The organism is Dactylosporangium sp. NPDC000521 (genome assembly GCF_042898305.1).
GTDB lineage: Bacteria > Actinomycetota > Actinomycetes > Mycobacteriales > Micromonosporaceae > Dactylosporangium.
This window is the reverse complement of the sequence record NZ_JBIAYW010000008.1, coordinates 375111-549294: the sequence shown is the minus strand read 5'-3', so window position 1 is coordinate 549294 and position 174184 is coordinate 375111. Positions and strand designations below refer to the sequence as shown.

Genomic DNA, 174184 nt, shown 5'->3' with positions numbered 1-174184 from the left:
TTTAAATTAACCCACCCTTCACGTTTTTTTTTTTCCTTACCGCCCAAAAATATTATTTTTTCTTTTTTTGTTTTTAAAAAAGGGGGGGGGGGTGTTTTTTTTTTGGGGGGGGGGGGGGGGCCCCCACCCCCCCCCACCCCTCGTGGAAACAGCCCGCGGGTCAGACCCGCACGTAGAACCGCAGCGTGATCCAGGCCGTGATCGCGCTGACCAGGCCGCCGGCGCCGGCGAGGACCGGCAGCATCAGCCAGATGCTGCTCCAGTCGATCGGCAGCAGGACGTTGGCCAGGGCCTTGAGCGACCCGTCGATGAAGAAGAACTTCGCGGCCACCAGGCCGCCGAAGGCCAGCAAGGCGCCGATCAGGCCCGCGAAGACCGCCTCCAGGACGAAGGGCAGCTGGATGAACCAGTTGGACGCGCCGACGAGCTTCATGACCGCGACCTCACGGCGCTTGCTGTAGGCGGCCACCTGGATGGTGTTGGCCACCAGGAGCAGCGCCGCGGCGCCCTGGATGATGGCGACGGTCAGCGCGAGCGTCTGCAGCGCGCCGAGCAGCTCGAAGACCTTCTTCAGCAGCTCCTGCTGGTCGACGATGTCGCTGACGCCAGGCTGGGAGACGAACTCCTCCTGGAGCTGCTTGACCGTCTTCGGGTCCTTGAGCTTGACGCGGAACGACTCCGGAAGCGAGTTCTCCTTCGTCGCGCTCACCAGGTCGGGCGCGTCCTTGAACTGGATCTTGAACCGCGCGTACGCCTCGGCCTGGCTCTCGTACGTCACCTGCTTGACCAGCGCGTTGCTCTCCAGCGCGCCCTTCAGGCTGTCCCGCTGCTCCGGAGTGACGTCGGCCTTCAGGAAGATGGACACCTCCACCCGCTGGTAGAAGAAGTCCTCCATCTTGTTGACCTGGAAGAACAGCAGCAGGCTCGCGCCCAGCATGGTCAGCGACACCGTCATCGTGATGATCATCGCGATGGTCATGGTGACGTTTCGCCAAAGTCCGGTCAGGACCTCGGACAGGATGTACTTCATACGCATCGGGTGGGGTTCCTTCCCAGCGGACCCGGCAACGTCAAGGGGTGGCTACAACGAGATCTCTGGCGATCGTCAGCCGTAGACACCACGCGACTGGTCCCGCACGATCCGGCCGCTCTCGATCTCGACGACCCGGCGGCGCATCTGGTTCACGATGTTGGAGTCGTGGGTGACCATGACCACCGTGGTCCCGGTCCGGTTGATCCGGTCGAGCAGGCGCATGATCTCGATCGACGTGTCCGGGTCCAGGTTTCCGGTCGGCTCGTCGGCGAGCAGGATCAGCGGCCGGTTGACGAACGCGCGCGCCACGGCGACGCGCTGCTGCTCACCACCGGACAGCTCATGGGGGTAGCGGTGCTCCTTGCCGCCCAGGCCGACGAGCTCCAGCACCTCGGGGACGACGCGGCGGGCGACGCCCTTCGACTTGCCGATGACCTCGAGCGCGAAGGCGACGTTCTCGTACGCGGTGCGGTTGGGCAGGAGACGGAAGTCCTGGAACACGCAGCCGATCTGCCGGCGGAACGCCGGGATGCGCCACGAGCGCATCGAGGTCACGTCGCGCTCGTTGACGACGACCTTGCCCTTGTTGGGCGTGACCTCATGCAGCAGCAGCTTGATGATCGTGGACTTGCCTGAGCCGGAAGGTCCGATGAAGAAGACGAACTCGCCCTTCTCGATGTTGACGGAAACATCGTCGAGTGAGGGGCGGGACGCCTTCGGATACGTCTTCGTCACGTGGTCAAGCCGAATCACGGGACGTGAGTCTACGCGGTGTGACATCCACGCCAAGTACGCGAAGTGCGTCACGTGGCGTTTGCCCCAAATGCGAACCCGAAGAGCTGACCCGAACCGCAGGGAGACACGTAATTCGAGCCGCAGGTGTGATGTACACCTCACCTGCGGCCTTGAACGTCCAATTACCGAAGGTGATCGCCGCACTCCAATGCGATGATCGCATCCCGGTGGTCACCCGAACGGGTCACGCGGGATTGAGCTCCCGCTGCTTGCGCCACCGGATGCCCGCGTCGATGAAGCCGTCCAGGTCGCCGTCGAAGACCGCGGTGGGGTTCCCCGTCTCGTGCTCCGTCCTGAGGTCCTTCACCATCTGGTACGGGTGCAGCACGTACGAGCGCATCTGGTCGCCCCACGAGCCCTGGACGTCGCCGCGGAGCTCGTTCATCTTCGCGGTCTCCTCGGCCCGCTTCAGGGCGAGGAGCTTGGCCTTCAGCACGCCCATGGCGGTCGCCTTGTTCTGGATCTGGGACCGCTCGTTCTGACACGAGACGACGATGCCGGTCGGAAGGTGGGTGAGGCGCACCGCGGAGTCGGTCGTGTTGACGCCCTGACCGCCGGGGCCGCTCGACCGGTACACGTCGACGCGCAGCTCGTCGTCGGGGATCTCCACGTCGTCGGTCTGCTCGACGACCGGCACGACCTCCAGCGCGGCGAACGACGTCTGCCGGCGGCCCTGGTTGTCGAACGGGCTGATCCGCACGAGCCGGTGCGTGCCCGACTCGACCGACAGCGTCCCGTACGCATACGGGGCCTTCACCGCGAACGTGGCCGACTTGATCCCGGCCTCCTCCGCATACGAGGTGTCGTAGACGTCGGTGTTGTACCCGTGCCGCTCCGCCCACCGCAGGTACATGCGCAGGAGCATGTCGGCGAAGTCCGCGGCGTCGACGCCACCGGCGCCCGCGCGGATCGTGACGAGCGCCTCGCGGGCGTCGTACTCACCCGAGAGCAGGGTGCGCACCTCGAGCTCCTCGATCGACTTCTTCAGCGCCGCGATCTCGTCGGCGACCTCGCCGAGCGAACCCGCGTCGTCCTCGGCCTGGGAGAGCTCCAGGAGGACGACGGCGTCGTCGAGCTTGGCCCGCAGCCGCTCCAGCTTGCCGATCTCGCCCTGCACGTAGGACAGGCGGGACGTCACCTTCTGCGCGGCGACCTGGTCGTCCCACAGGTTGGGCACGGCCGCCGCCTCTTCGAGCTCCGCCTTCTCCTTGCGGAGCCGGTTGAGGTCGAGGACGGCCTCGATGTTGCGCAGGATGCCATCAAGGTGCTTCAGCGATTCGGCGTGGTCGAGAGCGGTCACCCTCAAAGACTACGCCGGACCGGCGGGCGTCAACGGGCGGGCGCTATTTGGTCGGGGCGCTCTTCAGCCACGTGAGGGCGGCCTTGTGATAGCCGACCGCGAAGTCCAGGGACGCGGCGAAGAACTCGTCGCCGGACTTCTTCGCCTCTTTGGCCATTTCCCGCGCCTCGGTCAGCGCCGCATTGTGGTATTCCACCGCCTGCGCATACACCTGCTGCAGTTGCGCACCGGTCTGCTGCACGCCGAAGGCGACACGCAATGCGACAGGATTGCGCAGCGCCTCCCGGCCGGCGGGCTCCGACAGCCAGCGGGTGAATGCCCGCTTCCCGGCGGGCGTGATCGCATAGGGCTGGCTCGAACGCGCGCCGGGCTTGCCGAGCTTGACATAACCGGCGGCGGCGAGCGCGGGGAGCTCACGGTAGACCTGGCTACGGGTCATCGACCAGTAGGCGCCGAGGCGTCGCTGGGCGGCGGCCATGAGCTGCCCACCTGTCATCGGCCCCTCGTGCAGCAGACCGAGCAGGGCCGCCGCCGTCGCGTTGACTCCAGATTCCGCCATGAGCCCTACGCTGTCATCTTTCTCCGGCCCAGTCCAGGATTTCGACAAATCCACTGTCGACTGTCGCGTCGCGACTGTCGAGTTAGGACGGAAACTTCGGCGGTGAAGGAAAGGACGGCATCGTCGGGAACGGGGGCAGAGGATCACCGATGCCCGGCAGGCTCCGCCCCGGCGACGGCACCGTCGTCGGGCGCTTCGTGGGCGGTTTCCCGCCTCCGCCGCCGCCCGGCGCGGTGGATTCCTCGACCGGGGGCGCGCTGGACGGCTCCGTCTCCGTGGAGGGCTCCGCCGAGGCCGAAGGGGCGGACGAGGCGCTGGGGACGACCGCGGGCGTGGTGCCGTTCACCCGCGTGGGCTGCCGGCCGTCGCCGTCGAACGCGCCGCTCATGAGCACGGCACCGACGCCGAGCAGGATGAGCAGCAGCACCGCCCCTCCGACACCGGCGAGGACCCGGCGGTCGGACCGGCGCTCGCCGGCGGGCGGAGCGCCCGCGGACGACCCGTCCTCGTCGTCGGTGGCACGCAGCCAGGTCAGCGCGCCGGAGTCAGGGTCCGGGTCCGGCGGCCCGTCAGCGGAGGACGCCAGGACCTCGGTCGGCGGCTCGGCGGAGCCCTCAGCGTCCACCAGCGAGGGGTCCACCGGCGTGTCGATCTTGACGAGCGAGGGTCCGGGGACGGCGCCGGTGGGCCGGTCGGGCAGCACGGGCCAGGCGGCGGGAACGACGACATCGGTGGACCGCTCCCCCGCGGCGGATGCCTCTTCGGCGGGGGCCTCCCGCTGCTGGGGAACCGCGGGTGCGAGCATCACGGTGAACGCATCCGGGTTCGGGGTCTCCTCGGCCGCCGGCGGGGCGGGCTCGGCCCCTTCGGGCGTGCCGCTGCCCCAGAGCGGGACATCGGTCACCAGCTCCGGCCCGTCATGTCCGGTCTCGACCAGATCATCCTTATCATCGGTTTCGTCTGCGTCCGCCGGTACCGCGGCGTCCTCCGCGACGACGTCGGCGGCGGGCTCGGTGGGGGTGGCGGGGGCGGCCGGCGCGACGAGGGCCTGCTGCAGTGCCGCGAGCGCCCCGCCAGGAACGCTGTCGACGGGCTTGTCGAGCACCACGGCCGCCGGCTCCGCCTCGGGAGCCTGCGCGATGACCTCGGTCGCCGGCTCCGGCTCCGAACCGGGCGCGATGACCTCGGTCGGGGGCTCCGGCTCTGCGGCAGGCGCGATGACCTCCGCCGCCGGCTCCGTAGCAGGTGCGACGACCTCGGTCGGGGACTCCGGCTCCGCAGCAGGCACGATGACCTCCGTCGCCGGCTCCGGCTCCGTAGCAGGCACGATGACCTCCGCCGCCGGCTCCGGCGCGGACACGATGACCTCCGTCGGCGGCTCCTCCGGCGGAGAAGCCGGCAGCGGGGACGGCACGGTGGGCAGCTCGGCGACGTCCTGGCGGACCGACGCGGCGAACGCGCCCGCCCCCTGCGCCTGCGTGGGCAGCTCGGCGAGCGGCAACCCGTTCGGCTCCGTCTGCAGGTCCTTGATCGGCACGGCCACCATGAGCGCCGCCGAGGCAGCGGCCGGTGAGGTCGGGGCGGTCGGCAGCGGCACCCAGTCGACCCGGCGGACCGGGGCGGACACGGGCGCGGTCTGCTCGGCGGAGCGGACCCAGAAGGTGACCGCCTCGGCGGGCAGCCGCGGCAGCGGCTCGAAGCCGTCCAGCGCGCCCTCGGCGACCCTGAGCCGGCCCACGATCGAGGCGGCCGCCGGTCGCATGCGCGGGTCGAGCTCCATGCAGGCCTCGATGATCGGCCAGAGGGCGGCCGGCATCCCGGGCGGTGGCACGGGCACGCAGTCCGCGTGGCGGCGCAGGACGTCGTTGGGGGATCCGCCGCGGTACGGGCTGCGGCCGCAGATCAGCTCGAAGAGCACGACCCCGAGCGCGTAGACGTCGGAGGCGGGGCTGGGCAGGCCGCCCGCGACGACCTCGGGCGCCACGTACTCGGGCGTGGCGTGGGTCGGCCCGGCGGGCTGGTCGAGGCGGCGGGCGACGCCGAAGTCGGCGAGGCGCACCGGGCCGCCGTCGAGCGGGACGAGCAGGTTGCCGGGCTTGACGTCGCCGTGGACGATGCCGGCGGCGTGGACGTACGCGAGCGCGTCGGCGACCTGAGCGACGACCTCGGCCGCGACGGCGGGCGGCAGCGGGCCGTCGGCGCGCAGCCGGCGCCGCAGGTCGGGCCCGCCGACGAGCTCCATCGCGATGGCGAGCAGGCCCTTGCCGGTGATCAGGTTGTGGACGCGGAGGACGGACGGGTGGTCGAGGCCGGCGAGCAGCTCGGCCTCGCCGAGGAACCCGTCGACGAGCTCTGGCACCTCGGCGGCCTCGGCGCGCATGACCTTGACCGCGACCCACTGGCCGGTCTGCTCGTCGTACGCCCGCCAGACCGCGCCGATGGCGCCCCGGGCGACCTCGGTCTCCAGGCGGTACCGGTCGCCGAGCAAGGTCTTCGTCTTCATTGCGGACCCCTCCCCATCACGTAGGACGGTAGGCCCGCATCGATGCCGGAAGGCGGCCCGGGTGGGCCGGTTGGCACAAAGAAAGGAGTAGCGACGCTACATGTGCCCGCCCGGCTTCCCCAGCGGCCGGCACTACATGTGCGAGCGCAGCTCCCACAGCTCCGGATAGAAGCGCAGCTCGACCCGCGAGCGCAGGTAGGCCCCGCCGGCGCTGCCGCCGGTGCCGGCCTTGGTGCCGATCTGCCGCTCGGCCATGAGGACGTGCCGCGCCCGCCACATGCCCCACGCCTGGTCGTGCGCGACCATCGTCTCGGCGAGATCCCAGAACGGGCCGTGGTGCTCCCGGTCGCGGGAGATCGTGAGCAGCGACGCGATCCGGTCCTCCTTGGTGGCGACGGCGAAGCCCGCCTTCTCCAGGGTGGCGAGGAACGCCTCCCAGAGGCTCGGCTCCTCCAGGCGCTGGTTGAGCCGTGCCTGCTCGGCCTCGGACAGGCCGCGGAAGCGCTGCAGGTACGTCGGATCCTTCAGCCCGGAGAGGAACTCGATCTCCCGGAACTGCGCCGACTGGAACCCCGAGGCCGGGGCCAACTTGTTGCGGAAGCGCAGGAAGTCCTGCGGGGTCATCGTGTCGATCACGTCCACCTGCCCGACCAGCACCCGCTGGATCGCCAGGCAGCGCTCCAGCCGCACCCTCGGCAGATAGGTCTCGCCGGCGAGGAGGCGGTCGCGGGCGTCGGTGAGCTCGTGGAGGATGAGCTTGAACCACAGCTCATACACTTGGTGGATGGTGATGAAGAGGAGCTCGTCGTGCGCGGCGGGGTCCGACTCGGGGACCTGCGCGTCGAGCAGACCGGCCAGTCGCAGGTAGTCACCGTACGTGAGGCGGCCGCCCTGCTCCCCGAAATGCGCGTCCTGCCAGTTGCCGGCGGCGTTGCCGGGCGATGGGTTGGTCACCTCCCAACGCTATAAGGTCACCACTCGTGACGAGAGTTGCACTGGTCAGCTGGCTCGGTCGGTTGGCGGCGGATGAGCTCGGCGCGGTGCTGCGCCGCCGTCCCGACGCGCTCGGCGCGCCGCCGCCGGACGACCTGGTGCAGCTGGCCGCGCGGCTGACCGCCCGGACCGGCGTCGACGAGGTGGTGGCGGGCCTGCCGCTGCCGGCCGTGCAGATCCTGGAGGCGCTGGGCGGCGGTGGGAGCCTGGAGGCGCTGGGCGGCGGCGGTCGGAGTCCGGTGCCGCTGCCGGAGCTGGCGGACCGGCTCGGGGTCGCCGCCGACGACCCGGCGCTCGACGCGACCCTGCAGGTGCTGCTCCAGCGGGCCCTGGTGTGGCCGTCGGAGGACGACACCGCGCTGTTCACCGCGGCGCAGCTGCCCGCCCCTTCCGGGCATGACGACTTCGAGCCGGTCCCGCCGGCGCCGTCGCTGCGGCCCGCCGACCGGACCCGGGTGCGGGACGCGGCGGTACAGGCGGCGACACTGCTGCTGGAGCGGCTTCCGGTGCTCCTCGACGCGGCGGCGGCGCGCCCGCTGAGCCGGCAGCGCTCCGGCGAGGTCGCGGTGCGGGAGCGGCGCCGGCTCGCCTTCACGACGGGGCTGGACGAGCCGACGGTGGCGCTGCTGGCGGACCTCGCGGTCGCGGCGCGGCTGCTGGGGCCGGACGGGGTGCGCTTCGTGCCGACGCTCGCCTATGACGAGTGGGCCGACCGGGCGCCCGCGGACCGGCTCGCCAGGCTGCTGACGCAGTGGTGGTCGGGCGAGCCGCTGCGGCGGGTCGTGGTGAAGGCGCTGCACGAGCTGCCCCCGGACACGGCCGTCGCCGACGTGGTGTCGCTGGCGCCGCTCGTACGGTGGACCGCGCCGCTGCAGACGAGGACCCTGGACGACCTCGGGTCGGTGGTGGCCGGCATCGTCGACGAGGCCGCCCTGCTGGGCGTGTGCGCGGCCGGGGCGCTGAGCCCGCTCGGCCGGGCGCTCGCCGAGGGGCGGGGCGTCGCGGAGGTCGCGGAGCGGCTGCTGCCCGCGGCCCCGCCGGCGGACGCCCTGCACGTGCGCGGGGTCGGCAGCGTGATCGTCAGCGACGACACCGACCTGCTGGACTCGCTGGTCGCCGACGGCACGCTGGCGGCGCTGAAGCTGCGCCGGGTCGCGCCGACCGTCGCCGGGTCGGCGCTGTCACCCGTGGACACCCTCGCCGCGCTGCGGGCCGCCGGCTATCGCCCGGCCCGCGACGCCGGCCCGGGGCCGGTCCGGCTGCACCGCGCGCGGGTGGACCACGCGCGGCGCCCCCCGGCCCGTTCCACCGTGGACCCCGGTGAGCTGGCGGCGCGGTTGCTCGTACCGACGCAGCGAAAGCCCGATCCGCTGGAGCTGATCCGGCAGCGGGCGCCGCAGCTGGGCGCCGAACAGGCCCAGCTGCTCGCGACCGCGGTGGAGGACGGCTCGCCGGTGTGGATCCGCTACGTCGACGCGCACGGCCGCGCCTCCGAACGGGTCATCGACAACGCGCACCTGTCCGGCTCGACCATCGACGCGTGGTGCCGGCTGCGCCGCGACGACCGTGCCTTCACCCTGGACAAGATCGTCGCGGTCGCACCCGTACGCGTTTAGCCCATGTGCGGGTAGCGGTGGTCGGCCGGCGGCACGAACGTCTCCTTGATCGTCCGCGGCGACGTCCAGCGCAGCAGGTTGTGCCACGATCCGGCCTTGTCGTTGGTGCCGGAGGCCCGCCCGCCGCCGAACGGCTGCTGCCCGACGACCGCGCCGGTCGGCTTGTCGTTGACGTAGAAGTTGCCGGCGGCGAAGCGCAGCGCGTGCGACGCCCGCTCGACGGCCTGCCGGTCGGTGGCGAAGATCGAGCCGGTGAGCGCGTAGGGCGCGACCGACTCGGCCTGCGTGACGACGGCGTCGAAGTCGGCGTCGGGGTAGACGTGGACGCCGAGGATCGGGCCGAAGTACTCGGTGGTGAAGACCTCGTGCGTGGGGTCCGTGGCCTCGACGACCGTCGGCCTGACGAAGAAGCCCTCGCTGTCGTCGGTCGTCCCGCCGGCGACGACGGTGCACGAAGGTGAGTTCTTGATCCGGTCGAGGGCCTGGGCGTGCCGGTCGAACGCCCGCCGGTCGATGACGGCGCCGCCGAAGTTGCTGAAGTCGGTGACGTCGCCGTAGGCCAGGTCGTCGGCGGTGGCGGTGAGCTGGTCCTTGATCTTCGCCCAGATGCTGGCCGGCACGTAGGCGCGGGACGCCGCCGAGCACTTCTGGCCCTGGTACTCGAACGCGCCGCGGATCAGCGCCGTGGTCAGCGCGGCCGGGTCGGCGGACGGGTGCGCGATCACGAAGTCCTTGCCGCCGGTCTCGCCGACGATCCGCGGGTAGGAGCGGTACTCCCGCTCGGCGACGATCCGGTTGAGGGTGCGGAACACGGCGGTCGAGCCGGTGAAGTGGATGCCGGCCAGGTCGCGGTCGGCGAGGGCGACCTCGGACGTGGCGAGCCCGTCGCCGGTCACCATGTTGATCACGCCGGCGGGCAGGCCGGCGGCCTCGAACAGCCGCATCGTCAGGTGCGCCGCCAGCTGCTGCGTCGGCGACGGCTTCCACACGACGGTGTTGCCCATGAGCGCGGGCGCGGACGGCAGGTTGCCGGCGATCGCGGTGAAGTTGAACGGGGTGATCGCGTAGACGAACCCCTCCAGGGGCCGGTGGTCGAACCTGTTCCACACGCCGGGCGACGACTTCGGCTGCTCTTTGTAGATCTGCTGCGCGAAATGGACGTTGAACCGCAGGAAGTCGATCAGCTCGCAGGCCGCGTCGATCTCGGCCTGGATCGCGGTCTTGCTCTGCCCGAGCATGGTCGCGGCGTTGAGCGTGTCGCGCCACGGGCCCGCGAGCAGGTCGGCCGCGCGCAGGAACACCGCGGCCCGCTCGCTGAACGGCAGGTCGCGCCAGCCGGGCGCGGCCCGCTTCGCCGCCTCCACGGCGTCGGCGGCGTCGGCGGTCGTCGCGTTGTGGGTGACGCCGAGCACATGCCGGTGGTTGTGGGGCTGCACGACGTCGATCGGCTCGCCCGACGCCATGCGCTCCTTGCCGTCGATCGTCATCGTCAGCTCGAACCGCTCGCCCGCCAGCTCGGCCAGGCGGCGCTGCAGGCTCTCGCGCTCCGCCGACCCCGGCGCGTAGCCGCGGACCGGCTCGTTGGTCGGGTCAGGCACGGCGAACAGGCCATCCATCACGGGACTCCAGATCTCTACTCGGCAACGTCGGCGAGGTTCCCTCTCATCTTCCCACGGTCCCCTGAACCGTCGTTCGGGTCGTTTCCGCGTACGCTGCTAGCTCGTGGCAACAAAGGTCGTCTCGTCTCCGGTGGATCGCAGGCCGTACACGGTGGTCGTCGTCGCGCTCATGCTGCTCGCGCTGACGCTCTGGTCGACCTACAGCGTCATCGCCAACGCGGCGAGTGAGTTCCTCGTCACCACCCTGGCCGCCCTGGTGCTGCCGAGCGTCCTGCTCGCCACGGCCCTCGCCGGCGGCGCCGCCGGGGTCCTGGCCGTCGGCCTGCTGCCGTGGCGCCGGCTGCTCGCGGGCGCCGCCGGCGGTCTGGTCGTGGGGCTGCTCGCGATGGGCGGGATGCTGGTGTCGTACCACCATGGGCCGGCCGTGCCGTACGTCGCGGCGGTCGTGGCCGTGACGGGCGCGCTCGGCGGCGCGGCGGCCGCGTTCCGCTTCCTGGAGGCGGTCACGGCCGGGATCGCCGGCGGCGTGGCGGCCACCGCGCTGGGGCTGGTCGCCGCCTACTTCCAGAACGACCTCGTCGACCTCTTCGGCAACCAGGAGACCGTCGGCACGATGGCCGAGGCCGCGTCCCGTCTCCAGCTGACCACGTCGATCCTCAGCGGCGTGCTGGCCGGCGTGGTCGCGTTCTTCGCGTTGCGGCGCAGCGGTGCCGCCCTGCCGTGGCCCGCGTACCCGGCCGCGGGCGCCGCCGCCGGCGTCGTGACGCTGCTCTCGACGCTGCTGGGCTGGCTGGGGCGGCTGCCGCTGACCGCGATCGTCGAGGACTACAGCTCCTTCGACGCGCAGATCATCTACAGCCGGCTGCCGGAGCAGATCAACCACGGGATGATCGTGCTCTTCGCGGGCGCGTTCACCGCGATGATCCTGGTCGGCCGGACGATGCGGCGCGCTTGAGCCCGCTAAGGGATCAGCTGGTCCAGCTCTGACGGGTCGTACCACTCCAGCTCGTGGTCCTCGGCGCCGTCGACGGTGAACTGCGCGTCGGGGTCGCCGGCGGCGGCCTCCTCCACCACCTCCGCGGCGGCCGACACCTCCGGCTCGGCGTCACGGCCGTCGACGTGGATGGCGGCGACCGCCCGCAGCGGCACCTTGCCCGACACCTCGACCTGGCTCGACCCGAGGTCCAGCCCCGCCATCTTCAGCGCCTTCTCCGGCAGGTCCACGCAGAGCACGACCCTGCGCCGCGGCGCCTTGGGGTCGTGGCGCAGGAGCCGCAGCGCGCTCTGCGCCGCCCGGGTGAACGCGACGTACTCCAGCTCCTCCTCGTCGCCTTCCGCGTACCATTCCCGCAGCGCGGGCGTGACGGCGTGCGCCTCGGCCGGCGGGGGCAGCTCGCCGCCCTCCCGCAGGACGGCCAGCTGGGCGAGGGTCGCGGGCAGGTACACACGGGTGAGGTCACTCGTCACGCCACCTGTACTACACCCTCACCGCCGTTTTCGGTGTGGAAACGCCCGCGTGTCCTCGTCGCTTGGGGGGCCGTCCGAGGCTGTCGGGGCCTAGCGGTGGCAAACTGAGGTCATGGAGCCGCGATTCCTGCTCATGGCCGACGTCGCCGAGCAGTTGAACGTGTCGACGTCGCAGGTCTACCACATGGTCCGCAGCGGCGAACTGCCCGCGATCAAGGTCGGCGGCCGGGGCCAGTGGCGGATCGAGCGCTCCAAGCTGGAGGAATACATCGAGCGCAAGTACGCCGAGACGGCCGAATGGGTGCGCTCGAACCCGCTCGCCGACCGCCTCAACGACGCCCTGTAGCGCTGCTCGCACGCGCAAAGCGACGCTTACCACTTTGCCCGGATTTATCGTCTCTTTACCGGCGAGTTGATCTTGCGTTTGCTTGCGTTTGCCTTGACTGGGGTGCGGGACGGTCGTAGAACTGAGGAGGCAAACGTAGGCAAACGCAAGGATCGGGGGAAGTCATGGCGCCCACCACGACGCCCGCTCGCCCACGCCGCGCCCGCACGTCGGCGTCCCGCCTTGGCGCCGCGGCCACCGCCTCGCCGTCCCGCCGAGCAGGCACGGCCACGCGTTCACCCGGCTCGGCCTCGCCACCGGCGCCCTCCCTCGCCGGCGTGACCGACCGGCCGGCGCCCCCGCCCAGCGACGCGGCCACCCCACCGGCGATCCGGCCCGGCGAAACCGCCCCACGGCGCAAAGGCGCTGCCGGCCGCTCGGCGGCACTGTCTGGTGGCGCGGCCGTTGTGGCCCGTCCCGCTCCGCCGCTCGACCCGCCGTGCGAGGAGGCCGTGGTCCGCCGGCCCTCGCAGCCCACCGGCGGCATGGACTTCCTGCCGGGCGACTGGGTGGCGTTCCCCACCAGAGCGACCCCGGCCCCTGCTCGCCAGGCCCCGGCACCACCTTCAGCCGGCGCAGCCAGCGCGACCGGTGTGGCGCCCCCGTTGCCGCCGCACCCGTCCGCTCAGCGGTTCGTCGGCATGTGCGTCGAGATCCTCAATGGGTACCGGCCGGCCTCGCACCTGCGGCAGGTCACTCATCCGAAGCACTGCACCGCCATCACCGACCAGCTGATCCGCCGGACCGTCCGCGTCCGCATGGCCCCGTCCCACGCCGCCCGGCAGGGCCACCTGGTCCGCGTCAGGCGCATGCTCGTCACCGAACCCCTGCCCGGCGTCGCCGAGCTGGTCGCCATCCTTGAGCAGGGCACCGCCACCTGGGCGATGGCCGTCCGCCTGGAGCGCCTGCCCCACCGGACCACCGGCCACCCCACCTGGCTGTGCACCCTGGTCCAGGTGGTCTGAAGCCCCGGTGCCGCCCGCCGAGGGAGGGCGGCAGGCGGCACCGGTCCAAGTCCTTGTTCCCTCGCCTCACCGCCCGTCCCGGCACGAAGCAGGAAGGGCCCTGACAGGGCAGCGGGAGCCCCACCCGGTCAACCTCGCGGACCGGCAAGGCTCCCGCTGCCCGACACACCTCACCGCCGAGATACGCAATGACCCCCGGTGCGCCCTCTGGAGGGGGCGGCGGGCGCACCGGGACTCCACCCACCGGCCACACCGGCCCATCCGGGCACGAAGCAGGACAGCCCCCGACCGGGCAGCGAAGCACCACCGGTCAACCCCGCAGACCAGCAAATCCCCCGCTGCCCGACACCTCGGCCACCGAGGTCCGTAATGACTCCCGGTGCGCCCGCTGGAGGGGCGGCGGGCGCACTGGGACTCCACCACCACACCAGCCCGTCCCGGCACGGGGCAGGACGGGCCCTGACAGGGCAGCGGGAGCACCGATCGGTCAACCTCGCGGACCGGACGGTGCTCCCGCTACCCGACACCACCTCACCACCGAGATACGCAATGACCCCCGGTGCGCCCCCTAGAGGAGCGGCGGGCGCACCGGGACTCCACCCACCCGCCACACCAGCCCGTCCCGGCACGGGGCAGGACGGGCCCTGACAGGGCGGCGGGAGCACCGATCGGTCAAACTCGCGGACCGGACGGTGCTCCCGCTACCCGACACCACCTCACCACCGAGATACGCAATGACCGGCGGGCGCACCGGGGGTCCACCAGCACGGAACAGGATGTGCCCCGACAGGGCAGCGGAAGCCCACCGGTCAACCTCGCAGACCGGCAACGCCCCCGCTGGCCGGCACCTTGGCCACCGAGGTCCGTAATGACTCCCCACTGCCAACCCGAGCACCGCTGGGCTCGACGTCGATGACAGCAGGGTGCGGACATGCGGACGCCCGCTGTTCTGCGGAAAGGAGCAGAGCGGCGGGCGTCCGATGGGGCAGGCAGGCAGCGCGGTCAGGCGCCGCCGGGGGCGCCGTGGCAGCGCTTGTACTTCTTGCCGGAGCCGCAGGGGCAGGGGGCGTTACGGGACGGTCCGTTGCCGGCGACCGCCTGGCCGGGGGACGGCTTGCGGGCCGCCGACGGCGCGGCCGGGCCCGAGCGGCGCACGCCCGGGGTCGGCGACGACGAGGCCGGGCGGGCGGTGCCGCCGCCCAGGCCGAGTGCGGGCGCCTCGCTCTGCTGCTCGATGTGCACGCCCGCCTCGCCGTCGATGGTCGGGGCGGAGTACTGCAGCGCGCGCGGCTGGCGGCCGCCGCCGAGGCCCTTGGCGCGGATCTCGACGTGCGGCTCGGGCAGCGGGACGTTGGCGCCGGTCTCGGCGGCCGACGCGACGTCCAGCACCGGGGCCGGGGCCTCCTCGACCTGGACCTCCAGGTTGAAGAGGAAGCCGACGGCCTCTTCCTTGATGCCTTCCTGCATCTGCTGGAACATGTCGAAGCCTTCGCGCTGGTACTCGACCACCGGGTCGCGTTGCGCGTAGGCCCGCAGCGTGATGCCTTCCTGCAGGTAGTCCATCTCGTAGAGGTGCTCGCGCCACTTGCGGTCGATGACGTTGAGCAGGACCTGGCGCTCCAGCTCGCGGACGGCCTCGGCGCCGAGCTCCTCCTCGCGGCGGTCGTAGGCGGCGTGGGCGTCGTCGATGAGCTGGTTCTTGAGGAACTCGGGGTCCAGCGAGCCGCCGGCCTCCTCCTCCAGGTCCTCGATGGTGACGCCGACCGGGTAGAGCTGCTTGAGGTTCGTCCACAGCTGCTCGAGGTCCCAGTCCTCGGCGGTCTCGCCGAGGGAGGTGGCGGCGGTGACGTAGTCGCCGACGACGCCGTCGATCATGTTGCGGACCTGCTCGCTGAGGTCCTCGCCGTCCAGGACGCGCTTGCGCTCGGCGTAGATGACCTTGCGCTGCTTGTTGAGGACCTCGTCGTACTTGAGGACGTTCTTGCGGATCTCGGCGTTCTGCGCCTCGATCTGGGTCTGCGCGCTCTTGATCTGGCGGGTGACCATCTTGGACTCGATGGGCACGTCCTCGGGGATGTTGAAGCGGTCCATGACCGCCTCGACGGCGCTGGCCCGGAAGCGGCGCATCAGCTCGTCCTGCAGGGACAGGTAGAAGCGGGACTCGCCGGGGTCGCCCTGGCGGCCGGAGCGGCCGCGGAGCTGGTTGTCGATGCGGCGGGACTCGTGCCGCTCGGTGCCCAGGACGTAGAGGCCGCCGGCGTCGGTGACCTCGTCGGACTCCTCCTCGACGAGCTTCTCCCAGCGCGGGAGGGCGTCCTCGAAGGCGGCCGCGTACTCGTCCGGGGCCTCCACCTCGTCGAGGCCGCGCTGGCGCAGCTCGGCGGCGGCGAGGTACTCGGCGTTGCCGCCGAGAAGGATGTCGGTGCCGCGGCCGGCCATGTTGGTGGCAACGGTGACGGCGCCCTTGCGGCCGGCCTGCGCGATGATCTCGGCCTCTTTGGCGTGGAACTTCGCGTTGAGGACGGCGTGGGCGACGCCGCGCTTGCGCAGCAGCTGCGACAGCAGCTCGGACTTCTCGACGGAGACGGTGCCGACGAGGATCGGCTGGCCGAGGGCGTGCCGCTCGACGATGTCGTCGACGACGGCGTTGTACTTCGCCTTCTCCGTCTTGTAGATCACGTCGGGGTGGTCGACGCGGACCATGGAGCGGTGGGTCGGGATGCTGATGACGCCGACGCCGTAGACCTTGTTGAACTCGGCGGCCTCGGTCTGGGCGGTGCCCGTCATGCCCGACAGCTTCGTGTACAGGCGGAAGAAGTTCTGCAGGGTGATCGACGCGAGCGTCTGGTTCTCCTGCTTGATCTCGACGCCCTCTTTGGCCTCGATGGCCTGGTGCATGCCCTCGTTGTAGCGGCGGCCGTGCAGGATACGGCCGGTGAACTCGTCGACGATGAGGACCTCGCCGTCGTTGACGACGTAGTCCTTGTCGCGCTTGTAGAGCTCCTTCGCCTTGATGGCGTTGTTCAGGTAGCCGACCAGCGGGGTGTTGACCGACTCGTAGAGGTTGTCGATGCCGAGCTGGTCCTCGACCTTGCCGACGCCGCGCTCGGTGACGGAGATCGTGCGCTTGGACTCGTCGACCTCGTAGTCGCCGTCGCCGTCCTTGCCGCGCTTCAAGCGGCCGACGACGCGGGCGAACTCCTGATACCACCGCGCGGACTGCTCGGCCGGGCCGGCGATGATCAGCGGGGTGCGGGCCTCGTCGATCAGGATCGAGTCGACCTCGTCGACGATCGCGAAGTTGTGACCGCGCTGCACGAGCTCGTCGCGCGACCACGCCATGTTGTCGCGCAGGTAGTCGAAGCCGAACTCGTTGTTGGTGCCATACGTGATGTCGCACTCATACGCGGCCCGGTGCGCCGACGACGGCTGGTTGGGCAGCACGGTGCCGACGGTGAGGCCGAGGAACCGGTGCACGCGCCCCATCCACTCGGCGTCGCGCTGGGCGAGGTAGTCGTTGGTCGTGATGACGTGCACGCCCTTGCCCGAGAGCGCGTTGAGATATGCGGGGAGCACGCAGGTGAGGGTCTTGCCCTCACCGGTCTTCATCTCGGCGATGTTGCCGTAGTGCAGGGCGGCGGCGCCCATGACCTGCACGTCGTAGTGTCGCTGACCGAGCACCCGGGAGGCGGCCTCGCGCGCGACCGCGAACGCCTCGGGCAGGATGTCGTCCAGCGTCTGACCGTCGGCGAGCCGCTCCTTGAACTGGTTCGTCATGTCGGCCAGTTCTTCGTCGGAGAGGTCGGCGTACTCCTCCTCCAGCGAGTTGACGGCAACTGCGACAGCCTTCAACCGCCGCACCTGGCGACCTTCGCCGGCGCGGAGGATCTTCTCGAAAATCGACACGGGTCAGCGCTCCCTTAAACGTCTGCGACCCATCGTAGGCGGCTTCCCGCCCGAACTGCCGCCCCCGCCCACCCACTCTACGGACACTGATGGACAAAACCGTACAAATCGCATCCACGTACCGGAGAAATATCCGTCGGCAGCGGGCACATTTGGGGCAGGATCGGCGGTCATGGAGCCGATCGAACTGACCACCGGCGACGGGCTCGTCCTGCGCGCCTGGCACGAGGACGACGCCGAGGACGTCTTCCTCGCCTGCCAGGATCCCCTGATCCAGCGCTGGACCATGGTGCCGGTGCCCTACCTGCGGGAGCAGGCCGTCGCCTACGTGCGGGAGATGTCGCGGGCCGCGTGGGTCACCGAGACGTCGGCGCCGCTCGGGGTGTTCGACGCCCGCACGGGTGAACTGCTCGCCTCCGCCGGCCTCGTCACCCTCGACCTGCGCAACCGGCACGCCGAGCTCGGCACCTGGGTGGCGCCGTGGGCGCGCGGCCGGCGGGTCGCCGAGCGGGCCGGCCGGGCCGTCTCGCACTGGGCGTTCGAGGTGCTGAGGCTCACGAAGCTCGTCTGGCGCGCCGAGGTCGGCAACCACGCGTCGAAGCTCACCGCCGAGCGGATCGGCTTCACGTTCGACGGCGTGGTGCGGGCGCTGCTGCCGGCGAAGGACGGCGGGTTCGTCGACGGCTGGCACGGGGTGATGCTGCCCGGCGAGGTGTGCGACACGCCCCCGGCGTGGGTCGCTCCGGGCGGCCCGGGCGCGTTGCGCGCCCACACGTTCTGCACCCCGCCGGCCCGCCTGCCGGCCGGGCCGGGCACGCTGCGACTGGTCCGCGACGGCGACCTGGACGACCTGGTGGCGACGTTCCGCGACCCGGAGACCGTCCAGTGGACGTCGGTCCCCCTGGACTACGGCCCGGAGCAGGCCATGGACTTCATCCACCACCGCTACCCGAACGGCTGGCTGCAGGGCACGGGGGTGGGGTTCGTCGTCGCGGACCCCGACGACCGGTTCGCCGGCATCATCGACCTGCGGATCAACCCGATCGACCCGGTCAGCGCGGAGCTGGGCTTCTCCTCCGCGCCGTGGATGCGGGGCAAAGGCTTCATGACCGAGGCGGCGCGCGCGATCTGCGGCTTCGGGTTCGACCGGCTCGGCCTGGGCCGGATCGTCTGGCGCGCGCACGTGGGCAACATCGGATCGAGGAGAGTGGCGGAGAAGGTGGGATTCGTGGTTGAAGGCATCCAGCGGGACGGTTGCGAGCAGCGCGGCGCGCGGGTCGACGGATGGGTCGCGACGCTCCTGCGGCAGGACCTCAAGTGACCGTGCGGCTGCGCCCGTGGCGCGACGACGACGCGGACGCGGTGGCCGCAGCGTGCGGTGACCCGGCCATCGTTCGCTACCTACCGTTCCTGCCCCAGCCGTACACCCGCGACGACGCCCTGGAGTTCTTCCGGCGCAAGCCCGAGGACCTCGCGGTGACCGACGCGGAGACGGACCGGGTGCTCGGCGCCGTCGGATCGACGCCGCGCGGTGACGGCATCGCGGAGGTCGGCTACTGGGTCGCGCCGTGGGCCCGCCGCCAGGGGGTGGCGTCGGCGGCGCTGGAGCGGTTCAGCGCACGGCTGTTCGAGCAGGGTCTGCGGCGGCTGTACCTGATGACCGCGCTGACCAACGGCGCCAGCCAGCGGGTCGCGGTCGCCGGCGGGTACCTCCGGGAGGGCGTCGCCCGGGGCGCCGCACGGGACGGCGACGGCACCTGGCAGGACATGGTCGTGTGGGCCAGGACGGCCGGCGACCCGCCGGGCCCCAGCGCCCGCGCCCTGCCGGACCTGCCCGGCGGCGAGCTGACCGACGGTGTCGTCGCGCTGCGCCCGCTCACCGAGGAGGACGGGCCCAGCACGTACGAGATGCGCAGCCGCCCGGACGTCAGCGGCAGGTCCGTCGTCGGCACCCCGATGGACCCGGCCGTCGTGACCCGCCAGTGCGCCGAGTCGGTGTCGAAGTGGCTGGCCGGCCAGCGGGCCGAGATGACCATCCGCGACGCCGCCGACGGCACCTACCTCGGCGAGATCGCGCTGTTCTACTTCGAGCCGCTCCTGCGCGAGGCGATGATCGGCTACAGCCTCACCCCGGAGGCGCGCGGCAAGGGGTGCGCGTCCCGCGCCGCCCGGCTGGTCACCGCGTGGGGCTTCGAGATCGGGATGGCGAGGATGACCGCCGGCACCGCACCGGACAACGTCGCGTCGCAGCGGGTCCTGGAGGCGGCCGGGTATCACCGCGAGGGCCTGCAGCGCAGCCGGCTGCCCGGGCCGGACGGCACCCGGATCGACAACGTCCAGTTCGCCAAGCTGCGCCTGGCGGCAACCTAGGCGTCACGTGGCGTTGCCGTGTGCCCGACACAGTCTGGGCATGCGTCGACGTGCAGTGATCTCCGGCATCTCGGTGGCCGCCGGGGCGGCGGTCCTTCCACAGGCCCTCGTCAGCCCCGCGGCCTCCGCCCACACCACGAAGCCGCGGCCGGCCCGGCCGCTCGTCATCGGGCACCGCGGGGCCAGCGGTCACCGGCCCGAGCACACCCTGGCGGCGTACCGCCTGGCGATCGCGATGGGCGCGGACTTCATCGAGCCCGACCTCGTGCCCACCAAGGACGGCCAGCTCGTCGCCCGGCACGAGAACGAGATCTCGGGGACCACCGACGTGGCGTCGAAGCCGCAGTTCGCGGCCCGGCGGACCACGAAGACCATCGACGGGGTCAGCGTCACCGGCTGGTTCACCGAGGACTTCACCCTCGCCGAGCTCAAGACGCTGCGCGCGGTCGAGCGGCTGCCCGCCGTCCGCACGCACAACACGATCTACGACGGGCTCTTCGAGATCCCGACCCTGCAGGAGGTCATCGACCTCGCCCGCTCCGCCGGCGTGGGCATCTACCCGGAGACGAAGCACCCCACGTACTTCGCGTCCGTCGGGCTGGCGCTGGAGCCGCTGCTCGCCCGGGTCCTCAAGCGCAACGGGCTGGCCGGTCGCAACGCGCACGCCTTCCTGCAGTCCTTCGAGCCGACCAGCATCAAGAAGCTGCGCGACCTGGTGGACACGCCCTCGGTGGTGCTGCTCGACGCGGTCGGCGCGCCCTTCGACCTCCGCAGCAGCGGCGACCCGCGCACGTGGGCGGACCTCGCCAAGCCGGCCGGCCTGGACTGGCTCAAGACCTTCGCCAACGGCGTCGGCGCGACGAAGAACCTGGTCATCGCGCGGGACTCGGCCGGCAACCTGCTGCAGCCGACGGCGCTGATCGGCGACGCCCACGCGCGCGGCCTGAAGGTGCACTCCTGGACGTTCCGCAACGAGAACCAGTTCCTGCCGCTCAACCTGCGCAAGGGCACCGACCCCAACGCGTGGGGCGACGTGATCGGCGAGATCAGGACCTTCCTGGCGGCCGGGCTCGACGGCGTCTTCGCCGACTACCCGGACACCGCGGTCCTCGCCCGCGACCTGTGAGCGGACGGCGGGCCGGTGCGAACCGGCCCGCCGTCCGGCAACGGCTCAGGTGCCCAGACTCATGACCCCGTAGTCGTACGCCTTGCGGCGGTAGACGACGCTGGGCCGGCCCGACTCCTTGTCGTTGAACAGGTAGAAGTCGTGGCCGAGCAGCTCCATGTGGAACAGCGCGTCGTCCACGGTCATCGGCTCGCCCGGGTGCTCCTTCTCCCGGACGATGTGCCACGGCTGGTCGTCCTGCTCGTCGATCAGCTCGACGGACTCGGCCTCGACGTCGGCGAGCGTGGCGACGCTCGCGCGCTCAGGCTGTGTGAACGCCAGCGACGCGGTCGCCGCGGCGACGGAGACCGGTGCGTGCCGCCCCCGGTGGACGCGCCGGCGGTCGGCGGCCCGACTCAGCCTGCTGTCCAGCTTGGCGATGGCGGCGTCCAATGCGCTATAGAAGTCGGCGGCGCATGCCTCCGCCCGGATCACCGGCCCCCTGGAGACACATGTGATCTCCACACGCTGGCAGTGATCGGATTGGCGCGGATTGCGCTCGTGAAACAACTCGACGTCGACGCGGATGAGCTTGTGGTCGTAACGCTCGACCTTCTGCAGCTTGTCTGCGACGTGCTGCCGGTAATGGTCGGGCACCTCGACGTTGCGGCCCTTGACGACGATGTCCACTCCTGGCCTCCCCCACGGGTCTAGCAAAAGAAACGGGTTTGGGTTCGGTTGTTGTCCGGACTGCTCGGCCGGATCGCGCCTCCCCAGAGGCTGAGCCCTCGCGGCACGCGACCGAAACGGATCGGGGCAGAGTCCTCCCTTCCGAACCGGCGCTTCGCGTTCGCCGGCAAGGTCTTCGGTCAGGTCGTCTCTCGACGTTAAACCGAGGACAGCCGCTAGTCACCCCCGGTTCACAAGAACCTTCCGAACAAGTCCTGAAACCCTCCTCGCGGATTACCCCGAGTGGCGCACGAAGTAACGTTCCGCTCAAACCCGGACGAAGGTCGTAAGCTACGCGGCACGCTGCGTAGCGGCCAGAACGGCCACGCGGTGGACGCGGACGCCGGCGGCGGCGAGCCGCGCCGCGGACGCGGCGAGGGTCGACCCGGTGGTGATGATGTCGTCGACCAGGATCACGGCGCCGGCCGGCCTCCCCCGCCCCCGCACCGCGAAGGCGTGCGCGGCCGCGCGGGCCCGCTCGGCGGCGGACAGCTCGGTGGAGTCCTCCCGCTTCGGCAGCGCCCGCAGGAGCCCCTCCACCCGCACCTCGGCGCCGCGCCGGCGCAGCGTCGCGGCCGCGGCGAGCGCGAGCCGGTCCATGTGGTCGCCGAACCGCCGCCGGGCCGCCGCGCTCGTGGCCGGCACCGGCACCAGCGTCACCGGCCCGGCACCGGCCGGCACGGAGGCGGCGACGACCCTGGCGAGCAGCCCGCCGAGCACCGGCGCCAGCTCGTGGCGGTTGCGCTCCTTGTACTGGATGAGCATCCGCCGCAGCGAGCCGGCATACGCGGCCAGCGCGAAGACCGGCGGCAACCCCTCCGGCTCGGGCACCGGCCGCGTGCGCCCCGGCCTGACGGCGGCCAGCGCCGCGCGGCAGGGCTCGCACAGCGGCCCGGTGGCGGGCCCGTCACACCCGGCGCAGGTGGCCGGCAGCACCAGGTCCAGCAGGTCGGCGAGCAGCATGACGCCCGTCAGTCCGCGTAGAAGGGGGACCGGGCCACCAGCTTCGGTGGCTGCGACGCCGACGGGCTGGGCGTCGCGTCACCGGGCGAGTCGCGCAGGATGTCGCCGACGGAGTCGGCGAAGACCGCCTTCGCCTGCTGCTGCATGTCCTCGAGCACGACGAACACCTGCTCCGGCGACCTGCTGGTCGGGTCGTTGGCGCGCGCCGACAGCTGGGTGACGGTGACGGCGGGCGGGTCCGGGTTCAGCGGCAGTGTCCGCTCGCCGGTGCCGTCGACGCTGGTCCACACCATCGAATAGGTGCCGGGCGCCCTGGTGTTGGTCGGGTTCGGCGTGCCCCCGATCGCGAGGGTGGTCTCGGTGATCCATCCGATGGCGTTGTTGCCGCCGAGCGTGGTGGGGACCGCGCGCTGCTCACCGAGCATCAGGTTGCCGTTCTCGAACCGCAGCGGCGCCACCATCGCTTTACCGCCGACCACCAGGGCGACCCGCCGGCCGTCGGGCGCGACCGCGAACGCCGAGACGTTGGTGAGCTCCTGCCCGTTGAGGCCGGGCACCACCACGGGCAGTGGCGCCTCGCCGCCACTGCCCGGCGGGGGGACCGCCCACAGCGTGGCGCCGTTGGTGATCAGGAACCGCGGCTCCGGGCGGTCGATCCACACCGGCCGGCTCAGCGCGGCGCCCACGACGCCGGGCACCTCGACGTACTTCGGCTCGCCGGTGCCGGCGTTGACGAAGAGCTGCTGCTTCGTGCCCACGGTGCGGACCAGCGCCGCCCTGGTGCGGGCCCGGTTGATCGTCGCCGACACGACCCCCTTGTTCCACTCGCTCGGGCCGAACAGCGCGGGGGCCTCGCGCCCGGACGTGGAGGGAAGCTGGCGGACCGACCCGTTGACGACCGCGAACCGCTCCAGGTCGGGCTCCCCCGGCACGACGGCGGCGTTCTGGTCGAGGTAGCCGTCGGAGAAGTTCGTGGCGTCCTTGGCGTTCTCGAAGGAGAACGAGACCGGCGGATGCCCGGGCAGTGACCAGCGGATCTGGTGTGCGAGCCGGCGCAGGTCGTCGGCGCTCTTGCCGGCCACCTTCGCGGTGAGGTTCACCTCCACGCTGCCGTCGTCCCTGAGCGTCGGGCTGCCCTTCGTCTCGAGGATGGACGGCCTGTCGGCGACGAGGGTCAGCCACAACGACGGCCCGTCGACGAGCCACTGCACGACCTCGCTGATCTTCTTCGACGCCGGCAGCACGTTGGGCATGTAGCGCAGGTCGGGCACCAGCTTCGGCGCCTCGACGTCCGTCTCCCAGAAGTAGATGGGCTGGCGGGTGTAGTACGACGCCAGGCCTTCGGTGCTCAGCAGCATGAACGGCGGCACCTTCGACAGCAGCAGCTGGCCGCCGACCTGCTCGCCCTCGAAGTCGAAGTCGAGGCCCCGCTCCCAGGTGGGATCGTTCTGCCCGGTGAGGAGCCGGCCGAAGCGGTCGAGCTGGCCGACCCGCACGAAATGTGCCTGGACGACGATCTTGCCCTTGTCGTCAGGCGGTGAGGGCGTCAGGCTGGCGTCGACCACGAGCAGCGGCACCGGCGGCGCCGGCGCCACCTGCGGGCGCGGGGGCCAGGTGGCGGCGGCCTCCTTGGTCATGAACGTCTTCATGCGGACCTGGGTCTCCGACACCGCGTCCGGCTGGTCCGCGCTGGCGATGTTGCCGCCGACCGACGTCTTCAGATAGCTGTTGACCAGCGCGATCAGGCTCGTGATGCCGTCGGGCTTCAACGGCTCCTCGGCACGGCCCTGGGCGCGGCTGGGCGCGGCGGCCGGGCCGACGTACTTCGGCTCGGTGCTGTCGGGCAGCCCGCACCCGCCGAGCACCATCGCCACCGTCGCGAGCAGGGCGACAACACGCTTCACGGCGTCTCGCCGATCAGGGCGGCCTCGTCGGCGCGGGCGTCGTCGGGCACCAGGCGCAGGGGCGAGGAGACGAGCCGGTCGCCGGAGCGGACCGGCAGCGTCAGGCGGAACTGGGCGCCCTTGCCCGGCGCGCCCCAGGCCTCCAGCCAGCCGCCGTGCAGGCGGGCGTCCTCCAGACTGATCGACAGGCCGAGGCCGGTGCCGCCGGTCTGCCGCGCCCGGGACGGGTCGGCCCGCCAGAAGCGGTTGAACACGAGCTTCTCCTCGCCGGTCTTCAGCCCGACCCCGTGGTCGCGCACGGTCACCGCCACCGCGGCCTCGTCGATGGCCAGCGTCACCACGACCGGCTTGCCCTCGCCGTGCTCGATGGCGTTGCCCACCAGGTTGCGCAGCACGCGCTCGACGCGCCGCGGGTCGACCTCGGCGATCGCCCCGTCCTCCGGCGCCTCGACCCGCAACGGTACTTTGCAGCGCTCGGCGAGCGACTCGAGCCGCTCCGCGACCCGGCGCACGATCGGCGCGAGGTCGGTCGGCTCGGCGTCCAGCGCGGCGAACCCGGCGTCGAAGCGGCTGATCTCCAGCAGGTCGGTGAGCAGGTCCTCGAACCGGTCCAGCTCGGCCTGCAGCAGCTCCGCGCTGCGCGCGGCCGCCGGGTCGAAGTCCTCGCGGGAGGCGAAGAGCAGGTCCGCCGCCATCCGCACGGTGGTCAGCGGGGTGCGCAGCTCGTGCGACACGTCGGAGGTGAAGCGCCGTTGCAGGCGCGACATCTCCTCCAGCCGGACGATCTGCCGCTGCAGGTTGGCCGCCATCTGGTTGAACGCGGCGGCCAGCCGCGCCAGGTCGTCCTCGCCCTTGACCTGCATGCGCTGGTCGAGCAGGCCGGCGGAGAGCCGCTGCGCGGTGCGGGCCGCGACCCGGACGGGCTTCACCACGAGCCGGGTCATGGTCGCCGCGATCAGGGCGAGCAGCGCCACGAGCGCCACGCCGGTCACCGTCACCACCAGCGCGACGAACTCGACCAGGTCGTTCTCGGCCTTCAGCGGCAGCAGGTAGTACAGCTCCAGCGGCTCGCCGCCGGTGATGATCGGGGTGCCCATGACCAGGAAGCGGGTCGGCCCCTGTCCGACGTCCAGGGTCTCGATCTGCTGCCACGTGCCGGACCGGCTGCCGACGACCGACTCGCGGAGCCGGCGCATCGAGCTCTGCTGCATCACCGTGGCCGCGCCGTTGTCCGGCGAGGCGGTGTTCCCCAGCGTCGTGCCCTGTCGCAGGATGACGACCTCGGAATCGGGGATGTCCATGGAGCGATCCAGGTCGATCGCCACGCTCCGCATCTTCCCGGGCAGCCCCGGGTCGTCGGCCTGGGTGTAGCCCTCCAGCTGCCCGGCCGCCTCGCGGGCGCCGCGCAGGATCTGGTCCTCGGAGGTGTCGACCTGGGTGCGCAGCACGCCCCGGCTGATCAGGGAGGCGACCGTGTAGCCGAACGCCGACACCAGGATCGCCGAGAGCAGCAGCGTGATGCCGACGACACGGAACTGCAGGGACCGGCGCCACTGCCGGCGGGCGGCGGCGTAGAAGCGGCGCAGCCGCCGGCTCACGGCGTGCGGGACCAGCCGCTTCGGCCGGAAGCGGCTGAAGCGGCGGACCTGCACGACGATCGGGTCGATACGCACCAAGGCAGACCTCAGCCTGTGCCTGCCTTGTAGCCCACACCGCGCACGGTCAGGATGATCTCCGGCTTCTCCGGGTCGGGCTCGATCTTGGCGCGCAACCGCTGGACGTGCACGTTGACCAGACGGGTGTCGGCGGCGTGCCGGTAGCCCCAGACCTGCTCGAGCAGCACCTCGCGGGTGAACACCTGGCGCGGCTTGCGGGCCAGGGCCACCAGCAGGTCGAACTCGAGCGGCGTCAGCTTGACCTCCTCACCGTCGCGCATGACGGTGTGCGCCGGCACGTCGATGGTGATCTGGTTGCCGGGCGGGCCGATGGTCAGCAGCTCGGGGGCGACGTCCTCGCCGCGGCGCAGCCGGGCCCGCATGCGCGCGACCAGCTCCTTGGGCTTGAACGGCTTCATCACGTAGTCGTCGGCACCCGACTCCAGCCCGAGCACCACGTCGACCGTGTCGCTCTTGGCGGTGAGCATCACGATCGGCACACCGGACTCGGCGCGGATGGACCGGCACACGTCGATGCCGCTCATGCCCGGCAGCATCAGGTCGAGCAGGACGATGTCGGGCCGACTGTCCCGGAACGCGCCGAGTGCACGCTCGCCGTCCGCGACGAAGGACGGGAGGAAGCCTTCGCTGCGCAGGACGATGCCGAGCATCTCGGCAAGGGCGGGGTCGTCGTCGACCACCAGGACGCGGGCTCTCATGCGGTCCAATATTTCATCTCGACGCCCGAAGGTGGGAACCCGATGCCCGATCTTGGTCAGTTTCCGGCTTTCTGGTAGGGCGGACCGCCGGATTCGCACCTGCCGACTACGGTGTCCGCGTGGACCAGCACAGCCCGGTGATCCCACTGCGTCCGCTCACGTTCGGTGAGCTGCTCGACGCGGGGGTGCTCCTGCTGCGCGCCAATGCCCGGTTGTTCCTGGCCGCCGCGTTCGTGCTGGCGGTCTGCGAGCAGGCCGTGCTGTATCCGCTGCGCTCCGTCGCCGGCGTCGACGGCACGACGGACGTCTTCGACGCCGACACCGGGCTCTGGTGGCTGGTCTTCTGCTGCGGCCTGACCACGGAGGGCATCGTGCTGGCGGTGCTCGGCGGGCTGACCGGAGCGGCCGCCGGCCCGGCCCTGCTCGGGACCCCCGTGACGGCCCGCGATCTGCTGCGCGCGTGGGGCCGGCGGGCGCCGGCGCTGATCGTCCTGGCCCTCTCGGTCGGCCTGATCCTGCTGCCGAGCGCCGTCGTGGCGCTGCCGTGGTTCTACTTCTTCGGCGCGATCGGCCTGGCGGCGCCCGCGCTCGTGGTCGACCGGGTCGGCCCCGGCGCGGCGCTGGTGCGCTCGCTGAACCTGGCGCCGGTCGGGCTGCGCGGCGTGGCGATCCGGCTGGGCGGCTACGGCGGATGGGCGGCGATCCGGGTGGCGATCGGCCTGGGCACCGGCGCCCTGCTGGACACTGTGCTGCCGAGCGACGCGCTGGTCTACGAGATCGTGACGGTGGCGGTGTGGGTGCTGGCCAACACCGTCGTCTACGCCGCGCTCGCCAGCGTCGACGCCGTCCTGTACCTGGAGAGCCGGATGCGGGTCGAGGGCCTCGACGTCGCGGTCGGCCGCTCCCGCCGGCTCGGCCGCCCCGTCGACCTGGCTCAGGCGGCCCTCTCCGGCTCGGTGCAGCGATGACCCGCGGCTGGGCCGAGTTCCTCGAGCGGCTGTCCGCGGCGATCGGGCTGCCGCTGCTGGTGTTCCTCCTGCTGCTGCTGTCGGTCGTCGGCGGCGTCCTGTACTACCTCTACCCGCGCTGGATCCCGAAGCGGTTCCCACGCCTGCGCCGGAAGAAGCGGGAGAAGAAGGCCACCGGGAAGCCGGCGCCGCCCGCGCCCGAGGAGGTCGAGGTCACCGAGCCGTCGAGCGGCGACACGCTGCCCGACCTGCCGGCCAAGGTGTTCCTGAGCCTGGCCGACCGGCTGGCCGCGGAGGGCCGCTACGCCGAGGCGGTCCGCGAGCGGCTCCGGGCGATCGTGCGGGGGCTCGCCGACAAGCGCGCCGTCGAGGTGCTGCCCGGCATGACCGTGACCGAGGTGGCCCGCGCCGCGTCCGCCGTCGTGCCGGCCGCCGAGCCGGCGCTGCGCGGCGCGACCGGGATCTTCTCCGACATCTGGTACGGGCAGATCCCCGCCACCGAGGCGCACGACACCCTGATGCGGCGCTACGCGGCGGAGGTCGACGCATGAAGAAGGCGCGCTCCCGGCGGTGGCTGCGGGCCGTGGTCCCACCCGTCGCCGTCCTGCTGGTCGTGATCACGGGCCTGGTGCTGTACCAGTGGGAGCAGCCCGACGAGGACGACCCCGCCTACCTGTCGCCGGTCAGCACGGCGGCCATCGGCGCGAGCACCCTCGCCGACCGCGTCCGCGCGGCCGGGGTCACGGTCGCCCGGGTCACCAGCACCGCCGACGCGTTCCTGGGCGAGAACCGCGGCGACGTGACGATCCTGCTCACCACCCCGCAGTTCGTGCACCCCGAATATCTGCGGCGCATGGTGCTGCTGTCGCGCTCGACCCGGGTGGTGCTCGTCGAGCCGAACCGGCAGACCCTGCTGCGCGCGCAGATGCCGCTCACCACCGGGCGGCGGGCCCTCGCCGGCTCGGTGAGCGCGCCGGGGTGCGACTACCGGCCCGCGGCCGAGGCCGGGCCGGCCGGGATCCACCGGACCAGCTACGGGCCCGTCGACCCGGCCGCCGAGGAGGAGTTCGCCCGCTGCTACGACGACTCGCTCGTCGTGTTCAGCCGGGGCTGGACCACCACGACGATCGCCGGCTCCGCGGACCCGTTCCGCAACGACCGCATCGGCGAGGCCGGCAACGCGAAGCTCGCCACCAGCCTGCTGACCACCAGGCCGCGGCTCGTCTGGGTCGACCTGCACCGGCACGAGTCGCCACCGGAGCCGCTGCGGGATCCCGGCGTCCCCGTGCCGACGCCGACGGCGACCGCCACCGAGGGGCCGTCCGCCACGCCGACCCGCGACCGGGACCTGCCCAGCTCCGGCCCCAGCCGCACCAGGGGCGCGCCGCCCAGCCCGGACCCCGGCGCGACGCAGGCCGGCGGTGGCAGCGGGTCCTCCAACCCGCTGTGGGAGGCCTTCCCGGCGTGGGTCTACGTGGTCGCGGTGCTGCTCGTCGTCGTGTTCCTGCTGTACGCGCTGGCCCGGGCGCGACGGATGGGCGGGCCGGTCGTGGAGCCGTTGCCGGTGGTCGTGCGCGCCGGCGAGACGGTCACCGGCCGGGGCCGGCTGTACCACCGGGCCCGGGCGCGCGACGAGTCGCTGCGGACGCTGCGGGCGGCCGCCGTGACCCGGATGGCGCGGCTGCTGCGGCTGGAGCCCGGCACCGACCGGGGGACGCTCGTGGCCGCGGTCGCCGCGTGGAGCGGCTGGCCCCCGGAGGTCATCGACGACACGCTCTTCGGCCCGCCGCCCGAGGACGACGAGGCGCTGGTCGCCGCGGCCGTCCAGTTGGAAACCCTCACCGAGGCCGTGATCAACGAACAACCCCACGCAGAAGGAGCACGACGGTGACCGACACCGCTATCCCGCTGGCACAGCCGGCGCCAGAGCCGGCAGCGGGTCCGGTCGGGGACCCGCAGCTGGCCCGCGCCGCCCTCGGCCGGCTGCGCGCCGAGGTCGGCAAGGTCGTCGTCGGGCAGGACGCGGTCGTGTCCGGCATGGTGATCGCCCTGCTCGCCCGCGGGCACGTGCTGCTGGAGGGCGTGCCGGGCGTGGCGAAGACGCTGCTCGTGCGCACCATCGCCGCGGCGCTGGACCTGGACACGAAGCGGGTCCAGTTCACCCCCGACCTGATGCCCGGCGACGTCACCGGCTCGCTGATCTTCGACGCCCGCACCGCCGAGTTCGAGTTCCGGGAGGGGCCGGTCTTCACCAACCTGCTGCTCGCCGATGAGATCAACCGGACGCCGCCGAAGACCCAGGCGTCGCTGCTGGAGGTCATGGAGGAGCGGCAGGTGTCGGTGGAGGGCCGGGCCCGCCCGCTGCCGGACCCGTTCCTGGTCGCCGCGACGCAGAACCCGATCGAGTACGAGGGCACCTACCCGCTGCCGGAGGCGCAGCTCGACCGGTTCCTGCTGAAGCTGACCGTGCCGCTGCCGACCCGCGACGAGGAGCTCGGGGTCCTGCGCGCGCACCACCACGGCTTCGACCCGCGCCGGCTGCGCGACGCCGGGGTGACCGCCGTCGCGACCGCGGCCGATCTCGCCGCCGGGCGCGACGCGGTGCAGCGGGTCGCGGTCGCCGACGGGGTCCTCGCGTACGTGGTCGACCTCTGCCGCGCGACCCGCGTCTCGCCGTCGCTGGAGCTCGGCGCCTCCCCGCGCGGCGCGACGGCGCTGCTCGCCGCGGCGAAGGCGTGGGCGTGGCTGACCGGCCGCGACTACGTCACCCCCGACGACGTGAAGGCCCTCGCCCGGCCGACGCTGCGGCACCGGGTGCGGCTGCGGGCCGAGGCGGAGCTGGAGGGCGTCACCGCCGACGCCGTGCTCGACTCGGTCCTCGCGACCGTGCCGGCCCCTCGATGACCGACCGGCACCGCGCGGGGGTGGCCTCATGATCACCTGGCGGCCCGCCGCGCTCGTCGCCGCCGGCACGCTGCTGCTCGCCCTGGCCGGCATCGGCGCCGGCGACGCACTCGGCGGCGGCTGGCTGTGGCTCGGTGCCGCGGTCCTGCTCGCCAGCGTCGCCGCCGCGTGCGCCGTGGACTACTTCGCCGCCGTGCCGCCGCACGCGCTCACGCTGACCCGGTCCGGGCACCAGTCGCTGTGGCTCGGCGACACCGGCAGCGTCGAGCTGACCATCCGCAACGGCGCCGACCGGCCGTTCGTGGGGCGCGTCCGCGACGCGTGGGTGCCGTCCGCCGGCGCGTTCCCCGCCGAGCAGGAGGTCCGGATCGAGCCGGGGCGGGCGGTGAAGCTGACGACGTCGCTGACCCCGACCCGCCGCGGCGATCGCCCCGCCGTCCGGGTGACCCTGCGTTCCCATGGGCCGTTGCGGCTCATGTACCGGCAGACGACGCGCCGGGCCGCGGACGCCATGACCCCGCCGTGGCGGCTACGGGTCTACCCGGCGTTCGCGTCCCGCCGGATCCTGCCGGAGAAGGTCGCCAGGCTGCGGGTCCTGGACGGGTCGGTGGTGACCCGCGGGCGGGGCCAGGGCACCGAGTTCGACACCCTCCGCGAGTACGTCGTCGGCGACGACGTCCGCTCGATCGACTGGCGCGGCAGCGCCCGCCGCTCCGACGTGGTGGTCCGCACCTGGCGCCCCGAGCGCGACCGGCGGCTCGTCTGCGTCCTGGACACCGGCCGGACGTCGGCGACCCGGATCGGCGACGAGCCCCGGCTCGACGCGGCGATGGACGCCGCGCTGCTGCTCGCCTCCGTCGCCGCCCGCGCCGACGACCGGGTCGACCTGCTCGCCGTCGACACCACGGTCCGCGTCTCGGTGACGAACGTCGACAAGAGCACGCTGCTGTGGCGCCTCGTCACCGCGATGGCCCCGCTGCAGCCGGCGCTCGTCGAGACCGACTTCGGCCTGGTCGCCGGCGAGGTGCTGCGGCGCGAGCGGAAGCGGGCCCTCGTGGTGCTCTTCACCGCGCTGGAGCCGGGCGCGCTCGGCGACGGCCTGCTGCCGGTCCTGCCGCAGCTGGCCGCGAAGCACCGCGTCGTCGTCGCCGCGGTGCACGACCCGGAGCTGAGCCGCATGGCCCAGGTCCGCCCCGGCGCGACCCCGGCCGACGTCTACGCGGCCGCCGCGGCGCAGCGCACCCTCGCCGAGCGGGAGCGGGTCAGCGCCGCGCTGCGCCGGCACGGCGTGGAGGTGGTCGACGCCCCGGCCGACGTGTTCGCGTCCCGGGTCACCGACCATTACCTCGCCCTGAAGACCAGCGGCCGCCTCTAGGGCCTGTGCGTTCACGCCGCCGGTAGTGGCGCTTCCGTCAGCTCCTCGGGCAGGTCCGTGGACACGCCGCTGAGCTGCGCCGACCGGCCGAAGATCACGACGTACGCGAGGAACCCCAGCCACACGGCGACGCCGATCGCGTCCTTGACCAGCATCGGCAGCTCCGACGGCGTCAGGAAGCCCTCCAGGACGCCGCTGACCAGCAGCACCACCACGAGCCCGAGCGCGACCAGCATCCCCTCCCGGGCCGCCGCCACCAGCGCCCGGCCGCGGGTCCGCAGCGGCCCGGGCACGATCCACGCCCAGCCGATCCGCAGCCCCACCCCGGCGCCGACGAAGACGGCGGTCAGCTCCAGCAGGCCGTGCGGCATGATCAGGCCGAAGAACACGTCACCGCGCCCATAGGTGATCATCACGCCGCCGGTCAGCCCGATGTTCAACGCGTTGCTGAACAGCACGATCAGCACCGGCAGGAGCAGCACGCCGCCGGCGAGGCACTCCGCGGTCAGCACCGCGTTGTTGGTCCAGACGCGCAGCGTCGAGTTCTGCGACTGGAACTCGCTGTAGTAGCCGACGAAGTCGCTCTGGACCATCTTCGTGATCGTCTCGTCGTCCATGAACAGGTCGGCGACCTCGGGGTTGGCCACCACGTACGCCATGATCCCGAACGTCACCAGACTGAACACCGTCGCCACGGCCGACCACCACGGCCAGGCCCGGTAGACCGCCAGCGGGAACGTCTCCGTGAAGAACCGCCCCACGACCCGCCACGAGAACGCCGGCGCACCCGTGATCGCGTTGCGGGCCGCCAGCACGAGGCGGGACAGGTGGGCGACGAGCGCCGGGTCGGGCGACCGGCTGCGCACGACGGACAGGTGCGTCGCCGCCCGCTGGTAGAGCGCGACCAGCTCGTCGGCCTCGGCGGCGCTCACCCGCCGGCGGCGCGCCAGCTCGTCCAGCCGCCGCCACTCGGCGGAGTGCTCGGTGACGTATGCGTCCAGATCCACGACGGCAGCGTAGACGGCGCGGGCACCTGCGGTGGTCCGGTCGTTCGGACGCCGTCGCGCGGGTCTGCGTGGTGGTGCGGGCGTGTAGGACACTGTTGCGCATGCGCATCGCCACGGCCCCCGACAGTCCAGGAGACCGCCTGGTCAGCGGCGAGGCCGTCGAGCTGGACGTGCGGGTCGCCCGGATCGGCTCGCGGGCCGTCGCGCTCATCATCGACGCCTTCGGCCAGGCCGTCCTGTTCATGGTCCTGTTCGTGGCGTCCTCGGTCCTCCGCATCGTCACCGACGCCGCCGGCCTCTTCGACGACGGCCTCGGCCAGGCCATCTTCACCGCCACGCTGGTCATCACGGCCCTGGGCTACCCGACCTTCTTCGAGACCGTCCTGCGCGGCCGCACCCCCGGCAAGGCCGCCATGGGCCTGCGCGTGGTCCGCGACGACGGCGGCCCGGTCCGCTTCCGCCACGCCTTCACGCGGGCGCTGCTCGGCCTGGCCCTGGAGTGGCCCGGCCTCCTCCTGCCGGTGGTCACCTGGGTCGCCAGCCTCGGCACCATGCTCATCGGCCGCACCGGCAAGCGCCTCGGCGACTGGGCCGCCGGCACGATCGTCATCCACGAGCGCACCCCGGCGAGCTGGGGCTGGGTCCCCGCCATGCCGCCGCCCCTGCGCTCATGGGCGACCCGCCTGGACCTCACCGGCCTCGACGACAGCCTGGCCCTGGCGGTCCGCCACTTCCTGGCCCGCAACCGCGAGATCACCGAGCCGTCCCGCACCGCCCTCGGCCGCGCCCTGGCCCGCGAGGTCGCGCTCTGCACGACCCCGCCCCCACCCCGCGAGGCGCCGGGCTGGGCGTACCTGGCCGCCGTCATCGCCGAGCGCAACCGCCGCGCCACCGCCCAGCTCGTCAAGGCCCGCGCCGCCTCGTCCAGCGTCTGGCCGGACCTCCACGCCGCCGCCGGCCCTCAGTTGGTCGGCCCGTTCGAACCCGCCCCGCTCCCCCCATACCCGACCGCCCTGCGCTCCGCCGTCCCCCGCTGACCCGCCGCTCGGCACCTCCCCGACCCGCCGCCGGTCTCCGAACTCCGCGCCATCTGTCCCGCCCATGCCGGAAGGTGGGCAAGGGCCGGAAACCAACGGCCCCGGTCCGGAACCTCGCCGGGGGGCGGGTCCGAGCCGGGGCCGTGGGTGGAGCACATACCTAGACCAGCTTGACGGCCTCCGCGTAGTGGCAGGCGCTGCGGTGACCCTGGCCGCGGTCGGTGAGGGCCGGGAGCTCGTCGGTGCAGAGCTTGCGTTCGGTGTCCGTGAGCTCGGTGGCGAACTTCGGGCAGCGGGTGCGGAAGCGGCAGCCGCTCGGCGGGTTGACCGGGCTCGGCACGTCGCCGGTGAGGAGGATGCGCTTGCGGACGCGTTCCTTGCGCGGGTCCGGCAGCGGGATCGCCGAGATCAGCGCCTGGGTGTAGGGGTGCGACGCCCTCGTGAACAGTTCCTCGACGGTCGCCGTCTCCACGATCCGGCCGAGGTACATCACCGCGACACGGTGGGCGATGTGCCGGACCACGGACAGGTCGTGGGAGACGAACAGGTAGGACAGGCCCAGCTCGCTCTGCAGGTCCTCGAGCAGGTTGATGACGCCCGCCTGGATGGAGACGTCCAGGGCCGACACGGGCTCGTCCAGGACCAGGACCTTCGGGCGCAGCGCCAGGGCACGGGCGATGCCGATGCGCTGGCGCTGGCCGCCGGAGAACTCGTGCGGGTAGCGGTTGCCGTGCTCGGCGTTGAGGCCGACCGTCGACATCAGCTCGCGGACCTTCGCCGCGCCGCCGTCGGAGAAGAGGCCGTGGATGCGCAGCGGCTCGGCGATGATCTCGAAGACGGTCATGCGGGGGTCGAGCGACGCGAACGGGTCCTGGAACACGATCTGCAGGTCGCGGCGCAGGGGACGCATCTGCGCGCGGGACAGCGCGGTGAGCTCCTTGCCCGCGTAGTGGATCTCGCCGCTGGTGGGGCGGATCAGGTTGAGCAGCAGGCGGGCCGTGGTCGACTTGCCGCATCCCGACTCGCCGACCAGGCCCAGGGTCTCGGTGCCGCCGATGTCGAAGGAGACGTCGCAGACGGCGTGCACCTCGCCGACCCGCCGGCGCAGGATGCCGCGGGAGCGGACCGGGAAGTGCTTGACCAGGTTCCTGGCGGAGATGACCGTGCCGGTGGCGGCGGGCTTCGTGGTGTCGATGGTCATGAGGCGTCCTCGGGCGTGTCGGCGGCCAGATCCGTGTCGGCCACCGCGACCTCTTCGGTGTCGACGTCGACGGAGGTCACCGCGAAGACGTCGGCGGCCTGGGTGTCGACGAGCTGGGTGCTGAAGTGGCAGGCCGCGGTGTGCTGGCCGTCTGGCTCGACCGGGAGGAGGTCCGGCTCGACCTCGTCGCAGACGTCCTGGGCCATCGGGCAGCGGGGGCGGAAGGGGCAGCCGGGCGGCAGGTTGAGCAGCGACGGCGGCGTCCCGACGATCGGGGTGAGCCGGGCGTCGCGGCCCTCGTCGACGCGGGGCAGGCTGCCCAGCAGGCCGAGGGCGTAGGGCATCCGCGGGCGGTAGAAGATGTCGTCGACGGTGCCCGACTCGACCAGCTTGCCGGCGTACATGACGCACACCCGGTCGGCGTGACCGGCGATGACGCCGAGGTCGTGGGTGATCAGCACGAGCGCGGCGCCGATCTCCGTCCGGGCCGCCTCGAGGGCCTCCAGGACCTGCGCCTGGACGGTGACGTCGAGCGCGGTGGTCGGCTCGTCGGCGATCATGACCTCGGGGTTGTTCGCCATCGCGATGGCGATGACGACCCGCTGGCGCATGCCGCCCGACATCTCGTGCGGGTAGTTGTTGACCCGCTGCTCCGGATACGGGATGCCGACGATCTTCAGCAGCTCGACCGCCCGGTCCCAGGCCGACCGCTTGCTGACGTCGTGGTGCACGAGCACGGCCTCGGCGATCTGCTTGCCGATGGTGTAGACCGGGTTGAGCGAGGTCAGCGGGTCCTGGAAGATCATCGCCAGGTTCTTGCCGCGGATGCTGCTCATCTCGCGGTCGTTCTTGCCCAGCAGCTCCTCGCCGCGGAAGCGGGCCGAGCCGGTGATCTTCGCGGAGCCGGGCAGCAGGCCCATGAGCGCGAGCGACGTGACCGACTTGCCGGAGCCCGACTCGCCGACGATGCCGAGCGTCTCGCCGCGCCGCAAGGTGTACGACACCCCGCGGACCGCTTTGACGAGGCCGTCCTCGGTGGGGAACGAGACGCTGAGGTTGTCGACCTCCAGGACGGTGTCCGTCGCGGTGGGGCGGGTGTTGAGTTCGATGGAGGTCATCGGCGCACCAGTGTCTGTCGGGGGTCGAACGCGTCGCGCAGGCCGTCACCGATGAAGTTGACCGTCAGCGCGATGAGGATGATGAACAGGCCGGGGAAGTAGAACAGCCATGGCTGGTCCTGCACGGAGAGCTTGGCGTCGTTGATGAGCAGGCCCAGCGAGGTGTCGGGACGCTGCACGCCGAAGCCGATGAAGGACAGCGCGGTCTCGGCGAGGATCGTGGTCGCGATCGTGACGGTCGCGGCGACGATGATCGAGCCGAGCGCGTTGGGCAGCAGGTGCCGCACGATGATGCGCAGGTCGCTGGCGCCCATCGCCTTGGCCGCCTCGACGAACTCCTGCTCGCGCAGCGACAGCACGACGCCGCGGACGACCCGGGAGATGCCGGCCCAGGCCAGGAACGACAGCACGAGGGCGAGACCCCACCAGCTGGCGCCGCCCTGGAGGTTGATCGACAGGGTCACCGCGATCGCGATGCTGGGCAGTGTGAGCACCACGTCGGCGATGCGCATCAGCACGCCGTCGGCCCAGCTGCGGTAGAAGGCCGCGACGGCGCCCCACAGCGCGCCGAAGGTGGTGGCGATCAGCGCGACCAGCAGCGAGATCTTCAACGACTGCTGGGTGCCGCGCATGCTCTGGCCGAGCAGGTCGTGGCCGGCCTGGTCGGTGCCGAGCGGGTACTCCGCGGACGGCGGCGAGAAGCTCGGCCCGTCGATGTACGCGTAGTCGTACTTCCACACCATCGGCCCGACGAACGCGAACAGGACGATGAGCAGGAAGAGCACGAGACTGCCGACGGCGAGCTTGTGGCGCAGGAAGCGGCGGAGCACCAGCTCGGCCTGGGAGCGCTGACGCGTGGTCAGCACGGGGGTCGCCTCGGGGGCCTGGGTGGCCAGTGAGCTACTCATAACGGATCCTCGGGTCCAGCACGGCGTAGAGGAGGTCGGCGACGATGTTGAAGAGGATCACGACGACGCCGGAGACGAGCAGCCAGCCGAGCAGGGAGTTGACGTCCCGCCGCGTGACGGATTCCAGCAGATAGACGCCCATGCCTGACCAGTTGAAGACGGTCTCGGTGATCACCGCGCCGCCGAAGATGCCGCCGATGTCGACGGCCGTGATGGTGGCGAGCGGGATCAGGGCGGTGCGCAGGGCGTGGCGGACCATGACCTGCCGGCGCCGCAGACCTTTGGACCGGGCCAGCCGGACGTAGTCGCTGTTGAGGACCTCCAGCATCGCGCTGCGCTGATATCGGCTCCAGGCCGCGTAGGTGATGAGCGTCAGCGAGATGGTGGGCAGGACCATGTGCCCCGCGATGTCGGTGATCTTTCCCCACGTGTCGAACGAGTCGTGGTTGTAGTCCTGATCGCCCAGCGTGTAAAAGGCCTGCGAGCCGGTGCTCTGGTTGTACGCGACGCCGGCCTCCTTGAGCAGCAGCGCGAGCCAGAACGACGGGATCGACAGCGCGAGGAAGCCGACGAAGGTGAAGCCGTAGTCGACCTTGCTATACTGCTTGACCGCGCTCAGCACGCCGGAGACGACGGCGAGCAGGATGGCCAGCAGCATGGCGACGAAGACCAGCCGGAGCGTGACCCACAACCGGTCGCCGAGCTGCTCGCCGATGTTCAGGGTCTTCTCGGTGGACTGGCCGAAGTCGCCGTGCAGGATGAGGTTGCCCAGCCAGCTGATGTACCGCTCGACGAGCGGCTTGTCGAGGCCGAGCCGGTGGGCCTCCAGCTGTCTGGTCTCGAGCGGGACCGGTGGGTTCCGCGCTTCCATGTCGTCAATGGGGTTGCCCGACAGTGAGGCGATGACGAACACGAATATCGAGGCGGCGATGAGCACCGGAATTCCGATCAGGAGCCGGCGCACCGCATAGGCGATCATGAGTTTCCTCCGCTTATTGGCAGGTGCGGGAGGACCCCGGACGCACGCGGCGTCCGGGGTCCCCGTCGATCCGGTGCGTCAGGCCGCTTTCTGGCCCCACTCCTGGATGTTGTACGTCGGGCTCCACTGCGTCGCGTTGTCCCGGATGTTGACGTAGTCCGAGTAGGTGAACGTCAGCGTGGGCTTCTGCGCGATCGGGAGGACATAGGCCTCCTTCGACAGGATCTCGTCGCCCTGGTTGATCAGCTCGGCGGCCTTCTTCGGGTCGAGCGAGCGGGCACCCTCGTTGGTCAGCTTGTCGACCTCGGGGTTGGAGTAGCTGCCGTAGTTGCCGCCGTTGCCGGTGACCCAGTTCTGCTCGGCCGAGCCCTGGTAGAGCGGGCTGCCGACCCAGGCAAAGATGATCATGTCGTAGTCGGCCGTGGAGAGCGTCTTGCCCAGCGTCTCGGTGACCTCGATCTTGATGTCGAGACCGATGTTCTTCAGCGCCGCCTGGACCAGCTCACCGGTCGTGGCACGCAGCTGGTTGCCCTTGGTGTGACGGAAGCGCAGCGGCGGCACGGCCTCGCCGGACTTCGTGATGAGCTTGCCGCCCTCGATCTTGTAGCCGGCGTCGGTCAGGATCTTCTTGGCCTTCTCGACGTCACCGGAGCCCTGACCCGTGGGGGTCACGACGTCCTTGTAGTTCGGGTCGCCGGGGAAGAAGTTGTGGCTGCCGAGCGGCTTCGCGGCCTTGTCGAACACACCGTAGGTCTTGTCGATGACCGACTTGACATTGATCGCGGTGAAGATCGCCTGGCGCAGCGGGAGGTCGGCAAGGTACTTGTTCTTCAGGTTCAGGTCCAGGTGCTCCCACTGGTACCCGTGGCCGATGCGGTAGATGACACCGGGCGTCTCCGCCGCGCCGTTCACCAGCGCCGCGTTCGGCTGCGGCGACATGCCGGTGATCTCCTTGTTCTTCAGGGCCGGGATGACGCTGCCCTGGTCGATGACGAACTTGAAGACGACCTTGTCCAGGGACGGCTTGACCTTGCCGTACCACTTGTCGTTCTTCTTGAGCACCAGCGACTGGTCCTTGTTGAACGTGTCGATGACCAGCGGGCCGCCGGACCAGGTCGGCACGGTCTCGCTGAACCAGTTGGCGGCGCTGTTGACGCCCTCGGGCTTGTTCAGGTCGAAGCCCTGCTTGGTCGCGAGGTGCGCCGGGTACAGGCCGTCGGTGGAGTAGAGGCCCTTCCAGTCGGCGTAGGTCTTGCCGTCGTCGAAGGTCACCGTCACGGTCTTGCCGTTGTCGGAGCCGACGATGCTCTTGATCAGGTCATAGCCGGAGGTGCTGGCGGGCGTGCACTCCGAGCAGTGCTCCTTCTTCCCGGAGTTCTGCTTCCAGCCGAAGACGAAGTCGTCGGCACTGATCGCGGTGCCGTCGTTCCAGACCGCGTCGGCCTTGATCTTGTAGACCACGGTCTGCGGGTTCTGGTTGGTGAGCTCGGCCGAGGTCATGAGGTCCGAGTTGAGCTGGAGCTGCCCGCTCGGGTCGGACTTGTAGACCTGCGGGATGACGCCCGACAGCGCCTGCGAGGCGACGAGCGTGTTGCCCTCTTCAGTGGTGATGTTCCAGCTGGTGAAGCTCTGCTCGAGGCCGAAGATGTATTCACCGCCGGGCTTGGTGTTGCCGCTGTTGCAGGTGTTCGGGCTCTTCTCGCAGTCGGCGAAGCCGGCGTTGGACGTCGGCGTCTCCTTCTTGGTGTCACTCCCGCCACCGCAGGCGGTCAACGTGAGCAGCGAAGCCGCCGCGACCGCGACGAGGCTGGTGAGCCCCTTCGATCTCGTGCGCATGTCTCCTCCAGTCAGGAACGACAGCCCTGGCCACGATGAGTCCGCGGTCGCGGGCACGACCGTGGGCCAACCAGGCTGCGTTGTGGTGCCTAAAGGAAACGACGCGAGGGGCTACCTGCATAGAGGATGTAGAGATTCGTAACTGTCCCGTTATGCGGACTGTTGGCCGACCATTTACCCAACGAATCGGACGTTCTGAAGTGCGGTTGTTACAGATGGTGAAAGTAGATCTTGGCGACTCGCGTCCGAAATATCCGGGAAACATGCCTTCGAATCCGTCGAATCTACGCGAAGAGCGCCCGGCCCCAATAGTCGTCGGCGGCACGGAGGCCCGGAGGGCAGGCGAACAAACCACTTGACACGTGGCGGATGTACTCGTTGAGCGCGTCCTGCCGGGCGAGCCGGGTCTGCATGGGCACGAACTGCTTGCGCGGATCCCGCTGGTAGGCGATGAAGAACAGGCCGGCGTCGAGGCGGCCGAGCCCGTCGGAGCCATCGACGAAGTTGTATCCCCGGCGCAGCAGCCGGGCGCCCTCGTTGGCGTCGGGGTGCGCGAGCCGCACGTGCGCGTCCGCGGCGATGGCCGGCCCGCCGTCCGCGCCCTTCGCGTCGAACTTCGGCAGGTCGAACTCGGCCTTGCCGCCCAGCGGCGCGCCCTCGCCCTTGTCCCGGCCGATGATCGCCTCCTGCTCGCCGAGCGACGTGCGGTCCCACGTCTCGATGAGCATCCGGATCTTCCGGGTGACGACGTAGGAGCCGCCGGTCATCCACTCCGCGCCGTCGCCCGGCTGCACCCACAGCTGCTCCTTGAGCAGCTGGGTGTCCTCGGCCTTCAGGTTGGCGGTGCCGTCCTTGAACCCGAAGAGGTTGCGCGCCGTGACCTGGCCGCGGGAGGTCGACGAGGTGCGGCCGAAGCCCAGCTGCGTCCAGCGGACGCTGACCACCCCGAAGCCGATGCGGGCGAGGTTGCGCACGGCGTGCACCGCCACCTGCGGGTCGTGCGCGCACGCCTGGATGCAGATGTCGCCACCGGAGATCTCCGGCTTGAGCGCATCCTTGGCGAAGCGCGGCAGGTCGGCGAGGGCCGCCGACCGCCTGTCGGCGATGCCGAAGCGGTCCTTGCCGTCGGCGGTGCGGAACAGCGTCGGCCCGAAGCCGATCGTGAGCGTCAGGCCCGACGGCGGCAGGCCGATCGCCTCGCCCGTGTCGTCCGGGGCGGCCTCGGGGGCGCCGGCGACCGCGCCGATGTTGCCGGCGTCGCGGCCCGCGGTCATCCGCGCCGCCGCCATGGTCCACTTCTCCAGCAGCTCGACGAGCTCCGCCTTCTTGTCGGTGATGACGTCGAAGGCGACGAAGTGCAGGCGGTCCTGGGCCGGCGTGACGATGCCGGCCTGGTGCTCGCCGTAGAACGGGATCGCCGCACCCGCGTCGGCGGCCTGCGCCGGGTGGGTGGCGCCGTCGAGCAGGGTCGCTCCGGCCACGCCCGCGGCCGCGGCGCCGATGGCACCCGCGCCGGCGAGGCCGAGCATCTTGCGGCGATCCATCTGGTGTCCTTCCGTCGTCGCGGCCCCGGCCACCCCCGCGAGGGAGCGGCCGGGGCCGGCGGGCACTACTTGGCGGCTACGAGCGGGGCGACCTTGCTGATCGGCTCGGCGAGGGCGTTGATCGCGTCGCCGAGCTGCTTGAGCTCGGCCTCGGACAGCTCGTTGTGCAGCTTCCAGCCGTCGCCCTTGCGGTGCTTGTCGAGCTCGGCCTGCGCGGCGGCGAACTTGTCCTCGAGCGTCTTCGCGAGGGTGGCGTCCTTCTCCTCGATCACCGGCCGGAGCGCGGCGATCGCGGCGCGGGAGCCTTCGAGGTTGGCGGCGAAGTCCCACAGGTCCGTGTGCGAGAAGGTGTCCTCCTCGCCGGTGATCTTGCCGGTGGCGACCTCGTCGAGCAGCTCCTTGGCACCGTTGGCCAGGTTCAGCGGCGACAGCTGCACCTCGTTGGCCTTCGCCACGATCGTCTTGACGTCGGCGAGCAGCTTGTCGGCGGTCGGGCCGGACTTGCTGACGTCCTTGGCGACCCAGAGGTCCTTCTCGATCTTGTGGAAGCCGGTCCACTCCTGGACGGCCTCCAGATCCGCCTCGCGGGCGTCGATGGCCGGGTCGAGGTCGCCGAAGCTCTCCGCGACGGGCTCGATGCGCTCCCAGTACGTGCGGGCGATCGGGAAGAGCGTCTTGGCCTTCTCGATGTCGCCGGCCTTGACCGCGTCGACGAACTCGGTGGTCTTGTCGATCAGCGCGCCGGTCTGGCTCTTCACGTAACGCTGGTAGTCCTGCGTCGCCTGGGCGAGCTTCGCGTCGTCGGTGAGCGGCTTGGTCTCGCCGGTGGCCTTGAAGGCGCCGCGGATGCCCTTGCCGACCATGCCGGGCTTGCAGGCCGTCTCGTAGGTGCCGGCGGGCAGCTCGACGATGAGCTCGCGGCTCAGGCCGGGCGCCACGTTCTCGACCTCGCCCATGATCCGGTCCCCGGCGGCGAAGACGTAGAACTCGGTGACCTTGGCGCCCTTGTTGCTGACCGTGAACGTCACCGGCCCGGACGCGGCCTCGGTCGCGGAGACCTTGCACTCGGTGTCGGTCGCGGTGACGGCGATCTTGCCGTTGCCGGCCGCACCGGGCTTGGCGTCGTCCTTGCTGTCGCCGCAACCGGCGAGGCTCAGCGCCGCGGCAGTGCCCGCGCTCACCGCGATCAGGGCTGATTTACGCATGGTTCTCCTACGGAAGGTGAGGGGTGCGGGCGCTTCAGACGGAGGTGGAGACCGGCGCCGGCGCCGGCTTCGGGGTCTTCTTCAGCAGCGGCAGCAGGAACAGGACGAGGACCGGGATGCCGTAGACCAGCCAGGCGACCGTCTCCAGCACCGTCGGCTGCGGCGTGATGTTGAACATGCCGCGGAGCAGCTCGGCGTACCAGCTGTCGGGCGGCAGCGCGCCGGTCACGTCGTACGCGTGATTGTTGATCCCCGGCAGGACACCGCTCTCCTGCAGGTCGTGCACCCCGTACTTGAAGATCCCGGCGGCGACGAGCACCAGCAGCGCGCCGGTCCAGGTGAAGAAGCGGGTCAGGTTGATGCGGACGGCGCTGATGTAGAGCAGCCAGCCGAGCACGACCGAGGTGAGCAGGCCGAGGCTGATGCCGATCAGCGGCTCGGCGGAGTCCTGCGTGCCCTGGGCCGCGGCGTAGAACAGGATCGAGGTCTCCAGGCCCTCGCGGACCACGGCGAGGAAGGCCATGCCGGCGATCGCCCACGCGCCGACCTGGATCGCCTCCTCGAGCCGCCCGCGCAGCTCGGCGGCCATCCGGCGGGCCATCCGGCGCATCCAGAAGATCATCCAGGTGACGAAGACCACGGCGGCGAACGACGCGCACGCCTCGAACAGCTCCTGCTGCTCGAAGCTGAGGGTCGCCGCGCCCGCCTCGAGGAGGGCGGCGAAGCCGATGGAGAGCAGCGCGGCGGCGGCCACCCCGGCCCATACGAACTTCAGCAGGGGCTTGCGCTCGCTCTTGACCAGGAATGCGACGAGAATGGAGACCACCAGGGTGATCTCGAGCCCTTCACGCAGGCCGATCAGGTAGATGGCGGTCATTCAGGGCTCCGCAGGTTAGCCGAACCTTACTTAGGTCAGCGTTACCTTACCGGCAGGCCGCAGTGTTCTACAAGTTGTAGAAGCGCGAAGGGCCCGGCCGCGTGAACGGCCGGGCCCTTGGTGCTGCTCAGCGCCTACTCGGCGCCGCTTGGTGCCTGCTTCGTGCCTGCTTCGTGCCTGCTTCGTGGTAGCGAGGCGGCTCAGTAGCGGTAGTGCTCGGGCTTGTAGGGGCCCTCGACCGGCACGCCGAGGTACTCGGCCTGCTTCTTGGACAGCTCGGTGAGCTTGACGCCGAGGGCGTCCAGGTGCAGCCGGGCGACCTTCTCGTCGAGGTGCTTGGGCAGCGTGTAGACGCCGACCGGGTAGTCCTCGAGCTTGGTGAAGAGCTCGATCTGCGCGATGACCTGGTTGGTGAAGCTGTTGGACATCACGAAGCTCGGGTGGCCGGTCGCGTTGCCCAGGTTGAGCAGGCGGCCCTCCGACAGCACGATGATCGAGTGGCCGTCGTCGAACTTCCACTCGTCGACCTGCGGCTTGATGTTGATCCGCTTGACGTCGGAGCGCTTGGCCAGGCCGGCCATGTCGATCTCGTTGTCGAAGTGGCCGATGTTGCCGACGATCGCCTGGTGCTTCATCTGCGCCATGTGGTCGGCGGTCAGCACGTCGAGGCAGCCGGTCGCGGTGACGAAGATGTCGGCCGTGGAGACGACGTCCTCGATGGTGGCGACCTGGTAGCCGTCCATGGCGGCCTGCAGCGCGCAGATCGGGTCGACCTCGGTGACGATGACGCGGGCGCCCTGGCCGCGCAGCGACTCCGCGCAGCCCTTGCCGACGTCGCCGTAGCCGAACACGACCGCGACCTTGCCGCCGATCAGCACGTCGGTGGCCCGGTTGATGCCGTCGATGAGCGAGTGGCGGCAGCCGTACTTGTTGTCGAACTTCGACTTGGTGACCGAGTCGTTGACGTTGATCGCCGGGAAGAGCAGCTTGCCCTGCTGGTGCATCTCGTAGAGCCGGTGCACGCCGGTGGTGGTCTCCTCGGTGACGCCCTTGATGCCGGCGGCGACCTTGGTCCAGCGGCCCTTGTCCTCGCTCAGCGAGGTGTGCAGCAGCTGGAGGATGACCGCGTACTCCTCCGAGTCGGCCGTGTCGACCGCCGGGACCGCGCCGAGGCCCTCGAACTCGGCACCCTTGTGCACGAGCAGCGTGGCGTCACCGCCGTCGTCGAGGATCATGTTGGGCGCCTCGCCGTCCGGCCACAGCAGGACCTGCTCGGTGCACCACCAGTACTCCTCCAGGGTCTCGCCCTTCCAGGCGTAGACCGGGATGCCGGACGGGTTCTCCGGCGTGCCCTCGGGGCCGACCGCGATCGCGGCGGCGGCGTGGTCCTGCGTCGAGAAGATGTTGCAGCTGGCCCAGCGCACCTGCGCGCCGAGCGCGGCGAGGGTCTCGATCAGCACCGCGGTCTGGATCGTCATGTGCAGCGAACCGGTGATCCGCGCGCCCCGCAGCGGCTGCGACGCGGCAAACTCACGGCGGATCGCCATCAGGCCGGGCATCTCGTGCTCGGCGAGCTGGATCTCCTTGCGCCCGAAGGCCGCGAGGGAGAGATCGGCCACCTTGAAGTCACCCTCGGCGACGGTCTTCGGGCGGTCTCCCTGGGCGATCCGCGGCGGCAGCGTGCTGGTCATGCAGTCTCCTGGTCTGTGGGCCGGATCTGGATCTGGGCCCGAATGCGAGCCGCGCTGATCGACCAGTCGCGGCCAGGCCCAAAGCGGCGCGACTCTTACGGTACGCGGCAGGCCATCAGGGACGCCCACCGGCCTTTGGACAGCGCACGGGGCGGTGAGATCACTCTCACCGCCCCGTGCTTCCCCCCGGTTTGGCTCCCCCGCGTGAGGCTCAGACTCAACGTCGAACCCTGCGTAGTCAGAACACTACCCTGTGCAGTCGCAATGTCAAGGCAAATCCGGACAAGATGCCGCGCTTTGGGTTGCGTTTTACGGGGTGGCGGCCTGGAAGACGTCGCCCTCGCCGCTGACCGCCAGCTCCCCCCGGGACGCCGGGGCGAAGGCCGCCTGACCGGACTCGAGGGTGACCGGCAACACGCCGTCGTCGACCCGGACCCCGCCGCGCACGCACAGCACGATCCGCGGGCCGCCGCCGGGCAGCCGGACCGCCGGGGTGCCGGCGTCCAGGACCGCCCGGTGCAGGGTGAAGTCGTCGACCGGCACCGGCCAGGTCACGAGGCCCGGCCCGAGCTGCGTGGCACGCGTGACGGGGTCGTCGAGCACCTCGAAGCGCAGCACCCGCAGCAGCTCCTCGACGTCGACGTGCTTCGGCGTCAGGCCGCCGCGCAGCACGTTGTCGGAGGCCGCCATGATCTCCACGCCGACGCCCCGCAGATAGGCGTGCAGGTTGCCCGCTGGCATCCAGACCGCCTCGCCGGGGTGCAGCCGGACCCGGTTGAGCAGCATCGCGACGATGACGCCGGCGTCCCCGGGGTACTGCGCGGCGAGCTCCACGGCCAGGGCGTAGACCCCGCCGCGGCCGGCGCACGCGGCCACGACGTCGTCGACCAGCCCCGCGTCGGGCTTGGCCAGCAGGCCGCGCACCGCGTCGTGCAGGGCGGCGGCCTTGTCGTCCTGGCGCAGCGCGCCGATGGTCTCCTCCAGCCCGGCGACGCCGAGCGCGGCCAGGTCCGCCGCGGTGACCGCCGGGTCCCGGAAGCCGCACAGCGCGTCGAACTCGGTGAGCGCGACCAGCATCTCCGGCTTGTGCCACGCGTCCACGTAAGACGGGTGACCCGCCGCGTGCGCCTCCCGGGCCTGGGCGAGCGTCGGGTGCGCCTGCAGCGACAGCGGCTGGGCCGCCGCGAGGATCTTCAGCAGGAAGGGCAGCCGGGCTCCGAAGCGCTCGACCCCGGCCGCGCCGAGCAGGCCCACCGGGTCCGTGGCGATCGCGTCGGTGAGGGGCGTGCCGCTCACCGCGAGGTGGGACGGGCTCCCGGGGTGCGCGCCCATCCACAGCTCCGCCTCCGGCTCTTCCGTCGGCGCCGGGCGGCCCTGCAGCGCGGCGATCGCGGTCTGCGACCCCCACGCGTACTTGCGGATCGGACTATCGAGCAGCTCCACGCTAGTGCGCCTCCGCGGTGTCCGTCAGGTCCGTCAGGTCCGGCGCTGAGGCCGGCTTGCCTGCCTGGTAGATGTCGGGCTCCAGGTAGATGATGCGGGCGATCGGGACCGCCGCCCGGATCCTGGCCTCGGCCGCGTCGATGCCACGGGCGACCTCGCCCGCGGTCTCGTCGTGCCGCACCGCGATCTTCGCCGCGACCAGCAGCTCGTCGGGGCCCAGGTGCACGGTGCGCATGTGGATCAGCGACTCGACCTCGGGCCCCGCGACGATCGCCGCCCTGATCTGCGCGATCTGCTCCGGGGTCGCGGCCTCGCCGACGAGCAGCCCCTTCATCTCGATCGCGAGAATGGCGGCGACCACGATGAGCAGGACGCCGATGGCGGCCGTGCCGATGCCGTCCCAGACGCCGTCGCCGGTGATCAGGGTCAGCCCGACGCCGAACAGCGCGAGGACCAGGCCGACGAGGGCGGCGAGGTCCTCGAGCAGGATGACCGGCAGCTCCGGCTGCTTCGCCCGGCGGACGAACTGCCACCAGCTGGCGTCACCCTTGATCTTCTTGGTCTCCAAGATGGCGGTGCGGAAGGACAGGCCCTCCATGACGATCGCGACGACCAGCACGGCGACCGGGACCCACTGCCACGTGTCGATCGGCTCCGGGTGGCCGATCTTGTGCCAGGCCTCGTACAGCGCGAAGACACCACCGACGAAGAACAGCACGACCGCGACGACGAACGCGTAGACGTAGCGCTCGCGGCCATAGCCGAAGGGGTGCTCGGCGTCGGCGCGCCGCTTGGACTGCCGCCCGCCGAAGAGCAGCAGCCCCTGGTTGCCGGAGTCGGCGACGGAGTGGATCGCCTCGGCGAGCATCGACGACGAGCCGGTGAGCGCGAACGCCACGAACTTCGTGACGGCGATGCCGAGATTCGCGAACAGGGCCGCGACAACGGCCTTCGTCCCACCCTCTGCGCTCATGGACTGACCAGCTCCTTCATCTCCGAGACCGCGGGCACGGCCATCGGGTCGAAGCCGTGCGCGAGTCCAAGATAGATCGAAGCGAAGTCGGGCACCGCGACGAGAGACGCAAGTCGCTCCAGGGCCGAGCCGCCCTCGGCGGTGATCAGGCTCACCCGCACGCCGCGGCGCTCGGCGAGCTGCTGGACCGCCTCGGCGCGCTTCTCCTCGACGGCCGAGGGCTCGCCGTCGGCCTCCTCCTCGTCCGCGGAGAGGCCGCCGTCGCGCAGCAGCACCAGCCGCAGCCGGGTCACCGACTCGTCCTCGTCGGACGGGTCGGCGAAGATGTCGCGGCCCGCCTCGGCCAGCCCGCCGTAGACGCCGTCGAGCAGGCCGACCCTGCCGCGGCCCGCCTCGCCGAGGGCGCCGGCGACTGCCGGGTAGCGGGCGTTGGCGGCGAGGGTGTCGCCGAAGCGCCGGGCCGCGACGTTCGCCAGCGGCGAGGAGCCCCACACGATCGGCACGGACCGGGCCAGGTCGAGCGCGAGGCTCTTGCCCGGGTTGACGAACGACTCGAGGGTCATCCGGCACCGGTCGGCGTCGGCGTCGAGCCGGGAGGCCGTCTCCGCGAAGTCCGCCTCGTTGACCTTGACCAGGCCGAGCTGCCGGCCGGCGAGCAGCACCGGCACGGCGAGACCCCACAGGCTGGCGCGGGCCGGCGCCCGGCGCGGCACCGGGATGAACGGCGCCCGGAAGCGGTCGGCGAGCGCGTGCAGCTGCGTGTCGGGGGCGCCGATCGCGACGAGCCGGGCACCGCGGCGGCCGGCGGCCTCGGCGGCCGCGAGGGCCTCCGGGGAGCGGCCCGACGCGGACACGGCGATGACGACGTCGGCGGCGCCGACCCAGCCGGGGATGCCGGCGCTGCGGTGCGCGAGGACCGGCACCGGGCAGCGGGGGCCCGCCACCGTCTCCAGGATGTCGCCGGTGCGGGCGGCGGTGCCGACCCCGGCGACGACGACCGCCCGGGGGCGGCCCTCGTCGGCCAGGGCGCTCAGGTCGGTCTCCGCGGCGAGCGCCGCCGACTCGCGGACCTGGGCGCCGGCCGACGCGGTGGCGCGCAGCATGCCGCCCGGGTCGTTGCGCTCCAGCGCGGCGGCGTCGTCGAGCAGCGACAGGTCGATCTCGCGATGGCCGCGGACGCCCGCGGTGCCTTCGAGCGGGTTCACGCGGCACCACCTTCGGTGAGAGGGGCGGCACCACCGGTGACCGGGCCGCCGTCTTCGGGGAGCTGGACGCCGCCTTCGGGGAGCCGGGCCTCGTCGAGCAGGAGGACGGGGATGCCGTCCCGGATCTCGAAGATCCGGCCGCAGGACGTGCAGGTCAGCGTCTGCGCCGCCGCGTCGAGCGTGAGCTCGGCGTGGTGCTCGTCGGGGCAGCGCAGGATGGACAGCAGGGCGGGGTCGACGGACACGTCTGATCCAACTCCTTCTAGCAGCGTTCGTCAGCGGCGGATGACGGCAAGCATTTCATCGCGCAGGGCTGCCATCCGCTCGGCGGTCGGCGCCTCAACGTTAAGCCGCAAAAGAGGCTCCGTGTTGGACGGGCGCACGCTGACCCAGCTGCCGTCGGGAAAGTCCAGCGTGATCCCGTCGAGGTGGTCGACCGGGACCGGATACGCCGCCTGGATCTCGGCCAGCTTCGCGGCCGGGTCGGCGACCGTGGAGTTGATCTCCCCGGAGTCCGCGTAGCGGACGTAGTCCTTGGTCAGCGCCGACAGGGGGGCGGCCTGCCCGCCGAGCATCGCGAGGGTGTGCATCGCGGCGAGCATGCCCGTGTCGGCGCCCCAGAAGTCGCGGAAGTAGTAGTGCGCGGAGTGCTCGCCGCCGAACACCGCGCCGGTCCTGGCCATCTCGGCCTTGATGAACGAGTGCCCGACGCGGGTGCGCACCGGGGTGCCGCCGTGCTCCCGCACGATCTCCGGCACGGCCCGCGAGGTGATGAGATTGTGGATGATCGTGGCGCCGGGCGCCTTCGCCAGCTCCCGCACCGCCACCATCGACGTGATCGTCGAGGGTGAGACGGCCTCACCCCGCTCGTCGACGACGAAGCAGCGGTCGGCGTCGCCGTCGAAGGCCAGGCCCAGGTCGGCGCCGGTCTCGCGGACCTTCGCCTGCAGGTCCACCAGGTTGGCCGGCTCCAGCGGGTTGGCCTCGTGGTTGGGGAAGGAACCGTCCAGCTCGAAGTACAGCGGGACGATCGTCAGCGGCAGGCCGTCGCCGAGCACCGCCGGCACCGTGTAGCCGCCCATGCCGTTGCCCGCGTCGACGACGACGGTGAGCGGGCGGATGCCGCTCAGGTCGACCAGGCCGCGCAGGTACGCCGCGTAGCCGGCCAGCATGCCGCGCTGCTCGATCCCGCCCTCACGCCCGCCGGCCGGCGGCTCACCGCGGCCTTCCAGGATCGCCTGGGCCCGCTCGCGGATCTCGGCGAGACCCGAGTCCTGCCCGACGGGCTTCGCACCCTGCTTGCAGAGCTTGATGCCGTTGTACTGGGCGGGATTGTGACTCGCCGTAAACATGGCACCGGGGAGGTCGAGCGTGCCGGAGGCGAAGTACAGCAGGTCCGTCGAGCCCAGCCCCGCCTCGACGACGTCGGCGCCCTCAGCCCGTACACCTGCCGCGAACGCCGAGGCGAGCGCCGGACCCGACTCGCGCATGTCGTGCGCCGTCACGACGCGCTCCGCGAACTCTCCCCGGCTACGCAGCGTCTGCACGAACGCGCGGCCGAGCGCCGCCGCGACCGGCTCGTCGAGCTGATCGGGCACGGTCCCCCGCACGTCGTAGGCCTTGACGATCCGGCTCAGGTCGATCACAGTCCGTGCTCCTGTCGTGGGCGCTGGTCCTACCGCGAAGCCTAGTGCCGCAAAGTTCGGCACACGTGTCAGTCCGGAGTTGCCGGTGTTAGTTCATGTCTCCAGTGTGGTACAGGGGGAGACATGGCCGAGGAAGGGAACTCCACCAGGGCGATCATCGCCGCGTTCGCCGCCAACCTCGGCATCGCCGTCAGCAAGTTCGTCGCGTTCCTCTTCACGGGTTCCTCGGCGATGCTGGCCGAGGCCGTGCACTCGGTGGCGGACACCACCAACCAGCTGCTGCTGCTGGTCGGCGGCCGCCGCGCCAAGCGGGAGGCGTCGCCGCTGCACCCGTTCGGCTACCAGCGCTTCCGCTACTTCTACGGGTTTCTGGTGACGCTCGTCATCTTCCTGGTCGGCGGCGTCTTCGCGCTGTTCGAGGGGTACGAGAAGCTGCACTCCCCCGAGCCGGTCGAGTCGCCGGTGTGGGCGTTCGCGGTGCTCGGCGTGTCGATCGCGCTGGAGTCCTTCTCGCTGCGCACGGCGGTGCACGAGGCGCAGCCCGAGCGGCGGGGGCTGCCCTGGCTGCGGTTCATCAGGACCACCCGCTCGCCGGAGCTGCCGGTGGTGCTGGCCGAGGACTTCGGCGCGCTGACCGGCCTGTTCTTCGCCGTCGTCGGCATCACCCTCGCCGTCGTCACCGGCGACGGCCGGTGGGACGCGGCCGGGACGATCGCGATCGGCATCCTGCTCGTCGTCATCTCGATCACGCTGTCGATGCGGATGCGCAGCCTGCTGATCGGCGAGTCCGCCGACCAGGAGACGCTGCGGCGCATCGAGGCGGCCGTCGAGCCTTTCGTCGAGCGGCTGATCCACCTGCGCACCATGCACCTCGGCCCCGACCAGCTGCTGATCGCTGCCAAGGTCGCGTTCAGCCCCGGCGAGACGGTGGCGCACGCCGCGGAGGCGATCAACCGGGCCGAGGCGCGCATCCGCGAGGACCTGGACGACGAATGCCTCATCTTCCTGGAGCCCGACGTCTGGGACCAGCGCCTGCACGAGACGGAGGCCAAGCCGCCGGGCTCCGCGGCCGCTACAGCTGCAGACCCGTCAGCACCATGACGCGGTCCTCGGTGTAGTCGGTCATGGCGCTGGCGAGGCCCTCGCGCCCGACGCCGCTGGCCTTGGCGCCGCCGTAGGGCATCTGGTCGGCGCGGTAGCTGGGGACGTCGCCGACGACGATGCCGCCGACGTCGAGCACCCGGTGGGCCTCGAAGGCGCGGTCGAGACGGCGGGTGAAGACGCCGGCCTGCAGCCCGTACTGCGAGTCGTTGACGGCGGCGAGCCCGGCCTCGTCGGACGCCACCCGCTCGAGCACGAGGACGGGGCCGAAGACCTCCTCGCAGACGACCTTCGCGTCGCGGGGCACGTCGGTCAGGACCGTCGGGGCATAGGAGGCGCCGTCGCGGGTGCCACCGGTGAGCAGCTTCGCGCCCGCCGCGACGGCCTCGCCGACCCAGGACTCGACCCGCTCGGCGGCGTCCCGGCTGATCATCGGGCCGACGTCGGTGGCGTCCTCCCACGGCGAGCCGGTCACCTGCGCCTCGACCGCCGCGACCAGGCGCTCGGTGAGCGTGTCGAAGTGCCGGTCGTGGACATACACCCGCTGCACCGCGATGCAGCTCTGCCCTGCCTGGTAGTTGGAGAACGTCGCGACGCGGGTCGCGGCCCAGTCGAGGTCGTCCCAGTCCTCACAGACCAGGACCGCGGCGTTGCCGCCGAGCTCGAGCGTGACGTGCTTGCGGGGCACGGCCTCGCGGATCCCCCAGCCGACCGGGCCGGAGCCGGTGAAGGACACCACCGGCAGGCGCGGGTCGGCGACCAGGGCCGGCGCCCGGTCGTTGGGGATCGGCAGGACCGACCACATGCCTTCGGGCAGGTCGGTCTCGGCGAGGATCTCGCCGAGCAGCAGCGCGCTGAGCGGGGTCGCCGGCGCCGGCTTCAGCACGATCGGCGCGCCGACCGCGATCGCCGGGGCGACCTTGTGCGCGACCAGGTTCAGCGGGAAGTTGAACGGGGCGATGCCGAGCACCGGCCCCTTCGGCACGCGCTTGACCAGGGCGATCCGGCCGGTCGCGGCGGGGTCGGTGTCGAGGCGCTGCACGGCGCCGGAGAAGCGGCGGGCCTCCTCGGCGGCCCAGCGGAACGTGGACACCGCCCGGCCCACCTCACCCCGGGACCACTTCAGGGGCTTGCCGTTCTCCCCCGTGATCAGCCGGGCGAACTCCTCCGCGCGCTCCTTCAGCCGGGCGCTCACGTGGTCCAGCGCCGCGGCCCTGACGCTCGCCGGGAGGGCGGCCGCCTGCCTCTGGACGGCGGCGGCCGCCGCGACCGCCTCCTCGACCTGCGCCGGGGTGGCGTTGGCGGTGCTGCCGACCACGCGGCCGTCGAACGGGTGGCGGATCTCGACGACGTCGTCGCTGCTCGCCGGTCGGCCGGCGATGAAGAACGGGGTCACACTGAAAGCCTACGCCGCTTCACAACATGGAAACAGTTGCTCAAGGGGTTGTGCACTGCGGAATCGGTGGAAGGATGTGGCTGCCGGCACTCAAAGGAGTGGACATGACCAAGCAACTGCAGAACTTCATCGACGGCGCCCACGTGCAGCCCGCCGACGGCCGTTATTCGGACCTGATCGACCCCTCGACCGGTGAGGTGTTCGCCTCCGCGCCGGTCTCGGGCGAGGCCGACGTCGACCGCGCGGTGAAGGCGGCCAGCAAGGCGTTCGAGACCTGGCGCGACGCCACGCCCGCGGAGCGGCAGCGGGCGCTGCTGAAGCTGGCCGACGCGATGGAGGACCGCGCGGCCGAGCTCATCGACGCCGAGTGCCAGAACACCGGCAAGCCGCGGGCCCTGACCACCAGCGACGAGCTGCCCCCGGCCGTGGACCAGGTCCGGTTCTTCGCCGGCGCCGCCCGCGTCCTGGAGGGCAAGTCCGCCGGGGAGTACATGAAGGGCCACACCAGCTACGTGCGCCGCGAGCCGATCGGCGTCTGCGCGCAGGTGACGCCGTGGAACTACCCGCTCATGATGGCGATCTGGAAGATCGCGCCGGCCCTCGCCGCGGGCAACACCGTCGTGCTCAAGCCGTCGGACACCACCCCCGTGTCGACGCTGCTGCTGGCCGAGCTGGCCGCGGAGTTCCTGCCGCCGGGCGTGCTCAACGTGGTCACCGGCGACCGGGACACCGGCCGGGCCCTGGTGTCGCACCCCGTGCCGCAGTTCGTGTCGATCACCGGCTCGGTCCGCGCGGGCCGCGAGGTGGCGGGCGCCGCCGCGCCCATGCTGAAGCGCACCCACCTGGAGCTCGGCGGCAAGGCGCCGGTCGTCGTGTTCGACGACGCGGACCTGGCGGCGGCGGCCGAGGCGATCGCGGTCGCCGGCTACTTCAACGCCGGCCAGGACTGCACCGCCGCGACCCGCGTGCTCGCCGGCCCCGGCATCTACGACGACTTCGTGGCCGCGATCGCCGAGCAGGCCGCCGCGACGAGGACCGGCGCGCCCGACGACGAGGACGTGCTCTACGGCCCGCTCAACAACGCCAACCAGCTGGCCCGGGTCGCCGGCTTCATCGACCGGCTGCCCGACCACGCGAAGCTCGACGCGGGCGGCGCCCGGGTCGGCGACCGGGGCTACTTCTACTCCCCCACCGTCGTCTCCGGCCTGCGCCAGGAGGACGAGATCATCCAGGACGAGGTCTTCGGCCCCGTCATCACCGTGCAGCGCTTCACCGACGAGGACGAGGCGGTCCGCTGGGCCAACGGCGTCGAGTACGGGCTGTCGTCGTCGGTCTGGACGAGGGACCACGGCCGGGCGATGCGGATGACCCGCCGGCTCGACTTCGGCTGCGTGTGGGTGAACGCCCACATCCCGATCGTCGCGGAGATGCCGCACGGCGGCTTCAAGTCCTCCGGCTACGGCAAGGATCTGTCCATGTACGGGCTGGAGGACTACACCCGGATCAAGCACGTCATGCACAACATCGAGCTGTGATGACGGCGTCCGAGGACCTCCACAGGCGCCGCAGTGCCGCGGTCGCGCGCGGTGTCAGCAGCATGATCTCGTCCTATGTGGACCACGCGTCGGGCGGCACGCTGTCCGACGTGGACGGTCGCGAGTGGATCGACATGGCCGCCGGCATCGCCGTCACCAACGTCGGCAACAGCTCGCCGAAGGTCGTCGAGGCGGTGCGGCGCCAGGTCGAGCGCTTCACCCACACCTGTTTCATGATCGCGCCGTACGAGGGTTACGTCGCGGTCTGCGAGCAGCTCAACGCGCTGACCCCGGGCGCGTTCGAGAAGCGCTCGGCGCTGTTCAACTCCGGCGCCGAGGCGGTGGAGAACGCGGTGAAGATCGCCCGGCACGCGACCGGGCGGCAGGCGGTCGTGGTGTTCGACCACGCGTACCACGGCCGCACCAACCTCACGATGGCCCTGACCGCCAAGGCGATGCCCTACAAGCACGGCTTCGGTCCGTTCGCCGGCGAGATCTACCGCGTGCCGATGTCCTACCCCTTCCGCGACGGCCTCTCCGGCCCCGACGCGGCCGCGCTCGCCGTCGGCATGATCGAGAAGCAGGTCGGCGCCGGCCAGGTCGCCGCCGTGCTCATCGAGCCGGTCCAGGGCGAGGGCGGCTTCATCGTGCCCGCGCCCGGCTTCCTGCCGGCGATCGCCGCGTGGGCCCGGTCCGCGGGGGCGCTCTTCGTCGCCGACGAGATCCAGACCGGCTTCTGCCGCACCGGCGAGTGGTTCGCCTCGACCCACGAGGGCCTGGAGCCCGACCTGATCACCACCGCGAAGGGCATCGCCGGCGGGCTGCCGCTCGCCGCGGTGACCGGCCGGGCCGAGGTGATGGACGCCGTGCACGCCGGCGGTCTCGGCGGCACGTACGGCGGCAACCCCGTCGCCTGCGCGGCCGCCCTGGCCTCGATCGAGACCATGGTGGAGCTGGACCTGGCCGCCGCGGCCCGGCGGATCGAGTCGGTCATGCGCCCGCGCCTGGAATCCCTCGCCGCCGCCCACCCGCACATCGGCGAGGTCCGCGGCCGGGGCGCCATGCTCGCCCTGGAGATCGTCGTGCCGGACTCCTCCGGCCCGGCGGGACCCACCCCGGACCCGGTGAGGACCGCGGCGATCCAGAAGGCGGCCCACGCGGCCGGCCTGCTCCTGCTCACCTGCGGCACCTACGGCAACGTGATCCGCTTCCTGCCACCCCTGGTCATGGACGACGCCACCCTCGGCCGAGCCCTGGACATCCTGGAGTCCGCGCTGTGACACCGTCCCCGGCCGGGCCCGACCGTCAGACCATGTCGTGCTCGGCCGGGGCGGTGTCGAGGAGCCAGGCCAGCGGCATGCTCGCCCGGGCCTCGTAGTGGTCGTCCTCGAGGCGGTGCATGGTGACGGTCCGCGCGCCGTCCCGGCCGACCACCCAGTACCGCGGGATACCGGCGGCCGCGTATTCGACGCGCTTGGTGACGGTGTCCAGGCCTTCGGTCCCGGCGGAGACGACCTCGGCGACGAGGAGGACGTCGGTGGCCGGCAGCCACTCGCCGCCGGTCTGCCGCTTGCTCCACACCATCAGGTCCGGGATGCGCCCCCCGCTGCAACCGTCCCGTCCGGGGACGCGGAGCCCGAGCGCGTGCGCGAAGCGGTCAACCGAGACCCCGGCAGTGCAGAGCCACATGATGAGCCGGCTGACGACGGTCGCGTGCGCGACGCACTCCGCCGGCAGGACCGACAGGACGCCCTCAGGACTGAGCTCGTAGCGATGGAACTCGTCCGTGGTCATCATCGCGGTGAGGTCGTCGAGCGTGGCCGCGAACGGCATGTGCCTGCCGACCACTTCTGCGCTCATGCCGACAAGTCTAGCGGCCGTCCAGGAGGGGCCGGCGCGGGTCCCAGGGGTCGCCGCGGCGGCGTCTGGCGATGGCGGACAGGGCTTCGAGGACGACGCGGTTGGCGAGGTACGCGGTGATCTCGGCGTGGTCGTACGGCGGGGAGACCTCGACGACGTCGATGCCGGCGATCGGCAGCTCGTAGCAGCAGCGGCGGACGGCGTCGAGGAGCTGGCGGGAGGTGAGGCCGCCGGGCTCGGGGGTGCCGGTGCCGGGGGCCATGCCGGGGTCGACCACGTCGACGTCGACGGAGAGGAAGACGCCGTCGCAGTCGTCGGTGGCGATCGTGAACGCCTCGGTGAGGCACTCGTCGAGGCCGCGGGCCACGATCTCGGTCATCTCGTAGGAGCGCATGCGCTGGGCCGCCATCCAGTCCAGCGTGGCCGGGCCCGGCCAGTACCCGCGCAGGCCCAGCTGCAGGAAGCGGTCGCCGCGGACCGCGCCGGACTCGATGAGGCGGCGCATCGGCTGGCCGTGGCCGACGAGGGAGCCGAACTCGGTGTCGCCGGTGTCGGCGTGCGCGTCGAAGTGGACCATGGAGACGCGGCCGTGGCCGACGTGCCGGGCCACGCCGGTGGCGTCCGGCCACGCGATCGTGTGGTCGCCGCCGAGGATCACGGGGATGGCGCCGGTGGCTGCGACCGTGTGCACCGCCTCCTCCAGGTGGCGCACCGAGCCCGCCGCGTCGCCGGAGAACATCTCGACGTCGCCGGCGTCGTACACGCGCAGGTCGCGCAGCGGGTCGACGCGCAGGGCGAGGGACGGGCGGGATCCGTCGTGGGCCAGGTAGCAGGCCTGCCGGATGGCGCCGGGCCCGAAGCGGGTCCCGGGCCGGTGCGAGGTGCCGCCGTCGAAGGGGGCGCCGATGATGACCGCGTCCGCGGCCGGGAGGTCCGCGAGATCGCAGGCCGGCACCCCGAGGAAGGTGACGTCAGGTCCGTACATAGGACCGTATCTGGTCATTTTTCCTGCATACCCCACGGCGAGCCGTATGCGGTGAGCAGCTCCAGGAACGGCTTCGGCGGCAGCGCCTCCGGGCCGAGGACGCCGCGGCCCGACCACTCGCCCGAGGCCAGGAGCTCCAGCGCCACCACCGGATTGATCGCCGTCTGCCACACGACGGCCTGCGAGCCGTACTCGGCCATCGACCACTCGTTGTCGACCACGTGGTACAGGTAGGTGCTGCGAGCGGCTCCCGCCTTGTCCAGGCCGGTGACGAGCGTGCCGGCGCAGGTCTTGCCGCGCATGCGGTCGCCCAGGCCGGCCGGGTCGGGCAGGCAGGCGGCGACCACGTCCCGCGGCGCCACCTCGACGCCGCCGACCCGGACCTTGCGGGTCGAGTCGAGGCCGAGCTTGTGCAGGGTCTTGAGCACGTCGATGAACTCGTCGCCGAGGCCGTACTTGAACGTGACCCGGCGGCAGTCGACCCAGCGCGGGATGAGCAGGACCTCTTCGTGCTCGACGTTGACGCACTCGACCGGGCCGATGCCCTCCGGGAAGTCGAAGACCTCAGGCTCGGAGAAGGGCGCCGTAGTGTACCAGCCGCGGTCGCGTTCCCAGACGACCGGCGGGTTCAGGCACTCCTCGATCGTGGTCCAGATGGAGAAGCTCGGCGCGAAGTCGTAGCCGTCCACCACGAGGTTGGCGCCGTCGCGGACGCCGACCTCGTGGATCTCGGAGAAGAGCTCGTCGGCGGCGTACCGGGCGAAGACGTCGGACAGCCCGGGCTCGACGCCGATGCCGACGAGCGCGAGCCGGTCGGCGGCCTCCCACGTCGCGGCGGCGGCGAACTGCTCGTCGCCGAGCTTCACCCCGGTCTCCGCGTACGGGGCGGTGGGGTGCGGTGAGGACAGCGACATGGCCATGTCGAGGTAGTGCGCGCCGGCGGCGAAGGCGCCCTCGAAGATCGGCATGACGAACCGGGGATCCACGGCGTTGAGCACGTGCGTGATCGCAAACGAGCGGCAGAGCTCCGCCACGGCGTCCGCGGACGAGGCGTCGATCTGAGCCGCGACGAACCGGGCGTCCATGACGGCCGCCCGCGCGCGGTCCAGCGAATAGTCGGCGACGACACAAGCGGAGAAGAACGACCGGCGGGCGAGGATGCGCGCGGCGGCGGAGCCGACGCCACCGGCGCCGACGATGAGCAGGCGCATCGGTCAGCCCTTCTGACGGGAGCGGCGCATGGCGGGGACCTGGCCGATGAGCACGACCAGGAAGGAGATGACGAACATGGCGGTGCCGATCACGTTGATCTGCGGCGGGATGCCCCGCTGCGAGGCGCCCCAGACGAACATCGGGAACGTGACGGTGCTGCCGGAGTTGAAGTTGGTGACGATGAAGTCGTCGAAGGACAGCGAGAAGGACAGCAGTGCCGCCGCGACGATGCCGGGCATGACCAGCGGCAGCGTGACCCGCAGGAAGGTAGAAGCCTCGTTGGCGTAGAGGTCCATAGCGGCCTCCTGCAGCCGCGGGTCGAGGCCGGCGAGGCGCGCCTTGACGGTGACGACCACGAACGACAGGCAGAACATGATGTGGGCGATGACGATCGTCCAGAAGCCGAGCTGCACGCCGGAGGCGACGAACAGCGCCAGCAGCGACGAGCCCATGACGATCTCGGGCGTCGCCATCGGCAGGAAGATCAGGGTGTTGGTGGCGGCGCGGCCGCGGAACGTGTGGCGGGCCAGGGCGAAGGACATCAGCGTGCCGAGGATGACCGCGCCGAGCGTGGCGATCGCCGCGATGGCGATGCTGAGCAGGAAGGCGTCGCCGATGCCGGCGGTGCCGAAGGGGTCCGCCCAGTGCGCCCAGGTGAACTTGTAGTTCTCCAGCGAGTAGGGCGCGTTGCGGCCGGCGTCGCGGAACGACATCGCGGCGACGACCCCGATCGGGACGAACAGGTACAGCAGGACGAGCAGGCCGATCGCCATGACCCAGTGGTCGGCGACGGAGCGGCGTAGGCGATGCAGCATCAGAGCACCTCATCCGTCCCGGCGCGCCGGACGTAGACGAAGACCAGGACCAGGATCGCCGCCATCAGCGTGAAGGACAGCGCGGCGGCGCCCGGGTAGTCACCGACCTTCAGGAACTTCGACTGGATGACGTTGCCGATCATGTACTGCCGGTTGGTGCCCAGCAGCTGCGCGTTGATGTAGTCGCCGGCGGCGGGGATGAACGTGAGCAGCGTGCCGGCGACGACGCCCGGCATCGACAGCGGCAGGGCGACCCTGGTGAAGCGGGCGACGGGCCGGGCGTAGAGGTCGCCGGCGGCCTCGAGCAGCCGCGGGTCGAGCTTCTCCAGGCTGGCGTACAGCGGCAGCACCATGAACGGCAGGAAGTTGTAGACGAGCCCGGCGATGACGGCGGGGGTGGTGGCGAGGAGCCGGCCGTCGGGCAGCGGCACGTGCAGCGTGTTGAGGGTCGTCACCAGCCAGCCGTTGTCCGACAGGATGACCTTCCACGCGAGCGTGCGGATGAGGAAGCTGGTGAAGAACGGCGCGATCACGCAGATCAGCAGCAGGTTCTTCCACCGGCCGCCCTTGAGCGCGATCGCGTACGCGAGGGGGTAGCCGAGCAGCAGGCAGATGACGGTGGTCAGCGCCGCGTAGCCGAGCGAGCGCATGAAATGCGGGAGGTATTCGCTCGCGGCGTCGACGTAGTTGCTGAACTGCCACGTCATCGCGTAGCCCTCTTCGAGGGATCCGCTCGGGTCGTAGAGGCTGGTCGCGAAGAGCTGGATCGCGGGCACGGCGAAGAACAGGACCAGCCACAGGCCGCCGGGGAGCAGCAGCAGATACGGCAGCCACCGCTTCTTCGGCTTTTCGAGTTTCGCCGGTGTACCGGTGGTCGCTGCTCCCACGTGCCCCAGCGCACTCATGCCAGGGCCTCGGCGTCCACGACCGGTGCGACCGTCTGTCCTGCGGGACGGGAGAGCAGGAACGCGTGCTCGGGCCGCCAGTGCACGGTGACCTCGGAGGCGACCGCGAGCGGCGCGGCGACACCGGAGTTGGGCACGAACACGGTGAGCTCGTCGCCCCAGGGGGCGCGCACCAGGTACTGCGTGCTGACGCCGACGTAGGACGAGTCGGTGATGATGCCGGTGACGGACTGGTGGCCGGCCGGCACCTTGTCCAGACCGGCCGCCAGGTGCAGCTTCTCGGGCCGCACGCCGAGCCACACGGACCCTTCGCCGGCCCGGGCGCGGGCCGCCGGCAAGGAGTAGCGGGCGCCGTGCGCCTCGACGAGGAGGTCGTCGCCGGAGCGGCCGGTGACGGTGCCGGCGAAGAGGTTCGACTGGCCGAGGAAGTTGGCGACGAAGGCGGTGCCGGGGAAGTCGTACATCTCCACGGGGCTGCCGAGCTGCTCGATCTTGCCGGCGTTCATGACCGCGACGGTGTCGGCCATGGTCATGGCCTCCTCCTGGTCGTGGGTCACGTGCACGAAGGTGATGCCGACCTCGGTCTGGATCCGCTTGAGCTCGACCTGCATCTGCCGGCGCAGCTTGAGGTCCAGGGCGCCGAGCGGCTCGTCGAGCAGCAGCACCCGCGGGTGGTTGATCAGGGCCCGGGCGAGGGCGACGCGCTGCTGCTGGCCGCCGGAGAGCTGCGCGGGCTTGCGCTTGCCGAAGCCTTGCAGGTCGACCAGGTGGAGCATCCGCTCCACCTGGTCGGCGATGCCCTTGACGCCGCGGCGGCGCAGGCCGAACGCGACGTTGTCGGCGATGTTGAGGTGCGGGAAGAGCGCGTAGCTCTGGAAGACCGTGTTGACGGGACGCTTGTAGGGCCGCAGCCGGGTCACGTCCTGGTCGCCGAGCAGGATACGGCCGGCCGTCGGCTCCTCGAGCCCGGCGATCATCCGCAGGGTCGTGGTCTTGCCGCAGCCGGAGGCGCCGAGCAGGGCGAAGAACGATCCCTGGGGCACCGTCAGGCTGAGGTCGTCGACGGCCGTGAAGGCGCCGAACGACTTCGTCACGCCGACCAGGCTGAGGTCGGCACCGCTGTCACCGTGTCGCTGCCCGGTCATGTATCAGGCCCCCGAGATCGCTTCGAACTTCGCCGAGTACTTCTTGTCCTCGTCCTCGGTGAGGGCCCTGAAGCCCTTGGTCTTGGCGAGGGTGGCGGCGTCCGGGAAGATCAGCGGGTTGCTGGCCAGGTCCGGGTCGATCTGCTGCATCGCGTCCTGCGCGCCCTGGACGGGGCAGATGTAGTTGACGTACGCCGCCAGCTCCGCCGCGACCTTCGGGTCGTAGTAGTAGTCGATGAGCTGCTCGACGTTGCCCTTGTGGGTCGCCGTCGACGGGATGAGGATGTTGTCCGACCACAGCATCAGGCCCGACTCGGGCGCGACGAACTTGACGTCCGGGTTCTCGGCGCTGAGCTGGATCACGTCGCCGGACCAGGCGAAGCACGCGGCGAGGTCGCCCTTGTTCAGGTCCTCCTTGTAGTCGTTGCCGGTGAACTTGCGGATCTGCCCGGAGTCGACGGCCTTCTTCAGCTTCTCCAGCGCGGCGTCGTACTCGGCGTCGGTGACGGTGCCGGGGTCCTTGCCCTGCGACATGAGGATCAGGCCGACGGTGTCGCGCATCTCCGACAGCACGGCGATCTTGCCCTTGAGGTCGGCGCGGGTGAGCAGCTCGTCGACGGTGCGGACCTCCTTGGTCGCCTTGGCGTTGTAGGCGATGCCGGTGAGCCCGGACTGCCACGGCGCGGCGAACTTCATGTCCTTGTCCCACGCCCGGTTCTTCAGGGTGGCGAGGACGTTCTTGGTGAAGTTCGGCGTCTTGGCGTTGTCGAACGCCTGCACCCAGCCGAGGCCGACGACGCGGGAGGCCATCCAGTCGGTGAGGACCATGACGTCGCGGTCGATCGACTGGCACGCCTGCAGCTGGTTGCGGACCTTGCCGAAGAACTCGTTGTTGTCGTTGACGTCTTCGTTGTACGTGACGGCGATGCCGGTCTTCGCGGCGAACGCGTCGAGGGTGGGCCGCTTCTTCTCGTCTTTGTCGTCGACGTCGACATACAGGGGCCAGTTGGAGAAGGTGAGCTTCTTCTCGGTCGCGGAGACGTCGGTGGCGACGCACGCCGCCTTCTCCGCCTCGGTCTTCTTCGCGGGCTTCGTGCCGCACGCGGCGAGGGCGCCGCCCGTCGCGATGAACGCTCCACCGGCGAACAGGCCTCGCATCAGGGTCCGGCGCGACAGGCCGGTGGCATTGAGGACGGCGGCCGCTTCGGGCGAGAGCGGCGGGCGAGAGGGATTTCGCACGAGGGCTCCTACGGATCTCGGGCCGGAACCTCGGGGGGGTGGTATCCGACGACCGATCCTGACACGAGGTGCCATCACTGACAAGGGATTCCGTCGTCACGATCGAGCCGCACAACGAAAAGCGCCACTTAGTCAGATCGGGGTTACGTTCGTGACCGATTGGAAACACAGCCCCGGACAGCGATCGGTTCGAGGGCGATCACGAATCCGCAGATCCCTCGTTACGCAGCCATGGAATTAGTTGCCAACAGCCGGGTATTGGGCAAGAATCCACACGTGACTGAGCCCGTCCTTGACGACGTCAACAAGCGGATCATCGAGCAGCTGCAGCGCGATGGCCGCATGTCCTACGCCGCCCTCGCCAAGGTCGTCGGCCTGTCGGAGGCGGCGGTCCGCCAGCGCGTGCAACGCCTGCTGGACACCGGCGTCATGCAGATCGTGGCGGTGACCGATCCCCTGACCCTCGGCTTCGCCCGCCAGGTGATGATCGGCCTCAAGGTCGAAGGCGACCTGCGGCCGGTGGCCAAGGCCCTCGCCGCGGTCCCGGAGATCGACTACGTGGTGATCTGCGCCGGCGGCTACGACCTGCTCGTCGAGCTCGTCTGCACCGATGACGAGCACCTGCTGAACCTTCTCAACGACACGATCCGGAGCATCCCTGGCGTCACCGCCACGGAGACCTTCGTCTACCTCAAGCTCGCCAAGCAGACCTATGCGTGGGGGACCCGATGACCGACCAGCAGCCCGACCCGCAGCCTGACGCAGGGCGACTCGACCAGGCCGCCCGTGACCACCTCTGGATGCACTTCACCCGCCTGTCGGCGTACGCCGACGCCCCGGTCCCGGTGATCGTCCGTGGCGACGGCCCCTACATCTACGACAGCAACGGCAAGCGCTACCTCGACGGCCTCGCCGGCCTGTTCGTGGTGCAGACCGGCCACGGCCGGCACGAGCTCGCCGACGCCGCCGCCAAGCAGGCCTCCGAGCTGGCGTACTTCCCGCTGTGGTCCTACGGGCACCCGAAGGCGATCGAGCTCGCCGACCGGCTCGCGGACCTCACCCCCGGCGACCTGAACCGGGTCTTCTTCACCACCGGCGGCTCCGAGGCCGTCGAGAGCGCGTGGAAGCTGGCCCGCTCGTACTTCAAGCGCACCGGCAAGCCGATGAAGACGAAGGTGCTGTCCCGCTCGATCGCCTACCACGGCACGTCGATGGGCGCCCTGTCGATCACCGGCATCCCCGTGCTCAAGCAGGAGTTCGAGCCGCTCGTGCCGGGCGCGTTCCGGGTGCCGAACACCAACTTCTACCGCCGGCCCGACCAGTCGATGACCGAGGAGCAGTTCGGCGTCTGGGCCGCGGACCGCATCGCCGAGGCGATCGAGTTCGAGGGCCCGGAGACCGTCGCGGCCGTCTACCTGGAGCCGGTGCAGAACGCGGGCGGCTGCTTCCCGCCCCCGGCCGGCTACTTCCAGCGGGTCCGCGAGATCTGCGACCGGTACGACGTGCTGCTCGTCTCCGACGAGGTCATCTGCGCGTTCGGGCGGCTCGGCGAGTACTTCGGCGCCAAGCGCTTCGGCTACCAGCCCGACATCATCACCGTCGCGAAGGGCCTCACCTCCGGCTACGTGCCGCTCGGCGCGATGCTCGCCTCCGAGCGGCTCGCGGAGCCGTTCCTCGACGGGGCCAACTGGTTCGCCCACGGCATCACGTACGGCGGCCACCCCGTCGGCTCCGCGGTCGCCCTGGCGAACCTCGACATCTTCGAGCGCGAGGACCTCAACGGGCACGTCCGGGCCAACTCGCCGCTCTTCCGGTCCTATCTGGAGCGCCTGTACGACCTGCCGATCGTCGGCGACGTCCGCGGCGACGGCTACTTCTTCGGCATCGAGCTGGTGAAGGACAAGGCGACGAAGGAGACCTTCAACGACGAGGAGTCCGAGGCGCTGCTGCGCGGCTTCCTGTCCAAGGCCCTCTTCGACGCCGGCCTGTACTGCCGCGCCGACGACCGTGGTGACCCAGTGATCCAGCTGGCGCCGCCGCTGATCTGCGACGAGAGCCACTTCATCGAGATCGAGCAGATCCTGCGTTCGGTGCTGACCGAGGCATGGGCGCGCCTCTGAGCCGGACGCGGGTCCGTCGGCTTCCTGAGCTCCAGGTCGACGACCCCGCCGTGCTGCACGGCATTCTCGACGCGGGGACGGTCGGCCACCTCTCGATCGTCCATGATGGACAGCCGTACGCGATCCCCGTCGCGTACGGCCGGTCCGGCTCCTCGGTGCTCTTCCACGGCTCCACCGGCAGCCGCCTGTTCCGCGTCCTGGCGGAGGGCGCGCCGTGCTGCTTCACGGTGACCCTGCTCGACGGCCTGGTCCTGGCCCGCAGCGCCTTCGAGACCTCGATGCACTACCGGTCCGTGATGGTCCTGGGCCGCTGCACGGTCGTCGAGGACAAGCTGCCGGCCCTGGCGACCATCAGCGAACACGTCACGCCCGGGCGATGGGCGGTCGTCCGCCCGCCCTCACGCAAGGAACTGGCCGCCACCCTGGTCCTCGCCCTGCCCCTGGACGAAGTGTCGGTCAAGGTGAGCGACGGGCCGCCGAGCACTTCCCCCGAGGACGCGGGGTACGACGTTTGGACGGGGGTAGTGCCGTTCCGCGTCGAACGCGGCGAACCGATCGAGTGCGAGGAGGAGTCATGAGCTTCTGGATGTCCGTGCTCCCACCGGTTCCGCCGCGTTCGGCGCTGCCCGGCGACACGGACGCGGACGTGGCGATCGTCGGCGCCGGGTACACGGGACTGTGGACCGCGTACTACCTCGCCAAGGCGGACCCGGCGCTGCGGGTCGTGGTGCTGGAGGCCGAGACCGCGGGGTTCGGGGCCAGCGGCCGCAACGGCGGCTGGTGCTCGGCGCTGTTCCCCAAGTCGGTGCCGGCCCTCGCCCGCGCCCACGGGCTGCCGGCGGCGCTCGCGCTCAACGCCGCGATGGAGTCGACTGTGGACGAGGTCGGGCGGGTCACGGCGCTCGAAGGCATCGACTGCGACTACGCCAAGGGCGGGACCGTCGTCCTGGCGCGTTCGGCGGTACAGCTGGAGCGGGCGCGGCACGAGGTCGCCGAGGCGCAGAAGCTCGGCATCGACCTGCGGCTGCTGTCCTCCGAGGAGGCGTTCGAGCGGGTCGGCGCGACGAATGTGCTCGGCGGCACGTACACGCCCCACTGCGCGGCGATCCAGCCGGCGAGGCTCGTGCGTGGGCTGGCGTCCACGGTGGAGCGGCTCGGGGTGCGGCTGTTCGAGCAGACCCCGGTCACGGCCATCACCGCGGGCCGGGCCGAAACTCCACACGGGACGGTGCGGGCGCCGATCGTGGTGCGGGCCACCGAGGGCTTCACACCCCGGCTGCCGGGGCTGCGCCGGGCGATCGCGCCGGTCTACTCGCTGATGATCGCGACCGAGCCGCTGCCCGCGTCGTTCTGGGCGTCCGCCGGCCTGGCGCGGCGGGAGACGTTCTCCGATCACCGGCACCTCATCATCTACGGGCAGCGCACCGCCGACGACCGGCTCGCCTTCGGGGGGCGGGGCGCGCCGTACCACTTCGGCTCGGCGGTCGCGCCGGCGTTCGACGCGTCGCCGCGGGTGTTCGCGGAGCTGCGCCGGGTCCTGGTCGACCTCTTCCCGGCGCTCGAGGACGCCGCCGTCGCCCACTCGTGGGGCGGGCCGCTCGGGATCGCGCGGGACTGGATGGCGTCGGTCGGGCTCGACCCGGCCACCGGGCTGGCCTGGGCGGGTGGCTACGTGGGTGACGGGGTCGGCACGTCGAACCTCGCCGGCCGTACCCTCGCGGACCTCATCCGCAAGCAGGACTCACCGCTGGTCGGACTGCCCTGGGTGGGGCACCGCTCGCCGCGCTGGGAGCCGGAGCCGCTGCGGTGGCTCGGGGTGAACACCAGCCTGCGGGTGATGACCGGCGCCGACGCGTCGGAGTCGCGGACGGGCCGGCCGTCGCGCCGGGCCGCACTGATGGCACGGGTGCTCGGTGGCTGAGGTGTTACGGCTCGAGATCCTCGGGCGCGACGCCCAGCAGGTTGGCGACCTGCTCCAGGATCACGTCGTGGACCAGATCGGCGAGGTCGTCGTGGTCCGCGGCCCGGAACTCCAGGGGGCGGCGATACAGCACGATCCGCGGCGGGACGCCGTGGCGGCCCGGGCGGCCCGGCAGCAGCCGCGCGAGGGGCACCTCGCCGTCCTCGAGCACGTCGGAGTCGTAGACGTTGAGATCCGGCGGGACGTCCTCGACGGCGAACTCGACGCCGGCCAGCTCGTTGGCGAAGCGCTGCTCCAGCTGCTCGACGGAGTCCAGCACCAGGTCGTCGAACATCTCCGCGCGGGTGCGGGACATCGGCAGGGAGGCGGGCACCAACCGGCCGCGCAGCCCCCGGCCGTGCCGGTCGCGGCCACGCCGTCCCGGTCCGCTGCGTCGTCGATCGGGGCTCGCCACGCTGCCAGCGTAGCGCCACCACCGCCGTGGCAGTGGCACGGCGCCACGTCGACATCGTCCATGCCACTTCGACGGGCGGCCAGTCAACCGGACGGGCGTGTCGGCGTGGTCACCACGGCGTGTCGTGAGGCTTCGGGGTTGGGCTCGGGCCCACGGAGCGATACGGTTCGGCCGTGAGGACCCCACGTCGATGCTCGCGCAACGGATGCCCCCGACAGCCCGTTGCGACGTTGACGTACATTTATGCCGAATCGACCGCAGTCGTCGGCCCGCTCGCGGCGTTCGCCGAGCCGCACTCCTATGACCTGTGCGAATCGCACGCCCGCGGGCTGACCGCGCCCCGGGGCTGGGACCTGGTCCGGCACGAGGGTGAGTACGGTCCGCCGCCGCCGTCCAACGACGACCTGGTCGCCCTCGCCGAGGCGGTCCGCGAGGCGGCGCGCCCCGCGCCGCACAAGGAGGACCCCGGCAACCATCCGCACCAGCAGGGCCGCCGCGGTCACCTGCGGGTCATCCCGCCAGACGCATGAGGGGTCCCGGCCTCCCGGCCGGGACCCCCACAAAACCTGCGACCTGCTAGGCAGCGCGTCGTTTGAGCTTGCGACGCTCCCGTTCCGAGAGCCCACCCCAAATCCCGAAGCGCTCGTCGTGCCCCAGCGCGTATTCAAGACAGTCCGCCCGCACCTCGCAGCGCGAGCAGATGCGCTTGGCCTCGCGGGTGGACCCACCCTTCTCCGGAAAGAATGCCTCCGGGTCGGTCTGCGAGCACAAAGCGCGTTCTTGCCACTCCGGAGCGTTACCCAGCAGGTCGGCCACGACTGGTCGGCCGTCCATCAGCGTGCCTCCTTCTTGCGCGCCGGCGGCGATGCCGGCGCAACCCCCCACGCGGAAGGCGCATGTCCTACAAGGTTGCTGTTCCTCGGCGCGGTGTTCTTAATGTCCGAAAGATGACCAACTTTCGGTCATCCCCCTGAACATCCCCCGTGAAATTACACGCGTGTAATGCGTGCGTCGTCAAGCCGAACCTGATAAATAGGCCCGCTCGGGCGATCGCTTGCACCCATGCCGTACCCATACCGATGCAGCCCTACTCGAGGTAACGCGCGACACGCCGGACGCGCCGGAACTCTCTCGGCGAGTTTGCTCAACCCCCCGGATCCACGGCCGAAATGCGCCGATGTGCGGGGAAACCATGAGTGCTGCGCGTGTCCTGGGATACCGTCGTGATCAGGCGGCTGCTGCTCGGCGCCGCGGTGACCACAGTGCTCTTCACGGTCGGGATCATCGGCCTGGGCTGGAAGCCTTACGTGGTCACGTCCGAGTCGATGGCGCCGGCCATGCACGCCGGTGACGTCATTCTCGTCGATCCTCAGGCGACGTCCCTCGCCGTCTACGAGATCGTCACCTACAACGACCCGCGTGGGCTGGTCACGCACCGGGTCGTGGCACAGGCGGAGGACGGCACGTTCACGGTGAAGGGCGACGCGAACCAGCGACCGGACACCCGTCCCGTCGAGCGAAGACAGGTGATCGGGCCGGTCCGCCTGATCCTCCCCAGCGTGGGCTGGCCCGTCGTCCAGGTCCGCACGCACCCGTTCAAGGTCGCCGGTGTGGCGCTGATCCTGGCGGTCGTCTGGCCACGCCGGCGGCTGCTCAGGGTCGCGCTGCTCGGCGGCCTTGTCGCCGTCCTGGCCATGGTGCCCACCACCGGAGCGCTGCCGCTTTAGCTCCTTGCCTCCACGCGGCCGTAGGTGGTGGTCCGCTGCCGCACCGGGCGGCCGGCGGCCTTGCCGATCGCCTCCAGCTCCTCCCGGGTGCGGGCGGAGCCGTGCTCGGAGCCGGCCATCCTGGAGATGGTCTCCTCCATCAGCGTGCCGCCGATGTCGTTGGCGCCGCCGTTGAGCATCGCCACCGTGCCCTCGTCGCCGAGCTTCACCCATGAGCACTGGATGTTGTCGATCCTGCCGTGCAGCAGGATCCTGGCCATCGCGTGCACGGCCCGGTTGTCGCGCCACGTCGGGCCCGGCCGCGCGATGCCGGCGAGGTAGATCGGCGCGCTGTGGTGCACGAACGGCAGCGCCACGAACTCGGTGAACCCGCCCGTGCGGTCCTGGATGCCGGCGAGCACCCGGAAGTGGCCGAGCCAGTGACCCGGGTGGTCGACGTGGCCGTACATCATCGTCGAACTCGACCGGATGCCGAGCTCGTGCGCCGTGGTCACCACCTCCACCCACGCTGACGTCGGCAGCTTGCCCTTCGTGAGCACCCACCGGACCTCGTCGTCGAGGATCTCCGCGGCGGTGCCGGGGATCGTGTCGAGGCCCGCCTCCTTCAGCTGGGTCAGCCAGTCGCGGATCGACACGCCGGCCTTCGAGGCGGCGGTCACGACCTCCATCGGGCTGAACGCGTGGACGTGCATGCCCGGGACGCGGGTCTTGATCGCGCGGACGAGCTCGGCGTACGCGCCGATCGGGAGCTTCGGGTCGATGCCGCCCTGCATGCAGATCTCGCCGGCGCCGGCCAGCCAGGCCTCCTCGGCGCGGTCGGCGACCTCCTCGTAGGAGAGGCGGTAGGCGTCGGCGTCGCGCTCGCGCTGGGCGAACGCGCAGAACCGGCAGCCGACGTAGCAGACGTTGGAGAAGTTGATGTTCCGGTTGACCACGTAGGTGATGTCGTCACCGACGGCCGCCTTCCGGAGGTCGTCGGCGATCCGCGTGAGCACCTCCAGGCCGTCGCCGTCCACATTGAACAGTGCGAGGGCTTCCCGCTCGTACTGTGGCAGCAGCAGGCTCCCGGGGTCCTTCTCGGCCCTCTTGAGTCCACTGTGGACGTCACTGTCCATCGTGGCCTGCGTCTTCGTGCTGACGCGCGCGGCGACCTCCTGCCAGTCGCCGTAGACCGAGTCGAAGTCGCCGCGGCGGTCCTCGGTGCGGCCCGCGGTGTCGATGGCCGCGTGCAGGTCGGTGCGGCCGGTGCTCTGGATGCCGCCGTCGGGCTCCTGCCAGGGCTTTCCGACCGGCTTCGTGTCCTCCTTCGCCAGGCCCGTCTCCGGATCCATGAGGGCGTCCACGTGCGCGGCGAGCCTGGGGTCGAGCCAGGGGTTCTGCTTCTTCGCGTACTCGGGGTAGATGGTGAGGCGTTCCTTGAGCTGGAAGCCGTGCTGCGCGGACTTCTCGGACAGATCCTGGATCGCCGGCCACGGGCGCTCGGGGTTGACGTGGTCCGGGGTGACCGGGGAGACGCCGCCCCAGTCGTCGATGCCGGCCCTGAGCATCAGCCCGTGCTCGTCGTCGATGAGGTTCGGCGGGGCCTGGATCCTGGCCTTAGGGCCGAGGACGAGCCGCGCGACCGCGACCGTGGCCGCCAGCTCGTGCAGCTCCGCGTCGGGCATGCCGCGCATCGCCGTGTCGGGCTTCGCGCGGAAGTTCTGGACGATGACCTCCTGGATGTGGCCGAACTCGCGCATCGTCCTGCGGATCGCGAACAGCGCCTCGGCGCGCTCCTCGATCGTCTCGCCGATGCCGATGAGGATGCCGGTCGTGAACGGCACCCCGACCCGGCCCGCGTCGTCCAGGACCCGCAGCCGCACCGCGGGCTCCTTGTCCGGTGAGCCGTAGTGCGCGCCGCCCGGCTCCGACCACAGCCTGGTCGCCGTCGTCTCGAGCATCATGCCCATGCTGGGGGCGACCGGCTTGAGCCGCTGCAGCTCCGCCCACGACAGCACGCCGGGGTTCAGGTGCGGCAGCAGGCCCGTCTCCTCCAGCACGGCGATCGCGCAGGCGCGCAGGTAGTCCAGCGTGGAGTCGTAGCCGCGCTCGTCGAGCCAGCGCTTCGCCTGGTCCCAGCGCTCCTCGGGGCGGTCGCCGAGCGTGAACAGGGCCTCCTTGCAGCCCTGCCGCGCGCCTTCCCTGGCGATCGCGAGGACCTCTTCGATCTCCAGGTATTCGCTGGGCAGCCGGTGCGGCACCGTCGCGAACGTGCAGTAGTGGCACCGATCCCGGCACAGCCTGGTCAGCGGGATGAAGACCTTGCGTGAGTACGTGACGACGCCGGGCCTGCCGGCGTCGGCGAGCCCCGCGTCGCGCACCGCGCCGGCGACCGCGAGCAGGTCGTCGAGGGCCTGGTCGCGGGCGGCGAGCAGGACGGCGGCCTCGGTCACGTCAAGGGCACGGCCGTCGGCCGCACGGCGCAGCGCCCGGCGCATGGCGTTGCCTTCGGTTCCTCTGACTACAGACGTCACAGCTTGCAGCCTAGGCCGCCGCCGGGCGGATCGGCCCGCACATCCGATGTGACTGTTCTCCTTGCGCGGTCCCCGCTTCCCACGGCGTCCGCGCATCCCACGCCGTCTGTGCTTCCCACGCCGTCTGCGCTGCTTGCGGCGCCTCGCTGTCCACGGTGTCTGCGCTACTGACGGTCATTGCTTTCCACGGTGTCTGCGCTGCTGGCGGTGTTGTTGCTTTCCACGGTGTCCGCGCTGCTGACGGTGTCGTTGCTTTCATGCCGTCTTCGCTGCTTACGGCGGCGGGCGCCCGTCGTGTGACGGGCGCCCGCGTCGTGCGTGTTCCAGTGTTCAGTACTTCGCGTTCAGTGCTTCGGCGTTCAGGGCCTCGGCGTTCAGGGCCTCGGCGTTCAGTGCCTCGGCGTTCAGTGCTTGGGTGGGATCGCCTGGGTGCGCTGGGTCTCGTCGTCGTCGCCGTGGTCGGTCGACGGCCGCGGGTCTTCCTGGCCGGCGGGCCGGAACACCTCGGTGGCGTCCGGGTCGTGCGCGGGGCTGTGCGCCTGGGTCACGTCCTCGGCACCCGGGTGCGCCGGGGCGTGTGCCCCGGTGACGTCGCCGGTGGTCTCGGCCGCGGCGGCGCTGACCGGCGAGGACGCGGCGGTGGCGTCCGGGTCGGCGTCAGCCTTGGCGATGCTGACCGGGGCGGCCTGGGTCTCCGGCTCGCCGCCGATCCCGTGGGCTGCCGTGGTCTCCCCCGCGGCCCAGATCTGGGCGGTGGGCTCCTGTCCGGCCGGGGCCGCCGTGGGCTCGCCCGCCGGACCCGCCGCGGTGCCGGCCTCCGGGAACGCACCCGTCTTGCCGAACGGTGAGGCCGCGCCGGCGCCGGTGTCCTCCGCCGGCTGCTGCGCCGCGGGTGCACCGGTGGCCGCGCCCGAGGTCGGGTGGGTCGAGGACCCGCCGGGCCAGCCGGCCGCCGCGAACCCGCCCGAAGGCGTCGCGCCGCCGTCGGCGGGCGGCGAGGAGACCGGCGGGGTGACCGGTGGCGCCGAGACCGGCTGGGTGGAGGGCGCCGTGTACGTCGCGAACGGCGAGCTCAGCGGCGGCGTCGAAGCGGGCGCCGCGGACACCGGCTCGGCCGCCGCGGGCTGCGGGGCGAACGCCGGTGCGGTGAACGCCGGGGCGCCCGTCGACTGCGGGCTCTGCGCGGGGGCGGCCTGGGCGTTGAAGGCGGGCGCGCCCGTCGACTGCGGGTTGTACCCCGGGGCCGCCTGCTGGTTGTACGCCGGGGCACCCGACGCGGGGCCCACGGCCGGAGCGCCCGAGGCCTGCGCGGCCGGGTGGGCGAGGGGCTGCGCCGCGTACTGCTGCGCACCGGGGACGACCTGACCCGTGCCCGTCGTCGCGGGGTTGCTCCAGCCACCGGTCGGCTGCTGGTGCTGGGCGGGCTGCTGCTGGTACGGCTGCTGCGGGACCGAGCCGGTCTGCTGCTGGTACCCGTACTGCTGCTGCGGGTGCTGGTAGCCCGGCTGCTGCCCGTAGGGGTACGCGGGCTGGCCGTACACGCCGGGGGCCGGCTTCGGGGGTGCGTAGGCTCCGAGGTACACCCTGATCACCAGGAAGAAGACGAGCCCCAGCAGCGCGAGGTCGGCGAGGCGGGTCAGGAAGATCGTGAGCGCCGAGGTCGCCCGCAGGCCCGACTCGGTGTCCAGGTCGCCGATGAGGCTGGCGAGCAGCAGGATCAGGCCGAAGAGCGCCGCGACGCCGTATTCGACGAGCCCGACGAGGACGATGACCTTCGCCTTCGGCACCACGGGGTCGATGTGGGTCGCGACCAGCACCGCCAGGACCGGCAGCAGGATCGTCTGCAGGTTGACGAACCTGCCGAACGTGCCGCCCGCGTTCAGCAGGACGTTGTTGTCCAGCGAGGTCAGCAGCGAGATGAACCCGGCGAGCAGGTACGCCGCGGTCGCGCCGAGCAGCACGAACGCCGCCAGCTCGCGATACGGCAGCGTGAGCGAGCGGGCCTTCTTGGCGTCGACCGTCACCGGGGCGCTCTGGCCGGGCTGCCGCGCCGGCACCTGGGGCGCGAAGGACGAGGTGGCCGGTCCGGCGGCGTAAGCCGGGTGCGGCGCCGCCGACGAGGTCGGATCGGGTGGCTGGGTGCTCACTGGCTCTCCCCAAGATCTAGCGGACACGCGACAGGTCGCTCGCAGCCTAGCCCTCGAACGGAAAATCCGCGTGCGTGGCCGGACCGGCCGCCTCGCACGGGAACTGTCATACCCGTGGGGCAGGATGAGGGCATGCGGATCGTGGTTCTGGCGGGTGGCATCGGCGGCGCGCGCTTCCTTCTCGGGGTGCGCGCGGTGGGGCAGGAGTTGGGCGCGGAGGTCACCGCGGTGGTCAACATCGGCGACGACGTGACCCTGCACGGCCTGCGGATCTGCCCCGACCTGGACAGCGTGATGTACACGCTCGGTGGCGGCGCCGATCCCGAGCGCGGCTGGGGGCGCGTCGGTGAGACGTGGACCGTCAAGGAGGAGCTCGCCGCCTATGGGGCGGAGCCCACCTGGTTCGGCCTCGGCGACAAGGACATCGCCACCCACCTGGTGCGCACCCGCATGCTCGACGCGGGCTATCCGCTGTCCGCCGTGACCGAGGCGCTCTGTGACCGCTGGCAGCCCGGCATCCGCATGCTCCCCGCCAGCGACGACCGGGTCGAGACGCACGCGGTGGTCGAGGTCGGCGGCGCCTCCCGCGCGATTCACTTCCAGGAGTGGTGGATCCGGCACCGGGCGGAGATCCCGACGTCGCGGTTCGTCTTCGTCGGCGCCGAGACGGCCAAGCCGGCCGCGGGGGTGCTGGACGCGATCGCCGCGGCGGATGTCGTGCTGGTGGCCCCGAGCAACCCGATCGTCTCGATCGCGCCGATCCTGGCCGTCCCCGCGGTCCGCGAGGCGGTCGCCACCGGCCCGGCCCCGGTCGTGGGCGTGTCCCCCATCATCGGCACCGCGCCTGTCCGTGGCATGGCCGACAAGTGCCTGGCCGTGATGGACGTCGAGTGCAGCCCCGCCGGCGTCGGCGGCCTGTTCGGCGCCCGCTCGGCCGGTGGCGTCCTGGACGGCTGGCTCGTCGACGACACCGACGCGGGCGTCGAGGTGCCCGGCCTGACCGTCCGCGCCTGCCCGCTGTGGATGACCGACGTGCCGGCGACCTCGGCGATCGTCCGGGAGGCGCTGTCCGTGGCAGGCGTGGCATGACCACCGGGGGCGGGTCTTCACCGGTGGAGCGAGGAGGGGGTGGCGGCGTGAGTGTTCCGCCCGTGGGGTTCGAGGTGCTGCCGGTGGCCGGCATCGGCGAGGTGCGCCCCGGTGACGACCTGGCCGCGCTGATCACGACGGCCGCGCCGTGGCTGGTCGACGGCGACATCCTCGTCGTCACCAGCAAGATCGTCAGCAAGGCCGAGGGGCAGCTGGTCGACGTGCCGCTGGAGGAGCCCGCACGGGAGGCCGCCCGCGAGGCGGTGCTGCGGGCCGAGACGTCCCGGGTCGTCGCCCGCCGGGGCGCGACGCAGATCGTGCAGACGCATCACGGGTTCGTGCTCGCGTCGGCCGGCATCGACGCGTCCAATGTGGAGCCTTCCCGGCTCGTCCTGCTGCCCAAGGACCCGGACGCATCGGCCCGCTGGCTGCGCGACGAGCTCCGGGAGCGCTTCGGCCGGCACGTCGCGGTCGTCGTCACCGACACGATGGGCCGCCCCTGGCGGATGGGCCTCACCGACGTCGCCATCGGCGCCGCCGGCATCGACGCCATGACGGACTACCGTGGGGTGCGCGACGCGCACGGCAATGAGCTGCAGCTGACCCAGATGGCCGTGGTCGACGAGCTCGCCGCCGCCGCCGACCTGGTCAAGGGCAAGATCGGCCAGGTCCCGGTCGCCGTCGTCCGCGGCCTGCCGATCCGCCCGAGCGGTCACGGTGAGGGCGCCGCCCCGCTGATCCGTGGCGCCGACGCCGACCTGTTCTCGCTCGGCACCGCCGAGGCGGTCGCCAAGGGCCTCCGCACCGCCGCCGCCATCCGCGACACCCCGCCGCTCACGTTTCCCGAGCTGCCCCCGCCGGCCGCCGCCCGCTCCGCCGCGACGGACGGGGCGGAGCGGTTGCTGCTGGTCTGGGCCCCGGCCGGCGACCTGCGGCGGGCCATGGAGGCGGGCATGGAGGTGCAGCGGATCAGGGCCGGGCTCGCCGCCGACGGCATCGCGTCCGAGTGGCTGGAGGCGGACCAGGTCGACCTCTCCGGGGTCGACGTCCCGGAAGGCGGCATACCACTCGGCGTGCTCGCCGTCGGTCGCGGTAGCCTGCCGTCACTATGACGACGTTGCACGATGACGCCCTCGCGGTGCTGACACAGTGGACGCCCCCGAGCGACGAGGCGGAGCAGACTCGGCGGCGGTTCATCGAGTTCGTCCTCCGCGACCCTTCGACGGTGTGGCGCGAGCACCCGGGGGCTCACGTCACGGCGAGCGCCCTCGTCGTCGACTCCACCGCCGAGCGCGTCCTGCTGTGCCTGCACGGCAGGATCAAGCGCTGGGTCCAGCTCGGCGGCCACTGCGAGCCCGGCGACGCGACCGTGGCGGCCGCGGCGCTCCGCGAGGCGACCGAGGAGTCGGGCATCGCGGGCCTGCGGATCAGCGAGGCCCCCATCGGCCTCGACGTCCACCACGTCCAGTGCGCCGGCGGCCCCGCCCTGCACTATGACGTCAGGTATGCCGCCATCGCCCCCACCGGCGCCGTCGAAACCGTCAGCGCCGAGTCGTCCGCCCTGGGCTGGTTCGCGCCTGACGACCTGCCCACCCCACTCGCCGACGCCACCGAGGTCCTGGTCGCCCCCGCCCTCGCCTGGGCCCGCCGAGCCTGACCCCGCTCACCGCCAGACCGGGCTTCCCCCGCGTGCACGGTCCGGAACACGCCGCGTCGAGGGTGCGCCGCGCGGGGCGATGACGGCGGCAACCAGCCGCCGCCCAGGCTCCAACCTGGCCGCCGCGTCGTGTGGCCTCCACTCGCGCCGCCTCCACTCGCGCCGCCTCCGCTCGCGCCCCTCCACAGGACGGTGCGAGTGAGCTTGCGTTCACATGGCCACCTGGCACGCCCCGCTCCACGCCCGCCGGCGGTCGAGCTGCAACCTCGCACAGATCGAACGCCAGACTCGATCGACCCGCCGCGGCTCCGGCAGGGGACGCCGAAGCGCACGAGGTGACGAGCCGAGCAACATGCGGACTACCCCGGCCTTGATCCAAGGACAGGACCGGCCGCCATCACAACCGTCCGCAACCTTCGATCAAGCAAGGGCCAGCCACCACCTCACCAGCACCCCGAAGATCGCTGACGCAGGCGGGCCACAACCGGCCACGACCTTGATCCAAGGACAGCACCGGCCGCCACCACAACCACCCGCAACCTTCGATCAAGCAAGGGCCAGCCACCACCTCACCAGCACCCCGAAGATCACGGACGCAGGCGAGCCACAACCATCCGCGGCCTTGATCCAAGGACAGGACCGGCCGCCATCACAGCCGTCCGCAGCCTTCGATCAAGCGAACGCCGGCCGCCACCTCGCCAGCAGCCTGAAGGTCGCGGGCGCGAGCGGGCGGGTCTGCCGGCCGGGCGGCGGCGTGAGGCGAGGCAAGGCAGGGCAAGCAGGCAGGGCGTTACAGGAGTTCGACGGAGCCGCGTTCCTTCAGGCTGTCGACGAGCTTCTTCACGTCCTGGGCGCGGGAGCGCGGGCAGACCAGGAGGGCGTCGGGCGTGTCGACGATGATGAGGTCGTTGACGCCCACGACGGCGACCAGGCGGCCTGACTGGGGGACGACGACGACGCGCTCGGCGTCCTGCATGAGGACGCCGGTCGGGGCGGCGGGGTCGAGGTTGACGACCACGTTGCCGGCGGTGTCGGTCTCGAGGAGCTCGCCGAGGGTGTGGAAGTCGCCGACGTCGTTCCAGCCGAAGTCGCCGGGGACGGTGCCGACGAGGCCGGCCACGCCGGCGCCTTCCATGACGCCGAAGTCGACGGAGATCTTGGTGAGGTTGGGCCAGAGGTCGGCGAGGACCTCTTCGCGGTCGTGGGTGTCCCAGGCATCGGCGATGCGGCGCAGGCCGTCGTGGAGAGCGGGCTGCTGGCGGGCGAGCTCGTCCAGGAAGACGTCGACGCGCCAGACGAACATGCCGGCGTTCCACAGGTACTCGCCGGAGTCGACGTAGGCCTGGGCGAGGGGCAGGGCGGGCTTCTCCTCGAAGGAGGCGACCTTGCAGACGTCGCCGGTGCCGGTGGGCTCGCCGACGTGGAGGTAGCCGTAGCCGGTCTCCGGGTGGGTGGGGGTGATGCCGATGGTCATCAGCAGGCCGTCCTCGGCGCCGGCGATGGCCTTGCGCAGGACGGACGTGAAGGTGGGGACGTCCCGGACCAGCTGGTCGGCGGCGAAGGCGCCCATGACGGCGTGCGGGTCGCGGCGGGCGATGACGGCCGCGGCCAGGCCGATGGCCGCGCACGAGTCGCGCGGGGTGGGCTCGACGAGGATGTTGCCCTCGGGGAGGCCCGGAAGCTGCCGCGCCACTGCCGCCGCGTGGGCCACGCCGGTGACCACGAACGTGGTCTCGGGGGTCGCGAGGTCGGCCAGACGCCCGTACGTCGCCTGGAGCAGCGACAACGGGGTGCCCGTCAGGGCGTGCAGAAACTTGGGATGACCGGCTCGCGACAACGGCCAGAGCCGCGTGCCACTGCCTCCTGCTGGGATGACCGCGTAGAACACAGGCTCATCATGCCCAGCAGAGGTCGCGTTGCAGCAACTCGAAGGTGTCGTGTCCACTACGAAAATCGCCTGATCCGGTTTCAGAGGGTGACGCGGGAGGACTAATTGCGCGGATTGGCCGCTCTCGACCAGGCGGCGAGGTGGACCTCGGCGCTCGACTCCCAGGTGAACTCTTTGGCGCGGGCGGCGCCGGCTTTGGCGAGCGCGGTGCGGCGCTCGTGGTCGTCGAGCAGAGCGGCGAGGTCACGGGCGATCTCGTCGGTGCCGGGGCCGGTGTACGCGACAGCGTCGCCGCCGACCTCGGGCAGCGACAGCCGCGGCGTGGTCAGGACGGGGGCGCCGCAGGCCATGGCCTCCAGGATCGGCAGGCCGAAGCCCTCGCCGTAGGAGGGGTAGGCGGCGACGACGGCCCCGCCGAGGAAGCCGGGCAGGTCCGCGTAGCGCAGGTAGCCGGGGCGCAGGAGGCGCAGGTGGCTGGGGACCTCGCCGAGCGCGCCGTCGATCTCGTCGTCGTGGCCCTGGCCGCCGGCGATGACGAGCGCGGGCGGGTCGGGCCGGTCACGGACGGCGGAGATCCAGCCGCGGATGAGGCTCGGCACGTTCTTGCGGGGCTCCTTGGCACCGAGGAACGCGATGTACTCGGTCGTGCCGAGGCCGAGACGGGCCCGGACGCGGGCCTTCTCGTCGTCGGTGGGCGCGTGGAACGCGTCGGGGTCGACGCCGTGGTAGGCCACGTCGATGCGGGTCGGGTCGGCGTCCAGAAGGCGGATCAGCTCGTCGCGGGTGGCCTTGCTGGGGACGATGACCCGGCTGGCACGGCGCAGCGACGTCTTGATCGCGGAGCGGAAGAACGTGCGCCGGGACTTGTCGTAGTGCTCCGGTTCGGTGAAGAACGTGGCGTCGTGGACCGTGACGGTGACGGGGCAGCCGGCCCGCAGCGGGCACGTGTAGAACGGCGAGTGCAGCACCTGGGCGCCGACCTGCTGGGCGAGCATCGGCAGGCCGGTCTGCTCCCAGGCGAGGCGGGCGGGCCGGTGGGCCGCGGCGGCCGGCGCGGCCATGATCCGGGCACCGGACAGTAACCTTCCGTAACGTTCGGCGTCGGTACGCTGGCAGACCACGGCGAGGTCGGCGTCGAGCGCGGCCAGGGCGCCGAGCAGACCGTCGACGTAGCGCCCGACACCGCCTCGGTCGGCTGGGACACTCGTGGCGTCGACGAGCACACGGGGCGGACGGCCGGGGGTCACTGGGCGTCTCCTTCGAACACGGCATGCCACGCGTAACGAACGTCACGCGCTACGTCTGCCAAAGCCTACGCCCGATCCCCCGGTGATCGATGTCCACGACGCGACTCGCGATCGAGGAAACCCAGGATTCAGCTCAGCGGCATCGGAATGTCGCCCGGCGCACCGACGTCGTAACCGCCCGCACCGCGGATCTCGTACCGGCCGTCGTGATACACCGCCGGATCCGCGCGGCCGTCCCCGTCGTACTGCGCGGACACCGGCGAACCGGAGGCGCCGAACTTCACGGCGGCCTGGCCGTCGATGGTGAACTGCTGGGTGACCGGGTTCCAGGTCGCCGCGTCGATGGTGCCGTTGCCGTCGTAGTCGGCGGGCGCGGCGAGCTGGCCGGGCGCGCCGACCTTGAACTCGCGCAGCGCGTAGATCGCCCATAGCCCGGTCGACGGGCGCCAGATGGCGGCCTCGGCGCGGCCGTCGCCGGTGTAGTCGGCCGGCACGGGCACGTCGCCGGGCACCCCGAGCTGCAGCTCGCCGATGCCCTTGATGTACCAGACACCGGTCGCGGGCCGGAAGACCGCCAGCTCAGCGGCACCGTCGCCGTCGAAGTCGGCGGGGGCCGGCACATCGCCCGGCAGACCCCACTGGACGGTTCTGCGCCCCTCGCCGGTCAGCAGCATGCTCCAGTTGCCGGTCGTCGGTGACCAGGTCGCGACGTCGGCCTTGCCGTCGCCGTTGTAGTCCGCGGCGACCGGGATCTCGTTGGGTCCGCTGGTGAAGATCGGCTCGGGGATGCCCTGCAGGCGGACGGTGCCGTCGGTGGGCCGGTACGCGGCCAGCAGCGTCCGCACGACCTCGGGTTTGACCAGGTCGCCGAGGATCGCGCCGGCACGGTCACGGATCCAGGGCAGCGCGGCGAGGCCCTTGGCGCCGGGGCACTCTGTCGGGTTTGTCTGCTGGTGCGGGAAGACGCGGGGCACCGTGACGGTGGTGCCGACCGGGTAGCGCGACGTCGATCCACCGCCGGTGAGGCTGACGGTGCCGCGCGGATCGATCGCCTGATGCAGTGAAAGTTTCCACGCGGTGTACTGCGCGGCGGCCTCCTGGACCGGCTGCGGCACGCTCGTGTACCGGTAGTCGCCGATCATCGCGATGCCCGCGGTGCCGGTGTTGAACCCACCGGCCTGGGCGCCGACGACGGGGCGGGACAGCCCGCCGGAGCGGCCCTCCCAGAGCCTGCCGAAGCGGTCGACCAGCACGTTGTAGCCGATGTCGCCCCAGCCGCGGCTGACCGTCTGGTACTGGTAGATCGACCGGAGGATCTTCGGCACGTCCTCCGGGCCGTAGTCGTTGCCGGTGGCGGTGTGGTGCAGGGCGACGGCCTTCACGTAGGTGGCGTACTGCGGTCGCCAGTCCATCAGCTGCTCGTTGGCGCCCCAGGCGGCGCGGCGCAGGATGGTGGGCATGAACGGGCGCAGCCCGACGGGCTGACTCTCCGTGATCGGAGCGGCGGGGGCCGGCGCGATGTCGCCGGGCGCGTCGGCGGGGTCGATGAGGTCGGCGGTGATGTCGTGCGGCGTCGACCCGCCGGTCGTGGTCACCGCCAGCTGCACGCCGTCCGCCTTGCCGGTCCAGACGAGCTCTGCGCCGCCGCGCTGGCCGGGCCGCGGGGCGTCGGGCGTGACGTCGCGGTCGGCCTCGGCGGTGTCGACGATCCGCCAGGCGCTCCAGGCTCCGCCGGGGGTGTGGTGCCGGACGGCGACGCTGACGTTGCCGATCCTGCCGGTCTCGCGCCAGGTGACACCGACGGCGCTGAAGGGGGCCGTGGCCTCACGCGTGACGGTGAGTGTCCGTGCTTTCACGCCGCGCCGGTACCGTTCGCCGAGGCCCGCCGGCACGCCCGCCTGCGCGGCGACACCGTCGGCAGGCTTCTCGAAGCTGCCCAGCGCGATGCGCGTGACGTTGGGAGTGACGCCGGTGGCGGCGGACTTCGTGGCGGTGGGGTTGGCCCACTGGGTCGGCGCGGCGAGGTCCGGGGGCGGCGGCAGGAACGGGATGCGCGGGTCAGCGGTGGCACCGCCGGCGCTGAGCAGGGCGACGGCCACGCCGCCCGCGGCGACGAGCTGGAGCCGCCGGTATCGTCGCATTGCCCATACCCCCATCGCACACCACCTAGCTAGACCCGATTGGAGATGCTATGGGAGGATTTTCCGGACATATGGGGAATACAGTTCCTTCACTCTTTGCGGCAATTGTCGGGAGAGACCCGTCACTTCCGCTGCTGACGTTCTACGACGACGCCACCGGCGAGCGGGTCGAGCTGTCCGGCGCGACGCTCGGCAACTGGGTCTCGAAGACCGCGAATCTGCTGGTCGACGGCTGCGGGCTCGGCCCGGGCGACACGGCCGGCATCTGGCTGCCGCCGCACTGGCAGACCGCCGCGGTGCTGCTCGGCGCCTGGTCCGCCGGGCTCACCGTCGCGTTCGGCGAGCCGACCGCGGCCGGCATCGACGTCGAGTTCGCGTCGGCGCCCGCGGTCGAGGCGGGCGTCCCGGCGGGCCCGCCGGACCGGTTCGTCCTCGGCCTGGCCCCGATGGGCATGCCGATGCGCAACCCACCGGCCGGCTGGGCCGACTACGTGGCCTCGGCCCGCCAGCACGGCGACCACTTCCCCGGCGCACCCGTCACCGCTGACACCGGCGCGCTCGTCGAGACCGACGGCGCGCTCGACGGGCACGGCACGCTCCTGGAGCGCGCCCGCGCCAGGGCCGCCGAGCTGGGCATGTCCGGCACGAGGGTGCTCATCGACGCGGACGCCTACCCGTACCCGCTGGATTGGCTGCTGGCCCCGCTGGCCGCCGGCGCGAGCGTGGTGCTCAGCGTGAACACCGACCTGTCGAAGCTGCCCGCGCGTGGCACCTCCGAACAGGTCGATCTCACCGTCGGCCCTACTGTCTAGCCGCCCGGACCGCCTCGAAGTACCGCAGCGACTCCGGGTTGGCCAGGGCGCCCTTCGCGGCGGCCTGATCGACGGGCGTGCCGGTGAGGATCCGCTTCACCGGCACCTCCAGCTTCTTGCCCGAAAGCGTCCGCGGCACCGCCTCCACCGCGAACAGCTGGTCGGGCACGTGCCGCGGGGACAGGGCCGTGCGCAGCTCCCGCGCGATCGTGGCGCGCAGCGCGTCGTCGAGGGTCACGCCGGGCCGCAGCACGACGAACAGCAGCAGCTCCCCCGCCCCGCCCTCGGGGTCCTCCAGGTGCACGACGACGGAGTCGGTCACGTCGTCGAGGCCCTCGACGACCGAGTAGAACTCGCTGGTGCCGAGCCGGACGCCGCCGCGGTTGAGGGTGGCGTCGGAGCGGCCGGTGATCACGCAGGCGCCGCCCTCGTCGATGGTGATCCAGTCGCCGTGCCGCCACACGCCGGGGTACGTGCCGAAGTACGCGTCGGCGTAGCGGGATCCGTCGGTGTCGCCCCAGAAGCCGACCGGCATGCTCGGCATCGGCGCGGTGATGACGAGCTCGCCGAGCTCACCGATGACCGGGGTGCCGTCGGCGGCGTACGCCTCGACCCGTGCGCCGAGCGCCCGGCAGGCGATCTCGCCCGCGTGGACGGGCAGCAGCGGCACGCCGCCCACGAACGCCGTGCACACGTCGGTGCCGCCGGACGCCGAGGCCAGCAGGACGTCGGCGGAGACCGCGTCGTACACCCACTCGAAACCCTCCGGTGGCAGCGGCGCGCCGGTGGAGCCCACGCCGCGCAGCGCCGACAGGTCGGCCTGCTCCCGCGGCACCAGGCCGGCCTTGCGGCACGACAGCAGGAACGGTGCGGACGTGCCGAAGTACGTGGTGCCGGACTCGGCCGCGACCCGCCACAGCCAGCCGAGGTCGGGGTGCGCGGGGTTGCCGTCGACGAGGACGATCGCGGCGCCGACCGCCGGGCCGGAGACCAGGTAGTTCCACATCATCCAGCCGGTCGTGGTGAACCAGAAGAACCGGTCGCCGGGGCCGAGGTCGTGGTGCAGCGCGAGCATCTTGAGGTGCTCGAGGAGGATGCCGCCGTGGCCGTGCACGATCGGCTTCGGCAGGCCCGTGGTGCCGGAGGAGTACAGCACGTAGAGCGGGTGGCCGAACGGTACCGGCGCGAACGTCAGCGGCTCGTCGGTGTCGTCCCAGACGTCCTCGCCGCCAGACAGGTACGGGATCTCGATGAACGCCTCCAGCGACGGCAGCGCCGCACGGATCGCCGCCACCTCGGCGCGCCGGTCGACGGCCTTGTCGCCGTAGCGGTAGCCGTCCACGGCGACGAGGACCTTCGGCTCGATCTGCTGCCACCGGTCGACGACAGAGCGGGTGCCGAACTCGGGCGCGCAGCTGGAGAAGATCGCGCCGAGACCGGCGACGGCGAGCATGAGGACGAACGTCTCGGGGATGTTCGGCGCGTACGCCGCGACCCGGTCGCCCTGCGTGACGCCGAGCCGCCGCAGCGTCGCCTGCGCCCGGCGGACCTGCTCGCGCAGCTGCGCGGCGGTCAGCGTGACCGGCTCGCGGGTCTGCGAATAGGCGAGGACGATCGGCTCGTCGTCGGCGACGCCGGGCATCCGCAGCACGTGCTCGGCGTAGTTGAGGCGGGCGCCGGGGAACCAGTCGGCGCCGGGCATCCGTGCGTCGAGCAGCGCCGCGGTGGCCGGCTCGTGCGCGATGACCTCGAAGTGCTCCCAGATCGCCTGCCAGAACTCGGCCGGGTGGTCGACCGACCACTGCCACAGTTGCCCGTAGTCCTCGAACTCCAGGCCCCGCTCGCTCGACAGGCATCGCAGGAAGGCACCGATGCGGGTGCGTTCGCGGACGTCTGCAGGGGGTCGCCACAGCTCCTTCGCCATCCGACCATCTTCCTGCACGCCCGAACGATCGCTCAGTGTGGGCCACCGACATCCGCAGCCCGGTTTCCGTGTGGCGGTCGCGGGTAACCGACGCGGGTATGACACTCTCGTTGCCGCACCACCACCGCCCGCAGTGGCTCGGGCTGGCCGGCTTCGCCGCCGCCGCGGCGGCCGCCGCCCTGATCGGCGGCCTGGGCGTGGCCGGGACCGCCACTGAGTACGACTCGCTCAGCCAGCCCTCGTGGGCGCCCCCGTCGTGGCTGTTCGGGCCGGTCTGGACCGTCCTGTACTGCTGCATCGCGGTGTCCGGCTGGCTGGTGTGGCGGCGCTCCGGATGGACCGCCGCCCTCACCGTCTTCGCAGTTCAGCTGGCTCTCAACGCGATCTGGACGCCGTTGTTCTTCGGCGCCGGGCAGCGTGGCCTGGCGCTGGCCGACATCGTCGCACTGTGGGTGCTGATCGGCGTGAACATCGCCATGTTCCGGCGGGAGTCGCGCCTCGCGGCCGGGCTGCTGGTGCCCTACTGGGCGTGGGTCACGTTCGCCACGGTGCTCAACGCTTCGGTGTGGTGGATGAACCGCTGACCCCGGCTTCTCCTGCGTGAGGTCCCCGGGTGGCCCCCGGCACCGGCCGCGGCTGTGTGGCAAAGTCCACGAAGTCGAAGTCGCCGGCCTTCACGACCAGGTCCGCGCCCGGCCGTAGATGGCCGTGAAGCCGTCTGCGATCAAGAGGTTGCCTTCCGGGTCCACACCCCTTCTTTTCCGGAGGCTCGTGTCATGTTCCCGCTACTTCTCCGCCTTCTGGCGGTGCCGCTGGATCGCTTCCCGGCGCGACAGGCGGTGTTCGCGGCGGATCTCGGCCTCGCGCCACCGGCCCTCGTTCTCGGGCGAATCGGGCACGACCGGCGGCACCGTCCTCGGCTTGCCGTCGGCGTCGACCGCGACGAACACCAGGTATGCGGTCGCCACCACGACTGGCTCGGCGACCTCGTCCCACCGCTGCGCGACCAGCCGCACGCCGATCTCCATGGAGGTCTTTCCGGTCCAGTTGACCTGCGCGTACGCGTGCACGAGGTCGCCGACCCGCAGCGGCTCCAGAAACAGGATCTCGTCGATCGACGCCGTCACCGCCGTGCCGCCCGAGTGCCGCGCCGCCGCCGCGCCCGCCACGTCGTCGACGAACTTCATGATCACACCGCCGTGGACCGTGCCGTACAGATTGACGTCGACGGCGGTCATGATGCGACTCAACGTGACCCGTGAATAGGCGGTCGGTCGGCCAGTGTGCTCCTGCATTCCCCAGACGGTACGGTGCGAACCATGCGACACGTGGGAAGCCTGATCGCGGGGATGTTGATCGCCCCGATCGCGTGGCTGCTGATCGCCCTCGGCCAGCAGAAGTCCACCGAAACGGTGACGAAGTGGGTGGAGCGCGGCGCCTTCGACAGCGTCGACCTCATCGTGCCCGCCGCCTACCTCCTGGGCGCCGGCCTGATCCTGGGCCTCATCGCCACTCTGCGCATCTCCCCCGTCGGCCCGATCGTCGCCGGCCTGGCGCTGCTCGGCACCTACGTGAGCCTCTTCATCGACCCGCTCGGCGCCCTGGACAGCCTGCCCGCCGACTACAAGCTCGCCGGCCTGACGATCAACCTGCAGCTGCCCATCCTCAACGGCACCACCGCCGTCCTGGGCATGCTCCTGCTGGTCGCCGCCGCGAGCGTCAAGCGCTGGCGCGCGTGGCCCCTGACCGTCCCGGTCGTCGTCACCGGCGGCGAGCCCCTCGACCCGCACGAGTTCCCCCTGGGCCAGGGCCCGGCCGCGACGCACCCCGGCTCCCGCACCGCCGCGTTCCCGGCCGCCGCCGGCGGCGCGACGTCGGTGCTGCCGCCGTACGGCGCGTCGGCCGCTTCCAGTGGCGGTAGCGGCTCTGGCGGCGCCACCTCGGTCCTGCCCAGCTACGGTGCGGCCCCGGCCGGCTCGACCGGCCTGCCGTCCGACGCGACGCAGCCGGTGCCGCCGCTGGGCCGCCCCGCCGGCCACTCGCCCGCGTCGCCCTTCGGGGCTCCGGTGTCGGGCGCTGGCTCGTATCCGCCGCCGGTGACCTCCGCGCCTCCGGTGTCGTCCGCTCCGCCGTCTTCTGCTCCACCGTTCTCGGCCCCGCCGTCTTCTGCGCCGCCGGCGTCTGCTTCTCCTGCGTCTGCTCCGCCTGCGTTGACGAAGCCCTCCGCGGCGGGCGGGGCACCTGCTCCTGGATTCGCCGCGCAGCCTCCCGCCGGTGGGCACCCCGGCCAGCAGAGCAGCCCGGCACCGGTCTCGGCACCCGGCAGCGGCGCCGCCCCGTTGTGGCTCACCCCGGACTCGTCCGCCGCCCAGCCCTCTGCTCCCCAGCCGTCCTCCGCCCCGCCGGCCTCCGCACAGCCTTACCCTGCGCAGCCGTACTCGGCACCGCCGGCCTCTGGGCAGCCGTACGCCGCTCCGCTCGCTGGCCAGCCCCCGCTGACGCAGCCGGCCGCCACTCAAGCGCCGGTCACGCAGCCACTCGCCGCGCAGCCGCCGGCCGCCGCTCCCGGGACTGGGACCCCGGCTGGGCAGGCCGCGCCGGCCGCGCCGCCCGGACCGTTCCCGCCGTCGCTCGGTGGCCGGGGTGGACCGCCGGCTCCGGCCGCCCCGCAGGGATCGACGCCGCCCGGGCCGTTCCCGCCCGGTGGCGCGCCCGCGCCGGGCTCCGCGACACAGTTCCGTCCGGCCGCCGGTCAGGGGGCGCAGACACCGCCGTTCACTCCGCCGGGCACGCCCCGTCCTGCCTCGGCACCCCCCGCGCCCCAGTTCGGCCAGCCTGCATCCGCCCCGCCGGCGCCGCCCGCGCCGTTCGCACCTCCCATGTCCGGCCCCGCGTCGGCACCGCCCGCCCAGTTCGGCCCGCCGCCGGCCGGCTCCGCGCCCGCCCAACCCGCACAGTTCGGACAGCCCTCCGCTGGTCCCGCGTCCGCGCCGCCGGCACCGTTCGCACCACCGGCATCCGGTCCGGCATCGGCACCGCCGGCACAGTTCGGACAGCCCTCCGCCGGTCCCGCGTCCGCGCCGCCGGCACCGTTCGCACCACCGGCATCCGGTCCGGCATCGGCACCGCCCGCGGCCGGTCCGGCGTCCGCGCCGCAGGCTTCGCCGTTCGGGCAGGCCGGATCCGGGCCCGCGCCTGCGCCGGCCGCACCGCAGTTCTCCGCACCCGCGTCCGCACCGTCCGCGCCGCAGTTCGCGCAGCCAACGGCCGGGCCCGCAGCCGCACCGCAGTTCTCCGGCCCGGCGTCCGCACCCCCTGCGGCCGGTCCCGCGTCTGCACCGCCCGCGGCCGGTCCGGCGTCCGCGCCCCCTGCGTCCGGGCCGGCTTCCGCACCGCCTGCGCCGCAGTTCGGGCACACCGCGGCCGATCCTGCCTCGGCGCCTCCCGCGTCCGGGCCGGCGTCCGCACCGCCGGCCACGCAGTTCGGGCACACCGCCCCTCCCGCATCCGCGCCGCCCGCATCCGCACCGCCCGCATCCGCACCGCCCGCATCCGCACCGCCCGCATCCGCACCGCCCGCATCCGCGCCGCCCGCATCCGCACCGCCCGCATCCGCACCGCCGGCGACGCAGTTCGGGCACACCGCCCCTCCCGCATCCGCGCCGCCCGCGTCCGGGCCCGCGTCCGCACCGCCGGCCACGCAGTTCGGGCACACCGCCCCTCCCGCATCCGCGCCTCCCGCGACCGCACCGCCGGCCGCCGGGCCTGCGGCCGCTGGGGCTGCGGGCAGGCCCTGGGCTGGGGTGCCCGGCGGGCTGGCGGAGGACGGCGACGAGTCGCCGACCCGGCCGTTCAGCGCGCCTGCCACGCCGGCCGCGCCGCACGGGGGTGGGCCGTCGCGTCCCGCGTCCGAGTCGGTGGCGCCGTCGTCCGAGGTTCCTCAGACCAGGTACGGCCGCCCCAGCATGAGCGAGCCGGCCACCGAGCCGTTCGGCGTCACACAGCAGACGCCGGCTGTCGGTGATGGTGGGGCGTTGCCGTCGCGGGCGGCGCGGCCCGACGTGGTGCGGGAGACGTCGATCCTGGCGGGGCCGTCGTTCGACGGGTTCAGCGTCGGGCGGCGGGGCGTCCGCGAGGAGGAGACCGAAGCGCTCCACCCCAACCGTCCGTCCCGGCCACGGCACGCCGCGCAGAGCGAGACCGGCGAACCCCCGACCGCCGACGGGACCGCCGACGAGGGCGCGACGACCCGGTTCATTCCGATGCGGGCCACCGATCCCGTCGAGGAGACGGCGCCCGAGACGGACACGGACCAGCAGGCGACCACCCGCATCGGACCCGTCGACCCGGACGTGACCACCAGGCTCGGCGCGCCGAGCGCGGCGGAGCAGGCGGAGCGTCGGGCGGCGTTCGCGCGGGGCGAGGCGGAGCGGCGGGCCAACGCGCAGGCCGAGCTCGAGCGGCTCACCGCCGAGCGGGCCGCCGCCGCTGAGCGTGGCGACGACGAGCCGCCGACGTCGCCGTGGGCCGCGCCGCCCCGCGACCGCACCTGAGCATCGGGCACACCGAGGGCCGCCACCTTTCGAGGGGGCGGCCCTCGGTCGTAATCCGGTGGCGGCGCCGGGCGAGATGAGCGACGATGCGTTCGTGTGATTCGCAGGACGTGCCGACCGCCTGACCTGGACCCCGCGCAGGGGACGGGCCGGGTGATGTTCCCGTCCGCTCACACTCCCGCTGCGAGGCCACCTTGCTACGCGCTGTTTCCCTGTCCAAGCATTACGACGCCGAGCTGCTGTTCGAGGGCGTCGACTTCACTCTGAACGCCGGTGACCGGCTCGGGCTCGTCGGGCCCAACGGCGCCGGGAAGACCACGCTGCTGCGGTTGTTGACCGGGGCCGAGAAGCCGACGAGCGGCCACGTCAGCCTCGCACCGCGGCGCCGGATCGGTTATTTCGCCCAGCAGGTCCCGGACCCGGACATCTCCGTTCTCTCGTTCTTGAGCGACGGCGAAGCCGACCGCCTCGCGCGCCGGATGCGGACGCTCGAAGCCCGCATGGCGGACGACGCGGCGGCCCTGGAGGAGTACGGGCAGGTCCAGGAGCGCTGGCTGGCCCTGGAAGGCTGGTCGGCACCGCAGCGCCGGGCCGAGGTGCGCGAACGGCTCGACATCGCACACCTTCCCGACGACCTGCCGGTCGGTGAGGTCAGCGGCGGCGAGCAGGCCCGGCTGATGCTCGCCCGCGTCCTGCTCGCGACTCCTGACGTGCTCATTCTCGACGAGCCGACGAACCATCTCGACGCCGCCGGCACGGCGTGGCTCGGCGGGTTCCTCGCGGGGTTCCGCGGCGCGGTCCTGGTCGTCACGCACGACCGGGCGTTCCTCGACCGCACGGTGACCCGGATCGTCGAGCTCGACGGCATCCACACCACCCCGCAGTGGTACGAGGGCGGCTACACCGACTACCGCGCCGAGAAGACCCGCCGCTGGCAGAAGCTCCTGCTCGACCACGAGGCGCAGGAGAAGTTCCGCCGCCGGCTCGAGGCCGACATCGCGAGCACCAAGGACCAGGCCCGCGGCGTCGAGGAGTCGGTGCGCTCGGGGCTCGGGTCCGACAAGATCCGCCGGTACGCGAAGAAGGTCGCCAAGAAGGCCAAAGCCCGCGAACGGCGCCTGACCCGGCAGCTGACCTCCGCGCGCTGGATCGCCGAGCCGTCCACCCGCCCGCCACTCACCCTCGCATTCCCTGCACCCCGGGCGACCCCAGAGCCCGCGGCAACCGGGGCAACCCCGGGAACCGCGGCGGCCGTGGCAACCCCGGGAACCGCGGCGACCGTGAGCGCCCGCGGGCTCACGGTCAAGCTCGGCTCGCGGCGCGTCCTCGACGACGTCTCGCTCGACATCCACGGCCGTGTCCTCGTCACCGGCCCCAACGGCGCGGGCAAGACCACCCTGCTGCGCGTGCTCTCCGGCCGGCTCCAAGCCGACGCGGGCGCCGTCACCACCACCGCCGACGTCGCGGTCCTCCCCCAGACCCACGACGACCTGCGCCGCGACGACCGCACGGTGCTGGGATTCTTCCGCTCGAGGGTGCCGGTGTACGTCGACGAGGCCGAATCCCTGCTCGAAGCCCACCTCTTCGGCCCGGACGAGTGGGGCCGCCGCCTGCGCGACCTCAGCGCCGGTGAGCTGCGCCGGCTGCTCCTCGCCGTCATCGTCAACACCGGCGCGCAGGTCCTCTTCCTCGACGAGCCCACCAACTACCTCGACTTCGAAGCCATCGACGTCGTCGAGGAGGCGTTGCGCGCCTACCAGGGCACCCTGGTCATGATCACCCATGACGAGTACTTCGCCCGCAACGTCGGCTACGACCACCGCTGGCACGTCACCGACGGCCACGTCCGCGCCGCGTAGGTGCGGTCGCCGCCGCGGGCTGACCGGATGCCGCGGCGGCGGTGCGGGTGGCCGCCGGACGGCGGGGTAAGACCGGCGACGCGGCGACGATCGTGGTGAGGCAGGCGGCGGCGAGCACGGCCGCCAGGCGCTGGTGGGCGCCGGTCCAGTCAGGCCCGTCGACGCTGACGAAGAACGCCGCCGAGCGGGGAGCGAAGGCGAGAGCGGCGAGGGCGACCAGGACGGCGGGGGCGGCGGTGGTGCTGGCCACGCCGCGTGGCGCCAGCCGCCAGGCGAGGACGGCGGAGGCCGGGGCAAGGGCGCCGATGGCCGCCGCCTCCAGGGTCACGGCCCGCAGCGGAACGAGGTCGCCAGTGCCGTCCTGGGCGCCGGCGATCGTGATGGCGAGCGCGGCGGCCCACCACGCGGCCAGGACGGTGATGCCGGCGGCGGTGCGGATCGCGACCCCGTGCCAGGCAGGAGCCGGCGCGGTGGCGGTGGTGGGCTTGGCGGGGTCGTCGTAGAGGAACGCCAGGCCGACGGCGGCGCAGGCGGTGGCCAGGCGGAGCAGCACGGCCAGGTTGTCGGGCGTGAGGGTCACCGACATCGCCGCGGGGACGCCGACGATCGCGAGACCGGCCGCCATCGCGCCGAGCACCGGGCTCCAGCGGATCGCCCGGAGGGTCGGCGGGACGAGGGCAGGCCACGTCATGCCGGACCCGCCGCTCGACCCGCGACCGCCTCGCCGCAGGAAGCGCAGGCGATCAGATCGACCCGATGACCGCCGGCCGTTCCCGGAGGGCGGCGCGGCACAGCGGTGGTCAGGCGGTGCATACGGTGCGCTCCTCCGCGGGAGGCTCCGGCGCGATCGGCACGCCCATGAGCGCGGCGAATCGGTCCGCCGGAGTGGCGGGGTCGGTCAGCTCGGTCCAGTGCGCGGTGACCAGGGCGCCGACCTCGGCGGGAGGCCGCCGCAGGGCGCTGAGGCCCGGCGCGGCATCGCGGTCGGGGACGCCCAGGCCCACGAAGGTGGTGTCGTCCAGGAAGGCGAGGGCGCCGGAGCTGGCGGTGTCCAGCTTCCGCAGTCCCCGGGCGGTCGCGGGGGTGGCCTGGCCGACGAGCCACACGAGCAGCGCGCCGCGGGCGCCGCAGACCATGCCGTTGGAGGCGAACGCGCTGCCGGTCATGAGGCGGTGCGCGGCGCCGGCGGCGAAGACGGCCTCGGAGGTGTCGTCGCCCCAACGGGTGCCGGCCGGGATCACCGCGGGGGTGCCGGCGGCCGCCGCGGCGCGCTCCCAGGCGAGGTTGCGGCCGGTCTCGTCGGCGGTGCTGCCGGAGGGGCCGCCGGTCGGGTAGCCGTGGGCCCAGACGCGCTGGCGGACGGCGAGGGGTGGGCCGGTGACGGTGGGGACGGTGCGGCGGACGCCCTGCAGCACCGTCTCCCAGCCGGGGATCCAGGGCGTGAAGTCGGCGAAGGCGCAGTAGGTGACGTCGCCGCGGCGGTGGCACGTCTGCTGGCCCGCGGGGTCGTCGGTGGCGGCGACAGCGGCGTGGCGCAGGGCGTCGTCGGTGTGGAACTGGGCGGCGCCGGCAGCGGCCGTGACGAGCGAGACGAGCACCGCGGCCGCGGTCACCGGGCGGCCGCGGGCGCCGGAGCGGAGCAGGGCGCCGACGGCGACGAGACCGGCGAGGCCCGCCACATACCCGAGGTGCCGCAGCGACGGCCGGTCGACCAGGTCGGCCGGCAGGGCGAAGGGCAGGTCGCCGAACATGACCGGCTGGAGCAGGCGCAGCGCCATGTTGCCGTCGGCGGCGGCGACCAGGACGGTGAACGCGGCCACGGCGAAGGCGAACATCGCGAGGGGCGCCACGACGGCGGAGCGGATCAGCTTGGCGAGCAGGACACCCGTGGCGGCGAGGAGGACCACGAGGACCGGGATCAGGGCGAGCTCGGCCGGGTCCGGGCGGCCGGCGGCGCCGGGCAGCAGGGCGAGGACGCCGATCCGCGCGGCGGCCAGCAGGGTCACGCCGGCGGCGTAGGGCAGCGGGGCGAGCAGGAACGCGGCGGTGCGCCACGGGTCTGGCAGGACGAGCACCGAGTAGAGCACGTCGGTGCGGTGGCGGTGGGCGCGCAGCGCGTTGAGGTTGGCGACGACGAGGGCGCCGCCGCCGAGGATGAACAGCCCCGACAGCTGCAGGCCGACGACCTTGTCGTGGAGCACCGGATAGCGGTCGGTGGAGCCGGTGACGAGGTCATACACCCACGGAGACGCGAACAGCAGCACAGCCAGGAGCGTCAGCGGGTGCCGGGCGAAGCGGACGGCCTCGATCCGGGCCAGGGCCAGCATCGCCCGGCGCCGCGGCGGCCGCTCCGGCAGCGCGGCGGCGCGTGGTGCCAGGACCGCCGTCATGACGCACCGCCGACGTCGACGAGCATGAGATAGCCGTCCTCGATCGTGGGCGGAAGCAACTCGGCGCCGGGCGGCGGGTCGCCGACGTGACGGTGCAGGCCGGTGCCGGTGCGCCAGGAGGCGAGGGCGCCGGGCTCGCGGGTGGCGCTGGTCCACACCCGGCCGTCGGCGAGGGCGGCGAGGTCGGCGGGCGGGCCGGAGAAGCGGACGGTGCCACGGTCGATGACGACGACCTCGCGGCACAGGGACATGACGTCCTCGGTCTGGTGCGTCGACAGCAGCACGGCCCGGTCCTCGCCGAGGTCGGCGAAGAGCTCGCGGAAGCGCATCCGCTGCTGCGGGTCGAGCCCGACGGTCGGCTCGTCGAGGATGAGCAGGTCGGGGTCGCCGACGAGGGCGGCGGCGAGCGCGACCCGCTGGCGCATGCCGCCGGACAGCGCCTTGATGCGGGTGCGGCGCTGGTCGTCGAGGCCGACGGCGGCGAGGACCCGGCGGACCTCGGCGTGGCGGTCGCCGCGGTGGGTCAGCTCCTTGAGGATCGCGACGTAGTCGACGAACTCGAACGCGGTGAAGCCCGGGTGGAAGCCGGGGTCCTGGGGCAGATACCCGAGGCGGCGCCGCACGGCGAGCCGCCCCGGGCCGGTGAGCGGGTCGTGGCCGAGGACGCGCAGCGAGCCGGCGTCGGGGTTGAGCGCGGTGGCGACGATCCGCAGGAGGGTGGTCTTGCCGGCGCCGTTGGGGCCGAGAAGCCCGGTGACGCCGGTGCCGAGGGTGAGCGTGACGCCGTCGAGGGCGGTCTTGCGCCCGTACCGCAGGGTCAGGCCCTCGGCCTGCACGGCGCCGGCGGTGCCGTCGGGCCGGCGCTGTCTGGCCGCGTCGATGCTCATCGGAGCCTCCTGAAGCTGGTGTCGAAGGTCGCCGCCCGCCGGGCCAGGAGCCAGGCGGCGAGGGCGACGGCGAGGGCGACGCCGGCCTGGCCGGCGGCGGTGAAGAGGACGCCCGCCGCGGCGGCGACGAGGCCGCCCCAGCCGACGCCGGCGGCGACGGCCGCGGTGACCGTGCCGAGGCGCGGGGCGAGCAGGAGCGTGACCACCGTCAGCGCGAGCGATGGCAGGAACCAGCCGGCCGCGCCGGGGCCGGCGCCGGGCACCGCCAGGCCGGCGAGGGCGCACAGCACGGTGGTGACGGAGACGACGGCGGCGCAGCGCAGCAGGAGCAGCCGGAAGGACTGCATCGGCGCGACCAGGGCCACCTCATACGTAGGGTCGATGCCGGGCCCGAACGACACGGCCACGCCGAGCAGCGGCAGCAGCGGCGCGCCGGCGAGGAACACGAGCGGGTCGGCGAGCCGGGCGATCGTGGCGGTCATCGCCAGGGTCAGGGTGATCGCGACGAGCCACGACAGCCGCAGCGCCGGGGTCGCGGCGAGCAGCCTGGCGGTGTGGTCGGGCACGCGGAGCAGCAGCAGGATCCGCTCGACCGGCCCGGGCACGGGCGCGTCGAGCGAGGCGTCGAGGCGGGCCCAGCCGTCGTCGACGAGCCCTGGATCCGCGAAGTCGGTGAGCCGCGAGCGGCACGGGGCGCACGCGCCGAGGTGCGCCTCCACCGACCAGAGCAGCGGCCCGGCGAGCCCACCGCCGGCATACGCCCGCACGTCGGAGTCCTGGAGATGCCACACATCGGAACGACTCATGCCGTCACCTCCGCTACGCTCCGGCGCCGACCTGAGCCAACCTGCCACCCCAATGAGCGGGCCAAGCCGCTCCGCTGCCCGCTCACGCCGTCACCTCCGCCACGCTCCGGCACCGGCCCGAGCCAACCTGCCACCCCAATGAGCGGGCCAAGCCGCTCCGCTGCCCGCTCATGCCAGCTCCTGCCGTAGTTGCCGGCGGGCACGCATCGCCCGCGTCTTGACCGTGCCGGGCGGGATGCCGAGCAGCACCGCGGCCTCGGCGGTGGTGAGCCCGTCCAGGACGGTGGCCTGGACGACGGCGCGCAGCTCCGGGGAGAGCCGGGACAGGGCGCCGGCGAGGTCGCCGTGCTCGACGCCGCCCAGCACCAGCTCCTCGGCCGAAGGCGCCGAGGGCTCGTCGCGGCCGCGGAACCGGGCGAGGAGCCGGCCGAGCCGGTGCCGGGCGCTCTGCCGGCGCAGGGCATCGACCAGGCGGCGCATGCCGATCCGCCACAGCCAGCCGGCGACGTCGCCCTGCTCCCGGTAGCGCGCGGCGCCACCGTGCCAGAGCTCGAGGAACGTCTCCTGGACGACGTCGTCCACCAGGGTCTCGTCGGCACACCGGTACCGCAGCCGCAACATCAACCAGACGGCGTGCCGCCGATAGAACTCCTCGAACGCCGCCCTGTCGCCGGCAGCGGCCAGCGCGAGCAGATCGGCGTCAGACTGAACCCTCACACCTCATCATCGGATCGACCCCGCCCACCGGTTCACGACGACGAGAGAAAACTACGGAGCGGCGTTGAGCAGATCCACCGCGCTGTGCTGGCACCTGTGATCCGACGAAGTCCGTGGACCGGCCCAGTGGCTGCCGTAAGCATCCAGAGTGTCCCGATCGTTCGCATAGGCGCTGTCGGCGTTGCGCCGCAGATAGCCATCAAAGGCGCCGCCGACGGCGGCGTTCAGGACACCCAGGCCACGCACGGCCGCGCCCTTGAACGACGCCCCGTCCCCGGAGCAGGTGTTGCTCTCGTTCGGCTCACGCAGGATGCCACCGGGCGACAGGTACGAACTGGAGACCAGCGCATCCCCGACGCGCCGCGCCGCGGCCAGGGCGGCGGCGTCCCCCGTCAGGCGGTTGAGCTGCACCAACGCGTTCATCAGCACGCCCTGGTTGTAGGTCCACGTCACGGACCCGTTGTTGCGGCACGTGCTGAGGCTGATCCCGTCGTTGACCAGGTTCGATCCGTTGAGCATCCCGGTGCTCTGGAACCAGGTCCAGCCCGCCTGAGCCCGCCCCCGGTAGACCGTGTCGCCCGGCAGGCGCAGCGACAGCGCCGCGTTGAGCTGGATGTAGAGGCTGTTCTCGATGGCGTTCTTGACCTGCCGGTCCGTCTTCCACCACACCCCGCCGCCGCAGCGGGTGTCCCAGTAGGCGTACATGTGGTCGGCGCCGGCCCGGGCGGTGTTCAGGTAGCGGCTGTCGCCGGTCGCGTCGTAGGCGGCCACCCACGCCAGGGCCCACCAGCCGGTGTCGTCGAGGTACTCGTTGCGGAACTGACCCAGCCGGGCGTTGACCTGCTTGTCGTAGGTGGTGGCGATGGCGTACCGGTAGCTGCCCATCCCCGACCGGCGACTGTTGTCGATGACGGCCGTGAGCGCGTTCGCCGAGGTCCACCAGTCGTTGTCGCCGAACAACCCCGTGGAGAGGTTGTACTGCATCATGAGGGCGGTGGCGGCCGCGGTACGACGGTCCCACGCGTTCCAGGTGCTGCGGGTCCACGCCGTGCAGGTCAGTTCGGGGCGGTCACCGGCCTTGCCGCAGGCGCGCAGCGCGCCGACCCCGTTCGCCGCCCAGTTGTCGACGTTGAACTGCGCGGTCCGCCTTCCGGTGGCACCGGCGGGCACGGTGGCGAAGCCGATGCGGCTGTCGACCCACGTGCGGCCGCCGTCGAAGGACCGGTCCAGCCACACCTCGTCGCCGGCCTTGCCGTTGTCCAGGCTCGCCCACGCCATCGCGTCGGTGTCGTTGAGATGCATGGTGAAGCGCCGCCCGTACAGGGTGCTGCTCACCGTCTGCCGGTCCGACGGTGCGAGCGCGGCGTCGCGCCCGTCGCAGTAGCGGTTGCAGACGACGGTGGCGGCCCCGGCCGGCGCGGGAACGGCCACCACGGCGGCAAAGAGCAAGGCAAAGGCGACAAGCACCCGCATGGCGGCCTCCAGAACCAGCAAAGGCCCGGACCGCCATCCGGTTTTCATCGACGATCCTCCACGCCAGCAGTTCTGTCAACTCTTGACACAACCGGATCACGCCGACAGACTCGCCACAGCCGTCAATGTCTAGGAGCTCCAGCATGCGCCGGATCCTCGCGCTCGTCGCCGCCCTGGTGAGCTGCACCGCCGCGATCGCCGCACCCGCACAGGCCGCGGTGACCACCCGGCCGGTCAAGGTCATGCCGCTCGGCGACTCGATCACCTGGGGCGAGGGCAGCCCGACCACGTCCAGCTATCGGGCACCGCTGTACAACCGCCTCGTCGCCGACGCGGGCTACAACGTCGACTTCGTCGGCTCGCAGCGGTCCGGCACCCTGCCGGACACCGACAACGAGGGGCACTCGGGCTGGCGCATCGACCAGATCGCCGCGAACATCAACGGCTGGCTCGGCACCTACCAGCCCGACGTGGTCCTGCTGCACATCGGCACCAACGACATGAACCAGAACTACCAGGTGGCCACGGCGCCGCAGCGGCTCGGCTCCCTCATCGACCAGATCCTCGCCGCGCGCCCCACCGCCACCGTCCTGGTCGCGAAGATCGTGCCCGCCCTGGACGCCACCATCCAGGCCAGGATCAACGCGTTCAACGCGGCCGTTCCCGGTGTCGTGAGCTCCCGCGGTACGCGAGTCAAGCTGGTCGACCTCTCGACCCTCGCCGCGTCGGACCTCAACGACACCCTGCACCCGAACGACTCCGGCTACGCGAAGATGGCGGTGCGCTGGTACACAGCCCTGGAGCCGGTGCTCGGCGACGGCCGCGACTGGCCACTGCTGCGGGCCCCGTTCGAGGCGAGCGACCCCGCGCCGACCTGGCTGGACAGTGCCGGCGCGGCGATCGGCGTCGGCGGCTACTGCTGCGGCCTGACCGCGATGGAGTCCTCCCCGCGCGCCGAGCTGGCCCGCAGCGGCAGCGCCGCGCTGATGTACTCCGGCGCCGACAACTCGGCCACCCAGTCCTACTCCTACCAGCGGATCTTCGCCGCGGACCTGCCGGTCGGCGGGTCCACGGCGCTGTCCTACTGGATCTACCCGCAGCAGGCCACCGGCACGTTCGTCGCGGTCGACCTGCAGTTCAGCGACGGCTCCGCGCTGCGCGACTCCGGCGCCGTCGACCAGTACGGCGTCCGCGCCCACCCGCAGTTCCAGGGCGAGGGCGGCCATCTCGTGGTCAACCAGTGGAACCTGGTGCGGGTCAACCTCGGCGGGCTCGCCGGCCGCACGATCACCCGCGTCGATGTCGGCTTCGACCGCCCGACCGGCACCGGAGCGTTCCGCGGCTACGTCGACGACATCGCGATCACCGACGAGGGCGGCGCCCACCCGGGCGTGAACCTGGCCCGCGGCGCCACCGTCACCGGCAGCGCCGCCTGCGTCGCGGCGGAGGCCCCGGCGAAGGCCCTCGACGGCGTGATCACCGGCAACAGCAAGTGGTGCAGCGGCGCCGCCGGCGCCACTCTGCAGGCCGACCTCGGCGCCGCCAGGACCGTGCGCCGGTTCGTGGTTCGGCACGCCTCCTCCGGCGGCGAGTCGCAGGCGCTGAACACCCGCGCGTTCACCATCCAGGTGAGCACCGACGGCGCGACGTGGACGACCGCGGTGACCGTCACCGCCAACACCGACGGCGTCACCAGCCACCGGGTCGGCCCGCTGACCGCCCGCTACCTGCGCCTGGTCGTCACCACCCCGACCCAGACCACCGACCCCGCCACCCGCGTCTACGAGCTGGAGGTCGAGGGCGCCTAGCGGTCAGGCGCCGTAGCCGGGTGCGGTGTCCTCCTCGTCGTCGACGGCGAAGGACGGGCCGAGACGTTCGGAGAGCACCCGCGGGTCGAGCGGCGCCCAGTGGGTGCCGCCGACCGAGCGCAGGTAGGCGAAGCCCATGCCCCACCAGCCCGGCTCGTACGCCACGACCTCCACCCGCTCGCCGACGAACCGCAGCCGGACCTGGTCGGCGACGACCCCCGACTCGTCCTCCAGGTTCGATCCGCGGACGGTCAGCACGGCCAGCAGGCCGCCGTCGTCCTCGCGCCAGGCCCTCAGCCGCCCGGCGCGACGCAGCTCGCCGCAGCCTGCGACGTGCACCGTGTAGGCGAAGTCAGGCTGGTCACACACCAACATCGCACTCACAAACATCGATGCTACACGCAGTGGGCCTAGCGCATGCCGCGATACACGCCGCGGAGCCGGTCGAGGCGCTGACGCTGCTCGTAGGTGGCGCCGAGGGTGATGAGCAGCAGGCCGGTGCCGCCGAAGAGCAGCAGCAGCATCCAGACGGGCAGCCCGATGCGCAGCAGCTCGTTGACGGTGGCGATGATCGTCACCGCGGAGCCGACCGCGACCGGCGCCTTCTGCTGCCGGACCGCGCCGATCGCGACGGTGATGACGCCGGCGAGGATCAGCAGGACGCGGCGCAGCTCCGGGGAGTTCTCGTTGGCGATCGCGAGCGCGAGGCTCGGCGCGAAGCCGGCGACGAGGGCCGGGCCGTAGGCGAGCCAGCTGCCCAGCTCTGGGCGGCGGCGGATCTCCAGGAGGCCGGTGATGAGCGCGAGCACCGCGAAGGGCAGCGTGTACGCCTCGATCAGGGCCACCTTGACCGTGATGAGCAGCAGCCAGATCGCGATCAGCTCGGCGACGGACGCGGCGATGATGAGGACGACCCGCTGCTGGCCGCTGCGCCCCTTGCGGGCGGCGGACAGCCCGAGGACCGCGCCGAGGGCGGTGAGGGCGGCCGCGGTGTGCGCGGCCGAGCCGAGGGTGAGCAGGACCGCGACGACCGCGCCGGCGTAGCCGGCCGCCTCGATCGTCATCGCCTCGCGGTTGATGCTGTTGCCCGGCCGCAGCCGCGGCAGCGCGGCACCCAGCACGAGCAGCATCGTCGCGACGATCAGCAGCGGGAACGCGCACTGGCGCAGCGGCAGGCCGGCGGCGAGCCCGGCCGCGAGGGCGAACCCCTGCGCGGTCGACGCGGCGACGTGCCAGCCGAGCATCCGCCCGTTGGGCGTGCGCCCCCAGATGCCCGCGACCGCGCCGACGACGATCGAGCCGGCGAGCCACGTCAGCGTCTGCTGCTTCGTGGCGAGGCTGCCCGCGCCGCCCGCCCCGGCGGCGAGCACGGCGATGACGAAGACGAGCCGGCGGGCGAGGATCAGCATCCGGCCGTCGGAGCTGTCGGCGTCCGGCGGGACCGTCAGGGCCAGGCCGAGCCCGGCGATCGTGGCGACCAGCAGTGCCGCCGTCGGCTGCCACGGCCACGGCGCGTGCAGGGCCGCCGGCGCGATCAGCATGGTCAGCGCGGCGCAGGGCACGACGATCGCGACGGCGCGACCGGCGACGGCCTGCCCCGAGCCGCCGAGGCCGACCGCCATGAGCGCGCCGGCGATGGTGAGCAGCGCGGCGGCGAGCACGTGGGTGCCGTTGCCCGCGAAGCGGCCGAGCTCGCCGAGGTCGGCGGCGGTCTGCGCGGTGCCCGTCCAGGGGCGCTGGATCCACTTGTACGGGCCGGCCAGCGCCGCGTACGCCGCCGGTGCCAGGAACACGACGACGATGAGCGCGGGCAGACCGGCCGCCGCGGCGACGCCGACGGTGTAGCCGCGGGGCGCCCGGACCTGCCGCCACCGCCCGGGCGTGCTGGTGTTGTCCGGGCGGAAGCCGGCCATCGGTACCCACGTGACACCCGGCTGCCAGGTGACCCGCAGCAGCTCGGCGAGGACCCCGAGCAGCGCCGCGGCGGCCGCGTAGACGACGGCGCCGTCGCGCTGGACGATCAGCGCCGCCACGGCCGTGGTGGTCGCGCCGCCCGCGACGCCGACGGTCACGTACGGCAGGTACCCCGGCGCCTGCTGGGCTCCGGACGCGGCGGCGGCGAGGCCGACGGCCGAGGTCGCGAGCGCGGCGATGAGCACGGTGCTGGCCTGGCCCGGGTGCAGGCCGCCGGCGGCCGCCGCTGCGGCACCCGCGAAGGCGAAGAGGGCGCCGGCGACACCGCACCCGCCGACGAACGTGAGCGGGCCGTCGGACGGGTTGCCCCGGCGGATCGCGGTGACCTTCGCGAATCCGGCGACGGCCACGCCGCTGACCGCGAGCGCGACGAGCGTGCCCGCGGTCGCGCCGGGCCGCACGAGGCTCGCGCCGGCGGCGAACATGCCGGCCACCAGCGCGGCACCGAGCCGCGTGTAGACGGCCCGCCAGCTCTTCGCGGTGGCGGCCCAGGCGGCGATCCCGGTCGCGGCGATCCAGCCGATGACCATCGGGGACTGCCAGCCGAGGCCGAGACCGACGGGGGCGCCGATGGCGGCGAGGGCGGCCGCCGAGGAGGCCGTGTCGTCGCCGTACGGCTGCGGCAGCGCGATCGCGGCCGCGCCGGCGAGCAGCAGCAGCGCGATGGGGACCTGCCACCCGTACGTCGCGAGCTGCTGGGCGTTGGCCAGCCAGCGGTCGTCGAGGACGGCGCGCCACGGCGGGTCCGCGGCGCGGATCACCCCGACCGCCCCGATGACGGCCAGGCTGCCGGCGAACAGGCCGGTGCAGACGCCGACGGTGGTGGCGCCGGCGACCGGGCCGCGGCGCCACTCGTCGGGCAGGGTCCGGGCGGCGACCGCGACCGCGAACACGAGCAGCGCGAGCGTCACGACCTCGATGCCGTCGGATGCGAGCGAGACGGCCCTGGCCACGGCGCCGATCCCGGCGATCGTCACGGCGGCCGCCGCGGCGTCGGCGCCGGTGAAGTCGGCGCCGAACGTCTGCCGGTCGTCCATCCGGGGCGCCAGCCACAGCATCGCCACGGCGATCACCATGAGCAGGCCGATGACCAGGTCGATCGTGGTGGCGCCGTCCGCGCGCAGGACCGCGATCGCGACCGCGACGGCGCCGGCGGTCGCGCCGATCAGCAGCGGCGGGCTCTGCGCGCCCCGGGCGACCTGCGTGATCGCGGCGTACCCGAGCGTCACCGCGAGCGCGAGGAAGCTCATCACCAGCACGACGGTCGCGCCGCCGGGCAGGTCGCCGAAGAGGATCGCGGCACCGGCAGCGGCGGCCCCCGGCAGCGCGAAGAGGGCACCACCGGCGCCCGCGTCGGCCACCCTGCGGGTGACGTACTCCCCCTCGGCGTCGATGCGGTGCGGCCGGGGCAGCAGCGCGATGCCCGCGCCGGCGACGGAGATGGCGAGCAGGATCAGGGCGGTCGACGCCGGGCGGGCCAGGCCGGCGGCCGCCGCGTACAGGCCGAGGACCAGCGCGGCGCTGAGGCAGACCCACGCGGTGTGCGCCTCCCGGACCCGCATGGCGAGCGCCCCGGCGACGATCGCACCGGCGACGGTGAGGGCGGGGATCGCCAGCCAGCTGAGGCCGAAGGCGGCGGGCGCGATGAGCAGCGTCAGGGCGGCGCCGACGACGGCGACGTCGGGCCGGAAGCGTTCCGGCGGCGGGACGGTGACGAACGCGACGTCCCTGCCTCTGGTCGGCGCCGGCGCCGCGGCGGCGCGGGGAACGGCAGGCGACCCGGGTCGCGGGTCGTCCCAGACGCCGGTGCGCGGGCCGCTCTCCGCACCGCCCAGCGGCCCCGGCCACAGCCCCGGCGGCGGGGCAGGCTGGGGGCGGACGTCGACCCGGCGGCGGAACATCGTGCCGATCCGTCCGGCGGGCCAGGCGGCCGAACCGAGCGGCACGTCGACCGGCTCGGTGCGGCCGCTGAGCATGAGCACGCCCGCGGCGGTCAGCAGCAGCACCGCGAGGACGTACTGCCAGCCGTCGGCGCCGACGGCCGCGTCGACCTCCGCGCGGTGCGCCGTGAGGTCCGCCTTCCACACCGGCCACGCCGCCCGCAGCGGCGCGGCGAGCACGGGCAGCACGGTGACGACGAGCAGCGCCGTGGTGGCGGCGGCCGCGACGGAGACCGCGTAGCGCGGCCCCCGGCGGGCGTCGCCCGGCAGGAACGGCACCCCGGCCGCGGCGAGCGCCACCGCGAGGGCGAGGAACAGCAGCGTGGAGCCGGGGAACGCGACGGCGCCGACCCGCGCGAACGCGGCGATGACCGCGACGGTGGCGATGCCGGCCGCGATGTCGGGCAGGACACCGCGCCGCCAGGACAGGGAGCCGGTGACGCCGATCGCGGCGGCGACGAGGGTCACGGCGGCCGCGCGGACGGTCTCGCCGAGGCCCTCGGTGGTGGCGAGGGCGGCGGCGGCGCACAGCAGGGCCGCGCCGAACGTGGCCACGAACAGCACCCAGGCCGCGTCGCGCATCAGCGCGTCGGCGAACCGGTCCGTCTGCACGGTGTGCGGCTCGTGCTGCTCGACGCCGTCCAGTGCGGTCCCGGTGCCGTGGCTGTCGTCGCGTCCGGCCTCGATCTGCCGGATCCGGCGCTCGACCGACCGGCCGAGGGCGACGCCGAACGCCAGGTCGATGAGCGCAACGCCGGACAGGGCGAGCGACCACCCGGCGGGGCCACGGATGGAGTCGTAGGCGAGCAGCGGCAGCACCGGCTGGAGCGCGATGAGGGTGGCGTACCGCGAGGCGATGAGGTGGCTCCGCATGCTGTACGCGGCGGCGATGCCGGCGGTGGCGGCGCAGACCAGGCCGGTGTACAGGCTGCCCTCGACCTTGTCCGCGCCCAGCAGCCCCTCGGAGCGCAGGACGTAGCCGTCGAGCAGGACGAGCAGCAGCGCGACCGACGCGACGGTCTCGGCGGTGGCGGTGAGGCCGCGCCGGACCAGCATCAGCGGCAGGGCGAGGGCGCCGGCGGTGATCAGGGCGAGCAGCAGCACCCGGCCGGCGGTGCCGATGGTGCCGAACGCGTCGGTGGTGAGGACGATCGCGGCGCCGGCGAGGAGCAGGCCGCCGAGCGCGAGGACCGACGCCTGCATGCTCGAGGTGGTCGCCTCGGGCTCGTCGACCGGGCCGTGCGGCCCGCCCCCGCCGGGCGGGCGGCGCATCTGCGGCAGCGCCGCGATCCGGTTCCGGGCCGGCGCCGTCCGCGTCGCGCCGATCGGCGGGCGCGCCGAGGTCTCTGCCTGGGCCTCGCCCTCGACCTGCGGCGCCCGCGGCGAGTACACCTGCTGCCCCGGCGGCACCGTCGGGCCCTGGACCTGCCGTGCGACCGGCGGCGTGCTCTCGATCTTCGCGCCGCCGACCCTCGCGCCGCGGCCCAGCCGGGGGCGGCGGCCACGGCCGGCCTGCTCCTGGTCGATGGTCTGCCGGACCTTGCGGCGCAGGGAGTCGCGCTGCGCGGAGGCGTGCGCGAGCTGGCGACGCAGCTTCTGGGTGTCGTCGGTCAGGTCGCGCTTCTTCTGTTCCAGCGACGCGACGGTGCGCTGGAACAGGGCGAGTGCGGCGGCGTCGGGATCGTGCGGGCGGCCGCAATCGCGGCAACCGGTGGCCTCGCTGGCCGGGCCACCGCACGCCGGGCACGGATACGTCTCCACGCGACTCCTCCCCCCGGGCCGCAGCCGGGAGTGGCCGCGCGTGCGGCCACCCCGGGCTGTTCACGCCCTACTGGGAAGAATGCCTTGTTTCGACGTGTCGCGAAAGCGATGCGCCCGTTCGGGAGATTCCGGCGTTTAAGCCACCGCGGGTTTGCCCATGCCGCGGTACTCCCAGCCGGCGGCGACCCAGACGGACTGGTCGAGACAGTTCCGGCCGTCGATCACCCGGCGGGCCGCGACGAGCTCGTTGAGCGAGTTGGGGTCCGTGTTACGGAACTCCTCCCACTCCGTCAGCACACAGACCAGGTCGGCGCCGGTGACCGCGTCGGTGAGGGTCTTGGCGTACGTCACGTCGGCGACGTCGTTGCGGGCGTTGTCCATGCCCTCCGGGTCGTACACGGTGACCTCGGCGCCGGAGCGGGCCAGCTTGCGGACCACGGACAGGGCCGGCGAGTCGCGCACGTCGTCGGAGTTGGGCTTGAAGGTGGCGCCGAGCACGGTGATCCGGGTGCCGGCCAGGTCCGGGCCGGCCGGGCCGTAGCCGCGGCCGAGCAGCTCCGCGGACAGCTGGACGATCTTCTGCCGGCGGCGCTGGTTGATCAGGTCGACCTCGTGCAGGAACCGCAGCGCCTCGCCGACGCCGAGCTCCTGGGCGCGGGCCTGGAACGCGCGGATGTCCTTGGGCAGGCAGCCGCCGCCGAAGCCGACGCCGGCGCGCAGGAACTTGTTGCCGATCCGGGCGTCATAGCCGATCGAGCGGGCGAGCTGCGTCACGTCGGCGCCGGCGGCCTCGCAGACCTCGGCCATCGCGTTGATGAACGAGATCTTGGTGGCGAGGAACGCGTTGGCGGCGACCTTGACCAGCTCGGCGGTCGCGAAGTCGGTGACCACGACGGGGACCTCGCGGTCCTCGGTGAGCGCCAGGTCGAACACGCCCTTGTGGGCGGCGTAGAGCATGCCGGTGGCCCAGTCGCTCTTCACGCCGAAGATGATCCGGTTGGGGCGCAGCACGTCCTCGACGGCGACGCCCTCCTGCAGGAACTCGGGGCTCCAGGCGACCTCGACGCCGAGCTCGGCCGGGGTGTGGCGGCGCACGAGCTGCTCGATCCACTCCGCGGTGCCGACCGGGACGGTCGACTTGCCGGCGATCAGTGCCTTGCGCTTGAGCAGCGGCGCGAGGTTGGTGACGGCGCTCTCGACGTGGGACAGGTCGGCGGCCATGCCGTCGGGGCGCTGGGGCGTGCCGACGCAGATGAAGTGGACGTCGCCGAACTCGGCGACCTCCTCCCACGACGTCGTGAACCGCAGCCGGCCGGCCGACAGGTTCTTGCGGAGCAGCTCGTCCAGGCCAGGCTCGTGGATCGGCACGTCGCCGCCGGAGAGCTTGGAGATCTTCGCCTCGTCGACGTCGAAGCCGAGCACCTCATAGCCCAGCTCGGCGAAGCAGATGGCATAGGTCGCGCCAAGGTAGCCGGTGCCGAGGAAGGTCAGCCGCGGGCGTGGTGCGCCGGAAGGCGCGGCTACTACGGGTGGGGTGCTCGGGTACGCGATGGTCACGCCTATGTCTCCACTCTTTCCCGTTTCCGCAAATACCCGCATTGCGGACATCTGTGGCGTATAGGGCTGGGTATTGCCGACGTTGCTCCGGCGAGAGTAGTCCCTCTCCGGCGACCGCGCCTTCGGCTCCTTGGTTACTCATCGGTATGCTCACACTGGGATGAGGCCTGAACGGTGGTTCAGGCCAGGTGTTTCGGGTCTTTGGGGGATGCCGTGTTCGAGGTGTACCAACTGCCGGAGGAGCACGCCGCGGTCCGTGAAGCGGTGCGTGCGGTATGTGACGGCAAGGTGGCGCCCAACGCCGCCGCGGCCGACGAGAATGGCGAGTTCCCCCAGGCGTCCTACGACGCGCTGCGCGCCGCCGACTTCCACGCCCCGCACATCCCCGAGGAGTACGGCGGCGCCGGCGCCGACGCCCTCGCGACCGCCATCGTCATCGAGGAGGTCGCCCGCGCCTGCGCGTCCTCTTCGCTGATCCCCGCCGTCAACAAGCTCGGCACCATGCCGCTGCTGCTCGCCGCGTCGCCGGCGCTGAAGCAGCGCTACCTGCCCGCGGTCGCCGCCGGCGATGCCATGTTCTCCTACTGCCTCTCCGAGCCCGACGCCGGCAGCGACGCCGCCGGCATGAAGACCCGCGCCGTCCTCGACGGCGACACCTGGGTCCTCAACGGCGTCAAGCGCTGGATCACCAACGCCGGCATCAGCGAGTACTACACGGTCTTCGCCGTTACCGACCCCGCCGCCCGCTCCCGCGGCATCTCCGCCTTCGTCGTCGAGAAGTCCGACGAGGGGGTCAGCTTCGGCGCGCCGGAGAAGAAGCTCGGCATCAAGGGCTCGCCCACCCGCGAGGTGTACCTCGACAACGTCCGCATCCCCGCGGACCGCATCATCGGCGAGCCGGGCACCGGCTTCTCCACCGCCATGCGGACCCTCGACCACACCCGGGTCACCATCGCCGCCCAGGCCCTCGGCATCGCCCAGGGCGCCCTGGACTTCGCCCTCGGCTACGTCCAGGAGCGCAAGCAGTTCGGCAAGGCCATCGCCGACTTCCAGGGCATCCAGTTCATGCTCGCCGACATGGGCATGAAGCTGGAGGCCGCCCGCCAGCTCACCTACGCCGCCGCCGCGAAGTCCGAACGCGGCGACAAGGACCTCACGTACTTCGGCGCCGCCGCGAAGTGCTTCGCCTCCGACGCCGCCATGCAGATCACCACCGACGCCGTCCAGCTCCTCGGCGGCTACGGCTACACCAAGGACTTCCCCCTCGAGCGCATGATGCGCGACGCCAAGATCACCCAGATCTACGAGGGCACGAACCAAGTGCAGCGCATCGTCATGGCCAGGCAGCTGCTCAACGGCTAGTTCGACCGAGTTTCTGCAGCTAGGCGCCATGATCATGATTGAGTTGATCTTTCGGTCCTCTTCGGTCATTTGGGCGCCGTTTCGAACATCATGCTGGGGAAATGCTGGGGAGGATGATCGATTTATCGAAATTTAGCTATGCGATGGTTGGCACGGACGGCCTCTCCCCCCGCCGCGCGAGCGCCAACATTCGCATCGGCCCGTCTCGATTTCACCGATCGCTGGCCCGGTAACGCTACGTAGCGGCGGCGGGAACGAGGCGGGGCGACCGCTCGGCTTGGTCTCGCACGAGGCACTCCGCGCGACTGTGCCCCGACGCCGGACAATGAGGCATGGCTGAACGGAACAAGACGTACGTCCGGCTATCGGTGTCCTCACACCGCGCTGGCGGTGGACGTTGCGCGCTGGGATTGTTCGCGCGACGAGGCCTTACGCCAGGTGCTGCCAGACCACGTCCGGCAGGAGCGTCTGCCCGAGCCTGACCGGCTGATCCATCGCGATGATGCTGCGCTACCGACGCCACCGGATGAAGCTAAACGCCGAGGCCGGTGGTCGATTCCGGGTACACGGGACGGCCATTTCCCGCGGGCCGGTGTGATCTAGGCAACCGCGCTCGGCTACGCACAGCGGCCGAGGCGTCTGAACCCATGCCGGGCACAAGATCGCAAGGCCCCACACTCGACGCCCACACTGGCTGACCGAGCCTGTGGCGCAGTTCAGTCAGCGCCCGATACCGACAACCACACTGGCCACGTCTTGATCCCGATCGCCGACAACTGCCTCAATCACGAGCCCTGATCGATCAATCCTTCGCGTCGCAACAGCCAATCGGGCTTTAGGCCACCCTGCCGTTCGACATGCTCGCAGAGTTCACGCGGCAGATATGAGCCGAGGACTCCACGCCCAACGGCGGCCCAGAATGCCTTCGACGTGCGCATGTGCCCGCTGCCGGTGTGCCACGCCACGCCTGGGTGCTCCTGCTGCAGCGCAGCCAACCCTGCCGCCGCTAGACCTCGACGCTGTAGGTGCTCGATCGTGTACGGCTTGTCCACCCATCCGATCTTGCAGTGAGGGCATACGACGTACTCCACCACGAACGCGAACTCCTCGGCGCGGTAGTTCGCCTGCCGACAGCGCCAGCCGAAGTACCGACCCGAAGGCGTGTCCTGCCAGGGACTGTCCAGCGTTGGAAGTTGGGTGGTGTTGTACCGCGGACGCCTGTCGATGCGGCCGCGCGTCAGGTTGTACAACGAAGATCGGAACGGCGTCCGCTGCGGCCACCATGCCACCACGGACGTTGCCTGTTCGCGAAGCTGCCGAATGCTTTCGTCCCAGTCCGCATCCACGGCATTCACTATACGAATGGCTACCGGTCTTCCTGCCTGCCGCCTCCTTGTATCTCTCGCAAAAGGAGCAGCATCTCATCGGCTGCGACCTGCTCCTGCTGCAGCGCCTCGGTCCCCCATTCGTCTTCGACGGAAGGGGTCGACGGAGCGGCCACCTCCCGTAGCAGCGTTTGAAGGGCGAGCGGCAGATCCGGCGCAACGAATCCTTCGGATTCGATTGTCATCCGATGCGTCCGCAGACTATGCAGGCTGCGCGCAAGGTCGCGGACGAGCGCCTGCAGGTAACTCTGGCGATCTTCACCTCCACGGAAGACGCCATAGTCGGCAGCCCCGTCGGTTCGGCTGGAGACGCGTTTGATACGGCCTTGGATTTCGAGGTACTCCTGGACCAGGAGCCGGTGGATGTCGTACAGGACGATGGACCGCCGGCTGTCTCGCCAGGTGACGAGAGAGCTACCGGTGAATTCGATCGGCCGTGTGCCCATGATCCAGCCTCGGGCCAGCCACGGAGAGACCGTCACGTCGGGCAGGATCTCCATCGAGTCGCTCACCCCGATCGGCGTGATCAGCAGGATCGGGGGGATGTCGAGCGCCGCCGCCAAGATCAGTAGTTCGTTCACACCGATCGAGTCGCGGCGGCCGGTCTCGATGTTCGCGATCACTGACCGTGGTACCTCGAAGCCGAGTTCAGCCGTGCGCCTGGAGAGCTCGTTGGCACTGATCTTGCGCTGCTCGCGCCATGCCTTCAGCTGCCTGGCAAGGACCTGGGTAACGGTCTTGGGCCAGCGCCCCCCAGCCTCCGCCACCTGTGACGAGTCGGGGGCAATGTCGGGTGGCACACCTGGCTGGCTCATGCCAATCGGGCAGGACGCAAAGTCACGCCCTCCACTGTATATGGATCATGCGACTCACTGACACCGGGTGACGGAATACTGCGCTGTGTGGTGAGGACACAGTTTTTGGAGCTGCCGCTCTGGACGTGTCTTCATGGCGCCGATCGAGCGATGTGACGCGCGGTACGTTACGCGCGATCTGACTTGCGTCCCGCTCACGGTCGGGTCTAATCTCGACCAGCATCACTCAGCGTGGTCGCGGTGCGGAGCGGTTTGCGCTCTCGCCCGAGCGGCTCGGCGCTTTGAAGGAGGCACAGACGACACGGCCGGCCAGACCGGCAGGAGCTGCGGAAGAACTCGTCACCATGGGCCGAGATGGCCTGCTTCGTCGTGTGTCAAAGGAAATGGCCCCGCTCGAACCGAGATGCTTGCGACACCTCGGTGCGATGGAGCCATGCCTGAGGCACGAGATTACAAGCTCGAACGCCACTGCCTGCAAACTTTCCACGTTGTGGAACGTTTGACGCCTTCAATACGGTGCTGACCTGAGTGGGTCGGCCCGAGCGGCGACCGCACCGACCGTGCGGCGCTCACGTGATGGCGTCCTGGGATCCTGGCCCGCGTCGAACTGCGGCGACGGCCTGCGATCACATTCTTGGCTGCGTCATGAGCCGGTCAGCATCGCTTCCACACCCTGCGGGGCCCGATCGGGTCAATACCAGGGCTCGATGGAAAGCGCTGTCTGAAGCTGGTTTCCGCCCGTCACCTCGCGTGACCAGGCGTTCCCCTGACGCTTCGCCTGCACGGCACCTCGACGCGCTGCCGCTGGTCAGGCACCTTGATGCCCAGGAGCATCCCTCAACCATGCCAGTACACAAGAAGCTTCCCCGTCGTCTCCCGGCCCGCCCGACGGGCGGCATGTATCTGTCCGCCCTGACGTTCCGGCAGTTCCGCTCGTGCCGCGACGTCCGTGTCAAGCTGCAGCCGGGTCTGACACTGCTCGTCGGCGAGAACAACTCCGGCAAGTCCAACGTCGTTGACGGCGTCCGCCTCGTCACGAAGCCGCTCAGCGGCCGCCCGACCCGATACTTCGAGGTCGATGACGTGTCGTTCGACGAGAAGGGCCCGATCGAGCTCACGGCCGAGTTCGCCGGCTTGACCAAGACCCAGGAGTCGCACTACATCACCGCGCTCGACATCAACTCGAAGACCGCCTGGTACACCGCTCGGTTCAACCCGAACGAGCGCACGCCTCGCCGGTCATCCGTCGAGTACCTGTCCGGCCGGGTGCCCGGACCGGACACGGAACCGGAGAAGCGCGACCAGATCCGCCACGTCTACCTCGCGCCGCTGCGTGACGCTCAGCGCGAGCTGGACTCCGCCGCAGGCAACCGGATCTCGCACATCATCAGGTACCTGATCGACGAGAAGGACCGCGAGGACTTCCTCGACAAGGCCAACGATGGACTGCGCGATCTCGAACAGCATGTGGTTATCACCGAAACGCAGGCCAGGCTGCAGGAACACGTCAGCGACCTCACGGACGCCGTACGCGGTCAGTCGATCGGCCTCAGCTTTCAGGAGTTGAAGCTGCACCGGTTGGCCCGCGCGCTGCGGTTGAAAATGGCCGAACACGGCGTCGACCTCGCCGACATCAGCGATTCCGGCTTGGGCTACGCCAACCTGGCGTACATGGCGTCCGTCATCCTGGAACTCCGCAACGCCGACGACATCGAGCTGACGCTCTTCCTCGTCGAGGAGCCGGAGGCACACCTGCACCCGCAGCTGCAGGCGGTGCTCCTCGACTACCTCCAGGAGCAGGCGGAGTTGTCCGTCCGTGACGACAGCGACTGTCCGGCGGGCCGGATCCAGGTCATCGCCACCACCCACTCGCCGAACCTTGCCAGCGCCGTGGACATCGAGAACGTCGTCGTCCTGCGGACCGTAGAACAGGAGATCACCGACGAGGACGCGGATCTGTCCGAGGACGACGAGGACGACGAGGACGACGAGGACGACGAATCGCTTCTCGATGACGAAGATGCTCTTGAGGATGGCGACGAGGACGACATTGGCCGAACGCCGAACATGAGGCGGGAGACGGCAGCAGTTGCTCTGTGCGATGTCGAACTGACATCCGATGAACGCCGGAAGATCAACCAGTACCTCAGCGTCAGCCGGGCCGAGCTGCTCTTCACCCGCCGTGCGATCCTCGTCGAGGGCATTGCCGAAGCGGTCGTGCTGCCCGCCCTCGCGCGGCACCACGTCCTGAAGACCGGCGCGAAGTACCGTGCGAAGTGCCGAAAGTTCCGCGCCGTCTCGATCATCAACATCGGCAGCGTCGACTTCGCCCCCTACATCAAGCTGCTCCTGCAGGAAATCGACGGTGTGTGCCTCGTCGACCGCCTCGTGGTGATCACCGACAGCGACCCGGACCTTTCCGACGAAGATGACGAACTCGATGACGAGGAGATCAGCGAGGAGGAAGAACCTGCTGCGACCTTGAGCCGCAAGGACCGGCTTGAGGACATCGCCGCGGACCTCGGCGCTGAAGACCTGCTCGTGGTCTGCGCCGCCGACTACACGCTCGAAGCCGATCTCATGGAACCGTTCGACATCAACGGCCCGTTGCTGAAGGAGGCGTTCGACCGGCAGAAGCCGCGGTCCGGCAGGTTCTGGCGACGGCTGGCCGCCAGCAGCGACAAGGCCGAGACCTTCTACCGCAAGCTCCGCGGGTCAAAGGGCAGGTACATCGGCAAGGGCGAGTTCGCCCATGACGTCGCCAGCTTGATGTCCTCCGGCGGCCACCAGTTCCAGTGCCCCGAGTACCTCCAGGCAGCGATCAAGGCGGCGTTGCGTTGAACGACAGGGACGAGATCACGTTCAGTGCGGCGCAACGGGCCCTCATCGACATCCCGGGCGGAGTCTTCGTCCAGGCGTGTCCGGGCGCCGGGAAGACCCAGAGCATCGTTGAGCGCTTCATCCAGCGACCCGGGATCGGGCCCAGGCACGGCGTCGCCCTGCTGTCTTTCACCAACGCCGCGATCAACGAAGCACGCCTGCGCTGCGCCGGGCGACCGGAACTCCTGCGTGCGCCGAACTTCATCGGCACCATCGACAGCTTCATCAACCGCTATGTCGTCACGCCTCTGCACCGCGCCAAGACCGGCACGCTCCCGACGTTCAAGGACAGCTGGGAGACCGTGCAGGGCACCACGTTCCGCGCGAACGGTGTCCAGTCCGACCTCCAACTCTCCTGGTTCTCGTTCGACCACGAGGGAAAAGCGACTTTCGAATCGAAAAGGGCACCCTATGCCTTGCGGAACCTCGAGTTCCGCCAGCTCTCCTCCATGATGACCGCGGCAACCCGTACCTGGCGGCGCTACTTCAACAACGGCCTCATGGACTGCACGACCTCCCGCGCACTCATGACGCACTACCTGAGCGACCCTGCCGAGCGGGCGAACCACGGCTCCCTGATCGCCGGACGCTTCAAAGAGATCATCGTCGACGAGGTGCAGGACTGCAGCGCCCAGGACGCCTTCCTCCTTAACTTCCTCCTGGACGCCGGCATCGAGATGGTCATGGTCGGCGACCTCGACCAGGCGATCTACGCCTTCCGAGGTTCCACCGTCGACGGCGTACGGAGCTTGGCTCGAAGGGTCAGGCCGGGCGCCCGGTTCAACGCCAACTACCGCAGCTCGCCAGCAGTGTGTGCCTTGGTCAACAGCCTCCGGCACGGAGCGTCTGTTGACGTTCCCGCCGGCAGGTGGGCGACCGACACCACGCCCGTCCAAGTCGTGGAGATGACGTCGTTCGGCACCGCACGCGACGTGGCCGTCCAAGTCGCCGATCACTTCGGCTTCGAGCCTTCAGACATCGTGACGTTGGCGCATACCGAGCACGCCGCCCGGGAGGGTGCCGGCGCCAGCCCGGCGCCCGAGAAGGGCACCACCAACAAGCTGGTGAGGCTTGCCAACGCCGCAGCCGCGATACAGGACGTCCACGCGAACACCCGGATCCGGACACAGGCGGTGCAGGCCTTCGAAAGCCTCATCCGTGGACTCGCCGATGAGCAGCACCACGCGGCTGCGGACACCGACTTCTGCAACCTGATCGGCCTCACCCACCGAGCCTTCCGCGAGGGCATCGTCCGCCTCGCGAACCGTGCAGCACCCTTCAGCGGCAGTCCATCACAGTTCCGTGAGCAGATCCGGCAGGGACTCGCTGCGTTCGGCTGGGACAATTGGGCCGACGCTAGCGCGCTCCGCTCCCCGAACGGAAACACCTGGCCTCAGGTTGCCAAAGACGACGCGGACGCGTTGCGCTGGTCAACCATCCACAGTTTCAAAGGCCTCCAAGCACCCGTCATCGCCATGACCATTCCAGCACCGTTCAGGAACGCGAAAACCCTGGACGGCGTCGGCCTCTGGCAGGCGGGCATGGACGGCGAGGCCCGCCGAGTCCTCTACGTCGGCGCGTCCAGAGCCGAGCGACTTTCGATTCTGCTGGTCGACGCCAGCCAATACGCCACAGTTGTCGCATGCCTCCAACGAGATGCCGTGCCGTTTGCCCGGTGGACCCAAACCTCTGATTCACGCGCTGCATAGCCGCAGGAGAACGTGTGTACAAGATCGGAACGGTAGAATTGGACTCGACTGAGATCACAACACAAGCGCTGTTGCCGGAGGCGGATACCTGAGGTTGTTCGTCCCGAGTCCTGACGAGATGCGCCCAGCGATCGAGAACCACGCCACCTGATGGAATTGCGGAATCTCCGACAGCCACGGCTTCGGCCGGACATGTCCTTGGCCTGCCTCTCGAACGGGTTCGTCGTATTCCCCACGTTGGTCATCGAGGCAGCGCGACCGCACCCTGCTAATCGCCGAGGCGCGGCCGCCGGACGGAGTCTGAAGGCTGCCGTCGGCAGCGCTGATCGCCAGCGGATGCCATCCAGGGCGCATTTCGGCATAGCCAAACAGCTCGCCGACCTGCCCACGGGACACAGCGACGCACACGCTGTCCGTCGACGTAATGGCGTCGGAGGCTAGCTTCACCAGCAAGATCAAGTTCCGTGCCGACAGCGATTGCGCGGCGAGTTGATCCCACGGGGCGGCGCCACCCATTTGGACGCCCGAAAAGTGTCATACCCGAGTCGTAGTCTTCCCCCGGACTTAAAGGGGGTCCGAAGGGAATGCGGATATGAGTGTTACTCGGATAACGGATCGGTCGAGAGATCCCATTACGCGTGATACCGAGCTGATTTTGACCTTGATTGCGTCGGGTCTGATGCGTCTGCCGACGTGGTTGGGTCCGGAGGATGCGCGCAACCCCTATCCGCTCGCTCTGCAGCAAGGTCTTGATCAGCTGACCTGGGCATGCTGGGCAGCTGCGGCCGATTCGCCGACCGATGTTGGTGACCTGGTGGCGCGTTGGTGTGCGAGGCCGTTGGCGACGTGGCCGGTGGCGTGGCCGGAAGGCGCGGTCGGATCGGGTGATCAGCTTGTGATCGATGGTGAGCCGAGCGAGACCTGCCGGGACTGGGCGGTATCCAATCCGGACGTGGTCAGCGAGGTGCTGGAGAGTGCGTTCATGCGCGAGGTCCGCTCGACGTGCCGCAGCATGGGCCCTCGCGGGCAGGCCGTCTACGTCGCATTACGGCGCATGCTGATCGATTCCCCCACGTTGGACGGGTTGCAACAGTTGTCGGAGCGCAATAGGTTTCCCGACCTGCCGGCCTGGTCGGAATGGCTCAACTCCGCGTATGAGCCGGTGACTGCCGATCACACCTACGAGGGCCAGGTCGGCGTCTGTCGCCGGTGCAGGCATATTGCTCGGCACACCGACGCCGGATGGCGATGCTTGACGCCGAGGTGCCGCACGCTGCCTACCCCTCCACGGGTGGATCTCATGCCGGGCAAGGGCGTCGTCAAGATCCGCAGGGATTTGAGCACCTACATCAGCCTGCCTGGGCGTCCTGAAGCCGACCTCGCCCGTGCGCTGGAGAAGCTGGGAGCGACGGTGGTGTGGTGGCCGGATGTCGACGCCTATGACCTGCTGGTGATCTGGCCCGACGGGCGCCGGTGGGGTATCGACGTGAAGGATTGGCGCACCCCGTACGCCCTGGCTCTGCGGTTGCATCCGCTGCCGGGCTACCCGTCAGGGCACGAGTTCGCGTTCACAGACGGCTTCGTCGTCATCCCGGACGATCGGACCCGCAAGCAGCGCAACTATCTGACGATTCTGCGCCGGCACAGCGTCGCCCTGCGCGAGCAGCCGAGGACGACGGCCCTGTCGGTGTCTCAGCTCATGGCGAAGGCCACCGGAGGGACCCGTGGCGCGTGAACGTGGGCGCTGGCACGAGCGCCTGACCAAGGAGATCAAGCAGGCAGCGAAAGACCGCGGCTGGAAGGTCGACGCCGTCCAGCTGGTGACGGTGGAACTGGTTCTGACGCTGGCGAATCAGATATCGCCGGACCAACCGGCCAGTGGCGCGTGGGCGCAGCTCAAGGGCTACCGCTTCGACGCCGCCGGCGAGGACGCCGATCACGCACTATCGGTGATCGTCTGGCTGGTCGGCGAGCTCAAGTCCGAGCCGGTGTGGCGCGAGGCCTTGGCGGCCTATCTGGACATGCCCGAGCAGCTGCGGGCCTATCTGCTGGACAGCCCTGATGACGTTCTCCAGCCGTTCCGGCGTCCCCCGCTGGTGGGCGACAGGGAAGCCGACTACCTCGACGCGCTGGCGCACTTCCCGCCCCACCGCAGCAGCGAGATCCCCATCGCGGAAGCTGGCCAGAGCTACTTCGTCAAGACCGAGGACGGCAAAGAGACGGTCACGCTCCCGGAACAGCTTCCCGAGTGGGGGCCGCTCACCCGCCACGACTTCAACCCCGCCCCGCAACGCCGGCCGATGCGCATCGCATGGAAACAGCTGGTGGACTTCGCGGCCGAGCTGGACCGCGAGGATCTCGAGTACGGCCGGGAGTTTCAGCGCTGGCACGGCCGCGTCGAAGACCTCATCATCCGCTTGCGCCAGGCCGACGACACCTTCGAACAGGCTACCGAGATCGACTTCGACCGCTTGCATCACTTCGCAGGCATGGTCGGCGCCGGAAAGAGCACGCTGATGGACTTGCTCGCGATCTGGGGAGCGCGCCATCAGCATCACGTCACCGTCGTGGTGGCCGACGTCGTGTCGGTGCTGACCCGCGTCCAGCTGTACCGGCGCTACGGGGTGGGTGCGGCACCGGTGCTCGGCGCGTCCGGGCGAGGCCGCCACATCCAGCAACTTCATCGTCCTGGCGTGCGTCGCACCGAAGGCCTGAACGCGATGAACGTCCCGCTGTTGCAATGGGCCTCCACCGCCTGCGCGTTAAGCAGTCGCAGAGCCGATCCGAAACCATGGAAGCTCGACGAGGCACCATGCATTCGGCTCAAGCAGGAGAAGATCGGCCCGCGAAACGGCAAGACCGAGATCGATCATGTGTGCCCGCTATGGACCCGCTGCCAGCGGCACTACGCCTCCCGGGAGCTGGTCACCGCCAAGGTGTGGGTGACCACGCCGGCGGGGTTGGTCTTCAGCCGGGTTCCTCAGCCGCTCATCGACGCGGAGCTGCGGTACCTGGAGTTGGCGTGGTATCGCAGCGACTTGATCATCGTGGACGAGGCAGATCAGGTGCAGACCCAGCTCGACGGCATCTTCAGCCCGAGCCAGACGCTGGCCGGTGACGGGGACGACGCCTGGATGGACGTCATCGACATCACCAAGAAGGTGGAACTGCGCGCCCGAGGACGCGGGCCGATGCGCGATGCCAAGGTCGCCCGGTGGGTGCACCTGGTCGACCTCGCCGACATGCTGATCTCACGCATCTACGCCCTACTTGGCAACGAGCCGCACCTGCGCGCTTGGGTCGGCGACGGCTACTTCAACGAATGGACCCTCGCGGTACGGCTCACCGCCGTGTTCGCTGCTGTGCCACCCCCTAAAGCGGACAAGGACAAAGACAAGGACAAAGACCAGGACAAAGACGCCGCCGCGCCGGTAGTCGACGTCGAGCGGGCGCAGGCCTGGCGTAGGAGTTTCTCGGTATGGTCGCTGGCGCCGACCAAGACGGAGAAGCTCACTGTCGACCCTGTCGCCGACGAACTGCGCCGGCTCAGCGAGCAGACCGCGTACAAGGACGATGCCACGGTCACGAAGATGGTGGCCGCGTGGTTGTCGACGCGGCGAGACATCACCGAACCAAACGACCTGGACGACCTGGCTGTGAAACTGCACTTCACGCTGCTCGTCGGCATTGTCACCAACTTGATCAGTAGCATCACCGGCCGGTGGAACGACGTCGAAGGACCACTGCGCATGCGCGGACACGGCTCCAGCCTCGTGCACCGCCCACCCGTCGAGTATGTCGCGATGGTCCCCGACTCGCCGATGGGCAATCTGATCGGCTTGCAGTATCAGCATGACGACGACGCACACCCGGACCGGCTCGGCTCCCTGCGCTTCTTCCGCTGCAACGGCATCGGCCGCTGGCTACTGCTCAACCTCGCCGACCTCTACACCGACGAGCACGCGCACCCGCCGGGTGTACTGCTGATGTCAGCGACCAGCTGGGCCGGCACCTCGCCGCGCTACGACCTGCAGGTGCCGGTGACCGGAGTGCTGCAGGCGCCGCCACGTGAGCTGGAAGGCATCAACGCCAGCGAGTTCCGGTACAGCCCGCAGCGCTACGGCACCACCGACCGCCGCATCCGAATCTCCGGCACGCCACAGGACCGGCGACCCGCCGCGCTGGCCGCCATGGTCCAGCAACTCGCACGGATCGTCGACGACGGCCTCGGCGCCCGACCGAGCGCCCTCGAGCAGCAACGCGACGCCCTGCCACCCGGACGGCAACGCATCATGCTGCTCGTCGGCAGCTACGCCGAATGCGAACAGGTCGAAGCTGCGCTCCTGCGTGCTCGGCCTGACTGGGCCGGCGAGGTCCTGCGCCTGATCCCTGATGACGCCAGCTACACCCATCAATGGACCGGCCATACGCTGTCCCGAGGCAGCGTCACCGAGCTGCGGCACACCGATGCCTGGCTGCTCGTCGCTCCGCTGTTGGCGGTGGAACGCGGCCACAACATCCTCAACGACGAGCGGGTCGCCGCGCTCGGCGCCGCCTACTTCCTGGTCCGCCCGCACCCCCGGCCGGACGACATCTCCTACCACGTCCAGGACATCAACCGCTGGGGCGTCGAGCAGATCCGCACCGGCCTGCCCGCCGGCGGCCCATCCACCAACCCGGCCCACGAACGGGCCAAGGCGTTCATCGTCGCCGCCGGCACACGCTGGCGCCAGTCGCTGGCCCACCCGTTGATGCTCTCGAGCATGGACGACGACGAACAAGCGGCGTTCATGTGGACCCAGCTGGTCACCATCTGGCAAGTCATCGGCCGGCTCGTGCGGGGCGGCCAGAAAGCCACCGTTCACTTCTGCGACACCGCGTTCGACCCCGCCTCCGACACCAGCTTGCTCGTCGGCATGCACCAGGTCCTGACCGCTGCCAAAGCCGGAAAAGGCATCCGGGCGCAGGACGTCGAACTCGCCACCATCCTCTACGGCCCGCTGCACCGCGCCCTGACTGCCCTCTTGGAGCCCTACCGTGCGCTATGACCTCATCCAGGAACTCGCCTTCCCCCTCGACCCAGAACGTCTGACGGGACTACTGCAGCCGTACCACACGTGCACCTTCCCCAGCTCGTGGAAGGCTGCCATCGGCGAATTCCTCAATCCTGGCGCCAGCACCGGCCCGCGCAGCATCCCGCTCCGCGATCTGACCACCGCCTTCTCCACCTTCCAACCAGAGGTGATCGTCAACGACGCCCGCGGCGACAACCAACTGTGGCTCGGCGCCGCCTCCCGACCCGACGACACCGCCCTCACGGCGCTGATCCACAGCGGCATCGTCACCACCGCACACACATGGGCCAAGCGCTACCCCCGCAGACAGATACAGCTCGACCGGCTTCCCGACCTGCTTGCTGGCATCGACCCGACGGCGGACCTGTCGTGGACCACCACCGATCCTGTACCACGGCCCGGGGAGACCGCCGGCGATCCCGTCTTCCGGCTCCTACCCGACCTGCTCGCCGCCCAGCTCGTGAACGACGATTTCGCCGTGGACCACGGCGGCGTCACCACCTCCCGGTTCCAGCGCATCACCACGGACCGCGGCGCCGAACTCGTGTCCTGGCCACCGCATTACCACCCCCGCCGCAAACGCCGCTGGCCCTGGTCATACGTCATCGGCCTCACCGTGCAGACCTACCCCGACAACCCGGTTCCGCACCTGTTCGTCCGTATCGGGCTGCGTCGCTACGCCAGCGGCAAGATCTTCCTCAAGAACTACAAGCGCGCCCTCTCCGTCGCCGTCAAAGCCCCCGCACCCTGGTACGACGGTGCCACCCCGCCGATGTTCGCGCGCGCCAGCATGAAGTGGCGGCCCGGCGCGTACGGCAGGAAGGAAGGCTTCTGGGACTGGAGCGACGACATCGTCGCCGTCCTGCAGAGGTTCCACTCCGGGGTGGCCCTCCCCGCACCAGCAGACCTCGCCAGCGACGCCCTGCGGCACATCCCGGAACTACCCGCCTACGAGGCCGGCTACGAGACGGCCGTCTTCTACCGCACCGGGTTCAAGGACAAACATCCCGTCGGAGACGGAGCCTCCGCGAAAGACCGATGGCGGATCTTCGAAGCCCTCCGCGGAGCTCTCGACGAGCATCTGCGGCCCGTCGAACCCACCGCCCGGGTCCTCGGCATGAGCGCACCGGCCAGGCCACCGGCCAAGAAGAACGGCCTGCACATCGACACACGGCAGGTCGCCGCAGCCCTCGGACGCGAGGTCGCCTTCGAAATGTGGTGGCAGACGACGGTCATCCGCGACGAGACCCTCGCCCGCCTGACCGATGTCCTGCAGATGCCCACGCTCACCCCCGCCGCGGACGGCGAAAGCTGGACGACGGAGAACGACGACCTGTGCCTCACTGTCCGCACCCGCGCTCTTGCTGAGCGCGACCTGGCTGGCAAACTGGCGGTCGATTCGACGATCATGAAGAAGGCCGATCGCATCCGAGCCGCGGCCACCGCCCGCATCGGTCAGATCCGCGACTGGGTTGAGCCGTCCCGCACGGCACAACCCATCCTGGTGATGGTGGAGCTCGACGACGGCGACGCGTTCACCGACGAGGACGATCCCAAGTTCGCCACCCGCGTCGGCGCCGGCCGCATCGGCCGCAACACTCAATTCCTTGTGCCTTACAGCGCCACCGAAACCGCAAGTAGCCGGCGGATCCGCATCGAGCAATCGCTTCGAGAGCTGTTCGTACGCCACGCCGGGCTACCCGCCCGGCGCATGCAACTCGGCCTCGACGACGAACCCCTCCCCGCAAACACCCGCGTGGTCGGCCTATGGCTGGTCCGGAAGAACATCCCGCAAACGGCCGCCTACCCGATCGCGGTCTGCTGCGATCCCAGTCAGCCCGTCACGAAGGTGCGGCTACCCGGTGATCGAACCTGGCTGCCCATGCACCAAGCGCTGCTGCGACTGACCAAGCTGCAGGGTGATGACGCCCTCTTGGACAGCAAAGCGGTGACAATGTTCATCGATGATCTGCTGGAGCAGCTCAACAACCTCGACGGCCCCACCCTGCTGCTGAGTCACTCCCAGAACCTGCGCGGCATGTGGTCCAACACCAGCAACGGGCGGCTACGGCTCGACGACCTGAGCACCAACATCCGCGAGCAGGTCCCCGCATCCACGTACCGCAACATCCGCTTTGTCCGAGTCCGAACCAACCTCGGCAACGAGACGCCACAGCACTTCGCCCTCGACGAGGGTAAAGGTGAGAACGACAACGGCGAGCTGGAGAAAACCAGCCTCATTGGGCTCAGCGCCGGTCTGTGGAGGCCCGCCAGTGCTCACCACCGGCTCTTCTTCAGCACACCCGACAAGCCGGCAACCGCATCGAAAACCTCGCCGAAGGGATCCCGCGTCGAGCCGCGGATCAAGAAGTCGAAAGACAAGCCCGACGTAGAGATCCTCGACATCGGCGCCGAGGTTTGGAATCCCCAACTTGTCGAATACTTCGTAGCCGCACTGCAAACCGGCGACAAGCCCGAGTCCTGGGCGGCAGCCGCCCATCAGTTCCGGTACGCCGCAGCGCACTTCGACGACCCGACCCTGCTGGCCCTGCCGCTACACCTGGCCCGAAAAGCGGGTGAATACCTACTTCCCGCCTACCAAATCGACTCGAAAATCACCGAAACCGAGGGGTGAGACCTGTCGTTGCAGCCATCCTTGCCTCCCGGCCAACGAGGGGCAATACGATGAGCTTTGGGCCTGGTGGCCGGGGGTGAAACCCTCAGTCGACCATGTGACCCGTCCCTGCTCCGTCCCCGACATCGCCTACACCGTCGGTGATCCACGGCCGATCACCGCGGCCGACACCGCGCGTCGCTCAATGAGGCCGCCCAGGTTCGTCGGACTCCAGCCCGACAGCCGGTGTGCTCGATTTGTGTGTGGTCTGGTCGGCCGGACGCGGCCACAGGTCGGTCTCGACGCCGGTTGCCCGCTCAGATACCGGCGGCGAGCCGGGCGAGGGACGCTTGTCCATCCTTGCGCAGTTGCTGCTGAGGGTCGGGGTCGAGGGCCTCGTGGTGGGCGGTGAACGCGTCGACGGCTGAGGTGAGGAGGTCGGCGTAGGCGGTGCTGGTCATGACCTGGTGCAGGGTGTAGGTACCGGCGCGTATGCCGGTTGCGGCTTCCCGGAGGGCCGGGTCGTTGCCGCTGGCAAGATGGCGCAGCACGGCGTCGAGGAGACGGTTGAGGCCGGGAATGCGGGCGTCAAGGTCAGCGGTCTGGGTCACGGCGTTCCTTTCGGCTTGGGGTCAGGTGGTCTGGTAGGCGCCGTGGGCGCCGGATGGGGTGGTCACGGCGGGGTGGTGGTACGCAGCGCCGGAGAGTTCGAGGTCGGGGATGCCGTGCAGACGGGTGATCGCGGCTTCGATGGCTTCGCCGGCGGTGTGGACGGCGGTTGCGGCCTGGTGGTGGAGGTCGGCGAGGTCGGTGATCGGTGCGGCGAGGTGGTCGGTGCGGACGGCGAGGGTGGTGAAGTAGTCGTCGGCGGCTGCGGCGGCGTTGCCGTGCCAGCTGGTCATCAGGGTTCGGTCGCCGGCGGCGACGTTGACCGCGATGTCGCCGCACAGGGCGGCGAGCTGGTGCAGGACGGCGCCGCAGGCGGCGATGTGTTCCCAGTCGCCGAGCAGCGGCCGGACGAGTCGTTCGACGGGGTCGAACCCGAACACGGCTTTGAGGGCGTGCAGGGCAGCGCCGGACAGCGACAGCGTGTCGAGGTACCCGATCGGGATCCCGGCCGGGCCGGTGGGGTCTTCGGCTTCCGGGGCGTGGAGCCGGTGCTGCGGCTCGCGGAGGTCCCGCATCGACCAGCCCGGCAGGCACATCTGGTCCAGGGCTCGGCCGAGGTCGCCGGGTGGGCATGCGCCGGGCGGCAGCTGGGCGTCGAACCGGTCGGCGACCGCCCGGTCGGTGCTCGTGTAGTAGCGGGCCGCGGCGTGCAGCCCGTCGCCAGCGGCGTCGGCGACGGCGTGGAACCGGGCGAGGACTCGGTGCACGTCGTCGACTGCCTGCTCATGGAACGGGCCGAACCAGCCGATCCAGTCCCCGCCGGAGGCGTCGCGGACCGCGAACCGTTGCAGATGCGTATGCCCGGCCGCTGCGTCGTCGCCCGCCCGCCGCAGCAGTTCCCCGTATCGTTGCAGCATTTCTGGTTGCACCGTCATCGTCATGTAACGCACCCCCCGTGATGTCGTTCGCGGATGCTCTCCGTCGATGGTTCGTTGATGGTCAGGATGTGGCGGCGAGCCAGACCAGACCGGCCGTCTCCAGCGCCACTCCGGCGGTGAGCATCCACCACCGGACGGCCGCCGCCCGCGGCCACCAGCTCAGGCCGCCGCACACTCCGCCGGCTACAAGCAGCGCTCCGGCCACGACCCGCGTGGGCTCAGCGTGGTCGGTGATCCCGACGCCGACGGTCAGCAGTCCGATCGCCCCGCCGAGCACGACCAGCCCGGCTAGGGTTACCCGGACCCTGTCGAGCAGCGCCACGACCAGCAGGCGCTGCCGTCGCCGCAGATCGTCGAGCTCGTCCGGCGACGGCGACGCCGCCCGGCGGTACCAGCCGACCACCCGGCAGCCTGGACCGCGTCCCACCGATCCCATCGATTGCCTCCGATCGCCTGTCGTGCTCGCGGTCCAGGATGCGGTGCCGTTAGCGAGCGACGCCAGCATCAATCGCAGCCTGTGGATAACTCGCCGCCCTGGTCCGAGACGCATTCGATGTTGCCCAGCTGACGCCCGTCGAGGACCGTCTCGCCTCGGGTGTCGGTGATTCGGTGGTACCGCGCGTCACCGCGGCCTCGGCCCGCCACGACGTTCGTGAGGGGGCTGTACAGGTGTCGTCAGCTGGCACTTCCGGGCGGTCGCCGTGCACGCCGATATGACGCTGGCGATGAGGTTGCGCTGGCGCGGTGGCTCAGGTTTGCCGGCATGCCCACCGTGGCCCCGGGTGTGTACTTCCCGCACCGACGGGGCTGGCAGGACATGTGGGTTGCTGGGATCCGCAAAACGCCGGGGCAACGTTGAGGAGTGCTCGTGTTCGTCGAGAGTGATGGCCGGCCCGTTGATCGGCGTCCTCGGATCGCTGCAGCGGTGATTGTGCGCGATGGTCGGGTGCTGCTCGTGCGTCGCAGTGTGCCGGAGGTTGGGCTGGTGTGGCAGTTTCCGGCGGGCAAGGTCGAGGTCGGGGAATCTGACGCCGTAGCGGCGGTGCGGGAAGCCCGGGAGGAGACGGGCTTGCTGGTCACTGCGGTCGGGAGGCTTGGCGCGCGGCTGCATCCGGCGACGGGACGGTGGATCGCGTACGTCGCTTGCCACGTCATCGGCGGCGACGCGTCTGCGGCGGCGCCGGACGAGGTGGTCGAGGCTGCGTGGTGCGACCGTGTTGACCTGGCCCGGCTGGTGCCGTCGCGGCTGCATGACCCTGTCGGCGTGTACCTCGATCGCGAGCTGCACCGTCCTGGCGGACCACCACCGGCTTGAGTATGGGACGCGGCTCCGCTGCCGTGACATGTCGTACTCAGGACACGGAGTCGAAGTCCTCCGTCGTGACTTGCGCAGAGCATTCGCTCGTCGGGCGGGGTGTCACGGCTGCGGCGGCTGGTCCGGTGGCGTCAGGAACGGTTGCAGCTGCTCGGAGGTTGGGGCGGGAGCTGTGGGCAGGGCGAGTTCGCCGGTGAGCGGGTCGAGGCTGGCGACGTGCTGTTCGGCCCAGGCGAGCCATTGCTGGGCGGTGGTGACGTCGTGGCCGGCGTCTGCGCGGCGGGTGATCTCGGTGCGTGCCGCGGCGACGAACGCCGCAGCGTGCGGGGCGAGTTGCCAGCGCTGGACGTGTTCGGCGAAGTGCCGGGCGCGTTGCGCCTCGATGTATGCGGCTTCGGCGTTCGCGTGGGCGGCGCGGCGGCGGTCTTCGGCGTCGCGGATCGGCTGGTGGATCGCTTCGTGGCGCTGGTGGGCGGTGGCGGCTCGGCGTTCGACCTCGGCGAGGACGGCGGGCAGTTTGGCCTCGAGCTGGTCGCGTTTGCCGTCGGCCCAGCGCCCGACGTGCCCGTCGCCGCTGCTGTAGCCGACGATCGCCAGGTGCAGCAGTCCGGTCCCGTCGCGGGTCGGGTACGGGGTGCCGGGCGGGTTGGTGCGGTTGAACGCGCCGCGGGCGGGGAGGCCGTCTTCGCGGATGCGTAGCGCGTAGGGGCGCCCGTCGATGCTGATGGTGAGGTGTCCGTCGCCGGTGCCGCTCCAGGTGGCGTACCGGCCGGGCGGGTCGGGCGGCACCTCGACGGTGTGGCCGCGGTGTTCGGCCGCGAGAGTGAGGGCGTGCAGCAGCCGGCATGCTCTCGGTAGGTGGGCCGGGGAGATCTCGTGGCGGTTGGTGCGGTCGCGGAATGCCACCACGGCGGGGTGGTAGGTCGTGACCTTGGCGGGGACGGACACCTGCGGCGGGGCGGTCGAGGCGTTGCTCTCGTCCGGTTCGAGGCGGACCTCCATGTCGGGCCACGACAGGTTACGGGTGGTGAGGCGGGTGCCGGGTGGGACCTTCCGGTACCGGTTCGCGGCCTGGACGAGGGTCTCGTAGTCGATGCTGGAGGGGTGGCCGTTCACCCAGGTCGGTCGCTGGACCACCAGGACACCGCCGGCTGCCGCAACGTCGTCCACCAGCCGTTGCGCCGGACCCGGCTTGCGTGTGACAGGCCGCACGTTGGCCGGTGCCGGAGCACGCGACGGGCTCGGTTCTGGCGGCGTCGGTTTGCGGGTTGGACGTTGTCCGGCTGTGGTGGCGGGGCGACCGGGTGGGGCTGGCGTGTCCTGCTGCGGGCGGGTCGGTCGGCGTGGCCGGTCGGGCAGCGGTGGGTACGCGTCGTTTGCCAGGTAGTACGTCCCATCCGCGGTCGGTGTCGCGGTCCACCGGCCACTCGGCCTGGCGATTGTGACGAGTCGCCGGTTCTGCAGCGCGACGGCGGTGGCTTTGTAGGTGGTGCCGGTCATCACGCCGTCGGGGCAGCCGGCCCCGATCCAGGCCAGCACCGACCGCTGCGGTGCGTTGAGCGGCTTCCTGTTGTCGGGCACGGTGTCACTCAACCGCCAGCGTCGCATCTACGCCAGTGCTGACCTCGCCGCCGGATGACCACTGCCTCGAATACCATCCTGGAGATCTGTCACGGCAGCTCATAGCCACATGCGGCCCTATGGCTTACAGTGTTTGCATGGTGACAGACGTTGATGCGGACAGTCCGGTGTATGTGCGGGTCGCCGCAGTACTGCGGCAGGAGATTCTGGACGGCGTGTACCCGGCCGGTGCGTCGCTGCCGCCGGAGGACGGCATCGGCCGGATGCACGGGGTCGGCCGGATGTCCGTGCGGCGGGCGATCGACGTGCTGCGCCACGAAGGGTTGATCACCACCGAGCGGGGGCGGCCGGCTCAGGTCCGTGCGCAGCCCGCACGTGCGTTCGTCGCGTTGGGCGGCGGCGACGTGGTCGTGGCCCGGATGCCGAGTCGGGAGCAGGCGCAGCGGCTGCGGATACCGGTCGGTGTGCCATTGCTGGAAGTCCACCGCACCGACGGACCGGTTGAAACCTATCCCGCCGACCAGTTCGCGGCTCTGACCGGGAATTCTCGGCGGATGCAGCGTCACGCAACTGGCTAACTAGCCGTCGACGAATTTGTCATACCCTACGATTACGGTGCGGCCATGCAGAGTTTTACCGACCTGTCGGCTGTCGTCAGTACCTTCGCGGCCCAGCACGCTTTGATCGTTGTGCCTGCTGTGCCCGCCCGCGACGTCGGCCCGGATGTGATCATTGAACCTGATGTGCTTGACCTGCCTGGGTTTCTTGAGCTGGCCGGCAAGCTGTGCAACGGTGTTCTGTACCTCAGTGCTCGGCCGTTTGAACCCGACATCGCTGACCGGCGCGAGGATTTCCCCGAGCGGCTGCTCGAATTTCGTGGTCAGGTCGGAGAGATTGTCGTCGCGTTCGCCGCGAACGGGTTGGTCCATCTCTGGGAGCGACGAACGGAATGGATCGACGAGTGGGACGACTATTTCGATGGCATCGCGAGGAGGAAGGCGTCGCGAATCTGGTCCAGCAACGACGAGGACGGCGACGCTGAGGCAGAGCTTCGGAGCGGCGACGAGTGGGAGGTGCAAGCCGCGGTGCTGGCCGAGAAGCTGGTCTCGTTGCCGGAGTTCAGGTCTGCCAAGCTCGCGGATCGGCGGCGAGTAGGTGAGCGGCTCCTGCCGGCAGATACCGACGATTCGGTGGGTTGGCGGGCGGTTCGACGTGCGACCGAACGCCTGGACGACCTCGCACACGAACGCTACGGGGAGCTGGAAGCCCGCTTGGACGAGCTCGCAGCCTCGCTGCTGGAGGACACCGGATATCAGCGGGCGGTATCTGCGGCAGCGCGGAAGCAGGCTGCAGAGCAGTTCCTGATCCCTCGCGCCGATGGTCTGCACCCGCCGGCCCGGGTTCGCGATGAGCTGCACGCACGGGCACAGCACCTCAAGAAGGTGAATCGGGCTGGCGCTGGGAGCAGCCTTTTCTGAGGCTTGACGCATCCGTATGGCAGGCCCGAGCCCACGGTATTGCCTTGCTATGTGGCAAGCGACCTCAGCCGGTCAAGGCGACCAGAGCCGACCGTCAGTATGCCTCGGGCCGCCGCCGCGACGCACCGACCGCGCCCGATGAGAGCCGCGTTCCGCCGGTGTCTACAGCGATCGCGCCTGGATGGTTCCGGCCGGCTCGGGATGTGGACCCTGGGGCCGGCGAGCGGGTAGCCATCGACGAGTAGGTTCTGGCTGTTTAGGGCCGTGGTGCTGGTCCTGAGGGGCTTTCCGGTGCTGAGGCTGCAGCAGATCGCACGAGGCTGAAGGTCCGTGGGTCGATGCTAGCTAGTTGTTTTGTGCCGGTTGCTTCCTGGGGAATGCGTAGGCCTGCGGCAATGATCGCGCCGATGGGCTGGCGGAGGTCGGGTGGGAACCAGTCGAGAATCCCGTCGTCGGCAGCGACGTGCCGCACGCGGGTTTTCGGTTTTTGTGGTGTGCCGCACTGCAACAGCAGTCGGTACAGATTCGAGGCCGGTGTCAGTGGTCCGAGGCCGAGTGCTTGGGCGTGGTTGGTGCCGTCTGCGGCGATTTCGATGCCGCGGAGGTCGAGGTCACCGTAGTAGTGCAGGGGGCGTTGCCAGTCGGTGGGGAGGGAGGCGAGGACCTGGGGTAGTTGGTTGCCGCCGGTCCAGATGACGACGCCGATGGTGTCGTCGGGGTGCAGCCAGCGGGCGAGGCTGTGGGCGGTGGTGTGGTTCTCGACCATGAGCGCGTCGGTGCCCGCGCCGACCTGCCATTGGATGATGGGCAGGGGTATGCGTTCGCAGTGCAGGTCTGTCGGTGTGAGCCGGTTTGGCGTGAACAGCCTTCCTCTGCTGAGGGTGTCGAGTGCTTTTTCGTCGTGCAGGAGTTCCCAGGAGCGTTCCCGCATCGGGACGATGTCGTTCGGTTGGTGTCCGGCGAGGTAGCGGTTCGCTGCGTGGAGCAGGGTGAGTTCGGCCGTGGTGGGGCGTTCGTCGGCGACGAACGCGGCGGCCCAGGCGAGCCGGGCGTGCCATGCGGTGGTGACCGTTGCTGGTGCGGGTGTCGGGGACTGTCGTTCGGTGCGGCGTTGGACCCAGTTTGGCAGCGGCGGTTGGATGGTGTGGTCCCAGGCGGCGCGGTTGGCGGGTCTGCGGATGATGCCGTTGGTGGTGAGTTCGTCGAGCGCGGCGGCGAGTTTGCGGCGGGCGTCGGCGTCGCCGGCGAGGGACAGGTCCGCGGTGTGGGCTGCGGCACGCAGGACGCTGAGGGGTATCCGGCCGGTGCGGTGGGCGGCTACGGCGGCGGCCAGGTGGCTGGCGAGGGCGCTGAGGTGCGTCACAGCAGTCTTTCTTGCTGGGGGTAGGTGAGCCTCGTGGTGGTGATGGCGGCGAGGGTGTCGTCGCTGACGGTGCGGTCGTTGACCTGGGCGTAGGTGCGGTCGTGGTTGTGGGTGTTCTTCATGCGGATGATGTTGGGGAAGCGGCCGATGGCGCGCATGTCGGCCAGTCCGGACAGGAAGATGAGCTGGATGCCGTTGGCGGCGGCGACTCGTCGTTGCAGGTCGAGGAACGCGACGTAGTTGACGGTGCCGAGGGGGTTGTCCATGGGTAGGACGCCCAGTCCGGGGTGATCGGTGCCGCGGCTGGCGGCGCGGAGGCGGGCGAGCATGCAGAACAGCAGCAGGCTGATCGTGACCTTTTCGCCGCCGGACCACTTGCCCATGCGTTCGACGGGTTCGCGTTCGTCGGCGAGGTTGGTGGAGGGTTTGAGCACGCGGGCGATGAAGTTGCCTGGGCCACCGACGGCGGCGGAGACGGCTTGCCAGGTCAGGGTCTTGCCGTCGAGCTGAGTTTTGGCTTCTTTCTGCACGAGGCCGTCGACGAGGGCGCTAATGCGGCTGCGGATGACGGCCGGTGTGGTGTCAGCGCCGCGTTTCGGGCCGACCTCAAGGAACCGCCGGTTGTTCAGGTGTTCGCCGATGCCTGGCGGTAGCTGTGCTTGGCTCTGGGCGCGTTGCAGCATCTTCAGGGCGTCGCGGGCTTCGCCGCACAGCGCGGTGACGACGATGCTTTTGTCGTACTCGACTTCGTCAAGTTGCCCTTGAAGGTTTGCCCGGTAGAGGGAGATGTCGTCGATGAGTTGGTCGGCTTCTTCGGCGAGTCCGCTGGTGTGTTCGCCGCCCATGAATCGGTCTTTGACTTCGGCGGCCACCTTTTCGAAGCGGGACTGCCCGGCCCAGCGGCTGATGGCGAACCCGCGTTCGGTGACGGTGCTGCGGGCACCTGTGACGCCGCGGTCGGCCTTGCCGAGTTCCTTGCGCGCGGTGTCGGCCTCGGCCATGGCGTCGGTGATCGTCCCGGCGTACGCGGTGGGAGGTTCGGCGCCGTCGATCGGCTGCTCGTCGTCGCTGGAGAGACTGCCGGCCAGCTGGTCGAACTGGTTGGCGTCGGTGGTGAGTCGCTCGATCTTCGCTTCGAGGGCCTCGACGGCGCCGGCTGCGGCCTGTTGCTGGGTGCGGTGATGGTGGTGCTGTGCGTCGGCGTCCGCCTGCAGGCGTTGGGCGTGGTCGAGGTCGGTGGGTTCGGTGACCAGCAGCATCAGCTCGGTGTGGGCCGGCCGGTTGAGCACCGCCGCTTGCAGGGTGGTCTGGGCGTTCTCGGCGTCCTTGCGTTTGACGGCGGCGTCGCCGACGGCCTCGGACTCTTCGCGTTCGGCGGTGGCGAGGCGGTCGGCGGTCGTGGTCGGGTCGGCTGCGGCGGGGGTTGCCGCGAGCTCACCGGCGAGGGTCTGCACGGCTTCGGGGGCGGCGCTGACGACGGCTGCCAGGGTCGTGGCTTCTTGAGCCAGGGTCTGGATGGTGGCGGCCAGTACGTCGAGCGACGCCTGATGTTGGTGCGCCTCGTGGGCGGTGCCGAACAGGCTGCGGGCCTGTGCGAGGGAGAGGGTGCCGGCCTCGGCGGCCACCTCGCCGGCGGCGTCGGCGAGGCCGGCCGCTTCACGTTGCAGACCTGCGACGGTTCGTCGATCTTGGTCGGCTGCGGCCTTGGCCTGCTGTGCGGTCCGGCCGTGCTGCTGTTCCTGCGCCGTGGCGGTCGTCCGCGCGGTGTCGTGCCGTCCGCGTTCTGCCGGGATTTCGGCAAGGCGGGCACGGTTTCTGGTGACGGCGGGCAGTTGTTCGGTCAGCCTGCTGAGGATCTGGACGCGGGTGTTGATGACCCTTTCCTCGCTGAGGGCCTGCGTTCGCCGGTGGCTGAGGATCTCGGCGCGGGTGTCGAAGCCGGTCCGCAGGGTGCTGAGGTCGGCGAGGCGTTGCTGGCATGTGGCCTGCGCCTCGGTGATGCGTTCGTGTTCGGCGGCGAGGTGTTCGCGGTGGCCTGGAGGGCAGGTGGTGGCCAGGATCTTGAGTTCGTGGACCAGCTGCTGATCGCTGTCACGGGCACGTTGCAGGTGCTGCATGCGGTCGGCGCGGGTCGCGGTGGCGGCCTCCCGGCGTTCGATCTCGGCCGTGCTTGCGTCGCGGTCGAACAACGCGTTCGCCGGTGGTACGACGAAGCCGTCGACCGATGCGTTGCCGGTGTCGACGGTGGTGTCGATGGCGTCTTGCAGGGCGTGGGTGGTGGAGACGTGGACGGTGGTGCCGGGCGTGAGCGCGGCGGCGTCCAGGTGTTGCCGGGCGAGGTCCAGGTGGGTGGCGTCATGCACCAGCAGGCCGGCGACCAGGGACGGTGCGGTGTCGATGGCGTGTTTCCAGGAGCTGGGGGACACCGAGTCGGCGAGGTAGTGCCAGCCGGTGGTTGCGGGAATTCTGTGCTCGCGCAGGACGTCGGCGGCGCGGGCGAGGTCGAGTGATGCCGGGAGCAGTCCGGGCTGTTGGGCCAGCGATTGCAGGGCACGGCGGTCGTCGGCGTCCTCGACGGCGAGGTCGAGGTGTTCGCCGTCGACGGCGATGATCGCCTCGGCGAGCGCCTGTTGCAGGGTGCGGTTCGCGGCGATCGGGTCGACGACGTCGGCTTGGCCCAGCAGCGTGAGCCGGGGATGGCTGCCGAGCCGGGCGATCTCTTCGAGCAGGGGTACGCGTTCACTGTCGAGCGTGTGCAGGGCGATCCCGAGTTCGGTGAGCTGCCGGTTCAGGGCGTCGAACTCGGCGTCGACGGGCCGGCGTTCCTCAGCCAGCGTGGCGATCGCCTCTGGGAGTTCGACGTCGATCTGGCGTACCACCTCGGTGTGGCTGGCAGTGGCTGCCGCGTGCGTGTCGGTGAGGTCGGCGTCGGCTGGCAGGTGTCCGTCGTTGACGGCCCGCGCGACAGCTTTCTCGAACGTGTCGATGTGGCTTTCGAGCTGGTTGGTTTCAGCGGTGAGCGCCCCGAGTGCGCGGTCGGCGGCGCCGATCGTGTCGCGGGCCTTCTGCTGCTCGCGTGCGGCGAGGCCGGCCGCTTCGTCGTTGGCGGTGATCGCCGGTCCGAGTTCGCGTTGGGATCGGTGCAGCACCGAGATCAGTTGGGCGGCGGCCTGCTGGTAGGCGCGTCGGGCCGGCTCGGCGTCGGCTGCGTCTCGGGCTTGCTGCTCGCGGAGACCGGTGAGGCGGGTGGACAACTGCGTGTGCCGGACGACTGTGGGCACCAGCTGCCACGCCAGCCTGAGCTCATGGAGCTTGGTGACGGTTTCGGCGGCCTGCGCGCTGCTGGCGAGGGCGGCGGTGTGCCGCAGGTCGGCTGTCCACCACTCGTACTCGCGGTGCAGACGCGCATAGGCGTCGGCGCTGTCAGCGGACTGCTTCCTGCGGTCGCGTTGTTCGCCAGCCTGTACGCCGTACCAGGCGATCTTGGTGCGGGTCTGGGTGGCGGCCTCGGTAAGAGACGCGGCCAGGCGTCGGGATCGGCGCCGTTGCCCGGCGCGTGCGCGCTCGGCGTCGCGGAGGCGCTGGTGGTCGTCCTTGAGGAGCTTGAGGTGTTCGACGGCTTCCTGCGTGAAGTCGAGTTCGGTACGTAGCCGTGGGTGTCGGGCGATGCTGACGCGGTGTTTACCCAGCAGCGTGACCAGCTTGCCGGACGCTGTGGAGTCGCCGACCAGGGTGAGCAGGTACCGCACGAAGTCGTCAGTGGTGGAGAACTTGAACTGTTTCTCGATGCCGCCTTCACTGGCGTTGATCTTCAGGATGGCGGTGAACAGGCCGGGGTCCAGGCCCCGGTCCTGCAGCGCGCTCGTCCATTTTCCTTGATCTTTGTAGTCGACCACCACGGAGTCCGCTCCGGGTGGCAGGGCCGTGATCGCGTCGGTGAACACTTTCAACGTCGTCGGGTGCTGTTCGGCGTCGTGGAACGGCAGGAGGTCGATCTCGGCGGCCGGGCGTGAGGGGGTGAAGGCGTACCAGCGTTGTTGCAGCTGTTCCCAGGAGGCGTTCGGGTCGGCGGGCTGGATCCGGTCGGTCCATTCGTAGACGGCGCCGGTGACCATGCGCCGGCCGTCCGGGTCCTGCCACTCGATGGCGATGTGCGCGGTGTCCGCGCCCAGCACGCAGTCCTCGAGGTGGCGGCCGGTCTCGGCGGTGGCGAGGTAGTCGTTGCGGGCGGGCCGGATCGACGCGCAGATCAGCGCGATGAGGGTGGACTTGCCGCCGCCGTTGCGCATCCACAGGATGGTGTCCAGCGGGTTGCCGGTCCGGCTGCCGAACTCCAGCCACACGTCGCGGAACCGGGCGGCGGGGGCACCGATACGGTCGAGGTAGATCCGGTGGATCTTCCACAGCCGGGCGGGGGCGGCCATCAGCTGGTCTCCGTTTCGCGTCGGGCGTCGCGCATCGCTTCGAGGGCCTCGCCGCCGGCGACGTCGGCGACGAGCAGCCGGAACCGGTCGGTGAGCTGGTAGGTGGTGGCGCCCATGGTCGGGGCGGGGCGGGCGGCACCACGTTCGACGAGCCAGCCCAGCACCTCCCCGATCGCCCACTGGGTGCATCCCTTCGCGGGTCCGGGCTGATTGGGTTTCGGCAGGAACGCGGTCATCCGGTCGTAGACGTCGGCGGCGCGGCGCGCCTGCGCGTCGTTGCCGTCATCACCGGTCGTGGCCAACACCCGCCGGATCGCGGAGCGGATGAAGGTGTCCAACGCCACGACCTCGACGATCTTGACGTCGGTACTGTCCAGGTCCCGTGGATGGGGGAAGGCGTACGCGGCGATCGCCAAGGTGACCAGGCCGGCCACCAGCTTCTCGTCCGCGTTCATGCTGGTACTGCGCAGGTCCGAGGTACGGATGGCGAAGACGCTGCCGGGCTGCGTGGTCACCACGATGCCGGTCCGCGTCGACGTCCCCAGCACCACGAGACCGAACCCGCTGGCGAGGACGTCGACCGCATCGCGAAACACGGCCTCGGTGCGGTAGCGGTGCAGCAGCAGGCCATAGGGATTGCCGTCGGTCGGGCGGGCGCCGGGACGCAGCCCGAAACTGACGAGCTCGGCGGCGTGCCGGACGTCTTCCAGGGAGATGCTCATGAGGCCGCCTCGGTCGAAGAGATCATCAGCTGGTCGCCCCACACCGTGGGCCGGTCGATGGTGTCGCCGGTGCGCTGTGCAGCCAGCGAGGCGATCAGCGCGTCGATCCCGGTGGTGGGTGAGTCCCCCGGCTCGGGCAGGTCGGGGGCGTAGGCCCACAGCGCCGCGAGCGTCACCAGTTCGACGACGTCGTCGACCGCGCCGCCGACCTGCTCCGGGTCGACCGTGCAGGCCGCGTCGACGAGCTCGGTGAGCGGCACGGGCCGCTGCTCGGCCTGACGCAGGATCCGGGCGGCCGCGGTGATGACCTCCGGCGGATACGCCTGCGCGTCGGCCTCGTCGGCGTCGCCGGGATCCTCCGGCACGTACTCGATCGGGGCGACCTGCCTGGTCGGGGCGAGCAGCAGGTCCAGCAGATCGCCCAGGTGCAGCACCCGCGGGAGCCGGAACCCCAGCACCCGGTCGGTGAACGCCTCACCCACCGCCTGGGCTTCGGCAGCGGTCATCGTCAGGACCGGCTCGAACAGCTCCCGTTCGACGTTGAGCAGCCGCAACTGCCGCAGGACGGGCCGGGCGAAGATCTGGCGCAACTGCGCCTGCTCGAGGACCTCCCGGGCGCCGGCGACCCGCTGCGCGAGATCGAGGTGCACGTCGCGGATCCGGTGCAACGTCTCGACCAGGTCGCCGGACGCACGGCGGACCGCAGCGTCGGACTCCGCGTCGATACCGGACATGACATGACCGACCACCTCGCCGTCCGCCTCGATCCGAGCCTCCACGTGCTTGCGGGCCCGAGTCAGCCGGGCCGGGACATCCACCTGCCAGTCGGCTGAACGCACGTCACGGCGGGTCGACTCGATGATGTCGGCCAACGTGGCCGCCATCGCCACCGACGCACGCTCCGCCGTCTCCGCGGTCCGGCCCGCAGCCTCGAAGCGGCGGTCATCCAGCTGGCGGCGCAGAACCACCGACAGGGCCTCTTCAGCATCGTCGACATCGAGGTTCAGGCCGCTGAGATAGAGCATCACCGCCTGCGGCGACGCCTGCACGACCGCGCCGGACGGGCTGTCCTGCAACGACAGCAGCTTGAACGCGTACCACTCGCGCCGCCGCGGCGTCGCACGCACGTTGTGGAAGACGTACACGAACTTGCTCTGATTCTCCGCATCATTGAGCAGGCCACGGACCACCCACCGCGCAGCCTCAACCGCCGCCGCAGGATCATCCCCGTCGTTCATCAGCCGCGCGAGCTCGGCAACGTTCTCCACCAGCTGCGCCAGGGTGATCTGCCGCGCGAAACCCATGGAGGCGACCGCCACGTCGATCGCGGCAAGCGCCAACTCCCGCAGATCGAACACGTCGTCGTCGACACCGGCATGACCGGCATTGCGAACCAGGCGAGCCACCGGATCGGTCAGCACCAGCGCCCGCCACCTCGCCCGCACCGACGCGTCCGCAGCCGGCGAGCGAATCTCGATCATCGACGGCTCGGAAGAGGCGTCCTCGACCGTGAACAGATCAGGCGGTTGCCCCGCACCCATCAACGCCTCCCCACGACGCCCCGCTCAATGAGCTAGATCGACGATCAGCATTGCTTCGACAGCAGATAGTGACACATGGGTATGACAAAAACGACCAGTCGTACATTTGTACTACTGGATGTTCGGGTTTGCCGGGTACCGCAATGCGGAGCCTCGGCGTCGTCTTCACCGCTCCGGACTCGGCGGTCGCCGCCGCCCGCCTGTGCCCGCTCGTGCCTCCCGACCGGCGACGCCGCGTGGGGTCGAATGCCGCATCCCGCGGTTGGGTGCGGTCGGGGTGATGGTCACTGCGGGGAGCGGGAGGCGGCCGCTGCCCGGTGGTAGGCCGCGATGAGTGCCGCATTGAGCCGGCCGAGATCGCGGACGTCGTGGCCGGCGGCGCGGCCCCATGCGCGGATGGCGGTGTTCTCCGCCCGGCGTTGCGCCGCGTCCGATCGGCGCTGCGGTCTGCTGCCGCGGTCGCCAGCACGGCGGCTCGCGCGGCTCTGGCTGCCACGGGTCCGGCTGCTCCGTACAGGTTCGGGTGGCTGGACGATGTGCGCAGCCCGGATGTACGGAGCGAGTGTGGTTCGGAGCTCCGCGGTGTGCGCTGCGGACAGGTCGATGGTGTAGGTGCTGCCGTCCAGTTCGAACAGGACGGTTTCGTCTGCGGGGCCGCCGTCAAGGTCGTCGTGGAGGATGTGGATGGTGCGCTTCACCGTGGGTGCCTGCCGTTCGCGGTTGCGTCGGTTTGGGTGGTCGTTCGTGCCGTGCCCGCCGTCGCGGTGACGACGCCGCGACGCCGCGACGGCGGGACGGCGGGACGGGGCGCGGTTGTATCCGCGGTGCCGTTCGCCGGGGTGCCAAGGCGTCTTGGCCGATGGTGGCCTTGTGGTCGGCGGGCCTACGGCGCCGGGGTGGGTGCGGTGTCGCGGTGCTCGTTGGTGAGAAACAGGATGTAGTTCTCGGTGCGTGGGTACCGGCCGCAGTGTCTGCCGGGGTTGCGCAGCAGGCGCAGTTCGTAGGCGAGGACGACGCCGGTGTATGCGTCGATGATGAGGGTGTCTCGGACGGCGTGGTTGTCGCTGTCGACGGTGATCGCGATTCCCGGGCGGCCGGCGCAGTCGGTGACCGGGCCGCTGTCCTTGCCGCCCATGGTGGTGAAGACGTCGAGGGCGGCGGCCCGGACCGAGCAGGTGAGGTGGGTGGTGGTGGCGGTGTCGGCGATGGCGCGTAGCCCGGAGAAGGCGCCGTTCTCCCACGGTTGGACCGTGTTGATCTGGGACGCGAGGACGGCGGAGTCGGTGCCGAGCGGCGCTGGGATGCCGTCGCGGAACTGTCCAGGACCGCGTTCCTCGGTCTGGGTCTGTGCGCCCGATGCGCCTGGGCTGGGGGTTTGGGTGCCGGCCGGGTAGCGGGTGACGGTTTCGTACCCGGAGCGGTCGGCGGCGATCACGCGGAGATGCTCTTCGACCACTTCGGTGACGGTGGCCGCCTTGTTGCCGCCGCCGGTCGTGTTGCCGGTGGTGTCGGCGGCCCACTGCCGGAACGTGATGATCGTGTACCGGCCGGTGCTGTGGTCGGCCGGTGCTGCGGTGAGGTTACCGGCGAGGCTGCGCAGTGTCGCTGGGGCTGGCGTGGCCGGCGACTCAATCGTCGGGCCACCGGCCATGGCTGAGGCCGGCGTGGTCGGTGCGGCCGGGCAAGCGCTTGGGTCTCGCCCGGGTACCTGACTGCCCGCCGGCGACGTGGGCGTGCCCGGCCCTGCTGCGCGCCGGTCGACGTCGGTGGCCCGTGACGAGGCCGCAGCGATCGTGGAGCCGATCAGGACGACGAGGGTCGCGCCGGCGGCGGCACCGATTTTCCATCTGCTCCAACGCGATGGGGAAACTGGCACTGACGTGGGTCCTCTCGATGTGCGTTGGTTTCGGTGTGCTGCGTCGCGCGGCGGGCCGGGGTGAGGCCAAGACGAGGTCGAGGTGGGTTCAACCCGGGTTCGGGGTGCTGCCGCGCTGTGGTCTCTGCGTGCTGGCTGGTGTGCTGGTCGGTCTGCTGGTGCAGACGTCGGGGGCGCGGGCGATGCTGGTCGGGCTGTACACCACGGCGACGCCGATGCAGTACCGGCGCGCACGCGGGTCAAGGCCGGTGAGCCGGAAGCGGGTGGCGGCTGCTTGGACGGTCGCGGCGACGGTGGCCGGTGCGGTGTCTTTGGCGAGGTACAGGACGGTCGGGCGTGTCCCGCCGCTGGGATCGGTCCAGGCGACATCGATCGTCGTGCCGGTGTCCCTCACGATGCGCACGTCCTGGGCGGGCAGGACGACCGGCGAACGAGGCTGCCAGGGTGTTCGCGTTGGGCCCGGAACAGTGGTCGGGTGCCGGCCGGCAACTGGTTCCCGGCCTGGCAACAGCGCACCGATGGCGACTGCTGTGACGGCGGTTGCCAGCGCGGCGCCGCAGGCGACGGCGGTGACGAGCGCCCAGTACGGCAGGACCCGGCCCCCACGCACGTGCGGGCCGCGTCGCACGAGCGGAGGCTGCTGGGGTGCCGGGCTCGCTGGGCTGGTCGGTGTCGTGAAGCTCGGCGTGTGCGGCCTGCTGTCCGGCGGTCGTTGCTGGGTCCTTGTGACGGCGGCGACGGCCGGTGGCGGCTGGTCGACGAGGTCGAGCTGGTCGAGGAGGTGGTGGAGCTGGGTGACGAGCGGGTGGTGCGGGCCGAGGGCGGTGATCGCGGCGGGTGCGAGCCGTGTACCGAGGTCCCGGGCCGTGCTGGCGCTGCCGATGTGGGTCCGCAGCCGTGTCAGTTCGACGCCGATCCGGATCACGTCGGCGTGGCCGGTGCCGTACTCGTCGACCAGCTGGGTGTAGGCGTGGGTGAGGGCTGGTTCGGCGGTCGCTGGCCGGCCGCGGGCGGCGGTGAGGGCGGCATCGCCGGCAATCGCGAGCAGGAACGGCCACCGGCCCGTACCGCGCAGCTGCTGCCGGAGGATCGCCTGATAGCAGGCAGCTGCCTCGTCGAGCCGGGACTGGGCTGTGAGCAGCCGTGCCTGGGTGAGGGCGAGCATCGCGGCCTGGAACGGGCCGAGATCAGACCGTGCGGTCAGGTCGGCGACGACCGTGGTGGCGGCATCGGTCTGCCCGAGGGCGAGCATCGTGTCGGCGAGCATCCGAGCGGCATCGATAGCGTCGGTGTGCCCGACCTCGACGCCGTGTTCGACCCGCGAACGGACCTCTACGAGGACCTCGTACGCGCCGGCGAAGTCGTAGCCAGCCAGGAGCGCACCGGCCCGGTCGACGAGCTCGGTCGAAGCCTCGGTCGAAGTCTCCATCGAAGACTCTGCTTGGTTCTCCGCGTGGCCCGTGGTCGTGGTTTCCGCTGCTGCGTGCCTGCCGCCGCGCGTCACCTGGGCCATCCGCATCGGTACGTCCCTAGGTGGGTCGGCGGTCGTTGGGACGGCATCCGCGGCCGCGTCGCGGCGGCAGCCCGCGTACGGGCGGCGGTGTACGGGACGCTGTCGTTCGTCGCCGTGATCCGGTCCCAGCCGACAGCGCGGTTGGTGTTGGCGGTGCGAGCTCTGTCGGGCCGTGCGCCGGGAACGGCGCGGACCGGCGTGGCAGCGGCCTCAGCGAGCCGCTTGGCAAGCCGGTGGGCTGGTCGTGTCCACGATGGGTGGGGTATCAGGCCGGTGGACGGGTGGCGGCTGTGCGGTCGGTGGTCACGGCGGCCGGGACCGCCGCCCGAGGCGTCCGGGAACGGCGTCGACGTGCTCGTTGCGGGGCTGGGTTGCCGGGCAGGGGACTCTGTCGATTTGTGCCGGATGGTCAGCAGCATGGTGGGGAGCAGCGCGACGGTCAGGGCGCCCGCGACGGCGACCATCACCGCGGTCGCGGTCTGCGACGGTGTGCTGTTCCACCATGAGACCCTGCGGTCTGGCCCGTCGGTGTCGCCGTTCACGGCTGGGTCGTTCATGGCTGTGTGGCGGTGGACGGGGTCATCGCGGCGCTGCCGTGGTCGCGGCGGCGTCGGTGCGGGTGTCGGTGACGGTGATGTACGCGGCGGATGTGGCCGTGGTCCGGCTGGTGCAGTGCCGGGCGACGGCGGCCGCAGTCAGCGCCGTGGTCTGGGTCCAGATGTGGATGCGGGCGCGGCGTTGGCCGTCCTCGTCGGGGACGACGTGGATGGCGTGTGCGGTGATGTCGGGGTGCGCGTCGAGGGTCACGCGGAGCGCGGCGACGGTCACCCTGTCGCCGTTCGGGTCGAGGTAGTGCTTGGCGGGTTCGAGCCGGCGGAGGGTGAGGTTGCCGTCCTCGTCGAGGGTGCCGACGTCGCCGGCGGTGCGCCACGCTCCGGCGGGGGTGCAGGGCTGGTCGGCGCGGTGGCAGGTGACGCCGCAGCTGGTGGACGCTTCGATGAGCCCGGCGACGCCGGGTGGTGTCGGCCGTCCGTACGGGTCGACGGTCCGCAGGTGGACGCCGGGCAGCGGGGTCAGCAGGTTGGGTGGTCTGCCGGGTCGGCTGAGGGCCCCGTCGTAGGTCGGGGCGTGGTACCACGCGGTGACGGCGGCGCCGGCATGGCTAGTGAGCGCGGCGAGGTAGCCGGTGTTCACCGCCGGTACCGCGGCGGGCACCACGATACGGCGCAGCGACCGGGTGGCGACCGGGAGCCACCCGTCGATCGCCTCGTGGTGCCGGATCAGGGCGATGACCTGCCCTGCGGCGAGGACCGCCCAGTCGGCGCCGGTCTCCACAGCGGTCGCGAGCCAGTCGTCGGGTTCGAACTCGTCGCGCAGGACGACGGTGCCGCCGGCGAGGAGCTGCCGGACTGCGGTTTCGAAGATCGCCGCGGCGTGCAGCGGCGCGGTGATGAGCGCGGTGCCGCTGGCGGTGAGCCCGATCGCGTCGCCGAGCCGGGGCGCGGTCGGTGGTTCGCCGCCGACGAGGTAGATGTGCCGGCCGCTGGGCTCGGTGTGCAGATGGGCGCGCCACGGCCGGCACGTGTGCGTGGTGCTGCCTGCCAGCTGCATGGCGTCGTGCAGCGTCTTCGGCCGCATGGTCACCGGCACCGGCAGCGGGACGCCGCCGGTCAGCCACACCCCGAGCGCGGCGGCCAGCGTCGCGACCGTCGGACGGGCAGGTATCGACGCGATTAAGTGCTCGGCGCGGCGGTGGGCGGCGTCCTGGTACGCCAGCTGCCACAGGCCGGCGAAGGTGGTGGTGCCGCGCGGGTCGATGACGGCGACGCGATCGGGTTGGGTGGTGGCGAGGTCGTGGTAGCGGGCGATGATGTCCCGGGCGGTGGCCGAGGCCGGTGCGGCGGCGTCGGTGGCGCTGGTCATGGTCTGGCTCCAGGTCGATGGTGTGTGGTCAAGGTGACGCGTTTCCTCAGAGGACGCCGCGTTAGGGCAGACCGCCGCCATGGATGGCGAGGTGTCACGGCAGCAGGTCCGACCAGCCGGCCAACAGCTCCGCTACCTGGACCGCGTCGGGTTGCCCGCCGCTGGCGCCGGCAGCGGTGCACACGAACCTGTGCTGTGCCGCAGCCATGAGCAGGGTGCCGACGAAGGCGGTCGCGTGCCGATGGGCCGGGTCGCCGGGTTTCGGCCACAACCGCCTCGCCTGCTCGACGCGCCGCAGCGCGTCCGGGATGCTCCTGCAGCCGGTGAGCATGCCGGCGAGCTGCAGGATCAGGGTCAGGCCGGCCGGATCGTGTTCGCCGAACCGCTCGGTCCAGGCGTTCCAGCCCGCGACCGCCTCCCGAACGGCGGCGGCACAGCGACCCGCACTGTGCAGCTGGCTGGCGAGGTCGACCCGTCCGGTGAGGTGCGCAGCGATAGCACCGTGGTCGAGGTGCAGCTGGATCAGGTCACGGCGCAGCGTGCTCGCCTCACGGTCCAGACCGCGGCTGTACAACACCCAGATCAGGACCTCGGTGGCCTCCACGGTCCGCAGGTGATACACGCCGTGCAACGTCCGGGCAGCGCGGTAGGCGTACATCGCCCAGACCGTCGCGTCCAGGAACGCGTCGGCGGCCGGCGCTGCCACCCGGGCATAACCCAGCGCGGCCTCGATGACGCCAGCGCCCGGCAGCTGGGTCGCCGGGTCACGGCCGGTCAGCGCGGCGTAGCCGTGTAGCAGGACAGCGGCATCATCGTCATCGACATCGGTCGGTGCGTCGGCGCACGCCAGGACGGCACGCGCCGCCCTGGCGGCTGTTGCTGTACCCACGACTTCCACTCCTTGCCGTCGGTGTCACGAGTGCTGGTCACGAGTGCTGGTGCGGGGTGGCCCGGCTCCCTGGGAGGCGCGAACGCCGGACCACCCCGCGGGACGGCGGCGGCTTCGGCGGTGGGCCGTCCGCCGTCCGTCCTGCGCCCGGCCGCCGCCGATCCGGCACAGCCGAGCGCTCGTCCCCGGGGCCGCGAGTCACCCCCGTGTCGATGCGGCGTCCGGTGTGAGCGCGCCTACCCGTAGACCGCGACCGCTGCCTCGGCGATCAGGTCGTCGGTCGCGGCGATCAACTGCTGGATCTCGGGCACGCCGCGCCCGGCCCAGCCGACCAACGCTTTGAGCAGGCGACGAACGTCCAGGCCGGACCCGTCGAGGTACAACTCGGACGTCAGGTCCAGCGCGAGAACCAGGCCGGCGAGCGCTGCCGTCTGCGGATCCGGTTCCGTGTGTCCAGCCAGGACGCTGCACAACCGGCCCCGCACCCGGGCGATCACCCCCGTGTCCGTCGGCGGGTACCGGCGCCGGCCACCGCTCAGCCGGCGTCGCTTGACCTCCTGCACCAGGTCCCCGGCGTACATCCCGGCCGCGGTGCGGTCGTAGGCGTGCACAGCGATGGCCCGCACCGCATCCCGGACCGAGTACGACCGCTGCGGCTGCTCAAGCACGGACGTACCGCGGCGCCCGCCGAGCGTCCGGACGACCCAGTCAGCGACCGGGTCACCGGACACGTCGGCGTTGACGACGACGACCTGCGACCCGACCAGCCGGATCCGCTCAACCGGCCGCAGCAGGTCGTCGATCAGGACCGCACCAGCGAGCGCCACGGCGTGCGCGTTCGGGTGGGTGAGCGGCTCGCCGGTCTCGGAGTGGGTGAGGAAGAACAACTCGACCCGCAGCGGCTGCCGCAGATTCGGCGGCGGCGCCTCACCAATCGGATACGTCACCGCAGGTCACCGCATCGACCCGGCCAGCGCCCGCAGCCGCTGATGCGTCCCGCCGTACGCCGAAGCACCTCGCAGGATCGCGGTGTCGACGGCGGCGTGCATCGTGTACAGCGGGTCGCACACGTTGCCCGGCGCGGCCCGGCCGGCCTGCGACACCAGCTGGTACGCGTCGAGGACGTCGAGCCCGGTCAGGTCCGCGGTCCAGGTGACGAGGTCGTGCTGGCTGATCCGGTACGCGTCCTCCAAGGGCCGGGCTGCGCCGACGCTGATCAGCTGGTGGTCGGTTTCGATCCGCGGCCACGGCGTGACCACGCCCTTGATGACGTCGACGGCGACGGTGACGTGCATCGCGGTCTCCACCGCGACCCCGCACGCCTCGCCCTGCCCCTGCCGGGCGTGGCCGTCGCCGAAGGCGAACATCGCCCCGGGTACGTTCACTCCGAGGTACATGGTGGTCCCGGCCCGCAGCTCCGGGGTGTCGAGGTTCCCGCCGTGCCGGTCCGGGACGATCGTTGACCGCGCTTCCCCGCCGGCCGGGGCGACTCCGACCGTGCCGAGCATCGGGTCCAGCGACAGCTCGACCGAATAGTCGCAGCGGCGGGCGTGGTAGTGGACCACCCCGGCAGCCTGGTCGATGGTGTACCGCCAGACGAGCTCCTCCAGCGCCGGCTGCAGCATGGCCGTGGTGTGGGTGCCGGTCAGCGCCCCGAAGTGCGGGAACGTCGCCGACATCCCCCAGTCCCGGGCCGGGGTGATGTCGATGAAGTGCAGGGCGAGGGTATCGCCAGGTTCGGCGCCGGGGACCAGGAACGGGCCGGTGACCGGGTTGAACCGCTCGCACACCCGCGACGGCAGATCCTGCACGCTGCGGACCGCACCGCCGAAGCAGTCCTCCGTGGTCGTGGACAGCACCTGTCCGGGCAGCACGTCCGCGATCGGGAAGCGGTGACCGCCGAACAGGTACGTCAGATCCGATTCCGTCATCTTGTGCTCGATCACCTCGGTCATGCCGCGCCCTCCGTTCCCGGCATGCCGGACAGCTTCGGTCGGCGGCCGGCCGCGTACAGCCCGATCAGGACGACGACTCCGACGCCGATCCACACAAACCCGAGCCGTTGCGCGGCCACGTTCGCGTTGACCACGACGTAGGCAAGGATCGCGAACCCGGCCGCCGGCATCAGCAGGTGCGACCACACGTTCCGGGACCGTTTGCGGATCAGGTAGTGCCACACGACGGCGACGTGCAGGACCAGGAACGCGGTCAACGCCCCGAAGTTGATCAGCGACGACAGCAGAGCGATCCCATCCGTACGCCACGCCATGTACAGGCCGATCGCCACCGACAACACACCGGTCAACGTGATCGCGTTCGCCGGGACCCCGGACCGGACGGACACCTTGCGCAGGAACGACGGCAGCTGCCGGTCCCGGGCCATCGCGAACAACAACCTCGACGTGGCGACCTGCGCCACGAGGGAGTTCGCGACACCCCACGCGATCGCCGTCGCCACCGCGCACAACGTCGCCAGCCACGCCCCACCCGCCTGACGGGCCGCGTCGTAGAACGCGACCCCGTCCGGGTCGCCATTGCTCAGCAGCCCGGCCGGGTCGGGGACGAGCAGCGCCGCGACCCACGTCTGCGCGATGAACAACAACCCAGCCACGCCGAGCGCCGCAGCCATCGCCCGACCGACCTGACCCGGGCCGCCTTTGTTCTCCTCCGCCAGCATCGAAATGCCGTCGAAGCCGAGGAACGACAGCACCGCGATCGACACCGCACCGAACAGCAACGGCCACGTGAACGTGCCGCTGTTGAACAGCGGCTCCCACGAGAACCCGCGACCCTTCCCCTCCAACAGCGCCCACACACCGACCACGAGGAAGACCGTCAGGACGATCACGGCGCCGATGAGCATGATCCGGGTGATGAGCGCGGTCATCCGGATACCCCGCAAGTTCACCACGGTGTTGAACGCGACGAACCCGAGCAGCCACGCCCAGACCGGGACCGCCGGGACGGTGGCATGCATCGCGACAGCCGCGATCAGATACAGAAGACTCGGGACCAGGAGGTAGTCCAGCAGGGCAACCCACCCGGTCAAGAACCCGACCCACGCCGCGATCCCCCTGCTGGCGTAGTTGTAGACGCTGCCAGCGAGCGGGAACGCCTGCACCATCTGCGCGTACGAGGCGGCGGTGAACACCATCGCCACCATCCCGACCACATACGTCAACGCGACCATGCCACCGGAACCGCTGTACACCGACCCGAAGATCCCCATCGGCGCGATCGGCACCATGAACACCAGGCCGTAGAACACCAGATCCTTGAACCCCAGCGACCGCCGCAACTCCGGCAGGTAGCTGGCCGCTGCGGCCTGGCCGCCCGCATCGATCGGTACTCGCTGTTCTGTACTCATGTTTCGTCCTCCCCTTGGTCGGGTCCGCCGCAGGCCTCACTGTCTGCGGGCATGGCACATCACGCGTATAACCGCCTGATACGCGGATGCTGAACTAATTCGTCTGCAAGCCGTCCGCCCGTGTCCGCCGTACGGGCGGCAACCTGGCGACTCAGGATGGCTGGAGCGTTGACGCGCGAACCTTGCTGGGTGAACCCCGGAGCCGTTTAGTCTTGTCTTATGTCCGGCGTTTTCCTTGGAGCGCACCCGGCTGGACGGAGGCGATGCTCACGCCCAGCCGGGGCACGTATTAAAGGGCCGTTCACGTCTCAACGGCGTGTTCATGACGCGGACGCGGACACCATTTGCCTGAAACGCTGCGACCGCACGAATACGCGCTGCCTAATTCCGTCGCGACTGGCACGGCCAACCCGGTGCGGATGCGGCCGGCCGCGGTGACTGGATCAGCGCCGCCGATCTGCACTTCGACGCGACCACCGGACCTGCGAGCCCAATCCCGTGCGAGCAGGTTCGGTGGTCGCGTCATGGCTGTGGTCATCGCCCGGTGTCCCGAGCGCATGAACCGTCAGCGTCCAGGTCGTGGCTGGCGCCGCCCCGCTGGTCTACGCCATGGGCATACGCGATCTGCAACAGGCCGGCGGACCGCAGATCGTGCCGCAGCGTCCATCGCCGTAGCCAACCGGCCGTGCTCGCAGCGACCGCCTGAACACCAACACGATGCGCCGAACACGGCAGCGCACCAGGGCACCCCCGCGCGCATCCGGCCGCGCCCCGCACAACGTCGTGCGACTCCTGCAACGCCCTGCCGACCGTCGACAGCAATCGGTCCGGCGCCATCACAGACATCGAATCGTCCACCACACTTCCCCAGCACGCTCCGAGCGTCGACGCGTTCAGCGTCTATTTCGATTCCACACTCGAAGATTGCTGATGATTGACGCATTCGCTAGGTACATGGTGGGCGCTCACCGTGAACCCCACCGTCTTCTGCGACCACCGCGGTAAATAACACCCACCCAGACACGGGAGGTCGGAATGTTGCCGGCCCGCCGACCGGTGGCGATCAGCGACGCTACAAACGTCCATTTTCCGGCGCTGACGGTGTGCCGCCACTAACGGAATGCTGCAACATTAAACAGCCCACAGCAGCGCGACGGTCGTCATCCGACAACGGCAGACTGAGCTGCAGATCGAAACCATGTGGTATCCATGACGAATTCGCCCGTCCGAAGACCCAGGCCGACGACTAGGTCGGTTGGCCCGGATCGTCATCAAGGCTCGGTTGACGTCAGTGGAATCCTTAGATGATGTTCCACTCCACCATCTCTTCATGACCCGTTCGCAAAGCGGCGATACGGCGCGCCACCTCGGCGGCGGCGGTAGAGCCGGATTGCGACTTGCGAGCGTTTGTAGTGATCATTTTCAGTTCCCGCAGCAGGCAGAGATCTTCGAACCCGCCCCACTTCGTCGCATCCCAGCCGTAGGCTGCAGTAAAAGCAGAAAACGCCCCTGGTGTCTCTTGGGCGAATCGACGGCAGTGAACCGCGACCGTGGCGATGTCCCACTCGGGTGGACCGATCGCGGCACCATCCCAGTCGGCCAAGACGGGCGTTCCATCAAAACGACGGAGAGCGTTGCGGGTCTGGGGGTCTGACTGCAACAGACCCTCGTCGAGCGCGAAACGCATCCTTGACCACGCTTCGGCGAGATGCTCAAGGCGCGAACGCAGCAACTGACGGTCGTCGTCGCTGAGGATCGAGGAAGCGGCAATCGAACGATGAATCCCCTCGATCGGCTCGAGTCGTCGCAGTTTGATCGGTGGCGCCGGAAGCACATGCAGTACACGCAGGAGCGCCCCGAGCTCTGCGGCGTTGACGGGGTCGGCATCAGCGGGGTCGATGCGCTGCCAGATGGTGATCGCATGTCCGGAGACGTCAAAGGGCTGGACGATGCCGGGATATAGCTCCACGGTGGGGAAGCCGTTGTCAACCAGCCACTCAACGACCGTCACCACGGGTCGCAGGTCGCCTACCAGGACTCCCGGTGGGGCAATCTTTACGACAGCGTCACCGACGGCGTACACGGCATTGGTGTGGTGTCGGAGTAAGATCGCTTCTGCAGCGGAGCGGCCCAGACGACGACAAACTTCGGCAAGCACAGGACGTGTTCGTGTCTCGACGAACATCGGGCTCCTATGGGTCAGGCGAGACGGTTCCTCCGCCCAGCGTACGGGCCTGCGACCGGCACGCCGCAACATAGTGTGACAAGGCAGCCACCTCGGTCCCCCGCTTCGACTGCGGGATGGCCTCGACGACATCGGCAGCTCGGGTAAGAACGAGTTCGGTCCGCTGGAGTGGAGGAAGCTGAGCGACCGCCATCTGAGCTTCTGCCGCTGCTTCAGCCGTGCGCCGATCACTCGCCAGGCACATCGCCTGATCCAGCCTGATCAGTGCAGGATCGATCAACGTCTTGACTGGGCTCGCCTGATACAGCTGCAGCGCCTCCCCCTGCACACGGTATGCCGCTGCGGTATCCCCGATCCATGTAGTGGCACCAGACAGGTAGAACAACAGCCGCTTGGCTGGGAATCGGAACGCCGCGTCGCTGTCGTCGTCGCCGACCTCATCGAACGACCGGCGGGCCTCTCCGATCGCGGTACGCGCCGCATCCACCGCACCCAGGCGCGCCAGCGCCCTTGCCCGGGCGGCGGCGGCGAGCGCGGTCGATGGTGACGCAGTCTTGGACAGTGCCAACGCCGCATCCGCCAATGACACCGTGCGGTGCGGATCACCGAAGTAGTACGGCAGCATCGCCGCCTGCGCGCGGACGAGGACACGAAGACGCGGCTCCGCGCTGTCATCAGACGCGACGAGGGCCGTCCGGTACCACAGGTGCGCCTGCCTGATTTCACCAAGACGCATCAGGGCGTCCGCGCACATTGTGGCGAGCAACGCCGCAGTGCCAGAGAGTCGAGCCTGCACCATCGCCGGCTGCCTACGGCGCGACAACGCCTGTACCTCAGCGCACTCACTGGCAAGCCGCGTCAACATCAACGACGGCGCGGACGCCGGATACGCCTGGACGTGCTCGGCGACAGACTCTTCGATCAACTCCATCTGCCGTGGCGACACGGTCGACGACGCCAACGCCTCGTCCAGTCCGGTTCGAAGCCCTGCCAGCAAGTCCAGATCCGCCGCTGGGCCGTGATCCGCAACGATGCGCCGCACCGGAGGCTCACTGACGTTGTCACCGCGGCGATCAGGCGCATCGAACGTCTCGGGTTCCAGCACCCCCACACCCATCGCAGGCCGGGGAATCTGCAGGCCGACGGCGACACGTTCCAAAACCTCATAGGCCGTCACCTGGCGGACGTCCTTGGCGATCTCAGCAACCCGGTTCGCCGAGAGCCCCACGAGCGAGCCGATCGCGTTGTACGAGATGCCTCGCGCGTGCACAAATCGAAAGATTGACGCAACATCGCGCCGCGCCAGGAAGGCCCCGATCGGTCGACCATCCCACGTCCCGGAGACCCACCACGCTGGATCGACTGCTGCCGGCAAGAGACGCCACCTTCCATCGATGCCGATCAGGCAGTGTAGCTCACAGTGGGCGTCGCGTAACTCCTGTTCTCCGGGTGGGCCGCTCGGCCTCATCAATTCCCAAGCCGTGATCATCTGGCGCCGACCTAGATCAGCAGCAGGCCGCTGGCGGTCATCGCCTCGGCGGAGTTGCGGTGGAAGTCATGGTCTCGCGCGAGCCTGCGCCGCCCTGCAGCAACCATGCGATCGCGATCGACAAAGGGAAGCTCCACAGCTGCGCGGATCGATTCGGCCAATGATTCGGCGTCCCAACGCCGCGCCACTATTCCAGTTGTGGAGTCCACGGTCTCAGCCAGACCACCAGAGCTGACCACCACCGGAACGGCACCGCCACTCCAGCAATATGTTTCGATGGGCGCGAGACCTGCGGGCTCGTTGATCGATGGCATGACCACGGCGGCAAGATCTTGGTCGCTCACGAGGGTATGGATGTCATCGACCGGGCCCGCCACGAGCCTTGTGGTCGCAGACGCCTCGGCCATGCTTTGAAGCCGCCCGAAGTACTCGCTTTCTCCGATCTCCGGAGTTGCGATCAGCGAGAGTTGGACGGGCAGGCCGTTGGCGTTCAGTGCATCGACAGCCGATATCACCAGATGGAGACCTTTGCTCGGCAGGGCCCGTCCGTACGCCAGGACGGAAAGTCTGCGTTTCGCTTCGACGGGAGTCGTCCGGAAGGCCGATTTCTGGTAGCCGTTTCGCCACAAGGAAACGCGTGAGGCAAGCGCAGGCCAGGACGTCAGTATACGGTTGCGCAGGAATTCCGAGGGTACCGCAAGGCGTCCATTGCGGGCATGCCACGTGCGGTAGTGGACGCCCTCCCATCTGCTCCACTCGCGGTCGCCCGGCGCCTGAAGCGCTGCGAGCGTGTGCGCAACGTGTAGCCGTATGACGGTTTTCGGGACAGCGACTCCCAGAAATGGCACATCAGAAGAGATTAGACCGGTGCGCCAATCTGTCCGGGCATGCGCAAGTCGTGCCAGGAACTGGGAGGACAGGCGAGATATATTGTGCCATTCGGATATTCCAGCGTAGCGGCCCCGCAGGTCATGTTGGTTGGGGATCTCCAACATGTCCCACCCACATGTCGAAAGAACTGTCTCAGTGCGCTGCCATACCTCCTGGTTCCAGGCCGGTGAATCTGAACGGACGCTCGTCGCAAGGAGTGTCACCTGAGTCCAGTGTTCCGCCATCGAGGCAACGAACTGAAGCACATTTTCGTTCATGCGGCCTGCGCCGGTACGACGACTGAAGACGCCGTCGTTCATCATGAGTATGAGATGTCTACTCATGCTGTCATCCACTTGGCATGCAGAACCGGCCACCCGGCCTTACGAACCGCGGCGACAACGAGATCGTCGTCGTCCACAATCAGTTGGATGCGGAGCTCTGCAGCGAGGCGGCGGAGGGACTCGACCTTGTATTCCGCGGCCGGACGCATGTCGTCGTTGGGCCGCATGTGCAGGTGGTTGGTCGGTAGCCCACAGTCCTGCAGCCATCGAATGGTGCCCGGCCGGTAGCGTTCGGGCCTACCCGTCAGCCACAGCAAGCGACCAGCGGCGGCGTGTTCGAGCGCGAGCGCGACGCCTTCGGCCAGCGGGCCGTCGAGGTCGGAGGCAGCGAAAAAGGATTCCCAGTCGGGGACGGTTCTGGTGACGTGGTGCTGGCGGTGGCGGCAGTCGGCAACGGTCCCATCGATGTCGAAGATGATCCAGGAGATCGGGTCACCGACCATCGGCGTGTGCCCTCTGTGCGTCGGGAGCGTCAAATGTGGCATCGCGCAACGCCAGCGCCGAGCGGACCAGTGGGGCGAAGCCGTCGCGCAGAGCGTTGCCCAGCACCTCGTTGCGAGGAGCGCCGACGCTGCCGAGGTCGACGGTCACCGTGCCGTCCGCCAGCACCCAGACCCGAAACGGGTACGGGTCGGTGGCGTCGCGGGTCGGTTGGCCGAACAGATCGATGCCGACGTCTGCGATACGTGCTCGCACTTGTTCGACAGCCGCAGCGAAGTCGGCGGCGCTGTAGGCGTAGATCTCAGCCTTGCGGCCGTCTGCGCGACCGATCGGGCGATATTGGGAGATCAGCCAGTACTCGACCCGGGTGCGGGCCGCCACGTTCAGGATCAGCGACGCGATCTCGTCGAGTCGGCCGATGCTGGCCGGCGCGGTGAAGGTGTTGAAGGCGACGGTTCGCCGGTCGGCGGTCAACAGCGCGACATTGTCCGTGAATCGGGCGAAGTATCCCGCGCCGCGGAACCAGTCGGCGGTCGCGGCGTCTGGGCCGTCGATGGCCAGGGAATAGACATCCACCCAGTCGCGTAGCCGGTCGTAGCGATCCCGGAGCAGCAGGCCATTGGTGTGCACGTTCACCGCGAAGCCGACGCCAGCGGCGTGACTCAGGGCGATTTCGAGGTGGTTGTCGTACGGCATGAGTGGGTCGCCCCCGGTGAACACGATCCGGTTTGCAGCCGACTCGGCCCGCAGAAGATCCAGTACCTGGATGACCGTCGTCGCGTCCGTCGCCACCCGGTTGCGTTCGCGGTAGCAGAACCGGCACACACCTGGCGAGCCGGATACGGCCTGCAGCGCCCAGGCATTGCAGTCGGTGTTGAGGACGAAGTGGATGATAGGCAGGTCGACCTCAGCCAACGGCCTGCCATCTGTGGTGGAGTGCTGATTCGTCACACGTTCACGGTGCGTCCGCGCCGCGGAGCAGGATCAGACCACGGTGAGCCCTCACGGTGATGGCGCCTCAGCACGGCGGAATTGAGCGCCGAACGTCGCACTTCGCGACCCGGCAGGCGCATGGCAGCGCATGCAGATGTCCGTTGCCCCGCTCGGCACACCCCACGGTGAGGGTCCGCTGTGATCTGGCCGCGCGCGGTCGCGTTGAGGATCGTCGTGCTTGGCACGGAAGGCGATGCAACGAAGGAGCGCATGTGATGCCATCCGCGAGCACTACCGGTCTCGACCGTACGGCGCCGACGCCCGGACAGCCGGTCACCTTCTCCGAGGACTACTACCAGCGCGTCGTACGGGAGCATGGGTACGACACCTTCGAACTGGAACGGTTCTCATTTGCTCTGGCCGGTCTGACTGCAGACGAGCTCAACCTGCGGTTCCTCTGCCACCACCGCGGTGGGGCGTTCCTGTCCACCCCGAAGGCGTCACGGATCATCACCACCGGGTTCGGCATGTCCGGACCTCCGCATATGGGGACGGTCGCGCAGATCCTGGGCATCACCCGGTTTCAGCTGGCCGGCGAGCGGTGCCAGATCGTGCTCGGAGACCTGGACGCGCACAACGGCAAGGGGCGCTCCTTGGATCAGACCCGCGAGCTGGCTGAGCGGTTCGCGGCGTTCTGCCAGCGGCTCGGCTTCAACGACACCGCCGGCATTCTGCGCAACCAGTTCGATGACACCAACTGCCTGCGCAACCTTTACCTGCTGGGGTTCTACGCGGACGACGGCGACTTCGGCCACGCCGAGGAGGACAACCACAGCTACTACGCATCGCTGGGCGTCGTGGATGACCGGATGACGTTCCGCCGCAAGGTGTCTCTGGCGCTCATGGCATCAGACTTCGTGACCCTTGGGCAGGATCACGACGCCGTACTGGTCATGCTCGGCATCGATGAACACAAGTATGTCCGGTTCACCCGAGAGATCGCAGAGCGACTGGACGGGAACACGACCTTGCGCGGCGATTTCGCGCTCGCGTCGATCTACTCCCGGCTGACTCGTGGCTTCGGCGGGCAGCCGAAGATGTCCAAGAGCATCCCGGACTCGTCCATCAGTGTCGTCTCCACTCCGGAGGAGATCAGGGCGCGAGTGACGGGTGATGAGGCACGGACGCCGGCGGAGTCGCCCGCCTACCAGTTGCTGTGCCAGACGTTCTTCCGGCCGCACGAGGAGACCATCGCGCTGATCCGCGACTGCGCTACCGGGTCACCGCTGTGGCGAAAAACGAAAACAGAACTGGCCGAATATTTGATCTCCGTCATGGAGCTGTGGTGACCCCCGTGGGAGGCAGCATGTACGCCGACCTCATCGGCCAAGACGAACGGCTGTCAAGTCCAGACCCGACGCACTTCGGCGCCTTCCTGCACCGGCTGAACTCCGGACAGAGCATGACCTACCACGAAGCGGCGACCTACATGCGCATGGTGCTGGCCATAGACGACCCGCGCCAGCGTAGCGCGCAGCTCGGAGTGCTGCTCAACGGCTTCATGGCTCGACACCCCACCGTCGAGGAGGCGACCGGGGTCATCGACGCGGCCCTCGAACTGGATGCGCACCACCCCGCCGACCGGCCCGCGCATCCGTTCGCGGGAGAGCACGTCATCGGGGTTGCCGGCAGCGGCAAGAAGGGGATCAAAACTCCGAACATCTCGACACCCGCGGCGATCGTTGCCGCGGCCGCCGGAATCAAGATCGCCAAGTGTGCCTCCGCTGCGACGTCCTCGGTCGCCGGCTCGGCCGACACCTTGAAGAACCTCGGTGTGCGGGTCACCGGAGACACGGCCCGAACGCTGGAGGTGATGGCGGGATGCGGCCTCGGCCTCTTTGAGATCGAGCAGATGGTGCCCCGGTTCGACGCGGCGTACGGTGGCTTGTTCTTCGCCCCGCACGTCCTGTCGTTGGCCTTCCCCGCGCTACTGCTGCCGATCAAGACCGACACCCTGCTGTACGGCATCGCCCATCCGGACGTGAGCCTGTCACTGGAGGTGCTGCGCAGATACCACACCGGAGACACGCTCGTGGTGTCCTCGACACCGGACAACCTGCGATGGATCGACGAGGTCGGCATCATCGGTGAGACCTCGATCGTCGGCGTCCGCGGTGGTGAACGTGGCCGCACCCTCCGGCTGACGCTCTCCGACGTGCTCGGTGTCGGCCCCTACGAGCTGGGCGACATTGCGCCCGGCGTGACCGCCGCCGACCAGGCCAGAATCGTCGTCGACATCCTGACGGGCCGCGCCCCTCGGGGTTTGATCGACCTCGTCGCGGTCAACGCGGCCACCTTGATCTTCCTGGGTACGGCGCAGCGCACGGTGCCCCAAGCCTTCACGTTGGCACGGGACCTGCTCGCCAGCGGCGCCGCTCTCGCCAAGCTGCACGAACTCATCAAGTTCAGCGGTGGAACCAGCGCAGCACTCAGGCGTTGGCTATGACCGCGAACGCCGCAATTCCAGTTGTAGCCGTCGGCATCTGTGGCTCCGACGTGCAGCGCTACCGCAACGGCTTCGCCGTATCGTCGCTCGGCCACGAACTGGTCGGGCGAAGACCTACCGACGGTGTTCTTGTGGCGATCCGGCCGCTCAGCCCATGCCGTTTGTGCTCGGTCTGTCGACGTGGCTGGACCGAGCAGTGTGCCGATGACACCGGCATCGGCCGCCGCGACAACGGCGAGGGTGGATTCAGCGGCCGGGTACGCGTCCGCGCCGACCAGCTCTACCCACTGCCGGCCCACCTACCGACCACCGTGGCGACCCTTGCCGACCCCCTGGCGTGCCTCATACATGCATTGCGCGGCGCCGGCCTCCGCGACGCCGAAGTGCTCGTGATCGGCGACGGACCGATGGCGGCGATCGCGTGCGTCTACGCGCACCGCCGCGGCGCCCGGCACGTCACCGTAGCGGTGAAGGAACCCGACCGGATCGAACGCTTCTCAGATTTCGGTGATCGTGTAGTCACTGCAGAGGACCTTCTTGCCGACCACTACGATGTCGTAGTGGAGTCGGTGGGAGGCGCCAGCAGTGAACCGATATTGACGGCAGCAACCGCCGTGGCACCCCTGGGGCAGATCGTGGCGCTCGGCGTGTATCGCCCGGATGCCACCGCTGACCTCCCGGTTCGCGGTCTTCTGGAAAAGGAGTCCACGCTCCGCGGTAGCAAGGCGTACCGGGTCAGCGACAGTCACGATGACTTCGCCACCGCGCTTGCACTCTTGACCAGCGCGCCCGACGCCTTCGCATCGATCATCACCTCGACGCCGACTTGGTCGGCGGATGATCCGCAGCCATCTGTATTCGAACGTAGACACGTTCTCAAGACCGTCTACATGAACGAGCCTCACGCAACCGCCGACGCACGAAACTGAAGAGGGCAGCATTCGATGCCAGACATGAACACTCGACTGGGTGCATCCTCCGAGATGCTCATGACCATCCTCCGGACTGCGCCCGACTTGCGCGAAGGCAAGGCACTCGGCGAAGTCTTGGAACTGCTGGCGCAACGCCGCACCATGGATCTCTCCGATCTGCCCTCCGACGAGCAGGCAGCACTCATCGCCAGCCGCGCTCAAGAACTCCTGCCATCCGTCGGCCACCTCGGGCAGCTGCTGACCTCCGCTCGGACGGCGGGACGGCAGCTCATCGTCAAGTTCGGAATCGACCCGACTGCCGCCGACGTGCACGTGGGCCACGCCGTGCCGATGATCATCGCCAGCCGGTTCCAGCGCATGGGCCATCGGGTCGTCTTCATCGTCGGGGACATCACCGCCAAGATCGGCGATCCGTCCGGCCGGACCGCCGACCGGCCAGCGCTGACCGATGAAGACATCCAGCACAACATGAAGTCCTACCGGGAGCAGGTCACGCCGTTCTTCGACTTTGACCACGCCGACTTCCGATTCAACAGCGAATGGCTGGCCCCGTTCACGCTGCCGCGGTTCATCGGCGTGCTGGAGAAACTACCGCTCTCGGCATCGTTGCAACGAGAGGATTTCCGCAACCGGCTCGCAGCGGGCAGCGGCCTGACCATGGCCGAACTCGTCTACTCGGTGGTCATGGCTTTGGACTCGGTGGAGATCGAAGCCGACATCGAGATGGGCGGCCTCGACCAACTCCTCAACATGCAGATGTGCCGACGCGTCATGGAGAACGCTGGACAGACCCCAGAGATCATCATCGCCACCGGCCTGATCGAGGGCACCGACGGCACCGGGACGAAGATGAGCAAGAGCAAAGGCAACTACGTCGGCCTCGCCTTCGAACCGAAGGATGTCTTCGGCAAGCTGATGTCCGCCGCCGACCGGCTGCTCCCGGCGTACCTGCGCGCCCTGACCGAACTGCTCGACCCCGAGATCGAGCTGCTGCAGCAGATGATGACCAGCCGCGAGATCCACCCGATGGGCGTCAAGACCCTGCTCGCCTCCGATGTGACGAGCACCATTCACGGCTTGGAGGCCGCAGCCGAGAGCAGGACGGGGTTCAAGGCGCAGTTCTCCCAGAAGCGCTTCTCCGATACGCCCAACCTGCCGATCGTCGATCGATCCGAGCATGGTGGTTCCACCGTCGGGGAGCTGTTCGTCAAGGTCATCCAGCTGGTGCCGAGTCTCAACCAGGTACGGCGCGTCGCCAGTGGCGGAGGCCTCCGGCTGGTTGTCGAGGTACCCGGCAACGACCAGCAGACAGTGTCGCTGACGGAAGCCAACGCCAACACCACGATCGCTGACTTGGTGGACGCCAACTCGGCTCTGGTCGATCAGCCGCAAGCTCAGACGTTCATCAAGTGCGGCCGGCTTCTGATCCAACTGCGCTGAGATGTGGTCGCGCGGAGCCAGCGTCGGGTCTATAGACCTTCGGAGCGGGCTACCGGGTTGTGAACTGTTGCGTAGAAGCAGGCACTTTGCAGCGGAACCCCTCATCGCCCGTTGAGGGCCACCGAGTCGACGAGCGCGACCCAGTTCGCCTCGATGAACGCCTTGACGGCTGCCGGTTTCAGGTCGACGGGCAGCGAGCCGCTTCTGCCGGGCACCACCGGATCGAGGTCGTAGCGACCGCGGTCCGGTTCGAGGTATTCCGGCCCGCAGCGCCGATCAGCGTCAAGGGTGCTGCAAACGGCACACGAAGAAGTGCTGCACGGCGACGCTGGCATCTCCGATCGGGTCGGGGACCAGAAACACTTGCTGCACGTGGCTGACCTCGGCACCGAGTTCCTCCCGCAGTTCCCGGACCAGGCCCTGCTTCACCGATCCGTCGCCGGGTTCGACGCCGCCGCCAGGAGTCGTCCAGTACGACGACCGCCCCGGCTTCGTCCGACGGATCAGCAGCAGCCGTCCGTCGTCGATGAGTATGGCGCGGGCTGCGCGTCTGACGACCGCGTTCATCGAAGTCTCCTAACCTCATCGGTTGGGTCTCCTGGCGTCCGCCTGCTGCCCTCCTCATCAACGTCTGGGCGTCCTCGGCGGCGCCAGGATCGCTCCGGTAGGCGCCGTGAGCGAACCGTCATGGATCAATAGCTTCGGCCGACCACCGCGACAACGTCGACGGAGTCAGGGTCCGGTGGTACCGCACCGTCCGCGGTCTGCAGGCAGCGCACGCTGATGGCGTCGTCGGCCAACGCCCGCTCGCCGTCCGCGCCCAGGATCTTCCATGGAATCCTGGCGAACCCCGACTGCGCGGCTTCCCGCGCCTCCTGCAGCGACTCGGTGTCGACCATGCGCGACGTCAATCGCCGCACGGCGGTCTTATGCAGGTCCTGCTGGACGGTGTCGAGCAGGCGTACGACGGTCGTCACCACCTGCCCTGCTGGCACCGACGTTTTCTCGCGGATGTCCCGGCGGGTCACGCTGACCTCGCCGTCAGCGAGATCGCGGGGGCCGATCTCGATCCGCAGCGGGACGCCTTTGAGCTCCCAGTCCGTCACGCGCCGGCCGAATCCCTGGTCGGTGCGCAGGTCCACTCGCGCCCGGACGCCGGCTTCGGTCAGCGCGGTCGTCAGCCGACGCGCGGCGTCGAGGACCTGCTGGTCGTCCTTGACTGCCAGCACGACCACCTGGATCGGTGCCAGCCTCGGCGGTACGACGAGGCCGTGAGCGTCGCCGTGGCCCATGATCAGACCGCCGACGATGCGGGTGCTGCTGCCCCATGAGGTGGTCCAGCAGTGCTGTCGCTGCCCGGTGGCGTCGGTGTAGGTGATGTCGAACGCGTTGGCGAAGTTCTGCCCCAGCTCGTGGCTCGTCGCCATCTGCAACGCCTTGCCGTCACCCATCATGGCCTCGCAGGACATGGTGTTGACGGCGCCGGCGAACCGCTCCCGCGCGGTTTTCACGCCGACCAGGACGGGCAGGCCGAGGACGTTCTGCAGGAAGTCCCGGTACACATCGAGGTGGATGCGCCGCGCGTACGCTGCGGCGTCTTCGGCTGTGGCGTGCGCGGTGTGTCCTTCCTGCCAGAGGAACTCGGTCGTGCGCAGCAACAGCCTGGGCCGCATCTCCCACCTGACCACGTTCGCCCATTGATTCAGCAGCAGCGGCAGGTCGCGGTGGCTCTGGACCCACTTCGCCATGAGCTCGCCGAACACCGTCTCGCTCGTCGGGCGGACGACGAGCGGCTCCGGCAGCAGCTTACCGCCCGCGTGGGTCACCACGGCGAGTTCAGGGCTGAACCCTTCGACGTGCTCGGCCTCACGCTTGAGGTAGCTCTCCGGGATGAACAGCGGCAGGTACACGTTGTCCGCACCCGCGAGCTTGATCCGCGTGTCAATCTCTGCCTGGACCCGCTCCCACAGCGCGTACCCGTACGGACGGATCACCATCGTCCCCCGGACCGGGCCGTTGTCGGCGAGTTCCGCCTTGTCCAGCACTTCCTGGTACCAGCGCGGGAAGTCAGCTTCGGGGGCCGTGAGGACTGAACGTTGATGAGCCGCGACCATGAACGATCACATTAAGTGCTCGACTCCTCGCTCAACAGCGAATTTGGTCCCGTGGGTGAGCGATGGCCGGCCGGTGAACGGGCCTCGGCATCGGCGTTCACGGCCGGTTCAGCATTGCATCCACGGTTTGGGGCGAACCGAAGGTGAACGCACTTTTGTTTCGCCGGCACGACTCCGGCAACGGGCCGAGCATCGCGTGCTTCGTCGCCAGTTGCGTGTCACACGCGGACGGCGGCGGCACGGCGCTCAGCGGTGTACAGCACGGTCGCGTAGTGGTCCACCACCACACCGCCGGGTTGCCCCGCGACCACCTCGGCGACACCATCGAGGAAGGCCTGCCGGCGGACCGCGTCCAGCTCACGGACGTTCGGGAACGTCGCCCACAACCCTCGCGCGGCAGCCGGTGTCATCGGGTGGTCCCAGCGGATCACCTCTACCCGGACCGGGCCAAACAGGCCGCCCCACGCGAGCTCCGCGGTCCGCTCAGCCACCCGCATCGGCGCGGGTACCTCGGTCGGGTCCCGCGACTCGGCAGGCATCCACCGGTGATACAGATGCTGCAACTCCGCGCGCCAGGCCATGGGGCGGTGCGGGTCACCGAACACGGTCCACCAGACCGCCAGCCAACCGCCCGCACGGACCAGCGCCGCCAGCCGACGTACCGCGCGTTCCGCATCGAGCCAGTGGAACGCGGTCGCGCATACCGCGAGGTCGAAGTCCCTTCCGGGCAGCTCCACCTCGCAGAAGTCGCCCTCGACCACCGTCACGTCCTGGCCCGCGAGGTTGTCCCGCAGCCGCGCGGCCAGACCAACACCCAGCTCCACCGCCACCACCGAAGCGCCGGCCGCCGTCAAACGGCCCGTCACCTGACCGGTCCCGGGGCCGACCTCCAGCATCCGCGCACCGGCCCTCAGCCCGCATTGAGCGAGCACCTCGTACACGCGCGATGGATACCCGGGACGCGCCGCCTGGTAGTTGTTCGGGTCCTCGTCGAAGCTGTGCCGGCGCCGCGCCCGCAGTTCGTCGTCAGCCACGTTCGCCTACCCTACCGTCGGTAGAGAATTCGGAGGCAGGTCGCGCGACGGTCGTCTCGGTAGCCGTCGCGATTGCTTCGCCAGCGCGGTGTCGTCGTACGTCGGGAGGTTCCTCGAGTCGGTGACGCTCCCGACCGTCTGCCGACCGGGGTCGAGTTCTGTCCATGCCATCTGCCGGTACGTTCACTAGCCTCGATGACGTGGATGATCTCATCGCGGCTGCCGACGACCTCGCGCGTCGGCATCTCGAGGTACCAGAGCTGCCCGATCGCTGGCGACATGTCCAGGCAGTCGGCGCCAGAGCGGAGGTGCTCACACGAACCGCCGACGCCGCAGACCGGACCTTGAGCATTGCTGCAGCGTGGCTTCATGACCTTGGCTATGCGCCACCCCTTGTGGACACCGGCGTGCACGCGATCGACGGCGCCCGCTTTCGCGGCGATGCGGATACCCACCTCGCCTGGTCGCGCTTGTGGCGCACCACAGCGGCAGCCGCTACGAGGCCACCGAGCGCGGCCTCACGGAAGCGCTGGCCGAGTTCCGTACGAAGCCGACGTCGCATTCGACATGATCGCAGCCGCCGACCTCACCGCCGGCCCCCAAGTCCAGCCGATGACCTTCGACGCGCGCCTCGACGAAATCCTGCACCACAATCCACCGCACACGCCGGTCCACAAGGCAATGCGACGCGCACGCCCAGAACTCGCCGCACAAATCGATCGGGTCGCCGAACTCCTGCAGCGGGACGAACCGCCCTCGTAGTCGCAACGCGGAGAGCTCGGCCCGTTGGTGACCTGGTCCTCCGACGCCTCTCGAACGAGCACGGTGGGTGTCACGATCCACCGCGCCGCCGATTTCAGAGGATGCCGTGTACCGATCGCATGCTTTCCCTGGGTCGGTGAAGGGCGTCTGAGTCCGAGCTGGTCAGGTCCTGTTGCTGCGCAACGAACATGACGAATGGGAGGTGCCCGGTGGCAGGCTCGGACTCGGCGAAGACCCAGTAACGTGCGTCGCACGGGAGGTCTCCGAGGAGGGCTGCACCGTCGACGCCTACTCGCCAGCGACACAGGTCCGGCTCCCGCACCACGGAAGCTGACGGCGACCCCAATGGATCGACCGGCCACCGTCGTCTTCCTGATCGAGCACCACCTCATCAGTTGACGCCTTGGTCACCGAAACGCCGTAGCGCCGGTGGGGCTTCGGACGACCGCGCCGGGGGGACGCGGACCTGGCCCGACGCCTCGTAGATTCGGTGCGTGAGCAGCACCGGCGACGTCATCCAGTACGTCGAGATGGATGGTGGCGACGGCGCCTCGCATCAAACCCTCCGCAGGGTCCAGATCTACAAGTCGCAACAGACGTACAAGACCGCGGCCGTCTGCACGTACGGCAGCAGCCAGAAGCGCTGGTTAGTGGTCCAGACCTGCGAGCGCGTGCCCGGCGGCAGCGGCTGGGACTTCGAGCATCCGCAAGAACACTGGGCCGCCAGCGAGGGCCAGATCACCGTCCTGCAGAAGTTCCTCAACGAGGAATTTCCGGAGTCCGGTGCCTACACGCTCGCGTCGGCGAACTCGGATCCCACGGCACTCGTGCAACGGATGACCGACGGCGAGCTCGACCCGGATGTCGTGAGCCGCTTGGTCGGAGCGCTTTCGACCGTCGAGGGCGCGGCCGAGCTGATCGCGGAATCTGATGAGCGCGGTCTGCTCGCAGGGTTGATCGAGCGTCACCGACAACGCAAACGCCTGGCTGCTGTCCGCGAGGTCGTGCTCGACTCCACGAAGAACGAGAACGACATCCAGCGCCTCATCAAGAACGAGGCATGGCTGTTCGGCGGCCGGTACGTCCGCGTCGCCACCCGCCGCAGGCTCACCGCGCTGCACGAGGTCGACATCCCGCTCATCCGGGCAGACGGCGCGCTCCACATCGTCGAGCTGAAGCGGTCCAACATCGCCAAGCTCGTCCAGCAGTACCGCAACGAGTGGATCGTCGGCGCTGAGGTAAACGAGGCAGTCGGTCAAGCGATGAACTACCTACGCACGCTCGACGAACATCGACCATTACTGCTCAGCGAAATTGGCATAGATGCTCGCCGAGCGGCCGCCACCGTGGTCATCGGTCACCCCAACTTTGTCGCCACCGGCGCCACTCCGGCAGAGGTGAACGACGCCATCCGCATGTACAACGCCCATCTCTCCAGAGTGGAGGTCATGACCTACCAGGACCTGCTCGACGGAGCCGAGCGGGCCTTCGAGCTCGCTGCGCCCGAGGGCTTCGAGGCGTGAGGCAATGCGACGAAACTCGTAGCACCCGAACGCCGTTGCACTCGGTATGGTCCGAGGTCCCGATACACGGGAGGTGGCGATCCACGAGGCTGGGCATGCCGTGGCGGGATTCCTCCTGAACGAGCCGTTCTTGTACGTCACGACCGTGCAGAACCAGGGCACAGCACAACCCAGACTCGCGGGACACGTGGCCTTCGACGATGGCGGCTACGACGTGAACGGCGTGTCCACGCCTGAGGAGTGCCAACGGATCGAGCGCATGATCATGATTCTGTTGGCAGGCGAGCACGCGCAGCGTCTCCTGTATCGCCAGTTCATGGTCCCAGCACTGGACGACCACTCGCTCGCAAAGCACGCCCAGTACGACACCCGGCAGATCATGTTGTACGCGACCAGTCTGGCTCGCTACGGCGGTTGGCCTTCAGATATGACCCTCATCCGGTCAACGCTGCAGACCCGCCTCGACGAGCTCGTCGCCGGTGAGCGCTATTGGAACCTCGTCGAACGACTGGCAGGCGTCGTCATGGGCGGCAGAACCCTGACCTGGAATGAGGCAACTGCGGTCCTCAGGTCCAGCTGAGACGGCTGAGATCGGTTGCCTCGCTCACCGCGCCATTGACAGGTCAGCTCGCCGGCAGTTGCGGCCGCTCACGGCTGCGCGTGGTCGAAGTACCGGCAGCGTGTTCGCGAATGCGTTTGAGCCGCTTCGAGACCGGGCTGTGGTTGCGGTAGCCGAGGACGTCCGCGATGTCGGTCAGCTTCGTCATTCCGCTGTTGAGCAGCACCACGATCTGCCGTCCTCGCGGGTCGAGCAGCGCGAGGAAGTCGGCGAACACCAACTGTCCGTCGATCTCGGTCTCTGGGGCCGCGACCGGAGTCGTGTCCGTCAGCTCGACGAAGCGACTCTTGACCTTGGATCGCTTCCGGTACAGCCTGCGCTCGAAGTCCTCGCGGGCGAAGCTCCACCGGTCGGAGAAGTCGTCCTCGACCCGGTTGGAACATACCGCGTCAAGAATGCCGCGGAGCTGGCCGTGCGCGTCCGCCTGCTCCACGACCGAATCCAGAATCTCAGCGGCCTCATTTTCTCCGGACCAGAGATCTCCACCCGTACGAGGGTTCGCGGCGACGGCTCCTTCAAGCACACCACCGTCGCTCAACGGCACCGGTCCCTACTCGACGCCGTTGTTGACGGCCGGGAAGCCACGGAGTATCCCCTGCATCACCGCGGACACCGCGCGAAGCCAGAAGTCCAGGTTGTGTGCGAGAAGGCGGATCGGATCGTCTTTCGTAAACGCCGTCATCGGCGAACCCGACACCAGGTGTCGCCATGCGGTCGCTACCCACGCCTGCTCCAGTCGCCGACCGAAGTCCGGTGGCAGGAAGTTGTCGACGAACTGCGACGGCGACGTCAACGGCCACTGTCCGGGTTGCAACACTGGAAGCCCAAACCTCCGCCGGGACCTCACGCGGAAGTAGGTGGAACAGCGGCGCATGCTCGTAATATCGCGTCCGGGTCCTCGGTACGAACACGACGTTCAGATCGCCCTGGTCGGCAATGCGCTGCAGCTTCGGCGGTAGCTCGTCCGTGTCGGCGAAGAACCTGCGGCGAAACTGCGCGGCTTCCCACAACTGATTCCACCGCGCAACCGCAACCTCGAATTCGTCCCTGGCGGTGTCCTGCATCGGAAGGGTGACGTACTCAGGCGGCTCGGGCGAGTCGGGTCGAACGATGGCTCGATAGTGGAATCCAGCCAAGACATTGAACATGCGCGGATACCGCTCGGGCGTCGCAGTCCGCTCGTCCAGCAGAACACTGTCCCGCCGGAACGCCTCGATCTCCGTGTACGTCAGTTCCCGCTCGCCCGCCAGGCTCATATCCGTGCTTGCTGTCGTATCGGTCATGCCAGAGTTACGACAGTCGACCACAGTTCCGTTCCGGCGGCACGCAAGAATCTTCACGAGCGCCGAGCCATGTGGCACCGGTTGCCCGTTCACCGGTGGCAACGGTAGTCCTGCACCTGGGTACCGGATGCAAGTCCTACGCGAGACCCACCGACGTGCCTGTCGAAACGATCCGGCGGGCGGCGACCATGTTGTTGAGCCAGTAGCCCTGGAGCTTGACGATCTTGACGACGTCGCCAGTCTTTGGGGCGTGGATGACGAGCCCGTTGCCGAGGTACATGCCCACGTGGCGCGGGTTGGTCTTCGAGCCGAGGCTGCCGGGCAGGAAGATGAGGTCGCCGGCGCGTAGGAAGCTTGGAGGGATGGGGATGCCGGTGCGGACCTGGTCGGTGGTGACGCGGGGGATGCTGATGCCGGCGGCTTTGTATGCCTGTTGCATGAGGCTGGAGCAGTCGCAGTGTTTGGCGAGGTTGGGACCGTGGGGGTCGGTGCAGGTACCGCCGAAGTGGTAGCTGGTGCCGAGTTGGCCGAGTGCCCATGAGGCGGCGATGACGACCTGCGGTGGGGTGTCGGCGGGGAATGTGAAGCCGGGCGGCAGGTTTTCGGTGAGGTCGCCGGGGATGTCGATGCCGGTGTCGGCGTCGCAGGTGCCTTCAGCGTCGCCGAACATGGCGGCGAGGGTGATGGCGAGCGCCTCCCATTTCGCGTAGGCGTTGGGGTAGGCGGAGCGTTGGACGGCTTGCGCGACGTCGGTGAGCGGGCGGGTCTGCCAGTCCGGGACTTTGACGAGGCGTTGGTAGAAGGCGGTGCTGGCGTAGACGGGGTCAATGAGCTGCTCGGGCCTTCCCCACCCTTGGCTTGGTCGTTGCTGGAAGAGGCCGAGGGAGTCGTGGTCGACTGCCGTGGTGAGGTTGCGCAGCGATGATTCCTGGCGGGCGGTGGCGATCGCGATGATGCCGGCGCGGTGCGGCAGGCCGAGCTGGGTGATGCCGACCGTGTAGATAATGCGCGCGTTACCGACCTGGACGGCGTCGAGGTCTTCGACGGTGCCGCCCGACCCGGGGTCGTTGGCATCGCCGGTTCCGTCGGCGTCGGCCGGTAGCTGGCAGGCGCTGGTCGCTGCGGCGGGGGTCAGCGTCGTGGAGCCGGCCGCGACGAGCGCGATCGCGACAACTGCCGCGATCGGTAACGCGAGCCCGGCCGCGAAGAGGCTGCTGCCGTTCATGGCTGCGGCGCGGTTTCGTTTGTCCGACTGGTCGGCATCGTGAGCTGTCTGTCCTTTGTGGAAGCTGACGCCAGCGTGGTCGCGCTTTGGCGAAGATGCCAGACCGTACAGCCGCGACCACTGGTGCGGTCTACCTGTTTGTGAACAAGCCCACGGTTGTTTTCGGCCTGAAGCCGACGGAACCGCTTCTCTGCTTGCCGCGTCATGCGAACGGTCAGATTTTCCGCCCTTCCACGCGTCGCGCATGATGCGCTCCATGCGCCTCAGATCTGCACAGGAGTTGGAAATTCCAATCCCCCAGCCATTCCGCGCGTCAATTACTGCTCGATCAACTATTCATTCTTCTGGACAAGTGAGAGAGTTACGTGGTCTTGCTGACCTGCTGTCACTTGGTGTCCTGATACATCGGAGTACCGCTTGGTGGTCCATGTCACGCGTGGGTTGACAGAGTTCTAGACGGACTCTTTACAGTGACCCGGCGCACGGCCGCCACGGGGAAACCGCAGCTCAGAGGCTTGATACTGCCTGCCTGTCTGTTTCTGTCTGGCTCGTCCCGGCGCGTCGCCGTCACGAGTACAGGAGTCTTCGATGTCCGTTCACGACCTCATTAACACGCTCACCCATGCGATCGCAGCTGAGATCCCGAACCCGGCGCCAGCCGATCCGACCGGCGGCGCGAAGGGGATCAGTTTGCTGTTTTCCTACATCAAATGGGGTGTGCTGATCGTGTGCGGCGCCGTCGCGTTGGCGTCGGCGGGTTACATGGCCGCAGGGAAGTTGTCGGACCGTCCGGACAATGTGCACAAGGGTAAGACCGCGTTTCTGTGGTCGTTCGGTGCGACTGTTGCGGCGGCTATCGCTATTCCGGCATTGAACACCGTGTTCACTGCGGCGAGCTGAATCCGTTCCTGACGATTCATCATGGACAACCAGTTTCTCGCCTCCCCGCGCCGTGTCCGTAACCGGCTGCTGATCGCAGGCGCCGCGTTGCTCGTTGCATTCGGTATCGGCGCTGTGGTGCGCCTGGTTCCCGACGGCGATCGGTCCCGACCTGCCGTCGCTGTTCCACCGTCGGCCAGATCGGCCCTGCCCGACTCCCAGGAGGTTCTGACCGGCGAGTCGGCGGCTGCTCCGTCCGCCTCGCCGGGACCGCTCCGGCTCGTGCGCGGGTCGCGGACGACCGACGGCGTCTCGCTCGGCTACCCCCAGTCGGTTGCCGGGGCGGTGTCCGCTTCCGTCGAGTGGAGCACGCTGGTGGCGTCGAATCTGGACCTGCAACGCGCGGCGACGTTCGGGACGCTGGTCGGCGACGGTTCGATTCCGGCCGGTGACTGGATCGCTGGGGTGATCAGTGTCCGCGAGCTCCTCGGCGTCGCGACCTCGGGTCCGGTGCCGCTCGGTGCGTCGGTGGTGTCCAGCCCGGTCAGCTACCAGGTCCGTGACATGGCTGAGGACCGGGTGACGGTGCTGATCCTCGCGTTCTACACGTTGCGCAGTGACACCTACGGCTACCGCTCGGCCGTGGCCGTGTTTCCGCTGCTGATGGTCTGGAACGGCGCGGACTGGAAGATGCACGACCGCCCGGACAACGCCCACGACTACGCCGAACTGCGCCTGCAACCGGGCAGCAGCGAAGCGGCAGCGGCCGGCTGGCTGGACTTCCTGCAATGACCATCTTCCCGATGCCGCAAGGACCCCGTCATGGCTTGTGAGTTCCCGAAGACGCCGCCGCAATGCCTCGCCGAGGAGATGGCGGCCAAGACCGCCTTGTCGGCGTGGGAGGCGGTGTGCAAGAGCTTCGCCGACGGCGCGGTGGCGGAACTGAAGTTCTTCGCCAAAGCCTTTGTCGCGTTCCCGCCGATCGACCTGTCCTCCGGTGGCATCCGCTCCGTGTACGGCATGTCCCTCGGCCTCGCTGGCCTGATTGCCGGGATTCTGCTGCTGGTCCAGATCGGCAAAACAGCCCTGACCCACGATGGTTCAGCGATGGCGCGCGGAATTACGGGGATCTTCAAAGCTGTCCTGGCGTTCATGGTGACCCTGACCGTCGCCGGGACCTCACTGGTCGCCGCCGACGAGCTGACGTTGTGGATCGTCAACCGCACGTTCGGCTCGCCACAAGGGTTGTCGGACAAACTCGCCGGGTTCATCTCCTGGAACATCGCCAACGCGCCGACGCTGCAAATGTTCCTCGCTCTGCTCGGCATCTGTCTGGTCACCGTGCTGTGGTTTGAGCTGGTGCTGCGCAACGCCGCGGTGGCGGTGTTGATCGCGACGTCGCCGATCTCGGCGACCGGGATGATGTCGGACACCACGAAGGACTGGTTCACGAAGCTGGTGTCCGCCACGATCCGGCTAATTGTGTTGAAGCCGGTGATCGCGCTGGTGTTCGCCGTCGGGTTCGGGCTGTTCGGAAACACCGACAGCGCGGACTTGAACGCTCTGTTCACCGGCATGGTCGTGTTGCTGCTCGCGGTCCTTGCCTGGCCGGCGATCGGCCGGTTCTTCACCTTCGCCGCCTCCCACACCGGCGGCCCGACCGGTCTGGCCGCGGTTCTCGGTATGGCCGCGAACGCCGCGGCCAGCTTGCCCGGCGCCGGAGGCGGCGGGGGTGGCGGAGGCAGCGGTCCGGGGATGTCGCCGGACGATTTCGGTGCCGCGACCGAGGCCCGCACCATGGCCTCGCATGCCAGCAAGGCCGGCGCCGGGGAGGCCACCGCCGGCAGCGGCGCGGCAGCCAGCGGCGCGGCGAGCGGTGCGGCGGCATCAGCTGCTGGTGGCGCCGCCACCGCGGGCCTGACCGCAATTCCGATGGTCCTCAGCAAGGGCCTCGACCTGGCGCAGCGAGCCGCGAACAGCCTGGTCGGCCGGTCGGAACAGATGGCTGCGCACGCCGGTCTGGACGGTGCCGCTCCCTACGCCCACCCGGCCGGGCACCCGCGCTACGCACCACCACCGCGCACCACCAGCAGCGCCGACCCCGAACCGGGAGCGGACGAACAGCCGCCATCCCCGCCACCGCCCTCAGCGACGGCAGCACCACCGGCACCGCCGCCACCGGCATCTGCGGAACCGGCACCCCCGGCCGCACCAGCGGCACCGCCGGCACCAGCAGGGCATGACGAGCAGAATGGATCACAGTCGTGAGCACGCCACCTCCGACGGCCTCTGAGCCGTCGCGCCCCCGCACCTATTTCGGCTGGCAGCAGGAGCAGGTCGCGTTCCTGTACGGCATGTCCGGGCACCGGTTCGCACTCGTCGCCGTGGCGATCCTCGCCGCTGTATGGCCGCTCGCCGCGTCGAACCTGCAAGCCGGCATCATCACCTGGCCTGTCGCGGCGGTCCTCGGTGTCTTGGCGTTCCTTCGGGTCGGGGGACGCACCGTCGATGAGTGGCTGACCGCTGCCGTCTCATATGGCATCGGCCGGATGGGCGGCCAGCACAAGTTCGCCTCGGCCGCGTTCGCGCCGCCGGCGAAGACCGCCGCCCCGGACGCGCCCCGGCCCGCCGACCTGCCCGGCGTTCTGGCACCGTTGACGATCCTCGAGGCGGAGATGCCCGACGGCGCACCGCTCGCGATCGCGCACCACCGCCACGACAAGACGTTCACCGCCGTGGCCCGCATCCGGTTCCCCGGGATCGGGCTCGTCGACAGTTCCCGCCGGGAACAGCGCGTCGCGGGGTGGGGCGCTCTCCTCGCCGGGCTGTGCACCGAAGGTTCACCGATTACCCGCGTCCAAGCGTTGCAGCGGCTAGTGCCGGAGTCCGGGGCGGCGCTGCGCCGCTGGGACCGCGACCACACCGACCCGGACAGCCCCGACCTAGCCGACCGGGTCGTCACCGGCCTGCTCGGCGCCGCGACCCTCGCCACATCGAGCCGGGAGGCGTACCTGGCGTTCACCATGGACGGCCGCAAAGCCGCCCGCGTGATCAAGCACGCCGGTGGCGGTACGGTCGGCGCCGCCGCTGTCCTCACCCGCCAGCTGCGCGCTCAGTACGCCGCGATCGCCGGCGCGGATCTGCAGATCGAGGCGTGGCTCGGCCCGCGCGATCTGGCCGAGGTGCTGCGCACGGCGTTTGATCCGCACTCCGCGAGGCACCTGGCCGAGCGTCGCGCTACCGCGACCGGAGTCCGTGCCGGACAGCTGTCCGTCGCCGCGGCGGATGACGGCGAGGGTGAAACCGGTGGCCTTGAGGCGGGCGTGGACCCGGCGGTCGCTGGGCCCGCCGCCGCCGAGGCCCGGCCTGGCGTCTACACCCATGACGGGGCGCATTCGGTGACGTTCTGGGTGCACTCCTGGCCGCGTAACGAGGTGTACGCCACCGCCCTCGCGCCGCTGCTCGGCGAAGGCGTGCACCGGCGGGCGTTCTCCTTCCACGTCGAACCCCTCGGCCCGCGTGACGCGGAACGCGAGGTCATGCGGGAGCGGACGGCCCGGTCGGTGGCGGTGAAGATGCGGCAGAAGTCCGGGCAGATCGTCCCCGAACACGAACAGGTCGCTCTCGACCGCGCCCGTGCGCAGGACGCCGAACGCGCTGCCGGGCACGGCCTCGTGCGCATCGCCGCGTACGTCACCCTGACCGTCACCAACGCCGACGACGTCGAAGACGCCTGCGCCGCCCTCGAAGCGGATGCTGCCGCCGCGCGGATCGAGCTGCGCAGGATGTGGTTCGCGCAGGACATCGGGTTCGCGATGGGTGCGCTGCCGCTCGGGTACGGCCTGCCGAAGAAGCGGTGGTGAGCTCGATGCGCTTCCGTCGGTCCCGGCCCGAGCTTCCGGCTGCCGACTTCGCGGACCTCCTCGGCCTTCCCGCAACAACGCTCGCCGCCCCGGCGAAGGAGCGTCCAGTGCAGCAGCGGCGGCCCCGCACCGAGCCGGTCCCGCCCAGCCGCGGCTGGGCGCGGCCGTTCGCCGGGCGAGCACCTCGTACCCCGGATGTGCCGACGTTCCGGGGCTCGACCGGGCAGATCCAGGGCCTGTACCCGTGGCTGTACGGGGCGAGTATGCCGCCGGTCGGCTCGTACCTCGGCGTTGACTGCCTGTCCGGCGGTACGTTCTCCTACCATCCGATCGAGTGGTTGCACCGCGGCTATGTCTCTAACCCGAACACCCTGATCACCGGCGTTCCTGGCGCGGGGAAGTCGGCCACGATCAAGGCGATCGTCACCCGGTTGATGCGCTACGGGGTGAAGACGTTCGTCCTCGGCGACATCAAGAACGAGTACGCACCGCTCGCCCGCGCGCTCGGTGTCGACCCGGTCGAGATCGGCCCTGGGCTGCCGGCCAGGCTCAACCCCTTGGACGCCGGCCCGCTCGGCGCGAACCTGCCCACCGACCAGCATCAGCTCCGGGATCGGCTCGACGAGATCCACCGCCGCCGCATCACCCTGCTCAGCTCACTGCTCGTGGTCCGGCTCGGCCGGGACCTCACCCCCACTGAGGAAGCCGCCCTGTCCTTGGCGATCCAGTACGCGTCCGGCGAAGCGGAAGGCGGCACCCGGCTCTCTGACCCGACGATTCCGCAGGTGTGGGCGCTGCTGCGGGATCCGCTGCCGCAGATGGCCGCCGAGCTGCGGGTCCGCGGCGAGGACATCGGCGAGCTGCGGGAGATGATCCGCCCGGCGGCCGACGCCCTCGGCAACATGGTCCAGGGGTCGCTGTCCGGGCTGTTCGACGGGCCGACGACGGTGCGGATGGACTTCGACGCCTGGATTCAGACCGTCGACCTGTCGCGCCTGGACGGCCGTGGCGACGAGACCGTGGCGATGACCCTCGCCTGCGTCTCCTCCTGGGGGCAGGCGGCCATCGACACCCCCGGCGGGCCGGTCCGTGCTGTCGTCCGCGACGAGCTGTGGCGGCAGCTGCGCATCCCGGCCATGGTCCGCAAGGTAGATGCCGACCTGCGGTTGTCCCGCAACGACGGCACCATTCAGATCCTCGCTTCCCATCGGCTCGCCGACTTCGAAGCCGTCGGCACCGCCGGTAGCGCGGAGGTTGCCATCGCCCGGAACCTCGTCTCTTCCTGCGACATCCGCATCTGCCTGCGCCAGGACACCGCCCCCCTCGCCATGACTCGAGACGTGATCGGGTTGACCGACACGGAATGCGCGCATATCGCGTCCTGGTCCGGGGAGCAGACGGGCCGGGCGGTGTGGAAGATCGGTCGCACTTCGTCGCACGTGGTCCAGGTCGTTCTGCACCCCGAGGAACGCGCCCTGTATTACACGAACGAGCGGATGGCGGTGTAGTCGATGCGCAGTGAAGCTTCCACCACCACGACCAGGGTCCGGGGTTCCGGAACGATGTCGGGTTCGGATCTCGCCCTCGCGGGGCTGCTCGGCGTGGTCGGGTTCGCGTCGATCGGGATCTGGCTCTCTGGGCAGGTGGCCGGGCTGGTGTTCCGGTTCACGTGGCCGGACTCGACGATCGGTGACGCGTTCACCATCGTGTTCGCGATCCCGAAGCACCTCGCCGATCCGCGGCTGGCGTGGCCGGTTCAGGCTCAGCAGCAGCTGCCGGGCCCGGCCGGCTTCTACACCGCCACGGTGTTCGTCGTCGCCGTCCTGCTCGCCGCTGCGGTCGCCGGGTTCCGGGCCTGGGGTGCGGGACGGCAGGCCGGGGGCATGGCGTCGCGGCAGCAGCTCGACAAGACGATGACCGCCCGCGCGGTCCTACGCAGAGCGTCGCGGATCCGGCCATCGCTGACCGGCCAGGCCACGCTGGCCGACGTGGCGGTCGAGCTCGGCACCGCGGGCCGGACCGCGCTCTACGCGGGGCTGGAGTCCTCGGTCCTCGTCGTCGCGCCGCCCCGGCAGGGCAAGACCAGTCAGGTGATCATCCCGTGGCTGCGGACGTTCCCTGGTGCCGCGGTCGTCACGTCGGTGCGCGCGGACGTGCTGGAGGCGACCGCGACGCTGCGCGGTGGGACGTCCTGGCTGATGAACCTCGACCCGGTGTTCAGCTGGCCGGACCAGATCACCTGGACGCCGGTCGCCGGGGCGGAGGACTACGACATCGCCCGCCAGCGCGCCGACGTCATGATCCAGGTCGGGAAGCAGGACGCCGCGGACTCCTCCAACGCCGGGTTCTTCGGCCTGACCGCCACCAACCTGCTCGCCGCCTGGCTGCACACGGCCGCGTTGTGCGGCAGGACCATGCAGGATGTCCTGCACTGGTCGACGAACCCGACCGACGACAGCCCGGTGAAGCTGCTCCGCGACGCTGACGGCGCCCGCCCCGGTGTGGTGAAGATGCTCGACGGGTTCTACCGGCAGCCTGACGCGACCCGCTCGAACCTGTGGACGACGGTGCAGACCGGCACCAGCTGCCTGTTCGGCCCGGCCGCCGCAGCGGTCTTCTGCGGCCCGGCCGCCGACTCGTTCGACATCGAACGGTTCCTGCGGTCCGGTGCCGACACTTTGTACCTCGTCGTGGACGAGAAGAAGGCGGACGCGTTCGCGCCGCTCGTGACCGCGTTCGTCAACGAGCTCATCACCACCGCTGTGCGGCTGGCGAAACTGTCACCGAACGGCCGGCTCGACCCGCCGCTCGGCCTCATCCTGGACGAGGCCACGAACGTGGTCCCGTTGCCGGACCTGCCGCAGCTGATGTCCTACACCGCCGGTTTCGGGATCTTCACCGCGACCGTGATGCAGAGCCTCGCCGCCGCCGAGGACCGCTGGCGGGCCATCGGCCGCAAAATGCTGTGGTCACACGCCACCATCAAGATCGCTCTCGGCGGGCTGGCCGGCGACGACCTCGACGACTTCTCCAAACTCGCCGGGATGTACCGGGAGACCCTGCTGGTGCCGCAGCACCACCGGCAGCACGGCATGCACGTCCAGGCGAGCGTCGTGGACCGCAAGACGATGGCCCCGGACGCGGTCCGGACCCTCGACGAGGACCGCCGCGAAGCCCTTGTCATCCACGCCACCACCCCGGCTGTGATCACCCGCATGGTCCGGCACTTCGAAGGCCCGCACCGGCAGGAGTACGAACAGGCCGTCACCGACGCCCGACAGAAAATGGGCATCCCCCAGAAGCTCACCGGCACGGACGCCAGCAAGGGGTCGGCACGCTCGCAGACCGGGGATGCGGCATGACCGCCCCTCAGCCAGCCGCCGTAGCTGCCGCGCAGCCGGGACCGGGACCAGGACCAGGACCGGATGCGCCGGTGCTGATCCGGGAATGGCACACGATGACCGCGGCCGAGCAGACCGCGGAATGGGACGCGCTGACCGCCTGGGTCATCTGGGTCCACGATCTGTATGAGCTGTCCCGGGAGGAACGGCTCCCGTTGTGCTGGCCGGAGCACCCCGGCCTCGTCGAGGAGCTGCGCAGCCTCAAAGCGTGGCGTGACGCCGTCTACGACAGCGCCGATGCGCTCGGCGCCCCGCACGCGGCCCGCTCGTGGCACGGCGAACTACGGCAGACCGTGGCCGCCGCGACCGGCTTCTGGGCCCCCGGCTGCCGCACCGGGCACACCGGCGCGGCGCTCCTCGCCGCCGTTCAACCCGATCTCGCGCAGCGGTGGCGGCAGGTTGGGCCGCCGCTCATGGCGTCCGCACCTGAACCCCCGCCAGTTCTGCCTGCCGAGGTCAGCCGCGACGACATGCAGGCTGCGCTGCGGTCCGGCGATGCGCAACGGCACAGCCGGGCCATGCCGTACTACGCCTTCTGGTCCGGGGTGTGGTGGGCCCGCAGCCAGGACGGCACCACGTGGATGCGCTGCACCGACCCCGGCCACATCGCCAACCTCGACCGGACCAGCCGCCAGATCCGCGGCGCGGACGCCGCCCATGACAAGCTCACCCACGGTAAGGATCAGTAGGCATGTCAGACCTCATCCTGAGGGCCGAACAGGGCGTCCTCGGTGCCCTGCTCACCGGCGCAGACACCGCGCTGATCAGCGCGAACCTGTACGGCGACGACTTCGGCCATCCCACCCACCGCGCCGTCTACCAGGCGCTGCTCGACGTCGAACTGGTCGCCTTCGACACCACCGAACAGCGCGCCGAGGCGGTCGCCGCGGTTGCCGACCGG

The 174184-nt window shown here is 70.4% G+C and carries 138 protein-coding genes and 2 pseudogenes (1 of these 140 running past the window's edge); 56 read left to right on the top strand and 84 right to left on the bottom strand.

Annotation, left to right across the window (positions count from 1 at the left end; genetic code table 11):
* Positions 1-160: 160 nt before the first annotated feature.
* From ftsX to ACFY3L_RS27900, 6 genes are all read right to left on the bottom strand, one after another.
* Positions 161-1036, bottom strand: coding sequence for a permease-like cell division protein FtsX (gene ftsX / locus ACFY3L_RS27925; RefSeq protein ID WP_389330075.1), 876 nt, complete (start codon positions 1034-1036; stop codon positions 161-163).
* 69 nt (positions 1037-1105) lie between these two features.
* Positions 1106-1786: a cell division ATP-binding protein FtsE gene (ftsE, locus tag ACFY3L_RS27920; protein ID WP_344501596.1), complete on the bottom strand. Its 681-nt coding sequence runs from the start codon at positions 1784-1786 to the stop codon at positions 1106-1108.
* A 226-nt stretch (positions 1787-2012) separates the two neighbouring features.
* Positions 2013-3128, bottom strand: a complete 1116-nt coding sequence (gene prfB, locus ACFY3L_RS27915; RefSeq protein ID WP_389330071.1) for a peptide chain release factor 2 — start codon at positions 3126-3128, stop codon at positions 2013-2015.
* A gap of 43 nt (positions 3129-3171) precedes the next feature.
* Positions 3172-3687, bottom strand: a complete 516-nt coding sequence (locus ACFY3L_RS27910; protein ID WP_389330068.1) for a PadR family transcriptional regulator — start codon at positions 3685-3687, stop codon at positions 3172-3174.
* Between the two features lie 82 nt (positions 3688-3769).
* Positions 3770-6190, bottom strand: coding sequence for a protein kinase (locus ACFY3L_RS27905; RefSeq protein WP_389330064.1), 2421 nt, complete (start codon positions 6188-6190; stop codon positions 3770-3772).
* A gap of 132 nt (positions 6191-6322) precedes the next feature.
* Positions 6323-7144 (bottom strand): tryptophan 2,3-dioxygenase, encoded by an 822-nt coding sequence (locus ACFY3L_RS27900; RefSeq protein WP_389330062.1) that lies wholly within the window; start codon positions 7142-7144, stop codon positions 6323-6325.
* 26 nt (positions 7145-7170) lie between these two features.
* On the opposite strand from ACFY3L_RS27900, the gene ACFY3L_RS27895 reads away from it, so the two are divergent.
* Complete coding sequence (locus ACFY3L_RS27895; protein WP_389330059.1) at positions 7171-8799, top strand: hypothetical protein; 1629 nt, start codon at positions 7171-7173, stop codon at positions 8797-8799.
* Here ACFY3L_RS27895 and pruA read toward each other — a convergent pair.
* Complete coding sequence (pruA, locus tag ACFY3L_RS27890; protein WP_389330056.1) at positions 8796-10415, bottom strand: L-glutamate gamma-semialdehyde dehydrogenase; 1620 nt, start codon at positions 10413-10415, stop codon at positions 8796-8798. The genes ACFY3L_RS27895 and pruA overlap by 4 nt on opposite strands.
* A 133-nt stretch (positions 10416-10548) precedes the next feature.
* Here pruA and ACFY3L_RS27885 point away from each other — a divergent pair, with 133 nt between their 5' ends.
* Positions 10549-11373, top strand: a complete 825-nt coding sequence (locus ACFY3L_RS27885; protein WP_389330053.1) for a hypothetical protein — start codon at positions 10549-10551, stop codon at positions 11371-11373.
* Between the two features lie 5 nt (positions 11374-11378).
* On the opposite strand, the gene ACFY3L_RS27880 is transcribed toward ACFY3L_RS27885, so the two are convergent.
* Positions 11379-11885 (bottom strand): DUF6912 family protein, encoded by a 507-nt coding sequence (locus ACFY3L_RS27880; RefSeq protein ID WP_389330050.1) that lies wholly within the window; start codon positions 11883-11885, stop codon positions 11379-11381.
* A 112-nt stretch (positions 11886-11997) separates the two neighbouring features.
* On the opposite strand from ACFY3L_RS27880, the gene ACFY3L_RS27875 reads away from it, so the two are divergent.
* Both ACFY3L_RS27875 and ACFY3L_RS27870 read left to right on the top strand, forming a co-directional pair.
* A complete protein-coding gene (locus ACFY3L_RS27875) occupies positions 11998-12231 on the top strand; it encodes a helix-turn-helix domain-containing protein (protein WP_389330047.1) in 234 nt (77 codons plus the stop codon).
* A gap of 317 nt (positions 12232-12548) precedes the next feature.
* Positions 12549-13235 (top strand): Rv3235 family protein, encoded by a 687-nt coding sequence (locus ACFY3L_RS27870; protein WP_389330045.1) that lies wholly within the window; start codon positions 12549-12551, stop codon positions 13233-13235.
* Between the two features lie 1002 nt (positions 13236-14237).
* Here the strand turns inward: ACFY3L_RS27870 and secA are convergent.
* Positions 14238-17141, bottom strand: coding sequence for a preprotein translocase subunit SecA (secA, locus tag ACFY3L_RS27865; RefSeq protein ID WP_389330042.1), 2904 nt, complete (start codon positions 17139-17141; stop codon positions 14238-14240).
* Between the two features lie 172 nt (positions 17142-17313).
* On the opposite strand from secA, the gene ACFY3L_RS27860 reads away from it, so the two are divergent.
* From ACFY3L_RS27860 to ACFY3L_RS27850, 3 genes are read left to right on the top strand one after another with little or no spacing between them, the layout of a single operon-like run.
* Positions 17314-18462, top strand: a complete 1149-nt coding sequence (locus ACFY3L_RS27860) for a GNAT family N-acetyltransferase (protein ID WP_389330039.1) — start codon at positions 17314-17316, stop codon at positions 18460-18462.
* Positions 18459-19511, top strand: a complete 1053-nt coding sequence (locus ACFY3L_RS27855; protein WP_389330036.1) for a GNAT family N-acetyltransferase — start codon at positions 18459-18461, stop codon at positions 19509-19511. Before ACFY3L_RS27860 ends, ACFY3L_RS27855 begins: the two co-directional genes overlap by 4 nt.
* Before the next feature lie 40 nt (positions 19512-19551).
* Positions 19552-20637 (top strand): glycerophosphodiester phosphodiesterase, encoded by a 1086-nt coding sequence (locus ACFY3L_RS27850; RefSeq protein WP_389330033.1) that lies wholly within the window; start codon positions 19552-19554, stop codon positions 20635-20637.
* Between the two features lie 45 nt (positions 20638-20682).
* Here ACFY3L_RS27850 and hpf read toward each other — a convergent pair whose 3' ends face one another.
* The 5 genes from hpf to mtrA all read right to left on the bottom strand — a co-directional run bounded on the left by hpf (position 20683) and on the right by mtrA (position 26586).
* The gene (hpf, locus tag ACFY3L_RS27845; RefSeq protein ID WP_389330030.1) at positions 20683-21306 is read right to left on the bottom strand and encodes a ribosome hibernation-promoting factor, HPF/YfiA family; all 624 of its coding nucleotides are present in this window, start codon (positions 21304-21306) and stop codon (positions 20683-20685) included.
* Between the two features lie 330 nt (positions 21307-21636).
* Positions 21637-22308 carry a ComF family protein gene (locus ACFY3L_RS27840; protein ID WP_389330027.1) on the bottom strand — a complete coding sequence of 224 codons (672 nt, stop codon included), beginning with the start codon at positions 22306-22308 and terminating at the stop codon, positions 21637-21639.
* An 8-nt stretch (positions 22309-22316) separates the two neighbouring features.
* The gene (locus ACFY3L_RS27835) at positions 22317-24212 is read right to left on the bottom strand and encodes an LpqB family beta-propeller domain-containing protein (protein ID WP_389330024.1); all 1896 of its coding nucleotides are present in this window, start codon (positions 24210-24212) and stop codon (positions 22317-22319) included.
* The gene (gene mtrB, locus ACFY3L_RS27830) at positions 24209-25885 is read right to left on the bottom strand and encodes an MtrAB system histidine kinase MtrB (protein ID WP_389330021.1); all 1677 of its coding nucleotides are present in this window, start codon (positions 25883-25885) and stop codon (positions 24209-24211) included. The genes ACFY3L_RS27835 and mtrB overlap by 4 nt, the downstream gene beginning before the upstream one ends.
* A gap of 11 nt (positions 25886-25896) precedes the next feature.
* Positions 25897-26586, bottom strand: coding sequence for an MtrAB system response regulator MtrA (gene mtrA / locus ACFY3L_RS27825; protein WP_033364613.1), 690 nt, complete (start codon positions 26584-26586; stop codon positions 25897-25899).
* A gap of 119 nt (positions 26587-26705) precedes the next feature.
* On the opposite strand from mtrA, the gene ACFY3L_RS27820 reads away from it, so the two are divergent.
* From ACFY3L_RS27820 to ACFY3L_RS27800, 5 genes are read left to right on the top strand one after another with little or no spacing between them, the layout of a single operon-like run.
* The gene (locus ACFY3L_RS27820; RefSeq protein WP_389330018.1) at positions 26706-27554 is read left to right on the top strand and encodes a hypothetical protein; all 849 of its coding nucleotides are present in this window, start codon (positions 26706-26708) and stop codon (positions 27552-27554) included.
* Positions 27551-28105, top strand: coding sequence for a DUF4129 domain-containing protein (locus ACFY3L_RS27815; RefSeq protein WP_389330016.1), 555 nt, complete (start codon positions 27551-27553; stop codon positions 28103-28105). The genes ACFY3L_RS27820 and ACFY3L_RS27815 overlap by 4 nt, the downstream gene beginning before the upstream one ends.
* On the top strand, positions 28102-29445 hold the full coding sequence (locus ACFY3L_RS27810) for a DUF4350 domain-containing protein (protein ID WP_389330013.1): 1344 nt from the start codon (positions 28102-28104) through the stop codon (positions 29443-29445). The genes ACFY3L_RS27815 and ACFY3L_RS27810 overlap by 4 nt, the downstream gene beginning before the upstream one ends.
* 17 nt (positions 29446-29462) lie before the next feature.
* The gene (locus ACFY3L_RS27805) at positions 29463-30458 is read left to right on the top strand and encodes an AAA family ATPase (protein ID WP_389330123.1); all 996 of its coding nucleotides are present in this window, start codon (positions 29463-29465) and stop codon (positions 30456-30458) included.
* Between the two features lie 28 nt (positions 30459-30486).
* On the top strand, positions 30487-31833 hold the full coding sequence (locus ACFY3L_RS27800; protein WP_389330010.1) for a DUF58 domain-containing protein: 1347 nt from the start codon (positions 30487-30489) through the stop codon (positions 31831-31833).
* 11 nt (positions 31834-31844) lie between these two features.
* Here the strand turns inward: ACFY3L_RS27800 and ACFY3L_RS27795 are convergent, their stop codons facing one another.
* Complete coding sequence (locus ACFY3L_RS27795; RefSeq protein WP_389330007.1) at positions 31845-32840, bottom strand: stage II sporulation protein M; 996 nt, start codon at positions 32838-32840, stop codon at positions 31845-31847.
* 101 nt (positions 32841-32941) lie between these two features.
* Here ACFY3L_RS27795 and ACFY3L_RS27790 point away from each other — a divergent pair, with 101 nt between their 5' ends.
* The gene (locus ACFY3L_RS27790; protein WP_389330004.1) at positions 32942-33877 is read left to right on the top strand and encodes an RDD family protein; all 936 of its coding nucleotides are present in this window, start codon (positions 32942-32944) and stop codon (positions 33875-33877) included.
* Positions 33878-34037: 160 nt separating this feature from the next.
* Here ACFY3L_RS27790 and ACFY3L_RS27785 read toward each other — a convergent pair whose 3' ends face one another.
* From ACFY3L_RS27785 to ACFY3L_RS27720, 14 genes and pseudogenes are all read right to left on the bottom strand, one after another.
* Complete coding sequence (locus ACFY3L_RS27785) at positions 34038-35078, bottom strand: ABC transporter ATP-binding protein (protein WP_389330001.1); 1041 nt, start codon at positions 35076-35078, stop codon at positions 34038-34040.
* On the bottom strand, positions 35075-36196 hold the full coding sequence (locus ACFY3L_RS27780; protein ID WP_389329998.1) for an ABC transporter ATP-binding protein: 1122 nt from the start codon (positions 36194-36196) through the stop codon (positions 35075-35077). Before ACFY3L_RS27780 ends, ACFY3L_RS27785 begins: the two co-directional genes overlap by 4 nt.
* Positions 36193-37104 carry an ABC transporter permease gene (locus ACFY3L_RS27775; RefSeq protein WP_389329995.1) on the bottom strand — a complete coding sequence of 304 codons (912 nt, stop codon included), beginning with the start codon at positions 37102-37104 and terminating at the stop codon, positions 36193-36195. Before ACFY3L_RS27775 ends, ACFY3L_RS27780 begins: the two co-directional genes overlap by 4 nt.
* A complete protein-coding gene (locus ACFY3L_RS27770; RefSeq protein ID WP_389329992.1) occupies positions 37097-38083 on the bottom strand; it encodes an ABC transporter permease in 987 nt (328 codons plus the stop codon). The genes ACFY3L_RS27775 and ACFY3L_RS27770 overlap by 8 nt, the downstream gene beginning before the upstream one ends.
* A gap of 78 nt (positions 38084-38161) precedes the next feature.
* Positions 38162-39919, bottom strand: a complete 1758-nt coding sequence (locus ACFY3L_RS27765) for an ABC transporter family substrate-binding protein (protein WP_389329989.1) — start codon at positions 39917-39919, stop codon at positions 38162-38164.
* A 284-nt stretch (positions 39920-40203) separates the two neighbouring features.
* Positions 40204-41496, bottom strand: a complete 1293-nt coding sequence (gene efeB, locus ACFY3L_RS27760) for an iron uptake transporter deferrochelatase/peroxidase subunit (RefSeq protein WP_389330120.1) — start codon at positions 41494-41496, stop codon at positions 40204-40206.
* A gap of 32 nt (positions 41497-41528) precedes the next feature.
* Complete coding sequence (gene efeO / locus ACFY3L_RS27755; RefSeq protein ID WP_389329986.1) at positions 41529-42668, bottom strand: iron uptake system protein EfeO; 1140 nt, start codon at positions 42666-42668, stop codon at positions 41529-41531.
* Between the two features lie 34 nt (positions 42669-42702).
* Complete coding sequence (gene efeU, locus ACFY3L_RS27750) at positions 42703-43545, bottom strand: iron uptake transporter permease EfeU (protein ID WP_389329983.1); 843 nt, start codon at positions 43543-43545, stop codon at positions 42703-42705.
* A gap of 200 nt (positions 43546-43745) precedes the next feature.
* Complete coding sequence (ahcY, locus tag ACFY3L_RS27745; protein ID WP_389329980.1) at positions 43746-45236, bottom strand: adenosylhomocysteinase; 1491 nt, start codon at positions 45234-45236, stop codon at positions 43746-43748.
* Positions 45237-45545: 309 nt separating this feature from the next.
* The gene (gene manA, locus ACFY3L_RS27740) at positions 45546-46679 is read right to left on the bottom strand and encodes a mannose-6-phosphate isomerase, class I (protein ID WP_389329977.1); all 1134 of its coding nucleotides are present in this window, start codon (positions 46677-46679) and stop codon (positions 45546-45548) included.
* A gap of 1 nt (position 46680) precedes the next feature.
* Complete coding sequence (locus tag ACFY3L_RS27735; protein WP_389329974.1) at positions 46681-47652, bottom strand: cation diffusion facilitator family transporter; 972 nt, start codon at positions 47650-47652, stop codon at positions 46681-46683.
* Positions 47649-48857 carry an SIS domain-containing protein gene (locus tag ACFY3L_RS27730; protein WP_389329971.1) on the bottom strand — a complete coding sequence of 403 codons (1209 nt, stop codon included), beginning with the start codon at positions 48855-48857 and terminating at the stop codon, positions 47649-47651. Before ACFY3L_RS27730 ends, ACFY3L_RS27735 begins: the two co-directional genes overlap by 4 nt.
* Before the next feature lie 83 nt (positions 48858-48940).
* Positions 48941-49102: pseudogene (locus ACFY3L_RS27725) on the bottom strand (Trm112 family protein); the annotation flags it as partial.
* A 30-nt stretch (positions 49103-49132) separates the two neighbouring features.
* Positions 49133-50503 (bottom strand): phosphomannomutase/phosphoglucomutase, encoded by a 1371-nt coding sequence (locus ACFY3L_RS27720; RefSeq protein ID WP_389329968.1) that lies wholly within the window; start codon positions 50501-50503, stop codon positions 49133-49135.
* 123 nt (positions 50504-50626) lie between these two features.
* On the opposite strand from ACFY3L_RS27720, the gene ACFY3L_RS27715 reads away from it, so the two are divergent.
* Positions 50627-51604, top strand: coding sequence for a cation diffusion facilitator family transporter (locus ACFY3L_RS27715; protein WP_389329965.1), 978 nt, complete (start codon positions 50627-50629; stop codon positions 51602-51604).
* Here ACFY3L_RS27715 and ACFY3L_RS27710 read toward each other — a convergent pair.
* Positions 51576-53000: an aldehyde dehydrogenase family protein gene (locus tag ACFY3L_RS27710; RefSeq protein WP_389329962.1), complete on the bottom strand. Its 1425-nt coding sequence runs from the start codon at positions 52998-53000 to the stop codon at positions 51576-51578. The genes ACFY3L_RS27715 and ACFY3L_RS27710 overlap by 29 nt on opposite strands.
* A 104-nt stretch (positions 53001-53104) precedes the next feature.
* Here ACFY3L_RS27710 and ACFY3L_RS27705 point away from each other — a divergent pair, with 104 nt between their 5' ends.
* Entirely contained in the window at positions 53105-54535 is a 1431-nt protein-coding gene (locus tag ACFY3L_RS27705) for a gamma-aminobutyraldehyde dehydrogenase (protein ID WP_389329959.1), read from the top strand.
* Positions 54535-55815: a 4-aminobutyrate--2-oxoglutarate transaminase gene (gabT, locus tag ACFY3L_RS27700; RefSeq protein WP_389329956.1), complete on the top strand. Its 1281-nt coding sequence runs from the start codon at positions 54535-54537 to the stop codon at positions 55813-55815. Before ACFY3L_RS27705 ends, gabT begins: the two co-directional genes overlap by 1 nt.
* Positions 55816-55840: 25 nt before the next feature.
* Here gabT and ACFY3L_RS27695 read toward each other — a convergent pair whose 3' ends face one another.
* The 7 genes from ACFY3L_RS27695 to ACFY3L_RS27665 are packed head-to-tail and all read right to left on the bottom strand — an operon-like array spanning position 55841 to position 62696.
* On the bottom strand, positions 55841-56395 hold the full coding sequence (locus tag ACFY3L_RS27695) for a Uma2 family endonuclease (protein WP_389329953.1): 555 nt from the start codon (positions 56393-56395) through the stop codon (positions 55841-55843).
* Between the two features lie 10 nt (positions 56396-56405).
* Complete coding sequence (speB, locus tag ACFY3L_RS27690; protein WP_389329950.1) at positions 56406-57398, bottom strand: agmatinase; 993 nt, start codon at positions 57396-57398, stop codon at positions 56406-56408.
* On the bottom strand, positions 57395-58591 hold the full coding sequence (locus ACFY3L_RS27685; RefSeq protein WP_389329947.1) for a saccharopine dehydrogenase family protein: 1197 nt from the start codon (positions 58589-58591) through the stop codon (positions 57395-57397). The genes speB and ACFY3L_RS27685 overlap by 4 nt, the downstream gene beginning before the upstream one ends.
* A gap of 3 nt (positions 58592-58594) precedes the next feature.
* Positions 58595-59407, bottom strand: a complete 813-nt coding sequence (locus ACFY3L_RS27680) for an ABC transporter permease (RefSeq protein ID WP_389329944.1) — start codon at positions 59405-59407, stop codon at positions 58595-58597.
* Positions 59407-60294 carry an ABC transporter permease gene (locus ACFY3L_RS27675; protein WP_389329941.1) on the bottom strand — a complete coding sequence of 296 codons (888 nt, stop codon included), beginning with the start codon at positions 60292-60294 and terminating at the stop codon, positions 59407-59409. The genes ACFY3L_RS27680 and ACFY3L_RS27675 overlap by 1 nt, the downstream gene beginning before the upstream one ends.
* A 14-nt stretch (positions 60295-60308) precedes the next feature.
* Entirely contained in the window at positions 60309-61457 is a 1149-nt protein-coding gene (locus ACFY3L_RS27670; protein WP_389329938.1) for an ABC transporter ATP-binding protein, read from the bottom strand.
* Between the two features lie 3 nt (positions 61458-61460).
* Complete coding sequence (locus tag ACFY3L_RS27665; RefSeq protein ID WP_389329936.1) at positions 61461-62696, bottom strand: extracellular solute-binding protein; 1236 nt, start codon at positions 62694-62696, stop codon at positions 61461-61463.
* Between the two features lie 231 nt (positions 62697-62927).
* Here ACFY3L_RS27665 and ACFY3L_RS27660 point away from each other — a divergent pair, with 231 nt between their 5' ends.
* Genes ACFY3L_RS27660 through ACFY3L_RS27645 form a run of 4 tightly spaced genes read left to right on the top strand, consistent with a single transcriptional unit; the run spans position 62928 to position 66737 of the window.
* On the top strand, positions 62928-63428 hold the full coding sequence (locus ACFY3L_RS27660; RefSeq protein ID WP_389329933.1) for an Lrp/AsnC family transcriptional regulator: 501 nt from the start codon (positions 62928-62930) through the stop codon (positions 63426-63428).
* The gene (locus tag ACFY3L_RS27655) at positions 63425-64816 is read left to right on the top strand and encodes an aspartate aminotransferase family protein (protein WP_389329930.1); all 1392 of its coding nucleotides are present in this window, start codon (positions 63425-63427) and stop codon (positions 64814-64816) included. The genes ACFY3L_RS27660 and ACFY3L_RS27655 overlap by 4 nt, the downstream gene beginning before the upstream one ends.
* On the top strand, positions 64801-65394 hold the full coding sequence (locus tag ACFY3L_RS27650) for a pyridoxamine 5'-phosphate oxidase family protein (protein WP_389329927.1): 594 nt from the start codon (positions 64801-64803) through the stop codon (positions 65392-65394). The genes ACFY3L_RS27655 and ACFY3L_RS27650 overlap by 16 nt, the downstream gene beginning before the upstream one ends.
* A complete protein-coding gene (locus ACFY3L_RS27645; protein ID WP_389329924.1) occupies positions 65391-66737 on the top strand; it encodes an NAD(P)/FAD-dependent oxidoreductase in 1347 nt (448 codons plus the stop codon). The genes ACFY3L_RS27650 and ACFY3L_RS27645 overlap by 4 nt, the downstream gene beginning before the upstream one ends.
* Positions 66738-66741: 4 nt before the next feature.
* On the opposite strand, the gene ACFY3L_RS27640 is transcribed toward ACFY3L_RS27645, so the two are convergent.
* A complete protein-coding gene (locus ACFY3L_RS27640) occupies positions 66742-67191 on the bottom strand; it encodes a metallopeptidase family protein (RefSeq protein ID WP_033364641.1) in 450 nt (149 codons plus the stop codon).
* Between the two features lie 173 nt (positions 67192-67364).
* Between ACFY3L_RS27640 and ACFY3L_RS27635 the strand changes: the two genes are divergently transcribed.
* Positions 67365-67721, top strand: a complete 357-nt coding sequence (locus ACFY3L_RS27635; protein ID WP_033364642.1) for a DUF3499 domain-containing protein — start codon at positions 67365-67367, stop codon at positions 67719-67721.
* A 46-nt stretch (positions 67722-67767) separates the two neighbouring features.
* On the opposite strand, the gene ACFY3L_RS27630 is transcribed toward ACFY3L_RS27635, so the two are convergent.
* Complete coding sequence (locus tag ACFY3L_RS27630) at positions 67768-68025, bottom strand: WhiB family transcriptional regulator (RefSeq protein WP_033364663.1); 258 nt, start codon at positions 68023-68025, stop codon at positions 67768-67770.
* A 389-nt stretch (positions 68026-68414) separates the two neighbouring features.
* Here ACFY3L_RS27630 and ACFY3L_RS27625 point away from each other — a divergent pair, with 389 nt between their 5' ends.
* Positions 68415-68918 (top strand): signal peptidase I, encoded by a 504-nt coding sequence (locus ACFY3L_RS27625; protein ID WP_389329921.1) that lies wholly within the window; start codon positions 68415-68417, stop codon positions 68916-68918.
* Here the strand turns inward: ACFY3L_RS27625 and ACFY3L_RS27620 are convergent.
* The gene (locus tag ACFY3L_RS27620) at positions 68915-71395 is read right to left on the bottom strand and encodes a bifunctional FO biosynthesis protein CofGH (RefSeq protein ID WP_389330117.1); all 2481 of its coding nucleotides are present in this window, start codon (positions 71393-71395) and stop codon (positions 68915-68917) included. The genes ACFY3L_RS27625 and ACFY3L_RS27620 overlap by 4 nt on opposite strands.
* A 440-nt stretch (positions 71396-71835) precedes the next feature.
* Positions 71836-73578 (bottom strand): hypothetical protein, encoded by a 1743-nt coding sequence (locus ACFY3L_RS27615; RefSeq protein ID WP_389329918.1) that lies wholly within the window; start codon positions 73576-73578, stop codon positions 71836-71838.
* Between the two features lie 132 nt (positions 73579-73710).
* Between ACFY3L_RS27615 and cofD the strand changes: the two genes are divergently transcribed.
* The 3 genes from cofD to ACFY3L_RS27600 all read left to right on the top strand — a co-directional run bounded on the left by cofD (position 73711) and on the right by ACFY3L_RS27600 (position 76324).
* Positions 73711-74667: a 2-phospho-L-lactate transferase gene (cofD, locus tag ACFY3L_RS27610; RefSeq protein WP_389329915.1), complete on the top strand. Its 957-nt coding sequence runs from the start codon at positions 73711-73713 to the stop codon at positions 74665-74667.
* A gap of 62 nt (positions 74668-74729) precedes the next feature.
* Positions 74730-75779 (top strand): coenzyme F420-0:L-glutamate ligase, encoded by a 1050-nt coding sequence (locus tag ACFY3L_RS27605; protein ID WP_389330114.1) that lies wholly within the window; start codon positions 74730-74732, stop codon positions 75777-75779.
* Positions 75776-76324, top strand: coding sequence for an NUDIX hydrolase (locus ACFY3L_RS27600; RefSeq protein WP_389329912.1), 549 nt, complete (start codon positions 75776-75778; stop codon positions 76322-76324). The genes ACFY3L_RS27605 and ACFY3L_RS27600 overlap by 4 nt, the downstream gene beginning before the upstream one ends.
* 790 nt (positions 76325-77114) lie before the next feature.
* On the opposite strand, the gene ACFY3L_RS27595 is transcribed toward ACFY3L_RS27600, so the two are convergent.
* The 3 genes from ACFY3L_RS27595 to ACFY3L_RS27585 form a co-directional block, all read right to left on the bottom strand.
* On the bottom strand, positions 77115-78212 hold the full coding sequence (locus ACFY3L_RS27595; protein WP_389329909.1) for a mannose-1-phosphate guanylyltransferase: 1098 nt from the start codon (positions 78210-78212) through the stop codon (positions 77115-77117).
* A gap of 101 nt (positions 78213-78313) precedes the next feature.
* Entirely contained in the window at positions 78314-79459 is a 1146-nt protein-coding gene (locus ACFY3L_RS27590; RefSeq protein WP_389329906.1) for a glycosyltransferase family 4 protein, read from the bottom strand.
* A gap of 128 nt (positions 79460-79587) precedes the next feature.
* Complete coding sequence (locus ACFY3L_RS27585) at positions 79588-81600, bottom strand: N-acetylmuramoyl-L-alanine amidase (RefSeq protein ID WP_389329904.1); 2013 nt, start codon at positions 81598-81600, stop codon at positions 79588-79590.
* Positions 81601-81671: 71 nt separating this feature from the next.
* On the opposite strand from ACFY3L_RS27585, the gene ACFY3L_RS27580 reads away from it, so the two are divergent.
* The gene (locus ACFY3L_RS27580; protein WP_389329901.1) at positions 81672-82412 is read left to right on the top strand and encodes a TIGR03089 family protein; all 741 of its coding nucleotides are present in this window, start codon (positions 81672-81674) and stop codon (positions 82410-82412) included.
* Here the strand turns inward: ACFY3L_RS27580 and ACFY3L_RS27575 are convergent.
* Positions 82402-84336, bottom strand: a complete 1935-nt coding sequence (locus tag ACFY3L_RS27575) for an acetoacetate--CoA ligase (RefSeq protein ID WP_389329898.1) — start codon at positions 84334-84336, stop codon at positions 82402-82404. The genes ACFY3L_RS27580 and ACFY3L_RS27575 overlap by 11 nt on opposite strands.
* Before the next feature lie 98 nt (positions 84337-84434).
* Between ACFY3L_RS27575 and ACFY3L_RS27570 the strand changes: the two genes are divergently transcribed.
* Entirely contained in the window at positions 84435-84920 is a 486-nt protein-coding gene (locus tag ACFY3L_RS27570) for a TspO/MBR family protein (protein WP_389329895.1), read from the top strand.
* Between the two features lie 201 nt (positions 84921-85121).
* Here ACFY3L_RS27570 and ACFY3L_RS27565 read toward each other — a convergent pair whose 3' ends face one another.
* Positions 85122-85631: an acyl-CoA thioesterase gene (locus ACFY3L_RS27565; RefSeq protein ID WP_389329892.1), complete on the bottom strand. Its 510-nt coding sequence runs from the start codon at positions 85629-85631 to the stop codon at positions 85122-85124.
* 24 nt (positions 85632-85655) lie between these two features.
* Here ACFY3L_RS27565 and ACFY3L_RS27560 point away from each other — a divergent pair, with 24 nt between their 5' ends.
* Positions 85656-88889, top strand: a complete 3234-nt coding sequence (locus ACFY3L_RS27560) for a hypothetical protein (protein WP_389329889.1) — start codon at positions 85656-85658, stop codon at positions 88887-88889.
* A gap of 194 nt (positions 88890-89083) precedes the next feature.
* On the top strand, positions 89084-90748 hold the full coding sequence (locus ACFY3L_RS27555) for an ABC-F family ATP-binding cassette domain-containing protein (RefSeq protein ID WP_389329886.1): 1665 nt from the start codon (positions 89084-89086) through the stop codon (positions 90746-90748).
* Here the strand turns inward: ACFY3L_RS27555 and ACFY3L_RS27550 are convergent.
* The 6 genes from ACFY3L_RS27550 to ACFY3L_RS27525 all read right to left on the bottom strand — a co-directional run bounded on the left by ACFY3L_RS27550 (position 90720) and on the right by ACFY3L_RS27525 (position 97021).
* Entirely contained in the window at positions 90720-91439 is a 720-nt protein-coding gene (locus tag ACFY3L_RS27550) for a hypothetical protein (protein WP_389329883.1), read from the bottom strand. The two genes, ACFY3L_RS27555 and ACFY3L_RS27550, sit on opposite strands and share 29 nt — an antisense overlap.
* A 109-nt stretch (positions 91440-91548) precedes the next feature.
* A complete protein-coding gene (locus ACFY3L_RS27545; protein ID WP_389329880.1) occupies positions 91549-93138 on the bottom strand; it encodes a hypothetical protein in 1590 nt (529 codons plus the stop codon).
* The gene (locus ACFY3L_RS27540; RefSeq protein WP_389329877.1) at positions 93135-94025 is read right to left on the bottom strand and encodes an ABC transporter ATP-binding protein; all 891 of its coding nucleotides are present in this window, start codon (positions 94023-94025) and stop codon (positions 93135-93137) included. Before ACFY3L_RS27540 ends, ACFY3L_RS27545 begins: the two co-directional genes overlap by 4 nt.
* Complete coding sequence (locus ACFY3L_RS27535; RefSeq protein ID WP_389329874.1) at positions 94022-94831, bottom strand: hypothetical protein; 810 nt, start codon at positions 94829-94831, stop codon at positions 94022-94024. The genes ACFY3L_RS27540 and ACFY3L_RS27535 overlap by 4 nt, the downstream gene beginning before the upstream one ends.
* Before the next feature lie 168 nt (positions 94832-94999).
* Entirely contained in the window at positions 95000-95548 is a 549-nt protein-coding gene (locus ACFY3L_RS27530) for an RNA polymerase sigma factor (RefSeq protein WP_389329871.1), read from the bottom strand.
* A gap of 51 nt (positions 95549-95599) precedes the next feature.
* A complete protein-coding gene (locus ACFY3L_RS27525) occupies positions 95600-97021 on the bottom strand; it encodes a glycoside hydrolase family 76 protein (protein WP_389329869.1) in 1422 nt (473 codons plus the stop codon).
* Between the two features lie 143 nt (positions 97022-97164).
* Between ACFY3L_RS27525 and ACFY3L_RS27520 the strand changes: the two genes are divergently transcribed.
* On the top strand, positions 97165-98829 hold the full coding sequence (locus ACFY3L_RS27520; RefSeq protein ID WP_389329866.1) for a GDSL-type esterase/lipase family protein: 1665 nt from the start codon (positions 97165-97167) through the stop codon (positions 98827-98829).
* Positions 98830-98832: 3 nt separating this feature from the next.
* Here the strand turns inward: ACFY3L_RS27520 and ACFY3L_RS27515 are convergent, their stop codons facing one another.
* The 3 genes from ACFY3L_RS27515 to ACFY3L_RS27505 all read right to left on the bottom strand — a co-directional run bounded on the left by ACFY3L_RS27515 (position 98833) and on the right by ACFY3L_RS27505 (position 106061).
* Positions 98833-99213, bottom strand: a complete 381-nt coding sequence (locus ACFY3L_RS27515; RefSeq protein WP_389329863.1) for a hypothetical protein — start codon at positions 99211-99213, stop codon at positions 98833-98835.
* A gap of 26 nt (positions 99214-99239) precedes the next feature.
* Positions 99240-104504, bottom strand: coding sequence for an SCO7613 C-terminal domain-containing membrane protein (locus ACFY3L_RS27510; protein ID WP_389329860.1), 5265 nt, complete (start codon positions 104502-104504; stop codon positions 99240-99242).
* Positions 104505-104639: 135 nt separating this feature from the next.
* Entirely contained in the window at positions 104640-106061 is a 1422-nt protein-coding gene (locus tag ACFY3L_RS27505; RefSeq protein WP_389329857.1) for a UDP-glucose dehydrogenase family protein, read from the bottom strand.
* Between the two features lie 213 nt (positions 106062-106274).
* On the opposite strand from ACFY3L_RS27505, the gene ACFY3L_RS27500 reads away from it, so the two are divergent.
* Entirely contained in the window at positions 106275-107423 is a 1149-nt protein-coding gene (locus tag ACFY3L_RS27500) for an acyl-CoA dehydrogenase family protein (RefSeq protein WP_389329854.1), read from the top strand.
* Between the two features lie 785 nt (positions 107424-108208).
* Here the strand turns inward: ACFY3L_RS27500 and ACFY3L_RS27495 are convergent.
* Both ACFY3L_RS27495 and ACFY3L_RS27490 read right to left on the bottom strand, forming a co-directional pair.
* Complete coding sequence (locus ACFY3L_RS27495) at positions 108209-108769, bottom strand: hypothetical protein (RefSeq protein ID WP_389329851.1); 561 nt, start codon at positions 108767-108769, stop codon at positions 108209-108211.
* Positions 108770-108789: 20 nt separating this feature from the next.
* Positions 108790-109623 (bottom strand): helix-turn-helix domain-containing protein, encoded by an 834-nt coding sequence (locus tag ACFY3L_RS27490; RefSeq protein ID WP_389329848.1) that lies wholly within the window; start codon positions 109621-109623, stop codon positions 108790-108792.
* Positions 109624-110466: 843 nt separating this feature from the next.
* On the opposite strand from ACFY3L_RS27490, the gene ACFY3L_RS27485 reads away from it, so the two are divergent.
* The 5 genes from ACFY3L_RS27485 to ACFY3L_RS27465 all read left to right on the top strand — a co-directional run bounded on the left by ACFY3L_RS27485 (position 110467) and on the right by ACFY3L_RS27465 (position 121922).
* Complete coding sequence (locus ACFY3L_RS27485; protein ID WP_389329845.1) at positions 110467-112464, top strand: ATP-dependent endonuclease; 1998 nt, start codon at positions 110467-110469, stop codon at positions 112462-112464.
* The gene (locus ACFY3L_RS27480) at positions 112461-114212 is read left to right on the top strand and encodes a UvrD-helicase domain-containing protein (RefSeq protein WP_389329842.1); all 1752 of its coding nucleotides are present in this window, start codon (positions 112461-112463) and stop codon (positions 114210-114212) included. The genes ACFY3L_RS27485 and ACFY3L_RS27480 overlap by 4 nt, the downstream gene beginning before the upstream one ends.
* 655 nt (positions 114213-114867) lie before the next feature.
* Positions 114868-115947, top strand: a complete 1080-nt coding sequence (locus ACFY3L_RS27475; RefSeq protein ID WP_389329839.1) for a hypothetical protein — start codon at positions 114868-114870, stop codon at positions 115945-115947.
* A complete protein-coding gene (locus ACFY3L_RS27470; RefSeq protein ID WP_389329836.1) occupies positions 115937-119260 on the top strand; it encodes a hypothetical protein in 3324 nt (1107 codons plus the stop codon). The genes ACFY3L_RS27475 and ACFY3L_RS27470 overlap by 11 nt, the downstream gene beginning before the upstream one ends.
* On the top strand, positions 119250-121922 hold the full coding sequence (locus ACFY3L_RS27465; RefSeq protein ID WP_389329833.1) for an RNaseH domain-containing protein: 2673 nt from the start codon (positions 119250-119252) through the stop codon (positions 121920-121922). Before ACFY3L_RS27470 ends, ACFY3L_RS27465 begins: the two co-directional genes overlap by 11 nt.
* 296 nt (positions 121923-122218) lie before the next feature.
* On the opposite strand, the gene ACFY3L_RS27460 is transcribed toward ACFY3L_RS27465, so the two are convergent.
* From ACFY3L_RS27460 to ACFY3L_RS27450, 3 genes are all read right to left on the bottom strand, one after another.
* Positions 122219-122512, bottom strand: coding sequence for a hypothetical protein (locus tag ACFY3L_RS27460; protein WP_389329830.1), 294 nt, complete (start codon positions 122510-122512; stop codon positions 122219-122221).
* A 21-nt stretch (positions 122513-122533) separates the two neighbouring features.
* The gene (locus tag ACFY3L_RS27455; protein WP_389329827.1) at positions 122534-123427 is read right to left on the bottom strand and encodes a hypothetical protein; all 894 of its coding nucleotides are present in this window, start codon (positions 123425-123427) and stop codon (positions 122534-122536) included.
* A gap of 82 nt (positions 123428-123509) precedes the next feature.
* On the bottom strand, positions 123510-123875 hold the full coding sequence (locus tag ACFY3L_RS27450) for a hypothetical protein (RefSeq protein WP_389329824.1): 366 nt from the start codon (positions 123873-123875) through the stop codon (positions 123510-123512).
* A gap of 441 nt (positions 123876-124316) precedes the next feature.
* Here ACFY3L_RS27450 and ACFY3L_RS27445 point away from each other — a divergent pair, with 441 nt between their 5' ends.
* Positions 124317-124763, top strand: coding sequence for an NUDIX hydrolase (locus tag ACFY3L_RS27445; protein ID WP_389329821.1), 447 nt, complete (start codon positions 124317-124319; stop codon positions 124761-124763).
* Positions 124764-124865: 102 nt separating this feature from the next.
* Here ACFY3L_RS27445 and ACFY3L_RS27440 read toward each other — a convergent pair whose 3' ends face one another.
* The gene (locus tag ACFY3L_RS27440) at positions 124866-125900 is read right to left on the bottom strand and encodes a hypothetical protein (protein ID WP_389329819.1); all 1035 of its coding nucleotides are present in this window, start codon (positions 125898-125900) and stop codon (positions 124866-124868) included.
* Between the two features lie 349 nt (positions 125901-126249).
* Here ACFY3L_RS27440 and ACFY3L_RS27435 point away from each other — a divergent pair, with 349 nt between their 5' ends.
* From ACFY3L_RS27435 to ACFY3L_RS27425, 3 genes are all read left to right on the top strand, one after another.
* Complete coding sequence (locus tag ACFY3L_RS27435) at positions 126250-126402, top strand: hypothetical protein (protein WP_389329816.1); 153 nt, start codon at positions 126250-126252, stop codon at positions 126400-126402.
* Between the two features lie 79 nt (positions 126403-126481).
* Positions 126482-126922, top strand: coding sequence for a GntR family transcriptional regulator (locus ACFY3L_RS27430; RefSeq protein ID WP_389329812.1), 441 nt, complete (start codon positions 126482-126484; stop codon positions 126920-126922).
* 45 nt (positions 126923-126967) lie between these two features.
* Positions 126968-127822, top strand: coding sequence for a hypothetical protein (locus tag ACFY3L_RS27425; protein WP_389329809.1), 855 nt, complete (start codon positions 126968-126970; stop codon positions 127820-127822).
* A gap of 256 nt (positions 127823-128078) precedes the next feature.
* On the opposite strand, the gene ACFY3L_RS27420 is transcribed toward ACFY3L_RS27425, so the two are convergent.
* From ACFY3L_RS27420 to ACFY3L_RS27340, 17 genes are all read right to left on the bottom strand, one after another.
* A complete protein-coding gene (locus ACFY3L_RS27420; RefSeq protein WP_389329807.1) occupies positions 128079-129185 on the bottom strand; it encodes a Wadjet anti-phage system protein JetD domain-containing protein in 1107 nt (368 codons plus the stop codon).
* On the bottom strand, positions 129182-133360 hold the full coding sequence (locus ACFY3L_RS27415) for a hypothetical protein (protein ID WP_389329804.1): 4179 nt from the start codon (positions 133358-133360) through the stop codon (positions 129182-129184). Before ACFY3L_RS27415 ends, ACFY3L_RS27420 begins: the two co-directional genes overlap by 4 nt.
* Before the next feature lie 248 nt (positions 133361-133608).
* Positions 133609-134331, bottom strand: a complete 723-nt coding sequence (locus ACFY3L_RS27410) for a hypothetical protein (RefSeq protein WP_389329801.1) — start codon at positions 134329-134331, stop codon at positions 133609-133611.
* Positions 134328-135872, bottom strand: coding sequence for a hypothetical protein (locus ACFY3L_RS27405; RefSeq protein ID WP_389329798.1), 1545 nt, complete (start codon positions 135870-135872; stop codon positions 134328-134330). Before ACFY3L_RS27405 ends, ACFY3L_RS27410 begins: the two co-directional genes overlap by 4 nt.
* A gap of 284 nt (positions 135873-136156) precedes the next feature.
* Complete coding sequence (locus ACFY3L_RS27400) at positions 136157-136570, bottom strand: Lsr2 family protein (protein ID WP_389329795.1); 414 nt, start codon at positions 136568-136570, stop codon at positions 136157-136159.
* Between the two features lie 185 nt (positions 136571-136755).
* A complete protein-coding gene (locus tag ACFY3L_RS27395) occupies positions 136756-137523 on the bottom strand; it encodes a hypothetical protein (RefSeq protein ID WP_389329792.1) in 768 nt (255 codons plus the stop codon).
* Positions 137524-137836: 313 nt separating this feature from the next.
* Positions 137837-139177 carry a hypothetical protein gene (locus ACFY3L_RS27390; RefSeq protein WP_389329789.1) on the bottom strand — a complete coding sequence of 447 codons (1341 nt, stop codon included), beginning with the start codon at positions 139175-139177 and terminating at the stop codon, positions 137837-137839.
* A 663-nt stretch (positions 139178-139840) separates the two neighbouring features.
* Complete coding sequence (locus ACFY3L_RS27385; protein ID WP_389329786.1) at positions 139841-141184, bottom strand: hypothetical protein; 1344 nt, start codon at positions 141182-141184, stop codon at positions 139841-139843.
* A 94-nt stretch (positions 141185-141278) separates the two neighbouring features.
* Entirely contained in the window at positions 141279-142073 is a 795-nt protein-coding gene (locus ACFY3L_RS27380) for a hypothetical protein (RefSeq protein WP_389329783.1), read from the bottom strand.
* Between the two features lie 236 nt (positions 142074-142309).
* On the bottom strand, positions 142310-143020 hold the full coding sequence (locus ACFY3L_RS27375; RefSeq protein ID WP_389329780.1) for a GPP34 family phosphoprotein: 711 nt from the start codon (positions 143018-143020) through the stop codon (positions 142310-142312).
* A gap of 6 nt (positions 143021-143026) precedes the next feature.
* Entirely contained in the window at positions 143027-144028 is a 1002-nt protein-coding gene (locus ACFY3L_RS27370) for an acetamidase/formamidase family protein (RefSeq protein ID WP_389329777.1), read from the bottom strand.
* Positions 144025-145440, bottom strand: coding sequence for an APC family permease (locus tag ACFY3L_RS27365; protein ID WP_389329774.1), 1416 nt, complete (start codon positions 145438-145440; stop codon positions 144025-144027). Before ACFY3L_RS27365 ends, ACFY3L_RS27370 begins: the two co-directional genes overlap by 4 nt.
* A gap of 1300 nt (positions 145441-146740) precedes the next feature.
* The gene (locus tag ACFY3L_RS27360; protein ID WP_389329772.1) at positions 146741-147625 is read right to left on the bottom strand and encodes a phosphotransferase enzyme family protein; all 885 of its coding nucleotides are present in this window, start codon (positions 147623-147625) and stop codon (positions 146741-146743) included.
* Positions 147626-147632: 7 nt separating this feature from the next.
* Positions 147633-149000, bottom strand: a complete 1368-nt coding sequence (locus tag ACFY3L_RS27355) for a hypothetical protein (protein WP_389329769.1) — start codon at positions 148998-149000, stop codon at positions 147633-147635.
* Positions 149001-149125: 125 nt separating this feature from the next.
* Positions 149126-150328, bottom strand: a complete 1203-nt coding sequence (locus ACFY3L_RS27350; protein ID WP_389329766.1) for a glycosyltransferase family 4 protein — start codon at positions 150326-150328, stop codon at positions 149126-149128.
* Positions 150325-150771: a hypothetical protein gene (locus ACFY3L_RS27345; protein WP_389329763.1), complete on the bottom strand. Its 447-nt coding sequence runs from the start codon at positions 150769-150771 to the stop codon at positions 150325-150327. Before ACFY3L_RS27345 ends, ACFY3L_RS27350 begins: the two co-directional genes overlap by 4 nt.
* Positions 150761-151720 (bottom strand): radical SAM protein, encoded by a 960-nt coding sequence (locus ACFY3L_RS27340; RefSeq protein WP_389329760.1) that lies wholly within the window; start codon positions 151718-151720, stop codon positions 150761-150763. Before ACFY3L_RS27340 ends, ACFY3L_RS27345 begins: the two co-directional genes overlap by 11 nt.
* Before the next feature lie 257 nt (positions 151721-151977).
* On the opposite strand from ACFY3L_RS27340, the gene ACFY3L_RS27335 reads away from it, so the two are divergent.
* From ACFY3L_RS27335 to tyrS, 4 genes are read left to right on the top strand one after another with little or no spacing between them, the layout of a single operon-like run.
* Complete coding sequence (locus ACFY3L_RS27335) at positions 151978-153051, top strand: hypothetical protein (RefSeq protein WP_389330111.1); 1074 nt, start codon at positions 151978-151980, stop codon at positions 153049-153051.
* 17 nt (positions 153052-153068) lie between these two features.
* A complete protein-coding gene (locus ACFY3L_RS27330; protein ID WP_389329757.1) occupies positions 153069-154208 on the top strand; it encodes a hypothetical protein in 1140 nt (379 codons plus the stop codon).
* Entirely contained in the window at positions 154205-155137 is a 933-nt protein-coding gene (locus ACFY3L_RS27325; protein WP_389329754.1) for an alcohol dehydrogenase catalytic domain-containing protein, read from the top strand. Before ACFY3L_RS27330 ends, ACFY3L_RS27325 begins: the two co-directional genes overlap by 4 nt.
* A 24-nt stretch (positions 155138-155161) precedes the next feature.
* The gene (gene tyrS, locus ACFY3L_RS27320) at positions 155162-156580 is read left to right on the top strand and encodes a tyrosine--tRNA ligase (protein ID WP_389329751.1); all 1419 of its coding nucleotides are present in this window, start codon (positions 155162-155164) and stop codon (positions 156578-156580) included.
* A gap of 282 nt (positions 156581-156862) precedes the next feature.
* Here tyrS and ACFY3L_RS27315 read toward each other — a convergent pair whose 3' ends face one another.
* The 3 genes from ACFY3L_RS27315 to ACFY3L_RS27305 form a co-directional block, all read right to left on the bottom strand.
* Positions 156863-157147: an NUDIX hydrolase gene (locus ACFY3L_RS27315; RefSeq protein ID WP_389329748.1), complete on the bottom strand. Its 285-nt coding sequence runs from the start codon at positions 157145-157147 to the stop codon at positions 156863-156865.
* Positions 157148-157272: 125 nt separating this feature from the next.
* A complete protein-coding gene (gene proS / locus ACFY3L_RS27310; protein WP_389329745.1) occupies positions 157273-158694 on the bottom strand; it encodes a proline--tRNA ligase in 1422 nt (473 codons plus the stop codon).
* 218 nt (positions 158695-158912) lie between these two features.
* Positions 158913-159635, bottom strand: coding sequence for a class I SAM-dependent methyltransferase (locus ACFY3L_RS27305; protein ID WP_389329742.1), 723 nt, complete (start codon positions 159633-159635; stop codon positions 158913-158915).
* Between the two features lie 660 nt (positions 159636-160295).
* Between ACFY3L_RS27305 and ACFY3L_RS27300 the strand changes: the two genes are divergently transcribed.
* The 4 genes and pseudogenes from ACFY3L_RS27300 (at position 160296) to ACFY3L_RS27285 (ending at position 162593) form a co-directional block, all read left to right on the top strand.
* A complete protein-coding gene (locus ACFY3L_RS27300) occupies positions 160296-160490 on the top strand; it encodes a hypothetical protein (RefSeq protein WP_389329739.1) in 195 nt (64 codons plus the stop codon).
* 91 nt (positions 160491-160581) lie between these two features.
* A pseudogene (locus tag ACFY3L_RS27295) lies at positions 160582-160773 on the top strand (NUDIX domain-containing protein); the annotation flags it as partial.
* A 211-nt stretch (positions 160774-160984) separates the two neighbouring features.
* The gene (locus tag ACFY3L_RS27290; RefSeq protein ID WP_389329736.1) at positions 160985-162013 is read left to right on the top strand and encodes a Shedu anti-phage system protein SduA domain-containing protein; all 1029 of its coding nucleotides are present in this window, start codon (positions 160985-160987) and stop codon (positions 162011-162013) included.
* Between the two features lie 73 nt (positions 162014-162086).
* Positions 162087-162593: a hypothetical protein gene (locus ACFY3L_RS27285; RefSeq protein ID WP_389329733.1), complete on the top strand. Its 507-nt coding sequence runs from the start codon at positions 162087-162089 to the stop codon at positions 162591-162593.
* Positions 162594-162636: 43 nt separating this feature from the next.
* Here the strand turns inward: ACFY3L_RS27285 and ACFY3L_RS27280 are convergent, their stop codons facing one another.
* The 3 genes from ACFY3L_RS27280 to ACFY3L_RS27270 form a co-directional block, all read right to left on the bottom strand.
* Positions 162637-163065, bottom strand: coding sequence for a hypothetical protein (locus ACFY3L_RS27280; protein ID WP_389329730.1), 429 nt, complete (start codon positions 163063-163065; stop codon positions 162637-162639).
* Between the two features lie 82 nt (positions 163066-163147).
* A complete protein-coding gene (locus ACFY3L_RS27275) occupies positions 163148-164008 on the bottom strand; it encodes a hypothetical protein (protein ID WP_389329727.1) in 861 nt (286 codons plus the stop codon).
* 43 nt (positions 164009-164051) lie between these two features.
* Positions 164052-165398: a C40 family peptidase gene (locus ACFY3L_RS27270; RefSeq protein ID WP_389329724.1), complete on the bottom strand. Its 1347-nt coding sequence runs from the start codon at positions 165396-165398 to the stop codon at positions 164052-164054.
* A 330-nt stretch (positions 165399-165728) separates the two neighbouring features.
* Here ACFY3L_RS27270 and ACFY3L_RS27265 point away from each other — a divergent pair, with 330 nt between their 5' ends.
* The 8 genes from ACFY3L_RS27265 to ACFY3L_RS27230 form a co-directional block, all read left to right on the top strand.
* Positions 165729-166040: a hypothetical protein gene (locus ACFY3L_RS27265; protein WP_389329721.1), complete on the top strand. Its 312-nt coding sequence runs from the start codon at positions 165729-165731 to the stop codon at positions 166038-166040.
* A gap of 21 nt (positions 166041-166061) precedes the next feature.
* Entirely contained in the window at positions 166062-166811 is a 750-nt protein-coding gene (locus ACFY3L_RS27260; RefSeq protein WP_389329718.1) for a hypothetical protein, read from the top strand.
* 78 nt (positions 166812-166889) lie between these two features.
* Positions 166890-168287 carry a type IV secretion system protein gene (locus tag ACFY3L_RS27255; protein ID WP_389329715.1) on the top strand — a complete coding sequence of 466 codons (1398 nt, stop codon included), beginning with the start codon at positions 166890-166892 and terminating at the stop codon, positions 168285-168287.
* Positions 168284-169882 (top strand): SCO6880 family protein, encoded by a 1599-nt coding sequence (locus ACFY3L_RS27250; RefSeq protein WP_389329712.1) that lies wholly within the window; start codon positions 168284-168286, stop codon positions 169880-169882. The genes ACFY3L_RS27255 and ACFY3L_RS27250 overlap by 4 nt, the downstream gene beginning before the upstream one ends.
* A gap of 5 nt (positions 169883-169887) precedes the next feature.
* Complete coding sequence (locus tag ACFY3L_RS27245; RefSeq protein WP_389329709.1) at positions 169888-171390, top strand: VirB4 family type IV secretion system protein; 1503 nt, start codon at positions 169888-169890, stop codon at positions 171388-171390.
* Between the two features lie 54 nt (positions 171391-171444).
* Positions 171445-173244 carry a type IV secretory system conjugative DNA transfer family protein gene (locus ACFY3L_RS27240; protein ID WP_389329706.1) on the top strand — a complete coding sequence of 600 codons (1800 nt, stop codon included), beginning with the start codon at positions 171445-171447 and terminating at the stop codon, positions 173242-173244.
* Between the two features lie 71 nt (positions 173245-173315).
* Positions 173316-173972 carry a hypothetical protein gene (locus ACFY3L_RS27235; protein WP_389329703.1) on the top strand — a complete coding sequence of 219 codons (657 nt, stop codon included), beginning with the start codon at positions 173316-173318 and terminating at the stop codon, positions 173970-173972.
* Positions 173973-173974: 2 nt separating this feature from the next.
* Positions 173975-174184, top strand: partial view of a DnaB-like helicase N-terminal domain-containing protein gene (locus ACFY3L_RS27230; protein ID WP_389329700.1) — the beginning only. Its footprint extends 849 nt past the window's final position; 210 of the gene's 1059 nt are visible here — the first part of the coding sequence; it begins with the start codon at positions 173975-173977; its stop codon lies beyond the right edge, outside the window.

Excerpts from the sequence above, each read along its gene's own strand:
- ACFY3L_RS27735 (WP_389329974.1), bottom strand. The coding sequence starts at position 47,652 with ATGAGCGCAGAGGGTGGGACGAAGGCCGTTGTCGCGGCCCTGTTCGCG.
- ACFY3L_RS27685 (WP_389329947.1), bottom strand. The coding sequence starts at position 58,591 with ATGCGCCTGCTCATCGTCGGCGCCGGTGGCGTCGGCTCCGCCGCCGCG.
- ACFY3L_RS27325 (WP_389329754.1), top strand. The coding sequence starts at position 154,205 with ATGACCGCGAACGCCGCAATTCCAGTTGTAGCCGTCGGCATCTGTGGC.
- ACFY3L_RS27245 (WP_389329709.1), top strand. The coding sequence starts at position 169,888 with ATGCGCTTCCGTCGGTCCCGGCCCGAGCTTCCGGCTGCCGACTTCGCG.
- ACFY3L_RS27360 (WP_389329772.1), bottom strand. The coding sequence starts at position 147,625 with ATGTTCGTCGAGACACGAACACGTCCTGTGCTTGCCGAAGTTTGTCGT.
- pruA (WP_389330056.1), bottom strand. The coding sequence starts at position 10,415 with ATGGATGGCCTGTTCGCCGTGCCTGACCCGACCAACGAGCCGGTCCGC.
- ACFY3L_RS27370 (WP_389329777.1), bottom strand. The coding sequence starts at position 144,028 with ATGACCGAGGTGATCGAGCACAAGATGACGGAATCGGATCTGACGTAC.
- mtrA (WP_033364613.1), bottom strand. The coding sequence starts at position 26,586 with ATGAGAGCCCGCGTCCTGGTGGTCGACGACGACCCCGCCCTTGCCGAG.
- ACFY3L_RS27650 (WP_389329927.1), top strand. The coding sequence starts at position 64,801 with ATGGGCGCGCCTCTGAGCCGGACGCGGGTCCGTCGGCTTCCTGAGCTC.
- ACFY3L_RS27580 (WP_389329901.1), top strand. The coding sequence starts at position 81,672 with ATGGGGAATACAGTTCCTTCACTCTTTGCGGCAATTGTCGGGAGAGAC.
- ACFY3L_RS27860 (WP_389330039.1), top strand. The coding sequence starts at position 17,314 with ATGGAGCCGATCGAACTGACCACCGGCGACGGGCTCGTCCTGCGCGCC.
- ACFY3L_RS27550 (WP_389329883.1), bottom strand. The coding sequence starts at position 91,439 with ATGACGTGGCCTGCCCTCGTCCCGCCGACCCTCCGGGCGATCCGCTGG.
- gabT (WP_389329956.1), top strand. The coding sequence starts at position 54,535 with ATGACGGCGTCCGAGGACCTCCACAGGCGCCGCAGTGCCGCGGTCGCG.
- ACFY3L_RS27455 (WP_389329827.1), bottom strand. The coding sequence starts at position 123,427 with ATGCTGCAACGATACGGGGAACTGCTGCGGCGGGCGGGCGACGACGCA.
- ACFY3L_RS27335 (WP_389330111.1), top strand. The coding sequence starts at position 151,978 with ATGCCATCCGCGAGCACTACCGGTCTCGACCGTACGGCGCCGACGCCC.
- ACFY3L_RS27905 (WP_389330064.1), bottom strand. The coding sequence starts at position 6,190 with ATGAAGACGAAGACCTTGCTCGGCGACCGGTACCGCCTGGAGACCGAG.
- ACFY3L_RS27525 (WP_389329869.1), bottom strand. The coding sequence starts at position 97,021 with ATGCGGGTGCTTGTCGCCTTTGCCTTGCTCTTTGCCGCCGTGGTGGCC.
- ACFY3L_RS27585 (WP_389329904.1), bottom strand. The coding sequence starts at position 81,600 with ATGCGACGATACCGGCGGCTCCAGCTCGTCGCCGCGGGCGGCGTGGCC.
- ACFY3L_RS27365 (WP_389329774.1), bottom strand. The coding sequence starts at position 145,440 with ATGAGTACAGAACAGCGAGTACCGATCGATGCGGGCGGCCAGGCCGCA.
- ACFY3L_RS27695 (WP_389329953.1), bottom strand. The coding sequence starts at position 56,395 with ATGAGCGCAGAAGTGGTCGGCAGGCACATGCCGTTCGCGGCCACGCTC.
- ACFY3L_RS27645 (WP_389329924.1), top strand. The coding sequence starts at position 65,391 with ATGAGCTTCTGGATGTCCGTGCTCCCACCGGTTCCGCCGCGTTCGGCG.
- ACFY3L_RS27790 (WP_389330004.1), top strand. The coding sequence starts at position 32,942 with ATGCGCATCGCCACGGCCCCCGACAGTCCAGGAGACCGCCTGGTCAGC.
- ACFY3L_RS27345 (WP_389329763.1), bottom strand. The coding sequence starts at position 150,771 with ATGGTCGGTGACCCGATCTCCTGGATCATCTTCGACATCGATGGGACC.
- cofD (WP_389329915.1), top strand. The coding sequence starts at position 73,711 with ATGCGGATCGTGGTTCTGGCGGGTGGCATCGGCGGCGCGCGCTTCCTT.
- ACFY3L_RS27775 (WP_389329995.1), bottom strand. The coding sequence starts at position 37,104 with ATGAGTAGCTCACTGGCCACCCAGGCCCCCGAGGCGACCCCCGTGCTG.
- ACFY3L_RS27385 (WP_389329786.1), bottom strand. The coding sequence starts at position 141,184 with ATGACCAGCGCCACCGACGCCGCCGCACCGGCCTCGGCCACCGCCCGG.
- ACFY3L_RS27770 (WP_389329992.1), bottom strand. The coding sequence starts at position 38,083 with ATGATCGCCTATGCGGTGCGCCGGCTCCTGATCGGAATTCCGGTGCTC.
- ACFY3L_RS27565 (WP_389329892.1), bottom strand. The coding sequence starts at position 85,631 with ATGCAGGAGCACACTGGCCGACCGACCGCCTATTCACGGGTCACGTTG.
- ACFY3L_RS27660 (WP_389329933.1), top strand. The coding sequence starts at position 62,928 with ATGGAATTAGTTGCCAACAGCCGGGTATTGGGCAAGAATCCACACGTG.
- proS (WP_389329745.1), bottom strand. The coding sequence starts at position 158,694 with ATGGTCGCGGCTCATCAACGTTCAGTCCTCACGGCCCCCGAAGCTGAC.
- ACFY3L_RS27430 (WP_389329812.1), top strand. The coding sequence starts at position 126,482 with ATGGTGACAGACGTTGATGCGGACAGTCCGGTGTATGTGCGGGTCGCC.
- efeU (WP_389329983.1), bottom strand. The coding sequence starts at position 43,545 with ATGACCGCCATCTACCTGATCGGCCTGCGTGAAGGGCTCGAGATCACC.
- ACFY3L_RS27350 (WP_389329766.1), bottom strand. The coding sequence starts at position 150,328 with ATGAGTAGACATCTCATACTCATGATGAACGACGGCGTCTTCAGTCGT.
- ACFY3L_RS27300 (WP_389329739.1), top strand. The coding sequence starts at position 160,296 with ATGATCGCAGCCGCCGACCTCACCGCCGGCCCCCAAGTCCAGCCGATG.
- ACFY3L_RS27490 (WP_389329848.1), bottom strand. The coding sequence starts at position 109,623 with ATGAGCCAGCCAGGTGTGCCACCCGACATTGCCCCCGACTCGTCACAG.
- ACFY3L_RS27620 (WP_389330117.1), bottom strand. The coding sequence starts at position 71,395 with ATGCGCCGGGCGCTGCGCCGTGCGGCCGACGGCCGTGCCCTTGACGTG.
- ACFY3L_RS27655 (WP_389329930.1), top strand. The coding sequence starts at position 63,425 with ATGACCGACCAGCAGCCCGACCCGCAGCCTGACGCAGGGCGACTCGAC.
- ACFY3L_RS27520 (WP_389329866.1), top strand. The coding sequence starts at position 97,165 with ATGCGCCGGATCCTCGCGCTCGTCGCCGCCCTGGTGAGCTGCACCGCC.
- ACFY3L_RS27535 (WP_389329874.1), bottom strand. The coding sequence starts at position 94,831 with ATGAGTCGTTCCGATGTGTGGCATCTCCAGGACTCCGACGTGCGGGCG.
- ACFY3L_RS27405 (WP_389329798.1), bottom strand. The coding sequence starts at position 135,872 with ATGGGTGCGGGGCAACCGCCTGATCTGTTCACGGTCGAGGACGCCTCT.
- ACFY3L_RS27270 (WP_389329724.1), bottom strand. The coding sequence starts at position 165,398 with ATGGAGCGCATCATGCGCGACGCGTGGAAGGGCGGAAAATCTGACCGT.
- ACFY3L_RS27680 (WP_389329944.1), bottom strand. The coding sequence starts at position 59,407 with ATGCTGCATCGCCTACGCCGCTCCGTCGCCGACCACTGGGTCATGGCG.
- ACFY3L_RS27910 (WP_389330068.1), bottom strand. The coding sequence starts at position 3,687 with ATGGCGGAATCTGGAGTCAACGCGACGGCGGCGGCCCTGCTCGGTCTG.
- ACFY3L_RS27545 (WP_389329880.1), bottom strand. The coding sequence starts at position 93,138 with ATGACGGCGGTCCTGGCACCACGCGCCGCCGCGCTGCCGGAGCGGCCG.
- ACFY3L_RS27630 (WP_033364663.1), bottom strand. The coding sequence starts at position 68,025 with ATGGACGGCCGACCAGTCGTGGCCGACCTGCTGGGTAACGCTCCGGAG.
- ACFY3L_RS27570 (WP_389329895.1), top strand. The coding sequence starts at position 84,435 with ATGACACTCTCGTTGCCGCACCACCACCGCCCGCAGTGGCTCGGGCTG.
- ACFY3L_RS27410 (WP_389329801.1), bottom strand. The coding sequence starts at position 134,331 with ATGAGCATCTCCCTGGAAGACGTCCGGCACGCCGCCGAGCTCGTCAGT.
- ACFY3L_RS27815 (WP_389330016.1), top strand. The coding sequence starts at position 27,551 with ATGACCCGCGGCTGGGCCGAGTTCCTCGAGCGGCTGTCCGCGGCGATC.
- ACFY3L_RS27390 (WP_389329789.1), bottom strand. The coding sequence starts at position 139,177 with ATGGAGACTTCGACCGAGGCTTCGACCGAGCTCGTCGACCGGGCCGGT.
- ACFY3L_RS27315 (WP_389329748.1), bottom strand. The coding sequence starts at position 157,147 with ATGAACGCGGTCGTCAGACGCGCAGCCCGCGCCATACTCATCGACGAC.
- ACFY3L_RS27840 (WP_389330027.1), bottom strand. The coding sequence starts at position 22,308 with ATGCTGCTCGCCGACCTGCTGGACCTGGTGCTGCCGGCCACCTGCGCC.
- ACFY3L_RS27265 (WP_389329721.1), top strand. The coding sequence starts at position 165,729 with ATGTCCGTTCACGACCTCATTAACACGCTCACCCATGCGATCGCAGCT.
- ACFY3L_RS27715 (WP_389329965.1), top strand. The coding sequence starts at position 50,627 with ATGGCCGAGGAAGGGAACTCCACCAGGGCGATCATCGCCGCGTTCGCC.
- ACFY3L_RS27780 (WP_389329998.1), bottom strand. The coding sequence starts at position 36,196 with ATGACCTCCATCGAACTCAACACCCGCCCCACCGCGACGGACACCGTC.
- ACFY3L_RS27875 (WP_389330047.1), top strand. The coding sequence starts at position 11,998 with ATGGAGCCGCGATTCCTGCTCATGGCCGACGTCGCCGAGCAGTTGAAC.
- ACFY3L_RS27600 (WP_389329912.1), top strand. The coding sequence starts at position 75,776 with ATGACGACGTTGCACGATGACGCCCTCGCGGTGCTGACACAGTGGACG.
- ACFY3L_RS27540 (WP_389329877.1), bottom strand. The coding sequence starts at position 94,025 with ATGAGCATCGACGCGGCCAGACAGCGCCGGCCCGACGGCACCGCCGGC.
- ACFY3L_RS27485 (WP_389329845.1), top strand. The coding sequence starts at position 110,467 with ATGCCAGTACACAAGAAGCTTCCCCGTCGTCTCCCGGCCCGCCCGACG.
- ACFY3L_RS27670 (WP_389329938.1), bottom strand. The coding sequence starts at position 61,457 with ATGACCGGGCAGCGACACGGTGACAGCGGTGCCGACCTCAGCCTGGTC.
- ACFY3L_RS27560 (WP_389329889.1), top strand. The coding sequence starts at position 85,656 with ATGCGACACGTGGGAAGCCTGATCGCGGGGATGTTGATCGCCCCGATC.
- tyrS (WP_389329751.1), top strand. The coding sequence starts at position 155,162 with ATGAACACTCGACTGGGTGCATCCTCCGAGATGCTCATGACCATCCTC.
- ACFY3L_RS27240 (WP_389329706.1), top strand. The coding sequence starts at position 171,445 with ATGTCGGGTTCGGATCTCGCCCTCGCGGGGCTGCTCGGCGTGGTCGGG.
- ACFY3L_RS27575 (WP_389329898.1), bottom strand. The coding sequence starts at position 84,336 with ATGGCGAAGGAGCTGTGGCGACCCCCTGCAGACGTCCGCGAACGCACC.
- ACFY3L_RS27765 (WP_389329989.1), bottom strand. The coding sequence starts at position 39,919 with ATGCGCACGAGATCGAAGGGGCTCACCAGCCTCGTCGCGGTCGCGGCG.
- ACFY3L_RS27800 (WP_389330010.1), top strand. The coding sequence starts at position 30,487 with ATGATCACCTGGCGGCCCGCCGCGCTCGTCGCCGCCGGCACGCTGCTG.
- ACFY3L_RS27260 (WP_389329718.1), top strand. The coding sequence starts at position 166,062 with ATGGACAACCAGTTTCTCGCCTCCCCGCGCCGTGTCCGTAACCGGCTG.
- ACFY3L_RS27850 (WP_389330033.1), top strand. The coding sequence starts at position 19,552 with ATGCGTCGACGTGCAGTGATCTCCGGCATCTCGGTGGCCGCCGGGGCG.
- ACFY3L_RS27705 (WP_389329959.1), top strand. The coding sequence starts at position 53,105 with ATGACCAAGCAACTGCAGAACTTCATCGACGGCGCCCACGTGCAGCCC.
- ACFY3L_RS27395 (WP_389329792.1), bottom strand. The coding sequence starts at position 137,523 with ATGGCCGGTGGCCCGACGATTGAGTCGCCGGCCACGCCAGCCCCAGCG.
- ACFY3L_RS27785 (WP_389330001.1), bottom strand. The coding sequence starts at position 35,078 with ATGACCATCGACACCACGAAGCCCGCCGCCACCGGCACGGTCATCTCC.
- ACFY3L_RS27425 (WP_389329809.1), top strand. The coding sequence starts at position 126,968 with ATGCAGAGTTTTACCGACCTGTCGGCTGTCGTCAGTACCTTCGCGGCC.
- ahcY (WP_389329980.1), bottom strand. The coding sequence starts at position 45,236 with ATGACCAGCACGCTGCCGCCGCGGATCGCCCAGGGAGACCGCCCGAAG.
- ACFY3L_RS27330 (WP_389329757.1), top strand. The coding sequence starts at position 153,069 with ATGTACGCCGACCTCATCGGCCAAGACGAACGGCTGTCAAGTCCAGAC.
- efeO (WP_389329986.1), bottom strand. The coding sequence starts at position 42,668 with ATGCGTAAATCAGCCCTGATCGCGGTGAGCGCGGGCACTGCCGCGGCG.
- speB (WP_389329950.1), bottom strand. The coding sequence starts at position 57,398 with ATGACCAGATACGGTCCTATGTACGGACCTGACGTCACCTTCCTCGGG.
- ftsX (WP_389330075.1), bottom strand. The coding sequence starts at position 1,036 with ATGCGTATGAAGTACATCCTGTCCGAGGTCCTGACCGGACTTTGGCGA.
- ACFY3L_RS27255 (WP_389329715.1), top strand. The coding sequence starts at position 166,890 with ATGGCGGCCAAGACCGCCTTGTCGGCGTGGGAGGCGGTGTGCAAGAGC.
- ACFY3L_RS27810 (WP_389330013.1), top strand. The coding sequence starts at position 28,102 with ATGAAGAAGGCGCGCTCCCGGCGGTGGCTGCGGGCCGTGGTCCCACCC.